Source organism: Pseudomonas sp. NPDC099000 (assembly GCF_044759925.1).
Lineage (GTDB): Bacteria > Pseudomonadota > Gammaproteobacteria > Pseudomonadales > Pseudomonadaceae > Aquipseudomonas.
On record NZ_JBIWAF010000009.1, the window covers coordinates 1 to 179,531 of the forward strand.

A 179,531-nucleotide genomic window follows, 5' to 3' on the forward strand; every position below is an offset into this window, starting at 1 on the left:
GGTCACGCTGGGCCTCACGGGCCGGTTTCTTTTTGGTTGGCATACATGCACCTCTGCTACATGTTATGCCCGAACACAAAATTTATGACACTCCCTTGGCCGCAACTCGGTCCTAAGCCAGGCGCAATACGACTTCCACCCCACCCTCGACATTGCCAATGCTCAACGACCCACCATGCAACTTGACCACTTCTTCCACAAAGTTCAGCCCCAACCCGGTGCTCTTGCGCCCACTGTCCGGTCGCGGCAGCGAGTAGAAACGCTCGCTCAAACGCGGCAACGCATAGTCTGGAATCGCCTCGGCCTGGTTGAACAACCTGAACTCGATCTGCTCACCGACCTTCTCGGCGCTGAACCGCAGCAGCCCCTGAGGCGCAGTGAAATCCAAAGCATTTTCCAGCAGATTCCCCAACGCCTGACGCAACAGAAACGGCTCGCCATGCAGATTCACATCCGGAGCTATCCGCTGCTCCACGCGCAACTTCTTGCCTTCGATCCGCGCGGCCTGTGCGTTGAGTAATTCATCCACCAAACCCGCAAACGGCACCGCCACCCGCTCTTCCAGCCCTTGACGCTGTTCGACCTGGGCCAGGTTCAGCAGCCGCTCAATCAACTGCTGCATTCGCACGCTTTCACTGTCGATATTGCTGACGAAACGCTGCTGCTGGGCCAACGGCATGTCACCTTGCAGTAACTCCGCCGCGCCACGAATCGCCGCCAACGGGCTTTTCAATTCATGGGTCAGCGTGTGCACATAACGCTCGACGTAGGCTTTGCCTTCCAACTGGGTTCGCATCTGTTCCACCGCCGTCGCCAGTTGCTCCAGCTCACCGCCGCGATAATGCGGAACCTCGACGCGCCGTCCTTCGCTGACGGCCTGCGCATAGGCTGTCAACCGCCGCAGCGCCGCGCTCAACCACCACGACAACAGCGCGCCGAACAGCAGGCCCAGGCCGATCAGCCCGGCGCCATAGGCGAGCAATCGACGTTCGGTGCGATCCACGTAAGGCTGCAACGAACTGTTGGGCTTGGCCACGGTGACCACACCGATGATCTGGCCGTTGTCGCGAATCGGCGCGCCGACGTGCATCACCGAAGAGGTCGCATCGTTCGGATCGCTGCGGGTGGAACGTGCGCCGTATTCACCGCGCAACGTCAGGTAGACGTCGTTCCAGCGCGAGTAATCCTGCCCCACCGCCGTGCCACTGGAATCCAGCACGACGATGCCTTTAGCGTCGGTAACGTAGATGCGGTGGTTGACCTGGTTCTTCGGCAAGCCCCAGATGCTTGCCTTCGGCTGCCGCTCGCCATATGCCTTGAGCAGTTCCGGCCAGCGGTTCTGGTTGAGGGTGCCGGCCTTGAAATCATCGCGAAGAATCTCCGCCATCAGGTTGGCGGTGTCGACCAGGGTTTCTTCGGTGGACTGACGCACCCCGGGGCGGATTTCTTCCATCACGGTGTTGAGCATGAAGTAACCGGTCAGGCCGATAAACAGCACATAGACCAGGAAAATCCGGATCCCCAATGGCATCAGCTGTGCCCCGGACTGTAGCTGTAACCGAGGCCGCGATGGGTCTGGATCGGTTCGGCGTCGGCCTTCACCAGACGCAATTTGGCGCGCACGCTTTTGATGTGGCTGTCGATGCTGCGCTCGTAACCGGCATCGGCGGCCACGCCCAGCGCATCGAGCAATTGCTCGCGACTGAAGACCCGTTCGGGTTGTTCCAGCAGGCATTGCAGGAGGCGGAATTCTTGCCGCGTAAGGCTCAATGGCTGATTGCGATAGCTGATCTGCACGCGTTCGCTGTCGACACGAAACAACGCCGATGAGACTTCGGCCACCGGTCGCGGTGCCATGCGCTTGAGAATCGCCCGGACCCGCGCCGCGACTTCCCGGGGGCTGAACGGCTTGACCACGTAGTCGTCGGCGCCGATTTCCAGGCCCACCACGCGGTCGATTTCCGCATCACGGGCGCTGAGGAAGATCACCGGCACTTCGCTGAAACGCCGCAGTTGCTTGCAGGTCTCGAAGCCGCTGATGTCCGGCAGGCCGATGTCGAGAATGATCAGGTCGGCCGGGGTCTGGCGCTGATGCTCCAGCGCCGCCGCGCCGAGGCTCAACCAGGTGGTGGTGAACCCCTCCCCCTGCAACGCGAATATCAGGGTGTCGGCAATCGCCGCTTCGTCTTCGACAATCAGGATATGAGGCATGGCGTCCGAGCCCGGCAGTTAAGTGGGCGAACGGTGCCCCAAGCCTCTCGTTCCGTCAATCAGCAGTCGGGTTTGTCTGCCGTGAAACGTCGCGCCGGGTTCACCGCTGCGCCGAATTCACGCAAGGCTTTGGCCCCGATCAGCAACGGGTAGTTGAAGCTGCTGCGGTCGGTCAGGTTGACCTCGACGGTGCGCTTGACGTTGCCCAGGCACAGTTCCAGATCGACCACCGGACGCTTGGTCGGCTCAACGGCTTCCTTGTCATCATCGTCTTCTTCGGAGCGGGTCTTGATCTTGCTGATCCGCGCAACCTTGTGCTCGTAGACCTTGTTGCTCGCGCCTTTGGTGGCGAGGCGGAAACGTACCCACTCGTCGCCGTCGCGGGTAAAGGTTTCGATGTCCTTGGCAGACAGCGACGCCGTCAGGGCGCCGGTGTCCATTTTTGCTTTAAGGACTTCGCCGCCGATTTCCGGCAGCGCAATGTATTCGTAACGCCCGTACAGCGTCGGCTCGGCAGCCAGGACCGGCAGGGCCACGAGGGAAAGCAGTGCAAGAAGGGATTTCACGTAATGGGCATCCATAAGGAGTGGGCAGCGGGATTTTAGACCTTTATCGGGTAGATCGTTCCCACGCTCCGCGTGGGAATGCCTCAATGGACGCTCTGCGTCCGCTCTTGGGACGCAGAGCGTCCCGGGCTGCATTCCCACGCGGACGGTTCGACGCCTCGACGTGGGAACGATCAGTGTGAGGAGGTTAACGGTTTAAAAGTGAAACATTCGTCACCGCCGATTTGGCCTGCCGCCCGAAGCTGCATATCATGGCGCGCCCAAATGCTTTCAAGAGTTACTTATGCGCCGCCTGCTCACCGGCTGTTTCGTTACCCTGCTGCTGTTGCTCAACACCTTGGTCCTGTTCGGGCCGCTGATGGTGTTTGCCCTGCTCAAACTGATCCTGCCCGGGCGCTTTCGCGACTACGCCTCATGGTCAGTCATGTGGATCGCCGAAACCTGGGCCGAGATCGACAAGCTGATTTTCCGCCTGTGCATCCCCACCCAATGGGACATCCGCGGCGGCGATGACCTGCGCCGCGACACCTCATACCTGGTGATCAGCAACCATCAATCCTGGGTCGATATCCCGGCGCTGATCCAGACCCTGAATCGCCGCACGCCGTTTTTCAAATTCTTCCTCAAGAAAGAACTGATCTGGGTGCCGTTCCTGGGGCTGGCGTGGTGGGCCTTGGATTACCCGTTCATGAAGCGCTACACCAAGGCATTCCTGGCCAAACACCCGGAACTGGCCGGCAAGGACCTGGAGATCACCAAAGCGGCGTGCGAGTTGTACAAGCGTCAGCCGGTGACCGTGGTCAATTACCTGGAAGGCACCCGATACACCGTGGCGAAAAGCGCTCAGCAGCAGTCACCGTTCACTCACCTGCTCAAGCCCAAGGCCGGCGGCGTAGCGTTTGTGCTGGCGGCAATGGGCGAACAGCTGGACGCCGTGCTCGATGTCACGGTGGTGTATCCGCAGCAGCAGATTCCGGGGTTTTGGGACTTGATCAGTGGCAACGTGCCGAGGGTCATCATCGACATCAAGACCCGCGAACTCGACCCGGCGCTGTGGCAAGGCGATTACGAAAACGATCCGGTGTTCCGCGAAACGATCCAGAACTGGGTCAACCAGCTCTGGATCGAGAAGGATCAACGCATCGACGCCTTGCGCGCCGAGCGCCGTTGAATCAGGTACCGGTGCCTGCGCCCCAGATCCCGCCCAGGCTTTCCAGCAGCGAACCGCCAACGCCCTGCTGACCGAGGTATTGCAGAAGCACTGGGGCAAACTGGCCGATCATCCCGCTGTCCATGCCCAACGCGCTGAAAGCGTTGTTCAGATCGTTGGTGTTCTTCACGGTGCCCAGGGCGTTGTCCAGACCGGCCGCCTTGCCGGAAGACCCGAGCAAGCCCGCGAGAGCACCCAGCTCACCGCCGCCGGACAGCTTGTCGATCCCCGGAACGCTTTTGGCCAGTTCAGAGTAATCCGTCGAGCTCAACTGATTCTTCGCCAGCCCCAACATCGCCCCGGTCCCGCCGACGGCCTGTTGGGGCGTCACGTTCAATTGAGTGAGCGCGCTCAACAAACCGGCCGTCTCTGAAGTTGGCGCTGCGGCTGCGGCAGCATTATCACCCTGCATGCTTGAGGCCGCTTTGGTCACATCTTCCAGGCTGAAACCGGCGAAGACAGGGCTGGCCGCGAGGGTCATCAGCGAAGCCAGTGCAAAACCGCGTGAAATCTTCATCCAGACATCCTCTTGCGCCATAAAAACCGCCCGGCAATGGGTGGCGGAAAACTGTTCCTTGGACTGGTGACCCTAAGGATTGTTCCCAGCCCAGTGAGCTTGTCGCGGTTTCTGTAGGAGCTGCCGAAGGCTGCGATCTTTTGATCTTGATTGTTGGCGGAACTGAATACGCTGAAGATCAAAAGATCGCAGCCTTCGGCAGCTCCAGGGTCATGTGTTGTGGCCAAGTCCAAAAAGAATGCCTTCGTGCTGCATCCAGTCTGGCCCCACCCGCGTATATCAAGCACGGACAGACATTTCTGGCCGATTCTCCCCACAAGGATCATCACCATGAAACGCACTTCGATCAAAACGCCGTTGATTGCCAGCCTGCTGACCCTGGCTCTTGGCGGCGGATTCGCCCTGAGCACCGTGCAAGCGGCAACCATGAGCCACGACTCGGTCATGGTCGGCGGCCAGAGCATGTTGCCGAGCAAGGACATCATCGACAACGCCGTGAACTCCGCCGACCACACCACCTTGGTCGCCGCCGTGAAAGCCGCAGGCCTGGTGGATACCCTCAAGGGCAAAGGCCCGTTCACCGTGTTCGCTCCGGTCAACTCGGCCTTCGCTGCGCTGCCGGCCGGCACTGTCGACACCCTGCTCAAACCCGCCAACAAAGCGACCCTGACTCACGTCCTCACCTACCACGTCGTCGCCGGAAAACTCGACATGATGACCCTGGCCGAGAAGATCAAGGCCGGTGGCGGCAAAGCCGAACTGACCACCGTCGCGGGCGGCAAGCTGTGGGTGATGATGAACGGCCCGCACAACATCACCATCAAGGATGAAAAAGGTGACGTCGCCGACATCACCACCTACGACGTCTACCAGTCCAACGGCGTGATTCAGGTCATCGACAAAGTGCTGATGCCGAAAAGCTGAGCCGTGCCGCCGACCCTGCGCATCAGGGTCGGCGGTTTTCCCGAGGTGTCCGCCGTGAATGGAACAACTGCACAGCGTGAACTAACCTCTGCCTGCAATCGGCTCCTCACGCAGCCCACCTCAATTGCTTGGAGAACTGCCATTCCCAACGCCGACGCCGATCAGCTCAGGCAGCTTCTGGCCCAGTGTTCACTGGGCGACCGCCGCGCTTTCGAGACGCTTTACCGCAGCGTCGGCCCACGGCTGCATGGCGTAGCGCTGCGGTTCATGGGGCGACCGGATCTGGCTGAAGAAGTGCTGCAGGAAAGCTTCGTGCGCATCTGGAACAACGCCTCGCGCTATGAGGCGCATTTGTCGGCGCCGCTGACCTGGATGATCAACATCACCCGTCATCAAGCCATCGACCAGTTGCGCAAACACCGTGACCGGCCATTAAGCGACCTTGAAGAACAGGCGCTGGTGGATGAAACCCCATCGGCCCACGATCAACTCAGCAGTGCCCGTGAGGCCAACGCGTTGAACCGGTGCCTGGAAAGACTCGACGGCATGCAGCGCCAATCGATCACCGTGGCTTACTTTCAGGGGCTGTCCTGCTCTGAGCTCGCCGAACACCTGGACGCGCCGCTGGGCTCGGTGAAATCCTGGATCCGCCGCGGTATGGAGCGACTGCGCAGGTGTCTTGAATCATGAACTATCAAACCCCGACCCTGCGCCGCGCCCTCGCCGCTGATTACGCCATTGGCCTGATGCCTTCTGCCGCGCGTCGGCGTTTTGAACAGTTGTTGCTGGAAGACGCAGCGCTTCGCGCGGAACTGGCGCAGTGGCAGGAAAGCCTGGTCAGTTTGACCGAAGCCCTGCCCGAGCAGCCGGTGCCAGATCGGGTGTGGCAGGGAATTACGGCACGCATAGAGCCGCAAGTGCTGCATATGCCAGAGAAGCGTTCGTTCTGGAACTGGTTGCGGGTGACGGGGGCGGTTTGCTCGCTGGTGATCGCCGTGACCTTGGGCGTGTTCTACAACCGCGACAATGCGCGTTACAGCGCCACACTGCTGACGGCCGAGGCGCAGCCTGCGCTGAAGGTTGAGGCGCATGAGGATTATCTGAAGGTCGAGCCGCTGACGCTGGCAGCGGTTGAACCGGGGCGCAGTCTGGAGTTGTGGGCGATTCCGGCGGATGGCAAGCCGATTTCACTTGGTGTGATTCCGGCTGACGGCAAGGGTCGTGTAGAGCTCAGCGATGTGCAGAAAGCGCTTATTGGCAAGCCGATTGTGCTGGCCGTCAGTCTTGAGCCTAAGGGTGGTTCACCGACGGGGCAACCGACGGGGCCGGTGTTGTATCAAGGCGCATTAGCAGCCCTTTGAAAACATAAGATCAAAAGATCGCAACCTGAGGCATCTCCTACGCCGACCGCCTATCCCTATAGGCGCTGCCGCAGGCTCGGGCCGCGATCGGACGATCTTTTGATCCAAAAAAAACGGCGCCCCGTAGGTCGCCGTTTTGTTTTTGCGTAAAGCCTTACGCCGCGCTAAACAGTTTGTGCGGATCAATCACAAACTTCTTCGGCACGCCCGCATCGAACTCGCCATACCCACGTGGCGCGTCATCCAGGCTGATGACTTCCACACCCACAATGTCGGCAATGTGAATGCGGTCCCACATGATCGCCTGCATCAGCTGGCGGTTGTACTTCATCACGGGCGTCTGGCCGGTGTGGAAGCTGTGGGATTTGGCCCAGCCCAGTCCGAAGCGGATGCTCAGGCTGCCCATCTTCGCGGCTGCATCGACGGCACCCGGATCTTCAGTCACGTACAGGCCAGGGATACCGATTTTGCCGGCCACACGGACAACGCCCATCAGCGAGTTGAGCACGGTGGCCGGGGCCTCGTGTTTCACGCCGTCATGGCCGTGGCCGCGCGCTTCGAAGCCTACGGCGTCGACGGCGCAATCCACTTCTGGCTCGCCCAGCAGTGCAGCGATTTGTTCGTGCAACGGGGTGTCCAGGGACAGGTCGGCGATTTCGAAACCCTGCGCCTTGGCGTGCGCCAGGCGGACGGTGTTGACGTCACCGATGATCACCACGGCCGCGCCCAACAGGCGAGCGGAAGCGGCTGCGGCCAGACCGACAGGACCGGCACCGGCGATGTACACGGTGCTGCCTGGGCCAACCCCGGCCGTCACTGCGCCGTGGTAACCGGTCGGCAGAATGTCTGAGAGGCAGGTCAGGTCGCGGATTTTTTCCATCGCGCGATCGCGATCAGGCAGTTTCAGCAGGTTGAAGTCGGCGTACGGCACCATCGCGTATTCAGCCTGGCCACCGGTCCAGTCGCCCATGTCGACATAACCGTAGGCACCGCCCGGACGCGCCGGGTTAACGCTGAGGCAGACGCCGGTGTGCATCTCTTTGCAGGAACGGCAGCGCCCGCAAGCAACGTTGAACGGTACGGACACCAAGTCGCCGATCTGCAGGTTTTCGACGTCGCTGCCCTTCTCGATGACTTCGCCGGTAATTTCATGGCCCAGCACCAGGCCGGTTTGAGCGGTGGTACGGCCGCGCACCATGTGCTGGTCGGAACCACAGATGTTGGTGGAAACCACACGCAGGATGACAGCGTGGTTAATCTTCCTGCCGCGCGGGTCCTGCATTTTCGGATAGTCGATTTTCTGTATTTCGACTTTGCCATTGCCGAGATACACCACACCACGATTGCCAGACATGCTTTCACCTCGCTGTTGTTTTTATGTAGCGGTCGCGTCGCCAGACAGCGGCGGCGCGTTGATTGCTCTGGTTGTTGCCTGTGTGTCTTGTGTTGTCTGTTATGGCCTCTTCGCGAGCAGGCTCACTCCTACAGTTGAACTTTGGTGTGACTGAGATATGTGGCAGACACAAATCCCCTGTGGGAGTGAGCCTGCTCGCGATGGCGATCTAAAGAACGACCGTGCGATTGGCGTTGAGAAATACCCGCCGTTCAATGTGATACCCAACCGCCCGCGCCAGGGTCAGCCCTTCAATATCCCGCCCCTTGGCGATCAGGTCTTCGGGGTAATGACTGTGGTCCACGGCCTCGACGCCCTGGGCGATGATCGGGCCTTCGTCGAGGTCGTTGTTGATGTAATGCGCCGTGGCGCCGACCAGTTTCACGCCCTTGTTGTAGGCCTGGTGATAAGGCTTGGCGCCCTTGAAACCCGGCAGCAGGGAGTGATGGATGTTGATCGCCTTGCCGTCGAGTTTGCGGCACAGCTCGGGCGACAGGACTTGCATGTAGCGGGCAAGAATCACCAGTTCGGCGCCGGACTCTTCGATTACCTGCCACACCTGACGCTCTTGCGACGGCTTGTCGTTCGGGTCCAGCGGGAAGTGGTAGTACGGAATCTGGTGCCAATCCGCCAACGGCTTGAGGTCCGGGTGGTTGGAGACCACGGCGGCCACGTCCATCGACAATTGGCCGATACGCTGGCGGTAGAGCAAATCGTTGAGGCAATGGTCGGCCTTGGAGACCATGATCACCACTTTCGGGCGGTAGTTCGGTGCCGTGAGTTCGAAGATCATGCCGAAGGCTTGGCCGCGTTCTTCGAGCCCTGCGCGGAAGGCTTGTTCATCGAAACCGTCAGGCTGGCGGAATTCCACGCGAATGAAGAAACGGCCCGAGAGCCGATCATCGAAGGAATGGTGCTCGGTGACGTAGCAGCCCTGCTCGAACAGAAAGCGGGTCACCGCGTCCACGGTGCCGAGGACGCTTGGGCAGTCGGCGGTCAGAATCCATGTGTCTGGGGCGCGGCTCATAGTGCGGTGACTCCTATCTGATCGTTCCCACGCTCTGCGTGGGAACGCCGCCATGGACGCTCTGCGTCCGGCTGTTAAAGGGACGCGGAGCGTCCCGAGATGCATTCCCACGCGGAGCGTGGGAACGATCAGCAGAGCGTGGGAACGATCATCCGTGTCACGCCTGGACGCTCAGGCCGTACTCGGCGGCCGCATCCTGCAACCACAACCACCAGTAATCCGAGAAGCTGCGACGGATCAGCAGTTCCCAGGTGTCTTCCCCGGTGTGGCGGATCACCAGTTGCGACTTCGCAAACACGGTGCCGACAGCCTTGCCCACCGGGAAGCTGTTGGGGTGCACGTCGTAGCTGGTGGACTTCATCAGCACCTGGCGCACGTTCGGGCCGCTCAGTTCGAGGAGCTGCTGGCCGCCGCTGACGTTGGTGATCGCGATGTGCAGGTCGCCCAGCGCTTCGCGCAGTTTCTGCTCGGCGGCAAATTCTTCACCGGTCGGCACGATCAGCAGCCATTCATCCGGCCCCATCCATTGCAGGCTGGTTTCGCCTTTGACCACGACGGTCAAAGCACCCGGCAATTCAATGCCGAGGGCCTTGTGCACGCCAGCGGCGAACGCCGCATCATGACCATCACCACGAATGGTCAGGTGGCCGAGGAGTTTTTTCTCACGCACGATCACGCCGGCGCTTTTACGGCCCTTGCCCACCAGGCTGGCGAGGTCGGCGTGATGCAGCGACGACTCGGCTTTGGCCCCAGTGGTTGGGCGTTGTTGGTAAACATTGGCTGCGGTCATAAAGCACCTTTCTTTTGTTGATCGTTCCCACGCTCTGCGTGGGAATGCCGCCATGGACGCTCTGCGTCCGCTCTTGGGACGCGGAGCGTCCCGGGATGCATTCCCACGCAGAGCGTGGGAACGATCGACTTACACGTTCTGGCGATCCCCTTTCGGATCGAAGAACACCGAAGAAACGATTTCCGCCTCGATCACGCTGCCATCCGCCAGCGGTGCGAACACGCGCTCACCGATGCGCTTCAAGCCGCCCTTCACCACGCCCATGGCAAACGAGTAACCGAGGGAGTTGTGCAGGTAGCTGGAAGTGACGTGACCAACCATCGTCATCGGGATCGTCTGCTTGGTGTTGAACACCAGTTGCGCCCCTTCCGGCAGCCATTTGGTCGGATCGATCGGCTTCAGGCCGACCAATTGTTTGCGTTGATCACGCACGCAGTCTTCGCGGTTCATGCCACGCTGGCCGATCCACGAGAACGGCTTGGTGCGACCGACACACCAGCCCATGTTCAGGTCGTCCGGGGTCATCGAGCCGTCGGTGTCTTGACCGACGATGATGAAGCCTTTCTCGGCCCGCAGAATGTGCATGGTTTCAGTGCCATACGGGGTCAGGTTGTACTGCTTGCCGGCCTCGACGATTTTCTCGAGAACGCCCATCGCATAGTCGGCTTGCACGTTGACTTCGTACGACAGCTCACCGGTAAACGAAATCCGGAAAATCCGCGCCGGCACACCGCCGACCAGCGCTTCTTTCCAGGTCATGAACGGGAAGGCTTCGTTGCTCAGATCGGCGTCGGTCACTTCGCTGAGCAGCTTGCGGCTGTTCGGCCCGGACAGGGTCATGGTTGCCCAGTGATCCGTCACGGACGTGAAGTACACCTTCAGGTCCGGCCATTCGGTCTGGTGGTAGATTTCCAGCCATTGCAGCACGCGTGCAGCGCCGCCGGTGGTGGTGGTCATCACGAAATGGTTGTCGGCCAGGCATGCAGTCACGCCGTCGTCGAATACCATGCCGTCTTCTTTACACATCAGGCCGTAACGCGCCTTGCCCACATCGAGCTTGGTCCAGGCGTTGGTGTAGATGCGGTTGAGGAACTCGCGGGTGTCCGGGCCCTGGATGTCGATCTTGCCCAGGGTCGAAGCGTCCAGCAGGCCAACGCTATCGCGCACGGCTTTGCATTCGCGTTTCACGGCAGCGTGAATGTCTTCACCGTTTTTCGGGAAGTACCAAGGACGCTTCCACTGACCGACGTCTTCAAACTCGGCGCCGTTTTTCACGTGCCAGTGATGCAGCGCGGTGTGACGGACAGGTTCGAAGATGTGCCCACAGTGACGACCGGCCACGGCGCCGAATGTGACGGGCGTGTAGTTCGGGCGGAACATGGTGGTGCCCATCTGCGGGATGGTCACGTTCAACGAACGGGCGGCGATGGCCAGGCCGTTGACGTTGCCGAGCTTGCCCTGGTCAGTGCCGAAGCCCAGTGCGGTGTAACGTTTGACGTGCTCGACCGACTCGAAACCTTCGCGGGTCGCCAGTTCGATGGCGGCGGCGGTGACGTCGTTTTGCAGGTCGACGAATTGCTTCGGTCCACGTGAGGTGCCTTTTTCGTGCGGTACCTGGAACAGCGCCAGCGTCGGTTCTTCGAGACGGCTCAGGGCTTTCGGCAACGTGCCTTCGACCACACTGAAACCGGCTTCGCTGGCTGCGCGAGCGCCGCCTTCAAAACCATCGGCCAACGAATCACCGAGGCCATAGACGCCGTTGATGCCACCGACGCACACGCGTTTCTGCGGTGCTTCGCCCGGTACGAAACCGAGGATGTCTTCACGCCAGATCGGCTTGCCGCCCAAGTGCGAAGCCAAGTGAACCACCGGGCTGTAACCGCCGGAAGTGGCAACGAGGTCGCAATCGAGCCATTCGCCAGGACTGGTTACGGCGTGGCCTTTGACATCGATCGCAGCAATGCGAGCGGCAGTCACGCGCTTGGTGCCACGGGCCTCAATCACGGCGCTGCCGGTCAGGATGCGGATGCCTTTGGCGCGAGCCTCTTCCACCAGCGCACCGCGCGGGTTGCTGCGAGCGTCAGCGATAGCGACGACTTGCAGACTGGCATCGAGCCAATCCAGCGCAACGCGATAGGCGTGATCGTTGTTGGTCGACAGCACCAGTTTCTTGCCCGGTGCCACGCCATAGCGGCGAACGTAAGTCGACACGGCGCCAGCGAGCATGTTGCCCGGCACGTCGTTGTTGCCGTAAACCAGCGGACGCTCGCAAGCGCCGGTCGCCAGCACTACACGTTTAGCGCGAACCCGGTGGATACGCTGACGTACCTGGCCAATCGGCGCACGGTCGCCGAGGTGATCGGTGAGGCGTTCGTGAATGGTCAGGAAGTTATGGTCGTGGTAACCGTTGACCGTGGCGCGCGACAACAGCAGCACGTCCGGGGTGTCTTTCAGTTCGGCGATGACGCTGGCGACCCATTCGGCGGCCGGTTTGCCGTCGAGGCTTTCGCGGGAATCGAGCAGGCTGCCGCCAAACTCTTCCTGCTCATCGGCGAGAATGACACGAGCACCGCTGCGGGCAGCCGCCAGTGCAGCGGCCAGGCCAGCAGGGCCACCGCCGACGATCAGCACGTCGCAGTGCTGGTTCATGTAGTCGTAGGTGTCCGGATCGTTCTCGGTCGGCGAGCGGCCAAGACCGGCAGCCTTACGAATGTACTTCTCGTAAGTCATCCAGAACGATTGCGGGTACATGAAGGTTTTGTAGTAGAAGCCCGGCGGCATCAGCTTGCCGCCGACCTTGCCGAGAATCCCCATCATGTCGTTGTTCACGCTCGGCCAGCCGTTGGTGCTGGTGGCGACCAAACCTTGATACAGCGCTTGTTGCGTGGCCCGTACGTTCGGGATTTGCGTGGCTTCAGTCGCGCCGATCTGCAGCACGGCGTTCGGCTCTTCGGCACCGGCTGCGAAGATGCCGCGCGGACGGGAGTACTTGAAGCTGCGACCAATGATGTCGACACCGTTGGCCAGCAGGGCAGCGGCCAGCGAATCGCCTTCAAAGCCTTTGTAGACCTGGCCGTTGAAGGTGAAGCTCAGCACTTTGTTGCGGTCGATCCGTCCACCGTTGGACAGGCGATTGATCTGGCTCATACCTTCTCTCCCAGAGCCGTCGTGGCCGCTTTCGGGCTATCGGTCTTGTCGGTGAACTGCGGCTTGGTGCCGATCTTGTAGGTTTCGAGAATCTCGTAGGTCACGGTGTCACGGGTGGCGTTGAAGTACTGACGGCAACCGGCGACGTGATCCCACAGCTCGTGGTGCAGACCGCGAGGGTTATCGCGGAAGAACATGTAGTCGCCCCACTCCTCGTCGGTGCAGGTGTTCGGATCCAGTGGACGCGGGATGTGCGCCTGGCCGGATGCGTGGAATTCCTCTTCGGAGCGCAGCTCAAAGCAGTGAGGACAGAAGATATGCAACATGGGGATTTCTCCTGTTAGTGGGCAACCGCAGCAGCGCCGTGTTCATCGATCAACGCACCGTTGTGGAAACGGTCGATGGAGAAAGGTGCGGCCAATGGGTGCATTTCACCCTTGGCCAGACTCGCGGCAAACACGTTGCCCGAGCCCGGTGTGGCCTTGAAGCCACCGGTGCCCCAACCGCAGTTGAAGAACATGTTCGGCACCGGGGTTTTCGAGATGATCGGGCACGCATCCGGCGTGGTGTCGACGATGCCGCCCCACTGCCGGTTCATGCGCACGCGAGACAGCACCGGGAACATCTCGACGATGGCCTGAATGGTGTGCTCGATCACCGGGTACGAACCCCGCTGACCGTAGCCGTTGTAGCCGTCGATACCGGCGCCGATCACCAGGTCGCCCTTGTCGGACTGGCTGATGTAACCGTGTACGGCGTTGGACATGATCACGCTGTCGATAATCGGCTTGATCGGCTCGGACACCAGCGCTTGCAGCGGGTGGGATTCGATCGGCAGACGGAAACCGGCGAGTTTGGCCATGTGCCCGGAGTTACCGGCGGTCACTACACCGACGCGTTTGGCGCCGATGAAGCCTTTGTTGGTTTCAACACCGATGCACACGCCGTTTTCCTTGCGGAAACCGATCACTTCGGTCTGCTGGATCAGGTCCACGCCCAAGGCATCGGCGGCACGGGCAAAGCCCCACGCCACGGCATCGTGACGGGCCACGCCGCCGCGACGCTGGACGGTGGCGCCCATCACCGGGTAGCGGGTGTTCTTCGAGCAGTCGAGGTACGGAATCTCGTCGGCCACTTGTTTGGCATCGAGCAGTTCGCCGTCCACGCCGTTGAGGCGGTTGGCGCTGACCCGACGCTCGGAATCACGGATGTCTTGCAGGGTGTGGCACAGGTTGTAAACGCCGCGCTGGGAGAACATCACGTTGTAGTTCAGGTCCTGGGACAGGCCTTCCCACAGTTTCATCGCGTGTTCGTACAGGTGCGCCGACTCGTCCCACAGGTAGTTGGAGCGAACGATGGTGGTGTTGCGCGCGGTGTTACCGCCGCCCAGCCAGCCTTTCTCGACCACGGCTACGTTAGTGATGCCGTGCTCTTTGGCCAGGTAGTAGGCAGTCGCCAGACCATGCCCGCCACCGCCGACGATGACTACGTCATAGACCTTTTTAGGGGTCGGCGTGCGCCACATTTTCTGCCAGTTTTCGTGATGGCTGAGGGAGTGTTTGAAGAGGCCGAAGCCCGAGTAGCGTTGCATAGTCATTTACTCCAAAACCGCGCTCAGCGATAAACCGGGAAGTCCGCGCACAGGGCCGACACTTGCTGGGCGACGTTCGCTTCGACATCGGCGTCGCCGAGGTTGTCGAGGATGTCGCAGATCCAGCCGGCCAACGTGACGCACTGGGTAACCTTGAAGCCGCGTGTGGTCACCGCCGGGGTGCCGATGCGCAGGCCGGAGGTCACGAACGGCGACTGTGGATCGTTCGGGACAGCGTTCTTGTTCACGGTGATGTGGGCGCGACCGAGTGCTGCGTCCGCCTCTTTGCCGGTAAGGCCCTGACGGATCAGGCTGACCAGGAACAGGTGGTTATCGGTACCGCCGGACACTACATCGTAGCCGCGTTTGATAAATACGCCGGCCATGGCCTGGGCGTTGTCGATCACTTGTTGTTGGTAGGCCTTGAAACCTGGCTCCAGCGCTTCCTTGAAGCACACCGCTTTACCCGCGATGACGTGCATCAGCGGGCCGCCCTGGGCACCCGGGAACACGGCGGCGTTGAGCTTTTTCTCGATTTCTTCGTTGGACTTGGCCAGGATCAGGCCGCCACGTGGACCGCGCAGGGTCTTGTGGGTGGTGGTGGTGACCACGTCGGCATACGGCAGCGGGTTCGGGTACAGACCGGCAGCCACCAGACCGGCAACGTGAGCCATGTCGACGAACAGCAGTGCACCGACCTTGTCGGCGATCTGACGGAAACGTGGGAAGTCGAGGGTCTTGGAGTAAGCAGAGAAGCCTGCAACGATCATCTTCGGTTTGCATTCGACAGCCAGGCGCTCGACTTCGTCGTAATCGATCAGCCCGGTCTTGGTGTCGATGCCGTACTGCACGGCGTTGTACAGCTTGCCCGAGGACGACACTTTGGCGCCGTGGGTCAGGTGACCACCGTGGGCCAGGCTCATGCCGAGAATGGTGTCGCCAGGCTGGATCAGGGCCAGATACACAGCGCTGTTAGCCGAAGAGCCGGAGTGCGGTTGCACGTTGGCGTAATCGGCACCGAACAGTTGCTTCGCTCGTTCGATGGCCAGCGCTTCAACCTTGTCGACGTGCTCGCAGCCACCGTAGTAGCGCTTGCCCGGATAGCCTTCGGCGTATTTGTTGGTCAGGCCGCTGCCTTGCGCTTCCATGACGCGTTTGCTGGTGTAGTTCTCTGACGCGATCAGCTCGATGTGATCTTCCTGGCGTTGCTCCTCGGCATTCATCGCCGCCAGCAGTGCATCGTCGTAACCCTTGATCTGGTCTTGCTTGCTGAACATCGCGTCTCTCCCAGCGGCATCTATGCGCCATTCGTCTCGGTAAGGCACTGGTGTTTCGACAGTGCCCTTTGATGCGATGGTATGACCGGCGCAGACAGGCCAAATGCCTACGGACGCCACGCAAAGGTGCGTTTACGACATGGACTGAAATGGACGCGTCGTACTCGGTCACAAGATCAACACGCCGCCGCTCCCACAGGGTTATGAGGCGACTTGGCGGACGAGTAGCAACAGCAGAAAATGCAGCGGATACAAGGCATACGCCCAACGCCGCATCGGCGGTGGCTTGAGATGTTTGGCATGTCGCAACAAGACCAATCCCAGCAATGGCGCAATCAGACAAGCGGCAATGGCCAGGATGGCTGCACTGTTACCGATCCGCGCGGAGTAAAACAGCACCTCCCATTGATTCGCGGCCAGGCACACCAGCCCCGGCAACAGGCTGAAATACCAGGGCTGCCTGATGACCAGCAACATCGCCAGCGGCAGCAGCACGCCAAAGAAACCAAACATCAGCCACTGCGCAAACAGCGCCGCCAACGTCAGGGCGCCGACCGCGAGCAGTCGCGATTGCAGCGTCTTGTGCTGCCAGCCACGGGCCACCAGTAAGCCCAGCGCCAGCGTAGGCAACACGTTCAACGTGTTGGGATCAGGAATGAACATCCGGTAAGGAATTTCGCTGATGGCGCTGAACAACAGCAACCATCCCAGGTATCGCCACTGGCCGTCAGTCGTCACCGCACGGGCCCGCGCCAGGTTTGCGGCCATCGCCAGGCAAAACCAGGGAAACGCCAGTCGCCCCGGCACATACAGCAGATCAACGGAGTAACCGACATATCGCAGGTGATCGAGCACCATGCTCAATAGCGCCAGCCACTTGAGCAGATCCAGTGCCCCATCCCTTTGCGTCATGTGCATAATTGCCCGTCGTCTTTGTATTTTTCTGTCAGACACAGCGCGTGTGCTCACCGGATGATCTTCGGTACAGTGCGCACCATCATTGACCACGAGACGCTTCACCATAAGCGTCTCGACCACGGAAAGCAGGGCCATGACCGATAAGAGCCAACAATTCGCCAGCGACAACTATTCCGGTATCTGCCCTGAAGCCTGGGCTGCCATGGAACAGGCCAACCACGGCCACCAACGCGCTTATGGCGACGATGAATGGACCGCTCGCGCGTCCGATGATTTCCGCAAACTGTTCGAAACCGACTGCGAAGTGTTTTTCGCCTTCAACGGCACCGCGGCCAACTCGTTGGCCCTGTCGTCGCTGTGCCAGAGTTACCACAGCGTGATCTGCTCGGAAACCGCCCACGTCGAAACCGACGAATGCGGCGCGCCGGAATTCTTCTCCAACGGTTCCAAGCTGCTGATCGCCCGTACTGAAAACGGCAAGCTGACCCCGGAATCGATCCGCGAAGTCGCGCTCAAGCGCCAGGACATCCACTACCCGAAACCCCGCGTCGTGACCCTGACCCAGGCCACCGAAGTCGGCAGCGTCTACACCCCGGAAGAAATCCGCGCCATCAGCGCCACCTGCAAAGAGCTGGGCCTGAACCTGCACATGGACGGCGCGCGGTTCTCCAATGCTTGTGCGTTCCTCGGCTGCTCCCCGGCCGACCTGACCTGGAAGGCCGGCGTCGATGTGTTGTGCTTCGGCGGTACGAAAAACGGCATGGCGGTGGGGGAAGCGATTCTGTTCTTCAACCACAAGCTGGCTGAAGACTTCGACTACCGCTGCAAACAGGCCGGGCAGTTGGCCTCGAAAATGCGCTTCCTCTCGGCGCCTTGGGTCGGGATCCTGGAAAACGACGCCTGGCTCAAATACGCCCGCCACGCCAACCATTGCGCGCAGCTGCTCGCTGAGCTGGTGAGCGACATTCCCGGCGTGGAACTGATGTTCCCGGTACAGGCCAACGGCGTGTTCCTGCAACTGTCGGAACCGGCCATCGCCGCACTGACCGCCAAGGGCTGGCGCTTCTACACCTTCATCGGCAACGGCGGCGCACGCTTCATGTGCTCATGGGACACCGAAGAAGACCGCGTCCGGGAGTTGGCAGCGGATATCCGCGAAGTCATGTCCCACTGATTTTGCACATGATCGTTCCCACGCTCTGCGTGGGAATGCCTCTCGGGACGCTCCGCGTTCCTGTCTCACAACTGATGCAATGCCGGGCACCGTTGTGACGCGGAGCGTCACGGGCTGCATTCCCACGCAGAGCGTGGGAACGATCATGAGTGGTGCGTCGTAATTTCCCACTGACTCCTCAGCGCTGTCCGCTAGCACCAACACATCTCCCCGCGTCACCCTAGTCATTCCCCCTGCAAAAGAATGCATCCATGGGCCGCAGCCGCTACACCATCACTGAACCCGACAAACCGCACTTCCTGACCTGCACGGTCATGGAATGGCTTCCACTGTTCATCCGCCCCTACATCGTCGATCACCTGCTCAATTGCTGGCGCTATCAGCAAACCCATCAAAATCTGAAGCTGTACGGCTATGTGGTCCTGGAGAACCATCTCCACTTCGTTGCCGAAGCTCCAGACCTCAACAAATGCCTCAGCCAATTCAAGTCCTTTACTGCCCGACAAATCCTCGACGACCTGCAAAGCAAAGGTGCCGAACGTGCATTGCAGCGCCTGCGTTTCAGCAAACGTGCGCACAAGAAGGATCGCGTTTATCAGCTTTGGCAGGAAGGCTCACACGCAGAGATGGTGTACAGCGAAACGGTGATGCGCCAAAAGCTGGATTACATCCACTACAACCCGGTGAAGCGTGGGTATGTGGATTTGCCGGAGCAATGGCGATGTTCCAGTGCGAGGAACTATGCGGGGATGGACAGCCTGATCGAGATTCAGCGGTGGTATTAACGCGTACTGCCCCCACCTGATCGTTCCCACGCTCCGCGTGGGAATGCCTCTCGGGACGCTCCGCGTTCCTGCCTCATCGCAGATGCAATGCCGGGCACCGTTGTGACGCGGAGCGTCAAGGGCTGCATTCCCACGCAGAGCGTGGGAACGATCACTGGAGAGAAGTTGGTCTACATTGATTGACGAGCCGCTTCTATCCGCTCAGATAACAATAATCAGGAGCGTATGCATGTCCTTACAAGGCAAAACCCTGTTCATCACCGGCGCCAGCCGTGGCATTGGCCGTGAGATCGCGCTGCGGGCCGCGCGGGACGGGGCCAATATTGTGATTGCCGCCAAAAGCGCCGCGCCCCACCCCAAATTGCCGGGGACTATTTTCAGCGTGGCACAGGAAGTTGAAGCGGCGGGCGGCAAAGCCCTGGCTTTGCAGGTGGATGTGCGCGACGAAGTCGCGGTGCGTGACGCATTGGCCCAGGCCAACGAACATTTCGGCGGTATCGATGCGCTGATCAACAACGCCGGCGCGATCAAGTTGACTGGCGTCCAACACATCGAGCTCAAGCGCTTCGACCTGATGCATCAGATCAACACCCGCGCCGTGTTGCTGTGCAGCCAGGCCGCGCTGCCCTATCTGAAAAAATCCAGCGGCCACATCCTCAACCTGTCGCCGCCACTGAATCTGTCGAGCAAGTGGTTCGCCCAGTACAGCCCCTACACCGTGACCAAGTACGGCATGAGCATGCTGACGGTGGGCATGAGCGAGGAGTTTTCCAGTTACGGTATCAGCGTCAACTCGCTGTGGCCGCAAACGATGATTGCCACCGCTGCCATCGAGTTTCAGCTGGGGTCACGGGAATCCTTCAAACACGCACGAACGCCGGCGATCATGGCGGATGCGGCCCACATCATTCTGGACAGCACTGGTCGCAGCATTACCGGACGGTTGCTGATTGATGAGGAAATCCTGCGGGAAAACGGTGTGACCGAGTTCGAGCATTACCGCTTCGAACCCGATACCAACGACAAGCTGATGCCAGACCTGTTTATCGATTGAGATATCCACAACCTTTGTAGCAGCTGTCGAGTGAAACGAGGCTGCGATCTTTGACTTTGAAGTTTGAAGTTTGAAGTTAAAAGATCGCAGCCTCGTTTCACTCGACAGCTGCTACAGGGTTAGTGTGAAACCATCAAAATTCGATCCGCACATCGCCTTTCGGCACGCTGCAGCACGACAGGATGTAGCCCTCGGCTTCGTCTTCCTCGGTAATCCCGCCGTTGTGGTCCATCTCGACCTCGCCCCCCAGCTTCAGCACCTTGCATGTGCCGCAGATGCCCATCCCGCAGGCCTTCGGAATCAGCAGGCCGAGCTTGGCCGCCGCCGCATGCACGGTTTCCCCCGGCGCCACGCGAATGCTCTTGCCGGACGAGATAAATTCGACTTGATGCAGGTCTGCCAGATCGACTTCCGGCGCGTCGGCGGCGATTTCGGCCTGTTCCACCGCATCGGCACGGGCTTCCGGCGGCGTCGCGCCGAAGGATTCCTCGTGATAACGCGACATGTCGAAGCCCGCCGTCTCGAGCATGCGCTTGACCGCGTTCATGTACGGGGTCGGACCGCAGCAGAAGACTTCACGCTCAAGGAAGTCCGGCGCCATCAATTCGAGCATCTTGTGGTTCAGGTAACCGCGATAACCGGCCCACGGCTCGCCCAGACCATGTTTCTCGCAAATCAGGTGCAGGCTGAAGTTATCGATCCGCGACGCCATGTGTTCCAGCTCGCGGTGGTAAATGATGTCTTTGGGCGAACGGGCGCTGTGGATAAACACCATGTCGACGTTGCCGTTGGTGTCGTAGAACCAGCGCGCCATCGACATAACGGGCGTGATGCCGACACCACCGCTGAGGTACAGAACCTTCGGCGCGGTGAAGTCCATGGCGTTGAACAGCCCGACCGGCCCGTGTACCGCCAGTTCCTGGCCTTCATGCAGGGTGTCGTGCAGCCAGTTGGACACCTTGCCCCCCGGCACACGCTTGATGGTCACCGAAAAGCTGTACGGCACCGACGGCGAACTGGAAATGGTGTAGGAGCGCATGATCGGCACGCCGTCGATTTCCAGCTCCAGGGTCACGAACTGCCCGGGCTTGAAAAAGAACAGGATCGGCTGGTCGGCCATAAAGCAGAAGGTGCGCACATCCCAGGTTTCCTGGATGACTTTGACGCAACGGACAATGTGTCGACCATTGGCCCAGGTCTGGGTGGTTACCGGATTCAGGAAGCTGTTGGACATGCTGTTCTCCACCGCCGATGGTCGGCCTTATGTTGGCGATTCTGCGTAACGTGCGAACCACCCATTTACCTATCTGCGACATTCACATACTTATCGCGACCAGCCCGCATCTACCGGGGGTTGCGCGTCGGGAACAGATTGGGCCATGTCGCCCATGGATAAGGTTCTGGCGAGCGTCGGCCCCACACTCGCCCCATACCAAGACACAACCTTTACACCTTGCGTAGCAAACCTGATCAGCCACTTTCGCGGCCACGCAGATGGCCTTGAGGAAACACACGATGGACGTCACCACTACCCTGAGCCTGGGCGATCCACTGGAACCCGCACGCAAGGCCACCGCGCAGATGCTGCAAGAACGCGAGCGCACATTCTCGCTGCCGCAGCCGTTTTACTCTGACGAGCGGCTGTTTGATATCGACATGCAGGAAATCTTTCAGAAAGAGTGGTTGATCGCCGGCATGACCTGCGAAATCCCGACCAAGGGCAACTACCTGACCCTGCAAGTCGGCAAGAACCCGATCATCGTGATTCGCGGTGCCGACGGCGTGGTCCATGCGTTCCACAACGTCTGCCGTCACCGCGGTTCGCGGCTGTGCACCAGTGAAAAAGGCAAAGTCGCCAAACTGGTCTGCCACTACCACCAGTGGACGTATGAGCTGGACGGTCGCCTGCTGTTCGCCGGCACCGAAATGGGCGCCGACTTCGACATGAAGCAGTACGGCCTCAAGCCGGTGAATGTGAAAACCGCTGGCGGTTACATCTTCATCAGCCTGTCGGAAAATCCGCCGGCCATTGACGACTTCCTGTCGACGCTGAACCATTACATGGAACCGTACGACATGGAGAACACCAAGGTGGCGATTCAGACCACCTTGTTCGAAAAGGCCAACTGGAAACTGGTGCTGGAAAACAACCGCGAGTGCTATCACTGCAACGCTTCGCACCCGGAACTGTTGAAAACCCTGCTGGAATGGGACGACGTCACCGACCCGCGTGCCGACCAGGCGTTCAAGGACCACGTCGCTGCTTCGGCCGCTGCCTGGGAAGCCGAGAAGATCCCTTACGCCCACGCCAGCTTCGGCCTGCGTAACCGCATCGTGCGCATGCCGCTGCTCAAGGGCACCGTGTCGATGACCCTCGACGGCAAACAGGGCTGCGCCAAACTCATGGGCCGCATCAAGAACCCGGACCTGGGCTCGATGCGCATCCTGCACCTGCCACACTCGTGGAACCACTGCATGGGCGACCACATCATCGTCTTCACCGTGTGGCCGATCAGCGCTCAGGAAACCATGGTCACCACCAAGTGGATCGTCCACAAGGACGCCGTTGAAGGTGTGGACTATGACGTGGACCGCATGCGTCAGGTCTGGGACGCGACCAACGACCAGGACCGTCGTCTGGCTGAAGAGAACCAGCGCGGGATCAACTCCACGGCGTACCAGCCTGGGCCTTATTCCAAGACCTATGAGTTTGGTGTGGTGAACTTTGTGGACTGGTACAGCGAGCGTCTGCTGAACAACCTTGGGGCAGAGCCTGCGCCTTACCTCAAAGGGGTTCCGGTTCAGGGCTGACCACACGGCACCCGAGACGAAAAAAACCGCGAGCGTCCTCGCGGTTTTTTTGTGTCTCACGGTATCGCTACCAGTTCCAGGATTTGATAATCCTCTGCGCCACCGAAAAGATGCTGTTTATATCGGAAGCACTGGGCGGCTGTTTATAGTCGGGATTGATTTTTCGTTGCAGCTCATCATATAAGCCATCAATCTTTTCATCGGTTCTCCTTTTATCGCGCTGACGAAGAACATTGAGCCTTTCCTTATTATCCTCAAGCGCTCTATTTTCTTCGAAGTTAAATGCACGACACCACTCACCCTCAAGTGGATCGATAAAAGGAGGCGGACCAACAGGTTTATTCATAGCTCACCCCACTTCAATAATGCGATGTCAGGAAAACCAGCCACTGATCCAACTGACGACAGAGTTAAAAGTGCTGCTGATCTTCTCCCATACATTCTTAAGCCAATTCAGGATATTTTTGCCAACTTCAATAAAGAAGTTACCAATTTTGTCCAGCACCGCATTAAACAAACCTCCAAACGTATCCATAAATCCGACAACGGCGTCACCACTGGCGGGAAACTTCTTCACTTGTTCGATCGCCTCGTCGTAGATTTTATCGATACGTTTTGCAGCGGCATCCTTATCCCGATTGCGCAACTCATCGAGTTTGTTCTGATAAGGGGTCGTATCGGTGGAGCCCGAACTTTCGAATGTCTCGGTCGCCTTGGTCAGCTCCGACTGGGATTGGTTAGACTGTTCATCCCCTACTTCCCGGGCCTTGGGCTCAAGATACTTAACCGCCGGATCGTTGGAGCTTTTGTTTACGTAGAGACTGCGAAGGTGGATCTGCTGCAAGCGTGGCGAGGCCATGAGTACGCCTCGCGCTTCACCGGCGGCGGATTTTATGGCATGAACCCGCATTTCATTAAGCAGTTCGACATACGCTTCTTGGGACGGAGCAACGGCGGCATCAGCGACCGATTTGACTTTTGACTTGGCAGCTTCAGACATTTTAGAACTCCTTGTAAGTGTGTGTGTTAAATGCACTGGTGTTGTGCCCCGTAGACGAGGGCCGGCCAACCTGACCGGCGCCGCTCATCGCTACTCTAAAGTCCGCTCATTAAACTACCTGCCAGGCTCGATAAACCTAAGGCATAAACAATGACCCGAACGTAATCGTCCTGACGAATACGCGGTACAGCGCCATTACAATCGTCGCTAATGAGAAGAGAAATTCAGGCGGAAAACATCTGTCGAATCGTGAGCGCGAAAACAATCCATTGCACGGCTCCTGCGAAGAGGATTGAAGAGAAAAAAATGTTGAACGACCCTGTTCATTTCATCGCGTGAAGGAGATTAAAGTCCCAGAGGTAAAACCTGTCAAACAGACCGATATACCCATAGGAACCTGAACGTATTGAAATTGGATATATGATAAAACATCGATGAAACCTTGTTAGCGTGCCAAGCGCTCAAAGCCCAGCCCGCCCCTCAAAGCCGTAGCCTGTACAAAAAACAATCGCTTGCCTTGGCGCCCAGAGTGAGCCTGGCTTGCAGCGTTCCGCGAACAACTTATCCACACCTCAACCCACAGCAAATGTGGGCAACTCGGCTCGCCAAGCAAAAGCCCACTATGGAAAGTGAAGAAAATCCGTGACTTATCCAGAAGCATGGATTTCGTCAGCGATTGGTTGTTTTTTGACCAAGCGCTCGTAAGGCACGAATTACGTGGCTTACAGAGGATGGTAAACACCTTATCCACAGAAGCGCCAACAGACTTTGGGGGCAACTTCGGCCCATCTGTGGAAAAACCGTTGGAGGCCTAGAAAAGTCAGGGTTTGAGCGCAATAAACCCATCTAAAACGGCGAATTGATCGTTTTTCAACCAAACGCCGAAGAAGGCCGTTTTATAAGGCCTGTAGCGGACAGCGAACATCTTATCCACAGAAGCGCCAACAGAGATTGGGGGCAAGTATTGGCTCTCCAGCAAACTTATCCTCTGGAAAAAGCTTGGAAAAACCGCGAGTTAGGCTGGTTGTTTTTTGTACGAAGGGTTACAGGGCCTGTTTGGTATGGGGTGTAGCGAGGGGCGAACATGTTATCCACAGAAGCGCTAACAGGGATTGTGGATAACCTCAGCGTACCTTGGACAGAGTCAGGCCCTAGGGCCGATACATCAGATAGGCCTCACCCGTGACCCGAATCATCGGATGGGGCGTGATCTGGCAGGTATCGACGATGCGGAAGCCATGACGCTCGTAGAACCGACGAGCGCCAGTGTTGGCGGCGTAGTCGATCAGGCTTAAACCGTTGAGCCCGAGCTGGTTGGCACGGTCGTAGGCGTAGGCAAGGAATTGCTTGCCCAGGCCCAGGTTGCGCCAGCCTTCATGCAGCGCGAGGCTGGAAATGTAGAGGGTGTCGGGGATTTCCATCTTCGCGTAGGGCGCCAGGACCGGGTCGGTCGTCGGCTCTGCCAGCGGATCGTAACGCATCACGTAGCTGTGCAGCATGCCGATGACGTTGCCATCGGCCTCGGCGATCAGGCAGTTCTGCCATGAGAAATCCACGTCGTCGCGGGCGTAACGGCTGGCGCCTACCTCAAGCAGATCCTGACCGGTCTGCGCCAGTTGGCTCCAGATGTAATCGGCAGCCCCCTCCGATGTGATTTGAAATAGGCGCGCAATCTCTCGCGCATCGGTGCGCACTGCCGAACGGAATTCAACGGTCATTACTTTTCCTTGTGAAAAACAAACCTGTGGCGAGGGGATTTATCCCCGTTGGGCTGCGCAGCGGCCCCAAAAAATGGGACTGCTGCGCAGTCCAACGGGGATAAATCCCCTCGCCACAATTTATTCGTCGCTTGTTCAACTTCTACTGACTGGAAGTACAGCAAGCCCACACTTTTGATTCAGTTTGAGCGAGTGTCAGCGGACCACGCCTTCTTCGATCAGCAACTTGAGAATTGCCTCAGCCCCCGCTTGCGCCGTAACGCCTTTGAGCACTTGCCCGCCCCCGCCACTGGCCTTGGCCGTCGCGGCTTTCATCCGGTCCGCACCACTTTTGGCCTTGATCACTTTCAAGCGTTTAGGCCGTGGCTTGGCCGGTTGCAGGGTTGCAACGGCCAACAATTCATCGTCGATCACTTCGACTTCATCGGCCTGCAACACCCCACGCCGCGCCGGGCCGTAAGCGCTTTGCCGAGGCTTGGGCGCGGCGTTATCCACAGTCGCCAGAAACGGCAGCCGTACTTTCAGGCGGCGGCGCTGACCGCGCGGCAAGGCTTGCAGCACCAGTGCTGAATTACCATCGATGGATTCAACTTGAGCCAGCCCGACTACCAGCGGCCAGCCCAGACTTTCCGCCAGCAAAAACGGCAGCATGCCCGAGCCTTCGCCGGTTTCCGCCTGGCTGCCGGTCAGCACCACTTGCGCCCCGGCGTCACGCAGATACGCGGTCAATGCCGGCAATGCATCGGCGCCTTGCGGTTGTTCGAGCACATGCAGTTGTTCCAGGCCCATGCCCAGATAGGCGCGCAACGCTGGTTCGGCGACATCGCCGGCATGCAGCACTTGCAAGTTATCCCCAGCCAGTTGCAGACCCAGTTCCACCGCCCGCGCATCCTGTTCCGCGCGACGTGGCCGGCCGGAGGTCGGGTGGGCGCCGATGGACACCAGGCTGATGATTTTCGTGCTCATAACCCTTTCCTTTCCTTAAGCCGCATCGCGCTTGGCTTCGTTGCGGTAAGCCTCTACCGCCGCGATCAAGGCTTGAAGAATCTCGGCGCTCTCTCCGATCACCGACAGGTCGGCCCGTTTGATCATGTCGCAACCAGGGTCGAGGTTGATCGCCACCACCTTGTCGCAAGCACCGATGCCTTGCAGGTGCTGGATCGCCCCGGAAATCCCCACCGCCACGTAAACCCGCGCGGTGACCCAGGTGCCGGACGCGCCGACCTGACGGTCGCGAGCCATGAAGCCGTCGTCCACCGCCACTCGCGATGCACCTTCGGTCGCGCCCAACGCCTCGGCCGTCCTGTGGAAAAGTCCCCAGTCCTTGACCCCGTTGCCGCCGGAGAAGATGAACTCGGCTTCGGCCATCGGAATCGCCGCCGGGTCCACCGCCACCGCGCCCAAATCTTCGATACGCGACAAGCTGCGCGCCACGGCTGTGGATAACTCCACCGGCAAGGCTTCGTGACGGGTTTCGCTCACAGGTTCGGCGCATTCGACGGCGGCCAGAATCAAGCGTGCCACCGGGCGCGCAAGGTCTTGCAAACCGGCACCGGCGCGGCCGATGCATTCCTGATCCTTGACCTGCCAGACCCGCGTGGCCGGGCGCTCACCCAGTGCAGCGGCAAAGCGCCGACCGAGTTCACCGCCACCGCTGCGGCTGTCCGGCAGCAGCCAGTGACGCGGGTTGAACTGGTTATCCACAGCCCGTAGGCCCTGGACCCGCTGCTCCGGTGCATAACCGCTGAATTCATCGCCGTCCAATACCAGCAAGCGATCGACGCCTGCGGTGGTGAAGGCGTTTTCCTTGTGTTCGCCGAAGACCACGGCCAATACCGCGCCGTCCTTGCCGGCCAGTTGATGAGCCAGCCCGAGCAAGTCACGGTCGTGGCTGCTCAAGCGGCCGCCGACCATGTCCGGCACCACGCTGATGTAGAACGCAGGCGCAGGCACTTGATGCAGCGGCAATTGGACTTCAACCGCGGCTGAGCGTTTGCTCGCCCCGCCTTGCTGAGCGCCGCTGCGGTCAATCCGCTTGATGCCGTTGGGACCGATAAAACCGATGCCATGGGGATTTTTGCGGATGACGCCGTTAGGCCCCATCCAGCTGTGTTGCGCCGGTTGCATGGCCGCGTGCAGCGGGTGCAAGCGGTTACGGGCAATCCATTCGGCGCGGGGGTCGCGGCGGATAATGTCGCTCATCAGTGGGCCTCCGCAGGTTCACGTTGGGCCGGTTTGGTCGGCTTGCTCGGGGCGGCGTCTTCGAGCAACGCGTCCGCCACCAGTTCGGCGATGTCCTTGATCAGCGGCCGAGGTTCGACCACGCCTTCGAGCATCGCGGTGCACTGTGGACAACCCACGGCCACCAGTTCGGCGCCGGTTTCGCGGATGTCTTCCATGCGCATGTCGGGGATCCGTTGCTTGCCTGGAATGTCGGTGATCGGCGCGCCGCCACCGCCGCCGCAGCAGCGCGAGCGGAAACCGGAGCGTTGCATTTCCTTGATCTCGATGCCCAAGGCGCGCAGCACTTCACGCGGCGCTTCGTACTCGCCGTTGTAGCGGCCGAGGTAGCACGGGTCGTGATAAGTCACGCTGCTGCCTTTGTGCTGGCCGAGGTTCAGGGCGCCAGCGCCAATGATTTCCGCCATGTAGGTGCTGTGGTGCTGCACGAGGTAGTTGCCGTCGAAGGCGCCGTATTCGTTTTTCAGCACGTGGAAGCTGTGCGGGTCGCAGGTGACGATACGGTTGAAGCTGTACTTGGCCAGGGTCTGGATGTTGCGTTTGGCCAACAACTGGAAGGTCGCTTCGTCGCCCAGACGTCGGGCCACATCACCGCTGTCGCGTTCTTCAAGACCCAGCACCGCGAAGTCGACCTTGGCCGCTTTCAGCACTTTGACGAATGCGCGCAGGGTGCGTTGGTTGCGCATGTCGAAGGCGCCGTCGCCGACCCAGAACAGCACGTCGACGGATTTCTTTTCGCTCATCAGATTGAGGTTCAAGTCCGCCGCCCAGTTCATCCGCCCGCCCGGCGCGAAGCCGCCGGGGTTGTCGGTGGCAATCAGGTTTTCCAGGACTTCGGCGCCCTTGTTCGGGGTCGCGCCTTTTTCCAGGGTCAGATGGCGGCGCATGTCAACGATGGCATCGACGTGCTCGATCATCATCGGGCACTCCTCGACGCAGGCGCGGCATGTAGTGCAGGACCATAGGGTTTCAGCGTCCACCAGACCGTTGACGATCGGTTGATGCGGATTGCCGGCGTGTTCGCCGATGGCCTTGCCCGGATAGGGGCTGCCAGCGAATTTGGCATCGGTGCCACCCGCAAGGCCGACGACCATGTCCTGAATCAGCTTTTTCGGGTTCAGCGGCTGGCCGGCGGCGAACGCCGGGCACGCAGCTTCGCACTTGCCGCACTGCACGCAGGCGTCGAAGCCGAGCAGTTGGTTCCAGGTGAAATCCTTGGGTTTTTCCACACCCAGTGGCGCATTCGGATCGTTCAGGTCCAGCGGTTTCAAACCGGTGGAACGGCCGCCACCAAAGCGTTCGGCGCGACGGTGCCAAGCCAGGTGCAGGGCTCCGGCGAAGGCGTGCTTCATCGGCCCGCCCCAGGTCATGCCGAAGAACAATTCCGAAACGCCCCACAACACGCCGACGCCGAGGATCGCCGCCACCACCCAACCGCCGAAGTTTTCCGGAAGGATGCCGGCAACCGGTAGGGTCAACAGGAAGAAGCTCGCAGAGAACGCCAACAGGCTTTTCGGCAGACGCATCCACGGCCCTTTGGAAAGACGCGCCGGTGGGTTGCGACGACGCAGGAACATGAAAATCGCACCGACGAACATCACCGCCGTCATCAACAACAGCGCGTAACCGAGAATGCGGTTATGCAGGCCGAAACCATGCACCAGAATCGCCAGCACGATGGACGCCACCGCACCACCGGCCGTGGCGACGTGGGTATTGGCGATGTATTTGTCCCGCGCCACGACATGGTGCAAATCGACCATGTAGCGCTTGGGCATGGCGAACAGGCCACCGATCAGGTCGACTTTCGAAGCCCGGCCTTGGCGCCACATAGCCACCCGCCGCAACGCGCCGAGGACAGCCAGGCCCAGGGCAGCGAACAACAGGATTGGAAGAAGGGTGTTCAACATGGTGGAGCTCCCAAAGACCTCGGGGTCTTGCAGGCCTAACTACCTGGATGCCTTGCTCGAATCCCTGTAGGAGCGAGGCTTGCCCGCGAAGGCAATGGATCAGCCAACATCAATGTTGAATGTCAGTCGGCCTTCGCGGGCAAGCCTCGCTCCTACAGGTTATCCACAAGCTCTTAGAAATCCTTGCACAACCGCAGCGCGTCATAGATCGCCGCGTGGGTGTTGCGCTGCGCCACGCAGTCGCCGATGCGGAACAGCAAGTAGCCGTCGCCCGCCTGGCTCAGCGAAGGTTGCGGCTTGATCGCGAACAAGGCTTCGATATCCATCTGGCCTTTGTTGCGCGAGCCTTCCTTCAGGGCGTAGTAGATTTCTTCGTCCGGACGCACGCCGTTTTCGACGACGACCTGGTCCACCACCCGCTCCTCTTTGGCGCCGGTGTATTCGTTTTCCAGCACCGCCACCAACTTGTCGCCTTCGCGGTAGACCTTCTCCAGCATCATGTCGCCGGTCATGATCACTTCTTTCGGGTACATGCTGCGGTAGTACGTCGGGAACGAGGTGCCGCCAATCGCCACGCCCGGCTTGATGTCGTCAGTGACGATCTCGACCTGGCTGCCCTTGTCGGCGAGGAAGTCAGCAGTGGACATCCCGGTGAATTCGCAAATGGTGTCGTAGACCAGCACATTCTTGCCCGGCGCGACTTTGCCATCGAGGATGTCCCAGCTGCTGACCACCAGGCCTTCAGCCGCGCCCCAGTGCTCGTTCTGCTCGAGGAATGGATGGCCGCCGACGGCGAGCACCACCACGTCCGGACGCAGGTCGAGAATGGTTGCCGCATCGGCGGCCACGCCCAGGCGCAGGTCGACTTTCAAACGCGCCAATTCCAGTTGGAACCAGCGGGTGATACCGGCAATCTGGTCCCGTTGCGGGGCTTTCGAAGCGGTGGTGATCTGGCCGCCGATGAATTCTTTCTTCTCGAACAGGGTCACGTCGTGGCCACGTTCAGCGGACACACGCGCCGCTTCCATCCCGGCAGGGCCGGCACCGACGACGACAACCATGCGCTTCACACCGGTCGATTTCTCGATGATGTGCGGCACGCCCATGTATTCACGGGAGGTCGCAGCGTTCTGGATGCACAAGACGTCCAGGCCCTGGTACTGACGGTCGATGCAGTAGTTGGCGCCGACGCATTGTTTGATCTGGTCGACCTGGCCCATCTTGATCTTGGCGATCAGGTGCGGGTCGGCGATGTGGGCGCGGGTCATACCGACCATGTCCACGTAGCCGCCTTCCAGAATCCGGGTCGCCTGGTTTGGGTCCTTGATGTTCTGCGCGTGCAAAACCGGGGCCTTGACCACTTCCTTGATACCGGCCGCCAAGTGCAGGAAGGGCTCCGGTGGATAACTCATGTTCGGGATAACGTTGGCCAGGGTGTTGTGGGTGTCGCAACCCGAACCCACCACGCCGATGAAGTCGATCATGCCGGTGTCGTCGTAGTACTTGGCGATCTGCTTCATGTCTTCGTGGGACAAGCCGTCCGGGTGGAACTCGTCACCGCACAGACGGATGCCAACACAGAAATCCGGGCCGACTTCAGCCCGCACAGCCTTCAGCACTTCCAGGCCGAAACGCATGCGATTTTCGAAGCTGCCGCCCCATTCGTCGGTACGCTTGTTGACCCGTGGGCTCCAGAACTGGTCGATCATGTGCTGGTGCACTGCGGACAATTCAACGCCGTCCAGGCCACCGGCCTTGGCGCGGCCAGCCGCGGTGGCATAGTTGCCGATCACCCGCCAGATTTCTTCCGGCTCGATGGTTTTGCAGGTCGCACGGTGTACCGGCTCACGGATGCCCGACGGCGACAGCAGGGTTGGCCAATGCTCGCCGTCCCAACGGGAACGACGGCCCATGTGGGTAATCTGGATCATGATCTTGGCGCCATGCTTGTGCATGGCATCGGCCAGGTTCTGGAAGTGCGGAATGATCCGGTCATCGGCCAGGTTGACCGACTTCCACCAGCCTTGCGGGCTGTCGATGGCCACGCTGGAGGAACCGCCGCAAATCGCCAGGCCGATCCCGCCCTTGGCTTTCTCTTCGTAATACTTGACGTACCGGTCGGTGGTCATGCCGCCGTCGGTCGCGTAGACCTCGGCGTGCGCGGTGCTGAGCACGCGGTTGCGGATGGTCAGTTTGCCGATCTGGATCGGCTGGAACATTGCTTCGAAAGCCATGGCGGGTTCCTCGACTTACAACGGCTTGACGGTGAACAAACCGTCGTCGTGGCCTTCTTCGGAGCCACCGTAAACCTGTTCGGCAACGGTGCGGATCTTGCTGCCGCGGGCTTGCAGAATCTGGTCCATGGCACCGGCAAACCAACCGGTGAACATGTAGTCGACCTTGCGTCCGACCTTGCCGTACACGTAGACGAACGCCGAATGTTCAAGCTTGACGCTGGCAGTGCCTTTGTCGAGGTCGATGTCCTGGATCTTGAACAGGCCCCAGCCGCGTTGCGACAGACGCTTCATGTAATGTTCGAACACCGCAACGCCTTCCAGGCCGTGGCATTCAGCTTCTTTTTCACACCAATGCCAGGCGGATTTGTAGCCGGCCTTGTAAAGGATTTCGGCGTAGGCTTCGGCGCCCAGCACTTCCTCGATGCCCATGTGGTTGTTGACGAAGAAATGACGCGGCACGTACAGCATTGGCAGGGCGTCGGAGGTCCAGACACCGGTTTCGCTGTCGACTTCGATTGGCAATTGCGGGGCGATCTTGGCCATGGAAACTTAACTCCAGAAAAATTTTGGTGTTGCCCCCGGCGCGGACGGCCGGGGGAAAGGATTCAGAGGTGCTGTGGCTTACTCGCCCCAGACGTCCTTGAGGACGTTGACCCAGTTCTCGCCCATGATCTTGCGGACCACGCGCTCGGAATGGCCGCGCTTGAGCAGGGTTTCGGTCAGGTTCGGGAACTCGCCGACGGTGCGGATTCCCAGCGGGTTGATGATCTTGCCGAAGCTGGTCAGGCGGCGGGCGTAGCCCTTGTCATGGGTCAGGTATTCGAAGAAGTCCTGGCCATGGCCCTGGGTGAAGTCGGTGCCGATGCCGATGGCGTCTTCGCCGACGATGTTCATGGTGTATTCGATGGCTTCGGCGTAATCGTCGATGGTCGAATCGATGCCTTTGGCCAGGAATGGCGCAAACATGGTCACGCCGACGAAACCGCCGTGATCGGCGATGAACTTCAGTTCTTCATCGGATTTGTTGCGCGGGTGAATTTTCAGACCCGACGGCAGGCAATGGGAGTAGCACACCGGTTTCTTCGATTCGAGGATGACTTCTTCGGAAGTTTTCGAACCGACGTGGGACAGGTCGCACATGACGCCGACGCGGTTCATCTCGGCGACGATTTCACGACCGAAACCCGACAGGCCGCCATCACGCTCGTAGCAGCCGGTACCCACCAGGTTCTGGGTGTTGTAGCACATCTGCACGATACCGACGCCGAGCTGCTTGAACACCTCGACATAGCCGATCTGGTCTTCAAAGGCGTGAGCATTCTGGAAACCGAAGAGGATGCCGGTCTTGCCCTGCTCCTTGGCCTTGCGGATATCGGCGGTGGTGCGTACCGGAATCACCAGGTCGCTGTTCTCGCGGATCAGCTTCTGGCTGGCGGCGATGTTGTTGACGGTGGCCTGGAAGCCCTCCCACACCGACACGGTGCAGTTGGCCGCAGTCAGACCGCCCTTGCGCATGTCTTCGAACAGCTCACGGTTCCACTTGGCAATAATCAGCCCGTCGATAACGATGCTGTCGGCGTGCAACTCGGCTGGGCTCATCAGGCTGTCCCCTATTAGCGATTCATGCGCCGAATCGTGTGCCGGCGCTTTGGGGCCAGCATATGCCTGAGGGACGGGGCAGCCGGGTGCAAAAACGACAGAGGGTTTGCCGAAAGCGTCAATCCGCGACAAAGGGTCGTTGATGGACGCAATCGCCCACCTGTTCAAGGGCCGCTGCTTGGGCCAGAATTCGCTGCATTACTGAATAGGCACTGAAAAAAAGGGGCTGCGTCGCAATGAGAACGATCTTCCTGGCTTTGGCACTGATAGCGACCGGCGTACACGCGGCGGAAGAATCAGACGACAACCCCTGCGACAAAGTCGAAAACGACGTCCAGACCCTGGAATGCTCCGCCTACAGCAGAACCACCGCCGAAGACCTGCTCAAAGACAACTACCAAAGCCTGACCGAGCGCATGCAAACGGCCTACGGCAAGAACCCGGCACAACTGAGCGACATCACCGCCAAGCTCAAGGCCGCCCAGCAGCAATGGCTGAAGACCCGGGATGCGGATTGCGCGGTTGAGGCGTTTCCAGCGACCAGCGGTAGCAAGACGTTCACGATTGCGCAGAATGATTGCGTGGCGCGGATGAGTGATGAGCGGTCGGAGTTTTTGGAGTCGATTGGGCAGGAGTGATCCTGAATTTCCGTCGGAAGCTGGCACCGTCGCCGGCTTTCGATCCTCAAGAAATGCTGTTTCCTACAAACATCGCCGACTTAACCGACAGCACTCCCAGCACCTCGCAGCAGACCCTGTAGCCCGGGCAACATCCAGACACCCTTCGTTAATTGGCCGACTGAGAATTATAAGTAAAGATTGGAAAATCTTATAAAAGACTTATATTCTCCCATGAACAGCATTCACTGGACTCGAAAGGCCGTTAAGCAGCTTCTGAAATTGCATTCCGTTCACTAGATCCAGGTCCGTGATGCCGTCGCGGTGCTGACTGACATGCCTGACATCGGCAATGTCAAAGCACTGGTCGGTCATGACTACGCCTATCGACTTCGAGTGGGTAATTATCGAGTCATGTTCGATTGGGATGGCGCAATCAAAGTGGTCAGTATTCAAGAGGTCAAAAAACGCGATGAACGCACCTACTGACGTTCAAATCATTAACGACGCAGAGGGGAATCCTGCGTTTGTGGTCATTCCCTACGCACAATATTTGGCGCAGAAGATTGAGCCCGATCTGATTCCACATGAAGTGGTCAGCCGCATCGTCGATGGCGCGACGCCGATTCGTGCCTGGCGTGAACATCTGAACCTTACACAGGATGAAGTGGCCAAACGAATGGGCATTTCTCAACCTGCTTTTGCCCAGCAAGAGACTGTAGCGAAGCCTCGCAAGGCCACCCGCGAGAAAATTGCCACGGCGTTTGGCATCACGGCTAATCAACTTGAGCTGTAGGCTGCACACAACCACTTGTGAAAGGGATCGAAATGAAAATCTGCGGCATCGAAATCAAAGGCAGCGAAGCGATCATTGCCGTCGCGTCCCTGGACGGTCAGACGCTGAGTCACGTAGCCCTGCCCACCAAGAAAATCGCCCTCGACGATGACGACGAAGCCGCGAACGTCAAAGTCTTTGCCGCTCAGGTGGCGTCGTTTGTACGCGAGAATTCCATTGACCGGATTGCGATCAAGAAGCGCAGCAAGAAAGGTGAGTTTGCCGGTGGACCGACCACGTTCAAGATCGAGGGCATTTTTCAGTTGCTGGAGAGTTGCGAGGTGACGTTGTTGTCGCCGCAGACCATCAATGCGCAGAACAAGAAGTTTGACTTCGCACTGCCGCAGACGCTGAACAAGTATCAGCATGAAGCGTTTAAAGCGGCCTGCTCCGCCCTGATGAAGAAGTAACGTCATACCACTTGTAGGAGTGAGGCTTGCCCGCGAAGAGGCCGGCACATTCAATATTACAGTTGCCTGACGCACCGCCTTCGCGGGCAAGCCTCGCTCCTACAGGTACGGTTTCACTCAGGCCTTCTGGGTGAGTCGGCGATCTTCTCGCGGACACCGTTCAAACCGCGCCCGATAACTTCGGGTGAAATACGACGGCGATTCAAACCCGCACGCGATACTCACTTCCAACACACTCATGTCCGTCTGCCGCAACAACTGCCGCGCCTTCTCCAACCTTAACCGCAGGTAGAAATTGCTCGGTGTGTCATTCAGGTGCAGGCGAAACAATCGCTCCAACTGCCGTCGCGTCACCTTGATCGATTCCGCCAATTCCAGCGTGCTCAGCGGCGGCTCACTGTGCTGCTCCATCTCCCCAATCACCTGCACCAGTTTCTTGTTGCTGATGCCATACCGCGTGGCAACTTCCATACGCTGGTGGTCTTTGCGCGGGCGGATGCGGCCGAGTACGAATTGTTCGCTGACCTGGATCGCCAGTTCCGGGCCGTGGGCCTGGCTGATGAGGTCGAGCATCAGGTCGATGGAAGCGGTGCCGCCGGCGGAGGTAATGCGTCGGCGGTCTATCTCGAACAGCTCCTGGGTGACGCTGAGCTGTGGATAGGACTCTTTGAAGGCGTCGATAGCTTCCCAGTGCAGGGTCAGGCGGTGGCCGTCGAGCAGGCCGGCTTCGGCGAGGACGAAGCTGCCGGTGTCGATGGCGCCGAGGGTCACGCCTTCGTTGTCCAGACGGCGCAGCCAGTGCTCCAGCGCGGGGGTGGCGAATTTCAGCGGTTCGAAGCCAGCGACCACCAACAGCGTTGCACCTTTCTTCAGCGGTTCCAGCGCCGCGTCGGCGTTGACCGACATGCCGTTGCTGGCCAATACCGCCCCGCCATCAGCGCTCAGCACATGCCAGCGATACAACTCGCCGCGAAAGCGATTGGCGACCCGCAACGGCTCGATGGCCGAGATAAAACCGATGGCCGAGAAACCCGGCATCAACATGAAGTAGAAATCCTGGGACATGGAGCGCACTCGACTGGCAGGTAACGAGAGGGCGGGAAGCGTGTGGACGTTGATACGCCACTTGCAAGAGGCATTCAAGAGGACAGGTCGCTGCAGTGCAAGAGCTGGTCGCCGCAGTGCGCTTTCACGGGACCTTAGCTGCGTAACTTGGCATCACCGGCGCACGAAGACGCCCGGACCCACAATAACGAACTGCCGAGGAAACCTGAGATGAAACGACTGATCAGCAGCTGTGTTCTTGCACTCAGCGGTACCGCTTTCTTGAGCGCCAGCGTCATGGCGGCCGAACCTGCTTCATGCCAGAACGTGCGCATGGGCGTTGTGAACTGGACCGACGTGATCGCCACCAGCGCCATGACCCAAGTCCTGCTCGATGGCCTCGGCTACAACACCAAACAAACCAGCGCGTCCCAGCAAATCATCTTCGCCGGGATCCGCGACCAGCGTCTGGACTTGTTCCTGGGCTACTGGAACCCGCTGATGACCCAGACCATCACGCCTTTCGTCGATGCCAACCAGGTCAAGGTGCTTGAAGCGCCAAGCCTCAAAGACGCCCGCGCCACCCTCGCTGTACCGACTTACCTGGCCGACAAGGGCCTGAAAACCTTCGCCGACATCGCCAAGTTTGAAAAGGAACTGGGCGGCAAGATTTACGGCATCGAACCGGGCTCGGGCGCCAACACCCAGATCAAGGCGATGATCGCCAAGAACCAGTTTGGCCTCGGTAAATTCCAGCTGGTCGAATCCAGTGAGGCCGGCATGCTCGCAGCGGTGGATCGCGCCGTGCGCCGCAAAGAGGCCGTGGTGTTCTTCGGCTGGGCGCCGCACCCGATGAACGTCAACGTGCAGATGACTTACCTCACCGGCAGCGAAGACGCCCTCGGCCCGAACGAAGGCATGGCCACGGTCTGGACCGTCACCGCGCCGAAATACGCCGAGCAATGTCCGAACATCGGCAAATTGCTGAGCAACCTGACCTACACCGCCGAAGACGAGAGCCGGATGATGCAGCCGCTGCTGGATCACAAGGACGCCTTCGAATCAGCCAAGCAATGGCTGAAAGATCACCCGCAAGACAAGCAACGCTGGCTCGAAGGCGTGACCACCTTCGATGGCAAACCGGCCGCTGAAAATCTGAAACTCACCACTAAATAAACCCGATTGAAACACCGACTCGCAGCCCGTCCGGGCTGCGAACGGAATCATCACGCCTGCAAGGAACACGCCTCATGAACCACGACGTCATCATCACCTGCGCACTTACCGGTGCTGGCGACACGACCAGCAAGAGCCCACACGTGCCGGTCACCCCGAAACAAATCGCCGCTGCCGCCGTGGAAGCCGCCAAGGCTGGCGCCACCGTCGTTCACTGCCACGTTCGCAACCCGGAAACCGGCAAATTCAGCCGTGACGTGGCGCTGTACCGCGAAGTGATGGAGCGCATCCGCGAGGCCGACGTCGACATCATCGTCAACCTCACCGCCGGCATGGGCGGCGACCTGGAAATCGGCGCGGGCGAGAACCCGATGGAGTTTGGCCCGAACACTGACCTGGTCGGTCCGCTGACCCGTCTCGCCCACGTTGAAGAACTGCTGCCGGAAATCTGCACCCTCGATTGCGGCACCCTTAACTTCGGCGACGGCGACACCATTTACGTGTCCACCCCGGCGCAACTGCGCGCTGGCGCCAAACGCATTCAAGAGCTGGGCGTGAAGGCCGAGCTGGAAATTTTCGACACCGGTCACCTGTGGTTCGCCAAACAGTTGATCAAGGAAGGCCTGCTCGACGATCCACTGTTCCAACTCTGCCTGGGCATCCCGTGGGGCGCACCAGCCGACACCACCACCATGAAAGCCATGGTCGACAACCTGCCAGCGAACGCTGTGTGGGCCGGCTTCGGCATCGGTCGCATGCAGATGCCGATGGCGGCGCAAGCGGTGCTGCTCGGTGGCAACGTGCGGGTCGGTCTGGAAGACAACATCTGGCTGGACAAGGGTGTGCTGGCGACCAACGGCCAGTTGGTCGAACGTGCTTCGGAAATCCTCAGTCGTCTCGGCGCCCGTGTCCTGACCCCGGCGGAAGGCCGGGCAAAAATGGGCCTGACCAAGCGCGGCTGACCCTACTCACTCTTTCCCTCTGTGGGAGCGGGTGTGGCGAGGGGATTTATCCCCGTTGGGTCGCGAAGCGGCCCCAAAACCTACAACCGCGGTGTGTCAGCCACACCGCATGCAATGTTTTGCGACTGCTGCGCAGCCGAACGGGGATAAATCCCCTCGCCACAAAGCCAGATCCCACTGGGACCACCGAATTCTTTTAGGACGACGCCATGAGCTTAATCACTGAAATCAAAACCTTCGCAGCGTTAGGCAGCGGTGTCATCGGCAGCGGCTGGGTGTCCCGCGCCCTCGCCCACGGCCTCGACGTAGTCGCCTGGGACCCGGCGCCCGGTGCCGAAGCCGCGCTGCGCAAGCGCGTCGCCAATGCCTGGGGTGCGCTGGAGAAACAAGGCCTGGCGCCTGGCGCCTCGCAGGATCGCTTGCGCTTCGTCGCGACGATTGAAGAATGTGTTCGCGACGCGGATTTCATTCAGGAAAGCGCCCCTGAGCGCCTCGATCTGAAACTGGAACTGCACAGCAAAATCAGCGCGGCGGCCAAGCCCAATGCGTTGATCGGCTCCAGCACCTCGGGCCTGTTACCGAGCGAGTTTTATGAGAGTTCGACCCACCCGGAACGCTGCGTGGTCGGGCACCCGTTCAACCCGGTTTACCTGCTGCCGCTGGTGGAAGTGGTCGGTGGCAAAAATACTGCGCCTGAAGCGGTGCAAGCGGCGATGAAAGTGTACGAATCCCTGGGCATGCGTCCGCTGCATGTGCGCAAGGAAGTGCCGGGGTTTATCGCCGACCGCCTGCTCGAAGCGCTGTGGCGTGAGGCGCTGCACCTGGTCAACGACGGCGTGGCGACCACTGGCGAAATTGACGATGCGATCCGCTTTGGCGCGGGTCTGCGCTGGTCATTCATGGGCACATTCCTGACCTACACCCTGGCGGGTGGTGATGCGGGGATGCGCCACTTCATGGCGCAATTCGGGCCGGCGTTGCAGTTGCCGTGGACGTATCTGCCGGCGCCGGAGTTGACCGACAAGTTGATCGATGATGTGGTGGACGGGACCAGTGATCAGTTGGGCAAGCACAGCATTTCCGCGCTGGAGCGCTATCGTGATGATTGCTTGCTGGCGGTGCTGGAAGCGGTGAAGACTACCAAAGAGAAACATGGGATGGCTTTCAGCGAATAACCCTCCCCACTGATCGTTCCCACGTTCTGCGTGGGAATGCAGCCCGGGACGCTCCGCGTCCCAAGAGCGGACGCAGAGCGTCCATTGAGGCATTCCCACGCGGAGCGTGGGAACGATCATCCCCGATCATGCCTGGAGAGAATCATGCCCACCCTCACCACCTACCAAACCACAATCATCCCCGACTGGGTCGACTACAACGGCCACTTGCGCGATGCCTTCTACCTGCTGATTTTCAGCTACGCCACCGATGCGCTGATGGATCGTCTGGGCATGGACAGCAGCAACCGCGAAGCCAGCGGCAACTCGCTGTTCACCCTCGAACTGCACCTCAATTACCTGCACGAAGTGAAGCTCGACGCCGACGTCGAAGTGCACACCCAAATCATCGGTCACGACAGCAAACGCCTGCACCTCTATCACAGCCTGCATTTGGTCGGCGACGACAAGGAACTGGCGGGCAACGAGCAAATGCTCCTGCACGTCGACCTCGCCGGCCCTCGCTCCGCACCATTGAGCGAAGACACCTTGAGCAAGCTGCAAGCCATCTTCGCCGAGCAAGCCGACCTGCCACCCCCCGCCTGCATTGGTCGAGTGATCGCATTACCCCCTAAAAAATAACAAGGAGATCGCCATTGAACACCGCCGCTTTTGCCGACTTCCGAACCTACCCGTTGATCAGCGCGTTGACCGCCGTGCAAACCCTGGCGGATCGAATTCAAGTGCAGTGGGCCGACGGCCGGGTCAGCCCGTTTCATCATCAATGGCTGCGGGACAATTGCCCGTGCCCGCAATGCGTCTACACCGTGACCCGCGAGCAAGTGCTGGAAATCGTCGACGTCGCAGAGGACGTGAAGCCGACAGGGGCAAACGTCGATGCCGAAGGTTGCCTCAGCGTCGAATGGCAGGACGGCCACCAGAGTCGCTTCGATCCGGGCTGGCTGCGGGCTCACGCCTATGATGACGAGTCCCGCGCCGAACGCCGGGCTGGCAAGCCAACATCCAGGCTGTGGAAAAACGACTTGCAGCTGCCGGTGTTCGAATACCAGGCGCTGATGAACGACAACGACGCCTTGCTGCAATGGCTGTTGGCCGTGCGCGATATCGGCTTGACTCAAGTGCGCGGCGTACCCACCGAACCTGGTTCGCTGAAACTGATTGCCCAGCGGATTTCCTTCATTCGCGAGAGCAATTTCGGCGTGCTGTTCAACGTGCAATCCAAGGCCGATGCCGACAGCAACGCCTACACCGCTTTCAACCTGCCGCTGCATAGCGATTTGCCGACCCGAGAGTTGCAACCGGGGCTGCAATTTCTGCATTGCCTGGTCAATGATGCGGACGGTGGCGAGAGTATTTTCGTCGACGGCTTTGCCATTGCTCACGCGTTGCGCGAGGAAGATCCCGAGTCGTTCAAGGCCCTGTGTGAAATCCCCGTAGAGTTTCGCAACAAGGACCGTCACAGCGACTACCGCTGCCTGGCGCCGATCATCGCTCTGGATGCGTTGGGGCAGGTATCGGAGATCCGCATGGCGAACTTTCTGCGTGGGCCGTTTGATGCCTCGATCGAGGACATGCCCAAGCTGTACCGCGCTTATCGACGCTTTATTGCGATGACCCGTGAAGCGCGGTTTCGGGTGATGACGCGGCTCAATCCCGGCGAGTTGTGGTGCTTCGACAACCGCCGCACTCTCCACGCCCGCAACGCCTTCGACCCCGCCAGCGGCGCCCGGCATTTTCAAGGGTGCTATGTCGACCGTGATGAGTTGTTGTCACGAATATTGGTGTTGCAACGCTAGACCGCGTCATCGTTCTTCGCGGGCAAGCCTCGCTCCCACAGGATCGGGGGTTACCACAGATTTGGCGAACGACGCCAAACCTGTGGGAGCGGGCTTGCCCGCGATGGCGTCTGCACAGGCAACACAAAAACCCCTGATTCACAGGCAACACAAAAACCCCTGATTAACAGGCAAAAAAAACCCCGATCAAGCCGTGACAGGATCGGAGCTGAGGAGGGTACTGTTGAGGAGCCGTTGCGCGAGGGTGACCAAACCTTCGTGAAGCCAGCTGAATCCAGTGTGCCCACTCTCCCCTCTCGCAAGTTAGCCGAAAACGACCTGTTCATAGGTATCGCGGCCATTGCGACAAATCGTCCTTGCCGCCACCCCCTGCCCCTACGAGAATCGATCCACGACACCGTTCCCTGAAGAAGGATTGCGTCATGATGTACGCCGATTTGATTGACCAGGAAGACCTGTTGGGCCAGCTAAAATCGTTGGGTTTTCAAGTACCGAGCGGCGCCACCGCCGAGCAGGCTTGCGAGTGCGCGGTGCGAGGCTTGAACGATGAACGGGCGATGACACTGCGGACCATGGTCAAGCAGATGTACACCAGCAGCGCGACCATCCTGCCGGCCGTGCGCCAGGCCATCGACAAGCAATTGCTGCCCGCGTTGGCGGAGTATCAACAAAGTCGTAGCGCCTGATAGTGATCGTTCCCACGCTCTGCGTGGGAACGCCTCAACGGACCCTCCGCGTTCGGCCTTTTGGGACGCGGAGCGTCCCGGGCTGCATTCCCACGCAGAGCGTGGAAACGATCAGGTCAAAGGTTTAGAGCCTTACGCTGGCAAACGTCGACTCATTACGCGCTTGACTCAGCGCCGACAACGGCCCGGACAGCGGCGACAGCACCAGCGCTTGCGGCAGTGGCATCATCGCCACTTGTTGCGCGGTGTTGGAACCTACGCGCTCGTCACGCGGTGGAATGCCGAAGTATTCGCGGTAGCACTTGGAGAAGTGCGGCGTGGACACGAAGCCGCAGACCGACGCCACTTCGATGATCGACATCGGCGTTTGCTTGAGCAACTGCCGGGCGCGGATCAAGCGCAGTTTCAGGTAATAACGCGACGGCGAGCAGTGCAGGTATTTCTGGAACAGGCGCTCCAGCTGACGACGGGAAACAGCGACGTACACCGCCAGTTCGTCGAGGTCGATCGGCTCTTCCAGGTTGGCTTCCATCAGCGCGACGATTTCCTGCAACTTCGGCTGGTTGGTGCCGAGCATGTGCTTGAGCGGCACGCGCTGGTGATCCTGTTCGTTGCGGATGCGCTCATAGACGAACATCTCCGAAATCGCGGCGGACAGTTCACGGCCGTGATCGCGGCTGATCAGGTGCAGCATCATGTCCAGCGGTGCGGTGCCGCCGGAGCTGGTGAAACGGTTACGGTCGAGGGTGAACAGGCGGGTGCTCATGGCCACACGCGGGAACGCTTCCTGCATCGAGGCCAGGCATTCCCAGTGCACGCTGCAATCAAAACCATCCAGCAGGCCGGCGCACGCCAGGGCCCAACTGCCGGTGCAGACCGCGCCGAGACGGCGGGACTGCCGCGCCTGGCTTTGCAGCCACGACACGTGTTCGCGGGTAACGGTGCGTTGGATGCCGATGCCGCCGCAGACAATGATGGTGTCCAAGGCAGGTGCTTTGTGCATGGAGCAGTCGGGGGTGATCTGCAGACCGTCACTGGCCCAGACCTGACCGCCGTCGACGGTGAGCGTGGTCCAGCGATACAGCTCGCGGCCAGACAATTGGTTGGCCATGCGCAGGGGCTCTACGGCGGAGGCCAGAGAAATAAGCGTGAAATTGTCCAGCAGCAGAAAGCCGATGGATTGAGGCGCACGGTTCTGGGGTTGGGCCCCGGAGTTGAACGTCGTCATCGCGGTATCTCCTCACACAAAGCGGGTGATGGCCTCAGGCGGAGGCTCTTGTTATTGCCATCGTTCTCGCGTGGGAGACGGGCTTTGTAATGACAGAGCAATTGCCATGCCTAAAGTTGAATGGTCATTCAATAACTCCTGAAAACGACGTCGCGCCGCGTCTATATAAGCCGCGCCGCGAGTGGGGGTTATAACTGCCATTATCGGCGGGAGGCGCTCTGCCCCGTTGGGCGTGAGCAAATCGGTAGCACTTGTGGGAACAGGGCTACGGCGACCTGATGGAGAGTGTCACCGCAAGCACAGGTGACAGGCGGTAATGGCCAAGTTGGATCCCTGGCCGGGGTGAAGTCGCTTATCTGTAAGCGACGCGCTAAAAGGTGGCGCGTTTGGGATTATGTGTTCACTTAGCGCGCAGTTTTGACTGGTCTGGCGCCTTCGCGGGCAAGCCTCGCTCCTACAGGGATTGCGTGATTCTGTAGGAGCGAGGCTTGCCCGCGAACGGGGTCACCTCGGATTCAGCACTCGACGGCGCTAACCGCCAACCCACCCCGCGAGGTCTCTTTATATTTGTCGTGCATATCAGCGCCGGTATCGCGCATGGTGCGGATCACCCGATCCAGCGAGATAAAGTGCTGACCATCCCCGCGCAACGCCATTTGCGCCGCGTTGATGGCTTTCACCGCGGCAATCGCATTGCGCTCGATGCACGGCACTTGAACCAGCCCGCCCACCGGGTCGCAGGTCAGGCCCAGGTTGTGTTCCAGACCGATTTCCGCCGCGTTACACAGCTGCTCAGGTGTCGCACCCAGAATCTCCGCCAGCCCGGCCGCTGCCATGGCGCAAGCCGAACCGACTTCGCCCTGACAACCGACTTCCGCACCGGAAATCGAAGCGTTCTTCTTGCACAGAATCCCGACCGCTGCCGCACTGAGGAAATAGTCGACCACGTTGGCGTCCGTCACCACCTCGCTGAACTTCATAAAATAGTGCAACACCGCCGGAATGATCCCCGCCGCGCCGTTGGTCGGTGCCGTCACCATGCGCCCACCGGCAGCGTTCTCTTCGTTGACCGCCAGGGCGAACAGGTTGACCCATTCCATGGCACTCAAGGTCGAGCCGATGACATTGGGTTTGCCCAGCTCTTGAAGGCTGCGATGCAACTTGGCCGCACGACGGCGCACATTCAGTCCGCCGGGCAGGATGCCTTCGTGTTTCAGGCCCTGGTCGACGCAATCCTGCATGGCGCGCCAGAGTTTCATCAGACCGCTGCGGATCTCTTCCTCGCTGCGCCAGACTTTCTCGTTGGCCATCATCAATTCGGCCACGCGCAGGTTGTGCTTCTGGCACAGGCTGAGCAGTTCGACAGCGCTGGAAAAATCGTAGGGCAACACGGTGCGATCCAGATCGACCACGCCGCTGGAGGCCTGCGCTTCATCCACGACAAAACCACCGCCGATGGAATAGTAGGTGTCGCGATGCAGCTCGCCGTCATCGCCTTCGGCGACCAGGGTCATGGCATTGGGGTGAAACGGCAGGTTTTCGTCGATCAGGCGCATGTCGCGAGCCCAGATAAACGGCACCGACAGGCGACCGTCGAGCAACAGCGTGTGGGTCTCGCGCAAGGTTTCGATACGGATGCCGATTTGCGACGGATCAATCGCGTCCGGCCACTCGCCCATCAGGCCCATGATCACGGCGTTGTCGCTGCCGTGACCGATGCCGGTGGCCGACAGCGAACCATAAAGCTGAACTTCAACGCGCCGCACTAGTTCCAAAAGGCCCTGCTCACGCAAACCTTGCACGAACAGCGCGGCGGCCCGCATAGGTCCCACGGTGTGCGAACTGGAAGGGCCGATGCCGATTTTGAACAGGTCGAAAACACTGATAGCCATTACTGCCGAACTCCTGGATGTGCCAACTCCAGACGCAAAAGCGCCCAGTGACGGAGCTGCTACGCTCAAGCTGCAATCCGCCGAGATGGCCGCATCATCAGGCTTTTGCCGTGTCGTTCGACGTCTCACACCGACGCACTCATGCCCACTAACGCCGCGAGCGTTTTACGCTGCGTTTTCGCCGTTTTTTTGCGGATCAGAGGGGCAAAGAGGGTTGAAAAAAGCTGTAAACGACGTCACCGACACTGGATGCGACCATCCCTGTACTGGTTACGACGCACCCTGTAGGCGTCAGATTTTCACTGGTACATGATCGTATCGACTCGATTGCAAGGCGCCGTGGTAGAGATGTCTCCAAAACGCCATCCAACCGCAACCTATAAGTGCGGTGGTCCAGTCGGAACACTGCCAAAAAAAACACCAAGGAGTCCATCCATGAAAGGTTCCCCGTCGTTGTTGTTGGCCGCCATGCTGAGTCTGCCGTTACTGGCTCAAGCCGCAGAACCCGCTCAGTGCAGCACCGTAAACTTCTCCGATGTCGGCTGGACTGACATTACCGTCACCACCGCCGCCACCAGCGTCGTTCTCGATGCCTTGGGCTACAAAACCAAAACCACGATGATTTCCGTTCCGGTGACCTACAAGTCCCTGGCCGACGGCAAGAACATGGACGTATTCCTGGGTAACTGGATGCCGACCATGGAAAACGACATCAAGGCGTACCGCGATGCCGGCACCGTGGAGACACTGCGCGCCAACCTCGAAAACGCAAAATACACACTCGCCGTGCCCGAAGAGTTGTATAACAAGGGTCTGAAAGATTTCGCCGACATCGCCAAGTTCAAGAAAGAACTCGACGGCAAGATCTACGGCATCGAACCAGGCAACGACGGTAACCGCCTGATCCAGAGCATGATCGACAAGAACGCCTTCGGCCTCAAAGACGCCGGCTTCAAGGTGGTCGAGTCCAGCGAGGCAGGCATGCTCTCGCAAGTCGATCGCGCCCAGCGCCGCAACACCGCCGTAGTGTTCCTGGGCTGGGAACCGCACCCGATGAACACCCGTTTCAAGATGAAGTACCTGACTGGCGGTGACGACTTCTTCGGCCCCAACTTCGGTCAGGCGACCATCTTCACCAACACCCGCAAGGGCTACGCGCAGGAATGCAGCAACGTCGGTCAGTTGCTGAAAAACCTGGTGTTCACCCTCGACATGGAAAGCACGCTGATGGGCAACGTCCTGGACGACAAAATGAAGCCTGACGCGGCCGCCAAGGCCTGGCTGAAAAAGAATCCACAGGTGCTCGATACCTGGCTCGCTGGCGTGACCACCATTGACGGTAAACCAGGCCTGGAGGCCGTGAAAACCAAGCTCGCGCAGCCTTGATTTAGGAAGCATCGCTTACGCCGGGCGGGTTCGCTCGCCCGGGCTGTTTATTTCCTTGCATGCGGACGTTCACTACCATGCTGATTGATCAGAAAATACCTCTAGGCCAGTACATCGCGGGCTTCGTTGAATGGTTGACGCAACACGGCGCCAACACCTTCGACGCCATCGCCGTGTCACTGGAAACGATGATCCACGGTGTGACTTTCGCGCTGACCTGGTTCAACCCGCTGGCATTGATCGGCCTCATCGCACTACTGGCTCACTTCATTCAACGAAAGTGGGGGCTGACCGTTTTCGTCATTGCCTCCTTTCTGCTGATCCTCAACCTGGGGTACTGGCAGGAGACCATGGAAACCCTCGCCCAGGTGCTCTTCGCGACCCTGGTCTGCGTGGTCATCGGCGTGCCGTTGGGCATCGTCGCCGCGCACAAACCGATGTTCTACACACTGATGCGGCCGGTGCTCGATCTGATGCAGACCGTGCCGACGTTTGTGTACCTCATTCCTACCCTGACCCTCTTCGGTCTGGGTGTGGTCCCGGGTCTGATCTCCACGGTAGTGTTCGCGATTGCCGCGCCTATCCGCCTGACCTACCTGGGCATCCGTGATGTTCCCGCAGAACTGATGGACGCCGGCAAAGCCTTCGGCTGCTCGCGCCGCCAGTTGCTCGCACGCATCGAACTGCCTTACGCCATGCCAAGCATCGCGGCCGGTATCACCCAGTGCATCATGCTGTCGCTGTCGATGGTAGTGATTGCGGCTCTGGTGGGCGCCGACGGCTTGGGCAAACCTGTGGTCAACGCACTGAACACTGCTGATATCGCCCTGGGCTTCGAAGCCGGCCTGGCGATCGTACTGCTGGCGATCATGCTCGACCGTATCTGCAAACAACCCGACGCTAAAGTAGGGGGTGACGCATGAGCATTATTCGCTTCGAAGACGTCGACGTAATCTTCTCCAAAGATCCACGTGAGGCGCTCAAGCTCCTCGACCAAGGCATGACCCGCGACCAGATCCTGAAAAAAACCGGGCAGATCGTCGGCGTTGAAAAAGCCAGCCTGGACGTGGAAAAAGGCGAAATCTGCGTGCTGATGGGCCTGTCCGGCTCCGGCAAATCCAGCCTGCTGCGCTGCATCAACGGCCTCAACACCGTGAGCCGTGGCAAGTTGTTCGTCGAGCACGAAGGCAAGCAGATCGATATCGCTTCCTGTACCCCGGCAGAACTGAAAATGATGCGCACCAAGCGCATCGCGATGGTGTTCCAGAAATTCGCCCTGATGCCGTGGCTGACGGTGCGCGAGAACATCAGTTTCGGCCTGGAAATGCAGGGTCGCCCGGAGAAAGAACGGCGCAAACTGGTGGACGACAAGCTTGAGCTGGTGGGCCTGACCCAGTGGCGCAACAAGAAGCCTGACGAACTCTCCGGCGGTATGCAGCAACGCGTGGGCCTGGCCCGTGCACTGGCGATGGATGCGGACATTTTGCTGATGGACGAACCGTTCTCGGCGCTCGACCCGCTGATCCGCCAAGGCCTGCAGGACGAATTGCTGGAACTGCAAAGCAAACTGAGCAAAACCATTGTGTTCGTGAGCCACGACCTCGATGAAGCCCTGAAGCTCGGCAGCCGTATCGCAATCATGAAAGACGGCCGGATCATCCAGTACAGCGTGCCGGAAGAGATCGTGCTCAACCCGGCGGACGACTACGTGCGGACCTTCGTCGCGCACACCAATCCGCTGAACGTGCTGTGCGGTCGCAGCCTGATGCGCACCCTGGACAACTGCAAACGCATCAACGGTTCGGTGTGCCTCGATCCGGGCGGCGATTCGTGGCTGGACCTGGCCGAAGGCAACACCATCAAAGGCGCCCGCCAGAACGGTGCGAGCCTGGACCTGCAGAACTGGATTCCAGGGCAAGCGGTTGAAGGCCTGGGTCGTCGGCCAACGTTGGTGGACTCCAACATCGGCATGCGCGATGCGCTGCAGATTCGTTATCAGACCGGCAACAAGCTGGTGCTGCACGACAACAACAAGGTGGTCGGGATTCTGGGTGACAGCGAGCTGTATCACGCTTTGCTCGGCAAGAACCTGGGCTAAGACAGCAGACACAAAAACGCCGCGAGAGGATCGCGGCGTGATCGTTCCCACGCTCCGCGTGGGAATGCATCCGGTGACGCTCCGCGTCACGACTCAAAAGCGGACGCAGAGCGTCCGGGGCGGCATTCCCACGCAGAGCGTGGGAACGATCAGGCACAAAAAAGGGGCTCAACTTGAGCCCCTTTGCGTTCCCACGCAGAGCGCAGGAACGATCAACTCGCTACTCAGCTATAAACCCGGCCAAGGAGCTGCCGATGGCTTTCAAACTGATCGAGCACGTCACGGGTGATCTGATCCTGAGTGAAGCCCATCAAGTCGTAATCCTGGCTGCCGTTGTGCAGGTACACCTCGGCGCGGTAGTAGCGTGCACGCGGTTCGTCAGCGCTTTCGGCCGACACCGTTTCGCTCGCCGCCGCCAGATAGCCATCCAGGCTCACTTCGTAGACAAAAGGGTTGCCCTCTTCCATCTCGATGCGCACGCCCATGCAGCGCTTGGATTTACCCAGCAACGTTTGCACTTCCAGGCCTTGACCGCGCAGTTGCACCGCAGCCTCTTCCAGCGCCGGGCTGACTTGCTTGTCCATGAAGCGCTGAACGATCGACTGATTCGGTTGCAGGTCCAGCTGCGTCAAACGCTCGCTGAAACCACGACGACCGCGCGCCGCCAACTCGGCTTGTTCCTGTTCGATCTGCACGTCCTGGCGCATGGCCTTGTGCAAGCCGAACATGAAGAACACCAGCACTACCGAGAACGGCAGACCGGCCAGCACCACCATGGTTTGCATGGCTTCGAAGTTACCGGCGAACAACAGGCCGATGGTCACCAGCGTGATCACTGCCGACCAGAAGATCCGCAGCCAGTGCGGGGCGTCTTCGTCGACGTTGCCGCCCTTGCAGGAAAGGTTGGCCATCATCACCGCACCGGAATCCGCCGGGGTCAGGAACAGCACGAAACCGACGAAGATCGACACGCCGATCACAATCTTCGACGCCGGGTAATGCTCAAGCAGCTGGTAAATCGCCATGGACGGCTGTTGCAACGCCGTCTTGCCGAGTTCCACCGCCCCATGGTTCATCACCAGGTCCAGGGCCGAGTTACCGAAGATCGACAGCCACGCCAGGGTGAAACCCAGCGGGATCAGCAGCACGCCGGCTACCAGTTCACGTACCGTGCGACCACGGGAAATACGCGCGATGAACATGCCCACGAATGGAGCCCAGGAAATCCACCAGGCCCAGTAGAACAGGGTCCACAGGCCCATCCAGCGTTCGCTCTTCTCGGTGCTGCCTTCGTACACATAAAGGTCGAAGGTTTTCAGCACGATGCCGTTCAGGTAGTCACCGATGTTCTGCACGAAGCCGTTAAGCAAGTGCAAAGTCGGGCCGAACAGCAGCACGAAAATCAGCAGCCCGCTGAACAGCACGATGTTCAGGTTGGACAGACGACGAATACCGTTTTCCACGCCGGACACGGCAGCGATGGTCGCCACGGTGCTCATCACGATGATTACGATCAGCAGGTTGGTGTTGCTGTGTTCCATGCCGAACAGGTTTTCCAGCCCGGACGACACTTGCAGCGAACCAATCCCCAGGTTCGTCACCAGCCCCAGCAGCGTCACGAACATGCCGAAGCCGTCCACCGCATGACCGGCCGCGCCTTTGACCCAACGCTCACCGACCAGCGGATACAGCGCCGAACGCAACGCGAGTGGCTGGTTATGACGGTAAGCAAAGTAAGCCACGGCCAGGCCGACCAAGGCGTAGATCGCCCAGCCATGCAGGCCCCAGTGCAGGAATGTCAGTTGCACAGCCTGACGGGCGGCCATGTTGCTGGCGGCCACGCCTTCCGGCGGATTGAAGTAGTGGTCCAGCGGCTCGGAAGCACCGAAGTACAGCAGCGAGATGCCGATACCCGACGAGAACAGCATCCCCGCCCAGGCGCCGTAGCTGAAATCCGGGGTGTCGTCCTTGCTGCCGAGCTTGAGTTTGCCGTAGGACGAAAACGCCAGGCCGACGACAAATACCAGATAGGCGGCGATCACCACCATGTAGTACCAGCCGAAACTGCGGGACAACCAGGCCTGGGCGATGCCGAGCAATCTGCCAGCCTCTTGCGGGGCGATGATCAGAATGGCGGTCAACAACAGAATCAACGCGGTAGAGGTGTAGAACACCCAACCGTTGACCGTCACCTTCTCGGGCGGGGTCTTTATAAGAGAGGCAGAACTCATGGCACAGATGCTCCAGGCAGTGCGAGAGAAGAACACAAGGCAACGCGTTACCCGACCAATCGGTTAGTTGGCAGCCGACCGGTGGGTGATATAAAGACACCCCGAAAAAAGCCCGAAGCCCGAGAGCGCCATAGCGCGTGGGTTTCGAGCGTTTTCGGATGTCGTTTTTCCGCCAACTACATGTAGGAAAAACCTGTAGGCAGCGACGAATTGTCGCAGATCTTATTCTTTGTTGATTGAACGTTCAATCAAAACAAAATAGACTGGCCTTCAATCCGATAGACGTTTTACGTCCGCCGGAAGGCCTAAGGAGATGTGCAAGATGCCCAAGGTCGGTATGCAACCCATCCGCCGCCAGCAGTTGATCGAAGCCACATTGCAGGCGGTCGATCAGGTCGGAATGGGGGACGCCAGCATTGCGCTGATCGCCCGTTTGGCCGGTGTCTCGAATGGCATCATCAGTCACTATTTTCAGGACAAGAACGGCCTGATCGCTGCCACGGCGCAGTATCTGATGAGGGTCCTCAGCGAGAACGTCACCGCGCGCCGTCAGGCGCTGGAGGACAGCAGCCCGCGGGCGCACCTCCAGGTGATCATCGAAGGCAACTTCGACGCCAGCCAGGTCAATGGCCCGGCAATGAAAACCTGGCTGGCCTTCTGGGCCACCAGCATGCACCACCCGTCTTTGCACAGGTTGCAGCGGATCAACGATCACCGTCTGTATTCCAACCTGTGCTGCCAGTTTCGCCGTGTATTGCCGCTCGATGATGCACGCAGCGCAGCCCGGGGCCTGGCAGCCCTCATTGACGGTTTGTGGTTGCGCGGCGCGCTGTCGGGAGATGCTTTCGACACTGAGCAAGCGCACCAGATCGCTTACGAATACATGGATTTTCAACTGGCCAAGCAGGTGAGTTAGAGCACACATAACCGCTCAACCCCTGAACCGCCACTGATCAGCGTTGCCCAAAGATATAAGGCACGCCCAGTGGTCAACGCCAACCACTTATGCACTTGCGAGGACTTTATGGCCCGTTTCGAACTGCAAAAACTCTACATCGATGGCGGCTACAGTGACGCCAGCAGCGACGCCACTTTCGAAGCCATCAACCCGGCTAACGGTGAAGTCCTCGCAAAAGTACAACGTGCGACTTTCGACGATGTCGAGCGTGCTGTGGTCAGCGCCGAAAAAGGCCAGAAAATCTGGGCTGCGATGACCGCCATGGAGCGTTCGCGCATCCTGCGCCGTGCCGTCGACATCCTGCGCGAGCGCAACGATGAACTGGCCGCTCTGGAAACCCTGGACACCGGCAAGTCGTTCTCCGAAACCAAGTATGTCGACATCGTCACCGGTGCTGACGTGCTTGAGTACTACGCAGGCCTGGTGCCCGCCATTGAAGGCGAGCAGATCCCGCTGCGTACCACGTCGTTCGTCTACACCCGTCGCGAGCCGCTGGGCGTCGTGGCCGGTATCGGCGCGTGGAACTACCCGATCCAGATCGCCCTGTGGAAATCCGCGCCTGCCCTGGCAGCCGGTAACGCGATGATCTTCAAGCCAAGCGAAGTCACTTCCCTGACCACTCTGAAACTGGCCGAGATCTACACCGAAGCGGGCCTGCCAGCTGGCGTGTTCAACGTCCTGACCGGCAGCGGCCGTGAAGTCGGCACCTGGTTGACCGAGCACCCACGCATTGAAAAAATCTCCTTCACCGGCGGCACCGACACCGGCAAGAAGGTCATGGCCAGCGCTTCCGCTTCGTCGCTGAAAGACGTGACCATGGAACTGGGCGGCAAATCCCCGCTGATCATCTTCGACGACGCCGACCTCGATCGCGCCGCCGACACCGCGATGATGGCCAACTTCTACAGCTCCGGTCAGGTCTGCACCAACGGCACTCGCGTGTTCGTGCCGACTCACCTGAAAGCCGCTTTCGAAGCCAAGATCGTTGAGCGCGTTGCGCGCATCCGCATCGGCAACCCGGAAGACGAGAACACCAACTTCGGCCCGCTGGTCAGCTTCGCCCACATGGAAAGCGTGCTGGGTTACATCGCCAAAGGTAAGGAAGAAGGCGCTCGCGTGCTGTGCGGCGGCAGCCGTCTGACCGAAGGCGAATTCGCCAAAGGCGCGTTCGTGGCCCCGACCGTGTTCACTGACTGCACCGACGAGATGACCATCGTTCGCGAAGAAATCTTCGGCCCGGTCATGGCGATCCTGACTTACGAAACCGAAGAAGAAGTGATCCGTCGTGCCAACGACACCGACTTCGGTTTGGCCGCCGGCGTTGTCACCAAGGACCTGAACCGCGCTCACCGCGTGATTCATCAACTGGAAGCCGGTATCTGCTGGATCAACGCCTGGGGCGAGTCCGACGCGAAGATGCCGGTCGGCGGCTACAAGCAGTCGGGTGTGGGCCGTGAGAACGGCATCAGCTCGCTGAACAACTTCACACGCATCAAATCGGTACAGGTCGAACTGGGCGATTACGCCTCGGTTTTCTAAGCAGGCATCTGCTTCGCCTGAAAGGCCGCCTTCGCGGGCAAGCCTCGCTCCTACAGGTTCGAGGTTTGCCGCAGGTTTTGTGCACGACGCAACACCTGTAGGAGCGAGGCTTGCCCGCGAATGAGTGCGCAGCACTCGCGATGGCCTGACCTGACCCAACACCAAAGAGGGTGCATTTAATGTCCCAAGAATTCGATTACATCATCATCGGTGCCGGCTCGGCCGGTAACACCCTGGCGACCCGTCTGACTGAAGACGAAGGCGTCACCGTCCTGCTGCTCGAAGCAGGCGGCCCGGACTACCGTCTGGACTTCCGCACGCAAATGCCGGCCGCCCTGGCGTTCCCGCTGCAAGGCCGTCGCTACAACTGGGCCTACGAAACCGATCCAGAGCCACACATGGACGGTCGCCGGATGGAATGCGGTCGCGGCAAGGGCCTCGGCGGTTCTTCGCTGATCAACGGCATGTGCTACATCCGTGGCAACGCGATGGACTATGACAACTGGGCCAAGCTTCCAGGTCTGGAAGACTGGGATTACCTGAACTGCCTGCCGTATTTCCGCAAGGCCGAAACCCGCGACATCGGCCCTAACGACTACCACGGTGGCGATGGTCCGGTCAGCGTGACCACGCCCAAAGCCGGCAACAACCCGCTGTTCCACGCGATGGTTGAAGCAGGCGTGCAAGCCGGTTACCCGCGCACCGAAGACTTGAACGGCTACCAGCAAGAAGGCTTCGGCCCGATGGACCGCACCGTGACGCCGAACGGCCGTCGCGCCAGCACCGCTCGCGGTTACCTGGACGTCGCCAAGAAGCGTTCGACCCTGACCATCGTCACCCACGCCCTGACCGACAAGATTCTGTTCGAAGGCAAGCGTGCCGTCGGCGTGCGTTACCTGATCGGCGCCGCAGAAGAGCGCGTTGAAGCCCGTGCCCGCAAAGAAGTACTGCTGTGTTCCGGCGCCATCGCTTCGCCGCAGATTCTGCAACGCTCCGGCGTCGGCCCGGCCGAACTGCTGAACAAGCTCGATATCCCTGTGGTCCATGACCTGCCAGGCGTCGGCGAAAACCTGCAGGATCACCTCGAGCTGTACCTGCAATACGCCTGCACCCAACCGGTCTCGCTGTACCCGTCGCTGCTCTGGTACAACCAGCCGGCCATCGGTGCCGAATGGCTGTTCAACGGCACCGGCATCGGCGCCAGCAACCAGTTCGAAGCCGGCGGTTTCATCCGTACCCGCGAAGAATTCGATTGGCCCAACATCCAGTACCACTTCCTGCCCGTTGCCATTAACTACAACGGCAGCAACGGCGTGAAAGAGCACGGGTTCCAGGCGCACATGGGTTCCATGCGTTCGCCGAGCCGCGGTCGCATCCAGGCCAAGTCCAAGGATCCGCGCGAGTACCCGAGCATCCTGTTCAACTACATGGCCACCGAGCAGGACTGGCAGGAATTCCGTGACGGCATCCGCCTGACCCGTGAAATCATGCAACAGCCTGCGCTGGACGCTTTCCGTGGCCGCGAAATCAGCCCGGGCATCGACGTGCAAACCGATGAGCAGCTCGACAAGTTCATCCGCGAACACGCCGAAACCGCGTTCCACCCGTCCTGCTCGTGCAAGATGGGCACCGACGAAATGGCCGTGGTCGATGGCGAAGGTCGTGTACACGGCCTGCAAGCCCTGCGCGTGGTCGATGCTTCGATCATGCCGATCATCACCACCGGCAACCTGAACGCGCCAACGATCATGATCGCCGAGAAAATCGCCGACAAGATCCGTGGTCGGCAGCCGTTGCCGCGCAGCACGGCTGATTACTACGTCGCCGGCGATGCGCCGGTGCGTGGCAAGCCATTGCGGGATGTGAGCCTCACCGCTCAGTAAGACCGTTACACCGAGGCGCGCCCTTCGCGGGCAAGCCTCGCTCCTACAGGAGAACGCGATTCCCTGTAGGAGCGAGGCTTGCCCGCGAAGACGCCCGACCCATCACCACACCTCCCGAAGTAATCCTTTCCTACACCGATCCAAGCTTGATCCTACCCCCCGCGCAGGCCTAATCTAGCGCCACGCAATCGTTTCACCCCCCTTCGCAACACCGCTACACCGCCACTCCAGACCAAGGAGGTTCCCGAATGTTCGATTTCCACCCCCAGCTCAAGCAGCGCTTTGCTGCCTTGCGCACGGGCGCTGAATTCTTTTCGCTACGTTATGTGCGCGAGTCCGGCCAGTACCTGTCGGTGCGCAAGAATGTCGCCGAACCTCCAAGCCTGAGCCGTGACGAAGGCGCGATGCTGACCGTGCGCGTCAACGGCGTCGAAGCCTACGCCGCGACCAACGACCTGTCCCAGGCTGGCCTGCAAGCCGCGCTGGAACGCGCCGAGCAACAAGCCCGCCGACTCAAGCCCCACGCGCTACTGGACCTGCGCGAGCAAGCCGTCTCCAGCGACCGCGCCGACTACTTTTCGCCAAACCTCGACCAGCCCTTCCCGTCCCTGAGCGATTGCTACCAACTGCTTGGCGCCGAATCCGCGTCCGTGCCCAAGGACGAGCGTCTGGTGAACTGGCAGGTGAGCATCGGCATCACCCATGTCGAGCAGATCTACCTCAACAGCGCTGGCGCGGAACTACGTCAGGCCCAACGCTTCGTCTACCCGGGCCTCGATGTCACCGCCTACGACGGCAGCGACAGCCAGACCCGCAGCCTGGGCCGCGAGAACTTTGGCCAGCAAGGCAGTGCCGACGTCATCAGCCGCTGTGGCCTGGTCGGTGCGGGTCCGAAAGTCGCCGATCAAGCGCTGCAATTGCTGCTGGCGCCCAACACTCCGCAAGGCCCGCGCGACTTGCTGTTGATGCCCGACCAGATGATGCTGCAGATCCACGAATCCATCGGTCACCCGCTGGAACTGGACCGCATTCTGGGCGATGAACGCAATTACGCCGGCACCAGTTTCGTCAAGGCAGAAGACTTCGGCAGCCTGCAATACGGATCGAAACTGCTGAACGTAACCTTCGATCCCGATATTCCCGAGCAACTCGCCAGCTACGGCCATGACGACGACGGTACCGCCGCGAGCAAGCAATTCCTGATCAGGGAAGGCTTGCTGCTGCGTCCATTGGGCGGCGCGCTTTCGCAATTCCGGGCCGGCATGGACGGCGTCGCCAACAGCCGCGCCTGCGGCTGGAATCGTCCGCCAATCGACCGCATGGCCAACCTGAACATCGAGCCCGGCGATCAGCCGCTGGAGCAACTGATCGGCAACATCGAGCACGGCATCATGATGTCGACCAACCGCTCGTGGTCCATCGACGATGCGCGCAACAAGTTCCAGTTCGGTTGCGAGTGGGCTCAGTTGATCGAAAACGGCGAACTCAAAGGCGTGGTGAAAAACCCCAACTACCGGGCAATTTCCGCGCAGTTCTGGAAAAACCTCAGCGCCGTCGGCGACGCCAGCACCCTCAAGGTCCTGGGCACACCGAACTGCGGCAAGGGCGAACCGAATCAGGTGATCCGCGTCGGCCATGCTTCGCCGGCCTGCGTGTTCAGCAACGTGGATGTATTTGGGGGAGACGCCTGATGAGTACGTCAAACAATCAGGCCGAGTCGTTCAAGGCCTTGGTCAACTGGCTGCGCGATGCGATTCGCGAGCCGGAACAATTCACCCTCAGCTACGCGGCCGAATCCTCGGCCTTCGTGCGCTTCAACCACGCCAAGGTTCGTCAGGCCGGTCAGGTGCAGCAGGCGAGTGTCGGTTTCAAACTGATCCACGAGGGGCGGCATGCCGACCTGAACATTACGCTTTCCGGTGATGCGGAAGTCGACCTTCAGCGGCTGGCCGAAGGTCTGCAACAGTTGCGCGATACCTTGCCGCTGCTGCCGCAGGACCCGTACCTGCTGCTCAACCACAACGGCTGGCAGAGCAAGAACGTGCAGGAGCATCCGCTGCCGGACACCGAGCAGGTGGTGGCCGAAATTACCCAGGCGGCCGAAGGGCTGGATCTGGTCGGCTTTTACGCTGCGGGACCGATCAGCCGAGGTTTCGCCAGTTCTTCGGGCGCGTTCGGCTGGCATCAAGCCAACAGCTTCAATTTCGATTTCAGCCTGTTCCACGACAATGGCCAAGCGGTGAAGGCCAGCTATGCCGGGCACGACTGGAACAGCGAAGGGTTTGCCAAACGCTTTGCGCAGGCTCGCGAGCAGTTGGCGTTCCTGGGCAGACCACAACGCACCCTCGCGCCCGGTCAGTACCGCGCCTACCTGGCGCCGGCTGCCTTGGGGGAAATTATGGACATGCTGGGCTGGGGCGGTTTCTCGGCGCAGTCGATTGCCAGCAAACACAGTCCGTTGCAGAAGCTGTATGCGGGCGACAGTTCGTTCAGCCCGTTGGTGTCGGTCGATGAGAAAGTCAGCGGTTCGTTGAGCCCGGCGTTCTCGGGCGAAGGTTATCCGCGCAGCGATCTTGGCTTGATAGTCGCAGGCAAGGCGGGCGCGCAGATGGTCAGCTCACGCAGCGCCGCCGAGTACGGCCTGACCGCCAACGGCGCCAGCGGTGGTGAAATGCCAAGCGCAGTGAACATGGCGGCGGGTGCGTTGCCTGATGCAGAGATTCTCAAGCAACTGGGCACTGGCTTGTACATCAGCAACCTCTGGTACCTGAACTACTCGGATCAACCGGCGGCACGCCTGACCGGCATGACGCGGTTTGCGACGTTCTGGGTCGAGAACGGCGAGATTCAGGCGCCGGTGAGCACGATGCGGTTTGATGACAGTGCTTACAGTTTGCTCGGTTCGCAGCTGGAAGCATTGACCGAGGAACGTGAGCTGATGTTGTCGGCCAGCACCTACAGCCAGCGGGCTACGGCCTCGGCGTTATTGCCTGGTGCGCTTGTCAGCCGTCTTACGTTGACCCTGTAAACACGTTATCCCAGTACACAGGGGATCCTGTGGCGAGGGGGCTTGCCCCCGTTCGGCTGCGAAGCAGTCGTAAATCCGGCTAGATGCGGTCTGTCTGTCAAACCGCGTGAGCCAATTTGGGGCTGCTGCGCAGCCCAACGGGGGCAAGCCCCCTCGCCACAGAGTCAGTGCCAGCCATGACCTTGTATTAACTTCAACCCACAAGAGGTCCCATGCCCAACCGCCCGCCTCTCGACGCTGTCACCGCCCGCTGGGTGCCGTGGGTCGTCGCCATCGCTTTCTTCATGCAATCCCTCGACGGAACCATCCTCAACACCGCCCTGCCCGCCATGGCCCGAGACCTGGCCGAAGATCCGCTGCGCATGCAGGGCGTGATCATTGCCTACATGCTCACTGTCGCCTTGCTGATCCCCGCCTCCGGCTGGATCGCCGACCGTTTCGGCACCAAAAAAATCTTCTTCGGCGCCATCCTGCTGTTCAGCCTCGGCTCATTGCTCTGCGCCTTGTCGAGCACCCTGAGCATGCTGATCGGCGCCCGCGTGATTCAAGGCCTGGGCGGTGCGTTGATGCTGCCGGTCGGGCGACTGGTGGTGTTGCGCGCCTACCCGCGCTCTGAGCTGGTGCGGATCATGGGGTTCATCACCATCCCCGGCCTGCTCGGCCCGTTGATCGGCCCGACCATGGGCGGCTGGATGGTCGAATACCTGACCTGGCACTGGATCTTCCTGATCAACCTGCCGGTAGGCGCCATCGGTTGCTACGCCGTATGGAGGTTCATCCCCGACCTGCGTGGCAGCGAACGCACCCGCTTCGACAGCCTCGGCTTCTTGCTGTTTGGTGCGGCGATGGTGCTGATCACCATCGCCATGGAAGGCCTCGGCGAACTGCACCTGCCGCACTTGCGCGTGATGTTGTTGCTGTTCGGCGGCATGGCCTGTCTGGCGGCGTATTGGCTGCGCGCCGGGCACATTGATAATCCGCTGTTCGCGCCGTCACTGTTCAAGACCCGGACGTTCGCCGTGGGCATCCTCGGCAACCTGTTCGCCCGCCTGGGCAGCGGTGCCTTGCCGTTCCTCGTGCCGTTGTTGCTGCAAGTGGCGCTGGGTTACTCGCCGTCCCAGGCCGGGATGAGCATGTTGCCGCTGGCCGCTGCGGCGATGGTCGCCAAGTCGGTGGCGCGACCGCTGATCGAACGTTTGGGCTATCGCATTGTGCTCACTGGCAATACGTTGGCGCTGGGGTTGATGCTGGCGAGCATGGGGCTGGTCAGCGAACAAACGCCGTACTGGTTGCTGTTGGTGATGCTATCGATTCTGGGGGCGATCAACTCGTTGCAATTCACCGCAATGAACACCGTGACCCTGATTGACCTCGACGACGCCAGCGCCAGCAGCGGTAACAGCCTGCTGTCGGTGGTAGCGCAACTGTCCCTGAGCCTTGGTGTTGCGTGTGCCGGCGCCCTGCTCGGTGGTTTTACCGCAGAGATCGGCAACGACGGTGTGGACACGGTACTGGGCGCGTTCCAGCTGACCTTTGTGACGGTCGGAATCATGGCGATGCTGGCCGCGACGATCTTCTCCCAGCTCTCAAAGGAAGACGGACGGCGCGTCAAACGTCCGGAAGAGCACATCGAACACTGACCGCTCACCTTGTCAGAGGGATTATCTGTGGCGAGGGGATTTATCCCCGCTGGGGTGCGTAGCGCCCCTTAGATCTGCCGCCTAGGTGGCTCAGACTGATTGCATCAACCTTCTCAGGGTTGCTGCGCACCCCAACGGGGATAAATCCCCTCGCCACAGGTTTGCGTTCGTCCAGAACTTTCGAGGTAAGTGGCCGGAGACTGATACACTGCGCGACATTTTGTTTTGCAGGCCAGTCCCGTGACCACCATCGCCACCGCTTTTAATACTTTGCCGCTGTCCGCCGCCATGCTGGCTAACCTCGACTCCCTCGGTTATGCCCAGATGACGCCGATCCAGGCGCAAAGCTTGCCGGTGATCCTCAAGGGGATGGACCTGATCGCCCAGGCCAAGACCGGCAGCGGCAAGACCGCCGCCTTCGGCGTCGGCCTGCTGAACCCGATCAATCCGCGCTTCTTCGGTTGCCAGGCGCTGGTCATCTGCCCGACTCGCGAGTTGGCTGACCAGGTCGCCAAGGAAATCCGTCGTCTGGCCCGTTCCGAAGACAACATCAAGGTCCTGACCCTGTGCGGCGGTGTGGCTTTCGGCCCGCAGATCGGCTCGCTGGAGCACGGCGCGCACATCATCGTCGGCACCCCGGGCCGGATTCAGCAGCATCTGCGCAAGGGTTCGCTGGTGCTTCATGGCCTGAACACGCTGATCCTCGACGAAGCCGACCGCATGCTCGACATGGGCTTCTACGACTCCATCGAAGAAATCATCGCTCAGAGCCCTGAACGCCGTCAGACCCTGCTGTTCTCCGCCACCTACCCGACGGGCATCAAGCAATTGGCGGCGAAATTCATGCGTAACCCGCAGATCGTGAAGGCCGAAGCGTTCCACGACGACACGCAGATCGAGCAGCGCTTCTACGAAATCTCTCCGGAAGAGCGCATGGACGCGGTGGTCAAAGTCCTCGCGCATCACCGTCCGGCGTCCTGCGTCGCCTTCTGCTTCACCAAGCAGCAGGTTCAGGAAACCGTCGATCACCTGACCTCCAAAGGCATCTCCGCCGTCGGCCTGCACGGCGATCTGGAACAGCGTGACCGTGACCAGGTGCTGGCCATGTTCGCCAACCGCAGCACATCAGTGCTGGTCGCCACCGACGTTGCCGCCCGCGGCCTGGACATCGATGCGCTGGACATGGTGATCAACGTCGAGCTGGCCCGTGATTCGGAAATCCACATTCACCGTGTCGGCCGTACCGGTCGCGCTGGCGAGAAAGGCATCGCGATCAGCCTCGTCGCGCCGTCCGAAGCGCACCGCGCCCAGGCCATCGAGCTACTGCAGAAGTCGCCGTTGAGCTGGGATCAGTTGGACAACCTCAAATCCCAGGGCGGCGCTCCGCTGCTGCCGGTGATGAGCACGCTGGTCATCGGCGCGGGCCGTAAAGACAAGGTTCGTCCGGGCGACATTCTCGGCGCACTGACGGGCGATGCCGGTATTCCGGGCGCTCAGGTCGGCAAGATCGCGATTTTCGACTTCCAGGCGTATGTGGCTGTTGAACGCGGGATCGCCAAGCAAGCCTTGCAGCGCCTGAACGACGGCAAGATCAAAGGCCGTTCGCTGCGCGTGCGTATCCTCTGATCAGTGATCGTTCCCACGCTCTGCGTGGGAATGCATCCCGTGACGCTCCGCGTCACAAAGCGGACGCAGAGCGTCCATGGCGGCATTCCCACGCAGAGCGTGGGAACGATCGAGTACTGTTGAGGACACCGTTTTGCGCTCTACCGAAGTCTTGATCATTGGCGCTGGCGCCGCAGGGTTGATGTGTGCACTGACCGCCGCCGGGCGTGGACGCAAGGTGATGTTGCTCGACCATGCAAACAAGGCCGGCAAGAAAATCCTGATGTCGGGCGGTGGCCGCTGCAATTTCACCAACATGTACACCGAACCGGGCAATTTCCTCTCGCAGAATGAACATTTCTGCAAATCCGCACTGGCGCGCTACACCCAGTGGGATTTCATCGGCATGGTCGCCAAACACGGCGTGCCGTACCACGAGAAGAAACTCGGCCAGCTGTTCTGCGATAACAAATCCAGCGACATCCTCGAAATGCTCCTCAACGAATGTGAGCAGGTCGGTGTGAGCTTGCACCTGGACACCTCGATCCAGACCATCGAGAAGCTGGAAAGCGGTTACTTGCTGGACACCACGCTGGGCCAGATCACCTGTGAATCCTTGGTGATCGCCACCGGCGGTCTGTCGATCCCTACACTGGGCGCCACCGGTTTCGGTTATCAAGTGGCCAAGCAATTCGGCCACGACTTGCTGCCAACCCGCGCCGGCCTGGTGCCATTCACCATCACCGATCAGCTCAAGGAACTGTGCACCGAGCTGTCCGGCACCTCGGTGGATTGCCTGGTGAGCTGCAACGATCAGAGCTTTCGCGAGAACATCCTGTTCACCCACCGTGGCCTCAGCGGTCCGGCGATTTTGCAGATTTCCTCGTTCTGGGAATCCGGCGATACGGTTGAGATCAACCTGATGCCAGACCATGATGTGCCGAGCTGGCTACAACAACAGCAAGCCGAACGCCCGAACAGCGAGTTGAAAACCCTGCTGGGGGAAATCTTCACCAAGAAGATGGCCAACCTGCTGGCGGACAACTGGTTCGTTTCCAAACCGATGAAGCAGTACACCCACGCGGAAATCGCCGACATCGCCGAAAAACTGGCGAGCTGGAAAGTGGTGCCTGCCGGGACCGAAGGCTATCGCACTGCGGAAGTGACCTTGGGTGGCGTCGATACTAACGAGGTGTCGTCCAAGACCATGGAATCGCTGAAAAGCCCTGGCCTGTATTTCATCGGCGAAGTGCTCGACGTGACCGGCCACCTGGGCGGCTTCAACTTCCAGTGGGCCTGGGCCTCCGGATACGCTGCCGCGCAATACGTCTGATCGACCGCGTTATCGTTCTTCGCGGGCAAGCCTCGCTCCTACAGGTTATGCGTCGTATGTAAAATTACGGCAAACCTCGATCCTGTAGGAGCGAGGCTTGCCCGCGAAGGCGTCCGAACAGACAACAGAGAACAATCAAGGAACAGATTTTGCTGTCAGATGTGATCGGCGCCATTGCGTCGGCGTCATTACTGGCTCAATTTAGCGGCATTGCCTCGGAAGGCCTTCGCACTTCATGTCATCGACCTCATTTAGTCAGTCTCTGCGCCGTCTCTGGGCGCTGGATAAATTCAGCTACAGCGTGCGGGTGTTCATCGCCCTGACCGGCAGCATGGCCGTCTGTTGGTATCAGGATGAAATGGGGCTGCTGATCCCGTTGTTCCTGGGGATTATCGCCAGCGCCCTGGCCGAGACCGATGACAGTTGGCAGGGCCGTCTCAACGCGCTGGCCGTGACGCTGGTGTGTTTTCTGGTCGCCGCCCTATCGGTCGAACTGCTGTTCCCTTATCCCATCTTTTTCATCATCGCCTTTGCCCTCGCCGCCTTCAGCCTGACGATGCTCGGCGCCCTCGGCGAACGCTATGGCGCGATTGCCTCGGCGACGTTGATTCTGTCGGTCTACACCATGATCGGCGTCGATCAGCGTGGCGGCGCCGTCACCGACTTCTGGCACGAACCGGTGCTGCTGGTGGCGGGCGCCGCTTGGTACGGCTTGCTCTCGGTGCTGTGGCAGGCGATGTTTTCCAATCAGCCGGTGCAGCAGAGCCTGGCGCGGTTGTTCCGTGAGTTGGGTTATTACCTGAAACTCAAAGCGTCGCTGTTCGAGCCGATCCGCCAGATGGACGTGGAAGCGCGTCGACTGGAACTGGCGCAGCAAAACGGTCGGGTGGTGGCAGCACTCAACGCCGCCAAGGAAATCATCCTGCACCGGGTCGGCAATGGACGGCCAGGCTCGAAGGTCAGCCGCTACCTCAAGCTGTACTTCCTCGCTCAGGACATCCACGAGCGCGCCAGTTCTTCGCACTACCCTTACAACGCGCTGGCCGAGGCGTTCTTCCACAGCGACGTGCTGTTCCGCTGCCAGCGCCTGCTGCGCCAGCAAGGCAAAGCCTGCCGGGCGCTGGCGGAATCGATCCAGATGCGTCAGCCGTTCATCTATGACGCCAGCTTCGCCGAAGCGTTGAGCGACCTGCACGCCTCCATCGAACACCTGCGCATCCAGAGCAACCCGGCCTGGCGCGGTCTGCTGCGTTCATTGCGGGCATTGGCCGCTAATCTCGGCACCCTCGATCGTTTGCTCAGCGACGCCAGCAACCCCGACGCCCTGGCCGATGCCACCGACAGCAGCCTGCTCGACCGCTCGCCGCGCAACCTCAAGGATGTGTGGATTCGCTTGCGCACGCAGCTGACGCCGACCTCGCTATTGTTCCGTCATGCACTGCGCCTGCCCCTGGCGCTGAGCATCGGCTACGGCATGGTGCACTTGATTCACCCGTCGCAAGGTTACTGGATCATCCTCACCACGCTCTTCGTCTGCCAGCCGAACTACGGCGCCACTCGGCGCAAACTCGGGCAACGAATCATCGGCACCGCGATTGGCCTGACGGTTGCCTGGGCGCTGTTTGACCTGTTCCCCAATCCGCTGGTCCAGTCGTGCTTCGCGATTGCCGCCGGGGTGGTGTTCTTTATCAACCGCACCACCCGCTACACGTTGGCCACGGCGGCGATCACCTTGATGGTGCTGTTCTGCTTCAATCAGGTCGGTGATGGTTACGGGCTGTTCCTGCCGCGATTGTTCGATACCTTGCTCGGCAGCCTGATCGCTGGGCTCGCAGTATTCCTGTTCCTGCCGGACTGGCAGGGCCGACGCCTGAACAAAGTGCTGGCCAATACCCTGACCTGCAACAGCATTTACCTGCGCCAGATCATGCAGCAATACGCCGTCGGCAAAAGCGACGACCTCGCCTATCGCCTGGCCCGACGCAATGCACACAACGCTGACGCGGCATTGTCGACGACGCTGGCCAACATGCTTATGGAGCCGGGGCATTTCCGTAAGGAAGCGGATGTCGGGTTTCGCTTTCTGGTGCTCTCGCACACCTTGCTCAGCTACTTGTCGGGATTGGGTGCGCACCGTGAAACCCAGTTACCGGCGGATGTGCGCGAACAATTAATCGACGGCGCGGGCGTGAGCCTGGCGGCCAGCATCGACGAGATCGCCCAAGGGTTGGCGAGCAAACAGCCGATTGCGATTCAGAGCGATGCCGAAGAGGCGCTGGCCAATACGCTTGAGCAGATGCCGGATGAGATCGATGAAGGGCAGCGGTTGGTGCAGACGCAGTTGGCGTTGATCTGCCGGCAGTTGGGGCCGTTGCGGACGTTGGCGGCGCATTTGAACAAGGACACCAGCGAGGCCTGAATTTCTGCGGTGATCGACCTGGCTTGCCCGCGATGGGGTCGCCCGCTTCAGCACAAATGCTGGATCAACCCGCTTACATCCCATGCTGCTTCATCAACCGCTCATAACTGCCATCAGCCTTCATCTCGGCAATCTCGCGATCGAAATTGGCGACGATTTGCTTATGCTGCGGATTCTTCAGGCTAACCAAGATATGCAGGCTGTTCTCGCTCAGCGGTTTGGGCAGGAACTCCACTGAATTGCGCACTTTTGAAGATTCCCGTGCAAGGTAGTAGCGAGCGACGTATTCGTCTTCCAGCGTCAACTTGACCCGGTCCGCCGCGACCATGCGCACGGCCATGGCGAAGTTATGCACAGGGACTTTCTGCAACGACACGTCTTCATCGAATTCCGATGAATAGGCATAACCGCGCACCACCGCAATCGGGTAAGTGTGCAATTGCTGCAGGTTATTGAATTCGATGGGCGCGTCTTTGCGCTTGAGAAAGCGCACACGGTTAAGCAGATATTCACCCGAGAACTGGCCCAGCTTGGTGCGGTCGTCGGTGTACCAGGCGTTGACCAGCACGTCGTAACGGCCTTCGCCGACGCCGAGCAACGCTCGCGCCCACGGAACCTGTTCGAAATCACTGGCGTAACCGGCCCGTGCCAGCGCAGTTCTGACAATATCGGTGGCCAAGCCACCGTTGACCAGCGTGGCGTCGGTAAACGGCGGCCAGGCGTCGGCGACCAGACGCAGCCTTTCCGCTGCCGCATTCTGGGTCAGCAACAGCAATCCAATCAAAGCAAACGCTTGATGCAATCGCGGCATGCTAGAAAATCCTTAGCGGGCGGGCTGCCCGGCGTATTTTTCTGCCAAAACTCCAAGGCCCATGTACCGACACTCAGGTACTCAACATTAGCTCATTGGAGCCACTGCACAGCGCTTCATCGCAGATTACACAAAGAAGACAGCGCCGCGCGAAATGAATGATGGCATTTTGGCCTTTGTCACAGATTTCTCCGCCATAAAGACATCTATCGCCGGGACGCCTAGTATCCGAAGGACGTTGCTCAAGGAAAGTGAAGATGACAATCGATTGGGTCTGCAAACACCACAGCGATCTGGGGAAAGAGCAGCTGTACGCCATTCTCCAGTTACGTGCGCAAGTGTTCGTCGTTGAACAGAAATGCGCTTACCAGGATGTCGATGGCCAGGATCTGGACGGTGACACTTGCCATTTGATGGCGTGGGACGGGGATCGGCTGGTGGCCTATCTGCGCTTGCTCGACCCGAAATTGCAGGGTGGCGACGTGGTGATCGGGCGGGTGATTATTGCGCCTGGCGCCCGTGGCACCGGGCTGGGGCACGAGTTGATGGCCCAGGCGTTGAAGCAGGCCGGGAAACACTGGCCTGAGGTGCCGATCTATTTATCAGCCCAGGCGCACTTGCAGGGGTATTACGGGAGGTACGGGTTTGTGGTGTCGGGTGAGGAGTTTCTGGAGGATGACATTCCGCATATCGGGATGCGTCGTCCTTAGTGATCGTTCCCATGCTCTGCGTGGGAACGCCTTAATGGACGCTCTGCGTCCGCTCTTGGGACGCGGAGCGTCCCATGCTGCATTCCCACGCGGAGCGTGGGAACGATCAGGCTCGAGAGCTCAGGGGTATTCGAGCACCGCTTTAATCTGCCGCAAATTCCGCTCGATCCACCCCCGATCAATCGCCCCCCACTCGCGAATCCGATAGCGCCCCGCATGATTGCGCGCGCCCTCTTCCTGCTCGAACTCGCAAATGATGTCCAGATCCGCCAGCGCCGCAATCGTGTCCTGCGCCGTGCGCCGGGGCATGCCGGTCACTTCGGTCAGCGCCGGGACGCTGCTCGCCAACCCGCTGTCGATCAGGTACGCCACGTACAACCGGCGATAGAAGCTGCTCTTGGTCTTGCTTACATCCATCCAGTCACTCCCTTTACTGCATATCCCGCCACGTCAGGTACACCCGCAGATCAAATTCCACTTGGTGATACCCCGGCAACATGTGTTCGCAGAGCTTGTAGAACGCCTTGTTGTGATCCGACTCTTTAAAGTGCGCCAGCTCATGCACGACGATCATTTTCAGAAACTCGGAGGGCGCTTCCTTGAACAGCGAGGCCACCCGGATTTCCTTCTTGGCCTTGAGCTTGCCGCCCTGCACCCGCGAGATCGTCGTGTGCAGGCCAAGGGCGCGATGGGTCAGGTCGAGGCGGTTGTCGAACAGCACCTTGTCGATGGCCGGCGCGTTGCGCAGGTATTCCTGCTTGAGGTCCAGCGCAAAGGTGTACAGCGCCTTGTCGCTCTGCACCGCGTGTTTTCCCGGGTAGCGCTGGCTCAGGTAGTCGCCCAGCCGATCTTCGGCGATCAGCTGGCGCACCTGGTCCTGCAACGCAGCGGGATAGGCTTGGAGGTATTTCAACGCGGTCATCAGGGTCGGCAACACGAATCACGAAAAGGTCGCCAGTGTAGCGAATTCAGCGGGTCAGCGCGCTCCAGTCAAACGGCGCCACAAAGTCGCCGGTATCCTCGGCCATCATCGGTCGCCCCACCAGAAAACCTTGCACGTACTGGCAGCCGTTGGCTTGCAGCCATTCATATTGCGCAATGGTTTCCACCCCTTCGGCAATCACCAGCATCCCGTATTGCTTGCACAGGTCGATCACATTGCGCACCAGTGCCGCATCCCGTTCGGACTCCGGCAATCGGGCGATCAAATGCCGATCAAACTTGAGCGTGTCCAGTTCCAGGTCGCGCAGATGCGCCAGCGAGCACGGCCCGGAGCCGAAGTCATCCAGCGCCACCCTCACCCCGAGATTGCGCAGCAGGCGCAGGGTCTTGCGGGTTTCTTCGGGGTTTTGTATCAACGCTTCTTCCGTCACTTCGACTTCCAGATGACGCGGCTGCAAACCGTGACGCTCCAGCACCTGGCGCAATTCCGTGACCAGATTGGGCATGCCGAACTGAGTGCTGCTCAAACTGACGCCCAGCACCAGATCCTCGGCAAACAAGGTTTCCCAGGCTTTGCGCTGGCCAGCCCCGCGATGGTAAATCCAGCTGCCCAGACGACTGATCAGCCGCGCCTCTTCCAGCAATGGCAAAAACAGCCCCGGCGGTACGTCGCCAACGCTCGGGTGCTGCCAGCGCAGCAACGCTTCAAAGCCACGAATCTGCCCGCTACCGATGGCCACCTGCGGCTGATACACCAGGTTGAAATCACGGTTTTCAATGGCGGCGCGCACGCTCTCTTCGAGCATCAGCCGCGAGCGCGCCCGACCGTTCATGTCGTGGTCGTAGAAACGGTATTGTTGCCGGCCGGCACGTTTCGCTTCGTACATGGCAATGTCCGATGCACGCAGCAAGCCATCGAGATTCGAGCCGCAATCCGGGTAAGTGGCGATGCCGATGCTGGCGCCCAAGGCTACATCCAGACCATCAATCTGCTGACAGATCGATACCCGCTCAATGAGCTTCTCGGCAATCTTCGCCGCTTGCTCCGGGAACTCCAGATCGAGCAGCGCCGTGAACTCATCGCCGCCCATGCGCGCCAGAATGTCGAAGGGCCGCAGACAGGCTTTCAATTGCTCGGACACCCAGCGCAGCACCCGGTCGCCGGCATCGTGGCCGAGGGAATCGTTGACGCGCTTGAAGCCGTCCAGGTCCAGGTACAGCAACACCCAGGCGCTGTCGGACCGTTCGCCCCGCAGCAGCAGATTTTCAACCGTCTGGTAGAAACCGCGACGGTTGAGCAGCCCGGTCAGCGGATCCGTCACCGCCTGGAATTCCAGTTGTTGATGCAGATGGCGGACCACCGACATGTCCAGCACCGTCACCACCATCGCACGTTGTTCGCTGGGCAATGGCGCGCAAGACAGCGCCACCGGCACTTGCTGGCCGGGCGCCGTGCGCAGCAGCGCGTCGTGCAGGCGCAGGGTTTCTCCACGTTTGTAACCGGTATAAAGCTCAGAGTCTGCCCAGACCGGGATATGCGGCTTTTGCAGGAAATCCAGAAACTCTCTGCCTTGGAGGTCTTGCACCGTGGCATTGAGCAACCGCGACATCGCCGGGTTGGCAAAGCGGATCAGACCGTCCTCACCGACCACCAGAATGCCTTCGGCGGCGTTATCCAACACCGAGGCATTAAACGCGCGAGCGACCTCCAGATCGCGGCTCAGGCGCTGCAACGCACGGCGATTGCGCTGATGCTCGAGCAGAGCCTGCACTTTTGGCTTGAGAATTTGCGGGTCGAACGGCTTGAACAGGTAATCCACCGCACCGCTGGCATAGCCCTTGATCACGGCGTCCTGAGACTGTTCGTTGGCAGTGAGGAAAATAATCGGGGTGAGCGCGGTTCGCTGACTGCCGCGCATCAGGCGTGCCACTTCAAAACCGTCCATGCCCGGCATCTGCACATCCAGCAGCACCAGGTCGACATCGTGCTCGAGCAAAAGACTGAGGGCTTCGTAACCGGAAGCCGCGGTAATGACCTGCCAATCCTGGCGTTGGAGCAACGCGCGCATGCTGATCAGGTTTTCAGGGTAATCATCGACGATTAAAAGGATCGAGCGGCCTTCAGCTGGCGTGGGTTGCGCGCATTCCATGCTGCTTCTCTTATTCGGGGCGTCAGGCCGGTTTCTCGTGAAAACCGGACAAATTCTGAGCCTTCACTCTAGACCGGGATACGCAAAAGCAGAAGCTGCCAGTGCGCCATCATTTAACCATCACGTACATTTGCCGACTAACGGTCGCTTCTACAGCCCCCTGAAACCGGGAAAGATGGCCTTTTAACAGGATTTTGACGCCATCCGTTTGTCATTTACGCATTAACAAATTGAACTTCTGCGCTTATAAGGGCTGCCCCCAAGGCGCGTGCCAGAGCTTCTGGCACGTGCGTGCAGTAAAAAATTCGTGGAAGCTTTTGTCTATGATCGATCTCGCAACCTGGAACCTCAGCGTTCCCGTCGGCAATCCGCCGTACACCGTCGACACGCCAAAACTGGTGGATGGCTTCAAGGATCAATACTTCCACTCCGACACCGGCACCTTGTTTTTCTGGACCCCGGTCACCGGGTCTAAAACTGCAAATGCAAAGTATCCCCGCACCGAACTTCGCGAAACCTACAGCAATGGCACCCTGAAAAACTGGCTCTACCCGGACGCCGACAACTCCCTGCGTGCCACCCTCGCGGTCAACCAGGTACCGAGCACAGGCAAAATCGTCATCGGCCAGATCCACGCGTATGAAAGCCAGAAACCCATGGTGAAGCTCGAGTATCAGTACAAGACCAGCACGCAGTCGGGCAACATCGTCGCCAAGGTGCGCATGCACCCGGATGACGACGAAGGCCGGATCATCACCATCGCCACCGGGGTGAATCTTGACCGGGAGTTCTCCTACCTCATCCACCTGAGCCCGGGCGGAGCGCTGGGCATCAGTGCGGCGGGTTATCAGTGGGACACCGACATCAGCGCGACGTGGCGGGACAAGCCGCTGTATTTCAAGGCGGGGGTCTATGTGCAAGACCACACCGGGTACACCAGCGAAGGCGGAAAAGTGACGTTCAGCAAGCTGGATATTGATCACGATAAGTAGTCCTTCGCCCCGATCGTTCCCACGCTCCCGCGTAGTAACGCATCCCGGGACGCTCCGCGTCCCACTCTCCAGGAACACCGTAAACCCTGTAGCAGCTGCCGAGCAACGCGAGGCTGCGTCCGAGAACGAAGTCCTCGCAACTCCGGCAATCTTGAAATACCTGTATGAATGCGTCGCCTGATTTACGACTGCTCCGCAGCCGAACGCGGCCTCACAAGCTCGACGCCTGCTCCGGACTATCGTGTCCACAAAATCCGTAGGACGCCTCCCATTGTGGCGAGGGGGCTTGCCCCCGCTGGGATGCGAAGCAGCCCCAAACCCTGCCACCTCATTCCTACAGGCACACCGCAGTGTCCGGTTTTACGTCGGCTGCGCCGCCGAACGGGGGCGAGCCCCCTCGCCACAAGGACCGCGTAACCGTCTTACACTCCGGTTGCAGCGATCAAAATCGCCGCTTATAGTTCGCCCCGTCGCTGACAGCAGTCGGCGACAGGGTTTCGCAGCCCTAATGACACGAGTAGCTCTCCTTTTAGATCCAAGGAAGATTTACTTATGACTATGAACAAACCGCTTCGCCGCTTCACCCCCATGTCCCAACTCGCCACCGACTACCCCGTCCTGCTCATCGACTACGACGCTCCACTGCGCGAACTCCACAACTGCCTCAGCGAACGCCTCAACGCCGTCCTCAAATACCTCAACCTCATGGCCTGCACCAGCCTCCCCGACTACGCCGAACACGACATCAACACCGTCACCAACATTGCCCGAATTATGGTTCAGGACATCGCCGACGTTTTTGGGGTCATCGAACAGCGCGGATTTGATACGCCTAAGCAGCAGTAAAAATCAGACAATAAAAAACCCGCATCTCTGCGGGTTTTTTAGTACTGCTAAACACTGAAGATCTTAATTAACCTTAGCGTTCAACTCACCCTTCAAATACCGCTGATACATCGCTTCCAGCGAGATCGGCTTGATCTTCGAAGCATTACCCGCCGTACCAAACGCTTCATAACGTGCAATACACACATCACGCATCGCCGTCACAGTCGCGCCAAAGAACTTACGCGGATCAAACTCGCTAGGATTGGTAGCCATCAACCGACGCATCGCACCGGTCGACGCCAAACGCAAGTCAGTATCAATGTTGACCTTGCGCACGCCGTGCTTGATGCCTTCAACAATCTCTTCAACCGGCACGCCGTAGGTTTCTTTGATGTCGCCGCCGTACTGGTTGATGATCGCCAGCCAGTCTTGCGGAACCGAAGACGAACCGTGCATCACCAGGTGGGTGTTCGGGATGCGTTTGTGGATTTCTTTGATGCGGTCGATGGCCAGCACGTCGCCGGTAGGTGGCTTGGTGAACTTATACGCGCCGTGGCTGGTGCCGATGGCGATGGCCAGGGCGTCGACCTGGGTGCGCTTGACGAAGTCAGCGGCTTCTTCCGGGTCGGTCAGCATTTGGCTGTGATCCAGAACGCCTTCGGCGCCGATGCCGTCTTCTTCACCGGCCATGCCGGTTTCCAGCGAACCCAGGCAGCCCAGCTCGCCTTCTACCGATACGCCGCAGGCGTGAGCCAGGGCCACGGTTTGTTGGGTAACGCGCACGTTGTAGTCGTAGTCGGTCGGGGTCTTGCCGTCTTCGCCCAGGGAACCGTCCATCATCACCGAGCTGAAGCCCAGTTGAATGGAGCGCTGGCAGACGTCAGGGCTGGTGCCGTGGTCCTGGTGCATGCACACCGGGATGTGCGGGAATTCTTCGATCGCCGCCAGGATCAGGTGGCGCAGGAACGGTGCGCCGGCGTATTTGCGAGCACCGGCCGAGGCCTGGACGATCACCGGGGAGTCAGTCTTGTCAGCGGCTTCCATGATGGCGCGCATCTGCTCAAGGTTGTTGACGTTGAAGGCTGGAACGCCGTAGCCGAACTCGGCTGCGTGGTCCAGCATCTGGCGCATGCTGATAAGTGCCATTGTGTGTGTCTCTCCCGGTTTGGGTCGTTAATCGTGCCAGCCTGCCGTAGCGGCGGCGGCTATTCAAGTTATTGCAGATCGGGGGTTGGCCCGGGCTGCGAATTCGGTGTTGCCAAAATCTCTATAAGCCATCGAATTCCCGTAGGAGCGAAGCTTGCTCGCGAAAGCGGTTTTACTGGCAACACATGTGTTGAATGTGATGACGTCTTCGCGAGCAAGCTTCGCTCCTACAGGTTTCGCACAAGCCTTCAATTACTGCGCTTTACAACCGCGGCCAATCAAATCATTGGTGGCGACCCAGTAAGCCAGGCCTTCCTCACCTTTTACGTGAAACGCCAGCATGTCGTTGCTGTACAGCGAACCTTCGGCGCCCGGCTCAAGCTTCAAGCGGTAGACCTGATCGGCCCCGCCGAGGCGCACGTCGACTTCCTTGCGGCTGTCGTCGGTGTAGCGCCAGAGCATTTTGGCCTGGCTGTCGCAGGTCCAGGTGGTCCAGTTGTCCGTCGATTCGGCAGGCTTGAACAGGTTGAAATTCGAGCAACCCGCCAGCAATGCCAACGCCGTAACGGCGATAAAACCTTTCATCCATGTTCCTCGACTGACGGCGCACGCTGCCAGCCCTGAGTAAAGTGTCTGACCCGTCAAGGGCAACCATGTTCCTTGGCCGGGGTCTGTGTCTCGTATTTCTCCAGGCCATCAGGCCCGGAACGCTTGTTGATCACCGGGTTGGTTTCCGCTTGCCAGTCGGCCTGGTAGCAGCCTTTTTCCACCGACTGCGGCGCAGGTTCCGGCTTGGCTTTCGGGTTACTCCCGCAAGCCACCAGCATACCCGCAGCGATCAACAGCGCTAACGGCTTGACCATGGAAACACTCCTTTGCGTGGTCAAATGGACGACCTCAAGCCTTGGCCCGGCTTTCCAGGACTTCAACGGCTGGCAACACCTTGCCTTCCACGAACTCGAGGAACGCACCGCCACCGGTAGAAATGTAGGAGATCTGGTCGGCAACGCCATATTTATCGATGGCGGCCAGGGTGTCGCCGCCGCCAGCGATGGAGAACGCCGAGCTTTCCGCGATGGCCTGGGCCAGGACTTTGGTGCCGTTACCGAACTGGTCGAATTCGAACACGCCCACCGGGCCGTTCCACAGGATGGTCTTGGACGACTTCAGCAGCTCGGCGAAATTCGCCGCAGTCTGCGGGCCGATGTCCAGGATCATGTCGTCGGCGGCCACGTCAGCAATCAGCTTGACGGTAGCGGTGGCGCTTTCAGCGAATTCCTTGGCAACCACGACATCGACCGGCAGCGGCACGCTGACCTTGGCGGCGATGGCGCGAGCGGTGTCCAGCAGATCCGGCTCGTACAGGGACTTGCCGACCGGATGACCGGCAGCGGCCAGGAAGGTGTTGGCAATGCCGCCGCCGACGATCAGCTGGTTGCAGATCTGGCTCAGGCTGTTCAGCACGTCGAGTTTGGTCGAGACCTTGGAGCCGGCGACGATGGCAGCCATTGGCTGGGCCGGGGCACCGAGGGCTTTGCCCAGCGCGTCCAGTTCAGCAGCCAGCAGCGGGCCAGCGGCGGCGACTTTGGCGAACTTGGCCACGCCGTGGGTCGAACCCTCGGCGCGGTGAGCGGTGCCGAAGGCGTCCATCACGAACACGTCGCACAGGGCGGCGTATTGCTGGGCCAGTTCGTCAGCGTTCTTTTTCTCGCCTTTGTTGAAGCGCACGTTTTCGAACAGCACGATGTCGCCGGCCTTGACGTCGACGCCGCCCAAGTAATCGGCGACCAGCGGCACTTCGCGGCCCAGGGCCTTGCTCAGGTAGTCAGCGACTGGCTTGAGGCTGTTCTCGGCCGAGAACTCGCCTTCGGTCGGACGGCCCAGGTGCGAGCAGACCATCACGGCCGCGCCTTTTTCCAGGGCCAGCTTGATGGTCGGCAGCGAAGCCAGGATTCGCGCATCGCTGGTGACAACACCGTCCTTGACTGGGACGTTGAGGTCTTCGCGGATCAGTACGCGCTTACCTTGCAGATCGAGGTCGGTCATCTTCAACACGGTCATGGGTCGCAATTCCTGGTTTACGGTTTTTGAGTCGCTGTTTGCAGATAGTGTTCTGCAACGTCCAGCATTCGGTTGGCAAAACCCCATTCGTTGTCGAACCAGGCCAGGATGTTCACCAGCCGGGGGCCGGAAACTCGGGTCTGACTGGCATCGACGATGGCCGAATGTGGGTCATGGTTGAAATCACAACTGGCGTGAGGCAATTCGGTGTAGGCCAGAAGGCCTTTGAGCGGGCCGCTGGTGGCAGCCTCGCGCAGAATCCGGTTGACCTCGGTGGCGTCGGTGTCGCTCACGGTCTGCATCGTAATGTCGAGGCAGGACACGTTAACCGTCGGCACCCGCACGGCTTTGGCCTGAATTCGCCCGGCAAGTTCCGGCAGCAGGCGTTCGATGCCACGTGCCAGACCAGTGGACACCGGAATCACCGACTGGAACGCCGAACGCGTGCGGCGCAGGTCTTCGTGATGATAGGCGTCGATGACCGGCTGATCGTTCATCGCCGAGTGGATGGTGGTGATCGACACGTATTCCAGACCAATGGCCTGATCCAGCAGGCGCAACAGCGGCACGCCGCAGTTGGTGGTGCAGGACGCGTTGGACACCAGCAGCTCGTCGCCGGTCAGGCAATCCTGGTTCACACCGTAGACGATGGTGGCGTCGACATCCGCCTCGCTGGCCATCGGCTGGGAAAACAGCACACGGGGCGCGCCGGCATCAAGGAAGCGCTGGCCATCGGCTCGCGTGTGGTAAGCGCCGGAGCACTCCAGCACCAGATCGACGCCCAGGGACGCCCAATCGATGCCTTCGGGGGTGGCACTGCGCAGGACTTTCACGCAGTCGCCATTAATATGCAGACAATCGCCCTCTACTCGCACTTCACCGGGAAATCGCCCGTGAGTGGAGTCGAAGCGTGTCAGGTACTCGATGCTGGCCATGTCAGCCAGATCGTTGATCGCGACAATTTCAAACCCGGCCTTTTCGCCTCGCTCAAACAACGCACGCAAGACGCAACGACCAATCCGGCCGTAGCCGTTGAGTGCAACTTTGTAAGGACGCGGTTGAGGCATGGGGTTCTCGATGAAGCTTGGGAATGAGGTTGCCAGGACTGCCGCCTTCGCGGGCAAGCCTCGCTCCTACAGGTCTTCGGTTGTCTTGAAAACAACGCGATCCCCTGTAGGAGCGAGGCTTGCCCGCGAAGACGTCAGCCCCGATAACGCTACTTCTGGATCAGTCTTCCAGCAGCTCTTCAGCCTGGCCCAGGATGTTTTCCAGGGTGAAGCCGAACTCTTCGAACAAGGCCGGTGCAGGCGCCGACTCGCCGTAGGTGGTCATGCCGATGACGCGGCCTTCCAGGCCCACGTACTTGTACCAGTAGTCCGCGTGGGCGGCTTCGATGGCGATACGGGCGCTGACTTGCAACGGCAGGACCGCTTGCTTGTAGCCGGCGTCCTGGGCATCGAACACGCTGGTGCACGGCATCGAAACAACGCGCACCTTACGGCCTTGCTCGGTCAGCTTGTCGTAAGCCTGAACCGCCAGACCGACTTCCGAACCGGTGGAGATCAGGATCAGCTCAGGCTCGCCTGCGCAGTCCTTCAACACATAACCGCCACGGGCGATGTCGGCGATCTGGCCGGCATCACGGGTTTGGTGCTGCAGGTTCTGACGCGAGAAGATCAGCGCCGAAGGGCCGTCCTTGCGTTCGATGGCTGCTTTCCAGCAAACCGCCGATTCAACGGCATCGGCTGGACGCCAGGTGTCGAGGTTCGGCGTGCTGCGCAGGCTGGTCAGTTGCTCGATCGGCTGGTGAGTCGGGCCGTCTTCGCCCAGACCGATGGAGTCGTGGGTGTAGACGAACACCACGCGTTTCTTCATCAGCGAGGCCATGCGCACGGCGTTGCGAGCGTATTCCATGAACATCAGGAAGGTGGCGCCGTAAGGTACCAGGCCACCGTGCAGAGTCACGCCATTCATGATCGCGCTCATGCCGAACTCGCGAACGCCGTAGTACATGTAGTTGCCGCTGGCGTCTTCAGCCGAAACACCTTTGCAACCTTTCCACAGGGTCAGGTTGGAACCGGCCAGGTCAGCGGAGCCGCCCAGCAGTTCAGGCAACAGCGGGCCGTAGGCATTCAGTGCGTTCTGGCTGGCTTTACGGCTGGCGATGGTCTCGCCCTTGGCCGCAACTTCAGCGATGTAAGCCGAGGCTTTTTCGGCGAAGTCTTCCGGCAGATCGCCGCCCAGGCGACGGACCAGTTCGTTGGCCAGCTCAGGGAACGCTGCGGAGTAGGCAGCGAAACGCTGATCCCACTCGGCTTCGGCCGCGCGGCCAGCTTCCTTGGCGTCCCACTCGGCATAGATGTCAGCCGGGATTTCGAACGGACCGTGGTTCCATTTCAGTGCAGCACGGGTCAGCGCGATTTCCGCGTCGCCCAATGGAGCGCCGTGGCAGTCTTCTTTACCTTGCTTGTTCGGCGAACCGAAACCGATGGTGGTCTTGCAGCAGATCAGCGTCGGTTGCTCGCTTTTGCGTGCAGTCTCGATCGCGATCTTGATTTCTTCCGGGTCGTGACCGTCGACATTGCGGATCACTTGCCAGTTGTAGGCTTCGAAACGCTTCGGAGTGTCGTCGGTGAACCAGCCTTCGACTTCGCCGTCGATGGAGATGCCGTTGTCATCGTAGAAGGCGATCAGTTTGCCCAGGCCCAAAGTACCGGCCAGGGAGCCGACTTCGTGGGAAATGCCTTCCATCATGCAGCCATCACCCAGGAACACGTAGGTGTGGTGATCGACAACGTTGTGGCCAGGACGGTTGAACTGCGCCGCCAGGACTTTTTCAGCCAGGGCGAAACCAACGGCGTTGGCCAGGCCTTGGCCCAGTGGACCGGTGGTGGTTTCAACGCCCGGGGTGTAGCCGAATTCCGGGTGACCCGGGGTGCGGCTGTGCAGCTGGCGGAAGTTTTTCAGGTCATCGATCGACAGGTCGTAGCCGGTCAGGTGCAGCAGCGAGTAGATCAACATCGAGCCGTGACCGTTGGACAGCACGAAGCGGTCACGGTCGGCGAACGATGGATTGCTCGGGTTGTGCTTCAGGTAGTCACGCCAAAGTACTTCGGCGATATCCGCCATACCCATCGGGGCACCGGGATGGCCGCTGTTGGCTTTTTGCACGGCATCCATGCTGAGGGCACGAATGGCGTTGGCACGCTCACGACGGCTGGGCATCGCTGTTCTCCTGCGGGTTCTGTATCGAGAGTGAATAAAACGAAACGGAAAAAAGGCGAGCATTTTCCCTCACCCACCCGCCTCGGGGCAATGACAGATAGTCATCTGGAGGCGTTTTTCCAATTGTTAACAGCGGTTTCGACTGATGAAACCTTTCTGCAGTTCGTTTGTTGACTGAACCTAACGTCTGGAAGTGCCATCTATCGACCAATATCAAAACTTTTTGATATTGCCCTTGCGGTGATTTCTGAGCGTCACTAGACTGCTGGCCTTATGAATTTACGTGTGCCTTCCATTCGACATGACGATTGCGATGAGCTGGCGGCCCTGTGCAAGGCCGGCGGCGATCCTCTGCGACTGAATGTATTGCGCGCGCTGGCCAACGATTCATTTGGCGTACTGGAACTGGCGCAGATCTTCGGGATTGGTCAGTCCGGCATGAGTCACCACCTCAAGGTCCTGGCCCAGGCCGACCTGGTGGCGACCCGCCGTGAAGGCAACGCGATTTTCTACCGTCGCGCCCTGCCCCACACCGAATTGCTGGGCGGCAAGCTGCACGCCGCCCTTCTGGAAGAAGTTGACAACCTGACCCTGCCGGCCGATGTGCAGGCGCGGATCGCTCAGGTCCATGGGCAACGAGCGGCAGCCAGCCAGGACTTTTTCTCACGGGTGGCGGAGAAATTTCGTGCCCAGCAAGACTTGATCGCCGGCCTGCCACAGTACCGCGAAAGCGTGGTGGCTTTGCTCGACAAGCTGGGTTTCAGTGAAGGCGCGACGGCCATCGAAGTCGGCCCCGGCGACGGTGAATTTTTGCCGGAACTGGCGCGCCGCTTCACCGAGGTCACGGCGCTGGACAACAGCCCGGCGATGCTCGAACTGGCGCGTCAGGTCTGCGAACGTGAAACGCTGGCTAACGTCAGCCTGCAACTGGCCGATGCATTGAATGGCGTGAGCCTTCAGGCCGATTGCGTTGTACTGAACATGGTGCTGCACCATTTCGCCGCGCCGGCCGAAGCGCTCAAGCACATGGCCGACTTGCTGCAACCGGGCGGTAGCCTGCTCGTGACAGAGTTATGTAGCCACAACCAGAGTTGGGCCAGGGAGGCCTGCGGTGATCTCTGGTTGGGGTTTGAACAGGACGATTTGGCCCGTTGGGCCACCGCTGCGGGACTCGTTCCCGGGGAAAGCCTCTATGTAGGCTTACGTAATGGTTTCCAGATCCAGGTCCGCCATTTTCAGCGACCGGCTGGCGACACTCACCATCGGTAAATTCAGGAAAAAATCGAGATGAGCGAATACTCCCTCTTCACCTCCGAGTCCGTGTCCGAAGGACATCCGGACAAAATCGCCGACCAGATTTCCGATGCGGTGCTGGACGCCATCATTGCTGAAGACAAGTTCGCCCGCGTGGCGTGCGAGACGCTGGTCAAGACCGGCGTGGCAATTATCGCAGGTGAAGTCACCACGTCGGCCTGGGTCGATCTGGAAGAAATCGTGCGTAACGTCATTCTGGACATCGGCTACAACAGCTCTGATGTTGGCTTCGACGGTGCCACTTGCGGCGTGATGAACATCATCGGCAAGCAGTCCCCTGACATCAACCAGGGCGTCGACCGTGCCAAGCCTGAAGATCAGGGTGCCGGCGACCAAGGCCTGATGTTCGGCTACGCCAGCAACGAAACCGACGTGCTGATGCCAGCACCGATCACCTTCTCGCACCAACTGGTGCAACGCCAGGCCGAAGCCCGTAAATCCGGCCTGCTGCCTTGGTTGCGCCCGGACGCCAAGTCGCAAGTGACTTGCCGTTACGAAGGCGGCAAGGTTGTTGGTATCGACGCTGTTGTACTGTCGACTCAGCACAACCCTGAAGTGTCGTACAAAGACCTGCGCGAAGGCGTGATGGAGCTGATCGTCAAGCACGTACTGCCTGCCGAACTGCTGACCAAAGACACCCAGTTCCACATCAACCCGACTGGCCAGTTCATCATCGGTGGCCCGGTGGGCGACTGCGGCCTGACCGGTCGCAAGATCATCGTCGACAGCTACGGCGGCATGGCCCGTCACGGCGGCGGTGCGTTCTCCGGTAAAGATCCATCGAAGGTTGACCGTTCGGCCGCCTACGCTGGTCGTTATGTCGCCAAGAACATCGTTGCTGCTGGCCTGGCCGAGCGTTGCGAGATTCAGGTTTCCTACGCGATTGGCGTTGCCCAGCCGACGTCGATCTCGTTGAACACCTTCGGCACCGGCAAGATCAGCGACGACAAGATCGTCAAACTGGTTCGCGAAATTTTCGACCTGCGTCCATACGCGATCACCACCATGCTCGACCTGCTGCACCCGATGTACCAGGAAACCGCTGCGTACGGCCACTTCGGTCGCACCCCGGCGACCAAGACTGTGGGCGAAGATACCTTCACCACGTTCACCTGGGAAAAGACCGACCGCGCCGACGACCTGCGTACTGCAGCCGGCCTGTAAGACTTTCCTGGTGGTACCAAAAACCCCGCACGGTTCGCCGTGCGGGGTTTTTTATTGCGCGCAATTCGATAGAACGCAGCCTCGTTTCACTCGACAGCTGCTACACGAATCTCTGTAGCAGCTGTCGAGTGAAACGAGGCTGCGTTCTTTTGTCTCGAAACACACCGAAAAACATCCTCGAAGCCGCCCCTCGAAAGCTGGCTAACCTTAAAGCATTCCCCCTGAGCAAGGACGCTCACGATGCTTCTGCGCCTGTTTTCCTGTTTGTTCCTGCCCCTGCTTTGCCTGAGCGCAAACGCTGCTGACTGCCCCGACTGGCCACCCGCCCGCGCCCTGGACGAAATCACCGCCCTGCAAAAACAAATCGACTTCTGGGACGACAACTATCACCGCCACGGACGTTCGCTGGTTGCCGACGAAATCTACGATCAATCCCGCGCGCGATTGAGCGAATGGCGTGAGTGTTTTGACCTGGGTCTGCCCCCCGACCCCTTGCGCACGGCGGGCGGCAAGATGGCCCACCCCATCGCCCACACGGGCCTGGAAAAACTGCGTGATGGCAGAGCCGTCGAGCATTGGCTACGCAAGCGCAATGACATCTGGATACAACCCAAGGTCGACGGCGTGGCCGTGACGTTGATCTATCGCAACGGCACTCTGCATCAAGCGATCAGTCGAGGTGACGGCTTGAACGGCCAGGACTGGACCGCCTCGGCCCGACTGATCGAGGCCATCCCCCGGCAACTGCTGCAACCATTGGATTTGCTGGTGCAAGGCGAACTCTACTGGCGCCTGACCGACCATGTGCAAGCCAAGGCAGGCAGCCTCAACGCCCGCTCCACGGTGGCCGGGTTGATGGCACGCAAGGAGCTGAACGCCGAGCAGGCAAATGGTATCGGGTTGTTTGTCTGGGATTGGCCGCAAGGTCCGGCAAGCCTGTCGGCCCGCGTAGCGGCTCTCGATAAAATGGGTTTCCCGGGCGCTGCGCCTTACAGCCAGCCAATCAAGGTGTTCGCCGACGCTGAACGATGGCGCGATCACTGGTATCGCACGCCCCTGCCCTTCGCCAGTGACGGTGTCGTTTTGCGTCAGAGCCAGCGCCCACCGGCCGAACGCTGGCAGGCGCGACCATCCTTCTGGAGCGTTGCCTGGAAGTATCCGTTCGCCCAGGCACTGGCCGAAGTGCGCAAGGTCCACTTCAAGATTGGGCGGACGGGCCGGATTACACCGGTGCTGGATCTAACGCCGGTGAAGCTTGATGACCGACAGATCAAGCGTGTGAGCGTCAGCTCCCTGCGACGCTGGGAGGAGCTGGATATCCGTCCCGGGGATCAGGTGTCCGTGACCCTGGCGGGCCTGACCATTCCGAGACTGGATGGCGTCGTGCTGCGCAGTACCGAACGCACTGAGTTGACCGTGCCATCAGCGGCCGACTTTCATCATTTGAGTTGCTGGCAACCAACCTCAGGATGCGAAAGCCAATTCCTCGCGCGCCTGACCTGGCTCAGCGGCAAACAAGGACTGGCTTTGTCCCATGTCGGCCCTGGCACTTGGGAGAAACTTTTCGAAACAGGCCGCCTCAACAGCCTGCTGGATTGGTTGACCCTCGATGCTCAAGAGCTTGCTAACATTGCCGGCTTCGGCGAGCGCAGCGCGGCTCGTCTTTCAGACAGTTTTCACAGCGCCCGGCAACGCCCTTTCGCTCGCTGGCTCAAAGCCTTGGGGTTGCCGCCGACCGGCCAGGCACGACTTGCCGATTCATGGCAGGAACTGGCAAATAGAAACACCGAACAATGGCAGGCAGAAGCAGGTATCGGCCCAGGACGGGCGGCGCAACTGAGCGCCTTTTTCCGCGACCCGCACGTCCTGGCACTGAGTCAAACATTACGTATGGCCGGGATTGACGGTTTTTAGATGCCGACGACACCTGGCAGCCCGGGAACCCAAAGGTGCCGACGGGCTCAAACGCCCATCGCCACATCGACCCGATTGCCTTTGCACATGGAGCTTTTATGAAATTTCTTTCACCGCTCGCCTTGCTGACCCTTTGCAGCGTGATGGCCGCTCCCCTGATGGCCGCCGAAGAAGCCCCGGGACTGACGGGCTGCGCCGCCAAGAAGCAGGGCATCATCAATCAGATCGAACTGGCCAAATCCCATGGCAACACCGAACAGCAGACCGGCCTCGAAACGGCCCTGAGCGAAGTCACCACCCATTGCACCGACGCCTCGCTGAAGAAGGAACGGGAAAACAAGGTGCTCGACGCCAAGCATGAAGTCAGCAAGCGTCAGGCCGACCTGGACAAAGCCATGAAGAAAGGCGATCCGGACAAGATCAACAAGCGCAAAGACAAACTCGCCGAGTCCCGCAAGGAATTGCAGGACGCGCTCGATGAGTTGGACAAGTAAGTTTCAGGATGATTGATCGTTCCCACGCCCCTGCGTGGGAACGCAGCCCGTGACGCTCCGCGTCACTGGACGCGGAGCGTCCCTTGAGGCAATCCCACGCGGAGCATGGGAACGATCGACGCAGCCAGAGCACCACCAATCAATGATCCCGAAACTCTTTATGGCAGGCACTACAGGCATCTTCGACTTTCTGCATCGCAGGCCCCAGGTTACTGGCCTTGTAAGGCTGAACCTTGCTGGCAATCACCAATTCACCGGTGGCGGTTTCAAGGGTGCGGACCATTTCCTGGAAGCGTGCCTGCTGCTGCCACACATTGTCCTTGGCGCTGGTGTGATCTTCTTCGCGCACCTGCGGGAAATGCTTCCAAGGTTCACGGGACAAGGCGTCGAGTTTCACGGCGCCTTCCGCAAATTTCGGACCGTCGAACGGGATACGACCACGCAACATGCCGCCCAGGTCTTCGCCGGTCTTGAGCATCTGTTTGAAGATCGCCTTGCGTTGTCCCAGCGGCGAATTCGGGTCGACACCGCCGCAGGCAGACAAGGTCAGGCAGGCCAGCAATACAACAGAAAGTCTTTTAAGAGTCATGGTGGCTTCAGGTCACGGGAAACGGCGGCCAGTATCCTCGCGTCATCGGCAAAGACCAATAGCCCTATTATCAATACGGGTTGTTTGAGCGCATGGAGCACTCAGGCAACCGGCAAAGGAATTACTCCATGAACAGCCGTTTCAAGGCATGGCGTCACCACCTCGTGTGGACTCTTCCAATGGTGGCCGTGCTCGCTGGCTGCACCGGCGGCGATAACAACACCCCTAAGACCCACGCGCTGGCGACCTACTCCAGTGCCACCTGGGAAGCGCTGCCGGCGGTGTCCGACACCGACCTCGTCGCCGGTTTCGGCTCGTGGCGCAGCGCCTGCACCCGACTCAAGGCCGACCCGGTCTGGGGCTCGACCTGTGCGGCATCCGCCAATGTGCCGCAGACCGCCAGCGACATTCGCGGCTTTCTCAAGCAGAACCTCGATGTCTACGGCCTGCGCGCCGCCAATGATAATCCCAACGGTTTGATCACCGGTTATTACGAGCCGGTCTACCCCGGCAGCCTGACCCAGACCGAAGTGGCGAACATTCCGGTGTACGGCGTGCCCGAGGACATGATCATTGTCTCGCTGGACAGCATCTACCCCGAGCTCAAAGGCAAACGCCTGCGCGGACGCCTCGAAGGACGCGTGCTCAAGCCTTACGACGATGCGGCAACGATCGAGACCAATGGGGTCAAGGCGCCAGTGGTTGCCTGGCTGACCGACCCGATGAACCTGCAATTCCTGCAAATCCAGGGTTCGGGGCGCATTCAGCTCGACGACGGTCGTCAGTTGCGCATCGCTTACGCTGACCAGAATGGTCATCCGTACCGGCCAATCGGGCGCTGGCTGGTGGAGCAAGGCGAGCTGAAAAAAGAAGACGTGACCATGGGTGCGATCAGCACGTGGGCCAAGGCCAATCCATCGCGTATTCCAGAACTGCTGGGCAGCAACCCGAGTTATGTGTTCTTCACTCGCAACCCGGACAGCAACGAAGGCCCACGCGGCTCGCTGAACGTTCCGCTGACGGCCGGTTACAGCGCGGCAGTGGACCGCAAAGTGATTCCGTTGGGCAGCCTGTTGTGGTTATCGACCACCAAACCGGACGGCACCGCGCTGGTACGGCCCGTCGCGGCGCAAGACACGGGCGGCGCGATTGCCGGTGAAGTGCGTGCAGATCTGTTCTGGGGCACTGGCGAGGCGGCCGGGCAATTGGCCGGGGATATGAAACAGCAAGGGCAGATCTGGATGCTTTGGCCTAAAGGTGCAGCGTTGCCGCAAGTGCCACAGGTGGCTGATGCGGTGAAGGCCAATCCTTAAGCCATGTATTGGCAGGTAGATAGTCATCGCGGGCAAGCCCGCTCCCACATTAGATCTATGCAACACCAGAGATCAACTGTGGGAGCGGGCTTGCCCGCGATGAGGCCGGCAAAACCAGCGAAGTATTCTCAGACCGACACCACAAAAAAACTGACGATCAACCCCATCCCCACAAACCACACCAACGACCGCAAAATCGCCCAGTCCGCCAGGTAGCAAATGATGTACAGCAGCCGACTGGTGATAAACAGCACCGCCAGCACGTTGACCGTCACCAGCTGCGCCGTGCCCACCAGGTGCGCAACAATCACCGCGATCGCGAACGCCGGGGTCACTTCAAAACTGTTCAGTTGCGCCGCATACGCGCGTCTACCCAAACCATTCAGCGAATCAAGAAAGTCCCGGGGGTCATGGTTGTCTTGCAGCCCGAACCTGCCACTGACCTTGGCAATGCCCGTGCAGAGATAGGGCAGGAAAATCGCGATCAAAATGCACCACAGAGCAACCGTCATAAAGCAATCCTTTCTTCAGTTTTAGAATGTTGAATACCCGTCAGAACTTCATTACCAAAATACCGATCAGCACGAGCCCACAGGCTAAGAGCCTTGGCCTGCCGAAAGGTTCTTTCAGGTAACGCATGCCGAACAGCACCACCAGGATCACGCTGATCTCGCGCAACGCCGCCGCTTCGGCAATCGACCCCAGCTGCATTGCCCACAGCACCAAAGCGTAGCTGAACAACACGCAGAACCCGACCGCCAAGCCCAGTCGCCACTGTTCACGCCAGAACAGCATGAACGCCGGGCGCTTGCGCACCCACGCCAGCAGCGGGAACGGCCAGGCGCTGAGCAACGTGACCCAGACCAGATAGTCCCGAGGGTGCGACCAGCGCCGTAACGCCTGGCCATCGATGAAGGTGTAGCAGCCGATGCACAGGCCGATCAGCGCCACCACCGGCAACATCGACCACGGCAGACGCGCACCGCCGCCACCCTGCCAGAGCAGGCACAGCATGCCAAACGGGATCAACAGGATTCCGAAGATCTGCTGATTCGTCAGCACTTCGCCAGCGAAGATCAGCGTCAGTGCCAGCACCACCAGCGGCGACAGTCCACGCATCAACGGATAGACCAAGCCGAGGTCGCCGACCCTATACGCCTGGATCAGCAGATAGCGATAGAGCAGTTCGAACGCCGCCGACGCCAGAATCCACGGCCAGATTTCAATCGGTGGCAGCGCCACGAACGGCAGCATCAGGGCGACAAACAGCATCGCGACGCTGTCCATGCAGGCCACCACCAGCAGCCGTTCGGCGCTGAACTTGATCAGGGTATTCCACGCCGCGTGCAACAGCGCCGCCACCAACACCAGAGCCGTCGCAAGCACGGCATACTCCTTATTTTGTCCCGCCTCCCTGTAGGAGCCAGGCTTGCCGGCGAAGGCGTCTTTGCGATTGCCTTCGCCGGCAAGCCTGGCTCCTACAGAATCCGGCGGGATAATTGATTCGCCATAGGTCAGCAGCTGTTTATACTGCCAGCGACCACGCCGCACTCAGTTGCGCACAGACTAATTCCAATAATTTCTGCCCCTGCCCGCTCTCTTCGAGAACGGCCATCGGCATGCGTATGCCTGATCAGAGCGTCAAGACTACCGACAGAGACCTTGCGCATGCCACTCGCCTTGCTTGCCCTCGCTGTTGCCGCGTTTGGCATCGGCACCACTGAATTCGTCATCATGGGCTTGCTGCCCGACGTCGCCCGCGACCTCGCCGTGAGCATTCCCCACGCTGGCCTGCTGATTACCGGCTACGCCCTGGGCGTGGTGTTCGGCGCGCCGATCCTTGCGATCGGCACCGCCAACATGCCGCGCAAAGCCACGCTATTGGGCATGACGCTGATGTTCATCGTTGGCAACGTGCTGTGCGCATTGGCGCCGAACTACGCCACGTTGATGGCCGCACGGGTGGTCACCGCGTTGTGCCACGGTGCGTTTTTCGGCATCGGCTCGGTGGTCGCGGCAGGCCTGGTTGCGCCGAACAAAAGGGCGCAGGCCATTGCCATGATGTTCACCGGCCTGACGCTGGCCAACGTGCTCGGAGTGCCATTGGGCACCGCGCTCGGGCAATACGCCGGCTGGCGTTCGACGTTCTGGGCGGTCTCGGTGATCGGCGTCATTGCAGCGCTCGCGCAGTGGCTTTGGCTGCCGAAGGACATCGCGATGGACAAGGCCAACCTCGCCAGCGAGTTCAAAGTGCTGGGCAAGGTCAATGTGTTGCTGGCCTTGGGCATGAGCGTGCTGGCGTCGACCAGCCTGTTCAGCGTGTTCACCTACATCGCGCCGATTCTGCAGGACATCACCGGTGTCAGCCCCCATGGCGTGACGATCATGCTGCTGTTGTTTGGCGTCGGCCTGACGGCGGGCAGCATGCTGGGCGGTCGTCTGGCGGACAGCCGATTGCTGCCTTCATTGGTCGGTATGGCACTGGCCGTATTAGTCGTGCTGGCGGCATTCACGCAAACCAGCCACTCGGTCATTCCGGCGGCGATCACGCTGGTGCTGTGGGGGATTTTTGCGTTTGCCCTGTGCCCGATTCTGCAACTGCTGATCATCGATCAGGCGCATGAAGCCCCGAACCTCGGCTCGACGCTGAACCAGAGCGCCTTCAATCTCGGTAACGCGGCCGGCGCCTGGATTGGCGGGTTAGTTGTTGCCAGCGGTGCAGATCTGGCGGACCTGCCGTGGACTGGCGCGCTAGTCAGCGGGCTGACGGTGCTGACAGCGCTTTTCTTCATCTACCTGCAACGTCGCAGTACTGCAGCAGTTAATGTGTCCGGCTGAGCAACTGCGTCACTGATCATTCTTTGCTTTTCTGCGGATCGGGTTCCTGGCTTTGATCCGCCGTCTTCTTCGGCGGCCCGCTCTCGCTGCGGATCTGCGCATGGCTGATCAGCGCGAAGATAAAGCTGCCGCCGATGATATTCCCCGCCAGCGTCGGCCCGGCGAACACCAGCCAGAAATCCTTCCACGGCAACTCGCCGGCAAACACCAGGTACGAGACTTCGGCCGACCCCACCACGATGTGGGTGAAATCCCCGAGCGCCATGAGGTAGGTGATGAGGATGATGATCCACATCTTGGCGCTTTCCATGGACGGGATCATCCAGACCATGGTTGCAATCATCCAGCCCGAGACGATGCCTTTGGCGAACATCTGGCTGGCGTCGTTTTCCATGATCTTGCGCCCGATATCGAGGAAGGCCAGGTCGGTCTTGCTGTCGAAAATCGGCAAATTGAGCATCACGTAGGCCACGAGCAGCGTGCCGCAGAGGTTGCCGACCAGCACCACTGACCACAGGCGTAGCAATCGCCCGAAATTGTTCAGTGTGGGTTTGGTCATGATCGGCAGCACAGCCGTCAGGGTGTTCTCGGTGAACAATTGCTGACGGGCGAGGATGACCGCGAGAAAGCCGGCGCAGTAGCCGAAACTGGCGATCACCTTGAAGCCTTCACCGTCCGGCAGTCGGGAGTTGAGCAGTCCCATGGCCATCAGCGACAGGCCCATGGTCAGGCCGGCGGCCAGTGCCGACCACCACAAGGCAGCGACACTGCGCTCGAGTTCCTGATCGCCCTGGGTACGGATGATTTCGTGCAGCACCGCTGCTCGTGGTGGCTGGCTTTTGTCGACGTCGTGCTGTTCTTCCGGCGACAGGTTTGGGGTCTTGCCGTCTTTCTTGGTATCCATAAAGCTCCGGAACCGGTGGTGTGTCATGTAGGTACGACACGCGGGGTTCGGAGCTGTTCACTGACCGTCCAAACGAAACCGGCTCTGTAGGAGCGAGGCTTGCCCGCGAAGGGTTCACCTCGGTGTTGGTGGTGACGCAAATGACGCCTTCGCGAGCAAGCTTCGCTCCTACGGAGCTCGCATTACTCGCTGGCAATATCATCCTTGAACTGGTCTTTGACGTACTTGATCTCGGTCTGGCCGTGCGGCGCGGGCAATCCGTCTTCACCCAGGTTGACGAAGACAATTTTGTCCACCGTCAGGATGCTTTTACGGGTGATCTTGTTACGCACTTCGCACTTGAGGGTGATGGAGGTGCGACCGAACTCGGTGGCGGTGATGCCCAGTTCGATGATGTCGCCCTGGCGCGAGGCGCTGACAAAGTTGATTTCGGAAATGTACTTGGTGACCACACGCTGATTGCCCAACTGGACGATGGCGTAGATCGCCGCTTCTTCGTCGAGCCAGCGCAACAGGCTGCCGCCAAACAGCGTGCCGTTGGGGTTGAGGTCTTCGGGTTTTACCCATTTGCGGGTGTGGAAATTCATATTCACTCCTGAGCGTCTTGCCGAATGATGGGGGGCATCATGGCAGAGCCCGGCCTAGAGCTCTATTCGGCATCGACTATGGCCTCGATTACCGTTCGGACATTCATCAACAGAAACGCTTTGGAAGATAAGAATAGCCCGCTATAATCGCCACCGTTTCAAAACGGTAACGTTCCGTGGCCCGTGTGGCCCGTTTTTCAGTTCAAATTCGGATGCCAGAAGTTCAGAGCCAAGGCGCTGTGACAAGTCATAGCTCGCTATGGCGAGGAACAGCAACGCAGGATCTGGGCTTCTGGCGCCGAAGTTGAACTGAAAAACGGGCCACACGGGCCACCCGCTACCGTTTTCCCGCCACCTGTCCGAGGGGCGCTGCAGCAGGTTCGACCTGTCAGGCTCGGATGGGGCGTTGACTGGCCATGATCGGCCGGACACTAAACGCACAACGGCGCCCATTCGCATACATTACGAATGGAGGCTCATCATGAGCGCTGTTATCACGCCTGCAGATTTTAACGATTACAAAGTGGCCGACATGTCCCTGGCTGCCTGGGGCCGTCGCGAAACCATCATCGCCGAATCCGAAATGCCAGCCCTGATGGGTCTGCGCCGCAAGTACGCCGGTGAGCAGCCGCTCAAAGGCGCCAAGATCCTCGGCTGCATCCACATGACCATTCAGACTGCCGTGCTGATCGAAACCCTGGTTGCCCTGGGTGCCGAAGTGCGTTGGTCGTCCTGCAATATTTTCTCGACTCAAGACCAGGCCGCTGCTGCTATCGCCGCTGCCGGTATCGCGGTTTATGCCTGGAAAGGCGAAACCGAAGAAGAGTACGAGTGGTGCCTGGAGCAAACCATCCTCAAAGATGGCGCGCCTTGGGATGCCAACATGATCCTCGACGACGGCGGCGACCTGACCGAGCTGCTGCACAAGAAATACCCGGCGATCCTGGACCGCGTCCACGGCGTGACCGAAGAAACCACCACTGGCGTTCACCGCCTGCTGGACATGCTGGCCAAGGGCGAGCTGAAAATCCCGGCCATCAACGTCAACGACTCGGTGACCAAGAGCAAGAACGACAACAAGTACGGCTGCCGTCACAGCCTGAACGATGCGATCAAGCGCGGTACCGACCACCTGCTGTCCGGCAAGCAAGCGCTGGTCATCGGTTACGGTGACGTGGGCAAGGGTTCGGCCCAGTCCCTTCGTCAGGAAGGCATGATCGTTAAAGTCTCCGAAGTCGATCCGATCTGCGCCATGCAAGCCTGCATGGACGGCTACGAGCTGGTTTCGCCGTTCATCGACGGCATCAACGACGGCACCGAAGCCAGCATCGACAAAGCGCTGCTGGGCAAGATTGATCTGATCGTGACCACCACCGGCAACGTCAATGTTTGCGACGCAAACATGCTCAAAGCCCTGAAGAAGCGCGCTGTTGTCTGCAACATCGGTCACTTCGACAACGAAATCGACACCGCTTTCATGCGCAAGAACTGGGCATGGGAAGAAGTGAAGCCACAGGTTCACAAGATCCACCGTACCGGCCCTGGCGCATTCGACGCCCAGAACGACGACTACCTGATCCTGCTGGCCGAAGGCCGTCTGGTTAACCTGGGTAACGCAACCGGCCACCCAAGCCGCATCATGGACGGTTCGTTCGCCAACCAGGTTCTGGCGCAGATCTTCCTGTTCGGCCAGAAGTACGCCGACCTGTCGCCAGCCCAAAAAGCCGAGCGCCTGACCGTTGAAGTACTGCCGAAGAAACTCGACGAAGAAGTGGCCCTGGAAATGGTCCGCGGTTTCGGCGGCGTTGTGACTCAACTGACCAAGACCCAGGCCGACTACATCGGCGTGACCGTCGAAGGTCCGTTCAAGCCGCACGCTTACCGCTACTGATTGGTCCTGCTGTCCGCTCCCCCATCGGGAGCGGACTCATGCAGGAATCATCCGCTCTCTGTAGGAGCGAAGCTTGCTCGCGAACGCTTCACCACGGCGTTTCTGAAACACCGAGGCGCCTGATTCGCGAGCAAGCTTCGCTCCTACAGAGAACGTAGCGTCCTGCAAGGCTTATGTGTTTCCAAGGATATGACCATGTCCCAAGACCGTCGCTACAGCTTCGAGTTCTTCCCTACGAAGACCGACGCTGGGCATGAAAAGCTACTCGCCACTGCCCGTCAGCTGGCCACGTATAACCCCGATTTCTTCTCCTGCACCTATGGCGCTGGCGGTTCGACCCGTGATCGCACGCTCAACACCGTGTTGCAGCTCGAAAGCGAAGTCAAAGTCCCGGCCGCACCGCATCTGTCTTGCGTTGGCGACAGCAAGGACGACCTGCGCGGCCTGTTGACTCAATACAAGGCAGCCGGCATCACGCGTATCGTTGCCCTGCGCGGTGACCTGCCTTCGGGTATGGGCATGGCCAGCGGCGAATTGCGCCACGCCAACGACCTGGTTCAATTCATTCGTGAAGAAACCGGCGATCATTTCCACATCGAAGTCGCTGCTTATCCGGAGATGCATCCGCAAGCGCGAAACTTCGAAGACGATCTGAACAACTTCGTGCGCAAGGCCAATGCTGGCGCCAACAGTGCGATCACCCAGTACTTCTTCAACGCCGACAGCTACTTCTACTTCGTAGAGCGTGTACGGGCGATGGGCGTGAACATCCCGATCGTGCCGGGGATCATGCCGATCACGAACTACAGCAAACTCGCGCGTTTCTCCGACGCTTGCGGTGCGGAAATCCCGCGCTGGATCCGCAAACAGCTGGAAGCCTACGGCGACGACACCCAGAGTATTCAAGGCTTTGGTGAGCAAGTCATCACCGAAATGTGCGAACGCCTGCTGCAAGGCGGCGCACCGGGGCTGCACTTCTACACACTGAATCAGGCTGAAGCGAGCCTGGCGGTTTGGAATAACCTGAAGTTGCCGCGCTAAGATCAAGATCAAGAGATCGCAGCCTCGTTGCACTCGACAGCTCCTACAGGGGATTACGTACTCTGTAGGAGCTGTCGAGTGAAACGAGGCTGCGATCTTTTGCGTTTAACGCCCGAACCAGAGCTTTTGGATCCGGTTTCTGGCTCTTTAGGACTTCCCGTCGTAATCTCAAGCCATGCCTCTGATCGCACAGTTTCTGACCGTGTTTCTTTTCACTTGCCTGAGCTTCACCGCTCGGGGCGAGAAGCTGCGCATTGTCACCGAGCCATGGGCGCCTTATGTCTATGAGGAAAACGGCAAATCCCTGGGCCTGGATTACGAAACCACGGCGATCGTGTTCAAGCGCCTGGGGATCGAAGTGGACTGGCAGTTCCTGCCGTGGAAACGCTGCCTGTCCATGCTTGAAACCGGCCAGGCGGATGGTGCGCTGGATATTTTTCACAGCGATGAACGCGACGCCACCTTGCTCTACCCCGGCGAACCGCTGTCGGAAGTCGAGTTCGTAATGTTCTACGCCAACGAGCGCCCCCATCCATTCCGTACCCTCGACGACCTGAAAGGCCTGACCATCGGCACCTCGCCGGGTTATCTCTACAGCAAGGATTTCAGCGAATCGACCCTGTTCAGCCGGGAGCCGGCGCCGACCCATGAAGCCAACTTCGGCAAACTGGTGCGCGGGCGGATCGACCTGCTGATAACTGATCGCAGGGTCGGCCAGCACTTGCTTGATGAATTGGGCATCCGCGACAAGATCACTGAAAACCCGACTGTCATCAGCCATCAGAGCCAGTTTTTGGCGGTACGCCGTAACGCCGGCATGGATTTGCTGGTGCAGCGCTTCGGTGCCGAGCTCAAGCGCTTCAAGCGCGAGCCCGCCTACGCTGAGCTGAGCGCCCGTTATGGCGCGGGTCCGGGCACCGGAGGGCAAGCCACCACCGCCACCACGGCCACGGTAAAAACCGTTGAGCAGCAGGAAAGCGGCGCGCAGTGATTGCTCTGTTATACTCCGGCGTTCCCGCCAGGCTCACGCCCGGACGCTCGGACTTGTTCAAGGCATCTCGATCCGCTACAGCGCAGCTTTTCAGCCCGCGCGAGCGCTCCAGACGAGCCTTCGAGGCCCAGCAGGACCGGACGGGATTGCGTTCCTCTTAAACGCCATTCGCGCCAGGCAAGACTCCCATTGGGCCAAGCCCTAACTAAAACAGGATTACTCATGTCCTTTGCTTCCCTCGGTCTCTCCGAGGCTTTAGTCCGCGCCATCGAGGCAGCGGGCTATACCGAGCCTACTCCGGTGCAACAGCGGGCTATTCCCGCCGTGTTGCAAGGTCGCGACCTGATGGTCGCGGCACAGACAGGTACTGGTAAAACCGGCGGCTTCGCCCTTCCGATTCTGGAGCGGTTGTTCCCCAACGGTCACCCGGACAAATCCCAGCGTCACGGCCCGCGCCAACCGCGCGTACTGGTCCTGACCCCTACCCGCGAACTCGCGGCTCAAGTACACGAGAGCTTCAAGGTCTATGCCCGTGACCTGAAGTTCGTCAGCGCCTGCATCTTCGGCGGCGTCGGCATGAACCCGCAAGTTCAGGCCATGTCCCGCGGTGTTGACGTGCTGGTGGCCTGCCCCGGCCGCCTGCTCGACCTCGCCGGTCAAGGCAGCGTCGATTTGTCCCACGTGGAAATCCTCGTGCTGGACGAAGCCGACCGCATGCTCGACATGGGCTTTGTCCATGACGTGAAGAAGGTCCTGGCTCGTCTGCCGAGCAAACGCCAGAACCTGCTGTTCTCGGCGACGTTCTCCAAAGACATCACCGACCTTGCCGGCAAGTTGCTGCACAACCCGGAACGCATCGAAGTCACGCCGCCGAACACCACGGTCGAGCGCATCGAGCAACGCGTCTTCCGCCTGCCAGCCAACCACAAGCGTTCGCTGCTGGCGCACCTGATCACCGCTGGCGCCTGGGAACAGGTCCTGGTGTTCACCCGCACCAAGCACGGCGCCAACCGCTTGGCCGAGTACCTGGACAAACACGGCCTCAGCGCCGTCGCGATCCACGGCAACAAGAGCCAGAACGCGCGCACCAAAGCCCTGGCCGACTTCAAGGCCGGTGAAGTGCGCATCCTGGTCGCCACCGACATCGCCGCTCGCGGCTTGGATATCGACCAGTTGCCACACGTGGTCAACTTCGAACTGCCAAACGTCGACGAAGATTACGTTCACCGTATCGGCCGTACCGGCCGCGCCGGTCGTTCGGGCGAGGCGATCTCGCTGGTCGCCCCGGACGAAGAAAAGCTGCTGAAAAGCATCGAGCGCATGACCAAGCAGAAGATTGCCGACGGCAACCTGATGGGCTTCGACTCCAGCGCTGTAGAAGCCGAGAAACCGGAAGTGCGCGAGCGTCCGGATGTGCGTAACCCGCGCAACCCACGTGGCCCGCGCGGCGACGGCCCGAACGGCACCGGTGGTGGTGGCGGTCGTAAAGACAAGGGCAAGGACAAGGGCGGCAAGGAAAAAGCGCCTGCCACTGGCCGCGGTGATCGCCCGGCCCGTGAACACAAGCCACGCGAAGGCACCCCGGCTCGCGAGCAACAGCGTCCAGCGCCACGCGCTGCTGCTGCAGACCGTGCTCCGGACGAGTTCCTGGATGACGATATCGATAACTTCGGTAACCGTGTCGACTACGTTCCTCAGGCCAAACCGGCTCAGGGCCGTGGCCGCCGCCCGGGTGCTCCGGCACAAGGCACGGCAGCCGGCGCAGGTGCTGGCGCTCCACGCACCGGCGGCAAGCCTCAGGGTCGCCAAAGCGGTCCGCGCAGCAGCGACGGCGCCACCACCGGCACGCCGCCGGCCAAGCGCAGTGGTCCACGCAACGGCGCCCCACGCGACGGTCAGGCCCGTCGCGAAGAGTCGCGCAACCGTCGTCCGGCTCGCACCGACGACCAGCCGCGTTCGGAACCTGCCGTGCAGAACCCGCGCGGCCCGGCACCGAAGATCATTCACAAGGAGTCGAAAACCGATCGTTTCCCGACGCCTGAACAACTTGATCAATTGCCAGGCCGTCCTCGTGGTGAGAAGCCAGCGTTGCTGACACGCAATCGCTGAGTCATCACCGCAATGAAAAATGCCCCTGATCTCACGATCCGGGGCATTTTTTCTGCTTCACCATAACCCAGTAGGAGCGAGGCTTGCCCGCGAAGGGGTCAACCGGATTTCTGTGGTGAGGCCGCTGGCGCTTTCGCGGGCAAGCCTCGCTCCTACAGGATTTGTGGTGCGACGCAGATTATGTTCGGCAATAAAAAACGCCCCCGATCGCGAGATCGGGGGCGTTTTTGTCTGGCGCGAAAATTACTTCGCTTTCACACCTTCAAACGTCACGTACAGCTCGACCGCATCGGAGGTTGGGCCCAGGTCTTTCTGCTTGCCGAAGTCGGAACGCTTGATGCTGGTGGTGCCTTCGAAGCCGGCACGGTAGCCGCCCCATGGATCCTTGCCTTCGCCCAGGAAAGTGGCCTTGACCACGACTGGTTTGGTCACACCAAGAATGGTCAGGTCGCCGGTCACGTCGGCAGTGTCTTTGCCAGCGGCGTTTTTACCGGTGGATTTGACGCTGGTGGAGACGAACTTGGCATCGGCAAATTTGCCCACGTTCAGGAAGTCACCGCTGGCGATATGCTTGTCACGTTCAGCGTGGTTGGTGAATACGCTGGCGGTTTTGACATTGAACTCGATCTTGCTGTCTTCCGGCTTGGCCGCATCGAAGCTGAACTTGCCATCGATGTCCTTGAAGGTACCGGTGATGAAGCTATAGCCCAAGTGGCTGATCTTGAAGTCAACGAAGGCGTGCTGGCCTTCCTTGTCGACAACGTAGTCAGCCGCCATCACGTTGGCGGACAGCAGAGCCGAACCGATTGCCAGAGCAGCGAGTGTTTTTTTCAACATGCTTTCTATTCCTTTGGAGTCGAGGTTGAACTTCAGGCTTTGCGGCCCAGCATTCGAGTGAGGGTCGCATCACGATCGATAAAGTGGTGCTTCAATGCTGCCAACGCATGGAGACCGGAAAAAATTACCAGCGCCCACGCCAGATACAGATGAATCACACCGGCGGTGTCTGCCTGGTCCGGTAGTCCGGAAACCAGCGCAGGAACTTCAAACAGGCCAAACACCGAAATCCCGACACCATCTGCGGTGGAAATCAGGTATCCGGCAATCATCACAGCGAACAGACTGAAGTACAGGAACGAATGACCGAACCTGGCGCCGAGACGCGTCAGGCGGCTATACGTTTCCAGTGTCGGCGGTGGCGGGCTGACAAAGCGCCACAACACCCGCAAGACCATGACAGCCAACAACACCAGGCCAATGCTCTTGTGCAATTCCGGCGCGTCTTTGCGCCAGGTGCTGTAGTAGTCGAGACCGACCATCCACAAGCCCAGCGCGAACAAACCAACGACGACCAGCGCCACGCCCCAGTGCATAAAGATGCTGACCCAACCGTAGCGGGAAGAAGAGTTACGTAACTGCATTGCCCAAATCCTGTGAGAACTGCGACCAAGACTATCGAGTTATCTATCGAATTAAAGCGGAAAATTTTGCTTTGAAATATCGAGAAATACGATCAAGAGTCTGAAATAGGCTAGTTAAGGAAAGATTAAAGGCGAAAGTGTGGCGGGGTGTTAATGGCAGATTGAGAAATCTTTGCCGGCTGACAGGGCCCCTTCGCGGGCAAGCCCGCTCCCACAGTGGGTAGAGGTGTCCACAAAATCCGCATACGACGCCGCCCCTTGTGGGAGCGGGCTTGCCCGCGAAAGCGATAGCGCAGGCAATAAAAAAAGCGCGGCATGAAAGCCGCGCTTCTGGTCACCTCAACGCCTTACTGCACCTTGGTCTCTGTCGCTGCCGGAGTCGCCGCAGCAGGCTTGGCCACCGGTTTCTTCGCCAGTTCAGCTTTCTTCGCCGCTGGTTTGGCCGGAGCCTTTTTGGCCTCGGTTTTAGCCGCAGGCTTTTTCGCCGCAGGTTTGGCCGCTGCCTTTTTGGCTGGCTCGGCTTTCACCGGTACAGCAGGCTTCGGCGCTTCCACCGGCGCAGGGGCCGGAGTTGGCACTGGCGCTGGAGCCGGTGCTACCGGAGCAACTGGCTCTGGTGCCTTGACCGGTTCCGGCTTCTTCTCGTCATCGGACGAACCACCAAACAGGTTGGTGAAGAAGTTGCCTTTCTTCGCCGCCACCGCACCCGCCGCTACAGCGGTCGCTGCCGGCACAACCTTCGCAGGCTCGAACGACTTGCCCGCCGCCAGGTCTTCAACCTGACTGGCCGCGCGCTGACCAGTGCGCAATGCGCCTTCCAGCGTGCCCGGGTACAAGGTGTCGGTGTGTTCGCCGGCAAAGGCTACACGCTGAATCGGACGCTCCCACAGGCGCCAGTACTTGCTGATCTGGCCAGGACCGAACGCCAGGTAAGCGCCGCCCATGGAAGGGTCGGTGCTGTAGCGGCGGATTTCATAACCGGTGAACGAGCCGCGCGCTTGTGGATAAAAGGCGTGCAGACGAATCAGCACCTGGTCGACCATCTGCTTGTCGCCGAACGCCTGCATCACCCGTGCGTTATCGCCGGACAGGTTGATCACCACGTTGGCGCCACCCTTCAGCGCCGGCTCGACCCACAACATGCCCAGGCCGGTGTTGCTGTAGATCTCGCCGGACATGCGCGCCTTGCTTTCCCACACTGGCGTCTTGAACTTCAGCATGATCTGGTCACGCCAGCCGTAGTTGGTGCCCTTGATCGCGCCCAGGTGCTGGGCATCCAGCGCCGGGGTCATCTGAATCTTGTTCAGGGCGCGCAACGGCACGGCCACCACCACGTAGTCAGCCTGATAGCCGACGCTGCCGACTTTGACGGTCACGCCGTCCTTGTCCTGGTTGATGGACGACACCGGGGAGCTGGTCTTGATGGTTTTCAGCTGTTTGACGAAGGCCTGGGCCAGCACCGGGCTACCGCCGAGCAGGCGCGAGGCGCGCAGCTCACGGTCGGAGACGCCACGGTAAACACGGCTCTGTTGTGCGAAATACAGCAGCGACAGGCGCGAAGGTTCGTCATAACGGGTACGAATCTGCTGGTTCACCAACTGACGTGCCGTGGCTGGCAAGCTCAGACGGTCTAGCCAGTTGGAGACGTTGATCTGATCCAGAGCGTGCAGCGTACTGTTGGCCGCCGGGTTCTGTGGATCTTCGATCGAACGTGCCAGATCATCCACGGTCTTTTCGTAGCGCTTGAGTGCTTCGGCGGTGGCCGGCTCCTTGGTGGCCAGATCGGCAGCGGTGTAATACACGCCATCGATCAGGTAGCTCGGGGTCCGCACGAATTCAGGGGCTGGCGTGGTGCTCAGCTTGAAGTTCGATACGTATTTGTTCAGCACCGGTTGGGTCTTGTCGTTGCCGATCCATTCACTGGCGGCCATGCCCGAGCGACCGCCCAGGCTCGGCTTGGCTTCCAGCAGGGTCACCTGCCAGCCTTTGTTCTGCAGTTCATAAGCGGCGGTAAGGCCCGAGAGCCCGCCGCCGATCACGATCGCCGTTTTATCCTTGGCCAGCGCAGACACGCTGAACAGCCCCAACATCACCAGCGCACAGGCGCGCAGCCAACCAGCAGACATTCAGCGAACTCCGGAAATACACGAGGAAATAGCGGTTTTACGAGCCAGACGACTCAAAGAACCGCGAAGAATACGTTAGCCATCAAAAGGCCGCCAGCGACGTCTATCCACCTATACAAAGTAGCTCAATCGACACAATGGGTTGTCCCCGTGCGATGCATTGCATAGGCTTGCGCGATTGTTTGCCCGCGAAACCAGCGAGCCGCCTCGAGGAGACTGAACATGGGCCTGAATAACCAGTGGATGCAACGCGATCTCGCGGTGTTGTGGCATCCCTGCACCCAGATGAAAGACCACGAACAGCTGCCGCTGATCCCGATCAAGCGCGGTGAAGGCGTGTGGCTGGAAGACTTCGAAGGCAAACGCTACCTCGACGCCGTCAGCTCCTGGTGGGTCAACGTGTTTGGCCACGCCAACCCGCGCATCAACCAGCGTATCAAGGATCAGGTCGATCAGCTGGAACACGTGATTCTTGCCGGTTTCAGCCATCAGCCGGTGATCGAGTTGTCCGAGCGCCTGGTGAAGATGACGCCGGAAGGCCTGACCCGGTGCTTCTACGCCGATAACGGTTCGTCCTGCATCGAAGTAGCGCTGAAAATGAGCTTTCACTACTGGCTCAACCGCGGCCAGCCGAACAAGAAGCGCTTTGTCACCCTGACCAACAGCTACCACGGCGAAACAATGGCGGCGATGTCGGTGGGCGACGTGCCGCTGTTCACCGAAACCTACAAGGCGCTGCTGCTGGACACCATCAAGGTGCCGAGCCCTGATTGCTACCAGCGCCCCGAAGGCATGAGCTGGGAAGAACACTCGCGCAATATGTTCGCCGCCATGGAACAGACCCTGGCCGAGAATCACGACACCGTCGCGGCAGTCATCGTCGAGCCGCTGATCCAGGGCGCCGGCGGCATGCGCATGTATCACCCGGTGTACCTCAAATTGCTGCGCGAAGCCTGCGACCGCTACGGCGTGCACCTGATCCACGACGAAATCGCCGTCGGCTTCGGTCGTACCGGGACGATGTTCGCCTGCGAACAGGCTGGCATCCGCCCGGACTTCCTCTGCCTGTCCAAGGCCCTGACTGGTGGTTATCTGCCGTTGGCGGCGTGCGTGACGACCGAAGATGTCTACAGCGCGTTCTACGACGACTACCCGACCCTGCGCGCCTTCCTGCATTCGCACAGCTACACCGGCAATCCGCTGGCGTGCGCGGCGGCCTTGGCGACTTTGGATATTTTCGAAGAAGACAACGTCATCGAGAACAACAAGGTCCTGGCTCAGCGTATGGCCAGCGCCACTGCGCACCTGGCCGATCACCCGAACGTTTCGGAAGTGCGTCAGACCGGCATGGTGCTGGCCATCGAGATGGTCAAGGACAAGGCCACCAAGGAAGCTTATCCGTGGCAGGAACGTCGGGGCTTGAAAGTGTTCCAGCATGCGTTGGAGCGCGGTGCTTTACTTCGACCGCTGGGCAGCGTGGTGTATTTCCTGCCGCCGTACGTAATTACACCGGAGCAGATCGATTTTCTGGCTGAAGTGGCCAGTGAAGGCATCGACATTGCGACCCGTGATGGCATCAGCGTGTCGGTGCCGAAAGACTTCCACCCCGGCTTCCGCGATCCGGGCTAAAGACCAACGCAGTTCCCTGTGGCGAGGGGGTTTACCCCCGTTGGGTCGCGAAGCGGCCCTAAAAATGGGACTGCTGCGCAGTCCAACGGGGATAAATCCCCTCGCCACAAAAGCCAGTTCGACCCAACTTACGATGCCGAACATCAGATTCAGTAGAGACCCAGCATGAGACTGTCCCGCTTCTTTATCGACGCCCCCTTGAGCACCGGCGAACACGAGTTGCCCGAGGCCCAGGCCCATTACATCAGCCGCGTGCTGCGCATGGCCGTGGGTGATGCGCTGCAACTGTTCGACGGCTCGGGCCATGAGTTTCGCGCCACGCTGATGGAGGTCGGCAAGAAGCGCGTCGTCGTGCAGATCGATGAAAGCTTCGCCGGGCAAATCGAGTCGCCCTTGCAGATCCACCTCGGCCAGGGCTTGTCCCGTGGCGAGCGCATGGATTGGGCGATTCAGAAAGCCACCGAACTGGGCGTTACTGAAATCACCCCGATCTTCAGCGACCGCTGTGAAGTCCGCCTGAAAGACGAACGCGCCGACAAACGCCTGATGCATTGGCGCCAGGTGGCGATCAGCGCCTGCGAGCAATGCGGGCGCTCACGGGTGCCGGTGATTCATCCGCCGCTGTTGTTGGCGGACTGGTTGAAGCAGACCGAGGCCGAACTGAAATTGGTGCTGCACCCGGTGGCTGAACCGTTGGTGAGTCATGCCAAGCCTGGGACGTTGGCGTTTCTGATCGGCCCGGAAGGCGGGTTATCGGATGCGGAAGTGGACCAGGCCAATGGGGCTGGTTTTCAAGCCGCCCGCCTCGGCCCTCGAGTTTTGCGCACCGAGACCGCGCCGGTGGTGGCGTTGGCGGTCGCCCAACAGTTGTGGGGTGACTTCTAAGACGTCATCGCGGGCAAGCCCGCTCCCACAGGGACGCCGCTGTACCTGTGGGAGCGGGCTTGCCCGCGATGGTCGCGACTCGGTCTACAAGACGTAAAACATAATCGCCACAAAGTGCAGCAAACTCCCCGCAATCACGAACAAATGCCAGATCCCGTGCGCATGCCGCAACCGATGATCGAGTGCAAAAAAGACAATCCCCACGGTATACAGCACCCCGCCCGACGCCAGCCAGGCAAAACCCGTGCTGCCCAACGCCGCGAGCAACGGCTTGACCGCCACCAGCACGATCCAGCCCATCACCGCATAAATCACGATCGACAGAATCCGCGCTTCCGAACGCGGCTTGATCTCTTGCAGGATGCCGATCAGCGCCAGCCCCCAGACAATCCCGAACAGCGTCCAGCCCCAAGGCCCGCGCAAGGTCACCAGGCAAAACGGCGTGTAACTGCCGGCAATCAGCAGGTAGATCGAAAAGTGATCGACCTTCTGCATGATCGCTTTCTTGCGCCCGCGCACGCTGTGGTAAACGGTCGACGCGCTGTAAAGCACCATCAAGGTGAACCCGTAAATCGCCACGCTGACGATCTTCCAAGGGCTGCCGTCCATGCTGGCAATCACCAGCATCCACACCACCCCGACCGTCGCCGCCACTGCCCCGACCAAATGCGTCCAGGCGTTCAATCGTTCCCCGTGATACATGTGTTGCCCACCTCAAAATTCGTTACAACATTGCGCAAGGCTCAGCCCATCAAGCAGAGAGGCGGATAGTTACGATCATCTGGCTAACCCGGCCGTAACGAGCAACTCCTCCAACGCCAACAAATCCGGGACCTTCGCCACTTGCTCCCCCACCTGCACCGCCGCCTGTTCCAGCGGACACAACGGCACATCCACATAGCTCAACTGACTGTCGAGCTTGTACGACCGCGGAATCCCCTGCACCAGCAGCGCAATGAACTTCAGCTCTGGCCGCCCACCAAGAGCGTTGAGAATCACGATCCGCGCCCGCTCGCCGATGACGATTTTATTGCCGCACGCCGACTCGAAACTCAGCAACGGAATCTGCCGGTCCCGCCACGTCACCAACCCCAGGTACCACGGCGGCGTGTCCAGATCGAACGCCCCCGGTTGATAGTCAATCAACTCCGCCACCGCCACGTTCGGCAGAATCAGATTGCGGTCAGCCAAGGGCAACAGCAGGCCGGTGAGATTGCTGGTGCGATGCTCAAGCATGGGTTTTGCTCCACAACGCGATGCTGTCGAGCAGCACCGATTCCTGGTACGGCTTGCCGAGGTAGTCGTTGACGCCGATGGCCATGGCGCGGTCGCGGTGTTTCTGGCCGGTGCGGGAGGTGATCATGATGATTGGCAGGTGCTGCAAACGTTCATCACCGCGTACTTGGGTCGCCACTTCGAAACCGTCCATGCGCGGCATTTCGATGTCGAGCAGCATCACGTCGGGCAGGTGGTCTTCGAGCAGCAGCATGGCGTCGACCCCGTCCTTGGCGGTCAGCACGTTCATGCCGTGGCGCTCCAGCAGACGGCTGGTGACTTTGCGCACGGTGACCGAATCGTCGACCACCAGCACCAGCAGCGGCTTATGCGGCTCGACTTCCGGGTCCTGGGTCTGCGTCCGTTGCGGCGCCTGGGCCTGCATGGCGCGGATCGGCGCCAGCAAATCGAGGATCAGCACCACCCGGCCATCGCCCAGAATCGTCGCCCCGGACAACCCCTGCACCGCCGCAAACTGCGGGCCGAGGCTTTTGACCACGATCTCGCGCGTGCCGGCCATGGAGTCAACCTGCACGGCGATGTGTCGCTCGTTGCATTGCACCAGCAAGACCGGCAGCGGCAGGCTCTGGCCCAACAGTTTCGGACGAGTGCTGGTTTTCAGAAGTTCGCCGAGATAGCACAGCTCATATGTTTGCCCGGCGTATTCGTAGGTCGGCGGATCGAGCCGGTAATGCCCTTCGAGTTCGTTGGGCAGCACGCGAACGATGCCGTCGATGGTGTTCAGCGGGATCGCGTATTGATCCTCCAGACATTGCACCATCAGCGCGCGGTTGACCGACACGGTGAACGGCAGGCGGATCCGGAAATGCACGCCCTGCCCCGGTGTCGAGTCGATGACCATGGTGCCGCCGAGCTGCCGGACTTCTTCGTGAACCACGTCCATGCCCACGCCACGCCCGGAGATCTGGGTGATTTTCTCGGCGGTGGAGAACCCCGGTTGCAGGATGAATTGCAGCACGTCGCGGTCGCTTATGTCGGCGTCCGGCGCCAGCAACCCGCGCTTGATTGCCTTGCGCCGCACCGCGTCCAGCGGCACGCCTGCACCGTCGTCGCGGATGTCGAAAATGATGTCACCGCCCTCGCGGGACAGGTCGAGGGTGATGCGCCCCTGGGCCGGTTTACCGGCCGCGATCCGCACCTCAGCCGATTCCAGGCCGTGGTCCACGGCGTTGCGCAGCATGTGCTCCAGCGGTGCCGCCATGCGTTCGAGCACATTGCGATCCATCTCGCCTTCGGCGTTGCCGACCACAAACTCAACGTCTTTGCCCAACTCACTGGAGACCTGGCGGACGATGCGTTTCAAGCGCGGCAGCATGCGCTCGAACGGCACCATGCGCGTACGCATCAGGCCTTCCTGCAATTCGGTGTTGATGCGGCCTTGCTGTTGCAGCAGGTTTTCCGCGTCCTGATTACGCCGGTCGAGGGTTTCCTTGAGGTCGAGCAGGTCGGAGGCGGATTCGAACAGCGCTCGCGACAACTGCTGCAACTGCGAGTGACGGTCCATTTCCAGCGGATCAAATTCCTCGTAGCCCAGGCGTTCGGCGTCGACTTGCTGGCGGCTGAGAATCCGCCCCTGGGTTTCGGTGTCGAGCCGCCGCAACTGATCGCGCATCCGCTCGATGGTGGTTTCCATCTCGCTCAGGGCCACCCGCGCATCGTTGACCTGCTGCTCGATACGGCCACGGAAGATCGACGTTTCGCCGGCGAGGTTGACCAGATCATCGAGCAGTTCTGCCGAGACCTTGACCATGTCGGCGCCCGCTTCGGCTTGCGGCGCCGGGGTGTCGGGTTTCGGCGTGGCGGGCACCACCACCGGCGTATCGAGAACAGCGGGATGACTGAAATTCTTGATCGCATCGATCAACCGATCGGCGAGCGGCAAGGGCTGACCGGCGCGGGTGGCATCGAGCATTTGCGCCAGTCGGTCGTGACTGCTTTGCAGCAGCGCGAACAGCGCCGGGGTCGGTTGCAGCACGCCAGCGGACAAGCCTTCGTAGAGAAATTCCAGCTCGTGGGCGAGGTCGCCGATGGGGGTGATTTCCACCATCCGCGCACCGCCCTTGAGCGTGTGCAGATCGCGCAACAGGGTTTCCACTTCCTGACGGTTCGATGGCTCGGCTTGCCAGCGCACAAGGGCGGCGCCGGAGTTTTCGATGATGTCGAAACCTTCCTCAAGGAAGATGTCCAGCAGCTCGGGATCATGGCCCGGCAAGTCATTGGCCGGTGCGGGCTCCGCCGCTTCGGCGGTGTGGGTGTTGCCCTGACGGAACTCGCGAATCGCTTCGATCAGCTCGTTCGGGGTGCCCAGAGCGTGCTGGTTCTGCAACTGCTCAAGCAGCACCGCGAGCCGGTCATGGCTCTGTTGCAGCAACTGCGCCAGGGTTTCGCTGTGGCTGTAACGGCGGTCCACCAGACCTTCGTAAAGGCTTTCCAGTTCATGGGCCAGATCGCCGACCGGCTCGACCTCGGCCATCCGCGCGCCGCCCTTGAGGGTGTGCAAATCCCGCTGCAAGGACGACAGCGGTGCGGCGTTGTCCGGGTCGCTCAGCCAGCGTTGCAAGGTCTGGCCGGCGCTCTCGAGGATATCCACCGCTTCTTCAAAGAAGATCGAAACGATCTCATCGTCCAGTTCGACCTGAGTCGCGGTCTGTTCCAGTTCCGCGGTGGCACTGCCCAGTTCCCGGATGCTCAGGGTGCGGCTGCCATCGCTGCGGATCAGGCCCATGGACGATGGATCAAGGCTTTCATCTAGCAAGCCGCGCAAGGCCCGGATGCGTTCCGGTTGCGGGCTGACTTCCTGGCCGGCGGCGAGTTCGTCGAGCATGTTGATCAGCGCTTCGTGGGCACTTTGCGCCTCGTGGAAAAAGCGGTCGCTGACCGCCAGGCTGCTCTCTTCCACCGCGCCGTACAGGTCGAGCAACGCTTCGCACAATTCATCCACCGGGTGCAGATCGGCGAGGTGCGCGCCTTCGCCCAAGGTAGTCAATTCGTCCAGCAACGCGCTGAGTTCCTGACGCTCGCCGGGGTGCTGCTGCCAGCGCTGCAACAGGCTTTCGGCGTCCAGCAGGATGTCCATGCCCTGGGCCAGGAAGTTGTTGATCAGTTGCGGATCACGCTTGATTCGCAACGCGGTGCTGGGCGCTTTCAACAGCGCGTCCAGACGCTCGGCGAGCAGCGTTTTGGTGCGTTCGATCAGCGAATCAGCATCCTGTATCTCGGCCAGCGGATCATCCTTGAGTTGCCGCAGCCCGAGACGGAACAACCCTTCGGCTTCCAGAAGCAGTTCGACTTCGTCGAGGTCGAGGGCGATCAGGTGCGCCTTGTATTCGCGGGCCAGTTGATCCAGTGGCGTCGCCAGCTCGGCGATAGGCAACACGCCGGCCATCGACGCGCTGCCCTTCAAGGTGTGCAACGCCCGCTGCAACTCGTCGCTGGCCTGCAACGGCACATGCTCGGCGGCTTGGTCGAGGAAGCGGTTGAGGCTGGCGAGATGGGTCTCGGCTTCCTTGCGGAAGATCTCCAGCAACAGCGGATCGAGGGCCGCGACGTCCTGGGTGTCTTCATCGCTGGCGGGCGTATCGCCTTTGGCAAGGGCATGGGCGCGAGCGGCCAGTTGGTCGACCTGATTGCATTGGCGTTGGGCATTGGCGGCAAATTCAGCCACCCGCTCCGGCAGCAGCTTCAGTACATCGCTGAGTAGTTGTTGCACCGCAGGGCCAGGCGCAACGCTGTGCTCCAGCACGCGGTTGAGCAGGTTTTCCACGGACCAGGCCAGTTCGCCCAGCACCAGCGCGCGGACCATCCGGCCACTGCCTTTCAAGGTGTGGAACGCCCGGCGCAGTTCACTCAACGCGGCTTTGTCGTCCGGATTGGCCGTCCAGCGCGGCAAGTATTCCCGGAGGATATCCAGGACTTCATCGGTTTCTTCGAGGAAGACTTCCCGCAGCTCATCGTCCACCGGTTCTTCGCCGGCGGGCGGTGGCAGCAGGCTGCCCGGGGTGGTCAGGGCTGGTGGATTGACCGAAGATACCGGGCTGGCCAATACATCGGCCAGCGACTGAACGGTATCGGGGTCATCGAGTTCCTGCAGGTCCTGCATCACCTGGGCTTCACTCGGGCTGAGTACATCCTCAAGCATCGGCACATGCTGTTCGCTGGGGAAAAACCCGAGTGACGCCAGGCTCTTTTCCGCCACGTCGAGCAGCTGTTCGCCCGGTGCTTCGGGGTCGTCGCTGAGACGCTCCAGGTAATACTCGATGCTGGTGATGACGTCGGCCAGGCTGTCCAGTTCCTGCCAGCCGGGCTGGTCCGGCTCGAGCAGCAGATGCTCGCGAATGAAGTGGTTGCAGGTTTCGATCAGGTTCGCCGCGCGGCCCAGCGGAATCATCGACAGCGCGCCGCGCACCTGGGTCAGCAACGCCGGCAAGGCTTGCAAATGCTGGCGATCCCAGTCGGCGTCGATGTAGTCGACGATCATGTCCTTGGCCTGTTGCAGGCAGATGCGCGCTTCCTTGATCACGATCTGATGGATCTGCGTCAGGTCGGTAGTCGGCAGGTGACTTTCTTCCTGGCTTTCCGGCTCAACGGTGCCGACCATGCCGGCCAGCGTCGCTTCGACGTAGAGCAAGGCCCCGGCGACGTCCATGAGTATGGCGTCGTTGGGTTCGCGCTGGCCCTGAGCAAGGCTCAGCACCACCGCCAGTTGATCGATGATGACTTTGCGCGGCTGGCCGAAACCCAGCACCGCCAGGGTGTCGGCGATTTGCCGCAACGGCGCCAGCAGGGTTTCGAGGTCCGAGGTGTGCTGGCGGTCGCTGCGCACGAACAGGTCGAGGCGCTCCTTGACCCGCACCAGCTCCTCACACAGCGCGGCCAGCACCGAACGCATCGCGTCACGGTCGGGTCCGGCGAGGCGGGCGCGTTCTTCGTCGACCATTGCGCTGTCAGGCAGTGCGTCGTCCAGTGAGTAACGATCTTTCATGGTCAGCATCTGCCCGGTGGGATGTTCGGCCTTGGCAATGTAGAACAGCAGACTCTTGAGCAACTCCGGCGGTGCCGGCTGATTGATGCCACGTATGCCCTGTTCGAGCAGGCGTTTGAGTTCTTTGTCGGCGTCCTTGAACAGACTGCGCAGCGCCGGGCTGTTGGCAATCGAGCCAGCGCGCATGCCTTCGACCAGCGCCGAGGCGACTTGCCACAATGGGCTGAGGGGCGCGTTGCCGCACAGTCCTTCAAGGCGTGAAAAAACCTTGGTCAGGTAACCGAGGTTAGTGTCGTCATCCTGTTCGCGCAGCAATCCGACCAACGCCATCTGCAACATCTGCCGCAACTTGCGTAGCACATTGGGTAAATCCGCCGGCTCCAGCAGGGCCAGCGACGCTTCGTCCAACACCGGCAGGTCCAGCAATTGCGGGCTGAACAGGCTGGTTTCCGACAACAGGCTTTCGCCCCGGGCACTGCGCAAGTCGTTGAGCAACGGCAGCACCACCAAGGGCAGGTCACGGCGCGCACCTTGCACCCGGTCGAGGTAGATCGGCAGTTGCCCGAGGGCTTGCAGCAACAGATGAAGCGCCTCGTCGCGATGACTGATGCGGTTCTGTTGCAAGGCGATGACCAGGTGTTCCATTTCTTCGGCGAGCAGGGCCGCGCCGTAGAATTCGACCATCTGCAAACTGCCGTGAACCTGATGGATGCACGCCAGGCAATCGCTCAGGGCGTGCGTCGCCTGGGGGTCATCAAGCAGGGTTTCGATGGCTTGATGAGCCACTTTCAGCGTTTCGGCAATCTCGCCTTTGACCCACTCGAGGGCCACATAGTCGTGCCGATCACCCATAACCACTCCAAATCACTGCTCTACTCAAAAAAACGCAACCACCTGCGGGCGCTTCACACTTTATCCGCAGCCTGCACCTTCGCCGCCGGCAAGGTGAAACCGGACACCGAACGCCGCAGCTGACTGGCCATTTTCGCCAGGTTGCCGATGCTCTCGGCGGTGGCGGTGGAACCCGATGACGTCTGCGTGGTGATCTGCTGGATCACGTTCATCGTCAGGGAAATCTGACCGGCCGAAGACGTCTGTTGCTGCGCGGCGTTGGAAATACTCTGGATCAGCGCCGCCAGGGTCTTCGACACACCTTCGATTTCTTCCAGGGCCACTCCGGCATCCTGCGCCAGACGCGCGCCGCGCACCACTTCGGTGGTGGTCTGCTCCATGGAAATCACCGCTTCGTTGGTGTCGGTCTGGATCGCCCGCACCAGGGTTTCAATCTGCCGGGTCGCGGCGGACGAGCGCTCGGCCAGGCGCTGCACTTCGTCGGCCACCACCGCAAACCCGCGCCCGGCATCACCGGCCATCGAGGCCTGGATCGCCGCGTTGAGCGCGAGGATGTTGGTCTGGTCGGCAATGTCATCGATCAGGCTGACAATGTCGCCAATTTCCTGAGAAGACTCGCCCAGACGCTTGATGCGCTTGGCCGTGTCCTGAATCTGCTCGCGGATGTTGTCCATGCCGTGGATGGTGTTATGCACCACCTCGTTGCCCTTGTTGGCGATTTCCACCGAACGCTCGGCCACCGCTGAGGACTCGGCGGCGTTGGCCGAGACCTGGTCGATGGACTGCGCCATGTCGTTGATTGCGGTGGACGCTTCGCTGATCTGTTGGGCCTGATGTTCCGAAGCCTGGGCCAGGTGCATCGCGGTGGCCTGGGTTTCCTGCACGGCGGCGGCGACCTGGCCGGCGGTGAGGTTGATGGTCGCCACCAGGTCGCGCAGTTGATCAACGGAATAGTTGATCGAGTCGGCGATGGTCCCGGTGAAGTCTTCGGTGACCGAGGCGGTCACGGTGAGGTCGCCGTCGGCCAAGTCTTCGATCTCGTCGAGCAGACGCATGATCGCGTTCTGGTTGCGTTCGTTCTTCTCGGCGGTTTCGCGCAGTTGGCGATTGGTTTCGCGAACCATCACCAGGCCGATGAGGATGATCGACATCAGTGCCAGCAGGCCCAGCACGTAACCGCCGATGGTGTCGGTGTCGCGCCCGCCGGCAAGGTTTTCGAACCCGGTGGCCAGGTGCGAGGCTTCGTCGAGCAGGGTTTGTGACAAGGAGAAAATGTTGGTCGCCGATTCGCGAACCTTGAACAGCTCCGGCGAGGTTTCGAGGATTTCATCCACAGAGCCGGAGACGAATTCGAACAGCTCGGAAATCTCGGTCAAGCGGGCGCGCGCATCGCGGTCTTCGACCTGGCTGACCCGCAGCGACGCATTGCCCTGGAGCATGCCGTTGAGCACCTGACCGAATCGCGCAGCGTCACGACCGAACGCGTCGGCGGCCTGTTGCGAGTTTTCATCGCCGGACAACACGGTGTTCACCGCGCCCAGGATGCGTTCGGCCAGCAGCGATTGACGCTGGGCCATGGCCACCTGAGCGGCCGGAGCGCCACGCTGCAAAAGGATTTCGACGACTTTCTCGTATTCGACCTGCAACTGCGGCACGGTTTCGGCCAGCGTCGCGGCGACCTGATGCAGCGACAGCACGGTCTGCTCGCTGGAGAGAATCGCGTCGGTGTTTTTCAGCAGGCGTTCCCAGTCCAGCTGCACAGCACGCATTTCCGGGCGCACGGTGGAAGGCGCCGGTGGCAGGCCGGTGGCCGGGTCGCCTTTCTTCAGGTAACCCCAGCGCTGGGCGAAGTCGTTGCGCGCATCGCTCAGCAGCTTGAACGCGGCGGCCTTGCCGGCAGCGGCTTCGGTGGCGTTTTTAGCGATACGCTGGGACAGCACGCGCAGCTCGCCGGCGTGGCCGATGTACTGTTTGTCGTACGTGGCTTGAGTGTTGAGATAAGCGAAGTTGGCGAACAGCAGCATGATGAAGATGATCAGCGCGATGAACAGCGCGATGATCTGCGAGCGGCTGCGCGATCCTTCCGGCTTGCCTGTTTTTGTTTTTATCATCGGTCCTCGCCTGTACTGCCCAATTCAACGACGCCCTTGTAGGAGCGAGGCTTGCCCGCGAAGCAGGCGCTACGGTCTTACAGGAACACCGCGTTTTCGTTCTTCGCGGGCAAGCCTCGCTCCTACAGGATTGCGGCGTTGCCTTGATTACAACGCTACATGCATGAAGCTTTGCGACTGCGCCAACGTAAACGGGCTGAATATTTGCCACGCCTGCTCACGCTGAAACCGGCCCTGGACGAACGCTGCAATCGGCCCGTGCAGATCGACCATCGACACCGGCTCCAGGCTGTCCTGGGCAAAGTGCTGCAAGCCGAAGACTTCGTCGACCATCAACCCGGCAAACACGTCGCCGTGTTCCACCACCAACACCCGCCGCTGTTTGCGCAGGGTTGACTGTTCATGACCGAAGAAGCTGCACAAATCCATGATCGGCAGCAATCGCCCGCGCAGGTTGGCCACCCCCTTGACCCAGGGTTTGACGCCCGGCAATTGGGTGAAACGCGGTTCGTGCAGGACCTCGCTGACTTCGCCCATGGGTGCGACGTACCAGTGCTCGCCCAAGCGAAAGCCGATGCCGCTCCAGCGGTCCTGTCGGGTCGGCTGGGACGGCAGATCCGCCGCCAGCAGACGACAGCGCTGGTCGATCTGCAGCAGCAGTTCGAAAGCCGTCAGCGACTCGGTCATGGCTGGGCGATCAACCGGCCAGCACGTTGTTCAGGGTTTTGATCAGGGTCTCTTCGTCGACCGGCTTGGTCAGGTAATCCCTGGCGCCCTGGCGCGTGCCCCAGACTTTGTCGGTTTCCTGATCCTTGGTGGTGATGATGATCACCGGGATGTGCCCGGTGTCCGGGTCTTTGGTCAACTGGCGGGTCGCCTGGAAACCGTTGAGGCCGGGCATGACGATGTCCATCAATACCGCGTCAGGTTTTTCCTGGCGGGCCAGGGCCACGCCGTCGGCGCCGTTTTCGGCTTTCAACACTTCATGACCGTGCTTTTCCAGCATGCCGGTCAGTTTGTACATTTCGGTCGGCGAATCATCGACGATCAGAATACGTGCCATGGTCTTCCCCATTCTTGTCGACGCCGGGCCCGCTGGCCGAGCGTCACTGTGCGTGTCCTACTGCGGCAAAACGGCGGCGAAGCCCGGTACATGGGCCTGGATCGCGTTCAGCAGTTCTTCCTTGCTGAAAGGCTTGGTCAAAAACTGGTCGGAGCCGACGATGCGCCCCTTGGCCTTGTCGAACAGCCCGTCCTTGGACGACAGCATAATCACTGGCGTGGACTTGAACGCGCTGTGGTTCTTGATCAGCGCGCAGGTCTGATAGCCATCCAGGCGCGGCATCATGATGTCGACAAAGATGATGCCGGGGTGGTTGTCGGCAATCTTCGCCAGGGCATCGAAACCGTCGATGGCCGTGATGACTTCACAACCCACGTTCTTCAACAGCGTTTCGGCGGTGCGGCGAATCGTCTTCGAATCGTCGATCACCATGACCTTCAAGGCGCTGGAATGCTGGTCCATAAATGCTCTGCCGTCGCCTTTGCGAATCAAATTGTCCGTTTTTCGGTTACCGGTGGCTCGAAACCCTTGATGTTCAAGGGCCAGCACCACGTGGCAGCCTTTTTAGCACAGTCTCCAACACCAATCTATCGGCCGACTGGCACAGTGGTTTTTCCTTGACCGGGAACACACTCAGCGCCACTCTGACGCCACTTTTTCGTGTCCGTTCGGACCACCCAAATTCGAGGAAAAACCCATGAGCGTTCGCGTCGGGATTGTCATGGATCCTATTGCCAGCATCTCCTATAAAAAGGATAGCTCGCTGGCCATGCTGCTGGCCGCACAGAAGCGCGGCTGGGAACTGTTCTATATGGAACAGCGCGATTTGTATCAGGGTGAAGGCGAAGCCCGGGCGCGGATGCGTCCGCTGAAAGTCTTCGCCAACCCGGAAAAATGGTTCGAACTGGAAGCCGAGACCGACGCGCTGCTGAGCGATCTGGATGTGATCCTGATGCGCAAGGATCCGCCGTTCGACATGGAGTTCGTCTACTCCACGTACCTGCTGGAACAAGCCGAACGCGCTGGCGTGCTGGTGGTCAACAAGCCGCAAAGCCTGCGTGACTGCAACGAAAAGCTGTTCGCCACGCTGTTCCCGCAGTGCACGCCGCCGACCGTGGTCAGCCGCCGCGCCGACGTGCTGCGTGAGTTCGCCGCCAAACACGGCGACGTGATCCTCAAGCCGCTGGACGGCATGGGCGGCACCTCGATCTTCCGTCATCGCGCGGGCGATCCGAACCTGTCGGTGATTCTGGAAACCCTGACCGCGCTGGGCACCCAGCAGATCATGGGCCAGGCCTACCTGCCGGCGATCAAGGACGGCGACAAACGTATTCTGATGATCGACGGCGAGCCGGTGGATTACTGCCTGGCGCGGATCCCGGCGGCCGGTGAAACCCGTGGCAACCTCGCGGCCGGTGGCCGTGGCGAAGCCCGCCCGTTGAGTGACAAGGATCGCTGGATCGCTGCACAAGTCGGCCCCACCCTGCGTGAGAAAGGCTTGCTGTTCGTGGGTCTGGACGTGATCGGCGAGCACCTGACGGAAATCAACGTCACCAGCCCGACCTGCATTCGCGAGATTGATAATGCGTTCGGCACCGACATCGGCGGCCTGCTGATGGATGCCATCGATCAGAAGCTCAAGGCTCGTTGATATAGAACACCCAAGATGAAACCAACATTGCGTTATCATCCGCGGCCTGTGAAAAACGCGATGTTGGTTTTTTTGTCATGACGCTCCCGTCCGATTTGCCCGCTGAACTCGCCCATCGTGGCGTGCGCCCGGCCGATCGCCTCGGATTTACCCTGTTTCTGGCGGCGTTGATTCACCTGGCTTTGCTGTTGGGCGTCGGGTTCACGATGGTCGAACCCCAGCAGATCAGCAAAACCCTGGAAATCACCCTCGCCACCTTCAAGAGCGAAAAGAAGCCGACCAAGGCTGATTTCCTCGCCCAGGAAAATCAGGAAGGCAGCGGCACCCTGGATAAAAAGGCGATTCCCAAGACCACCGAGGTCGCGCCGTTCCAGGACAACAAGGTGCAGAAAGTCACGCCACCGCCGGCCGCCAAGCCGCCAGTGCCGGAAGCAGCGCCCAAGGCTGCCGTGACCACGGTCGCGCCGAAGCCGAAAAAAGCCGCGGCCAAGAACGAAGAGATCAAGCCACTCACCAAACCTGCGGTGGCGGCGCCGACGTTCGACACTGAGCAGCTGTCCAGCGACATCGCCAGCCTCGAAGCGGAACTGGCCAACGAACAACAGTTGTATGCCAAGCGCCCGCGTATCCACCGCTTGAGTGCTGCGTCGACCATGAAAGACAAGGGCGCCTGGTATAAGGACGAGTGGCGCAAGAAGGTCGAGCGCATCGGCAACCTGAATTACCCCGACGAAGCGCGGCGCAAGCAGATCTACGGCAATTTGCGCCTGATGGTCTCGATCAACCGCGATGGCTCGCTGTATGAAGTGCTGGTGCTGGAATCCTCCGGGCAACCGCTGCTGGATCAGGCAGCGCAGCGGATTGTGCGGCTGGCGGCACCGTTTTCACCGTTTACCGGGGATTTGTCGGACATTGACCGGCTGGAAATCATCCGCACCTGGAAGTTTGCCCGCGGCGACAGACTCTCCAGTAATTGATCGATTGATTTGTGGTGATTGAGCCGACGCCTTCGCGGGCAAGCCTCGCTCCTACAGGTTTTGTATGTTTCGCGACAATGGCACATGACCTGTAGGAGCGAGGCTTGCCCGCGAAGAGGCCCTCAAGCAAAACCCGGATCAAAAGAACACCCGCCCAGGCAATTCCTGTGCATCCCCAGCTTGTCAGTTCGCCCCTCCAACGCCACACTAGCGCTCATGAAGAACGTCAGCCCCAGCTACCTCAAGCATCACTTCCTGATCGCCATGCCTCACATGGCCGACCCGAACTTTGCGCACACCTTGACCTATATCGTCGAGCACACGGCCAATGGTGCCATGGGGCTGGTGGTCAACCGTCCGCAAGACCTGAATCTGGCCGATATCCTCGAGCAATTGCGCCCCGACATCGAACCGCCGGTGCTCTGCCAGCATGTGCCGATCTTTATTGGCGGCCCGGTGCAGACCGATCGAGGTTTTGTCCTGCACCCTTCGGGCAAGACCTTTCAGGCGACCGTTGATCTGGAAGGCGACCTTTCCTTGTCCACCTCCCAGGACGTGCTGTTCGCCATCGCTGACGGTGTCGGCCCGGCAAAAAGCGTGATCGCCCTCGGCTACGCCGGTTGGGAAGCCGGGCAGCTCGAAGCCGAGCTGGCGCAGAACGCCTGGCTGACCTGCCCGTTCGACGCCGACATTCTGTTCAACACCAGCAGCGAACTGCGCCTGGACGCGGCGGCCAAGCACCTTGGGGTCAATCTCAGCCTGCTGACCAGCCAGGCGGGCCACGCCTGATGGCCCTGCGACTGATTCTGGGTTTTGACTACGGCACCAAACAGATTGGCGTTGCGGTCGGCCAGGTGATTACCGGCCAGGCCCGCGAGCTGTGCACCTTGAAGGCACAAAACGGTGTTCCCGACTGGAATCAGGTCGAAGCCCTCATTAAAGAGTGGGAGCCCGACGCTGTCGTCGTCGGCCTGCCGCTGAACATGGATGGCACGCCGAGCGACATGTGCCTGCGCGCGGAGAAATTCGCCCGCCGCCTCAATGGCCGCTACAACCTGCCCTTCTATACCCACGACGAACGCCTGACCACCTTCGAAGCCAAGGGCGAGCGGCGTGATCGGGGCGGGCAAAAGGGCAGCTACCGCGACAACCCGGTCGATGCCATCGCCGCCGCCCTGCTGCTGCAAGGCTGGCTCGACGAAAACACCGCACTGTTCGAATCCTGAAGCGCCGTCACAGCGTCTCTCTTAGCTACAACCCGAGCCAAACCCCGCACGCACCGGCTCGGGCCCAAGAAGGAGCAACCATGAGCCTGCCCAATCCCGCCGAACTGATCAGCCAGATGGCGATCCGTCTCAAGGCACACCTGGAACACCGTGGCATCAGCGAACCGCGCTACATCGGCATTCGTACCGGCGGCGTCTGGGTCGCCCAGGCGTTGCTCGAAGAACTGGGCAGCGATTCGCCCCTCGGCACCCTGGACGTGTCCTTCTACCGCGACGACTTCAGCCAGAACGGCCTGCACCCGCAAGTGCGCCCGTCCGCCTTGCCGTTCGAAATCGAAGGCCAGCACCTGGTGCTGATCGACGACGTGTTGATGAGCGGTCGGACCATCCGTGCCGCCATGAATGAGCTGTTCGATTACGGCCGCCCGGCCAGCGTGACGCTGGTGTGCCTGCTGGACCTCGACGCCGGCGAGTTGCCAATCCGCCCGAACGTAGTCGGCGAGACGCTGGCGCTTGCGGCCCACGAGCGGGTGAAGCTGTCGGGCCCGGAGCTCAAGCTCGAACTGCAAGACCTCGCCCTTTAATCCGCCCTATTGAGAGTCCCCCTCGCGATGACGCCTCTAGAAACCAAGCGCCCGCTGCAGCTCAATGATCAGGGCCAGCTGCGACACTTCCTCTCGCTCGACGGTTTGCGCCGCGAGTTGTTGACGGAAATCCTCGACACCGCCGACTCGTTCCTCGAAGTCGGCGCCCGGGCGGTGAAGAAAGTCCCGCTGCTGCGCGGCAAGACCGTGTGCAACGTGTTCTTCGAGAACTCCACCCGCACCCGCACCACCTTTGAACTGGCGGCCCAGCGCCTGTCGGCCGACGTCATCACCCTGAACGTGTCCACGTCGTCGGCGAGCAAGGGCGAAACCCTGCTCGACACCCTGCGCAACCTGGAAGCAATGGCGGCCGACATGTTCGTCGTGCGTCACGGTGATTCCGGCGCGGCGCACTTCATCGCCGAACATGTCTGCCCGCAAGTGGCGATCATCAACGGCGGCGACGGTCGTCACGCGCACCCGACCCAAGGCATGCTCGACATGCTGACGATCCGTCGGCACAAGGGCGGCTTCGAAAACCTCTCAGTGGCCATCGTCGGCGACATCCTGCACTCGCGGGTGGCACGCTCGAACATGCTGGCGCTGAAAACCCTCGGCTGCCCGGACATCCGTGTGATCGCGCCGAAAACCCTGCTGCCGATCGGCATCGAGCAATACGGCGTGAAGGTGTACACCGACATGACCGAAGGGCTGAAAGACGTCGACGTGGTGATCATGCTGCGCCTGCAACGTGAACGCATGACCGGCGGCCTGCTGCCGAGCGAAGGCGAGTTCTACCGCCTGTTCGGCCTGACCACCGCGCGCCTGGCCGGCGCCAAACCGGATTGCATCGTCATGCATCCGGGGCCGATCAACCGTGGCGTGGAGATTGAGTCGGCGGTGGCCGACGGTCCGCACTCGGTGATTCTCAACCAGGTCACCTACGGCATCGCGATTCGTATGGCCGTGTTGTCCATGGCCATGAGCGGGCAGACAGCCCAGCGCCAATTCGAGCAGGAGAACGCCCAGTGAAGCTCAGCATTCTCGGCGCACGCGTTATCGATCCGGCCAGCGGCCTGGATCAAGTTACCGATATCCATATTGAAGCCTGCAAGGTCATTGCCTTTGGCGCCGCACCCGCCGGTTTTGTGCCCGTCGACACCATTGATGCCAGAGGTCTGGTGGCCGCCCCTGGCCTGGTTGACCTGAACGTCGCCCTGCGCGAGCCGGGTTATAGCCGCAAAGGCTCGATCGTCAGCGAAACCCGCGCCGCCGCGGCCGGTGGCGTGACCAGCCTGTGCTGCCCGCCGAAAACCAAACCGGTGCTCGATACTTCGGCCGTGGCCGAACTGATCCTCGACCGCGCCCGCGAGGCCGGCAACACCAAAGTGTTCCCGATCGGCGCCCTGAGCAAAGGCCTGGACGGCGAACAACTGGCCGAACTGGTCGCCTTGCGCGATGCCGGTTGTGTGGCTTTCGGCAACGGTCTGGAGAGCTTCCGCAACACCCGCACCCTGTGCCGGGCGCTGGAATACGCGGCGACCTTCGACCTGACGGTGATTTTCAATTCGCAGGACCATGACCTGGCTGAAGGTGGTTTGGCCCACGAAGGCCCGACCGCGAGTTTCCTCGGTTTGCCGGGCATTCCAGAAACCGCTGAAACCGTGGCCCTGGCCCGGGATCTGCTGCTGGTCGAGCAAAGCGGCGTGCGTGCGCACTTCAGCCAGCTCACCAGTGCTCGCGGCGTGGCCCTGATCGCTCAAGCCCAGGCTCGCGGCCTGCCGGTGACCGCCGATGTGGCGTTGTATCAACTGATCCTGACCGATGAAGCGCTGATCGACTTCAGCAGCCTTTATCACGTCCAGCCGCCGCTGCGCACCCGCGCCGACCGCGATGGCTTGCGCGCAGCGGTGAAGTCGGGCGTGGTTTCGGCCATCTCCAGCCATCACCAGCCGCACGAACGGGACGCCAAACTGGCGCCGTTCGGCGCGACCGAGCCGGGCATCAGCAGTGTTGAATTGCTGCTGCCGCTGGCGATGACGCTGGTGGAGGATGGGTTGCTGGATCTGCCGACGCTGTTGGCGCGACTCAGCACTGGGCCCGCCGAGGCGTTGCGTTTGCCAGCGGGCAAGTTAGCCGTAGGCGGACCGGCGGACATCGTGCTGTTTGATCCGGCGGCTTCGACCGTGGCCGGTGAGACCTGGCTGTCCAAGGGTGAGAACTGCCCGTTTATTGGGCATACCCTTCCGGGCGTCGTGCGCTACACCCTGGTGGATGGGCGCATTAGCCACCAGGCGTAAGACCGCGTCGCTCCAATCGCGGGCAAGCCCGCTCCCACAGTGATTGTGTGAGGCCACAAACTTGCGGCCAACCGATAACCCTGTGGGAGCGGGCTTGCCCGCGATGGCTTACTGGAAGGTGCCGCGATTCTGCGCGTTACGCACGGAAACCTGGTCATTCAGCGTCCAGAAGTCATACAAAACCCCCAGAAAGAACAACCCGCCCGTCACCAGGTACAGCAATCCGCTGATCCACTTCCCCTGATACATCCGGTGTACGCCGAATACCCCGAGAAACGTCAGCAGAATCCACGCCACGTTGTACTCGATGGGCCCGGCGCTAAAACGCAGGTCCGCTTCACGGTCCATCGCCGGGATCAGGAAGACGTCGATCAGCCAGCCAATGCCCAGCAAACCGAAGGTGAAAAACCAGATCGTCCCGGTCACTGGCTTGCCGTAATAGAAGCGGTGAGCCCCGGTAAAACCAAAAATCCACAGCAGGTAGCCGATCATTTTGCTGTGCGTGTCTTGCTGCGGGCCGGCCTGTTGATAGGTGTTCATGAAGGACCTCGATTCACACGATAGATAAATATTCTTGAATTCTTTGTGACTTTTTTACAGGTTGCCGACGTATGGCAAATGTTAACGTGGGTTCCGTCAAAGCCTTATACCACCTGACTTCTGTCCGACAATGGCGTCTATTTGCCGCTTATTTGGTTCCGTTGAGCGCAACTCGAATCGACCAACGGCCTCGGAAGGGCAAAAAAAGCTGTTATAAAGTTGCGCGCCAACCCATATGAGCCTTGCCTAATGCGTCCATTTTTCAAGACATGGCTAACCATTTGCCTTTTGATGCCACTGGCCGCCCACGCCACCAATCGTGAGCAACGTCTTCCAAACGTTAATGGTTACACCCAAAAATCCCATGTTTCTGCTCCTTCGAGCAAAAACAAGAAAACCGAAAAACGTGCTCCACAGCTGGCTAGCAAAAGCAGCCTTGTTCCGCCGATGGCGAGCAAGGAAAGCAGCAACGTGCTGAGTCGCGCCGTCAACGTCCTCGGTACACCTTACCGTTGGGGCGGCAGCAGTCCAAGTAAAGGGTTCGATTGCAGCGGCCTGGTGAAATACGCGTTCAACGACGCCACATTTGACCTGCCACGCACGTCCAATGCCATGGCCAGCGGTCATGGCGAGAAAGTCGATCGCAAGGATCTGAAACCGGGTGATCTGATTTTCTTCAACATCAAGAGCCGTCGGGTCAATCACGTTGCCATCTACCTGGGCAACGACCGCTTTATCCACGCACCACGCCGTGGCAAGTCGGTGACCATCGACACCTTGAAGAAACCGTACTGGGAAAGCCACTACGTGGTTGCCAAGCGGGTTATGCCGAAAGAGAAGAACACCATCCAGGTTGTTCAGCGCTGATTTGAAGTCCCCTTCGCGGGCAAGCCTCGCTCCTACAGGTTAAGCATGTGCCGCAAAAATGGCGCATGACCTGTAGGAGCGAGGCTTGCCCGCGAAGACATTTCTGAAGCAGTCAGAAATTATCCGGCGATCGCGCCTTCTCCCGCGCATGCTCCCGGCTGATCAAGCCCTTGGTCACCAAGTCTTTCAAGCACATGTCCAGCGTCTGCATCCCCAAGTTGCCCCCGGTCTGAATCGACGAATACATCTGCGCCACCTTGTCTTCGCGGATCAGGTTACGGATCGCCGACGTGCCGAGCATGATTTCGTGTGCCGCAATGCGCCCACCGCCGATCTTCTTGATCAGGGTCTGCGACACCACCGCCAGTAACGACTCGGACAGCATCGACCGCACCATCGACTTTTCGTCCCCCGGAAACACGTCCACAACCCGGTCGATGGTCTTCGCCGCTGACGTGGTGTGCAGCGTGCCGAACACCAGGTGACCGGTCTCGGCGGCGGTCAGTGCCAGGCGAATGGTCTCCAGATCGCGCATCTCCCCCACCAGAATCACGTCCGGGTCTTCCCGCAGCGCCGAGCGCAGGGCCGTGGCAAAGCTGCGGGTATCACGGTGGACTTCGCGCTGGTTGATCAGGCATTTGCGCGATTCGTGGACGAACTCGATCGGGTCTTCGATGGTGAGGATGTGGTGATGGCGATGGTTGTTCAGGTAATCGATCATCGCCGCCAGGGTGGTGGACTTTCCGGAACCGGTCGGGCCGGTCACCAGCACCAGGCCGCGCGGGGCCTCGGTGATCTTGCGAAACACCTCGCCCATGCCGAGGTCGTCCATGCTCAGGACCTTCGACGGAATGGTTCGGAACACCGCACCCGCCCCCCGGTTCTGGTTGAAGGCGTTGACCCGGAAACGCGCCACGCCTGGCACTTCGAAGGAAAAATCAGTTTCCAGGTGTTTCTCGAAGTCCACCCGCTGGGTGTCGTTCATGATGTCGTAGATCAGCTCATGCACCTGTTTGTGGTCCAGGGCCGGCAGGTTGATGCGACGCACGTCGCCGTCGACGCGAATCATCGGTGGCAGGCCGGCAGACAGGTGCAGGTCGGACGCGCCCTGTTTAGCGCTGAAGGCCAGCAGCTCAGTGATATCCATAGCGCTCCTCAATTCCAGTAGAATGCCGCCAACCTTCAGACCGCTGGCGCCTCTTGATGTCCACGATAGCAGACAACATTCTTCAGGTTAGTTCGCGCATCCGCGCCGCCGCCCTTGCCGCCCACCGCGACGAGCACAGCGTTCAACTGCTGGCGGTGAGCAAGACCAAGCCTGCCGAGGCCGTGCGCGAAGCGTATGCCGCAGGCGTGAGAGATTTTGGCGAAAATTACTTGCAGGAAGCCCTGGGCAAACAGCTCGAATTGGCCGACCTGCCCTTGATCTGGCACTTTATCGGCCCCATTCAATCGAACAAGACTCGCGCTATCGCCGAGCACTTCGCCTGGGTGCATTCCGTGGATCGTCTGAAAATCGCACAACGCCTGTCCGAACAACGCCCTGCCGATCTGCCGCCCTTGAACATCTGCATCCAGGTCAACGTCAGCGGTGAAGCCAGCAAATCCGGCTGCACCCCGGCCGACCTGCCGGCCCTGGCCAAGGCCATCAGCGAATTGCCGCGCATCCAGTTGCGCGGGTTGATGGCAATCCCTGAGCCGACTGACGATCGCGCCGCCCAGGACGCCGCTTTTGCTGCCGTGCAAAGCCTGCAAGCCAGCCTGAACCTGCCGCTCGACACACTTTCCATGGGCATGAGCCACGACCTCGAGTCGGCCATCGCCCAGGGCGCCACTTGGGTCCGCATCGGTACGGCCCTGTTTGGTGCCCGCGACTACAGTCAGCCTTGAATCATGGCTGACACACCTCTCTATAAGGACCTGACATGAGCAAGACTCGTATTGCCTTTATCGGTGCCGGAAACATGGCGGCCAGCCTGATCGGCGGCCTGCGCGCCAAAGGTCTGGACGCCGCACAGATCCGCGCCAGCGATCCGGGCGCCGAAACACGCGCCAAGGTGCAGGCCGAACACGGCGTTGAAGTTTTCGCTGAAAACGCCGATGCCATTCAAGGCGCGGACGTGGTCGTGCTGGCGGTCAAACCCCAGGCGATGAAAGCCGTGTGCGAAGCGATTCGCCCGAGCCTGAAGCCAAACCAACTGGTGGTTTCGATTGCGGCCGGCATCACCTGCGCCAGCATGAACAACTGGCTCGGTGCCCAGCCGATCGTGCGCTGCATGCCCAACACCCCGGCGCTGCTGCGTCAGGGCGTGAGCGGATTGTTTGCCACGGCCGAAGTGAACGCTGAACAACGCCAGCAAGCTGAAGAACTGTTGTCGGCCGTCGGCATTGCCCTGTGGCTGAACGAAGAGCAGCAACTGGACGCTGTCACCGCCGTCTCCGGCTCGGGCCCGGCGTATTTCTTCCTGCTGATCGAAGCCATGACCGCTGCCGGCGTGAAGCTCGGTCTGCCAGCGGACATCGCTGCCCAATTGACGGTGCAAACCGCGTTGGGTGCCGCACACATGGCGGTTGCCAGCGATGTCGACGCGGCTGAATTGCGTCGTCGCGTGACCTCGCCTGCAGGCACCACGGAAGCGGCAATCAAATCGTTCCAGGCCGGCGGCTTCGAAGCGCTGGTGGAAAAAGCACTCGGTGCCGCTGCGCACCGCTCGGCCGAGATGGCTGAGCAACTTGGCCGCTAATCAGCTCTTACAAAGGAATCAATGATGCTTGGACTCAATGACGCTGCCATTTTCATTATTAAAACCCTGGGCAGCCTGTACCTGCTGATCGTATTGATGCGCTTCATCCTGCAACTGGTTCGGGCGAATTTCTACAACCCGCTCTGCCAGTTCATCGTGAAAGCCACTCAACCGCTGCTCAAGCCGCTGCGCCGGGTCATCCCGAGCATGTTCGGTCTGGACATGTCGTCACTGGTATTGGCGCTGATCATTCAGATGCTGCTGATTGCGGTGATCCTGCTGCTCAAAGGCTTCATGGTCGACTGGCTGTTCCTGGTGCCGTGGGCCCTGATCGCGCTCTTCTCGCTGTTTTTGAATATTATTTTCTGGGCGATGATCATCAGCGTGATTCTGTCCTGGGTCGCCCCGGGGAGCCACAACCCGGGTGCAGAGCTGGTCGCGCAGATTACTGAACCGGTACTCGCCCCGTTCCGTCGGATCATTCCAAACCTGGGTGGCCTCGATATCTCGCCGATCTTCGCGTTTATCGTGATCCAGTTGCTGCAAAGCTGGCTGATCCCTCGCCTTGCGAACTTCGCCCTCATGCCGATGGGGCTGCTCGGCCTGATCTGATGAGCTACTTTCGCTGGGACGGTGACGATCTGATTCTGGAATGTCACCTGCAACCGGCAGCCCGCAGCGATGATTTCTGCGGGCTGCACGGGGATCGGCTGAAGATTCGCCTGACCGCACCGCCGGTCGAAGGCAAAGCCAATGCGTATCTGATGGCGTTTCTGGCCAAGGCGTTTGGGGTGTCCAAGAGTCAGGTCAGTCTGGTCAACGGGGAGCTGAACCGGCAGAAGCGGGTGCGGATCTGTTCGCCGAAGAAGCTGCCGGATTTGCCTGACTTGACCCTACCCTGATCGTTCCCACGCTCCGCGTGGGAATGCAGCCCGGGACGCTCCGCGTCCCTGCCGAAGCGGACGCAGAGCGTCCATTGAGGCATTCCCACGCAGAGCGTAGGAACGATCATGGGTAGTCGCTTGCTGCTAGGGGCAGCGGTCTTTAGACTTACGCCTCATTTCAACGAGAGCAGGGTCGATGCCAACTGCCTTTCCCGCCGATTCTGTTGGCCTGGTGACGCCGCAAGTGGCGCACTTCAGTGAACCCCTGGCCCTGGCCTGCGGCCGTTCGCTCCCAGCTTATGACCTCATTTACGAAACCTACGGCACGCTGAACGCCACGGCGAGCAACGCCGTGCTGATCTGCCACGCCCTGTCCGGTCACCATCACGCTGCCGGCTTCCACAGCCCCGACGACCGCAAACCCGGTTGGTGGGACAGCTGCATCGGCCCCGGCAAGCCGATCGATACCGACAAATTCTTCGTGGTCAGCCTGAACAACCTCGGCGGCTGCAACGGCTCCACCGGCCCGAGCAGCGTCAACCCGGAGACCGGCAAGCCGTTCGGTGCCGACTTCCCGGTGCTGACCGTGGAAGACTGGGTGCACAGTCAAGCGCGCCTGGCCGACCGGATCGGCATCAGCCAATGGGCCGCCGTGATCGGCGGCAGCCTCGGCGGTATGCAGGCAATGCAGTGGAGCATCACCTACCCCGAGCGCATTCGCCATTGCCTGGCCATCGCCTCGGCCCCCAAGTTGTCGGCGCAGAACATCGCCTTCAACGAAGTGGCGCGCCAGGCGATCCTCACCGACCCCGAATTCCACGGTGGTTCGTTCCAGGAAGCCGGAGTGATCCCCAAACGCGGCTTGATGCTCGCGCGGATGGTCGGGCACATCACCTACCTGTCGGATGACTCGATGGGCGAAAAATTCGGCCGGGGCCTGAAGAGCGAAAAGCTCAACTACGACTTCCACAGCGTCGAGTTCCAGGTCGAAAGCTACCTGCGTTATCAGGGCGAAGAGTTCTCCGGGCGTTTTGACGCCAACACCTACCTGCTGATGACCAAGGCGCTGGACTACTTCGACCCGGCGGCCAACTTCGACGATGACCTGGCGAAAACCTTCGCCCATGCCCAGGCCAAGTTCTGCGTGATGTCCTTCACCACCGACTGGCGCTTCTCCCCTGCCCGCTCGCGAGAACTGGTGGACGCGCTGATGGCGGCCAAGAAAGACGTCTGCTACCTCGAGATCGACGCTCCGCAAGGCCACGATGCCTTCCTGATTCCGATCCCGCGTTACTTGCAGGCCTTCAGCAATTACATGAACCGCATTACGTTGTGAGAAAGCCATGAGAGCTGATCTGGAAATCATCCAGGAATGGATCCCCGCCGGCAGCCGCGTGCTCGACCTCGGTTGCGGCGACGGTGAACTGCTGACCTGGCTGCGCGATAACAAGCAAGTGACCGGCTATGGCCTGGAAAACGACCCGGACAACATCGCCGAATGCGTGGCCAAGGGCATCAACGTCATCGAGCAGGATCTGGACAAGGGCCTGGGCAACTTCGCCAGCAACAGCTTCGACATCGTGGTCATGACCCAGGCGCTGCAAGCGGTGCATTACCCGGACAAGATCCTCGACGAAATGCTGCGGGTCGGCCGCCAGTGCATCATCACCTTCCCCAACTTCGGTCACTGGCGCTGCCGCTGGTACCTGGCGAGCAAGGGCCGGATGCCGGTGTCCGATTTTCTGCCGTACACCTGGTACAACACGCCGAACATCCACTTTTGCACCTTCGAAGACTTTGAAGCGTTGTGTCGCGAACGTGAAGCGAAGGTCATTGATCGGCTTGCCGTGGATCAACAGCACCGCCACGGGTGGGCCAGTAAGCTATGGCCTAATCTATTAGGTGAAATCGGTATTTACCGCGTCAGCAGCCCAGGGCTGCAGGATCACAAGATTGCGGTCTGACCACGACATTCCAAGGAGAACGATCATGGGTCGTCTAGCGCTGTTTGTACTTACTGCCTGCCTGAGCGTCACCGCCATGGCCGCCGACGTCATCAAGGGCGAGCGCAAGGAAACCTTTGGCGACGTGACGGTGCATTACAACACCTTCAACTCCACCTTCCTGACGCCGGACATCGCCAAAGCAGCCGGACTGACGCGCAGCAAGAACCAGGGTGTGATAAACGTCTCCGTGCTCAAGGATGGCAAGCCTCTGACCGCTGAAGTCAACGGTACGGTCAAAGACCTCACCAGCCAAAGCGTCTCATTGAAATTCAAACAGGTCACCGAACAGGGCGCTGTCTACTACATCGCGCAATACCCGGTCGATCAGCAGGAAACCCGTACCTTCCAGATCAACGTGAAGAACGGCGATAAAACCAACACCATCAATTTCAACCAAGAGCTTTTCCCCGGCGAATGATCAATTTCACGCAACTCGTACTGGCCAGCCACAACGCCGGCAAACTCAAGGAACTCCAGGCCATGCTCGGCGAGTCGGTGCAACTGCGCTCGATCGGCGAGTTCAGCAACGTCGAGCCTGAAGAAACCGGCCTGTCGTTCGTCGAGAACGCCATCCTCAAGGCCCGCAACGCCGCACGCATCTCCGGCCTGCCGGCGCTGGCCGACGATTCCGGGCTGGCGGTGGATTTCCTTGGCGGTGCGCCGGGTATCTATTCGGCTCGTTACGCTGACGGCCAGGGCGATGCGGCGAACAACGCCAAACTGCTCGATGCCATGAAAGACGTGCCGGAAGCCGAGCGCGGCGCGCAGTTCGTCTGCGTGCTGGCGCTGGTGCGTCATGCTGACGATCCACTGCCGATCCTCTGCGAAGGCCTGTGGCACGGGCGCATCTTGCCGGCGGCCAGCGGCGAACATGGTTTTGGCTACGATCCGCTGTTCTGGGTGCCGTCGCGCGATTGCTCCAGTGCCGAGCTGAGCCCCAGCGAAAAGAACCTCATCAGCCACCGCGCCCGTGCAATGGATCTGCTGCGCCAGCGTCTAGGCCTGTTATGACCCTTGAATCATCCGCGTCATCGCTGATCTTCGGCGGTGCCGCGCCCTCGCCTCGGTCTGCGCTCCCAGTACTGCCGCCCTTGGCGTTGTACATCCACATCCCGTGGTGCGTGCGCAAATGCCCTTATTGCGACTTCAACTCCCACACCGCCAGCCCGGTGCTGCCGGAGCAGGAATACGTCGACGCATTACTGGCGGACCTCGATCAGGACCTGCACGCCGTCTATGGCCGTGAGCTGAGCTCGATTTTCTTCGGTGGCGGCACGCCGAGCCTGTTCAGCGCCGAAGCCTTGGGCCGTTTGCTCAAAGGCGTCGAGCAGCGCATTCCGTTTGCCAGCGACATTGAAATCACCCTGGAAGCCAATCCGGGAACGTTCGAGCAAGAGAAATTCGTCGCCTACCGCGCGCTGGGGATCAATCGCCTGTCGATCGGCATTCAGAGTTTCCAGGAAGAGAAACTCAAGGCGTTGGGGCGGATTCACAACGGCGACGAAGCGGTGCGAGCCGCCGGCATGGCGCGACAGGCCGGGTTCGATAACTTCAACCTGGACTTGATGCACGGCTTGCCCGACCAGTCGCTGGACGACGCGTTGAGCGACCTGCGCCAGGCCATCGCACTGAAGCCGACGCATCTGTCTTGGTATCAACTGACGCTGGAGCCGAACACGGTGTTCTGGAACCAGCCGCCGACGCTGCCGGAAGACGACACGCTGTGGGACATTCAGGAAGCCGGCCAGGCGCTGCTCGCCGAACACGGTTACGCGCAATACGAAGTCTCGGCCTATGCCCAGCCCGGCCGTCCGGCGCGGCATAACCTCAATTACTGGAGCTTCGGCGACTTCATCGGCATCGGTGCCGGTGCCCACGGCAAGCTCAGCCATCCAGACGGGCGCATCGTGCGCACCTGGAAGACTCGCCTGCCGAAGGATTACCTGAACCCGGCGAAAAGCTTCAAGGCCGGCGAGAAAGCGCTGACCAACGATGAGCTGCCGTTCGAATTCCTGATGAATGCCTTGCGCCTGACCGAGGGCGTCGAATCGCGGCTGTACCCGGAACGCACCGGACTGAGCCTGGAAAGCCTCGCCGAAGGCCGTCGCGAAGCCGAACAAAGCGGCCTGTTGCAGGTCGAACCGTCACGTCTGGCGGCGACTGATCGCGGACAGCTGTTTCTCAATGATTTGCTGCAAACATTTCTGAGCTGATTTCAGCCTTAGGGGAATACGAATGGATTTGATACTCGACCTGCTCGCCACCGTCTCCCGCTGGAGCCGCAGCAACCTGTCGGAAATCTCTCTGGCGCTGGTGGGCTGCCTGCTGGTGCTGTTTGGCGCCGATATCAAAGGCTGGGTCGATCAACGCCTGGGCAGCATCGCCGGCGCCCTGCGCGTGCCGCTGATGGCCCTGCTGTGCATGGTCGGCAGCGGCGTCGCGCTGATCTACGCCACGCCGTGGATCATCAAAGGCCTGAGCCAGTTCAACAACTACAGCCTGGCGCCGGTGTTGTTGGTGGTGCTGGTGCTGATCGGCGTCGTAGCTGACCGCCGCTGAGCTCGAACACACCACAAAAACTGTGGAGCGGGCTTGCCCGCGATGAGGCCATAACATTCAACATCTATATTGACTGTCAGACCGTTATCGCGGGCAAGCCCGCTCCCACAGGTTTTTGTATTACCGTTTAGGACTGTTTTTCGAACTTCAGGTCCCACACGCCATGCCCAAGACGTTCGCCGCGGCGTTCGAACTTGGTGATCGGGCGCTTGGTCGGGCGCGGGACGCATTTGCCGTCTTCGGCCAGGTTGCGATAACCCGGTGCGACGTTCATGACTTCCAGCATGTACTCGGCATACGGTTCCCAGTCGGTGGCCATGTGCAGGATGCCGCCGACCTTCAACTTGCTGCGCACCAGCTCAGCGAACGACGCCTGGACGATACGGCGCTTGTGGTGACGGCTCTTGTGCCATGGGTCCGGGAAAAACAGCATCAGGCGATCGAGGCTATTGTCGGCCACACAACGGTTGAGCACTTCGATCGCGTCGCAATCGTAGACCCGCAGGTTGGTCAGGCCCTGTGTCAGCACACCATTGAGCAGCGCGCCGACACCCGGACGGTGCACTTCCACGCCAATGAAATCCTGCTCCGGCGAGGCTGCGGCCATCTCCAGCAGCGAATGGCCCATGCCAAAACCGATTTCCAGCGAACGCGGTGCGGAACGGCCGAACACCTGGTCGAAGTCCACCGGCTCGTCGGCCAATGGCAGCACGAACAGCGGCGTGCCCTGGTCCAGACCACGTTGTTGGCCTTCAGTCATGCGCCCGGCGCGCATCACGAAACTCTTGATGCGGCGGTGTTGGCGCTCGTCGCCTTCTTCCGTCTGGATTGGCGTGTCGTTTGATTCAGTCATCAATGGCTCTTACTTGATCAGACCATCCAGCGGCGAGGAGGCGCTGGCATAGAGTTTTTTCGGCATGCGGCCGGCGAGGTAGGCCAGGCGGCCCGCGACGATCGCGTGTTTCATGGCTTCAGCCATCATGATCGGCTGCTGGGCGTGGGCGATGGCCGAGTTCATCAGCACTGCTTCGCAACCCAGCTCCATGGCGATGGTGGCGTCGGAAGCGGTACCGACACCGGCGTCGACCAGCACGGGAATCTTGGCTTCTTCGAGGATGATCTGCAGGTTGTACGGGTTGCAGATCCCCAGGCCCGTGCCGATCAGACCGGCCAGCGGCATCACCGCGATAACGCCGATTTCCGCCAGTTGACGGGCAATGATCGGGTCATCGCTGGTGTAGACCATCACGTCGAAGCCTTCCTTGACCAGCACTTCGGCGGCCTTGAGGGTTTCGATCACATTGGGAAACAGAGTTTTCTGGTCCGCCAACACTTCCAGCTTCACCAGGTTGTGGCCACCGAGCAGCTCACGGGCCAGGCGGCAGGTGCGCACAGCCTCGGTCGCGTCGAAGCAACCGGCGGTGTTCGGCAGGAAGGTGTAGCGATCCGGCGACAGGACTTCGAGCAGGTTCGGTTCGCCCGGGTTCTGGCCGAGGTTGGTACGGCGCACGGCGAAGGTGACGATCTCGGCACCCGAGGCTTCGATGGCCAGGCGGGTTTCTTCCATGTCGCGGTACTTGCCGGTGCCTACCAGCAAACGCGACTGGTAAGTACGACCGGCCAGGACGAAGGGCTTGTCGCTACGAACGATGCTCATGGGAAATCCTCTGTAGGGGTGAGGTTCTTGCAGAATTCTGTGCCCTTAAGGGCCGGGCGACTAGCCGCCGCCGATGGCGTGTACCACTTCGACGGAATCGCCGTCGTTCAGCGTGGTTTCCGCATGCTGGCTGCGCGGGACGATATCCAGATTGAGTTCGACCGCCACCCGGCGTCCGGTCAGTTCCAGACGGGTCAGCAGGGCCGCAACGGTTTCACCGTCGGGCAGTTCAAGGGATTCGCCGTTCAACTGAATGCGCATGCCGAATGCCGCCATCATTTTTAGGGGCTGGCATTCTAGCCCGATCAGTCTTGGCGACCCAAGCCATTCGTCATGAAACACGATCCCCGTAGGAGCGAGGCTTGCCCGCGAACGCGTAGTGTCAGTCGAAGGAGATGTTGGCTGACTTGACGACTTCGCGGGCAAGCCTCGCTCCTACAGCCGCCAGGCGGCAAGCCCCAGGCAGAACCAGCCGACCAGGAATGCCAGGCCACCGAAGGGCGTAACGATCCCGAGCTTGCTGATACCCGTTATCGTCAGCAGGTACAGGCTGCCGGAAAACAACAGAATGCCCATAGCAAAGGATGCGCCGGCCCAAGTAATCAGTCGACCGGGAATTTGCGTGGCGAGCAGCGCTACGCCCAGCAACGCCAGGGTGTGCACCAGTTGATAGGTGACGCCCGTATGGAAAACCGCCAGGTACTCGGCGCTCAGGCGGCTTTTCAGGCCATGGGCGGCGAATGCGCCCAAGGCAACACCGGTGAAGCCGAAAAAAGCAACCAGCATCAGGAAGCCACGCAACATGAGAACTCCAGTCAGACTCGATCAACAGGGTCTGTATAATGGCCGGCTCAACGGGTTCGGCCAAGCCATCTCTATGCTGCAGTTAATTTTCCGTCGTTTCACGAAGACCCTGCTCTGGTTCGCGGGCGGCAGCGTATTGCTGGTGTTGCTGTTTCGGGTGGTGCCGCCACCGGGAACGGCGCTAATGGTGGAGCGCAAGATCGAATCCTGGTTCGATGGCGAGCCCATCGACCTGCAACGCACCTGGAAACCTTGGGATGAAATCTCCGACGACCTGAAAGTCGCAGTGATTGCCGGTGAGGATCAGAAGTTTCCCGAGCATTGGGGCTTTGATATCGGCGCGATTCAGGCGGCATTTGCTCATAACGAGCGCGGTGGTTCGATTCGCGGTGCCAGCACCCTGAGCCAGCAAGTCTCGAAGAATCTGTTTTTGTGGTCCGGCCGCAGTTGGCTGCGTAAAGGCCTGGAGGCTTGGTTCACTGGGCTGATCGAGGTGCTGTGGCCCAAGCAGCGAATTCTTGAGGTGTACCTGAACAGCGTCGAGTGGGATGACGGGGTGTTTGGCGCGGAAGCGGCGGCCCGGCATCACTTTGGCGTCGGTGCTCGCTCGCTGTCTCGCCAGCAGGCCAGTTTGCTGGCTGCGGTGCTGCCTAACCCGCGGGTTTGGAGTGCGAGTCATCCGACTAACTATGTCGCACGTCGGGCCGGATGGATTCGGCAGCAGATGAGTCAGTTGGGGGGTGACAGCTACCTAGTAGGGCTCAACGATTCACGCCGGGCGCCTTGGGCGCAGTAGCCGATCACGATCTCTTGGGCAATACAAAACCCTGTGGGAGCGGGCTTGCCCGCGAAGGCGTAGTGTCAGTCGACATCGATGTTGAATGATTAGCCGTCATCGCGGGCAAGCCCGCTCCCACAGGGGCCAAGGTGAATTGAAAATTGGGCACCAACAAAAACGCCCCGATCAATGATCGGGGCGTTTTTTATTGTCCGGTTCGCAGGTCAGGCGGCGATCGACAACTTGAGCTTGTTCATCGCGCTTTTTTCAAGCTGACGAATACGCTCGGCCGACACGTTGTACTTCTGCGCCAGGTCATGCAGCGTAGCTTTTTCTTCCGCCAGCCAGCGCTGGTAGAGGATGTCACGGCTGCGGTCGTCCAGCACTTCCAGCGCTTCGTGCAGGTTGTGGTTCGAGTTGTCGCTCCAGTCGGCATCTTCCAGCTGACGGGCCGGGTCGTACCGGTGGTCTTCCAGGTAGTTGGCCGGCGACTGGAAAGCGCTGTCGTCGTCCGCTTCTGCGGCCGGGTCGAAGGCCATGTCATGGCCGGTCAGGCGACTTTCCATCTCGCGCACTTCCCGCGGCTCAACGCCGAGGCTTTCCGCCACACGGTGGACTTCCTCGTTGTTCAGCCACGCCAGGCGTTTCTTCTGGCTGCGCAGGTTGAAGAACAGCTTGCGCTGGGCCTTGGTGGTCGCGACTTTCACAATGCGCCAGTTGCGCAGGATGAACTCGTGAATTTCCGCCTTGATCCAGTGCACCGCGAACGAAACCAGACGCACACCCATTTCCGGGTTGAAGCGCTTCACCGCCTTCATCAGGCCGACGTTGCCTTCCTGGATCAGGTCAGCCTGAGCCAGGCCGTAGCCGGAATAGCTACGGGCGATATGCACAACAAAACGCAGGTGGGCGAGCACCATCTGCCGAGCCGCCCCCAAATCCTGCTCATAATAGAGACTCTCGGCCAGTTCACGCTCCTGCTCCGGAGTCAGCAATGGAATGCTGTTCACGGTGTGCACATAGGCCTCCAGGTTCGCACCCGGGACCAGAGCATATGCAGGTTGCAAAGAATTGGTCATACGAAAAAACCTCCGACTTACATAACTCGTGCAGTTCAGCACTGCGAAAATTGACCGGAAACCGAAAGACAAGTTCCCATAAACGCTGAAAGGTCAATACGAGCAAAATGATACTACTTAGGCGCAAGCTCCCTCAGGTGGCGTGCGACTGCAATCCATGCACCGATATACCCCAACAGCACCGCGCCAAGCAAGAGAGACAGACCATCGGCCACTGGCACTCCGGCCAATGCGAAATCACTGCCGTACAAACCGGCCAGCCCGACTACCGCGGCGTTCAGCCAATCAAGGCCGAACGCCAATACGCCCCAGGAAAGTATCCCCGCACCGAAGCCATACAACGCGCCCATATACAGAAAGGGCCTGCGCACATAGCTGTCCGTGCCGCCGACGAGTTTAATCACTTCTATCTCTGTGCGGCGGTTTTCAATATGAAGACGAATGGTATTGCCTATCACCAAAAGTAATGCAGAAACCAGAAGCACGGTCAGACCGAAGACAAAACGGTCACCCAGCTTGAGGATCGCTGCCAGACGCTCGACCCAGACTAGATCAAGTTGTGCCTGTTGTACCTTCGGCAACTCGGAAAGTTTTTGTCGTAATGCTTCAAGCGCGGGCTTGTCGACCTCGTTCGGCGTCACCAACACCACGCCAGGCAGCGGGTTTTCCGGTAGTTCCTTGAGCGCCTCGCCCAGACCGGACTGTTGCTGGAACTCTTCCAGCGCCTGATCACGACCCACGTATTCCGCTTCGGCAACACCGGGCATGCCTTTGATCTGCTCGCGCAACGACTCGCCTTCAGCCGGGCTGGCCTCGATTTGCAGGTACAGGGAAATCTGCGCCGCACGCTGCCAGGAACCGCCCAGACGTTCGACGTTACTTAGCAAAAGTGACAGGCCCATCGGCAAACTCAGGGCAACGGCCATCACCATGCAGGTGAAAAAGCTGCCGATTGGGTGTTTGCCCAACCGACGCAGGCTGTCCAGCAAACTGGCGCGGTGGCTTTCGATCCAGGCGCGAAACAGTGTGGCGAAGTCCGGGCCGTCGTCATCGTCGCGCTTTTTCTTCTGCGGTTGCGGATCGGCAGCTTTCGGCGCCACGCGCTCGGAAACCTTGGGGCTACGTGTCGCACTCATTCCGCTGCCTCCCCGTCGCCAATCAATCGGCCGCGTTGCAGGGTCAACATGCGATGACGCATACGGGCAATCAGCGCCAGGTCGTGACTGGCGATCAGCACGCTGGTGCCCAAACGGTTGATGTCTTCGAACACGCCCATGATCTCGGCCGCCAGACGCGGGTCGAGGTTACCGGTCGGTTCGTCCGCCAGCAGCAAGGCCGGACGGTGGACGATGGCGCGGGCGATGCCGACGCGCTGTTGCTGCCCGGTGGACAGGTCGCCGGGGTACAAATCGGTTTTATCCGACAACGCCACGCGCTCAAGCGCCGAATCCACGCGCTTGACGATCTCGGCCTTCGACAGACCCAGAATCTGCAAGGGCAGCGCGACGTTGTTGAACACCGTGCGATCAAACAACAACTGGTGATTCTGGAACACCACACCAATCTGCCGGCGCAGATAAGGAATCTGCGCATTGCTGATGGTGGCGAGGTCCTGGCCGGCCAGCAGCAATTTGCCGGTGGTCGGACGTTCCATCGCCAGCAGCAGCCGCAACAAGGTGCTTTTACCGGCGCCGGAATGACCGGTTACAAACAAAAATTCGCCCCGACGAACTCGAAAACTCAGCTCATGCAAGCCGACGTGACCGTTCGGGTAGCGCTTACCGACCTGTTCGAAACGAATCATGAACGCTCCCGCTCGGCAAACAGTGCCTGGACAAAGGGTTCTGCTTCAAAAGTACGCAAATCATCAATGCCTTCACCGACGCCGATGTAGCGAATCGGCAAACCAAACTGCTTGGCCAGGGCGAAAATCACCCCGCCTTTGGCGGTGCCGTCGAGCTTGGTCAGCGCCAGGCCGGTCAGTTCGACGGTCTGGTTGAATTGCTTGGCCTGGCTGATGGCGTTCTGGCCAGTACCGGCGTCGAGCACCAAGAGCACTTCGTGCGGCGCGTCGGCGTCGAGTTTGCTGATGACCCGACGAACCTTCTTCAACTCTTCCATCAGATTGTCTTTGGTGTGCAGGCGACCGGCAGTGTCGGCGATCAGCACATCAATGCCACGGGCCTTGGCGGCCTGCACGGCGTCGAAGATAACCGAAGCGGAGTCGGCGCCGGTGTGCTGGGCGATGACCGGGATCTTGTTGCGCTCGCCCCAGACCTGCAATTGCTCGACCGCGGCGGCGCGGAAGGTGTCACCAGCCGCGAGCATGACTTTCTTGCCTTCGAGTTGCAGTTTCTTCGCCAGTTTGCCAATGGTGGTGGTCTTGCCGGCGCCGTTGACGCCCACGACCAGAATCACGAAAGGCTTGTTCTGCGAGGTAATTTTCAGCGGCTGCTCGACAGGCTTGAGCATCGCGGCGAGTTCAGCCTGCAGGGATTTGTACAGCGCGTCGGCATCGGCCAACTCTTTGCGCGCGACCTTTTGGGTCAGGCGCTGGATGATCACCGAGGTCGCCTCGACCCCAACGTCAGCGGTCAGCAGACGGGTTTCGATGTCTTCGAGCAGCTCGTCATCGATGATTTTCTTGCCGAGGAACAGGCTGGCCATGCCTTCGCCAATACTGGCGCTGGTCTTGGACAGGCCTTGCTTGAGGCGGGCGAAGAAACCGGCTTTGGTTTCTTCGGTACGCGGCGGCTCGGCCGGGACTTCGGCGGGAACGACGGGAACGACGGGAACGACGGGCGCGGCGACAACCGGGGCAACTACGGGAGCAGGCGCAGGCGCTTCAACCACAGGAGCGACGAACGCAGGAATCACAGGCTCCGGAGCAACCGGCTCAGGCTCAGGCTCGGCCACGATGATCGGCGCGACGACCGGTTCAACCACTGGCGCTTGAACAGGCTCGGGAACAAAGGCAGTCGGGGCAGGAATCGGCGGCGTCACATGCGGCGCCAGCTCATCTTCAACCAAGGCCACCGGCTCTTCCGCCACCGGCAACGTCAGCCACGGCTCGGCGGCGGGTGCCAGCGGCTGTTCGGCAATCACTTCGGGTTCAGCCTCAACCACCGGTTGCAGCACCGGCTCGGCAAACGGCAATACAACCGGTGCCGGCTCTTCTTCTATTACCGGCGCGGGTGTTGGCTCAGGAAGTGGTTGTGGCTGTTCGACGACGGGTTCCTGCGGCTTTTTGCGCAGCCATCCGAACAGGCTTTTCTTCTCGCCAGCCGCAGCTGGGGTCTTCTTGTCGTCGTTGGAACCAAACATGGAGGACGGCTATCTCACGGTAGCGACGCGCCAAAGGGCGCCCCGGCAAATAAATATTCGATGCAGAACAGACTGCGATTGACCCAGCTTGTTCACGCGCAACATTTTGTCGAGGTGCCAACAGCACCTCAAAGGTTGACTAATACGAAGGACTGGAACGGCATCGTCGGCGAAAACGCAGAGTTTAGCTGACAAACCCAAAGCTTCCGCAGGTAACCCATGCAACCTTCCGGCCGATCAAAGGCCTGATAGGCGTGGCCGCCAGTAAAACGGACCAGTATCCTAGCACCCTCTCGCCCGCCGACGCTAAGACCAAGCGGGCAGCCCCAAAGGTTTAAAAACGAATGAATGCTTTAGCCCGCCGCGCTGCAGGCCTGCTGCTCAGCACAGTTTGTCTGCCCCTCTCTGCCCTGGCTGCCGATCCACAACCCACCCACGAATTCACTCTGGATAACGGCCTGAAGGTCGTTGTGCGCGAAGATCACCGGGCACCGGTGGTGGTTTCCCAAGTCTGGTACAAGGTCGGCTCGAGTTACGAGACGCCAGGTCAGACCGGTTTGTCCCACGCCCTGGAACACATGATGTTCAAGGGCAGCGAGAAAGTCGGCCCCGGCGAAGCGTCGCTGATCCTGCGCGACCTCGGCGCCGAAGAAAACGCCTTCACCAGCGATGACTTCACGGCGTATTACCAGGTGCTGGCCCGCGACCGCCTCGGTGTGGCCTTCGAACTGGAAGCCGACCGCATGGCCAGCCTGCGCCTGCCGGCCGACGAGTTCGCCCGCGAGATCGAAGTCATTAAGGAAGAACGTCGCCTGCGCACCGACGACAAGCCGATGTCCAAGGCCTACGAACGCTTCAAGGCCATGGCCTACCCGGCCAGCGGTTACCACACGCCGACCATCGGCTGGATGGCTGACCTGGACCGCATGAAAGTCGAAGAGCTGCGCCACTGGTACCAATCCTGGTACGTGCCGAACAACGCCACGCTGGTGGTGGTCGGCGACGTGACTCCGGACGAGGTCAAAACCCTGGCCCAACGCTATTTCGGCCCGATCGCCAAACGCGATGTGCCGCCGGCGAAAATCCCGCTGGAACTGGCTGAGCCTGGCGAACGCCAGATCACCCTGCACGTGCAAACCCAATTGCCGAGCCTGATGCTGGGCTTCAACGTGCCGAGCATCGCCACCGCCGAAGACAAACGCTCGGTGAACGCCTTGCGCCTGATCTCGGCCCTGCTTGACGGCGGTTACAGCGGACGCATCCCGACGCAGCTGGAACGCGGCGAAGAGCTGGTGTCCGGTGGTTCGTCGAGTTACGACGCCTACACCCGCGGCGACAGCCTGTTCACCTTGTCGGCCACGCCGAACATCCAGAAAAAGAAAACCATGGCCCAGACTGAAGCGGGCCTGTGGAAGCTGCTCGAACAGCTGAAAACCACCGCGCCGTCCGCCGAAGAGCTGGAGCGCGTCCGCGCCCAGGTCATCGCCGGCCTGGTCTACGAGCGTGACTCGATCACCAGCCAGGCCACCTCCATCGGCCAACTGGAAACCGTCGGTCTGTCGTGGAAGCTCATGGACACCGAACTCGCCGACCTCGAAAGCGTGACACCGGAAGACATCCAGAAAGCCGCCAAGCTGTATTTCACCCGCGAACGTCTCAGCGTCGCCCATGTACTGCCACTGGAGACGACTCATGAGTGAGCGTAAAAAGCCCCGTCTGGCCCTGATCGGCCTGATCGCAGCCGTACTGATCGGCTCTGCTGCGTTTTATCTGTCGAAAAGCGATGACACCAAGGCCAGCGAAGCCCTCGACAAGGCCAAGTCCAGCCAGAAGCTGCAATCGCTGACCGAACTCGACGGCAAGGCGCCGAGCCACCGTTCGCTCGACGTACAGACCTGGAACACCGCCGAAGGCGCCAAGGTAATGTTCGTCGAAGCCCGTGAGCTGCCGATGTTCGACCTGCGCCTTATCTTCGCCGCCGGCAGCAGCCAGGACGGCAACGCGCCCGGTCTCTCGATGCTGACCAACGCGATGCTCAACGAAGGTGTGGCCGGAAAAGATGTCGGCGCCATCGCTCAAGGCTTCGAAGGCCTGGGCGCAGACTTTGGCAACGGCGCGTTCAAGGACATGGCACTGGCTTCCCTGCGCAGCCTTAGCGCCGCGGACAAGCGCGAGCCTGCGCTGAAGCTGTTCTCTGAAGTCGTCGGCAAACCGACCTTCCCTGCCGACTCCTTTGCGCGCATCAAGAACCAGATGCTCGCCGGTTTCGAATACCAGAAGCAGAACCCAGGCAAACTGGCGAGCCTGGAGCTGATGAACCGCTTGTACGGCGATCATCCGTACGCACACTCCAGTGATGGCACGGCGAAAACCGTTCCGGCGATTACCGTGGCGCAACTCAAGGCGTTCCACGAGAAAGCCTACGCGGCCGGCAACGTGGTGATTGCGCTGGTGGGTGATTTGTCCCGCGCCGAGGCCGAAGCGATTGCCGCGCAAGTCTCCAGCACGCTGCCAAAAGGCCCGGCCGTGCCGAAGATCCCGCAACCGGTTGAGCCGAAAGCGAGCATCGGGCACATCGAGTTCCCGTCCAAGCAAACCAACCTGATGCTCTCGCAACTGGGCATCGACCGTGACGATCCAGACTACGCTGCACTGTCCCTGGGCAACCAGATCCTCGGCGGCGGTGGTTTCGGCACCCGTTTGATGAGTGAGGTGCGCGAGAAGCGTGGCCTGGCCTACGGCGTCTATTCGGGCTTCACCCCGATGCAGGCACGCGGCCCGTTCATGATCAACCTGCAAACCCGCGCCGAGATGAGTGAAGGCACGCTGAAACTGGTGCAGGACGTGCTCGCCGACTACCTTAAAACCGGCCCGACCCAGAAAGAACTCGACGACGCCAAGCGTGAACTGGCCGGTAGCTTCCCGCTGTCCACGGCCAGCAACGCCGATATCGTCGGCCAGCTCGGCGCCATGGGTTTCTACAACTTGCCGCTGAGTTACCTGAATGACTTCATGCGTGAGTCGCAGAGCCTGACCGTCGAGCAGGTCAAAGCCGCACTGAACAAACACTTGAGCACGGACAAAATGGTCATCGTCAGCGCTGGCCCGACCGTGCCGCAAAAGCCGTTACCGGCCCCAACTGATAAACCTGCCGAGCAGCCGCTCGGGGTTCCGGAGCATTAATGGCCACTCGTCCTAAAAAACCCGTTCACAACGTACACAATGGCGTGAACCAGTTGCGCATCATCGGCGGCGAATGGGGCAGCCGGAAGCTCAGCTTCCCGGACGCCCCGGGCCTGCGCCCGACCCCGGACCGAGTGCGTGAAACCCTGTTCAACTGGCTCGCGCCCTACGTGGCCGGGGCCAAAGTGTTTGATCCGTTCGCTGGCAGCGGCGCGTTGTTCCTCGAGGCCTTGTCCCGTGGCGCGGCGATGGGTCAGGCGCTGGACGCCAGCAACATCGCGGTCGCCAGCATCAAGGAACATCTGGGCACGCTGCGCTGCACCACCGGTCAGATCCAGACCGCCGATGCCCTGCGCTACCTGGAAACCCAGACCGCGACCGCCTACGACCTGGTGTTCCTCGACCCGCCGTTCAACCAGGACCTGTTGCCGACCGTCTGCACGCTGCTTGAAGAGCGCCAGTGGCTGGCCAATGAGGCGTGGATCTACACTGAAAGCGAAAACGCGCCGTCGAGCCTCGGCTTGCCAGGCAACTGGCGCCTGCACCGGGAGCAGAAATCCGGGCGGGTGTATTACGCGTTGTGGCAACGTATGGCAGAGATCGCCGGTTAACCGACCGGCCTGAAAAAGGTGCGCACCGGTTGCGCACCGCTGCATCGAGAGCGATCGTGTCCTTTCCGTCAGAACGTTTCACCCCCGCCTTCGGCCTTGGCAACCCGCACCTGCAAACCTTGTGGGGACCGCTGTGGCGCAAAACCACGCACATCGAACGCGAGCGCGAACGCTTGTGGCTTGAGGATGGCGACTTTCTCGATATGGATTGGCACGGCCCGCACACCGCCGATGCGCCGCTGGTGCTGGTGCTGCACGGGCTGACCGGCTCTTCGAATTCGCCTTACGTGACCGGGGTGCAGAAAGCGCTCGGAGCCCAAGGTTGGGCCAGTGTCGCGTTGAACTGGCGCGGCTGTTCCGGCGAGCCAAATCTGTTGCCTCGCAGCTACCATTCCGGCGCCAGTGAAGACCTGGCCGAAGCCATCAAGCACCTGCGGGCCAAGCGCCCTCTCGCCCCGCTGTATGCGGTCGGCTATTCCCTGGGCGGCAATGTCTTGCTCAAGCATTTGGGCGAGACCGGCAGTGACAGCGGCGTGTCTGGTGCGGTGGCGGTATCGGTGCCGTTTCGTCTCGATCATTGCGCCGATCGCATCGGCCAGGGTTTCTCGAAGGTGTATCAGGCGCATTTCATGCGCGAAATGGTTGCCTACATCAAGAACAAGCAGCGCCAGTTCCAGCATGACGGGCGCGAGGATGGACTGGCGGCATTGGCGGCGCTGGGCTCGCTGGAGAACATGCGCACCTTCTGGGATTTCGACGGCCGGGTCACGGCGCCGCTCAATGGTTTTGTCGATGCCGAGGATTACTATCGCCGCGCTTCGAGCCGGTATTTCCTTGGAGAGATTCGCACGCCGACCCTGATCATCCAGGCGGCCGACGATCCCTTCGTGTTCCCCCATAGCCTGCCGCAGGCGATGGAGTTGTCCGCCTCCACTCAATTCGAGCTGCAAGCCAAGGGCGGGCATGTCGGTTTTGTCGACGGTTCGTTCCGGCAGCCGAGTTATTACCTGGAGCGGCGCATTCCGCAGTGGCTGAGCGCCGTGGGTCGCGAGTAAGCCATGGACGCCGATCAGGGCGAGTCGATCCGTTTCTGGCAAACGGCGCCATTGGCCGGCGTTGAGCTGTTGTCCGCGCGCTACATCGAACACCGCTTCGCGCCCCATGTGCATGACGGTTATGTGATCGGCATGATCATGGCCGGCGCCCAGCGTTATCGCTATCGCGGCGCCGAACACCTGGCCGGCAGCGGCACGCTGGTGTTGATCAATCCCGATGAACTGCACACCGGCCACAAAGGCACGGAGGATGGCTGGTTGTACCGGGCGTTTTATCCGGACAGCGAGCAGATCCTCTCGCTGCTGGACGAACTTGAACTGCCGACCAACAACCTGCCGGGGTTTGGCGCGACGCTGTATCGCGACCCGGATCTGGTGAAGGGTTTCTGCCAACTGCATCGCTTGCTGGAAAGCCCGTCCACGGCCCTGCAACAGCAGACGGTCTGGCGCGAGATGATGCTGTTGCTGCTGCAACGTCACGCCGCCGTGCCGATTGCCGGCAAACCCGGCAAGGAGCACCGGGCTGTGACGCTGGCCAAGGATGTGCTGCAAGCACAATTGGCGGCGCCGCCCTCGCTGGAAGAACTGGCGGCCGTGGTCAACCTGTCACCGTTCCACTTCGCCCGGGTCTTTCGCCACGCCACGGGCATGCCGCCGCATACCTGGCTGATGCAGCAACGCATCGCGCAGGCAAGGGCGCTGTTACAGAACGGTTGTTTGCCGCTGGAGGTTGCGATGCAGCTGGGATTTGCCGATCAGAGCCATCTGAGTCGGCAGTTCAAGCAGGTTTACGGGGTTGGGCCGGGGGCGTATCGCAGTGCGCGGCAATTACCCGGAAGTTAAGCTCGACACAGATCCACATGTAGGAGCGGACTGTGGCGAGGGGATTTATCCCCGTTGGGCCGCAAAGCGGCCCCGAATCGAAAACTGCGATGCATCAGATACACCACGAACAATGGTTTACGGCTGCTTCGCAGCCGAACGGGGATAAATCCCCTCGCCACAGTTCGCTCCCACAGGGGTTTGTGTTATTCGCCGGTTGCGATGCCGTGCGCGGGATCGTTGATCCACTCGCTCCACGACCCGGCATACAACGAGCCCAACGGATAACCCGCCAGGCACAGTGCGAACAGGTTATGGCAAGCGGTCACGCCAGATCCGCAATACGCCACCAGATCGCTTGGCGCACGGTTGCCGAGTTTCGCGGCAAAGCGTTGCTTGAGCTGTTCGGCCGACAGGAAACGCCCGTCACTGCCCAGGTTCTCGGTGAAGGCCGCACATTGCGCACCGGGGATGTGCCCGGCAATCGGGTCGATCGGTTCGACTTCGCCCTTGAAGCGCGGCAAGGCGCGGGCATCGAGCAAGGTCAACGTGGGTTGGCCGAGACGTTGCTGGAGCTGTTCGGCGCTCAAGATCAGCGCGTCGTCCGGCGTCCCGGTGAAGGTGCCACGCTCGATATCGCACGCATCCAGGCTCAGCGGCAAACCCGCCGCGTGCCAGGCCTTGAGCCCGCCATCGAGGATGAACACGCCGTCACGCTTGCCCAGCCAGGCCAGCAACCACCAGGCCCGCGCCGCGTAGGCACCCGGGCCGTCATCGTACAAAACCACTTCGCTGTCGGCGTTGATGCCCCAGGCTTGCAGGCGCTCGATCAAGTCTTCAGGGTCAGGCAGCGGATGGCGCCCGGTCACGCCCTTGACCACTGTTCCGCTCAAATCACGCTCAAGATCGGCAAAGCTCGACCCGGCGATATGCCCTTCGGCATAGCTGCGCTGGCCGTAGTCCGGGTCTTCGAGGGCAAAACGACAATCCAGAATCACCAGCCCGGGCTGCTCCTTTTTCAGGTCCAACGCTTGCGGGCTGATCAGTTGCGCAATGGGCATAACGGGCTCCTGTGATTAAGTCGGTCTTGAATCCTACTGCACTTCTTCCAGCGCCTGGGCCAGTGGCACGTAAAACTCCTCGTACAGCGCGTTGACCGCGTCGCGAGACTGATCCGTGACGAAACCGGCCTCAAGCACCAGCACCTGATACACCCCGCGTTTAATCGCCTGCTCGCTCAGGTGATTGGAATTTTCCCGTGTGGTGCACAGGAAACGCACCCAGGACGTCAGGATAATCCAGGCATTGAGCGTCAAGGATTCGATCTGGACCTTGTCCATTTTCAGGATGCCGGCGTCGACGAAGGCGGCGTAGATGTGGGTGCCATGAATCAGGCAGCGCTGGGAGAAACGCCGATAACGGGCGGCCAGTTCGGGATCGCTGTCGAGCAAATGCTCAAGATCACGATGCAAAAACCGGTAGCGCCACATCGCCGCCAGCAGTTCCTGAAGGTAGAAGCGCTTGTCTTCCACCGTGGACGCGCGGCCCTGGGGCGGGCGCAGGAAGCTGTCCACCAGGCTTTCGTACTCACTGAACAGCACGGCGATGATCGCCTGCTTGTTGGGGAAGTGGTAGTACAGGTTGCCCGGAGAAATCTCCATGTGGGCAGCAATGTGGTTGGTGCTGATGCTGCGCTCGCCCTGTTGATTAAACAGCTCCAGGCTGTTCTGCACGATGCGCTCGCTGGTTTTGATCCGAGGGGCCATGGCTTGAGCTTTAATTCAGAGTGCGTTGGCGGGCATCTTACGACCTAACGGCGAGTGGATAAAACCATGCTGTACTCAGGATGCCATTTGACTTTCTAGAGCATAGACTCTAAAAAGTGCCTCATTACAACAAAAACCGGAGCCGATCATGACCGCGGACATCGCTTATCTGCAGAACCTGCAACAGCCTCTGGACGAACTCCAGGCCCTGTTCGATGCGCAGCGTGCGGCCTATGCAGCCAACCCGATGCCACCGGCCGCCCAGCGTCAGCAATGGCTCAAAGCCCTGCGCGATCTGCTGAGCAAAGAACGTCAGGCCTTGATCGATGCGATCAGCCAGGATTTCAGCCATCGCAGCGCCGATGAAACCCTGCTCGCAGAGCTGATGCCCAGCCTGCACGGGATTCATTACGCCAGTCAGCACCTTAAAGGCTGGATGAAAGCCTCGCGGCGCAAAGTCGGTATCGCGTTTCAGCCGGCTTCGGCGAAAGTGGTTTACCAACCGCTGGGCGTGGTCGGCGTGATCGTGCCGTGGAACTACCCGCTGTACCTGGCCATCGGCCCGTTGGTGGGTGCGTTGTCGGCGGGCAATCGGGTGATGCTCAAACTCAGTGAGTCGACCCCCGCCATGGGTTTGCTGCTCAAGGAATTGCTGGGCCGGATCTTCCCGCAAGACCTGGTCTGCGTGGTGCTGGGCGAAGCCGATATCGGTGTCGCGTTCTCCCGACTGCGTTTCGATCACCTGCTGTTCACCGGTGCCACCAGCATCGGCAAGCACGTGATGCGCGCGGCGGCCGAGAACCTGACACCGGTGACCCTTGAGCTGGGTGGCAAATCCCCGGCCATCGTGTCCCTCGACGTGCCGCTCAAGGACGCCGCCGAACGCATCGCGTTCGGCAAGACGCTCAATGCCGGACAGACCTGCGTGGCCCCGGACTACGTGCTGGTGCCGGAAGATCGCGTCGGTGCTTTCGTCGAAGCCTATCGCCAGGCGGTACGCGGCTTTTATCCGACACTGGTCGACAATCCGGATTACACCGCCATCATCAATGACCGGCAACTGGCACGGCTCAATGGCTACGTCAGCGACGCCACCAGCAAGGGCGCGCTGCTGATTCCGCTGTTTGATCAAGGCCAGGGCCGGCGCATGAGTCATAGCGTGCTGCTCAACGTCAGCGACGACATGACCGTGATGCAGGACGAAATCTTTGGCCCGCTGCTGCCGATCGTTCCGTACAAGGATCTCGATCAGGCGTTTGCCTACATCAATCAACGACCTCGTCCGCTGGCGCTGTATTACTTCGGCTACGACAAGCGCGAACAAAACCGCGTACTTCACGAAACGCATTCCGGCGGCGTTTGCCTCAACGACACCTTGCTGCACGTGGCGCAGGACGATATGCCGTTCGGCGGCATCGGCGCCTCGGGCATGGGCCATTACCACGGCCACGAAGGCTTCCTGACGTTCAGCAAGGCCAAAGGCGTGCTGATCAAGCAACGCTTCAACGCGGCGAAACTGATTTACCCGCCGTATGGAAAATCCATTCAGAAACTGATCCAGAAGCTGTTTATCCGCTAACGATCACACCGTCGGGTAATAACAATAATGAGCCCAAGCCTGTCCGATACACCCGCGCTGTCACGGCGCGGCCTGCTTAAATTCAGCCTCGGCGCGAGTGCTTTCCTGGCCACAGCCGGATTGGGTGCGAGCCTCAGCGGTTGCTCATCGAGCATCCCTGCCAGCGGTTTTGCGATTCTGCGTAGTGGCGACCTGCTGTTTCTGCGGGCGCTGATCCCGGTGATGCTCGAAGGCGCGGTGGCTGCCGAGAAGATGCCGACGGCCGTCGATGAAACCCTGCACGGCCTTGATAGCGGCCTGAATTACCTGTCGCCGGAAATGCTCAAGCTCACTCAGCAATTGTTCGACGTGCTGGGGATGGCGGTGACCCGCGGGCCGCTGACCGGGATCTGGGGCAGCTGGGAAAACGCCAGTGCCGATGAGATCCGGCACTTTCTCGATCGTTGGGAAAACAGTTCGTTGAGCCTGTTGCGCATGGGGCATAGCTCGTTGCTGCAACTGGTGATGATGGCGTGGTACAGCCGCGCGGAATCGTGGGTGCATTGCGGGTATCCCGGGCCGCCTACCGTTTAAGACCGAGTCGACCCTATCGCGGGCAAGCCCGGCTCCCACAGGGTTTGAGTCGTTCACAAAAGGGTGGTCCACCTCAAAACCTGTGGGAGCGGGCTTGCCCGCGAAGACGTCAGCCGCATCACCACCAAACTAAAAATAAATAAGAGAACCCGAAGATGCCCGTACCCGACCCGTTCCGCGAAGGCATGGCCCGAGGCTGGAAAACCCACAACGGCTCGCAACTGACCCAGGACCTGACCCTCGAAGCGGACGTGGCGATCATCGGCAGCGGCGCGGGCGGGGGGACCACCGCCGAAATCCTCAGCGCCGCCGGCTACAAGGTATTGCTGATCGAAGAAGGCCCGCTCAAGACCAGCAGCGACTTCAAGATGCTCGAAGACCAGGCCTACACCAGCCTCTATCAGGAAGGCATTGGCCGCATGAGCAAGGACGGCGCGATCACTATCCTCCAGGGCCGGGCGGTGGGTGGCACCACGCTGATCAACTGGACATCGAGCTTTCGCACCCCCGACCCGACGCTCGAGCATTGGGCCAGGGAACACGACGTCAAAGGCCACAGCCCGGCCGAGATGGCGCCATGGTTCGAGAAAATGGAACAACGCCTGGGCGTCGCCCCGTGGATGGTGCCGCCCAACGCCAACAACGACGTGATCCGCAAAGGCTGCGAAAAACTCGGATATTCCTGGCATGTGATTCCACGCAACGTGCGCGGTTGCTGGAACCTCGGCTATTGCGGCATGGGCTGCCCGACCAACGCCAAGCAATCGATGATGGTCACGACCATTCCCGCGACCCTGGAAAAAGGCGGCGAGCTGCTTTATCTGGCCCGAGCCGAAAAACTCCTGATCAAGGACGGCAAGGTCAGGGGCCTGCAGTGTGTGGCAATGGACGACCGTTGCGTCGCTCCGACGGGCAAGACGATTACGGTCAAGGCGCGGCATTACGTGCTGGCGGGCGGCGGGATCAACAGCCCGGCGCTACTCCTGCGATCGGAGGCGCCCGATCCGCACCAGCGGCTGGGCAAGCGTACATTCCTGCACCTGGTGAACATGTCCGCCGGGCTGTTCGACGAGGTGATCAACCCGTTCTACGGTGCGCCGCAGTCGATCTATTCCGACCATTTCCAATGGCAGGACGGCACCACCGGCAAGATGTCCTACAAACTCGAAGTACCGCCGCTGCACCCGGCGCTGGCCGCCACTTTGCTCGGTGGTTTCGGCAAGGAAAACGCCGCGCACATGGGAAACCTGCCCCACACCCACGCGATGCTGGCGTTGTTGCGCGACGGCTTCCACCCGGACAGCCCCGGCGGCAGTGTCGAATTGCGCGGTGACAACACGCCGGTGCTCGACTATCAGGTTTCACCCTATGCCTGGGACGGCTTGCGCCGGGCCTTTCACAGCATGGCCGAGATCCAGTTCGCCGGCGGCGCCAACGCGGTCATGCCAATGCACGCAGACGCGCGCTACGTGAAATCCCTGGCGGAAGCGCGCACGTTGATCGACGGTTTGAGCCTTGAGTTGTATCGCACCCGACTGGGCAGCGCTCATGTGATGGGCGGTTGTGCCATGGGTGAAGACCCGAAAAACGCCGTGACCGACAGCCTCGGCCGGCATCACCAGATCGGCAATCTGTCGATCCACGATGGCTCTCTGTTCCCCACCAGCATTGGCGCAAACCCACAATTGTCGGTCTACGGATTGACGGCGCAACTGGCGACTTCCCTCGCCGAACGTTTGAAAAACCCGTGAAAAGAGCGAATATTCCCATCGTCTATAGTGCTTTCTTACCCAAAAGGCGACTTGGCCGACCGGGAAGGCTGCGATACCATCCGACTCCCCAACGGACTCCCGCCAGGACGACGCGATGAACCGAGTGTTGTACCCAGGTACCTTCGACCCTATTACCAAGGGCCATGGCGACTTGGTCGAACGCGCCGCGCGCCTGTTCGATCATGTGATCATCGCCGTCGCTGCCAGCCCGAAGAAAAACCCGTTGTTTCCCCTGGAACAACGAGTGGCGCTGGCCCGCGAGGTCACTAAACATCTGCCGAACGTTGAAGTCGTCGGCTTCTCGACGCTGCTCGCGCACTTTGCCAAAGAGAAGAACGCCAACGTGTTCCTGCGTGGTTTGCGCGCAGTATCGGACTTCGAATACGAATTCCAGCTGGCCAACATGAACCGCCAACTGGCGCCGGATGTGGAAAGTCTGTTTCTTACTCCGTCCGAGCGTTATTCGTTCATTTCCTCGACGCTGGTCCGTGAAATCGCAGCGTTGGGCGGCGATATCACCAAGTTCGTCCATCCAGTGGTGGCGGATGCCCTCACCGAGCGCTTCAAGAAGTAACGACCGCTCAAGCGGCGCCCGCGTGCACTGCGGGCGCCAATGCGGCACAATTGCGCGCATTGGTTTATTGCGCCCGGGCCGTCCGCCCTGGCTGGAGTTAGCATGTCCCTGATCATCACCGACGATTGCATCAACTGCGACGTCTGCGAACCCGAATGCCCGAACGCTGCCATCTCCCAAGGCGAAGAGATCTACGTGATCGACCCGAACCTGTGCACACAGTGTGTCGGCCACTACGACGAACCTCAGTGCCAGCAAGTGTGCCCGGTGGATTGCATTCCGCTGGATGAAGCGCATCCGGAGACTGAAGACGAGTTGATGGCGAAGTATCGAATCATTACCGGCAAGGCTTGAATCATTGGGCGTCTGTGAGGACGCCTTCGCGGGCAAGCCTCGCTCCTACAGGATTAGTGCAAATGGCGCATAACCTGTAGGAGCGAGGCTTGCCCGCGAAGCTTTTAAGGCTTCACTCCCGCTGCTCAAACCCCTCCCCGATACACCCCAGGCACCGCACAAACGCAGCCCTCGCCGGATCAACCACCAGCGCCTGTCCCGCATCGCCAATGCCGCCGCCCAAGGCAGTGAACGGCAACGACACCACAAACGCCCCGGCACCGATCACCGTCGCCACGACCAGCAAGGGTCGGGCGATCAGCAAGTCGCCGAGCATGGCGTAGGCCGGGGGATTCTGGATGGTGTAACGCGGGTCACCGCTGCCGCTGCTGGCCGCCAGCGCGGGCGCAGCCACGCTCAGCAGCAGCGCAACGACAAGGGTTCGAAACGAATTCATGGCACGGTCCTTCGCTAGGCAGTGAGAACACTGACTATAGACCGTCGGACGTATCAGCTCTGACAGCGTGGGCAAAAGACGCTGGCGCGCTGCCCCAGTTTCACTTCCCGCAGCTCCGTGCCACAGACCTTGCAGGGCTCACTGCCACGGCCGTACACAAACAATTCCTGCTGGAAATAACCCGGCTGACCGTCGCCGCCGATAAAGTCCCGCAGCGTGGTACCGCCACGCTCGATGGCGGCAGCCAGAATGCGTTTGATCTCGATCGCCAGCTTCAAATAGCGCGCTCGGGAAATGCTCTTGGCCTCGCGACGCGGGTCGATGCCGGCGGCGAACAGGGCTTCGGTCGCGTAGATATTGCCGACGCCGACGACCACCGCGTTATCCATGATGAACGGCTTGACCGCCATGGAGCGTCCGCGTGATTGCTGGAACAAGCGCTCGCCATCAAACAGGTCGGTCAACGGCTCCGGCCCCAGGCGAATCAGCAGTTCGTGGTTGAGCGGGTCGAGGCTCCAGAGCATCGCGCCAAACCGGCGCGGGTCGGTATAGCGCAGGGCCAGGCCGGACTCCAGTTCGATGTCCACATGCTCATGCTTGGCCGCCGGCATACCGACTTCCACCAGTCGCAGGTTGCCCGACATGCCCAAATGGCTGATCAGCGTGCCGACTTCGGCATTGATCAGCAGGTACTTGGCCCGCCGTTCCACCAGCACGATGCGCTGGCCGGACAGGCGCACATCGAGGTCTTCAGGAATCGGCCAGCGCAAGCGGCGGTCACGCACGATCACCCGGCTGACGCGCTGGCCTTCCAGGTGCGGCGCAATCCCGCGGCGAGTGGTTTCGACTTCCGGCAGTTCAGGCATGGTGTTCTCGAATCAGGGTTCTCGAATAAATGAAGCAGCCGATGCTCAGCGGTGAGCGGCGAGGTCACGAATCGTTTGCTTGAGGGTCTCGAAGTCATAGTCCGAGAGGCCGACATAATCGAGCACCAGAGGCCCGATGCTGTTCCACTCATGGTCTTCGGTCTGATTACCCAACACCCGGTAAGACGCACAAATGTGCTCGGCCATCTTCAGGATCGCCAGCAGGTTCTTGAGCTGAGCGTTGCGCGAAGATTCATCGCTGAAGATCGCCAGGGCGTTGTGGTGATTGGCGATCGCGGCGGTGACATGCTCCGGCAGGCGCCAGGACTTGGCCGTGTAATAACCGACCACCGCGTGGTTGGTGTTGAACACCCGGTTCTCGGTGTCGACCACCCGGCATTCGGCACTGGCGTTGGCGTAGGCCTCTTCCAGAACGGTCATGTAGTTGGGGAAACGCTGCAGCATCAACGGCACGCCGCAGTCGTGGAACAGCCCCAGCGCATACGCTTCATCGCCGGCCTGGGCGCCGATTCGCTTGGCCAGCGTAAGGCAGGTCATCGCCACGTCCTGAGCCGTATCCCAGAACCGGTTCAGGGTGACAATGGTGTCGTCGTTCATCTCGCCCTTGATCGACTGCGCATTGATCAGGTTGATGATCGAGCGGCTGCCCAACAGGTTCACCGCACGCTGGATCGAGGCGATCTTGTTGCTCAAGCCGTAATAAGGCGAGTTGACGATCTTCAGCAGAGCGCCAGAGAGTCCCGGATCCTGGGAGATCAGCTTTGCGATCACTTCCAGATCCGGGTCGGGCATGTACTGCTCCATCTGCAAATCCACCATGATTTGCGGCTGGGCAGGCACGCTGATGCCTTGCAGGGACTGTTGAATCTGTTCGGAAGTCAGCTCTTGGGACATAAGTACACACTCTGGGCCAGGCGCAGATTCTAGCTTCTAAAAGTTGGATCCGACACCTTGGCCGCTACATCGCCTGAAGTTTCATAAAATGCCTGGCTTCAATCTTGAGCGCAGGTGCGCTCCTGTGGCGAGGGGGCTTGCCCCCGTTGGGGCGCGAAGCGGCCCTGAAAAACAGGCAGCAGTGATTTAACAGGCATATCGCATTTGCCATCTACGACTGCTTCGCAGCCGAACGGGGCGATGCGGCGGTCCGACAAGCCCCCTCACCACATGTCCACCTCCAAACCTGTCAGCGCCTCAACACGCTATACTCCCGCTCTTTTTTCCGGAGCGACGTCATGTCCCTGCCTAGCCTGCGCCTTAAAGCCAACGCCGACCGTCGCCTGCGAAACGGCCACTTGTGGGTCTACAGCAACGAAATCGATGTAGCGGCGACCCCTTTGCACGGTTTCCAAGCGGGCGACCAGGCAATCCTCGAAGCGGCCGGCGGCAAGACGCTGGGCATCGTGGCCATGAGCCCGAACAACCTGATCTGCGCCCGTCTGCTGTCGCGCGACATCAAGTTGCCGCTGGACAAATCGCTGCTGGTCCATCGCCTGAACGTTGCGCTGTCCCTGCGTGATCGCCTGTTCGACAAGCCGTTCTATCGCCTGGTCTACGGCGACTCCGACCTGCTGCCAGGTCTGGTGGTCGACCGTTTCGGCGACATTCTCGTGGTGCAGATCGCTTCGGCGACCATGGAAGCCCATAAAGAAGACGTGATCGCTGCGCTGACCCAAGTGATCAAGCCTAGCGGCATTCTGTTCAAGAACGACTCCGCTGCCCGTGATGCCGAAGGCCTCAACCGCTACGTCGAAACCGTGTTCGGCCTGGTGCCGGAGTGGGTTGCCCTGGAAGAAAACGGCGTGAAATTCGAAGCACCCGTCATCCAGGGCCAGAAAACCGGCTGGTTCTACGACCACCGCATGAACCGCGCGCGCCTGGCCCCTTATGCCAAAGGCAAACGCGTGCTGGATCTGTACAGCTACATCGGCGGCTGGGGTGTACAAGCGGCCGCTTTCGGCGCCAGTGAAGTGTTCTGCGTCGATGCGTCGGCCTTCGCCCTCGACGGCGTCGAACGCAACGCCGCCCTGAACGGTTTCGCCGAGAAAATGACCTGCATCGAAGGCGACGTGTTTGAAGCCCTCAAAGAGCTGAAAGCCAGCGAAGAACGCTTCGACGTGATCGTTGCCGATCCGCCCGCCTTCATCAAACGCAAGAAAGACATGAAGAACGGTGAAGGCGCCTACCGTCGCCTGAACGAGCAAGCCATGCGCCTGCTCAGCAAGGACGGCATTCTGGTCAGCGCGTCGTGCTCGATGCACCTGCCGGAAGACGACCTGCAGAACATTCTGCTGACCAGCGCCCGCCACCTGGACCGCAACATCCAGATGCTCGAGCGTGGCGGTCAGGGCCCGGATCACCCGGTTCACCCGGCCATCGCCGAAACCCGCTACATCAAGAGCATCACCTGCCGGTTGCTGCCAAACAGCTGATTACACCGGTTTGACGGGGAGCCAGACGGCTCCCCGTTTTATTATCCGCTATTGAACTCTGTTCAAACTTCCTACACTTACGATCCTACAAACTTGCAGGACGTTTCCCTGCGCCTTTCACTATTTAGCATTCGACTGACAAAACTTGTTCATGCTCAAGATCGATCTGACGAAATTACTGGAAGTTTCCTACCCAATATCGCCTTGATAAGCGCTCATTACACTCTATGATTGAGAGTGTCACCACGAAGTGACACTTACTTTCAATTACAAGGAGTTCCAAATGAAAGCAATTACTCTGGAAGCTAACAGCATCGCCAACCTGGCTTTTCTGGTTGCCCCTAAAGCCCGCTAAGTAAATGAGACGCTGGGGAGTGCCGGCTACCCAGCGTTTTCTATGGCATTGCCCAGAGCGAACCGTCCATCATGCAGATCAGCCCTCATTTATTCATACTTCCTCGCACGCCCGGTCAAATAGTTTGGGATTACAAGAACCACAAGCAGTTTGAACTGAACCTGAAATATTCCACACGACTGGCCGAACTTATCGACAACCCCGAGAAGTTCAACGAACGCAATACAATTGACTCCCAGCTACTTGGCGCTGGAATACTGACAACTGCAATAACAGATATCACCGAGTGGGGCTGGGACGAACTGTCGAAGATATTCCATATCGGCACCAAGAACATTCCTTGCGAACACATTCCGCAAAATATTAATGAATGGTCAAAACAATACCTTGATCATTGCACCGACGTACTGAGCACGCCCTCGCCGAAAGCCAGGCGCTCGGAACGCCTGGGATGCGAGCTGATTTCCCTGCCAAAACCTTCCTGCCTGCCGGAAGGCTCCCTGGCAAACGCCTTGGTCAATCGGAAAACCTGCCGCACCTTCACGGGTGATGCGGTTGCCCTCGAAGCGGTGAGTACATTGCTGTACCTGTCCCTCGGCTATCTGCATGAGCGCGAAAACGACGTCGACGAAAGCATCGTCGAAGGTCTAGGCGCCCGGCGCAGCAGCCCGTCCGGTGGCGGACTGAATGCCTGCGAAGGCTTTTTGCTGGTGCAAAACGTCAGCGGCCTGCAACCCGGCATCTACGCCTATCACCCCACCGGGCACGCGCTGAGTTTCGTTAATCCGCTGCCTCCCCAGCCTTTGGGGCAACTTATGTGTGGACAACATTTCATCAATAACCTGCCCGCAGGCCTGTTCATCACCAGTCGATTCGACAAGCTGTGGTGGAAATATGAACACTCGCGGGCGTACCGAATGGCCTACGTCGAGGCCGGCCATATTTCCCAGACCTTTCAACTGGCGGCCACCTCGCTGGGATTGAACACTTGGCTGACCGGCGCATTGACAGATGACCAGGTCGAAGCGCTGCTGGGACTTGAGAACAGCGCAGAGCAACCGTTGTTTTTTGTCGGCTGCGGCCAGAGCGACGGGCAAGTGATGTGCAAGGAGTTGAAAGCGCTGCTGAGCAATCGGGGAGTGGAACAATGACCGAGCCTCTCGTCGACATCGCGTCCGCCCCCGCCTCATGGGCCCATCGCTTCACCCTTGGAGACTGGAATACCCGAGCTTCGGTGCGCACCAGCGAATACGCCTATCAACTGCCCCCGGACCTGGAGCGGCAACTGGAAACCCGCCACTGGTTCCCGCCGGCTTTTCTGCCTTACCTGAATCACCCGGCGATCAAAACAGCCGGCAGAGCGATCGTCCATCGCCTGTCCGCCAACCATTTGGTGTACTTCCTCGACTACACCACCCTGCTCGAACACCGCATTGTCAACCGATCCGTGGAAACCATCGTCCACAACGAACTGGGTGTCTCCATCCCCCCACGGATGAAAACCGCGGCGCTGCAGCTCTACACGGATGAGGCTTATCACGCGCTGTTTTCCAACAGCCTCGCCGAGCAGATTGCCGATATTTACGGCATGACTGATCGCCCGGTCGTGCCCCAGCGGATCGCCCGGCTGAACGCCCTTCTCGACCGCACACCGGACAAGCACAAAGCACTGGCGTGGTTTCTCGTCGGCTTCGTCTCGGAAACGATTATCGCCAAGGAACTGCTCGACGTTTGCCGTGACACGCTGGTGAGCAGCGTTCAGAAAATGCTCAGGGACCACCTTGCCGACGAGGCACGGCACAGTCGCTACTTTTGCGAAGTGTTCCATTATCTGTGGCTGCAGTTGAGTTGCGGCCAACGCACGTTCACTGCCAGGTCGCTCCTGGAAATCCTGCTGATTTTCTTTGAAGTCGATGAACGCTGGCTTGGGGAAAGCCTGCGCAGCGCCGGCCTGAGTGAAATGTCTGTCGCGCAAATCCTTGGTGATCTGACCGGCCCGCAAGCACAGCGCCTGCGCGCCCGGTCGGGTGCTGGTGCCACGCTCAACGCAATGAAAAAAGCAGGATTCTTCGATCTGCCTGCCAATCGCCAACTTTTCTCCAGGGCAGGGCTGCTCGATGAATGACGGAAAACAGGTAGCCCGGGGCGAACAACGGGCCATGGTCATTCTGTTGATGACCATGACGCTGCTCGGTGTCTTTCCCCTGGATGTGGTGCTCCCCTCCTTCCCCGATCTTTCTGACTACTTTCGGACCTCACCGTCCGACATCGCCCTGTCCGTCAGCCTGTTCGCCATTGGCCTTGCGTTGTCCGTGGTGCTGGTCGGGCCATTGTCAGACCTGTGGGGGCGCAAGAAGCTGCTGCTGGCTGGTATCGCAATTGCGGTGGTCGGAGCCACGGGGTGTGTGGTGTCCAGCGAATACAGTTGGTTTTTGTTCTTCCGGGTGATCCAGGCCGTTGGATGCGGATCCTTCGTACTGTCACAGGCACTGGTTCAGGACTTGTTTGTCGGCAAGGAACAGGAGCGCATCAGAATCTGGATGGTGACCGGCGGCGGGGTGTTCATTTCGATTTCGCCGCTGCTGGGGACGTGGTTGCAATTACAGCTAGGCTGGCAGGGCAGCTTTTATGTGTTTATCAGCCTGGCCGTCATTGTCTGGCTTAAAGCCTTCTTTCTGCTCAGGGAAAACCCTCACCTTCATACCACGGCACATGAACGTTTTTTCAGCGCCTATTGGCGGGTGTGTTCGGATTTGCGCTTCATGGGGTATTGGTTGATTTCAGCCTTGGCTTTTGCCTGCCATTTCTCGTTCATCGTCATTTCACCGATCATTTTCATGGAGCGGCTGGCGCTGTCGCCTTACGCATTTGCCTGGGCGTTGTTGCTGTATGGCGTGGCCTATGTGTTTGGCGGGATTGTCGCCAGCGCTCTGCATCGGCACCTGCAGGCCAACACGCAAATAGTCATTGGCCTGGGTCTGATCGCTTTGTCAGGGCTGGTCATGCTGTGGTTGGCGAATCAGTTCGGGCTCTCTGCGGCAGCGGTGCTGATACCCATGCTGATTTGTACGGCAGGCACCACCATTGCCAGACCCATCGCCAACTCCAAAGCCATGAGTCTCTACCCACAGAATGCCGGAACCTCGACCTCGGTCGGCGGCGTGCTGATTTTCATGTGCGGCGGCGTGATCAGCGTGGTGATCAACCTTGCCTCCGAAGACCTGACCACGGCGCTTGCCCTGTGTTTCCTGACCTTGAGTGCCACGGGTCTTGGTCTGAATGTCTTGATTACACGACGGCATCTGGCACTGAAGACTGGCTGAAACCTGCCAGTCGTCATCCCGCACGTTGTGTCAGCGCGGGATCAACGCTTCCCGGCATTCCCTCCTGACGCCAGCCGTGTAGAATCGCGACATTCATCGCCAGTCATCCCCCGGCGGGTTTATGAGCTCAAGCTGAAGCGCGCGGCGATCCCGCAAAGTTATCGGCAACTTCCGGACACACGGCCATTTCTGGGTGTTCCAGACGTCAATAGAAGCTCACTTCCCTTTTGATACCTGATTAGCCGCCCGGAGTGCTTCATGCCTGATTACCGCTCGAAAACGTCCACCCATGGCCGCAACATGGCCGGCGCCCGCGCACTGTGGCGCGCCACGGGGATGAAAGATGACGACTTCAAAAAGCCGATCATCGCCATTTCCAACTCGTTCACCCAATTCGTACCGGGCCACGTCCACCTCAAGGACCTCGGCCAGCTGGTCGCCCGCGAAATCGAACGCGCTGGCGGCGTGGCAAAAGAATTCAACACCATCGCCGTGGATGACGGCATCGCCATGGGCCACGACGGCATGCTGTATTCGCTGCCGAGCCGGGAGATCATCGCCGACTCCGTCGAGTACATGGTCAACGCCCACTGCGCCGACGCCATCGTCTGCATCTCCAACTGCGACAAGATCACCCCTGGCATGTTGATGGCCGCCCTGCGCCTGAACATCCCGGTGATCTTCGTCTCCGGCGGCCCGATGGAAGCCGGCAAGACCAAACTGGCCAGCCACGGTCTCGACCTGGTCGACGCCATGGTGATCGCCGCCGACTCCAGCGCTTCTGACGAGAAAGTCGCTGACTACGAGCGCAACGCCTGCCCGACCTGCGGCTCGTGCTCCGGCATGTTCACCGCCAACTCGATGAACTGCCTGGTTGAAGCCCTGGGCCTGGCATTGCCGGGCAACGGTTCGACCCTGGCCACCCACAGCGATCGCGAACAGCTGTTCCTGCAGGCCGGCCGCACCATCGTCGAGCTGTGCAAACGTTATTACGGCGAAAACGACGAATCGGTATTGCCGCGCAACATTGCCAACTTCAAGGCGTTCGAAAACGCCATGACGCTGGACATCGCCATGGGCGGTTCCACCAACACCATCCTGCACTTGCTGGCCGCGGCCCAGGAAGCCGAGATCGATTTCGACCTGCGCGACATCGACCGCCTCTCCCGTCACGTGCCGCAACTGTGCAAAGTCGCGCCGAACATCCAGAAGTACCACATGGAAGACGTGCACCGTGCCGGCGGGATCTTCAGCATCCTCGGCTCGCTGTCCCGTGGCGGTCTGCTGCACACCGACCTGCCGACCGTGCACAGCAAGACCCTGGCCGAAGGCATCGCCAAGTGGGACATCACCCAGACCGACGACGAAGCCGTGCATCACTTCTTCAAGGCCGGTCCTGCGGGCATCCCGACGCAAACCGCGTTCAGCCAGTCGACCCGTTGGGAAACCCTGGACGATGACCGTGAGAACGGCTGCATCCGCAGTGTCGAGCACGCTTACTCGAAAGAAGGCGGCCTGGCCGTTCTCTACGGCAACATCGCGTTGGACGGCTGCGTGGTGAAAACCGCGGGCGTCGACGAGTCGATCCACGTGTTTGAAGGCAACGCGAAGATCTTCGAAAGCCAGGACAGCGCCGTTCGCGGCATCCTCGCCGACGAAGTGAAGGCCGGCGACATCGTGATCATCCGGTACGAAGGCCCGAAAGGCGGCCCGGGCATGCAGGAAATGCTCTATCCGACGTCGTACCTGAAATCCAAGGGCCTGGGCAAAGCCTGCGCCCTGCTCACCGACGGCCGTTTCTCCGGCGGCACCTCGGGCCTGTCCATCGGCCACGCATCGCCGGAAGCCGCAGCGGGCGGCGCAATTGGCCTGGTGCAGGATGGCGACAAGGTGCTGATCGACATTCCGAACCGCTCGATCAACCTGTTGATCAGCGACGAAGAAATGGCCGGCCGCCGTGCCGAGCAGGATCAGAAAGGCTGGAAACCTGTGGAAAAACGTCCACGCAAGGTGACCACCGCACTTAAGGCTTACGCCCTGCTGGCAACCAGCGCCGACAAGGGTGCCGTGCGTAACAAGGCGATGCTCGACGGGCTGTGATGCTTAACCGTTGAACAAAAAATACCCCGCCAAGTGCGGGGTATTTTTTTGCCGATCGTTCCCACGCGGGAGCGTGGGAACGATCATCGTAGCGCTTACTGAATCTCTTCAGGTTTGACGATCACCCAGTTCTTGTCCGCCGTCACCGGCACCCCTTCCTTGGCCTGTGCCGCCGCGTGCTTGGCCATCATGCCGTTAATCTGGGTCATGTATTTGTCCTTGCGGTTGACCCACAAATGAATGCCGCCCTTGGCCACGTCGACGCTGTGGAACAGCATGAAACCGTCGCTGGTTGGGGTGTCGCCGCCAACGAGCACTGGTTTTTTCCATTCATCGATGTAGGTCAGGATCGCCGCGTGCTTGCCCGCCATCCAGGTCGCCGGGGTCCACAGGTACGGGGTCACTTCGAGGCCGAGGTTGGCCTTCTCGTCATACTTGCCCGCAGTGATTTGCTTGCGCGCCGTGGTCAGCTCGCCGGACTTGGGGTCCTTGAGCAGCAGGCTCACGCCAATGACATTTTGCGGTTTGACGTTGTAGCCGTACTTCGGATCGGAAGCGACCATGCGCACCAGCTCTTCGGAGGCGGCGGTCATCACGTAGACCTCGATGCCGTTCTCCATCAGCTTGTTGTAGAGCTCTTTCTGACCGGTGAAGATTTTCGGCGGGTTGACGTCGAGGTTCTTGACCACGTCGCCTTCGTAATAAGTGGCCGGCACCGGTTTGCCCGAGGCCATCAGCTCGTCGACGTAGCCTTTGAGTTCCTGGAGGGTGAAACCGGAGAACACTTGCGCGACCCATGGATAGCACACCATGTCGTCGAGTTCGCAGAGGCGGTAGTAGTAGCTGAACAGGCTTTCCTTGTGGTCGGCGGTGTCCTTGAACGGGATCAGTTTCAGGGAGGGGTCGAGTTTCTCGCGGGTGATCAGGCCCTTGTTTTCCATGTACGGCAGCAACGACTCTTCGAGGTCGTAGCGGTAACTGGTGTTGTCCATGTCGAACACCGCGTAGTTACCTTTGTTGGCGTTGGCCGCAATCATCGCGTCCAGCGCCTTGGCCTGATCGGCTGGCCAGTGTTTCAAATCCGTGGCGAAGACCTGGCCGGCGAGGCCCAGACAGAGTGCTGCTGCGAGAAATTTCGGTGCGAGTTTCATCAGTGGTTTCTCCCTGATCCAAAGATATCGACGCTAACAAATAAGCGTGACAGCTCTCGCCTGCCAGCGACCGCTCACGTCCCTTTCGCGTCAGTTGCATCCCCGACAGCGACACCGGCTTATTCCAAAAACGACAGTTAACAGACTTTTTTGATATTAATTCATTAGTTTTCAAGCTGTTAGGCTTGCCGGTTCGCAGCTGCCCCGGAAGGTGGCTGGCACAAGTCACTTTCGGAGTTCTCATGAATCTGCCGCTGATCCTCAATCTGCTGGTGTTCCTCGCGTTACTGTTTGGTCTCGCGCAAACCCGCCACACCACCTGGAGCCTGGCGAAAAAAGTCTTGCTCGCCTTGGTGTTGGGCGTGGTGTTCGGTGTCGCTTTGCACACGATTTACGGTGCCGGCAACCCGGTGCTCAAAGCCTCGATCGGCTGGTTCGATCTGGTGGGCAACGGTTACGTGCAGTTGCTGCAAATGATCGTCATCCCGCTGGTGTTCGCCTCGATCCTCAGCGCTGTGGCGCGTCTGCACAACGCGTCGTCGTTGGGCAAGATCAGCTTCCTGACCATCGGCACGCTGCTGTTCACCACCGCGATCGCGGCGCTGATCGGTATCGGCTTGACCAACCTGTTCGGCCTGACCGCCGAAGGCCTGGTGGCCGGCACCCAGGAAATGGCCCGCCTGCAAACCATCCAGACTGACTATGCGGGTAAGGTCGCTGACCTGAATGTGCCGCAGCTGCTGCTGTCGTTCATTCCGCAAAACCCGTTCGCCGACCTCGCTCGCGCCAAGCCGACGTCGATCATCAGCGTGGTGATCTTCGCAGCGTTCCTCGGTGTCGCCGCCCTGCAATTGCTGAAGGATGATGTCGAGAAAGGTCAGAAAGTGATCAACGCCATCGACACCCTGCAAGCCTGGGTGATGCGTCTGGTGCGTCTGGTGATGAAGCTGACCCCCTACGGCGTCTTGGCGCTGATGACCAAAGTCGTCGCCGGTTCCAACCTGCAAGACATCATCAAACTCGGCAGTTTTGTCGTGGTTTCCTACATCGGCCTGGGCCTGATGTTTGTGGTACATGGCCTGCTGGTGTCGGCGGCCGGAATCAACCCGCTGCGGTTCTTCCGCAAGATCTGGCCGGTGCTGACGTTCGCGTTCACCAGCCGCTCCAGCGCCGCGACGATTCCGCTGAGCATTGAAGCGCAGACCAGTCGTTTGGGTATTCCGCAGTCCATTGCCAGTTTCGCCGCTTCATTCGGCGCAACCATTGGCCAGAACGGCTGTGCCGGTCTGTATCCGGCGATGTTGGCGGTAATGGTGGCGCCCACAGTCGGCATCAACCCGCTGGACCCGTTGTGGATCGCAACGCTGGTGGCGATTGTGACCTTGAGTTCGGCCGGTGTGGCGGGCGTGGGTGGTGGTGCGACGTTTGCCGCGCTGATCGTGCTGCCGGCGATGGGCTTGCCGGTGTCATTGGTGGCGTTGCTGATTTCGGTCGAGCCGCTGATCGATATGGGCCGCACGGCGTTGAACGTGAGTGGTTCGATCACGGCCGGGGCGATTACCAGCCAGATGATGCAGCAGACGGATAAAGAGCTGTTGGATGCGGATGAGCATGCGGAGTTGGCTCACGCTTAAGACTGTCATCGTCTGAGCGGGCCTCCTCGCGGGCAAGCCTCGCTCCTACAGGGATTTTGTGTCGTACGCGATTTTCGCGACCAACATAAAACTTGTAGGAGCGAGGCTTGCCCGCGATGCTTTTAAGCTCTTTCCCAGACTTCGAAGTTGTAGGCAGGCTTATCCGCTTCCGCCGGATTCGGGGTATTCGACACCAGTTTCCAGTGCCCCAAATCAAACTCCGGAAACCACGCATCCCCTTCCGGGCTGAGCGCGACGCGCGTCAAATAAAGCCGATCCGCCTGAGCCATCCCCTGCGCATACAACTGCGCGCCGCCAATCAGCATCACCTCATCGACGCTCTGCTCGTTCGCCCATTCCTGCGCGCGAACCACGGCCGCCTCCAGCGACGGATAAACCTCCGCGCCTTCCAGCACCAGATCCGCCTGACGGCTGACCACGATGTTCAACCGGCCCGGCAGCGGACGACCGAGCGAGTCCCAGGTCTTGCGACCCATGATGATCGGCTTGCCGAGGGTCGTGGCCTTGAAGTATTTGAAGTCCCCCGGCAAGTGCCAGGGCATGCTGTTGTCGACGCCGATCACACGGTTTTCACCGAGGGCTGCGATCAGGCTGAGGGGGAGTGATTTAGTCATGCCGGCGAGGATACCAGAGCCTCCCGTACCCCGATAAGCGCCACAGCGGTTATGCTCACAGCTCATATATGCGACGGGATGGCGCGTGACTGAACTGACTCCACTGCAAAACCTCTGGCTGACCGAGACGGTGCGCCTGCGTGAAGAACACGCCGGCCCCCTGGATGATCTGGAAGCCAACCGACTGGCCCGCAGCGCCGGCGGCGACTTGCCGACGCGGATTCAGCGCCGGGCGGTGTGGCTGGCCGAGCGCGACGGTTTGGTCGACGCCCTCAAGCATTGGCTGCAAGGCGCGCGACTGGCGCTGATCGTCATGGCAGTGCTGGCGATCGTCAGCGGCGCTGGCCTGGCGTTTGCCGCGCTGGGTGACGGCCAGACTCCGGTGAATGTGTTCTGGGCCCTGGGCAGTCTGCTTGGGCTCAATCTGATCCTGCTGTTGAGCTGGGCGTTGGGCCTGGTGTTTGCCGGTGAACACGGCGCCAGCCTTGGACGCTTGTGGCTGTGGCTCAGCGAAAAACTCGCTCGCGACGCCAAAGCCGCGCAACTGGCGCCGGCCCTGCTGCTGTTATTGCAGCGACGCAAACTCAATCGCTGGGCAATCGGCGTGCTGGTCAACGGCTTGTGGTTGCTGGCGCTGCTCAGTGCGCTGGTTATCGTGCTGATGCTGATGGCGACCCGGCGCTACGGCTTCGTCTGGGAAACCACTATTTTGCGCGGCGACACTTTCGTCGCCATGACCCAGGCCCTCGGCGCCCTGCCGGCCTTGCTCGGGTTCAGCGTGCCCAGCGTGGAGATGATCCGCGCCAGTGGCGATGCCGCGCTGAACATCGAAAGCGCCCGTCAGGCCTGGGCCGCATGGCTGGTGGGCGTGTTGCTGGTCTACGGGGTGTTACCGCGTCTGTTGCTGGTGCTGTTCTGCCGCTGGCGCTGGACATCCGGCCAAGCCGCTTTACGCCTGGATTTGAACCTGCCCGGGTATGCCCAATTACGCGAACGCCTGATGCCCACCAGCGAACGCCTTGGCATCAGCGATGCCGCGCCTGCGCAACTGCATCGTGTCGAAAGTGGTGTCAGTGAACAGCAAAGCGACGGCGCGTTGCTGGTGGCCATCGAGCTGGACGATCAACGCCCTTGGCCGCCGCAGCTGCCGAAAACCGTGAACAACGCCGGCATCCTCGACAGCCGCGAGTCGCGCAACAAACTGCTCGAACAGTTGAGTCGCTTTCCCCCGGCGCGCCTGGCGATTGCCTGCGATCCGCGGCGCTCACCGGACCGTGGCAGCCTGGCCCTGATCGCCGAGCTGGCGCGCAATGCCGCCGCCACCCGTGTCTGGCTGCTGCAAGCGCCGCCCGGCGAAGCACTGGATGCCGAACGCCTCGGCGACTGGCATGTGGCGCTGCAACAGCTGGACCTGCCGTTCGCCGATTGCGCACCGCTGAACTGGCTGGAGAGCGGTCATGACTAACGCCTGGAAAGCGCCCCTGAAGCTGGCCGTGGTCGGCCACACCAATGTCGGTAAAACCTCGTTGCTGCGCACGCTCACCCGGGATGTCGGTTTCGGTGAAGTGTCCCATCGCCCCAGCACCACCCGCCATGTCGAAGGCGCGCGGTTGTCGGTGGACGGCGAGCCGTTGCTCGATCTCTACGACACGCCCGGCCTTGAAGACGCCATCGCCCTGCTCGACTACCTCGAACGTCTGGAACGCCCCGGCGAACGCCTCGATGGCCCGGCACGGCTGGCTCGATTCCTCGAAGGCAGCGAAGCCCGGCAGCGCTTTGAACAGGAAGCCAAAGTGCTGCGCCAATTGCTCGCCTCGGACGCCGGCCTCTATGTGATCGACGCCCGGGAACCGGTCCTGGCCAAGTACCGCGACGAACTGGAAGTGTTGGCCAGTTGCGGCAAACCGCTGCTGCCGGTGTTGAATTTCGTCAGCAGCGCCAACCATCGCGAGCCGGATTGGCGTGAAGCCCTGGCACGCCTGGGTTTGCATGCACTGGTGCGTTTCGACAGCGTTGCACCGCCCGAAGATGGCGAACGTCGACTCTATGAAAGCCTCGCCTTGCTGCTGGAAAACTCCCGCGAACAATTGGAGCGCCTGATCGCCGATCAACAGGCCCAACGCCTGGCCCGTCAGCAGAGTGCGGCGCGATTGATTGCCGAACTGCTGATCGATTGCGCCGCGTGCCGGCGCAGCGTGGTCAGCGAAGCGGAGCAGGAACAACAGGCGATCAGCGAACTGCGCAAAGCCGTTCGCCAACGGGAACAGCGCTGCGTTGAAGGCTTGCTCAAGCTCTACGCCTTCCGCCCACAGGACGCGGCGGCCAGTGATCTGCCGCTGCTCGATGGCCGTTGGGGCGATGATTTGTTCAACCCGGAAACCCTCAAGCAACTCGGCGTGCGGGTCGGTGGCGGCATCGCGGCCGGCGCGGCGGCCGGTGCCGGGGTCGATTTGCTGGTGGGCGGCCTGACCCTTGGCGCGGCAGCACTGGCCGGCGCAATTGCCGGCGGCGCCCTGCAAACCGCCCGCAGTTATGGCAGCCGGTTGATGGGCAAGATCAGAGGTCAGCGAGAATTGACGGTCGACGACAGCGTGTTGCGGTTGCTGGCGTTGCGTCAGCGACAGTTGCTGCAAGCGCTGAATGCGCGCGGGCATGCGGCGTTGGACAGCATCCAGGTCGCCACGCCGCAGGACAAGACCTGGCGCGAAGGCAAACTGCCCGAAACCCTGAACAAGGCCCGGGCGCATCCGCAGTGGTCGTCGCTGAATCCGCAGGCGAAGTTGAGTCAGGCGGAAAGGCAGGAGCAGATAGAGGTGTTGGCTCAGCAGTTGTAAACCTGATCGTTCCCACGCTCCCGCGTGGGAACGATCATGCAGCCAGCAGACGCAACGCTTTTTCTTTCAAGAGACCAAGATCAATCACCGGCACCCACATCTCCTTGGCCAACTCATCCCACTGCCGCATCCGCAGACTGACCTCACACAAAGGATCCTGTTCGAAGGCTTCAGCCTCGGCAGGCGTCATCACTCCGCCCTGATATTCCAGGGTCCGGCGGCTGGCTTCGCTCAATCGCTCATAGTACCCAGGCTCTTTGAGCGTCAGATACCGCTTGGCTTGAACGTGGTATTCCACCAGCCGCGCCAGGCGCTCGCTGAAACCGGCCCGACGCAAGTAATCGGCGCCCAGACGTTCGTGGCTGACCACGCCGAAGCCGCCCATGTTCTGCGCGCTCTCGCCACAGAAATGGCCGATGTCATGGAAGAACGCGGCCAGCACCACTTCATCATCAAAGCCTTCGGCCATGGCCAATTCGGCCGCCTGGGACATGTGTTCGATCTGCGACACCGGCTCGCCGATGTAATCGCTGTCGCCAAAGCGCTCGTACAAACCGAACACCTCGGCAATCACCTGTCCATGACGTGCCATCAATCTTCCCCCAACACTTGAGCGACATTACGTTCGGCCATCGCCGGTCCGACGCTCATGCCGACACCGGTGTGCATCAGTGCCACGCTCACACCCGGCATCGGCCGCAAGAACGAGAACGGCCCTGGCCCCCGTGAACCATAGACACCCTGCCAGCGCTCGACCACCTGCACCTTGCAACCCAGCGTTTGTTCAGCGAGTTCGATCATCCAGTCATCGACCTGCTCGGCATTGAACGGCGATGGATCGCGGCCGTAATGGTGGGAGTCGCCGATGATCAGTTCACCGTAGGGCGTCGGGCTGATCAACAGGTGGATGCCGTTTTCATGCAGGTGCGGTGCCTCGCGCAGAATTTGCGCCTGCACCGCCGCCGCTTCCGGCAGATCGGCGAAGGCGCCGTAGTGCACACAACTCAAACCGGTGAGCAATGCGTGTTGCAGATTGAGGTTGATCTGCGGTCGGGCGCGGAGCATTTGCAGGCGGCAGATCTGCGGGTTGAGCGCGGCGATCGGCTCGGCCAGCAAGGTCTGATAATCGTGGCCGGAACAGACGATGATCTGCTCGGCGCTGAAGGAGCCGGCGGTGCTGTGCAGGCGACCTGGCTCGATGTCGCGCACCAGCGTGGAGAAGTGAAATTCGACGCCGAGTTCGCGGCGCAGGTAGTCGACCAACGCCGGAATCGCTTCACGGGAATACAGTTGCTGATCGTCCATACCGTGCAACGCAGCGCGGTGATGGCGAAACTGGCCGCCGTAGAGATCGCGCAAGGCCGCTCCGCGCAGCAGGTCGACGCGGTAACCGTGGTCCACGGCGCGGCCGGTGCAAAAAGCTTCGAGCAGGTGCTCTTCGGCTTCGCTGCGGGCGAACAGGTACGAGCCGTTGCGCTTGAGTTGCAAGCCGGCCCGTTGTGCCCATTGGCCCCAGATGTCGCGGCTGGCTTTGGCAAGTTCGAGCATCGGGCCGGGTGGCTGGCCGGTGACCAGGGCCTGGCCGAAATTGCGGACTGAGGCACCCAAAGGGGTTTCGCTGCGTTCGAAAACCGCGACTTTGAGGCCGCGTCTGGCGGCGGCATAGGCGTGGGACAGGCCGAGAATGCCGGCGCCTACGATCAGCATGTCGTTGTGTTGTGTCATGTGGATTTGTCCTGAATTGATCGTTCCCACGCTCTGCGTGGGAATGCAGCCATGGACGCTCCGCGTCCACTGGGACGCAGAGCGTCCCGGGATTCATTCCCACGCAGAGCGTGGGAACGATCGGTGTCAGTTACTTGGCAGCCACTTTCTCGGACTTGCCGTCATAGCGCTTGCGCCACTCGCTCAGGATCTCGTCGCGATTCTTCGACGCCCAGGCAAAGTCGTTCTTGATCAAACGTTGCTCATAATCCGCCGGCAATTCAGTCTGCGGCTTGGCAATACCCGGTTGAGCGAGCACCGCGAAGTTCTCCTTATAAAGCTCCATCGCCGCCGGACTGGCCGAGAAGTCAGCCAGTTTCTTCGCGGCCTCTTCGTGCGGCGTGCCCTTGATCACAGCGGTCGCTTCGATCTCCCAGCCCAGGCCTTCCTTCGGCAGGATGATGTCCAGCGGCGCGCCCTGGCGTTTCAACTGAACAGCCGGGTATTCGAAGGAAATGCCGATCGGGAATTCACCCGCCGCCGCCAGTTTGCAAGGCTTGGAACCGGAGTGAACGTACTGGCCGATGTTCTGGTGCAGGTCGTCCATGTACTGCCAGCCCTGCTTCTCGCCGAAGGTCTGCAGCCAGGCGCTGACGTCGAGGAAACCGGTGCCGGACGAAGCCGGGTTGGGCATCACGATCTTGCCTTTGTACTCAGGCTTGGTCAGGTCCTGCCAGCTCACGGGCTTGGTCAAACCCTGCTTTTCGGCTTCGACGGTATTGAAGCAAATGGTCGCGGCCCAGACATCCATACCGACCCAGGCTGGCGGGTTGGCGGCGTCGCGGTAGTTGCCACCGATCTTGCCCAAGTCCTTCGGTGCGTAACTTTGCAGCATGCCTTGCTGGTCGAGGATCGCCAGGCTCGACGCCGCCAGGCCCCAGACTGCATCAGCCTGCGGGCGGGCTTTTTCGGCCAGCAGTTTGGCTGTGATGATCCCGGTGGAATCGCGCACCCACTTGATCTCGATGTCCGGGTTGGCCTTTTCGAAGGCTTCTTTATAGGTCTTCAGTTGTTCGGCTTCGAGGGCGGTGTACACCGTCAACTCGGTTTGCGCCGCGAAGGCGTTCAGGCTGAAAGCAGTGAGGACAGCAGCGGCCAGGGCCATAGGCTTGAACATGATGCAGCTCCTTTTATGGGGACAGATTTATTTACCAGGCGCGGTCTGCCGCCAGGCCTGGGAGCGACGCAGCAAACCGCGCGAGGCCCAGGCCAGCAGCAGGGACACGCCCGCCGAGGTGAACAGAATCAGGGTCGACATCGCTGCCGCGCCGCCGACGTTGCCGGCGTCGTCCATGTTCAGCACCGCCACCGCCGCGAGGATGGTGTCGGGGCTGTAGAGGAAGATCGCCGCCGACACGGTGGTCATGGCCGAGACGAACAGGTAGCGCACGATGTCCAGCAGCGCCGGCAGGCAGATCGGCACGGTCACCCGCAGGTAATGCCGATACAGCGGCGCCTTGAGCGACAGCGCGGCGGCTTCGAACTCGGCGTCGAGCTGGCGCAGCGCTGTGGTGGCGGTCATTTGCGCGGTGGTCAAATAGTGAGCAATGGTGCAGACCACCAGCAGGGTCATGGTCCCGTAGAGCACATGCAGCGGGTTGCCGGTCAGGTTGAAGAAGAAGACATAACCCAGGCCCAGCACCAGACCCGGTACCGCCATCGGCACGAAACTGAGCATGCGCAGTGTCAGGTTCAGCCCGCGCTGGCCCTTGGTTTTCTCCATCAGGTAGGCGCCGGTGAAGATCAGCACGCTGCCGATCAACGCCGTGCACAACGCCATCTTCACGCTGTTGCCATAGGCCAGCCAGCCGCCGCCCGCGGTGTCGTTGAACTGGTAATGGTTGAGCGACAGCGACAGGTTGTACGGCCAGAATTTCACCAGCGAGGAGAACACCGCCATGCCGAACACCAGCAACAACACCGCGCAGATCAGCAGCACAATCGCCAGGTAGCAACCGTCCCGCAGCTTCGACGGTGCAGGTTGAAACACCTGAGCCCGGCCGCTCATGGAGTCGCCGTGACGCCGACGCAACCAGGCATCAACCCCGAAACTGAACAGCGCTGGCAGCAGCAGAACCATGCCGATCAATGCGCCGCGACCGAACTGTTGCTGGCCGACCACCGCTTTGTAGGCCTCCAGCGCCAGCACTTGATAATCGCCACCGACCACCACCGGCACGCCAAAGTCGGTGATAGTCAGGGTGAACACCAGGCAGAACGCCGCGAACACGGCCTGACGAGTCGCCGGCCAGGTGATGCTGCGAAAGGCTTTGGCCGGACTGGCGCCCATGCTGGAGGCGGCATCGAACAGTCGCGCATCCGCCAGGGACAGGGCCGACAGCAAAATCATCAAGGCGTGTGGGAAGGTGTAGATAACCTCGCCCAGAACAATGCCCCAGAAGCCGTAGATATTGTCCGAGAGCAAACCGCGCAGCATGCCCTGGTTGCCGAACAGATAAACCAGCGCAATCCCCGGCAACATCGACGGCGCCATCAAGGGCAGCAGCGACATCCCGCGCCAGATGCCTTTGCCAGGAATCAACGTGCGTTGCAGCGCGTAGGCAAACAGGTAGGCCAGCGGTACGACAATCGCCGCGACGCTGAGGGACACTTTCAAACTGTTGCCCAACAGCCAGTGGAAGTTCGCACTGGTCACCAGTTCGCGAGCCGCGACCAGACCGCCGCCCTGCCCCGCTTCCGAACTGAAGCCACGCCAGAAGATCGCCAGCAACGGCATCAACACCGCGACGCCGAGCAGCACCAGTAAAAGGACTTTGCCGCCGACCACGAACACCCGGTCGCCGATCTCGGCACGGGAGGTCTGCCGAACCTGCTTGTGCGGTATCGGCAGCGCGATGTTCGCGCTCATCAGGCAAACACCTGCAGGCTGCGTGGCGGCAAGGCGACCATGATCTGCTGCGCGCCGAGGCGCGGCATGGCTTCCGGCGCCAGTTCCGCCAGCAATGCGTGGCCGGGCAGTTGATCAAGTTCGAAGCTCATGCGGCAGCGGTTGCCGAGGAAGGTGATCTCGCGAACCTTGGCCGGGAACAGGTTTTCTTCATGCACCGGCGGGTTGACGTTGATCGCTTCCGGGCGGCAGAACAGACGGCCCGACGTGGTTTTAGCGCTGCCATCGGCCAGGCGCATGCTCATCCCTCCGACCTGGGCGTGGCTGTCGCTGCTTCGGCTGAACGGCAGCCAATTGCCCTGGCCGACAAACTCCGCCACAAACGGCGTGGCCGGGCGGTCGTAGATTTCCTGCGGCGTGGCGTACTGCTCGACCTTGCCGTTGTTCATCACGGCGATGCGGTCGGCCATCAGCATGGCCTCGTCCTGGTTGTGCGTGACCATCAGGGTGGTGACGCCGAGGTTGCGTTGCAGTTGGCGCAGTTCGGTGCACAGATGCTCGCGAACCCGGGCGTCGAGGGCCGACATCGGTTCGTCCAGCAACAATAACGATGGCGCCGGCGCCAAGGCCCGAGCCAGTGCGACACGCTGCTGTTGGCCGCCGGACAGTTGGCCGGGGTACTTTTTCTCACTGCCGGTCAGGCCGACCAGTTCCAGCATCTGACCGACACGCTTGCGCACCTCATCGCGACCACTGCCGGCGAGGCCGTAGGCAATGTTCGATTCGACGGTGAGATTGGGGAATAGCGCGTAGGACTGGAACAGAATGCCATAGTCCCGCGCCTGGGGTGCCAGGTGGGAAACGTCGCGATCGCCGAGGTACAACTCGCCGCTGTCTTGTTTCTCCAGGCCGGCGATGCATCGCAGCAAGGTGGTTTTGCCACAGCCCGACGGGCCCAGCAGACACACCAGCTCACCGGCGGCGACGTCGAGGGAAACATTGTCCAGCGCGGTGAAGGCGCCAAAGCGTTTCTGCACGCCGCGCACTTTCATCGGCGCGCCGGGGTTGGTCAGGGCAGTTGCGATCGAGTGGTTCATGGACAGGCCTCATCAAGCAGATGAAGCCCATCCTAGGTTTGTAATGCGTCGGTCATGTGGCAGTGAGGCAAAAACGGCTGATAGTGGTATTCGGGGATTTGGGGTCACCGCCGATCATTCCCACGCTCCGCGTGGGAACGATCATTACGCCGGCGCCATTTCCTGCGCCAACCCCAAAAACGCCGCGGGCAACCGCGCGCCTTTGCGTTCCTTCAAGCAATACAAGTACTCGGGAATCTGCGGCGCATTCTCAATCGTCAGCACGCGCAACTGCGGATCATGCGGCACTTCCTGCCGGGCAATGATGCTGATGCCGATGTTGCGCAGCACCGCCTCACGAATCGATTCACGGCTGCCAATTTCCAGCAACGGTCCGAAACACACTCCGGCGCCGGCCAGCAGCTCTTCGGTCAATTGACGCGTCGTCGAACCCGACTCCCGCATCAACAATGTGTGCCCGGCCAACGCACTCAGCGGCACATGGTCATGCACCGCCAGCGGATGATTGCGATGCACCGCCAGCACCAGCGGATCGCTGCCAAGCACCCGCCGAATCAGCCGCGAATCGTCGAGCAACTGCGATGACGCCGCGACATCCACCCGGTAATCCTCGAGCGCCTCCAGCACCTGCTGGGAGTTACCGATCTCCACCGACACTTCCACTTGCGGCAGGCGCTCGCGAAAGGTCTTCACCAGATCGAGGATGTAATACGGCGCGGTGGCGGCGATGCGCAACGTGCCCTGGACCTGGCCGCTGTTGCGCAGGAAAAACTCGATGTCCGCTTCCTGCTGCAACAGCGCCTTGACCATCGGCAACAGCCGCGCGCCTTCATCGCTGACGCTGAGGCGGCGGCCGCCACGGTAGAACAACTCAACCGAATACTGGCTTTCCAGATGGCGGATCTGCGTGGTCACCGTGGGCTGGCTCAAGCCGAGTTTCTTCGCCGCCAGGGTAATGCTGCCCAGGCGGGCAACCATGTAAAACGCCTTCAGCTCGGCACTCAGCACACCCGTCCCTCATCGCTTACTTGCGCAGCAGGCGCAAACCGTTGAACACCACCAACAGGCTGACGCCCATGTCGGCAAACACCGCCATCCACATGGTGGCGATCCCGGCGAAGGTTACCCCAAGAAAGATCGCCTTGATGACCAAAGCGAGGGCGATGTTCTGTTTGAGGATGCTCGACGTCTGCCGCGACAGGCGAATGAACGCGGGGATCTTGCGTAGATCGTCGTCCATCAGGGCGACATCAGCGGTCTCGATGGCGGTATCGGTACCGGCGGCGGCCATGGCGAAACCGATCTCGGCCCGGGCCAGTGCCGGCGCATCGTTAATGCCATCGCCGACCATGCCGACGTGATGGCCCTGTGCATAAAGTGCTTCGATGGCTTGCAGCTTGTCGGTCGGCAGCAGATCGCCCTTGGCCTCGTCGATGCCCACTTGCGCGGCAATCGCCTGAGCGGTGTGGACGTTGTCGCCGGTCAGCATCAGGGTTTTGATGCCCAGCTCGTGCAATTGCTGGATTGCTTCGCGACTGGACTCTTTTACCGTATCGGCCACGGCGAACAATGCCAACGGGCCGGACTTGTCGAGCAACAACACCACGGACTTGCCCTGTTTTTCCAGCGCAAACAGCTTCTCTTCCAGCGCAGGCGAACACAGCCCCAAATCTTCCACCAGGCGATGGTTGCCCAAGTGGTAGGTCTGACCGTCGATGTCGCCGCGAACGCCACGACCGGCCAGCGCTTCGAAGTTATCCACAACGAGCGGCGCGAATTGTTTATCCACAGCCGCATTGGCGATGGCCAACGACACCGGGTGATCCGAGCGACCGGCCAGCGCTGCCGCAATCGCCGGGGCGATGGCGTCAGCGGTTGGATCAAGCGACAAATAATCGGTCTGCACCGGTTTGCCATGGGTAATGGTGCCGGTCTTGTCCAACGCCAGGTAATCGAGCTTGTAACCGCCCTCCAGATAAACGCCGCCCTTCACCAGGATGCCTTTGCGCGCCGCTGCGGCGAGGCCGCTGACGATGGTCACTGGCGTTGAAATCACCAACGCGCAGGGGCAAGCGACCACCAGCAAGACCAACGCCCGGTAGATCCAGTCGAACCAGACGGCGCCCATGAACAGCGGCGGAATCACTGCGACGGCCAAGGCCAGCAGGAACACTGCCGGGGTATAGATTTTCGAGAACTGATCGACAAAGCGCTGGGTCGGTGCCCGCGCGCCTTGGGCCTGCTCCACGGCGTGGATGATCCGCGCCAGGGTCGAATTGTTCGCCGCCGCAGTGACGGAATACTCCAGGGAGCCTGCCTGGTTGATGGTGCCGGCGAACACTTTATCGCCCACCGTCTTCTCGATCGGCAGGCTTTCGCCGGTGATCGGCGCCTGATTGATGGTCGAACTGCCCGACACGACTTCGCCGTCCAGGCCAATCCGCTCGCCGGGACGCACCCGTACTCGCGCACCGGGTTCGATGGTTTTGACGTCTTGCTCGACCCAACGGCCATCGGCTTGCTGCACCGTGGCCTGTTCCGGGGTCATCTGCATCAAACCGCCAATGGCGTTGCGCGCCCGGTCCAGCGACCTGGCTTCGATCAACTCGGCCACGGTGAACAGGAACATCACCATCGCCGCTTCCGGCCATTGTCCGATCAGGATCGCGCCAGTCACCGCAATGCTCATCAGCGCGTTGATGTTCAGGTTGAGGTTCTTGAGCGCGATCCAGCCTTTCTTGTAAGTGGTGAGGCCGCCACTGAGGATCGAAATCAGCGCGATGATCGCCACCACCCAGTCCGGTGCAGCGTTGGTGAAGTGGATCACTTCTGCAGCCAGCGCACCCACGCCGGACAGCGCCAGCGGCCACCAGTGTTTTTTCACGGGGATCGGCGCTGGCGGTTCAGCGCCCTGCTCTATCGGCTCAGCCTGCATGCCGAGGGACTTGATGGCCTCGATGATCGGCGCAGTGCTCGGCAGGTCATGGGTGACGCCCAACACGCGGTTGATCAGGTTGAACTCCAGTTGCTGCACGCCCACGAGTTTGCCGAGCTTGTTCTGGATCAGCGTCTGCTCGGTCGGGCAGTCCATGGCGTCGATGCGGAAGCTGCTCAGCCGGGCGCCGTCGGTCGGCTTGTCGCTCAACTTGATCAGCGAAGGCGCTGCCGCTTTTGAGGAACAGCAGGAATCGCCGTGCCCGCCATGGTCATGCTTCTGCACAGGCTGCAGCTTGTGGCTGTGATCGTGATCGTGATCGTGATCAACCTCGGGTTTGTGGGTGTGAAGGGAATCGCTCATTGGTTGCGTCCATGAAGGTGCCTGTTGCCAAGTAAAGACCCTGTAGCCACTATAGGGTCAAGCACCCTTTTGGAGATTGCCGTCATGAAGATCGGAGAATTGGCGAAACTCACCGACTGCGCCGTCGAAACCATCCGCTACTACGAACGCGAAAACCTGCTGCCGGAACCGGCCCGCAGCGACGGCAACTACCGCGTCTACACCCAAGCCCACGCCGAACGCCTGACCTTCATCCGCAATTGCCGCACCCTCGACATGACCCTGGAGGAGATCCGCAGCCTGCTGGCCCTGCGCGACAGTCCGCAGGATCAGTGTGAAAGTGTGAATGCGTTGATCGACGAGCACATTCATCACGTGAAAGCGCGGATTGATGGGTTGCTGGCGTTGCAGACACAACTGCTCGACCTGCGCCAAAGGTGTGGCGAGGGGCCGGATATTGATCAGTGCGGGATTTTGCAGCGGCTGGAAGTGAGTGGCGGGGTTGTGGCGACGGAGGTTGAGCATTCTCATGTCGGCCGCAGTCACGGCCACTAGCGGTCAATGATCGTTCCCACGCTCTGCGTGGGAATGAATCCCGTGACGCTCTGCGTCACAGTGGACGCGGAGCGTCCATGGCGGCATTCCCACGCGGAGCGTGGGAACGATCAGGTACGGTCAGGTTGCGTTAGACCGCCATCGGCGCGGTCATCGGTGGGTGATGCTCATAACCCTCAAGCGAGAAATCACTCGGCTCGATCTTTTCCAGCCACTCCGGCTGATAAACACCGGTCTTGGCAAACTCCGGCACACGGTCGCTGATTACCAGTTTCGGCATCGGGAACGGTTCGCGCTTGAGCTGTTCGTTCAGCATGTCCAAATGATTTTCGTAGACGTGGGCATCACCGATGAAATAGGTGAACCAGCGCGGTGTATAGCCGGTCAGTCGACCGATCAGGCTCAGCAGAGCGGCGCCTTCGGTGAGGTTGAACGGCGTGCCCAGGCCCAGGTCGTTGGAGCGGATGTAGAGGGTCAGAGAAATCTCTTTGGTCTCGACATTCGGGTGGAACTGGTACAGCAGATGGCACGGCGGCAAGGCCATTTCATCGAGCTGGGCGACGTTCCAGCCGTGGAACAGGATGCGGCGGCTGCCCGGGTCCTTGATGATGGTGTCGACGCACTGGCGAATCTGGTCGATCGCCTTGTACAGAACGACGTAGGCCTGACCGTCTTCTTCGCCTTCAGCGATCTGACGATATCCCTGGCTCAGGGTCTGTTCGATAGCGGCTTTATTGCTGACCGGAATCTGCTTATACGCCGGCCATTTGCGCCATTGCACGCCGTAGATCTCGCCGAGGTCGTCTTCCCCCTGACGGAACGGATTGGCCAGCCATTGCGCGTTTTCGTTGGCGTTCTGATCCCAGACCTTGCAGCCCAGGGCGCGGAATTCGGCGGCGTTGTTCACGCCCCGCAGGAAACCACACATCTCGCCGATGGCCGACTTGAAGGCCATTTTGCGCGTGGTGATCGCCGGGAAACCTTCTTTCAGGTCATAACGCAGCATCGCGCCCGGAAAGCTGATGGTGTTCACGCCGGTGCGGTTGGCTTGCTTGGTGCCGTTCTTGATTACGTGGGCGACCAGTTCGAGATATTGCTTCATGAGTTACCTGTGTCCTTGAACCCGGGGTCGTCACCCCGGGATTCGAATTTATACGGCTGCCGCTGGGGTCGCCGGGGCGCGGTGATAGGCCAGCCAGATCAGGAACAGTCCGCCAACGACCATCGGTACGCAAAGTACCTGGCCCATGGTTAGCCAGTTCCAGGCCAGATAGCCCAGTTGCGCGTCCGGTACGCGGACGAATTCCACGATGAAACGGAAGATGCCGTAGAACAGCGCGAACATCCCGGACACCGCCATGGTCGGCCGCGGCTTGCGTGAGAACAACCAGAGAATGGCGAACAGCGCCACGCCTTCAAGGGCGAACTGATACAGCTGCGACGGGTGACGCGGCAACTGTGCCGGATCGCTGAACGGCGGGAAGATCATTGCCCACGGCACGTCAGTCGCCTTGCCCCACAACTCGGCGTTGATGAAGTTGCCGATGCGCCCGGCACCCAGGCCGATCGGCACCATCGGCGCAACAAAATCCATCAGCTGGAAGAACGACTTGTTGTTCTTCTTGCCGAACCACAACGCCGCCAGCATCACGCCGATAAACCCGCCATGGAACGACATGCCGCCCTTCCATACTTCGAAAATCAGCGTCGGGTTGGCCAGGTAAGCGTGCAGGTCGTAGAACAGCACGTAGCCCAAGCGTCCGCCGACGATAACGCCCATCGACATCCAGAAGACCATGTCGGAGAGTTTCTCCTTGGTCCAGGTCGGGTCGAAGCGGTTGAGCCGGCGCGATGCCAGCAGCCAGGCGCCGCCGATGCCGATCAGGTACATCAGACCGTACCAGTGGATTTTCAGCGGACCGATGGCCAGGGCCACCGGGTCGATCTGCGGGTAAGGCAGCATTGCGACTCCTTGTTAAAGTTGAAACCAGAATTCCCGGGTGACGCTGTCACCTCAGGATTAAGCCAGCATTGCGAGCTAGAGCAGGAAGCTCAGGCCTACGCAGAACAGCAAAGCGGCAAACAGCCTTTTCAGCAACTTTGGCGACAGCCTGTGGGCCAGTCGCGCACCGAAGCGGGCGAACACCATGCTGGTCAGGGCGATCCCCAGCAGCGCCGGCAAATAGATAAAACCGAGACTATGGGCCGGCAGCAAGGGATCGTGCCAGCCCAGAATCATGAAACTTAATGCACTGGCCAAGGCGATGGGCAGACCGCAAGCCGACGAAGTCGCCACCGCTTGCTGCATCGGCACGCTGCGCCAGGTCAGGAACGGCACGGTCAACGAGCCGCCGCCAATGCCGAAAATCGCCGAGGCCCAGCCAATCACGCTGCCGGCCACGCTGAGACCGAGTTTGCCGGGCACCGTTCGGCTGGCCTTGGGTTTGACGTCCAACGCCAGTTGCACAGCGATGATCAGCGCAAACACGCCAATGATTTTTTGCAGGTTCGGGCCAGAGATTGCTTCGGCCGTCAGCGCACCGAAACCGGCACCTATCAGAATTCCGACGGTCATCCACACGAAAATCGGCCAACGCACCGCGCCGCGACGATGATGTTCGCGGACCGCATTGACCGACGTAAAGATGATCGTCGCCAGGGATGTGCCGACCGCCAGGTGGGTCAGGATCGACGCGTCGAAGCCTTGCAAGGTGAAACTGAACACCAGCACCGGGACGATGATGATCCCGCCACCAACCCCGAACAGCCCGGCCAGCACGCCTGCACAGGCGCCCAGCGCCAGATAGAGCAGAAATTCCATGGACGATCCCAATGCTTAGCCAAAACCGGAGCGGCATGGTAACGGATGCGTGGCCTCGGGCTCCACTGCGGATGGCAATGGAACGACAGGCGACGACTGCGTAGAGTGAGCAAAAAACACACAAGGATCACCTTATGTGCCTGATTGTTTTTGCCTGGCGACCGGGTCATGCCCGGCCGCTGATCGTGGCGGCCAACCGCGACGAGTTTTATGCCCGGCCCAGCCTGCCTCTGGCGCAATGGCCGCACGCGCCGAACGTCTACGCCGGTCGCGACCTCGAAGCCGGCGGCACCTGGCTCGGTATCGGTGCCAACGGGCGTTTTGCTGCGCTGACCAATATTCGTGATCCGAACCAGTCGCCATCGCGAAAATCCCGAGGTGAGCTGGTGGCCGGTTTTCTTTTAGGCAACATGCCGATTGATGATTACTTGAGCGACGTTGTCGGACGTTCGCCGGAATATGCCGGATTTAACTTGCTGGCCGGCAATGCCAACGAACTGTGGCACTTCAATGCGCGGGAGTCTGAGGCGGTGATGTTGGCACCCGGGGTTTATGGGTTGTCGAATGCCGGGCTGGATACGCCGTGGCCGAAACTGCTCAAGGCGCGGGCGGCGCTGGAGGAAGTGCTGGAGGATCCGCAGCCAGAGGCGTTACTGGCGTTGCTGAATGATCCGCAGGCCGCACCGTTTGCCGAGCTGCCAGATACCGGGGTGGGGCTGGCGACCGAGACGTTGCTGTCGAGTGTGTTTATCGCCAGCCCTACGTATGGGACGCGGGCGAGTACGGCGTTGATTGTTCAGGCGGATGGGACGCGGCATATGGTCGAAAGGAGTTTCGGGCCGTATGGCGGGCATCTTGGGGAGGTAGAGATCAGGGTTTAATTTCGTGCTGCCTGGGCAGGCCCCATCGCAGGCAAGCCAGCTCCCACAGGTTTGGTGTTGTTCACAAATCTGTGAACCGACCGAAACTCCTGCGGGAGCGGGCTTGCCCGCGATGAGGCCGGTACAGGTTTAGAGGGTTTTGACCGAAGCCGGATTAATCATCCGCGCCAACCCAAGGTTCTTCAGCGCCAATTGCAGCGAGCTGTGGATCACTTGCGGGTTGTCGATGGTCATCAGCTCGGCCAGCAATTCCCTGGCCTTGCTCAGGTTGATCTGACGCAGCATCCACTTCACTTTCGGCAGATTGGTGGCGTTCATCGACAGACTGTCGAAGCCCATCGCCATCAACAGCACCGCCGCCGCAGGATCGCCGGCCATCTCGCCGCAGATACTCACGGGCTTGCCTTCGGCATGAGCGTCACGCACCACGCTCTGCAGGGCTTGCAGCACCGCCGGGTGCAGATAGTCATAAAGATCGGCTACCCGCGGATTGTTTCGATCCACTGCCAACAGGTACTGGGTCAGGTCGTTGGAGCCGACCGACAGGAAGTCCACTTGCCGCGCCAGCTCCTTGGTCTGATAAACAGCCGCCGGAATTTCGATCATCACGCCGATCGGCGGCATCGGCACGTCGCAGCCTTCGTCGCGGACTTCGCCCCAGGCCCGGTGAATCAGGTGCAAGGCTTCTTCGAGTTCGTGGGTGCCGGAAATCATCGGCAGCAGAATCCGCAGGTTGTTCAGGCCTTCACTGGCCTTGAGCATGGCGCGGGTCTGCACCAGGAAGATTTCCGGGTGGTCGAGAGTGACGCGAATGCCGCGCCAGCCGAGGAACGGGTTGTCTTCCTTGATCGGGAAGTACGACAGTGACTTGTCGCCGCCGATGTCCAGGCTGCGCATGGTCACCGGTTGCGGGTGAAACGCGGCCAGTTGCTCGCGATAAATCGCCAGCTGCTCCTTTTCGCTCGGGAACCTCTGGTTGATCATGAACGGCACTTCGGTGCGGTACAGACCGACGCCTTCAGCGCCACGCTTCTGCGCTCGCGCAACGTCCGCCAGCAGGCCGGTGTTGACCCAGAGCGGCATGCGATGGCCATCGAGGGTTACGCACGGCAAGTCGCGCAACGCGTCCAGCCCAAGGGCCAGTTGCTTCTCTTCCTCGACCACTTCGGCGAACTGCTTGCGCAGCACTTCGCTGGGGTTGGTGTAGACCTCGCCGTGGTAGCCGTCGACGATCATCTGGATACCGTCGACCTTGGAATACGGCAGGTCGACCAGGCCCATCACCGTCGGGATGCCCATGGCCCGCGCCAGGATCGCTACGTGGGAGTTGCCGGAACCGAGTACCGACACCAGACCGACCAGCTTGCCTTCCGGCACCTCGCCGAGCATCGCCGGCGTCAGTTCTTCGCTGATCAGAATGGTGTTGTCGGGGTAGACCAGGGTCTGCTGACGTTCTTCCTGCAAGTAAGCCAGTAAGCGGCGACCAAGGTCTTTGACGTCCGAGGCGCGTTCACGCAGGTAGGCGTCGTCCATCAACTCGAAACGGTTGACGTGTTCGGTGACCACCTGACGCAACGCGCCCTGGGCCCACTGGCCGGTCTTGATCACGGTGGTGATTTCGCTGCCGAGCGAGGCATCATCAAGCATCATCAAATAGACATCGAACAGCGCGCGCTCTTCCGGGCGCAACTGGTTCGCGAGCTTGGCGGACAAGGCGCGCATGTCGGCGCGCACGCCTTCGATAGCGGTCTTGAACAGGCCGAGTTCGGCTTCGATGTCGGTGATGGTCTTGTCCGGCACCACGTCCAGATCGGCTGGCGGCAGCATGACCACTGCCGTACCGACCGCCGCACCCGGCGAACCCGGAACGCCGACGAACTTGGCTTCCTGGATGCCTTTGCCCTGTCGACCCAGGCCACGGATCGAACCGGTGGCTTCGGCGTGGGCGATAACGCCGGCGAGCTGCGCGCTCATGGTCACGAGGAAGGCTTCTTCACCTTCATCGAACTGGCGGCGTTCTTTTTGCTGAATGACCAACACGCCGACAACACGGCGGTGGTGAATGATCGGCGCCCCGAGGAAGGAGGCGTAGCGCTCCTCGCCCGTTTCGGCGAAGTAGCGGTAGCGGGGGTGATCCGCGGCGTTTTCGAGGTTCAGGGGTTCTTCACGCGTGCCGACCAGGCCGACCAGACCTTCGTTGGGTGCCATGCTGACTTTGCCGATCGAGCGCTTGTTCAAGCCCTCGGTGGCCATCAGCACGAAGCGGTTGGTCTCAGGGTCAAGCAGGTAGACCGAGCAGACCTGACTGCCCATGGCCTCTTTGACGCGCAATACAATAATCCCCAACGCCGCCTTGAGATCCTTGGCGGAGTTAACTTCCTGGACGATCTTGCGCAGCGTATTGATCATTGCTCGGGGTCGAACTCCGTCTACAGTAGCGAGTTAAAAGTAGCGG

At 60.4% G+C, this 179,531-nt stretch carries 162 protein-coding genes, 1 pseudogene and 1 riboswitch; of the genes and pseudogenes, 84 read left to right on the forward strand and 79 right to left on the reverse strand.

The window, feature by feature from the left end; translation table 11 throughout:
• Positions 1–112: 112 nt before the first annotated feature.
• The 3 genes from creC to ACIQV9_RS13580 are packed head-to-tail and all read right to left on the reverse strand — an operon-like array spanning position 113 to position 2,777.
• On the reverse strand, positions 113–1,531 hold the full coding sequence (creC, locus tag ACIQV9_RS13570) for a two-component system sensor histidine kinase CreC (RefSeq protein WP_403102010.1): 1,419 nt from the start codon (positions 1,529–1,531) through the stop codon (positions 113–115).
• The gene (creB, locus tag ACIQV9_RS13575) at positions 1,531–2,211 is read right to left on the reverse strand and encodes a two-component system response regulator CreB (protein ID WP_403102013.1); all 681 of its coding nucleotides are present in this window, start codon (positions 2,209–2,211) and stop codon (positions 1,531–1,533) included. Before creB ends, creC begins: the two co-directional genes overlap by 1 nt.
• 59 nt (positions 2,212–2,270) lie before the next feature.
• Positions 2,271–2,777: an ATP-dependent zinc protease gene (locus tag ACIQV9_RS13580; RefSeq protein ID WP_403102016.1), complete on the reverse strand. Its 507-nt coding sequence runs from the start codon at positions 2,775–2,777 to the stop codon at positions 2,271–2,273.
• A 283-nt stretch (positions 2,778–3,060) separates the two neighbouring features.
• Between ACIQV9_RS13580 and ACIQV9_RS13585 the strand changes: the two genes are divergently transcribed.
• Positions 3,061–3,948 carry an acyltransferase gene (locus ACIQV9_RS13585; RefSeq protein ID WP_403102019.1) on the forward strand — a complete coding sequence of 296 codons (888 nt, stop codon included), beginning with the start codon at positions 3,061–3,063 and terminating at the stop codon, positions 3,946–3,948.
• A 1-nt stretch (position 3,949) separates the two neighbouring features.
• Here ACIQV9_RS13585 and ACIQV9_RS13590 read toward each other — a convergent pair whose 3' ends face one another.
• The gene (locus tag ACIQV9_RS13590; RefSeq protein ID WP_403102022.1) at positions 3,950–4,504 is read right to left on the reverse strand and encodes a DUF2780 domain-containing protein; all 555 of its coding nucleotides are present in this window, start codon (positions 4,502–4,504) and stop codon (positions 3,950–3,952) included.
• Positions 4,505–4,834: 330 nt separating this feature from the next.
• Here ACIQV9_RS13590 and ACIQV9_RS13595 point away from each other — a divergent pair, with 330 nt between their 5' ends.
• The 3 genes from ACIQV9_RS13595 to ACIQV9_RS13605 are packed head-to-tail and all read left to right on the forward strand — an operon-like array spanning position 4,835 to position 6,789.
• A complete protein-coding gene (locus tag ACIQV9_RS13595; RefSeq protein WP_403102024.1) occupies positions 4,835–5,428 on the forward strand; it encodes a fasciclin domain-containing protein in 594 nt (197 codons plus the stop codon).
• 54 nt (positions 5,429–5,482) lie between these two features.
• Positions 5,483–6,118, forward strand: coding sequence for an RNA polymerase sigma factor (locus ACIQV9_RS13600; protein ID WP_403102381.1), 636 nt, complete (start codon positions 5,483–5,485; stop codon positions 6,116–6,118).
• The gene (locus ACIQV9_RS13605) at positions 6,115–6,789 is read left to right on the forward strand and encodes an anti-sigma factor domain-containing protein (protein WP_403102027.1); all 675 of its coding nucleotides are present in this window, start codon (positions 6,115–6,117) and stop codon (positions 6,787–6,789) included. The genes ACIQV9_RS13600 and ACIQV9_RS13605 overlap by 4 nt, the downstream gene beginning before the upstream one ends.
• Positions 6,790–6,943: 154 nt before the next feature.
• On the opposite strand, the gene fdhA is transcribed toward ACIQV9_RS13605, so the two are convergent.
• The 8 genes from fdhA to ACIQV9_RS13645 form a co-directional block, all read right to left on the reverse strand.
• Positions 6,944–8,143: a formaldehyde dehydrogenase, glutathione-independent gene (gene fdhA, locus ACIQV9_RS13610; RefSeq protein WP_007947729.1), complete on the reverse strand. Its 1,200-nt coding sequence runs from the start codon at positions 8,141–8,143 to the stop codon at positions 6,944–6,946.
• A gap of 208 nt (positions 8,144–8,351) precedes the next feature.
• The gene (gene purU, locus ACIQV9_RS13615; RefSeq protein WP_008147101.1) at positions 8,352–9,209 is read right to left on the reverse strand and encodes a formyltetrahydrofolate deformylase; all 858 of its coding nucleotides are present in this window, start codon (positions 9,207–9,209) and stop codon (positions 8,352–8,354) included.
• A gap of 157 nt (positions 9,210–9,366) precedes the next feature.
• Entirely contained in the window at positions 9,367–9,999 is a 633-nt protein-coding gene (locus ACIQV9_RS13620) for a sarcosine oxidase subunit gamma (RefSeq protein ID WP_403102029.1), read from the reverse strand.
• Between the two features lie 129 nt (positions 10,000–10,128).
• Complete coding sequence (locus ACIQV9_RS13625; RefSeq protein ID WP_403102031.1) at positions 10,129–13,146, reverse strand: sarcosine oxidase subunit alpha; 3,018 nt, start codon at positions 13,144–13,146, stop codon at positions 10,129–10,131.
• Entirely contained in the window at positions 13,143–13,472 is a 330-nt protein-coding gene (locus ACIQV9_RS13630; RefSeq protein WP_403102034.1) for a sarcosine oxidase subunit delta, read from the reverse strand. The genes ACIQV9_RS13625 and ACIQV9_RS13630 overlap by 4 nt, the downstream gene beginning before the upstream one ends.
• A gap of 14 nt (positions 13,473–13,486) precedes the next feature.
• Positions 13,487–14,737, reverse strand: coding sequence for a sarcosine oxidase subunit beta (locus tag ACIQV9_RS13635; RefSeq protein ID WP_007947735.1), 1,251 nt, complete (start codon positions 14,735–14,737; stop codon positions 13,487–13,489).
• A 23-nt stretch (positions 14,738–14,760) separates the two neighbouring features.
• Positions 14,761–16,014, reverse strand: a complete 1,254-nt coding sequence (glyA, locus tag ACIQV9_RS13640) for a serine hydroxymethyltransferase (protein ID WP_140674776.1) — start codon at positions 16,012–16,014, stop codon at positions 14,761–14,763.
• 201 nt (positions 16,015–16,215) lie between these two features.
• Positions 16,216–16,932, reverse strand: coding sequence for a TraX family protein (locus tag ACIQV9_RS13645; protein WP_403102038.1), 717 nt, complete (start codon positions 16,930–16,932; stop codon positions 16,216–16,218).
• Positions 16,933–17,065: 133 nt separating this feature from the next.
• Here ACIQV9_RS13645 and ACIQV9_RS13650 point away from each other — a divergent pair, with 133 nt between their 5' ends.
• The 3 genes from ACIQV9_RS13650 to ACIQV9_RS13660 all read left to right on the forward strand — a co-directional run bounded on the left by ACIQV9_RS13650 (position 17,066) and on the right by ACIQV9_RS13660 (position 19,945).
• Positions 17,066–18,106 carry a low specificity L-threonine aldolase gene (locus ACIQV9_RS13650; RefSeq protein ID WP_403102041.1) on the forward strand — a complete coding sequence of 347 codons (1,041 nt, stop codon included), beginning with the start codon at positions 17,066–17,068 and terminating at the stop codon, positions 18,104–18,106.
• A 251-nt stretch (positions 18,107–18,357) separates the two neighbouring features.
• The gene (locus ACIQV9_RS13655; protein ID WP_403102043.1) at positions 18,358–18,891 is read left to right on the forward strand and encodes an REP-associated tyrosine transposase; all 534 of its coding nucleotides are present in this window, start codon (positions 18,358–18,360) and stop codon (positions 18,889–18,891) included.
• Positions 18,892–19,120: 229 nt separating this feature from the next.
• Positions 19,121–19,945, forward strand: coding sequence for an SDR family oxidoreductase (locus ACIQV9_RS13660; RefSeq protein ID WP_403102046.1), 825 nt, complete (start codon positions 19,121–19,123; stop codon positions 19,943–19,945).
• A gap of 133 nt (positions 19,946–20,078) precedes the next feature.
• Here the strand turns inward: ACIQV9_RS13660 and gbcB are convergent, their stop codons facing one another.
• Positions 20,079–21,179 (reverse strand): glycine-betaine demethylase subunit GbcB, encoded by a 1,101-nt coding sequence (gene gbcB, locus ACIQV9_RS13665; protein ID WP_403102048.1) that lies wholly within the window; start codon positions 21,177–21,179, stop codon positions 20,079–20,081.
• 281 nt (positions 21,180–21,460) lie between these two features.
• On the opposite strand from gbcB, the gene gbcA reads away from it, so the two are divergent.
• Positions 21,461–22,756, forward strand: a complete 1,296-nt coding sequence (gene gbcA / locus ACIQV9_RS13670; protein WP_403102051.1) for a glycine-betaine demethylase subunit GbcA — start codon at positions 21,461–21,463, stop codon at positions 22,754–22,756.
• 67 nt (positions 22,757–22,823) lie between these two features.
• Here the strand turns inward: gbcA and ACIQV9_RS13675 are convergent, their stop codons facing one another.
• From ACIQV9_RS13675 to ACIQV9_RS13715, 9 genes are all read right to left on the reverse strand, one after another.
• Positions 22,824–23,102, reverse strand: a complete 279-nt coding sequence (locus ACIQV9_RS13675) for a hypothetical protein (RefSeq protein ID WP_403102054.1) — start codon at positions 23,100–23,102, stop codon at positions 22,824–22,826.
• Between the two features lie 27 nt (positions 23,103–23,129).
• A complete protein-coding gene (locus ACIQV9_RS13680) occupies positions 23,130–23,756 on the reverse strand; it encodes a hypothetical protein (protein ID WP_403102056.1) in 627 nt (208 codons plus the stop codon).
• 1,151 nt (positions 23,757–24,907) lie between these two features.
• On the reverse strand, positions 24,908–25,474 hold the full coding sequence (locus ACIQV9_RS13685; protein ID WP_403102059.1) for a GNAT family N-acetyltransferase: 567 nt from the start codon (positions 25,472–25,474) through the stop codon (positions 24,908–24,910).
• A gap of 195 nt (positions 25,475–25,669) precedes the next feature.
• Entirely contained in the window at positions 25,670–26,440 is a 771-nt protein-coding gene (locus ACIQV9_RS13690; RefSeq protein ID WP_084318455.1) for an electron transfer flavoprotein subunit beta, read from the reverse strand.
• Between the two features lie 15 nt (positions 26,441–26,455).
• Complete coding sequence (locus tag ACIQV9_RS13695) at positions 26,456–27,676, reverse strand: electron transfer flavoprotein subunit alpha/FixB family protein (protein ID WP_403102062.1); 1,221 nt, start codon at positions 27,674–27,676, stop codon at positions 26,456–26,458.
• Positions 27,676–29,625 carry a dimethylglycine demethylation protein DgcB gene (gene dgcB / locus ACIQV9_RS13700; RefSeq protein WP_403102065.1) on the reverse strand — a complete coding sequence of 650 codons (1,950 nt, stop codon included), beginning with the start codon at positions 29,623–29,625 and terminating at the stop codon, positions 27,676–27,678. Before dgcB ends, ACIQV9_RS13695 begins: the two co-directional genes overlap by 1 nt.
• A gap of 173 nt (positions 29,626–29,798) precedes the next feature.
• Positions 29,799–31,859: a dimethylglycine demethylation protein DgcA gene (dgcA, locus tag ACIQV9_RS13705; protein ID WP_403102067.1), complete on the reverse strand. Its 2,061-nt coding sequence runs from the start codon at positions 31,857–31,859 to the stop codon at positions 29,799–29,801.
• A gap of 15 nt (positions 31,860–31,874) precedes the next feature.
• The gene (locus ACIQV9_RS13710) at positions 31,875–32,405 is read right to left on the reverse strand and encodes a DUF5943 domain-containing protein (RefSeq protein ID WP_007947752.1); all 531 of its coding nucleotides are present in this window, start codon (positions 32,403–32,405) and stop codon (positions 31,875–31,877) included.
• Positions 32,406–32,483: 78 nt separating this feature from the next.
• On the reverse strand, positions 32,484–33,461 hold the full coding sequence (locus tag ACIQV9_RS13715; RefSeq protein ID WP_008033250.1) for a dipeptidase: 978 nt from the start codon (positions 33,459–33,461) through the stop codon (positions 32,484–32,486).
• A 236-nt stretch (positions 33,462–33,697) separates the two neighbouring features.
• Here ACIQV9_RS13715 and ACIQV9_RS13720 point away from each other — a divergent pair, with 236 nt between their 5' ends.
• The 4 genes and pseudogenes from ACIQV9_RS13720 (at position 33,698) to ACIQV9_RS13735 (ending at position 35,323) form a co-directional block, all read left to right on the forward strand.
• Positions 33,698–34,099: a lysozyme inhibitor LprI family protein gene (locus tag ACIQV9_RS13720; RefSeq protein WP_403102070.1), complete on the forward strand. Its 402-nt coding sequence runs from the start codon at positions 33,698–33,700 to the stop codon at positions 34,097–34,099.
• 213 nt (positions 34,100–34,312) lie between these two features.
• A pseudogene (locus tag ACIQV9_RS13725) lies at positions 34,313–34,567 on the forward strand (type II toxin-antitoxin system RelE/ParE family toxin).
• Entirely contained in the window at positions 34,551–34,874 is a 324-nt protein-coding gene (locus ACIQV9_RS13730) for a helix-turn-helix domain-containing protein (RefSeq protein WP_403102073.1), read from the forward strand. Before ACIQV9_RS13725 ends, ACIQV9_RS13730 begins: the two are co-directional and overlap by 17 nt.
• 32 nt (positions 34,875–34,906) lie before the next feature.
• A complete protein-coding gene (locus tag ACIQV9_RS13735; protein WP_403102076.1) occupies positions 34,907–35,323 on the forward strand; it encodes a DUF3010 family protein in 417 nt (138 codons plus the stop codon).
• A gap of 117 nt (positions 35,324–35,440) precedes the next feature.
• Here ACIQV9_RS13735 and ACIQV9_RS13740 read toward each other — a convergent pair whose 3' ends face one another.
• Complete coding sequence (locus ACIQV9_RS13740; RefSeq protein WP_403102079.1) at positions 35,441–36,388, reverse strand: GlxA family transcriptional regulator; 948 nt, start codon at positions 36,386–36,388, stop codon at positions 35,441–35,443.
• A gap of 210 nt (positions 36,389–36,598) precedes the next feature.
• Between ACIQV9_RS13740 and choX the strand changes: the two genes are divergently transcribed.
• From choX to ACIQV9_RS13770, 6 genes are all read left to right on the forward strand, one after another.
• A complete protein-coding gene (gene choX / locus ACIQV9_RS13745) occupies positions 36,599–37,543 on the forward strand; it encodes a choline ABC transporter substrate-binding protein (protein WP_403102082.1) in 945 nt (314 codons plus the stop codon).
• Between the two features lie 74 nt (positions 37,544–37,617).
• Positions 37,618–38,505 (forward strand): 3-keto-5-aminohexanoate cleavage protein, encoded by an 888-nt coding sequence (locus ACIQV9_RS13750; RefSeq protein WP_017341199.1) that lies wholly within the window; start codon positions 37,618–37,620, stop codon positions 38,503–38,505.
• Positions 38,506–38,714: 209 nt separating this feature from the next.
• Entirely contained in the window at positions 38,715–39,680 is a 966-nt protein-coding gene (locus ACIQV9_RS13755; protein WP_403102086.1) for an L-carnitine dehydrogenase, read from the forward strand.
• A 144-nt stretch (positions 39,681–39,824) separates the two neighbouring features.
• Entirely contained in the window at positions 39,825–40,301 is a 477-nt protein-coding gene (locus ACIQV9_RS13760) for a thioesterase family protein (protein ID WP_403102089.1), read from the forward strand.
• 14 nt (positions 40,302–40,315) lie between these two features.
• A complete protein-coding gene (locus ACIQV9_RS13765; RefSeq protein WP_403102092.1) occupies positions 40,316–41,476 on the forward strand; it encodes a gamma-butyrobetaine dioxygenase in 1,161 nt (386 codons plus the stop codon).
• A 422-nt stretch (positions 41,477–41,898) separates the two neighbouring features.
• Positions 41,899–42,162, forward strand: coding sequence for a hypothetical protein (locus tag ACIQV9_RS13770; protein WP_403102095.1), 264 nt, complete (start codon positions 41,899–41,901; stop codon positions 42,160–42,162).
• A gap of 124 nt (positions 42,163–42,286) precedes the next feature.
• Here ACIQV9_RS13770 and ACIQV9_RS13775 read toward each other — a convergent pair whose 3' ends face one another.
• Positions 42,287–43,390: a GlxA family transcriptional regulator gene (locus tag ACIQV9_RS13775; protein ID WP_403102098.1), complete on the reverse strand. Its 1,104-nt coding sequence runs from the start codon at positions 43,388–43,390 to the stop codon at positions 42,287–42,289.
• 515 nt (positions 43,391–43,905) lie between these two features.
• Positions 43,906–45,282 (reverse strand): L-serine ammonia-lyase, encoded by a 1,377-nt coding sequence (locus ACIQV9_RS13780; RefSeq protein ID WP_403102101.1) that lies wholly within the window; start codon positions 45,280–45,282, stop codon positions 43,906–43,908.
• 435 nt (positions 45,283–45,717) lie between these two features.
• Here ACIQV9_RS13780 and ACIQV9_RS13785 point away from each other — a divergent pair, with 435 nt between their 5' ends.
• The 3 genes from ACIQV9_RS13785 (at position 45,718) to choV (ending at position 48,766) form a co-directional block, all read left to right on the forward strand.
• On the forward strand, positions 45,718–46,668 hold the full coding sequence (locus ACIQV9_RS13785) for a choline ABC transporter substrate-binding protein (RefSeq protein ID WP_403102104.1): 951 nt from the start codon (positions 45,718–45,720) through the stop codon (positions 46,666–46,668).
• Positions 46,669–46,745: 77 nt separating this feature from the next.
• On the forward strand, positions 46,746–47,591 hold the full coding sequence (choW, locus tag ACIQV9_RS13790; protein ID WP_109635476.1) for a choline ABC transporter permease subunit: 846 nt from the start codon (positions 46,746–46,748) through the stop codon (positions 47,589–47,591).
• Complete coding sequence (choV, locus tag ACIQV9_RS13795; protein ID WP_010466986.1) at positions 47,588–48,766, forward strand: choline ABC transporter ATP-binding protein; 1,179 nt, start codon at positions 47,588–47,590, stop codon at positions 48,764–48,766. Before choW ends, choV begins: the two co-directional genes overlap by 4 nt.
• 224 nt (positions 48,767–48,990) lie before the next feature.
• Here choV and ACIQV9_RS13800 read toward each other — a convergent pair whose 3' ends face one another.
• On the reverse strand, positions 48,991–50,940 hold the full coding sequence (locus ACIQV9_RS13800; RefSeq protein WP_403102383.1) for a BCCT family transporter: 1,950 nt from the start codon (positions 50,938–50,940) through the stop codon (positions 48,991–48,993).
• A 379-nt stretch (positions 50,941–51,319) separates the two neighbouring features.
• Between ACIQV9_RS13800 and betI the strand changes: the two genes are divergently transcribed.
• The 9 genes from betI to yccS all read left to right on the forward strand — a co-directional run bounded on the left by betI (position 51,320) and on the right by yccS (position 65,402).
• Entirely contained in the window at positions 51,320–51,913 is a 594-nt protein-coding gene (gene betI / locus ACIQV9_RS13805) for a transcriptional regulator BetI (RefSeq protein WP_403102109.1), read from the forward strand.
• A 108-nt stretch (positions 51,914–52,021) separates the two neighbouring features.
• On the forward strand, positions 52,022–53,494 hold the full coding sequence (betB, locus tag ACIQV9_RS13810) for a betaine-aldehyde dehydrogenase (protein WP_403102112.1): 1,473 nt from the start codon (positions 52,022–52,024) through the stop codon (positions 53,492–53,494).
• A 179-nt stretch (positions 53,495–53,673) separates the two neighbouring features.
• Positions 53,674–55,377 carry a choline dehydrogenase gene (gene betA, locus ACIQV9_RS13815; protein ID WP_403102115.1) on the forward strand — a complete coding sequence of 568 codons (1,704 nt, stop codon included), beginning with the start codon at positions 53,674–53,676 and terminating at the stop codon, positions 55,375–55,377.
• A gap of 248 nt (positions 55,378–55,625) precedes the next feature.
• Complete coding sequence (locus tag ACIQV9_RS13820) at positions 55,626–57,068, forward strand: TldD/PmbA family protein (RefSeq protein WP_403102118.1); 1,443 nt, start codon at positions 55,626–55,628, stop codon at positions 57,066–57,068.
• A complete protein-coding gene (locus ACIQV9_RS13825; RefSeq protein ID WP_403102120.1) occupies positions 57,068–58,405 on the forward strand; it encodes a TldD/PmbA family protein in 1,338 nt (445 codons plus the stop codon). Before ACIQV9_RS13820 ends, ACIQV9_RS13825 begins: the two co-directional genes overlap by 1 nt.
• A gap of 212 nt (positions 58,406–58,617) precedes the next feature.
• Positions 58,618–60,045: a multidrug transporter subunit MdtD gene (gene mdtD / locus ACIQV9_RS13830; protein WP_403102123.1), complete on the forward strand. Its 1,428-nt coding sequence runs from the start codon at positions 58,618–58,620 to the stop codon at positions 60,043–60,045.
• Between the two features lie 288 nt (positions 60,046–60,333).
• On the forward strand, positions 60,334–61,671 hold the full coding sequence (gene dbpA / locus ACIQV9_RS13835; protein ID WP_403102386.1) for an ATP-dependent RNA helicase DbpA: 1,338 nt from the start codon (positions 60,334–60,336) through the stop codon (positions 61,669–61,671).
• Positions 61,672–61,804: 133 nt separating this feature from the next.
• A complete protein-coding gene (locus ACIQV9_RS13840) occupies positions 61,805–62,983 on the forward strand; it encodes an NAD(P)/FAD-dependent oxidoreductase (protein ID WP_403102126.1) in 1,179 nt (392 codons plus the stop codon).
• Positions 62,984–63,218: 235 nt separating this feature from the next.
• The gene (gene yccS, locus ACIQV9_RS13845) at positions 63,219–65,402 is read left to right on the forward strand and encodes a YccS family putative transporter (protein ID WP_403102129.1); all 2,184 of its coding nucleotides are present in this window, start codon (positions 63,219–63,221) and stop codon (positions 65,400–65,402) included.
• 73 nt (positions 65,403–65,475) lie between these two features.
• On the opposite strand, the gene ACIQV9_RS13850 is transcribed toward yccS, so the two are convergent.
• A complete protein-coding gene (locus ACIQV9_RS13850) occupies positions 65,476–66,213 on the reverse strand; it encodes a substrate-binding periplasmic protein (RefSeq protein ID WP_403102132.1) in 738 nt (245 codons plus the stop codon).
• A 257-nt stretch (positions 66,214–66,470) separates the two neighbouring features.
• Here ACIQV9_RS13850 and ACIQV9_RS13855 point away from each other — a divergent pair, with 257 nt between their 5' ends.
• The gene (locus ACIQV9_RS13855; RefSeq protein ID WP_403102135.1) at positions 66,471–66,923 is read left to right on the forward strand and encodes a GNAT family N-acetyltransferase; all 453 of its coding nucleotides are present in this window, start codon (positions 66,471–66,473) and stop codon (positions 66,921–66,923) included.
• A gap of 120 nt (positions 66,924–67,043) precedes the next feature.
• Here the strand turns inward: ACIQV9_RS13855 and ACIQV9_RS13860 are convergent, their stop codons facing one another.
• From ACIQV9_RS13860 to ACIQV9_RS13870, 3 genes are read right to left on the reverse strand one after another with little or no spacing between them, the layout of a single operon-like run.
• Entirely contained in the window at positions 67,044–67,340 is a 297-nt protein-coding gene (locus ACIQV9_RS13860; protein WP_090178776.1) for a helix-turn-helix domain-containing protein, read from the reverse strand.
• A gap of 13 nt (positions 67,341–67,353) precedes the next feature.
• A complete protein-coding gene (locus ACIQV9_RS13865) occupies positions 67,354–67,845 on the reverse strand; it encodes a M48 family metallopeptidase (RefSeq protein WP_403102139.1) in 492 nt (163 codons plus the stop codon).
• Between the two features lie 46 nt (positions 67,846–67,891).
• Positions 67,892–70,015: a putative bifunctional diguanylate cyclase/phosphodiesterase gene (locus tag ACIQV9_RS13870; RefSeq protein WP_403102142.1), complete on the reverse strand. Its 2,124-nt coding sequence runs from the start codon at positions 70,013–70,015 to the stop codon at positions 67,892–67,894.
• Between the two features lie 323 nt (positions 70,016–70,338).
• Between ACIQV9_RS13870 and ACIQV9_RS13875 the strand changes: the two genes are divergently transcribed.
• Positions 70,339–71,007: a polysaccharide lyase family 7 protein gene (locus tag ACIQV9_RS13875; RefSeq protein ID WP_403102145.1), complete on the forward strand. Its 669-nt coding sequence runs from the start codon at positions 70,339–70,341 to the stop codon at positions 71,005–71,007.
• Between the two features lie 552 nt (positions 71,008–71,559).
• Entirely contained in the window at positions 71,560–71,853 is a 294-nt protein-coding gene (locus ACIQV9_RS13880; RefSeq protein WP_403102148.1) for a fructose-bisphosphate aldolase, read from the forward strand.
• Between the two features lie 63 nt (positions 71,854–71,916).
• On the opposite strand, the gene fba is transcribed toward ACIQV9_RS13880, so the two are convergent.
• The 6 genes from fba to tkt all read right to left on the reverse strand — a co-directional run bounded on the left by fba (position 71,917) and on the right by tkt (position 78,267).
• Positions 71,917–72,981 carry a class II fructose-bisphosphate aldolase gene (gene fba / locus ACIQV9_RS13885; RefSeq protein ID WP_219095091.1) on the reverse strand — a complete coding sequence of 355 codons (1,065 nt, stop codon included), beginning with the start codon at positions 72,979–72,981 and terminating at the stop codon, positions 71,917–71,919.
• 252 nt (positions 72,982–73,233) lie between these two features.
• Complete coding sequence (locus ACIQV9_RS13890) at positions 73,234–73,566, reverse strand: MliC family protein (RefSeq protein WP_403102152.1); 333 nt, start codon at positions 73,564–73,566, stop codon at positions 73,234–73,236.
• Between the two features lie 56 nt (positions 73,567–73,622).
• A complete protein-coding gene (locus ACIQV9_RS13895) occupies positions 73,623–73,844 on the reverse strand; it encodes a hypothetical protein (RefSeq protein ID WP_010466937.1) in 222 nt (73 codons plus the stop codon).
• Positions 73,845–73,878: 34 nt separating this feature from the next.
• Complete coding sequence (locus ACIQV9_RS13900) at positions 73,879–75,042, reverse strand: phosphoglycerate kinase (protein ID WP_033060390.1); 1,164 nt, start codon at positions 75,040–75,042, stop codon at positions 73,879–73,881.
• Between the two features lie 17 nt (positions 75,043–75,059).
• The gene (gene epd, locus ACIQV9_RS13905; protein WP_403102157.1) at positions 75,060–76,109 is read right to left on the reverse strand and encodes an erythrose-4-phosphate dehydrogenase; all 1,050 of its coding nucleotides are present in this window, start codon (positions 76,107–76,109) and stop codon (positions 75,060–75,062) included.
• Between the two features lie 160 nt (positions 76,110–76,269).
• Positions 76,270–78,267, reverse strand: a complete 1,998-nt coding sequence (gene tkt, locus ACIQV9_RS13910) for a transketolase (RefSeq protein ID WP_403102160.1) — start codon at positions 78,265–78,267, stop codon at positions 76,270–76,272.
• A gap of 273 nt (positions 78,268–78,540) precedes the next feature.
• Between tkt and ACIQV9_RS13915 the strand changes: the two genes are divergently transcribed.
• The 4 genes from ACIQV9_RS13915 to ACIQV9_RS13930 all read left to right on the forward strand — a co-directional run bounded on the left by ACIQV9_RS13915 (position 78,541) and on the right by ACIQV9_RS13930 (position 83,153).
• The gene (locus tag ACIQV9_RS13915; RefSeq protein ID WP_403102162.1) at positions 78,541–79,536 is read left to right on the forward strand and encodes an ArsR/SmtB family transcription factor; all 996 of its coding nucleotides are present in this window, start codon (positions 78,541–78,543) and stop codon (positions 79,534–79,536) included.
• 18 nt (positions 79,537–79,554) lie between these two features.
• Positions 79,555–80,745 (forward strand): methionine adenosyltransferase, encoded by a 1,191-nt coding sequence (gene metK / locus ACIQV9_RS13920; RefSeq protein WP_010466931.1) that lies wholly within the window; start codon positions 79,555–79,557, stop codon positions 80,743–80,745.
• A 240-nt stretch (positions 80,746–80,985) separates the two neighbouring features.
• A complete protein-coding gene (gene ligB, locus ACIQV9_RS13925; RefSeq protein WP_403102165.1) occupies positions 80,986–82,659 on the forward strand; it encodes an NAD-dependent DNA ligase LigB in 1,674 nt (557 codons plus the stop codon).
• A gap of 98 nt (positions 82,660–82,757) precedes the next feature.
• A complete protein-coding gene (locus ACIQV9_RS13930; RefSeq protein ID WP_403102168.1) occupies positions 82,758–83,153 on the forward strand; it encodes a DUF1090 domain-containing protein in 396 nt (131 codons plus the stop codon).
• A 139-nt stretch (positions 83,154–83,292) separates the two neighbouring features.
• Here ACIQV9_RS13930 and ACIQV9_RS13935 read toward each other — a convergent pair whose 3' ends face one another.
• Complete coding sequence (locus ACIQV9_RS13935) at positions 83,293–83,742, reverse strand: c-type cytochrome (protein WP_403102171.1); 450 nt, start codon at positions 83,740–83,742, stop codon at positions 83,293–83,295.
• 128 nt (positions 83,743–83,870) lie between these two features.
• Here ACIQV9_RS13935 and ACIQV9_RS13940 point away from each other — a divergent pair, with 128 nt between their 5' ends.
• Positions 83,871–85,055 carry a murein transglycosylase A gene (locus ACIQV9_RS13940; protein ID WP_403102173.1) on the forward strand — a complete coding sequence of 395 codons (1,185 nt, stop codon included), beginning with the start codon at positions 83,871–83,873 and terminating at the stop codon, positions 85,053–85,055.
• A gap of 128 nt (positions 85,056–85,183) precedes the next feature.
• Here the strand turns inward: ACIQV9_RS13940 and ACIQV9_RS13945 are convergent, their stop codons facing one another.
• The gene (locus ACIQV9_RS13945) at positions 85,184–85,567 is read right to left on the reverse strand and encodes an MAPEG family protein (RefSeq protein ID WP_403102176.1); all 384 of its coding nucleotides are present in this window, start codon (positions 85,565–85,567) and stop codon (positions 85,184–85,186) included.
• A gap of 40 nt (positions 85,568–85,607) precedes the next feature.
• A complete protein-coding gene (locus ACIQV9_RS13950) occupies positions 85,608–86,441 on the reverse strand; it encodes an EamA family transporter (RefSeq protein WP_403102179.1) in 834 nt (277 codons plus the stop codon).
• A gap of 282 nt (positions 86,442–86,723) precedes the next feature.
• On the opposite strand from ACIQV9_RS13950, the gene ACIQV9_RS13955 reads away from it, so the two are divergent.
• Complete coding sequence (locus tag ACIQV9_RS13955) at positions 86,724–87,893, forward strand: MFS transporter (RefSeq protein WP_403102182.1); 1,170 nt, start codon at positions 86,724–86,726, stop codon at positions 87,891–87,893.
• Positions 87,894–87,909: 16 nt separating this feature from the next.
• Here the strand turns inward: ACIQV9_RS13955 and ACIQV9_RS13960 are convergent, their stop codons facing one another.
• Both ACIQV9_RS13960 and ACIQV9_RS13965 read right to left on the reverse strand, forming a co-directional pair.
• The gene (locus ACIQV9_RS13960) at positions 87,910–88,797 is read right to left on the reverse strand and encodes a formate/nitrite transporter family protein (protein ID WP_403102185.1); all 888 of its coding nucleotides are present in this window, start codon (positions 88,795–88,797) and stop codon (positions 87,910–87,912) included.
• Positions 88,798–88,979: 182 nt separating this feature from the next.
• Positions 88,980–89,384 carry an acyl-CoA thioesterase gene (locus ACIQV9_RS13965; protein ID WP_109635529.1) on the reverse strand — a complete coding sequence of 135 codons (405 nt, stop codon included), beginning with the start codon at positions 89,382–89,384 and terminating at the stop codon, positions 88,980–88,982.
• A 355-nt stretch (positions 89,385–89,739) separates the two neighbouring features.
• Positions 89,740–89,842: riboswitch (S-adenosyl-L-homocysteine riboswitch) on the forward strand.
• Between the two features lie 23 nt (positions 89,843–89,865).
• Between ACIQV9_RS13965 and ahcY the strand changes: the two genes are divergently transcribed.
• The 4 genes from ahcY (at position 89,866) to ACIQV9_RS13985 (ending at position 95,416) form a co-directional block, all read left to right on the forward strand.
• Positions 89,866–91,275, forward strand: coding sequence for an adenosylhomocysteinase (ahcY, locus tag ACIQV9_RS13970; protein WP_403102188.1), 1,410 nt, complete (start codon positions 89,866–89,868; stop codon positions 91,273–91,275).
• A 195-nt stretch (positions 91,276–91,470) separates the two neighbouring features.
• Positions 91,471–92,316 carry a methylenetetrahydrofolate reductase [NAD(P)H] gene (gene metF / locus ACIQV9_RS13975; RefSeq protein ID WP_403102191.1) on the forward strand — a complete coding sequence of 282 codons (846 nt, stop codon included), beginning with the start codon at positions 91,471–91,473 and terminating at the stop codon, positions 92,314–92,316.
• Between the two features lie 175 nt (positions 92,317–92,491).
• The gene (locus ACIQV9_RS13980) at positions 92,492–93,307 is read left to right on the forward strand and encodes a substrate-binding periplasmic protein (RefSeq protein WP_403102193.1); all 816 of its coding nucleotides are present in this window, start codon (positions 92,492–92,494) and stop codon (positions 93,305–93,307) included.
• A 222-nt stretch (positions 93,308–93,529) separates the two neighbouring features.
• On the forward strand, positions 93,530–95,416 hold the full coding sequence (locus tag ACIQV9_RS13985; RefSeq protein WP_403102195.1) for a DEAD/DEAH box helicase: 1,887 nt from the start codon (positions 93,530–93,532) through the stop codon (positions 95,414–95,416).
• Positions 95,417–95,659: 243 nt separating this feature from the next.
• Here ACIQV9_RS13985 and ACIQV9_RS13990 read toward each other — a convergent pair whose 3' ends face one another.
• The 3 genes from ACIQV9_RS13990 to ACIQV9_RS14000 form a co-directional block, all read right to left on the reverse strand.
• A complete protein-coding gene (locus ACIQV9_RS13990; RefSeq protein ID WP_403102197.1) occupies positions 95,660–96,253 on the reverse strand; it encodes a YceI family protein in 594 nt (197 codons plus the stop codon).
• A gap of 32 nt (positions 96,254–96,285) precedes the next feature.
• Positions 96,286–96,837: a cytochrome b gene (locus tag ACIQV9_RS13995; protein WP_403102200.1), complete on the reverse strand. Its 552-nt coding sequence runs from the start codon at positions 96,835–96,837 to the stop codon at positions 96,286–96,288.
• Between the two features lie 347 nt (positions 96,838–97,184).
• Positions 97,185–98,963, reverse strand: a complete 1,779-nt coding sequence (locus ACIQV9_RS14000) for a flavin monoamine oxidase family protein (RefSeq protein WP_403102203.1) — start codon at positions 98,961–98,963, stop codon at positions 97,185–97,187.
• A 222-nt stretch (positions 98,964–99,185) separates the two neighbouring features.
• On the opposite strand from ACIQV9_RS14000, the gene ACIQV9_RS14005 reads away from it, so the two are divergent.
• Together ACIQV9_RS14005 and ACIQV9_RS14010 are read left to right on the forward strand one after the other, a co-directional pair.
• On the forward strand, positions 99,186–100,592 hold the full coding sequence (locus ACIQV9_RS14005; RefSeq protein ID WP_403102206.1) for an adenosylmethionine--8-amino-7-oxononanoate transaminase: 1,407 nt from the start codon (positions 99,186–99,188) through the stop codon (positions 100,590–100,592).
• A 165-nt stretch (positions 100,593–100,757) separates the two neighbouring features.
• Positions 100,758–101,477 (forward strand): 16S rRNA (uracil(1498)-N(3))-methyltransferase, encoded by a 720-nt coding sequence (locus tag ACIQV9_RS14010; protein WP_403102209.1) that lies wholly within the window; start codon positions 100,758–100,760, stop codon positions 101,475–101,477.
• 84 nt (positions 101,478–101,561) lie between these two features.
• Here the strand turns inward: ACIQV9_RS14010 and ACIQV9_RS14015 are convergent, their stop codons facing one another.
• The 7 genes from ACIQV9_RS14015 to pilG all read right to left on the reverse strand — a co-directional run bounded on the left by ACIQV9_RS14015 (position 101,562) and on the right by pilG (position 112,242).
• Entirely contained in the window at positions 101,562–102,179 is a 618-nt protein-coding gene (locus ACIQV9_RS14015) for a hemolysin III family protein (protein WP_403102211.1), read from the reverse strand.
• 75 nt (positions 102,180–102,254) lie between these two features.
• Positions 102,255–102,713 (reverse strand): chemotaxis protein CheW, encoded by a 459-nt coding sequence (locus tag ACIQV9_RS14020; RefSeq protein WP_403102213.1) that lies wholly within the window; start codon positions 102,711–102,713, stop codon positions 102,255–102,257.
• Positions 102,706–108,606, reverse strand: coding sequence for an Hpt domain-containing protein (locus tag ACIQV9_RS14025; RefSeq protein ID WP_403102216.1), 5,901 nt, complete (start codon positions 108,604–108,606; stop codon positions 102,706–102,708). The genes ACIQV9_RS14020 and ACIQV9_RS14025 overlap by 8 nt, the downstream gene beginning before the upstream one ends.
• A 53-nt stretch (positions 108,607–108,659) precedes the next feature.
• Complete coding sequence (locus ACIQV9_RS14030; protein ID WP_403102219.1) at positions 108,660–110,717, reverse strand: methyl-accepting chemotaxis protein; 2,058 nt, start codon at positions 110,715–110,717, stop codon at positions 108,660–108,662.
• Between the two features lie 147 nt (positions 110,718–110,864).
• A complete protein-coding gene (locus ACIQV9_RS14035) occupies positions 110,865–111,404 on the reverse strand; it encodes a chemotaxis protein CheW (protein ID WP_403102222.1) in 540 nt (179 codons plus the stop codon).
• A gap of 10 nt (positions 111,405–111,414) precedes the next feature.
• Positions 111,415–111,780 (reverse strand): twitching motility response regulator PilH, encoded by a 366-nt coding sequence (gene pilH / locus ACIQV9_RS14040; RefSeq protein WP_060542929.1) that lies wholly within the window; start codon positions 111,778–111,780, stop codon positions 111,415–111,417.
• 57 nt (positions 111,781–111,837) lie between these two features.
• A complete protein-coding gene (gene pilG, locus ACIQV9_RS14045; RefSeq protein WP_219095115.1) occupies positions 111,838–112,242 on the reverse strand; it encodes a twitching motility response regulator PilG in 405 nt (134 codons plus the stop codon).
• A 235-nt stretch (positions 112,243–112,477) separates the two neighbouring features.
• Here pilG and gshB point away from each other — a divergent pair, with 235 nt between their 5' ends.
• From gshB to ACIQV9_RS14080, 7 genes are all read left to right on the forward strand, one after another.
• Complete coding sequence (gene gshB / locus ACIQV9_RS14050) at positions 112,478–113,431, forward strand: glutathione synthase (protein ID WP_131060578.1); 954 nt, start codon at positions 112,478–112,480, stop codon at positions 113,429–113,431.
• Between the two features lie 77 nt (positions 113,432–113,508).
• On the forward strand, positions 113,509–114,408 hold the full coding sequence (locus tag ACIQV9_RS14055; protein ID WP_403102228.1) for an energy transducer TonB: 900 nt from the start codon (positions 113,509–113,511) through the stop codon (positions 114,406–114,408).
• A 216-nt stretch (positions 114,409–114,624) separates the two neighbouring features.
• The gene (locus ACIQV9_RS14060) at positions 114,625–115,197 is read left to right on the forward strand and encodes a YqgE/AlgH family protein (RefSeq protein WP_077747229.1); all 573 of its coding nucleotides are present in this window, start codon (positions 114,625–114,627) and stop codon (positions 115,195–115,197) included.
• Positions 115,197–115,634: a Holliday junction resolvase RuvX gene (ruvX, locus tag ACIQV9_RS14065; RefSeq protein ID WP_403102232.1), complete on the forward strand. Its 438-nt coding sequence runs from the start codon at positions 115,197–115,199 to the stop codon at positions 115,632–115,634. Before ACIQV9_RS14060 ends, ruvX begins: the two co-directional genes overlap by 1 nt.
• An 80-nt stretch (positions 115,635–115,714) precedes the next feature.
• On the forward strand, positions 115,715–116,218 hold the full coding sequence (gene pyrR, locus ACIQV9_RS14070) for a bifunctional pyr operon transcriptional regulator/uracil phosphoribosyltransferase PyrR (protein WP_403102235.1): 504 nt from the start codon (positions 115,715–115,717) through the stop codon (positions 116,216–116,218).
• 27 nt (positions 116,219–116,245) lie between these two features.
• Complete coding sequence (locus ACIQV9_RS14075) at positions 116,246–117,250, forward strand: aspartate carbamoyltransferase catalytic subunit (RefSeq protein WP_007897943.1); 1,005 nt, start codon at positions 116,246–116,248, stop codon at positions 117,248–117,250.
• Positions 117,247–118,518, forward strand: coding sequence for a dihydroorotase (locus tag ACIQV9_RS14080; protein WP_403102238.1), 1,272 nt, complete (start codon positions 117,247–117,249; stop codon positions 118,516–118,518). The genes ACIQV9_RS14075 and ACIQV9_RS14080 overlap by 4 nt, the downstream gene beginning before the upstream one ends.
• 108 nt (positions 118,519–118,626) lie before the next feature.
• On the opposite strand, the gene ACIQV9_RS14085 is transcribed toward ACIQV9_RS14080, so the two are convergent.
• Positions 118,627–119,058, reverse strand: coding sequence for an NINE protein (locus tag ACIQV9_RS14085; RefSeq protein WP_403102241.1), 432 nt, complete (start codon positions 119,056–119,058; stop codon positions 118,627–118,629).
• A gap of 249 nt (positions 119,059–119,307) precedes the next feature.
• Here ACIQV9_RS14085 and ACIQV9_RS14090 point away from each other — a divergent pair, with 249 nt between their 5' ends.
• Complete coding sequence (locus tag ACIQV9_RS14090) at positions 119,308–119,925, forward strand: C40 family peptidase (RefSeq protein WP_403102243.1); 618 nt, start codon at positions 119,308–119,310, stop codon at positions 119,923–119,925.
• A gap of 112 nt (positions 119,926–120,037) precedes the next feature.
• Here ACIQV9_RS14090 and ACIQV9_RS14095 read toward each other — a convergent pair whose 3' ends face one another.
• Positions 120,038–121,072: a type IV pilus twitching motility protein PilT gene (locus tag ACIQV9_RS14095; RefSeq protein ID WP_109635591.1), complete on the reverse strand. Its 1,035-nt coding sequence runs from the start codon at positions 121,070–121,072 to the stop codon at positions 120,038–120,040.
• A 56-nt stretch (positions 121,073–121,128) separates the two neighbouring features.
• Between ACIQV9_RS14095 and ACIQV9_RS14100 the strand changes: the two genes are divergently transcribed.
• From ACIQV9_RS14100 to ACIQV9_RS14145, 10 genes are all read left to right on the forward strand, one after another.
• A complete protein-coding gene (locus ACIQV9_RS14100; RefSeq protein ID WP_403102248.1) occupies positions 121,129–121,815 on the forward strand; it encodes a YggS family pyridoxal phosphate-dependent enzyme in 687 nt (228 codons plus the stop codon).
• A 35-nt stretch (positions 121,816–121,850) separates the two neighbouring features.
• Positions 121,851–122,669, forward strand: a complete 819-nt coding sequence (gene proC, locus ACIQV9_RS14105; protein WP_403102251.1) for a pyrroline-5-carboxylate reductase — start codon at positions 121,851–121,853, stop codon at positions 122,667–122,669.
• Positions 122,670–122,693: 24 nt separating this feature from the next.
• On the forward strand, positions 122,694–123,281 hold the full coding sequence (locus ACIQV9_RS14110) for a YggT family protein (RefSeq protein WP_010466835.1): 588 nt from the start codon (positions 122,694–122,696) through the stop codon (positions 123,279–123,281).
• Positions 123,281–123,571: a DUF167 domain-containing protein gene (locus tag ACIQV9_RS14115; RefSeq protein WP_403102254.1), complete on the forward strand. Its 291-nt coding sequence runs from the start codon at positions 123,281–123,283 to the stop codon at positions 123,569–123,571. The genes ACIQV9_RS14110 and ACIQV9_RS14115 overlap by 1 nt, the downstream gene beginning before the upstream one ends.
• A gap of 178 nt (positions 123,572–123,749) precedes the next feature.
• On the forward strand, positions 123,750–124,889 hold the full coding sequence (locus ACIQV9_RS14120) for a homoserine O-acetyltransferase (protein WP_403102257.1): 1,140 nt from the start codon (positions 123,750–123,752) through the stop codon (positions 124,887–124,889).
• A gap of 7 nt (positions 124,890–124,896) precedes the next feature.
• Complete coding sequence (gene metW / locus ACIQV9_RS14125) at positions 124,897–125,517, forward strand: methionine biosynthesis protein MetW (RefSeq protein ID WP_403102260.1); 621 nt, start codon at positions 124,897–124,899, stop codon at positions 125,515–125,517.
• A 25-nt stretch (positions 125,518–125,542) separates the two neighbouring features.
• The gene (locus ACIQV9_RS14130) at positions 125,543–125,977 is read left to right on the forward strand and encodes a DUF4426 domain-containing protein (RefSeq protein WP_403102263.1); all 435 of its coding nucleotides are present in this window, start codon (positions 125,543–125,545) and stop codon (positions 125,975–125,977) included.
• Positions 125,974–126,570, forward strand: a complete 597-nt coding sequence (gene rdgB, locus ACIQV9_RS14135; RefSeq protein WP_403102266.1) for an RdgB/HAM1 family non-canonical purine NTP pyrophosphatase — start codon at positions 125,974–125,976, stop codon at positions 126,568–126,570. The genes ACIQV9_RS14130 and rdgB overlap by 4 nt, the downstream gene beginning before the upstream one ends.
• On the forward strand, positions 126,567–127,772 hold the full coding sequence (gene hemW / locus ACIQV9_RS14140) for a radical SAM family heme chaperone HemW (RefSeq protein ID WP_403102269.1): 1,206 nt from the start codon (positions 126,567–126,569) through the stop codon (positions 127,770–127,772). Before rdgB ends, hemW begins: the two co-directional genes overlap by 4 nt.
• A 22-nt stretch (positions 127,773–127,794) precedes the next feature.
• Positions 127,795–128,118, forward strand: a complete 324-nt coding sequence (locus ACIQV9_RS14145; protein ID WP_084322429.1) for a DUF3392 domain-containing protein — start codon at positions 127,795–127,797, stop codon at positions 128,116–128,118.
• 127 nt (positions 128,119–128,245) lie between these two features.
• On the opposite strand, the gene trmB is transcribed toward ACIQV9_RS14145, so the two are convergent.
• The 4 genes from trmB to ACIQV9_RS14165 form a co-directional block, all read right to left on the reverse strand.
• The gene (gene trmB / locus ACIQV9_RS14150; protein ID WP_403102271.1) at positions 128,246–128,971 is read right to left on the reverse strand and encodes a tRNA (guanosine(46)-N7)-methyltransferase TrmB; all 726 of its coding nucleotides are present in this window, start codon (positions 128,969–128,971) and stop codon (positions 128,246–128,248) included.
• Positions 128,972–128,980: 9 nt separating this feature from the next.
• Complete coding sequence (locus ACIQV9_RS14155; protein WP_008068101.1) at positions 128,981–129,775, reverse strand: thiazole synthase; 795 nt, start codon at positions 129,773–129,775, stop codon at positions 128,981–128,983.
• A 60-nt stretch (positions 129,776–129,835) separates the two neighbouring features.
• Positions 129,836–130,036 (reverse strand): sulfur carrier protein ThiS, encoded by a 201-nt coding sequence (gene thiS, locus ACIQV9_RS14160; RefSeq protein WP_007897898.1) that lies wholly within the window; start codon positions 130,034–130,036, stop codon positions 129,836–129,838.
• Between the two features lie 174 nt (positions 130,037–130,210).
• Positions 130,211–130,579 (reverse strand): DUF423 domain-containing protein, encoded by a 369-nt coding sequence (locus tag ACIQV9_RS14165; protein WP_403102276.1) that lies wholly within the window; start codon positions 130,577–130,579, stop codon positions 130,211–130,213.
• A 73-nt stretch (positions 130,580–130,652) separates the two neighbouring features.
• On the opposite strand from ACIQV9_RS14165, the gene mtgA reads away from it, so the two are divergent.
• Entirely contained in the window at positions 130,653–131,375 is a 723-nt protein-coding gene (mtgA, locus tag ACIQV9_RS14170) for a monofunctional biosynthetic peptidoglycan transglycosylase (RefSeq protein WP_403102278.1), read from the forward strand.
• Positions 131,376–131,581: 206 nt separating this feature from the next.
• On the opposite strand, the gene rpoH is transcribed toward mtgA, so the two are convergent.
• The 4 genes from rpoH to ftsY form a co-directional block, all read right to left on the reverse strand.
• Positions 131,582–132,436 (reverse strand): RNA polymerase sigma factor RpoH, encoded by an 855-nt coding sequence (gene rpoH, locus ACIQV9_RS14175; RefSeq protein WP_007897890.1) that lies wholly within the window; start codon positions 132,434–132,436, stop codon positions 131,582–131,584.
• A 113-nt stretch (positions 132,437–132,549) separates the two neighbouring features.
• A complete protein-coding gene (gene ftsX / locus ACIQV9_RS14180; RefSeq protein ID WP_403102282.1) occupies positions 132,550–133,572 on the reverse strand; it encodes a permease-like cell division protein FtsX in 1,023 nt (340 codons plus the stop codon).
• Positions 133,569–134,240 carry a cell division ATP-binding protein FtsE gene (ftsE, locus tag ACIQV9_RS14185; protein WP_123434743.1) on the reverse strand — a complete coding sequence of 224 codons (672 nt, stop codon included), beginning with the start codon at positions 134,238–134,240 and terminating at the stop codon, positions 133,569–133,571. Before ftsE ends, ftsX begins: the two co-directional genes overlap by 4 nt.
• Positions 134,237–135,760 (reverse strand): signal recognition particle-docking protein FtsY, encoded by a 1,524-nt coding sequence (gene ftsY, locus ACIQV9_RS14190; protein WP_403102285.1) that lies wholly within the window; start codon positions 135,758–135,760, stop codon positions 134,237–134,239. Before ftsY ends, ftsE begins: the two co-directional genes overlap by 4 nt.
• Positions 135,761–136,104: 344 nt before the next feature.
• On the opposite strand from ftsY, the gene ACIQV9_RS14195 reads away from it, so the two are divergent.
• The 5 genes from ACIQV9_RS14195 to ACIQV9_RS14215 are packed head-to-tail and all read left to right on the forward strand — an operon-like array spanning position 136,105 to position 141,452.
• Positions 136,105–137,460: a M16 family metallopeptidase gene (locus ACIQV9_RS14195; protein WP_403102288.1), complete on the forward strand. Its 1,356-nt coding sequence runs from the start codon at positions 136,105–136,107 to the stop codon at positions 137,458–137,460.
• On the forward strand, positions 137,453–138,943 hold the full coding sequence (locus tag ACIQV9_RS14200; RefSeq protein ID WP_403102291.1) for a M16 family metallopeptidase: 1,491 nt from the start codon (positions 137,453–137,455) through the stop codon (positions 138,941–138,943). The genes ACIQV9_RS14195 and ACIQV9_RS14200 overlap by 8 nt, the downstream gene beginning before the upstream one ends.
• Positions 138,943–139,554: a 16S rRNA (guanine(966)-N(2))-methyltransferase RsmD gene (rsmD, locus tag ACIQV9_RS14205; RefSeq protein WP_109635619.1), complete on the forward strand. Its 612-nt coding sequence runs from the start codon at positions 138,943–138,945 to the stop codon at positions 139,552–139,554. The genes ACIQV9_RS14200 and rsmD overlap by 1 nt, the downstream gene beginning before the upstream one ends.
• A gap of 56 nt (positions 139,555–139,610) precedes the next feature.
• Positions 139,611–140,609, forward strand: coding sequence for a hydrolase (locus ACIQV9_RS14210; RefSeq protein WP_403102295.1), 999 nt, complete (start codon positions 139,611–139,613; stop codon positions 140,607–140,609).
• A gap of 3 nt (positions 140,610–140,612) precedes the next feature.
• Positions 140,613–141,452, forward strand: coding sequence for an AraC family ligand binding domain-containing protein (locus ACIQV9_RS14215; RefSeq protein WP_403102298.1), 840 nt, complete (start codon positions 140,613–140,615; stop codon positions 141,450–141,452).
• Positions 141,453–141,637: 185 nt separating this feature from the next.
• Here ACIQV9_RS14215 and ACIQV9_RS14220 read toward each other — a convergent pair whose 3' ends face one another.
• Positions 141,638–142,492: a sulfurtransferase gene (locus ACIQV9_RS14220; RefSeq protein WP_403102301.1), complete on the reverse strand. Its 855-nt coding sequence runs from the start codon at positions 142,490–142,492 to the stop codon at positions 141,638–141,640.
• 33 nt (positions 142,493–142,525) lie between these two features.
• On the reverse strand, positions 142,526–143,197 hold the full coding sequence (locus tag ACIQV9_RS14225) for a TetR/AcrR family transcriptional regulator (protein WP_403102304.1): 672 nt from the start codon (positions 143,195–143,197) through the stop codon (positions 142,526–142,528).
• 148 nt (positions 143,198–143,345) lie between these two features.
• Here ACIQV9_RS14225 and ACIQV9_RS14230 point away from each other — a divergent pair, with 148 nt between their 5' ends.
• The 5 genes from ACIQV9_RS14230 to ACIQV9_RS14250 all read left to right on the forward strand — a co-directional run bounded on the left by ACIQV9_RS14230 (position 143,346) and on the right by ACIQV9_RS14250 (position 148,049).
• On the forward strand, positions 143,346–144,776 hold the full coding sequence (locus tag ACIQV9_RS14230) for a coniferyl aldehyde dehydrogenase (RefSeq protein WP_403102307.1): 1,431 nt from the start codon (positions 143,346–143,348) through the stop codon (positions 144,774–144,776).
• A 27-nt stretch (positions 144,777–144,803) separates the two neighbouring features.
• The gene (locus ACIQV9_RS14235; RefSeq protein WP_403102310.1) at positions 144,804–145,349 is read left to right on the forward strand and encodes a twin-arginine translocation pathway signal protein; all 546 of its coding nucleotides are present in this window, start codon (positions 144,804–144,806) and stop codon (positions 145,347–145,349) included.
• 155 nt (positions 145,350–145,504) lie between these two features.
• Entirely contained in the window at positions 145,505–147,100 is a 1,596-nt protein-coding gene (locus ACIQV9_RS14240) for a GMC family oxidoreductase N-terminal domain-containing protein (RefSeq protein WP_403102313.1), read from the forward strand.
• 115 nt (positions 147,101–147,215) lie between these two features.
• Positions 147,216–147,695: a pantetheine-phosphate adenylyltransferase gene (gene coaD / locus ACIQV9_RS14245; RefSeq protein ID WP_131061099.1), complete on the forward strand. Its 480-nt coding sequence runs from the start codon at positions 147,216–147,218 to the stop codon at positions 147,693–147,695.
• Positions 147,696–147,797: 102 nt separating this feature from the next.
• A complete protein-coding gene (locus tag ACIQV9_RS14250; RefSeq protein WP_403102317.1) occupies positions 147,798–148,049 on the forward strand; it encodes a YfhL family 4Fe-4S dicluster ferredoxin in 252 nt (83 codons plus the stop codon).
• A 112-nt stretch (positions 148,050–148,161) separates the two neighbouring features.
• Here ACIQV9_RS14250 and ACIQV9_RS14255 read toward each other — a convergent pair whose 3' ends face one another.
• Genes ACIQV9_RS14255 through ACIQV9_RS14265 form a run of 3 tightly spaced genes read right to left on the reverse strand, consistent with a single transcriptional unit; the run spans position 148,162 to position 150,212 of the window.
• On the reverse strand, positions 148,162–148,485 hold the full coding sequence (locus ACIQV9_RS14255) for a multidrug transporter (protein ID WP_403102319.1): 324 nt from the start codon (positions 148,483–148,485) through the stop codon (positions 148,162–148,164).
• Positions 148,486–148,538: 53 nt separating this feature from the next.
• A complete protein-coding gene (mutM, locus tag ACIQV9_RS14260) occupies positions 148,539–149,351 on the reverse strand; it encodes a bifunctional DNA-formamidopyrimidine glycosylase/DNA-(apurinic or apyrimidinic site) lyase (RefSeq protein ID WP_392892304.1) in 813 nt (270 codons plus the stop codon).
• A 45-nt stretch (positions 149,352–149,396) separates the two neighbouring features.
• On the reverse strand, positions 149,397–150,212 hold the full coding sequence (locus tag ACIQV9_RS14265) for an HDOD domain-containing protein (RefSeq protein ID WP_403102389.1): 816 nt from the start codon (positions 150,210–150,212) through the stop codon (positions 149,397–149,399).
• A 392-nt stretch (positions 150,213–150,604) separates the two neighbouring features.
• Between ACIQV9_RS14265 and ACIQV9_RS14270 the strand changes: the two genes are divergently transcribed.
• From ACIQV9_RS14270 to ilvD, 5 genes are all read left to right on the forward strand, one after another.
• Positions 150,605–151,801 carry a class I SAM-dependent rRNA methyltransferase gene (locus ACIQV9_RS14270; RefSeq protein ID WP_403102322.1) on the forward strand — a complete coding sequence of 399 codons (1,197 nt, stop codon included), beginning with the start codon at positions 150,605–150,607 and terminating at the stop codon, positions 151,799–151,801.
• A gap of 426 nt (positions 151,802–152,227) precedes the next feature.
• On the forward strand, positions 152,228–153,307 hold the full coding sequence (locus tag ACIQV9_RS14275) for a SagB family peptide dehydrogenase (RefSeq protein WP_403102325.1): 1,080 nt from the start codon (positions 152,228–152,230) through the stop codon (positions 153,305–153,307).
• Positions 153,304–154,281 (forward strand): diiron oxygenase, encoded by a 978-nt coding sequence (locus ACIQV9_RS14280; protein WP_403102328.1) that lies wholly within the window; start codon positions 153,304–153,306, stop codon positions 154,279–154,281. Before ACIQV9_RS14275 ends, ACIQV9_RS14280 begins: the two co-directional genes overlap by 4 nt.
• The gene (locus ACIQV9_RS14285) at positions 154,274–155,479 is read left to right on the forward strand and encodes an MFS transporter (protein WP_403102331.1); all 1,206 of its coding nucleotides are present in this window, start codon (positions 154,274–154,276) and stop codon (positions 155,477–155,479) included. Before ACIQV9_RS14280 ends, ACIQV9_RS14285 begins: the two co-directional genes overlap by 8 nt.
• A 258-nt stretch (positions 155,480–155,737) precedes the next feature.
• Complete coding sequence (ilvD, locus tag ACIQV9_RS14290; protein ID WP_403102334.1) at positions 155,738–157,579, forward strand: dihydroxy-acid dehydratase; 1,842 nt, start codon at positions 155,738–155,740, stop codon at positions 157,577–157,579.
• 95 nt (positions 157,580–157,674) lie between these two features.
• Here ilvD and ACIQV9_RS14295 read toward each other — a convergent pair whose 3' ends face one another.
• On the reverse strand, positions 157,675–158,730 hold the full coding sequence (locus ACIQV9_RS14295) for a haloacid dehalogenase-like hydrolase (protein ID WP_403102337.1): 1,056 nt from the start codon (positions 158,728–158,730) through the stop codon (positions 157,675–157,677).
• Between the two features lie 242 nt (positions 158,731–158,972).
• Between ACIQV9_RS14295 and ACIQV9_RS14300 the strand changes: the two genes are divergently transcribed.
• Positions 158,973–160,364 carry an L-cystine transporter gene (locus ACIQV9_RS14300; RefSeq protein ID WP_403102340.1) on the forward strand — a complete coding sequence of 464 codons (1,392 nt, stop codon included), beginning with the start codon at positions 158,973–158,975 and terminating at the stop codon, positions 160,362–160,364.
• Between the two features lie 122 nt (positions 160,365–160,486).
• Here the strand turns inward: ACIQV9_RS14300 and ACIQV9_RS14305 are convergent, their stop codons facing one another.
• Positions 160,487–160,999, reverse strand: coding sequence for a dihydrofolate reductase (locus ACIQV9_RS14305; protein WP_403102343.1), 513 nt, complete (start codon positions 160,997–160,999; stop codon positions 160,487–160,489).
• Positions 161,000–161,084: 85 nt separating this feature from the next.
• Here ACIQV9_RS14305 and ACIQV9_RS14310 point away from each other — a divergent pair, with 85 nt between their 5' ends.
• Together ACIQV9_RS14310 and ACIQV9_RS14315 are read left to right on the forward strand one after the other, a co-directional pair.
• Entirely contained in the window at positions 161,085–162,464 is a 1,380-nt protein-coding gene (locus tag ACIQV9_RS14310) for a DUF2868 domain-containing protein (RefSeq protein ID WP_403102345.1), read from the forward strand.
• Positions 162,457–163,833, forward strand: coding sequence for a GTPase/DUF3482 domain-containing protein (locus ACIQV9_RS14315; RefSeq protein ID WP_403102348.1), 1,377 nt, complete (start codon positions 162,457–162,459; stop codon positions 163,831–163,833). The genes ACIQV9_RS14310 and ACIQV9_RS14315 overlap by 8 nt, the downstream gene beginning before the upstream one ends.
• A 34-nt stretch (positions 163,834–163,867) precedes the next feature.
• Here the strand turns inward: ACIQV9_RS14315 and ACIQV9_RS14320 are convergent, their stop codons facing one another.
• The 7 genes from ACIQV9_RS14320 to ACIQV9_RS14350 form a co-directional block, all read right to left on the reverse strand.
• On the reverse strand, positions 163,868–164,425 hold the full coding sequence (locus tag ACIQV9_RS14320; protein WP_403102350.1) for a phosphonate degradation HD-domain oxygenase: 558 nt from the start codon (positions 164,423–164,425) through the stop codon (positions 163,868–163,870).
• On the reverse strand, positions 164,425–165,558 hold the full coding sequence (locus ACIQV9_RS14325) for a TIGR03364 family FAD-dependent oxidoreductase (RefSeq protein ID WP_403102352.1): 1,134 nt from the start codon (positions 165,556–165,558) through the stop codon (positions 164,425–164,427). The genes ACIQV9_RS14320 and ACIQV9_RS14325 overlap by 1 nt, the downstream gene beginning before the upstream one ends.
• A 130-nt stretch (positions 165,559–165,688) precedes the next feature.
• Positions 165,689–166,714 carry a putative 2-aminoethylphosphonate ABC transporter substrate-binding protein gene (locus tag ACIQV9_RS14330; protein ID WP_403102354.1) on the reverse strand — a complete coding sequence of 342 codons (1,026 nt, stop codon included), beginning with the start codon at positions 166,712–166,714 and terminating at the stop codon, positions 165,689–165,691.
• Between the two features lie 27 nt (positions 166,715–166,741).
• Positions 166,742–168,466, reverse strand: a complete 1,725-nt coding sequence (locus ACIQV9_RS14335; RefSeq protein ID WP_403102357.1) for a putative 2-aminoethylphosphonate ABC transporter permease subunit — start codon at positions 168,464–168,466, stop codon at positions 166,742–166,744.
• Entirely contained in the window at positions 168,466–169,542 is a 1,077-nt protein-coding gene (locus ACIQV9_RS14340) for a putative 2-aminoethylphosphonate ABC transporter ATP-binding protein (protein WP_403102360.1), read from the reverse strand. Before ACIQV9_RS14340 ends, ACIQV9_RS14335 begins: the two co-directional genes overlap by 1 nt.
• 144 nt (positions 169,543–169,686) lie before the next feature.
• Positions 169,687–170,550 carry a LysR family transcriptional regulator gene (locus tag ACIQV9_RS14345; RefSeq protein WP_403102362.1) on the reverse strand — a complete coding sequence of 288 codons (864 nt, stop codon included), beginning with the start codon at positions 170,548–170,550 and terminating at the stop codon, positions 169,687–169,689.
• Positions 170,551–170,566: 16 nt separating this feature from the next.
• Positions 170,567–172,840: a heavy metal translocating P-type ATPase gene (locus tag ACIQV9_RS14350; RefSeq protein WP_403102364.1), complete on the reverse strand. Its 2,274-nt coding sequence runs from the start codon at positions 172,838–172,840 to the stop codon at positions 170,567–170,569.
• 84 nt (positions 172,841–172,924) lie between these two features.
• Between ACIQV9_RS14350 and cadR the strand changes: the two genes are divergently transcribed.
• Positions 172,925–173,374, forward strand: a complete 450-nt coding sequence (gene cadR / locus ACIQV9_RS14355; protein ID WP_084322495.1) for a Cd(II)/Pb(II)-responsive transcriptional regulator — start codon at positions 172,925–172,927, stop codon at positions 173,372–173,374.
• 130 nt (positions 173,375–173,504) lie between these two features.
• Here cadR and ACIQV9_RS14360 read toward each other — a convergent pair whose 3' ends face one another.
• From ACIQV9_RS14360 to ACIQV9_RS14370, 3 genes are all read right to left on the reverse strand, one after another.
• Positions 173,505–174,476, reverse strand: coding sequence for a thymidylate synthase (locus tag ACIQV9_RS14360; protein WP_403102367.1), 972 nt, complete (start codon positions 174,474–174,476; stop codon positions 173,505–173,507).
• 48 nt (positions 174,477–174,524) lie between these two features.
• Complete coding sequence (lgt, locus tag ACIQV9_RS14365) at positions 174,525–175,337, reverse strand: prolipoprotein diacylglyceryl transferase (RefSeq protein ID WP_403102369.1); 813 nt, start codon at positions 175,335–175,337, stop codon at positions 174,525–174,527.
• Between the two features lie 75 nt (positions 175,338–175,412).
• The gene (locus ACIQV9_RS14370) at positions 175,413–176,195 is read right to left on the reverse strand and encodes a sulfite exporter TauE/SafE family protein (RefSeq protein WP_403102372.1); all 783 of its coding nucleotides are present in this window, start codon (positions 176,193–176,195) and stop codon (positions 175,413–175,415) included.
• A 134-nt stretch (positions 176,196–176,329) separates the two neighbouring features.
• On the opposite strand from ACIQV9_RS14370, the gene ACIQV9_RS14375 reads away from it, so the two are divergent.
• A complete protein-coding gene (locus tag ACIQV9_RS14375; RefSeq protein ID WP_403102375.1) occupies positions 176,330–177,076 on the forward strand; it encodes an NRDE family protein in 747 nt (248 codons plus the stop codon).
• Between the two features lie 129 nt (positions 177,077–177,205).
• Here the strand turns inward: ACIQV9_RS14375 and ptsP are convergent, their stop codons facing one another.
• Positions 177,206–179,485: a phosphoenolpyruvate--protein phosphotransferase gene (gene ptsP / locus ACIQV9_RS14380; RefSeq protein WP_403102378.1), complete on the reverse strand. Its 2,280-nt coding sequence runs from the start codon at positions 179,483–179,485 to the stop codon at positions 177,206–177,208.
• Between the last annotated feature and the right edge of the window lie 46 nt (positions 179,486–179,531).

What these genes read in the sequence shown, in the direction of transcription:
- rdgB (WP_403102266.1), top strand. Translation starts at nt 125,974, where the DNA reads ATGATCAATTTCACGCAACTCGTACTGGCCAGCCACAACGCCGGCAAA.
- ACIQV9_RS14215 (WP_403102298.1), top strand. Translation starts at nt 140,613, where the DNA reads ATGGACGCCGATCAGGGCGAGTCGATCCGTTTCTGGCAAACGGCGCCA.
- ACIQV9_RS13770 (WP_403102095.1), top strand. Translation starts at nt 41,899, where the DNA reads ATGATGTACGCCGATTTGATTGACCAGGAAGACCTGTTGGGCCAGCTA.
- ACIQV9_RS13695 (WP_403102062.1), bottom strand. Translation starts at nt 27,676, where the DNA reads ATGAGCGACATTATCCGCCGCGACCCCCGCGCCGAATGGATTGCCCGT.
- ACIQV9_RS14195 (WP_403102288.1), top strand. Translation starts at nt 136,105, where the DNA reads ATGAATGCTTTAGCCCGCCGCGCTGCAGGCCTGCTGCTCAGCACAGTT.
- proC (WP_403102251.1), top strand. Translation starts at nt 121,851, where the DNA reads ATGAGCAAGACTCGTATTGCCTTTATCGGTGCCGGAAACATGGCGGCC.
- ACIQV9_RS14370 (WP_403102372.1), bottom strand. Translation starts at nt 176,195, where the DNA reads ATGGAATTTCTGCTCTATCTGGCGCTGGGCGCCTGTGCAGGCGTGCTG.
- ACIQV9_RS14300 (WP_403102340.1), top strand. Translation starts at nt 158,973, where the DNA reads ATGAATCTGCCGCTGATCCTCAATCTGCTGGTGTTCCTCGCGTTACTG.
- ACIQV9_RS13730 (WP_403102073.1), top strand. Translation starts at nt 34,551, where the DNA reads ATGAACGCACCTACTGACGTTCAAATCATTAACGACGCAGAGGGGAAT.
- ACIQV9_RS13625 (WP_403102031.1), bottom strand. Translation starts at nt 13,146, where the DNA reads ATGAGCCAGATCAATCGCCTGTCCAACGGTGGACGGATCGACCGCAAC.
- ACIQV9_RS14305 (WP_403102343.1), bottom strand. Translation starts at nt 160,999, where the DNA reads ATGACTAAATCACTCCCCCTCAGCCTGATCGCAGCCCTCGGTGAAAAC.
- ACIQV9_RS13755 (WP_403102086.1), top strand. Translation starts at nt 38,715, where the DNA reads ATGAGCTTAATCACTGAAATCAAAACCTTCGCAGCGTTAGGCAGCGGT.
- ACIQV9_RS13660 (WP_403102046.1), top strand. Translation starts at nt 19,121, where the DNA reads ATGTCCTTACAAGGCAAAACCCTGTTCATCACCGGCGCCAGCCGTGGC.
- ACIQV9_RS14225 (WP_403102304.1), bottom strand. Translation starts at nt 143,197, where the DNA reads ATGGCCCCTCGGATCAAAACCAGCGAGCGCATCGTGCAGAACAGCCTG.
- metK (WP_010466931.1), top strand. Translation starts at nt 79,555, where the DNA reads ATGAGCGAATACTCCCTCTTCACCTCCGAGTCCGTGTCCGAAGGACAT.
- betI (WP_403102109.1), top strand. Translation starts at nt 51,320, where the DNA reads ATGCCCAAGGTCGGTATGCAACCCATCCGCCGCCAGCAGTTGATCGAA.
- pilG (WP_219095115.1), bottom strand. Translation starts at nt 112,242, where the DNA reads ATGGACCAGCATTCCAGCGCCTTGAAGGTCATGGTGATCGACGATTCG.
- pyrR (WP_403102235.1), top strand. Translation starts at nt 115,715, where the DNA reads ATGAGCCTGCCCAATCCCGCCGAACTGATCAGCCAGATGGCGATCCGT.
- ACIQV9_RS14280 (WP_403102328.1), top strand. Translation starts at nt 153,304, where the DNA reads ATGACCGAGCCTCTCGTCGACATCGCGTCCGCCCCCGCCTCATGGGCC.
- ACIQV9_RS14350 (WP_403102364.1), bottom strand. Translation starts at nt 172,840, where the DNA reads ATGAGCGATTCCCTTCACACCCACAAACCCGAGGTTGATCACGATCAC.
- gshB (WP_131060578.1), top strand. Translation starts at nt 112,478, where the DNA reads ATGAGCGTTCGCGTCGGGATTGTCATGGATCCTATTGCCAGCATCTCC.
- ACIQV9_RS13690 (WP_084318455.1), bottom strand. Translation starts at nt 26,440, where the DNA reads ATGAGCACGAAAATCATCAGCCTGGTGTCCATCGGCGCCCACCCGACC.
- ACIQV9_RS13880 (WP_403102148.1), top strand. Translation starts at nt 71,560, where the DNA reads ATGACTATGAACAAACCGCTTCGCCGCTTCACCCCCATGTCCCAACTC.
- mtgA (WP_403102278.1), top strand. Translation starts at nt 130,653, where the DNA reads ATGCTGCAGTTAATTTTCCGTCGTTTCACGAAGACCCTGCTCTGGTTC.
- cadR (WP_084322495.1), top strand. Translation starts at nt 172,925, where the DNA reads ATGAAGATCGGAGAATTGGCGAAACTCACCGACTGCGCCGTCGAAACC.
- ACIQV9_RS14005 (WP_403102206.1), top strand. Translation starts at nt 99,186, where the DNA reads ATGGGCCTGAATAACCAGTGGATGCAACGCGATCTCGCGGTGTTGTGG.
- ACIQV9_RS14035 (WP_403102222.1), bottom strand. Translation starts at nt 111,404, where the DNA reads ATGACCGAGTCGCTGACGGCTTTCGAACTGCTGCTGCAGATCGACCAG.
- metF (WP_403102191.1), top strand. Translation starts at nt 91,471, where the DNA reads ATGTCCCAAGACCGTCGCTACAGCTTCGAGTTCTTCCCTACGAAGACC.
- ACIQV9_RS13865 (WP_403102139.1), bottom strand. Translation starts at nt 67,845, where the DNA reads ATGACCGCGTTGAAATACCTCCAAGCCTATCCCGCTGCGTTGCAGGAC.
- purU (WP_008147101.1), bottom strand. Translation starts at nt 9,209, where the DNA reads ATGAGCCGCGCCCCAGACACATGGATTCTGACCGCCGACTGCCCAAGC.
- ACIQV9_RS13760 (WP_403102089.1), top strand. Translation starts at nt 39,825, where the DNA reads ATGCCCACCCTCACCACCTACCAAACCACAATCATCCCCGACTGGGTC.
- rsmD (WP_109635619.1), top strand. Translation starts at nt 138,943, where the DNA reads ATGGCCACTCGTCCTAAAAAACCCGTTCACAACGTACACAATGGCGTG.
- ACIQV9_RS13960 (WP_403102185.1), bottom strand. Translation starts at nt 88,797, where the DNA reads ATGGATACCAAGAAAGACGGCAAGACCCCAAACCTGTCGCCGGAAGAA.
- betA (WP_403102115.1), top strand. Translation starts at nt 53,674, where the DNA reads ATGTCCCAAGAATTCGATTACATCATCATCGGTGCCGGCTCGGCCGGT.
- ACIQV9_RS14090 (WP_403102243.1), top strand. Translation starts at nt 119,308, where the DNA reads ATGCGTCCATTTTTCAAGACATGGCTAACCATTTGCCTTTTGATGCCA.
- ACIQV9_RS14340 (WP_403102360.1), bottom strand. Translation starts at nt 169,542, where the DNA reads ATGAACCACTCGATCGCAACTGCCCTGACCAACCCCGGCGCGCCGATG.
- ACIQV9_RS13620 (WP_403102029.1), bottom strand. Translation starts at nt 9,999, where the DNA reads ATGACCGCAGCCAATGTTTACCAACAACGCCCAACCACTGGGGCCAAA.
- dgcA (WP_403102067.1), bottom strand. Translation starts at nt 31,859, where the DNA reads ATGGCTTTCGAAGCAATGTTCCAGCCGATCCAGATCGGCAAACTGACC.
- ACIQV9_RS14145 (WP_084322429.1), top strand. Translation starts at nt 127,795, where the DNA reads ATGGATTTGATACTCGACCTGCTCGCCACCGTCTCCCGCTGGAGCCGC.
- ahcY (WP_403102188.1), top strand. Translation starts at nt 89,866, where the DNA reads ATGAGCGCTGTTATCACGCCTGCAGATTTTAACGATTACAAAGTGGCC.
- ACIQV9_RS13935 (WP_403102171.1), bottom strand. Translation starts at nt 83,742, where the DNA reads ATGACTCTTAAAAGACTTTCTGTTGTATTGCTGGCCTGCCTGACCTTG.
- ACIQV9_RS14375 (WP_403102375.1), top strand. Translation starts at nt 176,330, where the DNA reads ATGTGCCTGATTGTTTTTGCCTGGCGACCGGGTCATGCCCGGCCGCTG.
- ACIQV9_RS13875 (WP_403102145.1), top strand. Translation starts at nt 70,339, where the DNA reads ATGATCGATCTCGCAACCTGGAACCTCAGCGTTCCCGTCGGCAATCCG.
- ACIQV9_RS13995 (WP_403102200.1), bottom strand. Translation starts at nt 96,837, where the DNA reads ATGCAGTTACGTAACTCTTCTTCCCGCTACGGTTGGGTCAGCATCTTT.
- ACIQV9_RS13785 (WP_403102104.1), top strand. Translation starts at nt 45,718, where the DNA reads ATGAAAGGTTCCCCGTCGTTGTTGTTGGCCGCCATGCTGAGTCTGCCG.
- ACIQV9_RS13775 (WP_403102098.1), bottom strand. Translation starts at nt 43,390, where the DNA reads ATGACGACGTTCAACTCCGGGGCCCAACCCCAGAACCGTGCGCCTCAA.
- ACIQV9_RS13685 (WP_403102059.1), bottom strand. Translation starts at nt 25,474, where the DNA reads ATGACCGTTGAATTCCGTTCGGCAGTGCGCACCGATGCGCGAGAGATT.
- ACIQV9_RS13825 (WP_403102120.1), top strand. Translation starts at nt 57,068, where the DNA reads ATGAGTACGTCAAACAATCAGGCCGAGTCGTTCAAGGCCTTGGTCAAC.
- mutM (WP_392892304.1), bottom strand. Translation starts at nt 149,351, where the DNA reads ATGCCTGAACTGCCGGAAGTCGAAACCACTCGCCGCGGGATTGCGCCG.
- ACIQV9_RS13855 (WP_403102135.1), top strand. Translation starts at nt 66,471, where the DNA reads ATGACAATCGATTGGGTCTGCAAACACCACAGCGATCTGGGGAAAGAG.
- ACIQV9_RS13930 (WP_403102168.1), top strand. Translation starts at nt 82,758, where the DNA reads ATGAAATTTCTTTCACCGCTCGCCTTGCTGACCCTTTGCAGCGTGATG.
- ACIQV9_RS13890 (WP_403102152.1), bottom strand. Translation starts at nt 73,566, where the DNA reads ATGAAAGGTTTTATCGCCGTTACGGCGTTGGCATTGCTGGCGGGTTGC.
- ACIQV9_RS14315 (WP_403102348.1), top strand. Translation starts at nt 162,457, where the DNA reads ATGACTAACGCCTGGAAAGCGCCCCTGAAGCTGGCCGTGGTCGGCCAC.
- dbpA (WP_403102386.1), top strand. Translation starts at nt 60,334, where the DNA reads ATGCTGGCTAACCTCGACTCCCTCGGTTATGCCCAGATGACGCCGATC.
- ACIQV9_RS14235 (WP_403102310.1), top strand. Translation starts at nt 144,804, where the DNA reads ATGAGCCCAAGCCTGTCCGATACACCCGCGCTGTCACGGCGCGGCCTG.
- ACIQV9_RS13955 (WP_403102182.1), top strand. Translation starts at nt 86,724, where the DNA reads ATGCCACTCGCCTTGCTTGCCCTCGCTGTTGCCGCGTTTGGCATCGGC.
- ACIQV9_RS14060 (WP_077747229.1), top strand. Translation starts at nt 114,625, where the DNA reads ATGAAGAACGTCAGCCCCAGCTACCTCAAGCATCACTTCCTGATCGCC.
- ligB (WP_403102165.1), top strand. Translation starts at nt 80,986, where the DNA reads ATGCTTCTGCGCCTGTTTTCCTGTTTGTTCCTGCCCCTGCTTTGCCTG.
- ACIQV9_RS13780 (WP_403102101.1), bottom strand. Translation starts at nt 45,282, where the DNA reads ATGGCTATCAGTGTTTTCGACCTGTTCAAAATCGGCATCGGCCCTTCC.
- ACIQV9_RS14010 (WP_403102209.1), top strand. Translation starts at nt 100,758, where the DNA reads ATGAGACTGTCCCGCTTCTTTATCGACGCCCCCTTGAGCACCGGCGAA.
- ACIQV9_RS13720 (WP_403102070.1), top strand. Translation starts at nt 33,698, where the DNA reads ATGAGAACGATCTTCCTGGCTTTGGCACTGATAGCGACCGGCGTACAC.
- ACIQV9_RS13605 (WP_403102027.1), top strand. Translation starts at nt 6,115, where the DNA reads ATGAACTATCAAACCCCGACCCTGCGCCGCGCCCTCGCCGCTGATTAC.
- ACIQV9_RS13680 (WP_403102056.1), bottom strand. Translation starts at nt 23,756, where the DNA reads ATGTCTGAAGCTGCCAAGTCAAAAGTCAAATCGGTCGCTGATGCCGCC.
- ACIQV9_RS14020 (WP_403102213.1), bottom strand. Translation starts at nt 102,713, where the DNA reads ATGCTTGAGCATCGCACCAGCAATCTCACCGGCCTGCTGTTGCCCTTG.
- ACIQV9_RS13595 (WP_403102024.1), top strand. Translation starts at nt 4,835, where the DNA reads ATGAAACGCACTTCGATCAAAACGCCGTTGATTGCCAGCCTGCTGACC.
- tkt (WP_403102160.1), bottom strand. Translation starts at nt 78,267, where the DNA reads ATGCCCAGCCGTCGTGAGCGTGCCAACGCCATTCGTGCCCTCAGCATG.
- ACIQV9_RS13675 (WP_403102054.1), bottom strand. Translation starts at nt 23,102, where the DNA reads ATGAATAAACCTGTTGGTCCGCCTCCTTTTATCGATCCACTTGAGGGT.
- ACIQV9_RS14025 (WP_403102216.1), bottom strand. Translation starts at nt 108,606, where the DNA reads ATGGGTGATCGGCACGACTATGTGGCCCTCGAGTGGGTCAAAGGCGAG.
- ACIQV9_RS14335 (WP_403102357.1), bottom strand. Translation starts at nt 168,466, where the DNA reads ATGAGCGCGAACATCGCGCTGCCGATACCGCACAAGCAGGTTCGGCAG.
- ACIQV9_RS14165 (WP_403102276.1), bottom strand. Translation starts at nt 130,579, where the DNA reads ATGTTGCGTGGCTTCCTGATGCTGGTTGCTTTTTTCGGCTTCACCGGT.
- ACIQV9_RS13870 (WP_403102142.1), bottom strand. Translation starts at nt 70,015, where the DNA reads ATGGAATGCGCGCAACCCACGCCAGCTGAAGGCCGCTCGATCCTTTTA.
- ACIQV9_RS14100 (WP_403102248.1), top strand. Translation starts at nt 121,129, where the DNA reads ATGTCCACGATAGCAGACAACATTCTTCAGGTTAGTTCGCGCATCCGC.
- ACIQV9_RS13635 (WP_007947735.1), bottom strand. Translation starts at nt 14,737, where the DNA reads ATGCAACGCTACTCGGGCTTCGGCCTCTTCAAACACTCCCTCAGCCAT.
- gbcB (WP_403102048.1), bottom strand. Translation starts at nt 21,179, where the DNA reads ATGTCCAACAGCTTCCTGAATCCGGTAACCACCCAGACCTGGGCCAAT.
- ftsX (WP_403102282.1), bottom strand. Translation starts at nt 133,572, where the DNA reads ATGAGTGCGACACGTAGCCCCAAGGTTTCCGAGCGCGTGGCGCCGAAA.
- ACIQV9_RS14120 (WP_403102257.1), top strand. Translation starts at nt 123,750, where the DNA reads ATGCCAACTGCCTTTCCCGCCGATTCTGTTGGCCTGGTGACGCCGCAA.
- ACIQV9_RS14110 (WP_010466835.1), top strand. Translation starts at nt 122,694, where the DNA reads ATGCTTGGACTCAATGACGCTGCCATTTTCATTATTAAAACCCTGGGC.
- ACIQV9_RS13945 (WP_403102176.1), bottom strand. Translation starts at nt 85,567, where the DNA reads ATGACGGTTGCTCTGTGGTGCATTTTGATCGCGATTTTCCTGCCCTAT.
- mdtD (WP_403102123.1), top strand. Translation starts at nt 58,618, where the DNA reads ATGCCCAACCGCCCGCCTCTCGACGCTGTCACCGCCCGCTGGGTGCCG.
- ACIQV9_RS13750 (WP_017341199.1), top strand. Translation starts at nt 37,618, where the DNA reads ATGAACCACGACGTCATCATCACCTGCGCACTTACCGGTGCTGGCGAC.
- ACIQV9_RS14320 (WP_403102350.1), bottom strand. Translation starts at nt 164,425, where the DNA reads ATGGCACGTCATGGACAGGTGATTGCCGAGGTGTTCGGTTTGTACGAG.
- betB (WP_403102112.1), top strand. Translation starts at nt 52,022, where the DNA reads ATGGCCCGTTTCGAACTGCAAAAACTCTACATCGATGGCGGCTACAGT.
- ACIQV9_RS13965 (WP_109635529.1), bottom strand. Translation starts at nt 89,384, where the DNA reads ATGAATTTCCACACCCGCAAATGGGTAAAACCCGAAGACCTCAACCCC.
- ACIQV9_RS13645 (WP_403102038.1), bottom strand. Translation starts at nt 16,932, where the DNA reads ATGCACATGACGCAAAGGGATGGGGCACTGGATCTGCTCAAGTGGCTG.
- ACIQV9_RS13630 (WP_403102034.1), bottom strand. Translation starts at nt 13,472, where the DNA reads ATGTTGCATATCTTCTGTCCTCACTGCTTTGAGCTGCGCTCCGAAGAG.
- ACIQV9_RS13940 (WP_403102173.1), top strand. Translation starts at nt 83,871, where the DNA reads ATGAACAGCCGTTTCAAGGCATGGCGTCACCACCTCGTGTGGACTCTT.
- ACIQV9_RS14275 (WP_403102325.1), top strand. Translation starts at nt 152,228, where the DNA reads ATGCAGATCAGCCCTCATTTATTCATACTTCCTCGCACGCCCGGTCAA.
- coaD (WP_131061099.1), top strand. Translation starts at nt 147,216, where the DNA reads ATGAACCGAGTGTTGTACCCAGGTACCTTCGACCCTATTACCAAGGGC.
- rpoH (WP_007897890.1), bottom strand. Translation starts at nt 132,436, where the DNA reads ATGACCAATTCTTTGCAACCTGCATATGCTCTGGTCCCGGGTGCGAAC.
- ACIQV9_RS13900 (WP_033060390.1), bottom strand. Translation starts at nt 75,042, where the DNA reads ATGACCGTGTTGAAGATGACCGACCTCGATCTGCAAGGTAAGCGCGTA.
- creB (WP_403102013.1), bottom strand. Translation starts at nt 2,211, where the DNA reads ATGCCTCATATCCTGATTGTCGAAGACGAAGCGGCGATTGCCGACACC.
- ACIQV9_RS14085 (WP_403102241.1), bottom strand. Translation starts at nt 119,058, where the DNA reads ATGAACACCTATCAACAGGCCGGCCCGCAGCAAGACACGCACAGCAAA.
- ACIQV9_RS14200 (WP_403102291.1), top strand. Translation starts at nt 137,453, where the DNA reads ATGAGTGAGCGTAAAAAGCCCCGTCTGGCCCTGATCGGCCTGATCGCA.
- ilvD (WP_403102334.1), top strand. Translation starts at nt 155,738, where the DNA reads ATGCCTGATTACCGCTCGAAAACGTCCACCCATGGCCGCAACATGGCC.
- ACIQV9_RS13590 (WP_403102022.1), bottom strand. Translation starts at nt 4,504, where the DNA reads ATGAAGATTTCACGCGGTTTTGCACTGGCTTCGCTGATGACCCTCGCG.
- ptsP (WP_403102378.1), bottom strand. Translation starts at nt 179,485, where the DNA reads ATGATCAATACGCTGCGCAAGATCGTCCAGGAAGTTAACTCCGCCAAG.
- creC (WP_403102010.1), bottom strand. Translation starts at nt 1,531, where the DNA reads ATGCCATTGGGGATCCGGATTTTCCTGGTCTATGTGCTGTTTATCGGC.
- ACIQV9_RS14255 (WP_403102319.1), bottom strand. Translation starts at nt 148,485, where the DNA reads ATGAATTCGTTTCGAACCCTTGTCGTTGCGCTGCTGCTGAGCGTGGCT.
- ACIQV9_RS14325 (WP_403102352.1), bottom strand. Translation starts at nt 165,558, where the DNA reads ATGACACAACACAACGACATGCTGATCGTAGGCGCCGGCATTCTCGGC.
- hemW (WP_403102269.1), top strand. Translation starts at nt 126,567, where the DNA reads ATGACCCTTGAATCATCCGCGTCATCGCTGATCTTCGGCGGTGCCGCG.
- fba (WP_219095091.1), bottom strand. Translation starts at nt 72,981, where the DNA reads ATGGCACTTATCAGCATGCGCCAGATGCTGGACCACGCAGCCGAGTTC.
- metW (WP_403102260.1), top strand. Translation starts at nt 124,897, where the DNA reads ATGAGAGCTGATCTGGAAATCATCCAGGAATGGATCCCCGCCGGCAGC.
- ACIQV9_RS14250 (WP_403102317.1), top strand. Translation starts at nt 147,798, where the DNA reads ATGTCCCTGATCATCACCGACGATTGCATCAACTGCGACGTCTGCGAA.
- ACIQV9_RS14270 (WP_403102322.1), top strand. Translation starts at nt 150,605, where the DNA reads ATGTCCCTGCCTAGCCTGCGCCTTAAAGCCAACGCCGACCGTCGCCTG.
- choW (WP_109635476.1), top strand. Translation starts at nt 46,746, where the DNA reads ATGCTGATTGATCAGAAAATACCTCTAGGCCAGTACATCGCGGGCTTC.
- pilH (WP_060542929.1), bottom strand. Translation starts at nt 111,780, where the DNA reads ATGGCACGTATTCTGATCGTCGATGATTCGCCGACCGAAATGTACAAA.
- ACIQV9_RS13985 (WP_403102195.1), top strand. Translation starts at nt 93,530, where the DNA reads ATGTCCTTTGCTTCCCTCGGTCTCTCCGAGGCTTTAGTCCGCGCCATC.
- ftsY (WP_403102285.1), bottom strand. Translation starts at nt 135,760, where the DNA reads ATGTTTGGTTCCAACGACGACAAGAAGACCCCAGCTGCGGCTGGCGAG.
- gbcA (WP_403102051.1), top strand. Translation starts at nt 21,461, where the DNA reads ATGGACGTCACCACTACCCTGAGCCTGGGCGATCCACTGGAACCCGCA.
- ACIQV9_RS13860 (WP_090178776.1), bottom strand. Translation starts at nt 67,340, where the DNA reads ATGGATGTAAGCAAGACCAAGAGCAGCTTCTATCGCCGGTTGTACGTG.
- ACIQV9_RS14030 (WP_403102219.1), bottom strand. Translation starts at nt 110,717, where the DNA reads ATGATAAAAACAAAAACAGGCAAGCCGGAAGGATCGCGCAGCCGCTCG.
- fdhA (WP_007947729.1), bottom strand. Translation starts at nt 8,143, where the DNA reads ATGTCTGGCAATCGTGGTGTGGTGTATCTCGGCAATGGCAAAGTCGAA.
- ACIQV9_RS14230 (WP_403102307.1), top strand. Translation starts at nt 143,346, where the DNA reads ATGACCGCGGACATCGCTTATCTGCAGAACCTGCAACAGCCTCTGGAC.
- ACIQV9_RS14000 (WP_403102203.1), bottom strand. Translation starts at nt 98,963, where the DNA reads ATGTCTGCTGGTTGGCTGCGCGCCTGTGCGCTGGTGATGTTGGGGCTG.
- ACIQV9_RS14095 (WP_109635591.1), bottom strand. Translation starts at nt 121,072, where the DNA reads ATGGATATCACTGAGCTGCTGGCCTTCAGCGCTAAACAGGGCGCGTCC.
- ruvX (WP_403102232.1), top strand. Translation starts at nt 115,197, where the DNA reads ATGGCCCTGCGACTGATTCTGGGTTTTGACTACGGCACCAAACAGATT.
- lgt (WP_403102369.1), bottom strand. Translation starts at nt 175,337, where the DNA reads ATGCTGCCTTACCCGCAGATCGACCCGGTGGCCCTGGCCATCGGTCCG.
- ACIQV9_RS13915 (WP_403102162.1), top strand. Translation starts at nt 78,541, where the DNA reads ATGAATTTACGTGTGCCTTCCATTCGACATGACGATTGCGATGAGCTG.
- ACIQV9_RS13650 (WP_403102041.1), top strand. Translation starts at nt 17,066, where the DNA reads ATGACCGATAAGAGCCAACAATTCGCCAGCGACAACTATTCCGGTATC.
- ACIQV9_RS13740 (WP_403102079.1), bottom strand. Translation starts at nt 36,388, where the DNA reads ATGTCCCAGGATTTCTACTTCATGTTGATGCCGGGTTTCTCGGCCATC.
- epd (WP_403102157.1), bottom strand. Translation starts at nt 76,109, where the DNA reads ATGCCTCAACCGCGTCCTTACAAAGTTGCACTCAACGGCTACGGCCGG.
- ACIQV9_RS14130 (WP_403102263.1), top strand. Translation starts at nt 125,543, where the DNA reads ATGGGTCGTCTAGCGCTGTTTGTACTTACTGCCTGCCTGAGCGTCACC.
- ACIQV9_RS14015 (WP_403102211.1), bottom strand. Translation starts at nt 102,179, where the DNA reads ATGTATCACGGGGAACGATTGAACGCCTGGACGCATTTGGTCGGGGCA.
- dgcB (WP_403102065.1), bottom strand. Translation starts at nt 29,625, where the DNA reads ATGTTGAACACCCTTCTTCCAATCCTGTTGTTCGCTGCCCTGGGCCTG.
- ACIQV9_RS14330 (WP_403102354.1), bottom strand. Translation starts at nt 166,714, where the DNA reads ATGTTCAAGCCTATGGCCCTGGCCGCTGCTGTCCTCACTGCTTTCAGC.
- choX (WP_403102082.1), top strand. Translation starts at nt 36,599, where the DNA reads ATGAAACGACTGATCAGCAGCTGTGTTCTTGCACTCAGCGGTACCGCT.
- ACIQV9_RS14155 (WP_008068101.1), bottom strand. Translation starts at nt 129,775, where the DNA reads ATGAGCATCGTTCGTAGCGACAAGCCCTTCGTCCTGGCCGGTCGTACT.
- ACIQV9_RS14285 (WP_403102331.1), top strand. Translation starts at nt 154,274, where the DNA reads ATGAATGACGGAAAACAGGTAGCCCGGGGCGAACAACGGGCCATGGTC.
- ACIQV9_RS14295 (WP_403102337.1), bottom strand. Translation starts at nt 158,730, where the DNA reads ATGAAACTCGCACCGAAATTTCTCGCAGCAGCACTCTGTCTGGGCCTC.
- ACIQV9_RS13980 (WP_403102193.1), top strand. Translation starts at nt 92,492, where the DNA reads ATGCCTCTGATCGCACAGTTTCTGACCGTGTTTCTTTTCACTTGCCTG.
- ACIQV9_RS14220 (WP_403102301.1), bottom strand. Translation starts at nt 142,492, where the DNA reads ATGCCCATTGCGCAACTGATCAGCCCGCAAGCGTTGGACCTGAAAAAG.
- yccS (WP_403102129.1), top strand. Translation starts at nt 63,219, where the DNA reads ATGTCATCGACCTCATTTAGTCAGTCTCTGCGCCGTCTCTGGGCGCTG.
- ACIQV9_RS13895 (WP_010466937.1), bottom strand. Translation starts at nt 73,844, where the DNA reads ATGGTCAAGCCGTTAGCGCTGTTGATCGCTGCGGGTATGCTGGTGGCT.
- choV (WP_010466986.1), top strand. Translation starts at nt 47,588, where the DNA reads ATGAGCATTATTCGCTTCGAAGACGTCGACGTAATCTTCTCCAAAGAT.
- ftsE (WP_123434743.1), bottom strand. Translation starts at nt 134,240, where the DNA reads ATGATTCGTTTCGAACAGGTCGGTAAGCGCTACCCGAACGGTCACGTC.
- glyA (WP_140674776.1), bottom strand. Translation starts at nt 16,014, where the DNA reads ATGTTCAGCAAGCAAGACCAGATCAAGGGTTACGACGATGCACTGCTG.
- ACIQV9_RS14075 (WP_007897943.1), top strand. Translation starts at nt 116,246, where the DNA reads ATGACGCCTCTAGAAACCAAGCGCCCGCTGCAGCTCAATGATCAGGGC.
- ACIQV9_RS14240 (WP_403102313.1), top strand. Translation starts at nt 145,505, where the DNA reads ATGCCCGTACCCGACCCGTTCCGCGAAGGCATGGCCCGAGGCTGGAAA.
- thiS (WP_007897898.1), bottom strand. Translation starts at nt 130,036, where the DNA reads ATGCGCATTCAGTTGAACGGCGAATCCCTTGAACTGCCCGACGGTGAA.
- ACIQV9_RS13585 (WP_403102019.1), top strand. Translation starts at nt 3,061, where the DNA reads ATGCGCCGCCTGCTCACCGGCTGTTTCGTTACCCTGCTGCTGTTGCTC.
- trmB (WP_403102271.1), bottom strand. Translation starts at nt 128,971, where the DNA reads ATGACTGAATCAAACGACACGCCAATCCAGACGGAAGAAGGCGACGAG.
- ACIQV9_RS13715 (WP_008033250.1), bottom strand. Translation starts at nt 33,461, where the DNA reads ATGAGCCCAGCCGAGTTGCACGCCGACAGCATCGTTATCGACGGGCTG.
- ACIQV9_RS14360 (WP_403102367.1), bottom strand. Translation starts at nt 174,476, where the DNA reads ATGAAGCAATATCTCGAACTGGTCGCCCACGTAATCAAGAACGGCACC.
- ACIQV9_RS13850 (WP_403102132.1), bottom strand. Translation starts at nt 66,213, where the DNA reads ATGCCGCGATTGCATCAAGCGTTTGCTTTGATTGGATTGCTGTTGCTG.
- ACIQV9_RS13735 (WP_403102076.1), top strand. Translation starts at nt 34,907, where the DNA reads ATGAAAATCTGCGGCATCGAAATCAAAGGCAGCGAAGCGATCATTGCC.
- ACIQV9_RS14115 (WP_403102254.1), top strand. Translation starts at nt 123,281, where the DNA reads ATGAGCTACTTTCGCTGGGACGGTGACGATCTGATTCTGGAATGTCAC.
- ACIQV9_RS13655 (WP_403102043.1), top strand. Translation starts at nt 18,358, where the DNA reads ATGGGCCGCAGCCGCTACACCATCACTGAACCCGACAAACCGCACTTC.
- ACIQV9_RS13990 (WP_403102197.1), bottom strand. Translation starts at nt 96,253, where the DNA reads ATGTTGAAAAAAACACTCGCTGCTCTGGCAATCGGTTCGGCTCTGCTG.
- ACIQV9_RS13820 (WP_403102118.1), top strand. Translation starts at nt 55,626, where the DNA reads ATGTTCGATTTCCACCCCCAGCTCAAGCAGCGCTTTGCTGCCTTGCGC.
- ACIQV9_RS14055 (WP_403102228.1), top strand. Translation starts at nt 113,509, where the DNA reads ATGACGCTCCCGTCCGATTTGCCCGCTGAACTCGCCCATCGTGGCGTG.
- ACIQV9_RS13710 (WP_007947752.1), bottom strand. Translation starts at nt 32,405, where the DNA reads ATGGCCAAGATCGCCCCGCAATTGCCAATCGAAGTCGACAGCGAAACC.